Origin of the sequence: Sphingomonas sp. HF-S4 (genome assembly GCF_032911445.1) — a bacterium.
Lineage (GTDB): Bacteria > Pseudomonadota > Alphaproteobacteria > Sphingomonadales > Sphingomonadaceae > Sphingomonas > Sphingomonas agrestis.
The window spans coordinates 2671938-2899854 of the sequence record NZ_JAWJEJ010000001.1 but is presented as its reverse complement, the minus strand read 5'-3'; the positions used below and the strand labels follow the sequence as shown (position 1 = coordinate 2899854).

Below are 227917 nucleotides of genomic sequence, written 5' to 3'. Positions count from 1 at the left end.
CCGCGCATTGTCCTTGAGCACGCCGGTCGGCTCGCCCTTCTCGTCGCGCTCGATCACGCCGCCGGGTACGTCTGGGGTGTTGCGATCGATCCCGGCGAGCTTGAGCGCTGCCGAATTGAGGAACAGCGAATGGAGATCGGTGCGGGGGATCGCGATCGGCGTGTCCGCCGAGACCGCGTCGACCCACTCCTTGCGTGGAAGCTGGCCGCCGAAGCGCTGCTCGTCCCACGGCCCGCCGGCAAGCCACTGGCCCTTGGGCACTTCGCGCACCGCCTTGCCGATCCGGTCGACCCATTCTTCGCGCGAGCGGACTTCGAGCAGATCGGGCTGGGTGAGGTTGGGCGAGCCGAGCAGGAAGTGCGTGTGGCAATCGATGAAGGCGGGCATCACGAACGCGCCCTTGCAATCGATTACCCGCGTTTTCGGCCCCATCGCCGAACGCACCGCGCGTGCGCCGAGCGCCGCGATGCGGTTGCCGGAAATGCCGACTGCATCGGACATGCCGCTCCCCGTCCACACCTGCGCGTTGGTCAGCGCGACGTCGAGCGTGCCGGCAGCGGCAAAGGCCGGACCGCACAGCATCGCTGCCGCCCCCGACGCGACGAAACCGCGTCGCGTGATCTCATAGGGCATGGTTCTACCTCCTATTGTGCGGATTGATGCTGCACTGCGACGTGGCATCAATCCGCGCCAGCGCCAATCACCGATATTCGAGCCGGATGGCGAAAGTGCGCGGGGGGACACGCACGTCGTAGTCGCCGGTGGGGACGCCCGCGCTGCCGGTGACGAAGCGATTCTGATTGGTGATGGTGTCGATATAGCGTCGCGCGGATGCGCTCGCTTGCCTCGATCGAGAAGCGCCCGAGTATCAAAACGCCCTCGATATGAAGCCGTCAAATTGTCCCCATCGTCGCGGGCGGGGCAGGGAGGGCGCTCCCGAGGCGCGGCATTATGTTGCGGGCGAGTTCGCTGGTCATGGCATGTGGGATCGCGCATAGTCCGAAGGCGGACGGATTAGGCGCAGGGCACTAGGGACGATGTTCGCGGACTGCGGGGGGCGATGGCGGAGCAAGCGACGGCGCAAGGCGAATTGCTCGGTCTCGTCACGCCGGCGTTGCGGCGGGAAGTGGCAGTGCGGCTCCGCACCATCTCCGCGTTGCGCAATCGCATGCTGTTGTCGGTCGGCCAGACGACCAAGGACGTTTTCTTCCTTTCGTCGGGGGAGGTTCACGTCGTGCTGTATTCGCCCGATGGGCGCATTGTGACGGTGCAGACGGTTCGGGCGCCGGCGATGTTCGGTGAGTTGGCGGCGATCGACGATCAGCCGCGATCGGCGAGCGTGATCGCGGCAACCGAGGTGACGCTGGCCCGCATGGCCCAGGCAGATTTCCTGCGATGCCTCGAAGATTCGCCCGCCGCCGCGTTGTGGCTAGCCCGACGGATGGCGGTATCGATCCGGCGGCTTACCGACCAGGTGTTCGAGCTGAGCGCGCTGAGCGTCGGCGATCGCATCCGCTGCGAGCTGCTGCGGCTCGCGAATGCGCATCTCGCGGAAGACACGCTGATCCGGATCAGCCCGGCGCCCACCCATGCCGAGATCGCGAGCCGCGTCGGCACCCATCGGGAGGCCGTCACGCGCGAACTCAACCTGCTGGCCGAGGAGGGAATCCTGCGGCACGGCCGGCGATGGATCGAGGTCGTCGATCTGGGCCGGTTGGCGGCATCGGCGATCTCCGCCGAGCATTGAGCCGGGGTCAGCCCAGGATTCGCGCCGTGGCGTCTCCGGCTGCAGTGGTCAGCGCGATCGCCGCCCGCACGGGGCCAGGGGTTACCGGCAGGTCGCGAAGCAGGCCGAGGATCTGCCTTGCGATCGGCCAATAGCGGCAGAAGAGTTCGCGGGAAGATGCATCGGGGAGCGCGATCATGTCCGGTGCGGAGACGTCCAGGGCCCCCAGAGCGGTCGCGAGCTGGCGTTGTTCGTTGGCGGAAAGATCAAATGACATCGGCGCTTTTCCTCCGGCCTGTGAAGCGCGACCCCGATGCGCGGATGCGCGCTCCCGCTGCGGGGAGCCGCGGACGAACGGTCGGCCGGCAGGCCGGCAGCTATGGCCTAGGGGCGCCGTCACGACGGTACGGTCTGCCACGCGCACTCGGTGATTTGGACCACGTTCCCGCGGGGCGAAGCCGCGTCGCTACAGTCTGCGTAAACGCACATGGGCAATGTGGGATTTACAACAGTATCGCGTGAAATGGCCGCTATGATCGAGCCGTCCGGGTCGAGCCCGCCTGGGCGCGTTGCGTAGTTTGTCTATTTTTAGGGATTAGACGAATGGCGACGAAACAGCCTGTCCGATCGCTGTCGATCGGCCCGACATCGGATCTCGTGGTCGCGGCGCCATGGCGCCCTGGGCTCATCCAGGCGGACGAGTCGATGACGCCCGGGGCACGCCTGGCCCGCACCTTCCAGGCCATTTTCGCAATCCGGCAGCGTGCACGAGAGGCCCTCACCGAACCGGCGTTCGCCGACCCGATCGAACGGCTCGAACAGATCCACTCCTTCCGCCTCTCGGCGGAGGAAGACGAAATGCGTCTCTCGGTCACGTTCGACTTCGGATGGGAAAGCTATATGCGCGCACTGTGGAAGGAGGCGGGGCCCTTCCTCGACCTGCTGTGCTGCCATTGTGCCGACTACAAGCTGGCGCGCGACACGCCGCTGCACGAATGGCAGCAGTGGATCCGGGATAACCAGCGCGCGTCGCATTATTTCTACAGCGCGACTCCGTTGACGGTCTGCGACCTGGCCGGGCTGAGCCAGGCGGAGCGTGCCGGGCGCGAACAAGTGGATGCCGCCGCCGCCGACCGCCTGCTCACCGGCTTCTGCAGCCGTAGCGCGACCGAGCTCAGCAGGGAAGTCAGGCTGCGCGCGCCTGCGGCGGCGGTGGACCAGGCGATCCGGGTGATCCTCGCAATGTACCGGCTCACTCGCTATTGGACGACCGACGTCACTCAGGCAGGGCTCGGCGAGGACGCCAAGACGCTGATCCGGGCGACGCGCGGCATGATCGAGGGTCATTTCGTCGATCCGGGCAGCTTTCCGCCGCCGCTGGAGGCGGCCTACGCCGCCGAGCTTTCCTGGTATCGCCAGAGGGTCGATGCTGTGCCTCCCGAACACACCGCCGACGCCCACGATCCTGCGAATATCCAGCGCGGCGTGGCGGAGGGCTTCGACCAGGAGACCATCACGCACGGCGCGGCTATCTTCCTGGCGGTGGCCGAGCCGGTGGCTGCGCGTGCCGCACTCGCGACGCTGATCCCGACCGGCCAAACGGCGATGCCGGAGCACGGCATCTTCCGCAATGTCGCCTTCACCTTCCGCGGGCTCGAGCGGCTCGAGATACCAGCGGGGTCGCTGGCGCAGGCACCGGCGGCGTTCCGCGAAGGCGCCGCGGCGCGGGCGGCGGCGGCCGGCGATTTGCGCGAATTCCATCCCAGCAAATGGCGATCGCTGCGCCGAAACTGGGGCAGTGATCCCGAAGCGAGGGTTGCGCTCGACCAGGTCGATCTGTTCGTCCAGCTTCGCGTGTCGTCCAACGGCCCTGCCGACATCCACGATCCCGGCCATCCGCTGGCTGCGGAGATCGGCCGGCTCGCCGGGCTGGCCGGCCTCGAGCTGCTGGCGGTGGAGGCGCTGGCTCCGGCCGTACCCGGCGGCGGCGTCGATCATCTCGGCTTCGAGGACGGACTCAGTCAGCCTCTGCTCGACGGACCGGAGACCAAGCCGTGGTCGGATGCCGTCGCACCGGGCGCCCTTCTGGTCGGTCGCGGTGAGGTTACGCTCGACGAATTCTGGCGGGACGGCAGCTTCCTGGCCGTGCGCCGGATGCCGATCGATCGTGCACGCTTCGACGCATTGATCGCGGGGGATACCTGCCCCGCGCTGCACGATCCCGATCTGCTCGCCGCAAAACTGATGGGCCGCCGGGCGGACGGACAACCCCTTGCGGCAAATTATGGCGCCAACAACTTCGTCTATGACGGCGATGAGTGCGGGGCCGTGTGCCCGCTCGATTCGCACGTCCGCCGCGCCAATCCTCGCCGGGGCAACGTGCCGCGGATCATGCGGCGGGGCATGTCGTTCGGCCCACCGCGCGATTCCGCCGAGAGCGGCGAGCGCGGCGCGTTCTTCATGGCCTATTGCGCGGATCTGGCCGAGCAGTACGAGCGCGTCCTCGGCTGGGTCAATGGCGGCAACAGCACGCGCGTCGGCTCCTATCTCGCCGATCCGCTCGCGGGGGCGCCGACAGGGGCAGGGGGCAGGACCTATCGCTTCCTGCATGGGGGCACCGTTCATCGCGTCCAGCTGCCCGATCCGCAGCGCGGCGTGATCGGCTTGTCCTGGTCGCTGTATCTGTTCGCGCCGTCGCTCGGCGCCATTCAGGGGATCGCCACTCCCATCGTGGCGCAGCGCCAGTCCCCGGCTTCGGACGAACGCACCGCCGCCGGGCGCAAGCTTCTCGCCAGACTCCAGGGTGCCTCGGCGGAAGTCTGGGAGCGGGTCATCTCCGAAGCCGATGCGCGCGCACCGCTATTCGCGGCGATCCAGGCGGATCGTGGCGGCATCCTCCAGACGCCGTTGGGATATTTCGTCGCCAGCCACGCGCGGATCCTTGAAATCCTTCGCGACGATGGCGCGCGCTTCTCGAACGCCGGTGCCGGCGCGAGGATGCGGGAGACGATCGGCCTGTTCCATCTCGGCATGGACCCGAGCGGCCCCGACTATCACGGGGAGGCGGGGACGGCGAACAAGGCGCTCGCGTCGGTCACGTCCGAGATGGCCTTCGATGCCGCGCGCGAGGCGACGAAGCAGATACTCGGCAAGATATTCCAGTTGCGCTCCGCCCCGGTCGTCGCGGTCGACTTGATCAAGGACTTGATCGAGCCGTTGCTCGGCATGCTCGCCAAAAGCTGGTTCGACGTCCCCGACGGTACACAGGTCGAACTCGGGCCCCAGGACTGGCGAATGCCCCCGGCGCGCAAGCCGCGCTTCCCTGGCGATTTCTGGAATCCGTCGCGCTATGCCTTCAATCCGTTTCCAACCCCCGAGACGGAGCGGCTCGCGGTTATCCAGGGCAAGGCCAGCGTAGCCGCGGTCGCCGAGCATATCGGGACTGTCGGACGCGGTTCGCTCACGGGCAGCGTGTCCAGCCGGATCGCAGCCGACAAGACCGCCTATCCCACCGATGCGGATCTCGCGCGGGTGCTGGTCGGATCGATGATCGGCGCGGTGCCAACGGTGGCGGGCAATGCGTTGCGGATCGTATCGGACATGCTGAAGGACGGCAGCTTCGATCCGGTGCAGCGGCAGTGGCGCACAACATCCGATCAGGGCCACGCAAGCGCGCTCGCGTTGCTGCGCCCCGCTACCGACAAGATCTTCCTGAAGACGCCGATCCCCGAACTATTGTGGCGCACCGCGGCAGCCGACGGTGTGATGCTCGGCGAAATTCCACTGCGCAAGGGCGACAGGATCGTCTTCTCGCTGGAGGCCGCCAGCCGCGAGCGAAACGCGAACGGGGCGGTCGATCGCGACATTCCGTTCGGCAGGGCGAGTGAAGGGCGCTCGACCGCGCACGGCTGCCCGGCGCATGCGATGGCCGACGGCATCATCCTGGGCCTGGTCGCCGGCATGGCCGAGTCCGGCAATTTCACCTCCCAACCCGCAGCGATGGCAGAGCTTCGGCCGTTCCCATGAGCGTGCGGGCGTGGCGCAGGTCCTCCGTCATCCCCATCCGTTCGAACGCCGCCGCCGCCTGTGCGAGCCGCGTCGCGGCGACGGCGGCGGGAACCAGGCCCAGCGCCGCTTCGGCTACGTCGCATCGCGCCAGCTCGTGCAGCGCGCCGCGCCGGCGCGCATTGCCGCGGGCGTGCAGCAGCATGCGGCGCGCGCGGCCAGGATCCTCCGCCGCGCACAGTCGTGCCCAGGCGCGCGCGGCCACCGGCATCCCGAACGGCTCGCCCGCGCGCGCCCGCGCATAGGCCTGGCGGACCGCGGCTCGGGTTGCGGCGACGTTGCCCCGTGCTGCCTCCATGTCCGCCAGGCAGCCATAGGCGATCGAAAGCGCCAGTTCCTTGCCGCGGTCGGCCATGCAGGCCACGGCGTCCGCGAGTTCTTCCGCCGCATCCTCCGCGTCGGTCAGGCGCCATTGGGCATAGCTCGCAAAGGCCCGGCTGATCGCGTGGATGTACACCGTCTCGATCCGCAGCGCGACGTCGCAGCCCCTGCGGGCGGTCTCCAGCAGCCCCGCCCAATCGCCTTGCCAGTAGCGCACCGCCGCGCTCCAGCCCATCACCGATCCTTCCACCGGGTGTGAAACGCCCGCGATCAGCCCGACGGCTTCGTCGATCAGCGCGCGCGCCTGCGAGAAGTGCCCCGTATCGGCGAGCAGCGCCGCCTTGAGCGCAAGCGAATAGGCCGTGCCCACAGAGACGTTGCGTCCCGAACGGTGCGCGCGCTTGACGTCGATTGCGGCGTCGAGCAGCGGCGCGGCCCGTTCGTAGCGCCCTGCCGCGGCGAGTGCCTGGCCTTGCGTCGCGCGAAGCTGCACCGCGAAGGCCGATTGCCCGGCTGGCGGAAGCAGATCGACGGCGCGATCGAGCTCGGCCACCGCGCGGCTCGCCTGGCCGCTGCCGTGGCAGACGAACCCGTACCAGAAGCGTGCCACTGCCTCCCCCTCCCGGTCGCCCCGCGCCGCGGCCGCGCGCGCGGCGCGATCGAAGACGATGAGCTGGCTGCGGTCGGAATCGTAGACACAGGCGTAGCCGTATTTGCCGATCAGGCGGACATGGTCGGCATGGCTCGCCTCGTCCGATAGCTGATCGACGACCCGGAGCGCGCGGCCATAGTGCAATTGCGCGCGATCGATCGAGGCGGCCGCGACGGCTCGGTCGCCGGCGCGTTCGGCGTGGACGATCGCGCGTTCGAACTGGCGGCTCTCGTAATAATGCCATGCGAGCAGCTCGTCGCGATCGATACCGGGATCGGGCTCCTGATGCTCGATCAGCTCAGCCACCTTGCTGTGTAACGCGCGGCGCTGATCGACATGGGTGAGCTGGTAGACGACGTTCCTGGTGATACCGTGCTTGAAGCGGAGATTGCCTGGCGTCAGCGAGGGAATCAGCAACTCAAGTTCGCCCAACCGCACGAGTGCGGGCGAACCGGGCGCGATCCCGCAGAGCCGCGAAAGGATCCACGCGGCGCAATCGCCGCCCATCACTGCGGCGGTCTGCAACACCTCGGTAAGGTCAGGCGGCAGCGCGCGGACACGTGCCTCGATGATCGCTGCAATGCGGCCGATCTCGTCCGAATTCGATTCCCCCGCGAGCAGGTCGTTGAGCGTCCGCGCCGAGATCAGGCACAGCTCCTCGAGGTAGAGGGGATTGCCGCCGGCCAGCCGGCTCACCCGTAGACAATCGAGCGTGTCGAGCTCGGGGCGGAGCCGCCGCACCAGCGCCACCGACGGCGGCTCGGCGATCGGGGGCAGGTCGATCACCTTGTCCGCGGCCAGGGGCAGTTCGCCCGGCGCGGCCTCGCGTGACAGGAGCAGGATGGCGATGCCGGCATCCAGCGAGCGCACGCGGCCCAGAAGCTGGAGCGAGGCGCTGTCCGCCCAATGCCAGTCGTCGAGGATCAGCAGGATGCGGCGCTGCCGCGCCAGTCGTTGCAGCCGATCCAGCACGGCTTCGCCCAGCACCGTCAGGTCGTCGTCGTCGCCGCTCGTCTGCGATGCCTCGCCGAGCAACCGGGCTGCGGCGGCTTCGATCTCGCGGAACGGCTGCAGTGTACTTGCCGCCTCCTGCCACACGGCGGCCCCCCGCAGCACCACGGCCGGAACCTCGGCCGCGCGCAGCTCGATCTCCTCAGACAGCCGCGACTTGCCCTGGCCGGGCGGACCGGTGACGGCGATGCACAGGGGCGTAGCCCCGGCATAAGCGAAGAGATCGTGGGCGATCGCTTCCAGCGCGTCGGCGCGGCCGACCAGCGGCGTGCGGCGTCCACGCGTGAACGGGTGCACGGCTTCGTCGCTGGGTCGGGGGCCCAGCACGGGCACCGCCGCGATCTGGTCGCTCGCCCCGCTCACCACCACCAGGCGAACCGGCCCGATCCGGAGGCTCATGTCGGTCGGGCCGAGCGTGCGCTGGCTCACCAGTATCTCGTCGGGACGGGCCGAGGCGGAGAGGCGCGCCGCGACTCCGGTCGCCCGACCGATCACGCCGATGGTGCCGAATTCGGCACCGCGTGTGCCGGTCACCACCAGTCCCGCATGGACGCCGCTGTGCATGACCAGACGTGCCCTGGGCGTTTCCCGCGGCAGGACCAGCGCGCGCGCTGCGGCATGGACGGCTAGCGTCGCGGCGAGCGCGCGTTCGCTGCTCCCGGGGCCTTGGTACACCGAAAGGCTGCCGTCTCCATAGACTTGCGAGACGATCCCGCCATGTTGCGCGACGATTTGCCGGACGGCGTCATGCAAGGTTCCAAGTACCGCGGCAAAGACATCGGGGTCGAGACTGTTGGCCAGTTCGGTCGATCCGCACAAATCGGTGAATGCAAGCGTTACGAAGCTTCGGTTGCTTTCGTCGAACCCCTTGGAGACTTTGGGCGTATTCATGGCCACCCCCCGCGAACTGCCCGATCCTAGCGGGTTCGCGGGGCGCGCAACAGGCTTCCTGCAACGCAACGTACAGCCGATTTTGCCCAAATCAGCACATTGTCAGGCGGCCTGGGTCAGGCAGCCTGGCGCGTCTCGATCGCTTCGCTCATGCGGCTCGCCGTCTTCGGGCCGACGATGCCGTCGACCGCGCAGCCATGCCCGGCCTGGAACGCCATCACCGCCGCCCGGGTCGCCGGGCCGAATTCGCCATCCGGTTGCAGCGACGCACCCAGCAGGCTCAGTTGTTCCTGCAACGCTACCACTTCCGGGCCGCGATCGCCGAGGCTGAGCGCGGGCGGCGGTGCAACGGCCGGCGCGCCAGAGAACAGTCCCTTTGCGTGCCATTCGCGGATCAGGGCATCGCCCGCCTCGAAATGCATGCCGTCCTCGGTGCGGAAGCCGGCCCCCCAGAACCAGCCGTGCCGGTTGAAGATCGGCGCGATCAGCGTCAGTCCCAACTGGACCCGGCCATCGCCTCGCGTGTCGAGGTCGCCGTCGATCGTGAGGTCGATGGCGGTGCCCCAGCTATGGTTGCTGATCGCGGTGGCGGAGCCGCGCACCAGGCGCGCGCACAGCATGCCCGCGGTGCCGAGCGCCGCGTGCACCCGCGGCTGCTGCGCCTTGATGTCCGCAAATATAGTTTCCAGCGAATCGAGGGCGGGCTTGAGCCCGCGCACGCGGATCGGCGCGATCGTGCGTGTCACCATCATCGCGGCGAGCGGGGCGTTGGTAACTTCGCGGCAACTCGCGTCATAGCTCGAACGCGGATTGCCGAGCAATGCGAGCATGGTCGCCTGCTTGGCACTCGATACCTGCGGGTTGATCCCGGCCGGGATGCTGACGAGTTGAGTGAGATCAGACATGTCGCTGCTCCTAACGAGGCGCGCTTCGCGTCTCTGCTGCCGCGATAATGGCATCTCCCCGACCTGCGTCCGGTGGAGTGTCCCACGCTCGGTTCGTGAGTCTTGTCACGCTAGAGCAAGCCGGCGCAAACACATGTGGCATTTATCCCACAATGTGAGTGCAACTATCATATGTAGTCAATTTTGCTTTCAATCATGCCCGTCGCTGCTATTCGACGCACCACAAGCCGAGGAATCGGCACACGGCCTGCGGGGCCGTCCAACTGGGTCGGAGAGAGTATGCGTAAGGGTATCCGCGTTCGTAACAGCGTTTCGTTTGCCGCGATGGCAGCCGCCTTCGTGCTTTCGCCCGCCGCGCTCGCGCAGGACGCGCCGGCCGATCCGGTCGACCAATCCGCGGACTCAGTGGATCAGGCGGCCGAGGGCGACAACGACACGATTATCGTCACCGGCACCCGCGCCAGCCTCCAGTCGGCGATCGGCCGCAAGAAGAATTCAGGCACTGTCGTCGACTCGATTGTCGCCGACGACATCGCCAGCTTCCCCGACAAGAATGTTGGCGAGGCGCTCAGCCGCATTACCGGCGTCCAACTCAGCCGCGAGTTCGGCGAGGGTACGCAGGTTTCGATCCGCGGCGTGGAGCCCGATCTCAACCGGGTTCAGATCAACGGCGTCAGCCAGCAAAGCGCGACCGGTGGCCGCGGCGGGGACTTCCGCGAGCTTGCAGTCGAGCTGGTCAAATCGATCGACGTCTACAAGGGCTATATGGTCGATTTGCCCGAGGGCGGCATCGGCGGCACCGTTTCGGTCGAGACGCGGCGCCCGCTCGATCTCAAGGATCCGATCTTCAGCATCAAGGCCGAGGGTCAGCGCCTCGACCTGACCGAGACGTGGCAGCCGCGCCTCAATTTCCTCGCCGGCCGCGGCGACCTGCTCGACGGCCGCTTCGGCTTCATCGTCAACGTGACGCACAGCGCGGTCGATACGCGCTCGGATTTCGCTGCGAATACCAATTGGAAGCGGATCGCCGATTTTGATCGCTCTACGGAGAAGACGATCGCCAATTCGGCCTATTCTGGCTTCAATACCTATGAAAGCTGCGCGGGCGTGACCGGCGCTACCGCGGCGGTTGCTACCGCCAACCGCCTCGCCTGCGAGACCCAGTTTTTCGACTGGGCGCCCACCATTTACCGCTATCGTTCGCTCGATCGGCGCGATTATCGTACCTCGGTCGATCTGCAGGCCCAGTTCCGCCCCACCGACAATTTCAACTTCTGGGTGCAGGGCCAGATGAACAAGCGGCGCCAGCAGCTCCGCGACATCAATTATTCGATCAACGCCGACCGGTTCGAACGGTATAATTACGACGCGGCGCTGCCGGCCAACGCTGCTGGCGCCACATCCCGCCCGCGGATCACCAACGGCACCTTTACGATCGAGGATCACGTCGTCACCAGCTCGACGCTGGCGCTCAACGGCGTCAATGTCGGCACGGCTTCGGCGCCCAACTATAACGGTGCGAACAGCATCGTCAGCGTTCAGCGTCGCAATTTCGACTACGACCAGTTCACTCAATATTATCAGACCGGGTTCGACTGGGATCTCGATCGGCTCAAGGTCCGCGGGCTCGGTGCCTATTCGAAGGCGCAGCTGATCAACAATACCAATCTAGTTGCGCTCAGCACTGGCGTAGGCGGCATCACCGTAGATCGCCGCAACGAGCTCGGCCTGCCGGTGTTCGGCTTCCCGTCGAGCTTCGATCCGGCCAATGCCGCCGACTATGGAGTCGCGCGCAATGGTGCGAACGGCCAGGCGCTCGTCCAAGCGGGGCCGACGGTCCAATACCGTCCGTCGGACGAGGGCTCGAACGAAAAGCTGGCGCAGCTCGACATGGACTATGAGCTCGGGTGGGGTCCGTTCACCACGATCGAATGGGGCGGCCAGTTCCGCGATCAGCGCTATTTCCGCTATCAGGGCGGCGGCGGCCGTCTGCTGCAGGCTGCGGTCCCGGCCGTGCCCGCGGCGGGCATCGTCGGTTCCCCGGCGGTGTTCCAGAGCACGGCGAATGTCAGCTACAATACGGTGATCGGGCCGGTGCCCGCGAGTGGCCCGGCCGCCGACACTTATTACTGGACTCAGGCGCAGTATCAGGCGTTCCTCGCGCAGACCGGGGTGGTCAATGGCGGCTCGCCGCTTTTCACCGGGTTGCAGGGAGCGCCGTCGGGCGCGCCGAGCCGTATCGGTTTCGCCGAGTTTGCGCCCGAATTGGGCAATTATTACGACTTGTCGCGTTTCACCCAGGCGCTGGTGCGTAACGCCAACGGGCTTCCGCAGATTCCGGCCTATGTCATCGACGAGCAGATCGCCTCGGCCTATCTCAAGGCGAACTTCGAACAGGAATTGCTCGGTATGAAGCTCACCGGCAATGTCGGCGTGCGCTATACCAAGACGCGCGACCGGGCGATGGGCACCAACCGCCGCAACGAGATCCGCATCCGCCCCGGGACGGGCGTGCCGGGCATCCCCGCGGTCACCGAGACAGTACAGGCGCTCACTCAGGAAATCACGATCGAGAACAAGTACGAGGATTGGCTGCCCGCCGTGAACCTCAATCTCGAGGTCGTGCCCAATCTGTTCGTTCGCGGCACCTATGCCAAGAACATGGCGCGCCCCAAGCCCACGGACCTCGCGCCGGCGATCAACTGCACGATCGACACGCTAGACGCGCTCGGTGTCGATGATACCTGCGTTGCAGGTAACCCGGATCTTCAGCCCTATCGCGCCGACCAGTTCGACGTAAACGCTTCTTGGTATCCGAACCGCGATACGCTGGTCAGCGTCGGTTACTATTACAAGGACATCAAGAGCTTCATCGTCCCCAACGTGACGCGCGCCGGGGTCGATCTCTACCACGACGGTACCACCTACACCGTGCGCCAGCCGGTCAACGCGTTTGGCGCCAAGCTCGACGGCATTGAAGTCAGCGCGCAGACCGTGTTCAGCTTCCTGCCGGCACCTTTCGATGGGTTCGGCGCGGGGGGCAACTTCACCTTTGCGCGCGTGCTCAATTCGGGACTGATCAATCAGTCGACCGGCGAAGCGCTCGATGGCTATCCGGGCCTGTCGAAGTACACCTACAACGGCAGCCTGTTCTACGATAAGGGCTTCCTTAACGCCCGTATCTCGTACAACCGTCGTAGCGACTGGCTTGCGGCAGCGTCGGACGCCAATTTCGACAACAGCCCGATCTTCCGCAAGGGCGAGACCTTCATCGATGCCAAGGTGATGTTCCGCCTGACCGACAAGTACAGCGTCTGGGTGGAGGGGCTGAACCTGGGCAAGGAATATAGCCAGACCTACATCGATGCCACCAAGCCGGTCGAATATAATTATCCCGGCCAGCGCATCTTCGTCGGCATGCAGTGGAAGCTGTGATGCCGGTCGCCCGGCCCGAACTTGCTGCCTGTGGCCGGGCATAAGCGCATCCCGGCGTTGCGCCTTGCCGCGCTGGCCGGATGCCTGCTTGCGGCGGGCTGCGCGCCGGTTGCGCGGCCGGTGGTTACGCCCGGCGCCTCCGACTGGAAGATCGAAGCCGAGCAGGCGGCGTTCGTCAGCCTGGGCCCCGTCATCGATATCGAGACCCCCGCTGGGCTGTCGCTCTGGTACAAGCGCGAGTTGAAGGGCCCGGTGGCGATCGAGTTCGAGGCGCTGGCGGTGTCCGAAGGTGGCGCCAACGACGAAGTCAGCGACCTCAATGCCTTCTGGATGGCGCGCGATCCCCGCGCGAAGGGGGGGGCGGTGTTCGCGGCCAGGCGCTCGGGCGCGTTTGCCGGCTATGACGACCTCCAGACCTATTATGTCGGCATCGGCGGCAACCGGAACACCACCACCCGCTTCCGCCGCTACATCGGCGAGCCCGGCAACCGGCCGCTGCTGCCCGGGCACGACCTCAAGGGCGCCGAGAACCTGCTCGTCGCCAATCGCTGGACGCACGTGCGGCTGATCGCCGACGGCCGCCACATCGCCGTCGAGCGCGACGGGCGGCGGATCTTCGAGCTGGAAGACGCGCAGGCCTACAAGCGCGGCTGGTTCGCGCTGCGCACCACCAAGAGCCATTTGCGCATCCGCAACGTGCGCATCGGAAAACCATAGGAGAGCAACATGCGCGTCACGCGACGGACGATGATGGCCGGGACGATCCTGTCGGCCGCAATCACAGGCCCGGCGCTGGCGCAATCGCGGCGCGGCAAGCCCGTCGAGGCGTCGATCCGCTGGATCGATGGCACTGTACCCGAACTCCATACGGGCCAGACCTTCGGCCTAGCCTGGGCGCGCGGCGCGCTGGCCAAGGGGCAGGCGCTGACGCTGCGCGGCGCGGGCGGCGAGGTGCCCGCGCAGAGCTGGCCGACGGCATTCTGGCCCGACGGGTCGATCAAATGGACCGCGCATGCCGTGGCCGCGGGGCAGGGGAGCGACGGGCTCGTCGTCGCCAAGGGCCGCCCGGCGCTGCCTGCTGCGCCGGTTTCGGTACGCGAGACCGCCGACGCGATCCTGATCCGCTCGGGCGCGCTCGAATGGGACGTCGCCAAGAGCGGTCCCGCCGCGATCCGCTCGGCGAAGAACGGCGAGCGCACCCTGCTCGCCAATGCCCGCCTGCTCGGCGAGATCCGCGCCGGCTCGCCCGAAGGCGAGCGCATCGCGCTGACCGGCACGATCGAGCGAGCGGTGGTCGAGCAGAAGGGCCCGGTCCGCGCAGTGGTGCGGCTCGAGGGCACGCACCAGGGCGGCGGGCGCTCGGTCCTCCCCTTCGTCGTCCGGCTCTATGCCTACGCCGGGTCGGAAGCGCTGCGCATCGTCCACAGCTTCGTCCTCGATATCGAGGCGACCGACCACATCTCCGCGCTCGGCATCGCCACCGACGTGCCGATGCGTGGGGCCTTGCACGATCGCCACATCCGCCTCGCCACCGCCGAAGACGCGATGTTCGCCGAGGCGGTGCGTCCGCTCACCGGGCTGCGCCGCGATCCGGGCAAGGCGGTGCGCGAGGCACAGGTCGCCGGCAAGGCGGTTACCGCGGAAATGCGCGATCCGGTGGGCAAGCTGCTCGAGCGCATCCCGGCGTGGAGCGACTTCAGCCTCGCCCAGCTCTCCGCCAACGGCTTCACCCTCACCAAGCGCACCGGCGAAGGCCATGGCTGGATCGACGGCGACGAAGGCCGACGCGCGCCGGGCTTCGGCTATGTCGGCTCGCCGCAGGGCGGGGCGGGGATCAGCGCGCGGTACTTCTGGCAGCGCCACCCGACCCAGCTCGATATCCTGGGCGCCGCCAGCGACACCGCCAGCCTCACTGCCTGGCTCTGGTCGCCCGAGGCCAGGCCGATGGATGTCCGCCCCTATCACGGCACGATGGGGATGGAGAGCTTCGCCGCGCAGAACGAAGGCCTCGACATCACCTATGAGGATTACGAGCCGGGCTGGGACGACGCCAAGGGTATCGCACGCACCAGCGAGCTGATGCTCTGGGCATTCGACGCCACCCCCGCGACGCCCCGGCTCCAGGCACTCGCCCGCGCCGCCGCGACGCCCCCGCAGCTGATGGCCGACCCGGCGCATCTCCACGCCGCCGGCGTGTTCGGCGACTGGGGGCTGCCCGATCGCTCGACGCCGGCACGGGCGCGGATCGAGGACCAACTCGCAAACCTGATCGATTTCTACGACGGCGAAGTCGATCGCCGCAGCTGGTACGGCTTCTGGGATCATGGCGACGTGATGCACAGCTATGACAGCGACCGGCACCAGTGGAAGTACGACATCGGCGGCTTCGCCTGGGCGAACTCCGAGCTCTCGCCCGATCTCTGGCTCTGGTACGCGGCGCTGCGCTCGGGCGATGCCAGGACCTGGCGGCTCGCCGAGGCGATGACGCGGCATACCGGCGAAGTCGATACCTACCATATGGGCCGCTTCAAGGGGCTCGGCACGCGCCACGGCGTCCAGCATTGGAGCGACAGCTCGAAGCAGCCGCGCGTCAGCAACGCGGCGTACCGGCGCATCTTCTATTATCTCACCGCCGACGAGCGCGTCGGCGACCTGATGCGCGCACTGATCGACTCGGAGGAGACGCTCCAGCATGTCGAGATCGGCCGGAAGACCGGCGCGCCCAAGGAGGATCTGCCCGAGGGCGTGATCCAGATGGCGTTCGGCACCACCTGGGCGGTGTGCGCAGGCGCGTGGCTCACCGAATGGGAGCGCACCGGCGAGCGGAAATGGCGCGACCGCATCGCCGCGGGGATGGACAGCATCGGCCGGATGCCCAATGGCTGGCTTACCGGCGGCGCGCCCTACGATCTCAAGAGCGGGCGCTTCCTGGTCCGCGACAATATCGGCATCTCGCACCTCAACGCAGTGTTCGGCGCGGTCGAAATCCAGTCCGAGCTGATCGCGCTGATCGACGTGCCGCGTTTCCGTACGGCATGGCTCGATTATTGCCGCTGGTTCAACGCGCCGCGCGACGAATGGGCGGCGAAGTTCAACCGTCCCTATGGCGGGCGCAACTTGAAGCAGGGCCATTCGCGCCTCACCGCCTATGTCGCCAAGGCGACCGGCGATGCGGCGCTCGCCAAGCGCGCGGCCGAGGAATTCTATTCGGGTGAGGCGGGGCAGCGCATGGCGGCGGACCCGCGGATCAAGCTGCCCGGTGGGGTGGTCGAATGGCCCGGCGTCTCGACCAACGGCGCATCGCAATGGGGCCTCGCCGCGATCCAGACGCTGGCGCTGATCCCCGAGGCGCTGGATACGGTGCCTGTCCCGACCCGCGCGCCGCGGACCGACCAGGCGAATCCGGAGCAGGGGCCGACGTATCGGCCCTGACGAGGAAGTGGCGGGACGAATTCCCTAACCCGTTCGTGTCGAGCGAAGTCGAGACACATTGCTTCTCGACTACGCTCGAAGCGAACGGATGGGCGTGAACTCCCGACTGCGATTTAGAAAACCGCGCTTACCAATTGCCGGAACGCATCCGCCCGGTGGCTCATCGCATGCTTGGCCTCGGGATCCATCTCGCCATAGGTGACGTCGTGGCCATTGGGCACGAACACCGGATCATAGCCGAACCCGTGCTCGCCGCGCGGGGGCCAGACCAGCACGCCGTCGGCGCGGCCCTCGAACCATTCGACATGGCCGTCGGGCCAGGCGAGCGCCAGCGCGCAGACAAAATGGGCGTCGCGGCCGGTTTCGGGCGGCAGTGCGGCAAGCTTGTCCTCGACGCGCCGCATCGCGACGGCGAAGTCCTTGGTCTCGCCCGCCCAGCGTGCCGAGAAGATTCCCGGATCGCCGCCCAGCGCCTCGACGCACAGCCCGCTATCGTCCGCCAGGGCGGGCAGCCCCGAAAGATCGGCAGCCTGCAGCGCCTTCAATTCGGCATTGGCCACGAAGGTCGTGCCCGTCTCGTCGGGCTCGGGCAAATCGAGCTCGGAGGCAGATACCGGCTCGATCCCATAGGGACCGAGCAGCGCCTTGATCTCGCGCACCTTGCCGGGGTTGTGGCTGGCGATCACCAGCTTGCCGGGCGTCAGCTTGCGGATCGCCTGGGGCCCAACCCCCTTAGAGACTTCGCCTTCGCCGCTCATCCTACGGCTTTCAACTGCGCAGCGAAGATCTGGTTGCAGCCGATGCGTGCGAGACGGAGCAGGCGAAGCAGCCCTTCCTCGTCATAGGTCGCGCCTTCGGCGGTCGCCTGCGCCTCGGCGATCTTGCCGTCGGCGAGCAGCACGAAGTTGGCGTCGGCATCGGCGGCGCTGTCCTCGTCATAGTCGAGATCGAGCACGGGATTGCCCTGGTAGATCCCGCACGAGACCGCCGCGACTTGGGTGAGGATCGGATCCTTCTCGAGCAGCCCGGCGGCGAGCAGCTTGTTGGTCGCGATGCGCAGCGCCACCCAGGCGCCCGAGATCGCTGCGGTGCGTGTGCCGCCATCGGCCTGGATCACGTCGCAGTCGAGCGTGATCTGGCGCTCGCCGAGCAGCTTGAGGTCGGTGACCGCGCGCAGCGAGCGCCCGATCAGCCGCTGGATCTCCTGGGTGCGGCCCGATTGCTTGCCCTTGGCCGCCTCGCGCGCGCTGCGCGTATGGGTGGCGCGCGGCAGCATGCCGTATTCGGCGGTGACCCAGCCTTCGCCTTTGCCGCGCAGCCAGGGCGGGATACGCTCTTCGATGCTCGCGGTGACCAGCACGCGGGTCTCGCCGAAGCCGATCAGCACCGATCCTTCCGCGTGACGGGTGAAATTGGGCTCGATCGTGATCGCACGCATTTCGTCGGGGGCGCGGCCGGAGGGGCGCATCGGTTCATTCTCCTGCAAACTGGTTGGCGCCACCTAGACGGTGTCGCGCCGGGAACCAAGCCGGCGCGCGTTAGTAGGGCAGGCGAGCGGAGGAAACTATGCGCAACTGGATGATCATCGGTGTGGCAGCGGTGGCGCTGGCGGGCTGCGTCGCGCCCGAGCGGCCCGATGTGTTGACCCCGATCGAAGGCGATTCGATCACCTACGAGACCGGCCCGTGCTTCGGCCGCTGCCCGGTCTATGCCGTGACGGTGAGTCCCAACGGCAGCGGCGTGTTCGAAGGCAAGAACTTCACCGCGGTGACCGGCGAGCGGGCCTTCACGCTGAGCCGCGCGCAATATGATGCCTTCGCCGCCAAGCTCGCCCCCTACCGTCCGGCAAGTGGCGAGGTTCGCTATTCGCACGGCACCCCCAATTGCGGCAATGCGCCGACCGACATGCCGAGCGTCGAGGTCCGCTGGACCCGCGCGATCGGCGACAGCCAGAAGCTGCATTTCTATTATGGCTGCCGACGCGACAACGCCGCGATGGCCGACGCGCTGGGCCATGCGTCCGAGCTGCTGCCGATCCAGGAGTTCATCGGGCCGCGGCCATAGTCGTCAGGCCCTCCCCCGACCCCTCCCGTAAACGGGAGGGGAGCGACAAGGGTGATCGCTGGATTTCATCGCTCCCCTTCCGCGAAGCGGGAGGGGTCGGGGGAGGGGATGCACGCCAGCCAGTTGAGCCCGACGCCGCCTTCGCTACATAAGAACCCATGACCACGCCCCCGATCCACGAACTCACCGATCGCGCGCGCGACGTGTTCCGGATCGTGGTCGAATCCTATCTCGACAACGGCGCGCCGGTCGGTTCGCGGACGATCTCGAAGATCTCGACGCTCAACCTCTCGCCCGCCTCGATCCGCAACGTCATGCAGGATCTCGAGGAAGCCGGCCTGCTCGCGTCGCCGCACACCAGCGCCGGCCGTATGCCCACCCAGACCGGGCTGCGCCTGTTCGTCGATGGCATGATGCAGGCGAGCGCCCCTTCGGCGGAGGAGCGCGCCGCGATCGAATTGCGCGCCGGCCAGACCGGGCCGATCGAGGAGGCGCTGGCGAGCACCACCGCGGCGCTTTCGGGCCTGTCGTCGTGCGCCGGCCTCGTGCTGGTGCCCAAGGCCGAGCCCGTGCTGCGCCAGTTCGGCTTCGTGCCGCTGAGCCACGACCGCGCACTCGCCGTGCTCGTCGGCGAGGACGGATCGGTCGAGAACCGCGTCGTCGAGCTGCCCGGCGGTGTCGATCCGGCCTCGCTCCAGCAGGCCGCCAATTATATGAGCGCGATGCTCGCCGGCCTCACGCTGGCCGAGGCGCGCGCGCGAATCGAGCGCGATCTCGGCCGGCAGCGCGCCGCGCTCGACAGCGCGGCGTCGACGCTGGTCGAGCGCGGGCTCGCGGTATGGAGCGAGGACGGCGATCGCCGCCCGGTGCTGATCGTCCGCGGCCAGGCGCGGCTGATCGACACCGCCGCCGCCGAGGATCTCGATCGCGTCCGCCGGCTGCTCGACGAACTCGAGGGCAAGGAAGAGATCGCCCGCCTGCTCGATAGTGCGCGCGAAGGCGAGGCGACGCGCATTTTCATCGGATCGGAGAACAAGCTCTTTGCGTTGTCGGGGTCGTCGGTGATCGCCAAGCCGGTGCGCGCGCTCGACGGCCGTGTGGTCGGCGTGGTCGGCGTGATCGGCCCCACGCGGTTGAACTATGCGCGCGTCGTGCCCATGGTGGATTTCACGGCGGCCACATTGGCCCGATTGCTAGCCTGACGAACAGGAAACCATGTCGAACGAGAATGAAATGAGCGCGGATACCAACGACGCAGAGACCAGCCTTCGCGAGGAAACCGCCGAGGCGGCGCCCGAAGTCGCCGAGCACGATCGGATTGCCGAGCTCGAGGCGATGCTTGCCGAATCGCAGGCCGCGGTGATGTATGCCCAGGCGGAGACGCAGAATGTCCGCCGCCGCGCCGAGAAGGAGGCGCAGGACGCCCGCGCCTATGCCGCAACCAATTTCGCGCGCGACATCCTCTCGGTGTCGGACAATCTGAGCCGCGCGCTCGCGGCCATTCCCGCCGAGCTGCGCGAGGACGACAAGCTCAAGGGCTTGGTCGTTGGGCTCGAGGCGACGGGCCGCGAGATCGATTCGGTATTCGCGCGCCACGGCATCTCGAAGATCGTCGCGGTCGGCGAGACGCTCGATCCCAATCGCCACCAGGCGATGATGGAAGTCCCCTCGGCCGATGCCGCGCCGGGCACCGTCGTCCAGGAAATCCAGACGGGATACATGATCAAGGACCGGCTGCTCCGCCCGGCACTGGTCGGCGTCGCCAAGAAGCCGGATTGAACTTTCTTCTAAGCCCCTCCCCTGAGAGGGAGGGGCTTTAGATTAAATCCGCTATTGCAAATCATTCGCAACGAACGCTAGAGCCGACCCCGGCCCGCATCGGCGGCCGGCAGCGGGATCGCGGCGTGTATCAATATCTCGATCGAACCGTGACCGAACTCGCGCCCGGCGATGCGTTGCTCGTCTGGGCGATGCGGCAATGGGTGGAGGCGATGCGCGGCGGGCGCTGCCCCTGCGCCGCGCTGGGCCCGGCGCTCGCGGCGCGGCGGCTCGGCGCGATCCTGCCCGACTTCAACGTCGCGATGATGCTGCTCGATCGGGAGGGCATCTGCTCGCTCCAATTCCGCACGGTCGGATGTCCCAGCTTGGGCGATGACGAGGCATTGTTGCTGGCACTTCACGCTGCGGCCGCTAAAGGGCAGGAAATCGTGGTCCAGAATATCGTCGAAGCGCTGGTGAAGCCCGAGGCACAGCGCACGCTTCAATTCGCCGCCACGCGCATCGCCCAAGCCCTTGCGGCCTGAGCGAGGTGTATCACGTCACGACTCAGGAATCGCTTCTTTCCATGAACATGCACGCCCGCCCGCCCCAGCTGCTTCCCGAGCATGCCGCCTTCCAGACCTGCGCGGTGCGCTGGGTGCGGCACTGGAACGAGCATCTGTTCAGCTTCGCGATCGAGCGCCCGGCGAGCTTCCGCTTCCGCTCGGGCGAGTTCGTGATGATCGGGCTCGAAGGCGAGAGCAAGCCGCTGATGCGCGCCTATTCGATCGCCAGCCCGACCTGGTCGGACGAGCTCGAATTCCTCTCGATCAAGGTGCCCGACGGCCCGCTGACCTCGCGCCTCCAGCTGATCCGCGAGGGCGACCAGCTCTACCTCGGCAAGAAGCCCACCGGCACGCTCGTCGCCGATGCGCTGCTCCCGGGCAAGCGGCTGTTCCTGCTCTCGACCGGCACCGGCCTCGCGCCGTTCCTCAGCATCGCGCGCGATCCCGACATCTACGATCTGTTCAGCCAGGTCGTCATCGTCCACTCGACCCGCCGGGTGAGCGACCTCGCTTATCATGACGAACTCACCGCGCAGCTCGCCGGCGATCCGCTGGTGGCGGACCAGGCGCTGCTCCAGTTCCACTATATCCCGACGGTGACGCGCGAGCCCTTCCGCACCAGTGGTCGGATCGGTCAGCTGATCGAGAATGGCTGGCTGTTCAAGGCCCCGGTGTCGGGCGACAGCGCGCTCAATCCGGAGACCGACCGCGTGATGCTCTGCGGCAGCACCGAGATGATCAAGGACTTCTCGGTGATGCTCGAAGCCCACGGCTTCGAGGAGGGCTCGAACAACAAGCCGGGCACGTTCGTGGTCGAACGCGCGTTCGTGGGGTGAACCCGGGAGGGCTTTAGAAGGGTGACGCACGGCACCACGTCCCCTATCTCCCTCCTATGTCCTCGCGCTTCGATTCCGTCCCCAACCGCCGCGCCCTGATCGACCGGCGGGCCGTCGCCGAGCGCCTTGCCGGGCTCGAGGCGAAGGACGCCGCCGCGCTCCGCCATGCCGCGACGGTCGAGCTCAAGGCCGCACTCGACATCGGCCAGGCCGAGATCGCGCGCCGTCTCGCCGAACACCCCTCGCGCGGGCACGAGACGGCGGCTGCCGGCGCGTTCCTGATCGACCAGCTGCTCCGCCTGCTCTGGGACTTCACCACCCAGCGGCTCCACCCCAACCCCAATCCCAGCGCCGCCGAGCGGCTCACCCTGATCGCGGTGGGCGGCTATGGCCGCGGCGAGATGGCGCCGCATTCGGACATCGATATCGGCTTCCTCACGCCCTGGAAGGTCGCCGGCTGGTGCGAGCAGGTCATCGAATCGATGCTCTATTCGCTGTGGGACATGCAGCTCAAGGTCGGGCATTCGTCGCGCTCGCTCGACGAGATGGTCCGCCAGGCCAAGGCCGACATCACCGTGCGCACCGCCTTGCTCGAGGCGCGCTACGTCTGGGGTGACACTGCGCTCTACGACGAGGCCGCACGGCGCTTCAAGGCCGAGGTCCAGGCCGATACCGCGCGCGATTTCATCACCCAGAAGCTCGCCGAGCGCGATGCGCGGCACAAGCGGATGGGCGATAGCCGCTACGTCGTCGAGCCCAACGTCAAGGAAGGGAAGGGGGGCCTGCGCGATCTCCACGCGCTCTTCTGGATCGGCAAATACGCCTACAATGTCCGCGAGCCCGCCGAACTGGTCGAGGCCGGGCTGCTCACCCCGCTCGAATACCGCCAGTTCCGCCGCGCCGAGAATTTCCTCTGGGCGGTGCGCTGCCACCTGCACCTGCTCACCGGCCGTGCCGAGGATCGCCTCACCTTCGACGTCCAGCCCGAGATCGCCGAGCGGATGCGCTATGCCGATCGTCCGGGCAAGTCGAAGGTCGAGCGCTTCATGCACTTCTACTTCCTCCAGGCGAAGGTGGTGGGCGACCTGACCGGCGTGTTCCTCGCGCATCTCGACGAGAAGTTCGCCGCGCGCGGTTCGCGCTTCGGGCTACCGCGGATGTTCAAGACGCCCCGGAAGCTCCACGGCTTCATGCTCGAACGCGGCCGGCTGGCCCTGCCGCGCGACAGCTTCTTCCAGGAAGACCCCGTCCGGCTGCTCGAAATCTACCAGCTCGCCGACCTGCACGGGCTGGAGATCCACCCGACCGCAGTGCGCGCCGCGACGCGCGACGCGCGGCTGGTCGACGATGTCCGCAGCGATCCGCGCACCAACGCGCTGTTCCTCGACGTGCTCACCAGCCCGCGCACCCCCGAGCTCGTGCTGCGCTGGATGAACGAGGCCGGCGTGTTCGGCCGCTTCGTGCCCGATTTCGGCCGCGTCGTCGCGCAGATGCAGTTCGACATGTACCACCATTACACCGTCGACGAGCATTCGATCCGCGCGATCGGGCTGCTCAACGCGATCGAGAAGGGCGAGCTTCAGGAAGATCATCCGCTCGCCAGCGGCATCTTCGAGCAGGTCGCGCAACGCCGCGCGCTCTACGTCGCGGTGCTGCTCCACGACATCGCCAAGGGCCGCGGCGGCGACCATTCGATCCTCGGTGCCGAAGTCGCCGAGCGGCTCTGCCCACGCCTCGGCCTCAGCCCCGCCGAGACCGAGACCGTCGCGTGGCTGGTCCGCTGGCACCTGCTGATGTCGGCGACGGCGTTCAAGCGCGACTTGTCGGACTTCAAGACGATCCTCGATTTCACTGCGCAGGTGCAGAGCCCCGAGCGGCTGCGGCTGCTGCTCCTCCTGACGATCGTCGATATCCGCGCGGTCGGCCCAGGCGTGTGGAACAGCTGGAAGCGCCAGCTCCTCACCAATCTGTTCGATTCTGCCGAGGAAGTCCTCCGCTTGGGCCACAAGCAGAAGGGCCGCAGCGAACGGGTCGCCGCCAAGCAGGCCGCGCTCGCCGAGATCCTCGGCTGGGACGACGCGCGGATGGCGGCGCTCCAGCGCAAGCTCACCGAGCCCTATTGGATCGCCGAGCCGCTCGACGTGCTCGAGCGCAACGCGCGGCAGATCGACGCCGCGGGCGACCAGCAACTCTCGATCGAGGCGCAGGTCTATCCCGATCGCGGCGCCACGCTGGTCAGCGTCTATGCCTCGGACCATCCCGGGCTGTTCTATCGCATCGCCGGCGCGATCCATGTCGCGGGCGGCAACATCATCGACGCGCGCATCCACACCACGCGCGACGGCATGGCGCTCGACAATTTCCTCGTCCAGGATCCGCTCGGCCGCCCGTTCGACGAGGAAGCCCGGCTCAACCGGATCAAGGCGAGCATCGCCGACGCGCTCGCCAATCGCACCAAGCTCCAGGACCGGCTCAAGACGCGGCCGCTGCCGCGTCCCCGCGCGGAAGCCTTCCTGATCGAGCCCAATGTACTGATCGACAACAAGGCGTCGAACCGCTTCACCGTGATCGAAGTCAATGCGCGCGATCGCCCGGCGTTGCTCTGCCACCTCGCCTTCGCGCTGTTCCAGTCGAAAGTGACAATCCATTCGGCACACGTCGCCACGTATGGCGAGCGCGCGGTGGACACCTTTTACTTGACCGATCTTATCGGCGATAAGATCGAGAGTGCGGCACGATTGAAGACGATCGAGCGACGATTGCTCGAAGCGGCGTCGGGGCAGGATATCGCCCAGGCAGCCTGAACAGGGGGACAAGCATGCCGGTGATCGGAATAGGCGGTTTCTTCTTTCGCGCGGCAGATCCCGAGGGGCTGACGACCTGGTATCGCGAGACACTCGGCGTTGGCGGCGGCTGCGGCAAGGACGAGCAGGGTCAGTCGAGCGACTGGTTCTGGTTCCCCGAGCCCGGGGCGGTGGTGTTCTCGCCGTTCACGGCGACCACCGACTATTTCGCTGCGGACAAGCAGTTCATGCTCAACTTCCGCGTCCGCGACTTGGACGGCCTGCTCGAGCAACTCAATGCGCTCGGCATCGCGATCACCACCAAGGACGAATGGGACACGCCCGAAACCGGCCGCTTCGCCCGCATCCACGATCCCGAAGGCAACCCGATCGAGCTGTGGGAACCGCCCGCCGGTTGAGATGCGGCGCGGTGGGGCGTTTGCGCTCGGTCCGCTCAGGGCTGTATCGACATTCAGCTATATTTCCCTCGCCCCCGAAGGGGATCATCGGGTCGGCCATGCCCCCGGCAGGGCCTGAACAGCGCGGGGCGCTGTTCACCCGATGATGGTTGCGCAGACCTAGTCTCTGCGAAGCAGAGGCTTAGTCGGAGCTGGGATTGGCTGGCTGCGCGCGTCACCGGCGCAGGTCACGCCGCGCCATCGCCGCTGCCACTTATTTCGCGGGGATACCTGCGGTGCCAGCGTCGTGCCGGGCGCGGTCGCTCCGGATCCGGGCGATCATTGCCATGAAATTCGGCTTGGCCTGCGCATCTAGGGTGCGCAGGGCTTCGGCTGCCTGCGCCGGGGCGAGCCGGGCCCGAAGCGCGATGGCCAATTGGTCGTTGAGCGGGGCACAGGACAGGCGCGCCTGGGCATAGATCGCTTCGTCGTCGGTGCTGGTTCTGCTGGATCGCACGGCGTGCGTTGCCATGCAGCGGTCTGCGGCCTGCGCGATGATCTGTGGGTCGAGCTGGACCTGGGCCTGCGGGGCCGGTGCCTGCTGAAGTCCCGATAGCGCGATCAGCGCGGCCAGACTCGGTTCAATTCCCATCTCGCTGACTCGCCTTGTATCAATGCGTTGGGTTCACGACCGCGCCATCGCCGTCGCCGCGGCGCGCTCGACAAAGCGCGGGTCGACCAGCGCCGCCTGTGCTTGCGCGCGTGCCTCGGGCTTGCGGCCGAGATCGGCATAGACCTGCGCCAAATGCCAGCGCAGCCCGGAATGCCCTGGTGCCAGCACCACTGCCTTTTGGAGCAGCTCGACCGCGGCCTGCGCGTCGCCCTTGCGGTACAGCGCCCAGCCATAGGCGTCGGCGGCTACCGGATTGGCCGGGGCGAGCGCATAGGCCGCCTCGCCGAAATCCGCCGCCGCGTCCACTTCCTCGGCGCCGCCATAGGCCGATGCCAGCGCGGCGTTGAGCGCCGCATCGCCGTCGCCGATCCGCGCACGCAGCAGCTCGAAACTGTCGATCGCCGCGTCATAGTCGCCCGCGGCGAGCTGCCACGTCCCCGAGAGCCGCAGCGCCGCGGCGTTGACCGGGTTCTGCGACAGGAACAGCGCAAGCACATTGGCCGCCTCGGCGCGCTGGCCGGCCTGGGCCATCGATTCGACCAGCCGCAGCATGGTGGACTCGTCGAAGCGGAGGTCGGCGGCGCTGCGATAGGATCGCACCGCGTCGGCCGGGCGGTTCATCAGCATCAGCGCGTCGCCGACCAGCAGATGCGCCGCGGGGACGCCGGGATGGCGCGCCGCGATGGCCTGCGCCTTGGCAAGCGCGGTGGGCTTGTCGCCCTTGCCGATCAGCGCGCGGATCAGCGGGATCTGCGCGACGGGATCGTCGGCGCGCTGCGCGGCATCGGCTGCGACCACGCCGGCGCTGTCGTCGGCGGCGAACACGCCGCCGTCGCCGCGTTCGGGCCAGGCGGCGCGATCGAGCAGCGAGGCGGCCGACGCGCGGTCGCCGATCCGCTCGAACCCGCGCGCGGCCAAGGTCAGCGCATAGCTGTCGGCATCGCCGCGCGCGATCACCGGGCGCAGCAGGTCGATCGCGTTGCGCGCGCTGTCGGTGCGCAGCAGCGCGACCGCGAGCAGTTTCCGCGCCTGGATGTTCATCGGCTGGTTGGCGACGAGGGGCTTCAATTTCTCCATCGCCTGCTCGTAATCGGCCGCCTCGATGTCGAGCGCGCCGCCGAGCAGCAGCGCCGCCGGAATCTGCGCCAGCCCGCCGCCGGTGCGCTCGATCAGTGTACGTGCCAGGTCGCCATTGCCGGCGCGCGCGGCGATCACGGCCTGGAGGTACAGCGCCTGCGGGCTGCCCGGCCGCACCGCGAGCGCGCGCCTCGTCGCCGCGAGCGAATCGCGCGTGCGTCCCGCATCGCCCAAAGTCGCGGCATATTCGATCAGCGCGTCATGGTCGGCGGGGTCGTGCTTGAGCGCCGCCTCGAACCAGGGCAGCGCCGCGACCAGCCCGAACTGGCTGCGCACCATCTCGCCGCGCAGCATCAGCGCGTCGAAGCTGCCGCCGTCCAGCTGGACCGCCGCCTCGGACGCGCGGATGCCGCCGAGCACGTCGCCGGCGCTGAGCCGGATCCGGCCGAGATCGACCTGCACCGCGGCGTCGCGCGGCGCGGCGCGCGCGGCCTCGTCGATCGCGGCGAACGCCTCGGGCAGCTTGCCCAGCGCGGCGAGCGCGCGCGCACGGATGCGCAGCGCATAGACTCGGTTCTCCGGCGCGGCCTTGCCCGCCTCGGCGATCGCCTTTTCTTCCTGGCCCTGGAGCAGAAGTGCGTGCGCACGCAAATGCGCGACCTGCGCGGGTTTATACCCCGCCTCGACCGCGCGCTTGAGTTCGGCCTCGGCGCCGACACCGTCGTCGAGCGCGAGCATCGCCTTGGCGAGCGTCATATGCGCCTGCGCGTTTCCGGGGTCGCCGCGCACCGCGGCCAGTGCGGCCTCGCGCGCGGCGGTGGCATTGCCTGCATCGAGCAGCTTGCCGCTGCGCTCGAGTGCCTCGCGCGGATTGCTCGCGGCGGGTCCGGCCGGCGACAGGCTGAACCATGCCGCCAGTACCAGCGCGAACGCGGCGAGCGCCCCGCCGATCACGAGGAGGCGGCGGAGGCCGGGCGTGCGCCGGGCAGTGCGGGAGCGCTTACGGCTGGAGGTCATAGGCCTTCATCAGGTCGTAGAGGGTGGGGCGGCTGATCCCGAGCAGCCTTGCGGTGCCCGAGATATTGCCTTCGGCGCGGGCGAGCGCGTGGCGGATCGCCTTGCGGTCGGCAAGCTCGCGCGCGGCCTTGAGGTTGACCGGCAGCGGATCGTCCTTGCCGTCGAGGTCGAGATCGGCGGCGCCGACATGCTTGCCCTCGGCCATGATCGCGGCGCGCTTCACGCGGTTCTCGAGCTCGCGGACATTGCCCGGCCAGCCCCAGGCATCGATCGCGGCGAGCGCGTCGGGCGCGAAGCTCTTGGCGCCGGTGTTCATCTGTGCGGCGTATTTCTGGAGGAAGTGCCGCGCGAGCAACCCGGCATCGCCCGGCCGCTCGGCCAGGCTGGGGATGCGGATGACGATCTCGGCGAGCCGATAATAAAGGTCTTCACGGAAGCGTCCCTGCGCGACCATTGCGTCGAGATCCTGGTGCGTCGCGCAGACCACGCGCGTGTCGACCGGGATCGGCTTGCGGCTGCCGATCCGCTCGATCACGCGCTCCTGGAGGAAGCGCAGCAGCTTGACTTGGAGGGGCAGGGGAACGTCGCCGATCTCGTCGAGGAACAGCGTGCCGCCCTGGGCGAGCTCGATCTTGCCTTCGGTGGTCTTGACCGCCCCGGTGAACGCACCCTTTTCGTGCCCGAACAGCTCGCTTTCGAGCAGCGTCTCGGGGATCGCAGCGCAGTTGATCGCGACGAACGCGCCCTTCTTGCGCGGGGACGCGTCGTGCAGCCCGCGCGCGAGCAGTTCCTTGCCGGTGCCGCTGGCGCCGAGCAGCATCACCGAAACGTCCGCCCCGGCGACTCGCTCGATCGTGCGCGTGACCTTGAGCATCTCGGGCGCGCCGGTGATCATCCCGCCCAGCACCGCGCCGGCCTCGGCGCGTTCGGCGAGGCGGCGATTCTCGGCTTCGAGCGCGTGGACATGGAAGGCGCGCGCGACGATCAGCCCCAGCGCGTCGATGTCGATCGGCTTTTGGTAGAAATCCCAGGCGCCCAGCGAAATCGCCTTGAGCATCGATTCGTGCGCGCCGTGGCCCGATGCGACGATCACCTTGGTGTCCGGGCGCAGTTTGAGGATCGTCTCGAGCGTCGCGAAGCCCTCGGTGGTGCCGTCGGGATCGGGCGGCAGTCCCAGATCGAGCGTCACCACCTGCGGCTCCTCGGCGCGGATGGCGGTGATCGCCTCCTCGCGATTGGCGGCGGTGTGGATTTCATAGCCTTCATAGGCCCAGCGTAGCTGGCGCTGGAGCCCGGCATCGTCTTCGACGATCAGCAGCTTCTTCACAGGTTCGGTCATGCGGCGCGTTCTTCGGGCAGGTCGGCGGTGTGGGCGGCCTTGAGGATCACGCGGAAGCGAGTGCCCTGGCCCTCGCGCGAGGTGACTTCGATGCGCCCGTCCATCGCCTGGACGAGCTGGCGCGCCTCGAACGCGCCGATCCCGAACCCGCCAGGCTTGGACGAGACGAAGGGCTTGAACAGCTTGTCCCGCACGAAGGCGGGCGACATGCCGCAGCCCGAATCGACCACATCCACGCTGATTTCGTGCCCATCCGAGCCCAGAACGATCGAAACCGGCGCATTTTCGGCGCTCGCATCCACGGCATTCTGCACCAGATGCCCCAGCAACTGCTCGAGCCCCGCCGGATCGGCCAGCGCGATCACCGCCTCCGCGCCCGAGACCGTGACGGGGTGCAACCGCCCCTTTTCGCTAGCGACACCCCGAACCAGATACCGAACATCCACCGCCCGCGGCGCCTCGCGCCGGGCGCGATGATGCTGCGAAAGCCGCGCGAGCAGCGCGTTCATCCGCTCCGCCGATTCCTTGAGCGTCGCCACCATGTCCGCCCGGAATTCGGGCTTGTCGGCATGCCGCTCGGCGTTGCGCGCGGTGAGGGTGAGCTGGCTGACCAAATTCTTGATGTCGTGCAGGATGAACGCGAAGCGGCGGTTGAACTCGTCGAAGCGCTGCGACTCGGCGAGCGCTGCTTGTGCGCGGGCCTCGGCGAGGTAGCTCGCGACCTGGCGCCCGGCGACCTTGAGCAGGTCGAAATCCTCCCAGTCGAGCGCACGGTCGAACGGCGGGCGCGCGAGCAGGATCGCCCCGGCCAGGGTGCCCATATGGGGCAGCGGCACGAGCACCCAGGCGTCGGCGCTGTCGAGCATCCAGCGCGGCACCGGTGCGGCATCGGGGCAGGCGGGATCGCGCCGCACCTGATCGAGCTCGATGATCCGCCCGGTCGCGGCGAGATGCGCGGCAAGCGGCGCATCGTCGGCGACCGGCAACAGCCCGCGATCCCAATTCCAGCTCGCCCCGGGTTCGAAGCCGGCGCCGTCGGGCGCCAGCAACAGGCCGGCAGGCGAATCCGTCAGGTCGGCGATCGCCTTGACGATGCGTTCGTCGAGCGGCGCGGCGCCCTCGGGCGCGCCCAGCGTCTCGGTAAAGCGCATCCATTCGGCACGATAATCATAGCGGTGGCGGAAGAGGTGCTTGGCGAGCTTGACCTTGGCCCAGGCGCGTAGCCAGCCGTTCGAGACGAGCGTGAGGATCGCCGCTGTCGAGCCGAGCACGAAGGCGGTCTGGAACACCCGCGCATTTTCGCCGCCGATCGTCGCGATCGCGCTGGTGGCGAGCGCGAGCAGCGCGAAATAGGCGCCGATCGCGACGAGCGACAGCGATTGATAGGCGACTGTGCGCGAGACCTGGACGCTGAGCTCGCCCTTGCGCTGTAGCGCGGTGACCATCGCCAGCGCGACCGCGATCATCGCGACGCCTCGCGCCGCCACCGACTGGGGATGGGGCTGGGTGGCGAGATATTCGGTACAGTACAGCGCGAACTCGGCGATCCACAGTCCGGCCAGCGCCGCGACAATCCATCGGAGGCCGCCGCCGGCCGCCGGATTGAGCGCCGAATACAACGCTTGCATCAGCACGAGCGCGGCGACCGCGGCAAGCATGCGCAGCAGCAGTACCGCGCTTTCGACAGGCTCCGCGGCGCCGGGCGCAGCGGAGTTGGCGGTGATGTGAAGTATGAGCGCGGCGAGGCTAACCAGCGCGACTACGCCGTAGACCGTCCCCAGCGCGAGCGGCGGCCGATCATTGGCATCGCGCCGGTGGAGCGTGATCATGAAGCCGAGCCAGGCGAGGTTGCGCAGCGTCTCGACGATCCGTGTGACCATCTCGCCGCCGCCGATCCCGGCGATCGCGAGTGCCCAGAGTGCAGTCAGTCCGAGCGCCAGCGCCAGCGGGCGACGCGGCAGTCCGATCGCGTTCGCGCGGATCGTCCACAAGGTGAGCCCGCCGAACAGCAAGGCGGCAAGCGCGTGGCTCCACAGGATCAGCGTCACCGTCATCAACGCGCGCCGTCTGGGAAGAGCACCACGCGGATCGTCTGGAGCAGGATCAGCAGGTCTAGGAAAGGCGAATAGTTCTTGGCGTAGAACAGGTCGTATTCGAGCTTCTGGCGGCTGTCCTCGATCGAGGCGCCATAGGGATAGTTGATCTGCGCCCAGCCGGTGATGCCCGGCTTCACCATGTGGCGTTCGGCATAATAAGGCAGCTTCTGCTCGAGATCCTCGACGAACTGGGGACGCTCGGGGCGCGGGCCGACAAAGCTCATCTCGCCCTTGAGCACGCTCCAGCATTGCGGCAGCTCGTCGACGCGGATCTTGCGGATGATCCGGCCGATGCGGGTGATCCGCGGATCGTCCTTCTCGGCCCAGATCGCCTGGCCGCCGGCCTCGGCATCCTGGCGCATCGAGCGCAGCTTGATGACGTCGAAGCCGACGCCGTAGAGCCCCACGCGGCGCTGGCGATAAAAGGCCGGGCCCTTGCTCTCCAACTTGATTGCGACCGCGGTGACCAGCACGAGCGGGAGCGTCAGCACGAGCAGGAGCAGGCTGGCCGCGATGTCGAACAGCCGCTTGAACGCGCTCGACACCATCCGGCCGGACGAGAAGCCGTCGGAGAAGATCAGCCAGCTCGGATTGACGCTGTCGAGATCGACGCGACCGGTCTCGCGTTCGAGGAAGGTCGAGATCTCGTTGACGTGGACGCCGGTGGTCTTGACCCGCAGCAGGTCCTTGAGCGGCAGCGCGTTGCGGCGCTCCTCGAGCGCAAGCACGACTTCGCTGGCGTTGAGGAGCACGACGTGATCGGCAAGGTTGTAGATGGCGTCGCGCGCGATCGCTTCGGGGATCACGCGATTTGCCTCGTTCATCGAGACATAGCCAACCACCGCGAAGCCGGCGCCCGGGGCCTTGGAAAGAACCTTGAGCCGCGCCGCGCGCGGGCCGGCGCCAAGCACAACGATGCGGCGCTTGAACGCCTGGCTGCCCAGCGCCTTGCCGAGCAGGATACGCAGGAAGATCAGTAGAACGACCGAGACGCCCATCGCGTAGAGCAGGTTCGAGCGCCAGAAGCTGATCTGGGGGATCAGGAAATAGAGCATGCTCAGCCCGAGCACGCCGAGCGAGACCGCAACGATCAGTCGCGCCGTGGCGTAGCGCAGCGACTGGAGCGCATCGGCGCCGTAGACGCCGACCGCGATCATCGCGATTTCGATGAAGGCTGCGAAGCTCAGCAGTTGCGGGATGCGATCGGCCATCGCGCTGGGGCCCATGCCGACCTGGTGCGCGCGCACCAGCCAGCCGAGCTCGCCTGCCGCGACCAGCAGGACGATGTCCAGCAAGCCGAGCAGCAGCACGGCATTCGGCACGTAATGCTTGAACAGGCGGATCATGGTGTATGATCCCTATCGACTAAGTGTAAACAAATCCGACATCGGCACTGGATTGGAGCGCGGCGGCCAAAACTGTGAATCGCGCGAAACCGTTTCGACGGCACATCGTTTAACCGCGCGGGGCAAATACCTATATCTACAGCCAAATCAGGGAGCCATTCGCCATGCCGGACGCAAAGCCGATCATTCCGGTCATCCTTTCGGGAGGATCGGGGACTCGGCTTTGGCCGCTATCGCGCCCCGAGCAGCCCAAGCAACTGCTTGCGCTGACTGCCGAGGAAACGATGCTCCAGCTCACGGCGCGCCGCACCGCGGGCGCGCAGTTCGCCAAGCCGATCGTGGTGGCAAATGCCTTCCATGCCGGCCAGGTCGAGGAGCAGCTCGCCGGGGTCGAATCCTTCGCCCAGGCGCTGATCCTCGAGCCGATGGGGCGCAACACTGCGCCGGCGATCGCGCTGGCAGCGATCGCGGCGGGGGGCGGCAGCGATCCGATCCTGGTGATGCCGTCCGATCATGTCATCGCCGATGTCGATGCGTTTCACGCCGCGATCCAGGCGGCGCTGCCGCTGGTGCAGGAAGGCTGGCTGGCGACCTTCGGGATCGCACCCGACGCGCCCGAGACCGGCTATGGCTGGATCCAGGTGGGCGACAAGCTGACCGAGGGCGTCCACCGCGTTGAGAAATTCGTCGAGAAGCCGCCGCGCGACAAGGCCGAGGCGATGCTCGCGTCGGGCGACCATGCGTGGAACGGCGGCATCTTCCTGTTCCGCGCCGACATGTATCTGGGTGCGCTCAGCGTCTATGCACCCGAGATGCTGGTGGCGGCGCAGCTTTCGATGGACAAGGCGCGGCGCGAGGGCGCGCGGATCTATCCCGATGCCGAGGAATTCGCCGCGTCGCCGGCCAATTCGATCGACTATGCGGTGATGGAGAAGGCGCCGCGCGTCGCGGTGGTGCCCGTGGCGATGGGCTGGAGCGACGTCGGCAGCTGGGACGCGCTCCACGCGATCAGCGAATGCGACATCCACGGCAATGTCTGTCGCGGCGACGTCGTCGCGATCGAGGCGGAGAATTGCCTGGTGCGCAGCGAGCCGGGCAAGCGGGTTGCCTTGGTTGGGGTGCACGACCTGATCGTGGTGGCGTCGGGCGACGACATCCTGGTGCTCCCGCGCGGACGCAGCCAGGACATCAAGAAGATCATCGAGGCGATGAAGAAGGACTGACGGGCGCGGCGATGACCGCGCCCGTCGCGTCGATCAGCCCAGCAATGCCTCGGCTTGGTCGAGCGTGTCCTTGAAGCTCGCGACCAGCGCCTGGTAGGGCGCGGGCGAGGCCATATCGAGACCGGCGCGCTTGAGGATATCGACCGGATAGTCCGAGCCGCCGGCCTTGAGCACCGACAGGTAATTGTCGCGCTCCTTCGGCCCGCCCTTGAGGATCGCTTGGGTGAAGTAGGTCGCCGCGGCGATGCATGTGGCGTACTGATAGACGTAGAAGCTGTTATAGAAGTGCGGGATGAACGCCCACTCGTTCGCATAAGCCGCTTCGAGCTTCATGTTGGGGCCGTGATAGCGCTTCAGCAGGTTCGAATAGACATCGGTGAACCTGCGCCCCGACAGGCCCTCGCCGGCCTCGGCAAGGTCGTGGGCCTTGAGCTCGAACTCGGCGAACATCGTCTGGCGGAAGAAGGTGCCGCGGAAATTCTCCATCTGCTGGCCGAGATAGAAGAGCTTCTCCTCCTTGGTTTTCGCGCCCTTGAGCATGTGTGCGACGAGCAACTGCTCGTTGAGCGTCGAGGCGATCTCGGCGAGGAAGATGGGATAATCGGCCTTGTCATAAGGCTGCGCGGCGTTGGCGAGCAGCGAGTGGAGCGCGTGGCCCCATTCGTGCGCATAGGTGCTGAGGCCGTCATATTTCTCGCTGAGGTTGAGCAGCAGATAAGGGTGCACGTCGAACGCGCCGGGATTCATGTATGCGCCCGGTCGCTTGCCCTCGCGTGGCCAGGGATCCATCCACTTGGCCGCGGTCGCCTTGGCGAGGCGCGCCTGATAGTCGGTGCCAAGCGGCTTGACCGCCTCGAGCGTCAGCGTGCGCATCTGATCGAGGCTGAACGGCCGATCGAGCGAGACGAGCGGCGGATAGATGTCCCAATAGCCGATGTCGGGAAGCTTGAGCATCCGCCGGCGCAGCTCGAAATAGCGGTGGAGCTGGGGCAGCCCCTTGTTGGTCTCGGCGACCAGCGTGCGATAGACCGCCTCGGGCACGTTGCTGCCCGAAAGCGCACTGGCCAGCGAAGTCGGGTATTTCCGGGCCTTGGCATAGAAGATATCGCTCTTGACCTTGGCGTTGTAGGTCGCGCCGAACGAGTTCTGGAACTTGCCGTGCGCTTCCCAGAACGCGTCGAATACCGCCTTGCGGTCAGTGCGGTTGGGGGCATCGCGGTTGAGCGTATAGCCCTGGCTGTCGAGCCGCACCTGATTGCCGTCCGAAAGCTTGATCGTTGGCCAGGGGATGTCCGACGAGCGCAGCTGCCCGGAAATGTCGCCCGGTGCCTGGAGCGGCGCGCCGGCACCGGCGAGCAGCGCCTCGCCTTCGGGAGACAGCGTGTGCTCGGCCTGGCGGACGATGTTGGCGAGGTAGAAGTCGAAGCGCGACTGGAGCGCCGAATTGGCGGCGATGAAGCCATCGACCTTGGACTTGCCAACGGTGAGGATCTCGGGCGCGAACCACGCGGTCGCCTCGCCGAACGCGGTGTAGAGGTCGATCGCCTGCGCCTGCTTCTCCTGCCACGCGGCGACGCGGACATCCTCGTCGCCCTTCAGGCTGACATAGGTGTAGACGCGAGCGATCGTCCGGCCAATGTCGGACTGGAGGACGAGCGCCTCGGCCAGCACCTGTGCGCTCTCGCCGAGACGACCCTTGTACTTGGCGATGCCGGGAAGCGCCGCGAGCGCGCCCTTGCGCGCCGCATCCCAGGCGGCTTCGTCGGGATAGAGTTCGGTCAGATCCCACGCGGCACCGGCCGGCTTGGCAACCTGTGCCCAGGCCGGGAGGGCGGTGGCGAGGCTTGCGAGCGCACCTGCAGCCAGCGCTTCGCGGCGGGAGAGTTCGGTCATCTGAGGCTTCCCCGGAGAGGGCGCCGGTAGGCACGGCGCAAGGTTTGGAAGCCGTCAGTCTGTCGCGCTTTGCCGCCCGAGGAAAGCGCTTTCTGCCTTAGCCGGCCAATACACCGCCATCGCGCGCCGAGCGATATTCGGCGCGCGAGATCACGATCCAGTCGCGCTTGGCGCGGCGGCGCATGGGTGTGCCGCAGAAGCGGCATTTGCTGACGAAGGGCTCGTCGTCGCCGGCGCGGGCGATATGCTTTTCCGAACGCTCATGCTTGCCGCCGAAGCATCGCGACCGCCCGGCAATCCAATTGAACACCTACGCCCCCTGTTGCGATTATTCGAAACGATTTTCCGAATAGGTCCGCGCGGGTCAAGACCTGTGTGCCGGGTTCGTCGTAAAAATCACTCCGAAAGCAGAAGGGCCGGGTTTCCCCGGCCCTTCGCATTGGTCAACGAGCGTAAGGACTTAGAAGTCCATGCCGCCCATGCCGCCCATGCCGCCGCCCATCGGGGGCATCGAGGGCTTGTCTTCCGGAAGCTCGCTCACCGCCGCTTCGGTGGTGATGAGCAGGCCGGCGACCGAGGCCGCGTTCTGCAGCGCGGTGCGGACGACCTTGGTCGGATCGATCACGCCGGCCGCAACCAGGTTCTCGTACGTGTCGGTCGAGGCGTTGAAGCCGAACGACGTGTCGGTCTGGTCGAGCAGCTTGCCCGAGACGACTGCGCCGTCATGGCCGGCATTCGCCGCGATCTGGCGAACCAGCGCCGTGAGCGACTTGCGCACGATGTCGACGCCGCGAGTCTGATCCTCGTTCGCGCCGGTCAGGCCCTCGAGCACCTTGGTGGCATAGAGAAGCGCGGTGCCGCCACCGGGGACGATGCCTTCTTCCACGGCTGCGCGGGTTGCGTGCAGCGCGTCGTCGACACGGTCCTTGCGCTCCTTGACTTCGACTTCCGAAGCACCGCCGACCTTGATCACGGCAACGCCGCCGGCGAGCTTGGCGAGACGCTCCTGGAGCTTCTCACGGTCGTAATCGCTGGTGGTGTTCTCGATCTGCTGGCGGATCGCGTCGGTGCGGCCCTTGATCGACTCGGCTTCACCGGCACCGTCGACGATGGTGGTGTTGTCCTTGTCGATCGACACGCGCTTGGCGGTGCCGAGCATGCCGAGCGTCACGGTCTCGAGCTTGATGCCGAGGTCTTCCGAGATGACTTCGCCCTTGGTGAGGACGGCGATATCCTCGAGCATCGCCTTGCGACGATCGCCGAAGCCCGGTGCCTTGACCGCTGCGACCTTGAGGCCGCCGCGCAGCTTGTTGACGACGAGCGTGGCGAGCGCCTCGCCCTCGATGTCCTCGGCGATGATCAGGAGCGGACGGCCCGACTGGACGACGGCTTCCAGGATCGGGAGCATCGCCTGCAGGTTCGACAGCTTCTTCTCGTGGATCAGGATGTACGGGTCGTTGAGCTCGACCGTCATCTTGTCGGGGTTGGTGATGAAGTAGGGCGACAGGTAGCCGCGGTCGAACTGCATGCCCTCGACGACGTCGAGCTCGAAATCGAGACCCTTCGCCTCTTCGACGGTGATCACGCCTTCCTTGCCGACCTTCTCCATCGCCTCGGCGATCTTCTCGCCGACGACGGTGTCGCCATTGGCCGAGATGATGCCGACCTGGGCGATCTCGCTGGTGCCGGCGACGGGCTTCGAGCGCGCCTTGACGTCCTCGACGACCTTGACGACTGCGAGGTCGATGCCGCGCTTGAGGTCCATCGGGTTCATGCCGGCAGCGACCGACTTCATGCCCTCGCGGACGATTGCCTGCGCCAGCACGGTGGCGGTGGTGGTGCCGTCGCCGGCGACGTCGTTGGTCTTCGAAGCGACTTCGCGGACCATCTGGGCGCCCATGTTCTCGAACTTGTCCTTGAGTTCGATTTCCTTGGCGACGGTGACGCCGTCCTTGGTGATGCGCGGTGCGCCGAACGACTTGTCGATCACGACGTTGCGGCCCTTCGGCCCCAGCGTGACCTTGACCGCGTCGGCGAGAATGTCGACGCCGCGCAGGATGCGCTCGCGCGCGTCGCGGCTGAACTTAACGTCCTTGGCTGCCATTTTTCTATACCTTCTATCTGGAGGCGTTGCCGCCCTTAACTTCGCAATCTTCGCACTTTTTCATTTCGAAAATTGCGGGAGATTGTTCGAAAATTGCTTAGCCGACGATCCCGAGGATGTCGGATTCCTTCATGATCAGCAGGTCTTCGCCATTGACCTTGACCTCGGTGCCCGACCACTTGCCGAACAGGATGCGGTCGCCAGCCTTGACGTCGAGCGGGGTCACCTTGCCGTCCTCGGACTTGGTGCCGGTGCCAACAGCGACGACTTCGCCTTCCTGCGGCTTTTCCTTGGCGGTGTCGGGGATGATGATCCCGCCTGCGGTCTTTTCCTCGGCTTCGACACGACGGACGAGCACGCGGTCATGCAACGGACGAAAGCTCATTGCGGATGATCCTCTAATTGATTGAACGCCTTTAGCACTCAGTCCCCCCGAGTGCTAGCGAATGGAGATATGCGTAGGCTGGCGGCGTTCGTCAACGGGCATGCGACGGAATCTTTCGGCAGGCCGATTAGCCGCAATGTGGTCCGATAAATATGCGTTAAGCAGCTTCGTTTGAGCCGAATTCATGCCCGCCGCCTATAAAGGGTATCTGTACCTCTAGGTTTCGAGCGAGGCGCGTGTGAGTTTCAGCTTCGGCAATGCAGCGATGGCCGACGACCGGCAGGAAATGCGCGATGACGTGCATTACCGTGCCCGTGCCTTTGGGCCGGACGCGCGCCCGCTCACGTTCCTGGTCGTCAACATCTCGCCGCACGGGTTGATGGCGCGCTGCGATGCGACGTTCGAGGTCGGCGACCGCCTGCGCATCGTGCTTCCGATCGCGGGTTCGGTAACCGGCGAAGTCCGCTGGTGCCTCGGCGGGCGTCTCGGCTGCCAGTTCGATCCGGCGATCGACCTCGCCACCTATTACGAACTCATCGCCGCGCTCTTGAAGGGCAAGGCCTAGCCCGAGCGCAGCAGCGCGACCGCGGCGTCGCGCTCGAACAGATAGAGCGCCGTCCGCGCTGCCTCGCCCCGCGCCGTCTTGAGGTCGCGGTCCTGATCGACCAGCAGTCGCGCATCGGCGTTGGCGCGCTCGAGCAGCGGTCCCATCAGCTCGGGCGGGGTCAGCCGGAATTGCTGCTCGCCCGACTGGCGCGTGCCGAGCAACTCGCCGGCACCGCGCAGCTCCAAGTCGCGCTCGGCGATCAAGAAGCCGTCATTGGTGTCGCGCATCAGCGCCAGCCGCGCGCGCGAAGTCTCGCTCAGCCCGCTCCCGCGCAGCAGGATGCAGTGCGACTTGCCGCCGCCGCGCCCGACGCGCCCGCGCAGCTGGTGGAGCTGGGCGAGCCCGAAGCGGTCGGCATGCTCGATCACGATCAGCGTGGCATTGGGCACATCGACCCCGACCTCGATCACCGTCGTCGCGACCAGCACGCCAAGCGCACCCGCGGCGAAGCGCGCCATTACCGCATCCTTTTCGGGCCCCTTCATCCGCCCATGAACGAGCCCGACCCGGTCGCCGAAGCGCATCGTCAGCTCGGCCGCGCGCGCCTCGGCGGCGGCCATGTCGGTCTTCTCGCTTTCCTCGACCAGCGGGCACACCCAATAGGCCTGCTTCCCCGTATCGAGATGGCGTCCCAGCCCCGCGATCACCGCCTCGAGCTTGTCCTCGGCGATCACGCTCGTCTCGACCGGCTCGCGCCCCGGCGGCATCTCGTCGAGGCGGCTGACGTCCATCTCGCCGTGCGAGGCGAGCTGGAGCGTGCGCGGGATCGGCGTCGCGGTCATCGCCAGCAAATGCGGGGGAACCAGCGCCTTGGATTGGAGCATCAGCCGCTCGGCCACCCCGAAGCGATGCTGCTCGTCGACCACCACCAGGCCGAGATCGCGATACTCCACGCCCTGCTGGAAGATCGCGTGCGTTCCCACCAGGATGTCGATCTCGCCCGCGGCGAGCCCCATCAGCGTCGCTTCCCGCGCGCGGCCCTTGTCGCGCCCGGTGAGGATCGCAACGCGAACGCCCATCCCCGAGAGCGTGCGGTTGAGTGTGTCGAAATGCTGGCGCGCGAGGATCTCGGTCGGCGCGAGCATCGCCCCCTGCGCGCCGGCCTCGGCAGCGATCAGCAGCGCCATCGTCGCGACCAAGGTCTTGCCCGAGCCGACATCGCCCTGGAGCAGCCGCAGCATCGGGCGGGACTGCGCCATGTCGCCTTCGATCTCGCGGATCGTCCGCGCCTGCGCGCCGGTGGGCGCATAAGGGAGCTTGAGCTTGTCGCGCAGCCGCCCGTCGCCCTGTAGCGCCCGCCCGCGCTTGGCACGCGCCGCCCCGCTCACCAGCAGCAGCGCGAGCTGGTTTGCGAGGATCTCGTCATAGGCAAGCCGCTCGCGCGCCTTGGCATCGGCAGGGTCGGCATGGATGCGCACCAGCGCCTCGCGCCAGCCCGGCCAGTCGTTGCGCGCCTTGAGGCTCGGCTCGATCCATTCGGGCAGATCGGGCGCGCGCTCGATCGCCTGCGCCGCCAGCGCCGCGATCCGCTTCGAGGTGAGGCCTTCCGAGCAGCGATAGATCGCCTCGCGCCCGCCGGCCGCCTCGACCTCATCGAGCGGTAGCGACTCGGGATGGACCAGCTGCAGTTCCTGGCCATATTGCTCGAGCTTGCCCGATACCCAGCGCAGCTCGCCCTCGGGGTGCAGCTTCTTCACCCAGCCCGAATTGCCGCGGAAATAGACCAGGCTCACGGTGTTGCCGTGCGCATCCACTGCCTGCACCCGCGCCGGCGACCGCGGGCTCGATCCGAAGCGATAGCTCACTGCGGTCAGCGTGATCGCGATCACGCGCCCGGCATCGGCGGCGTCGAGTTCGGTGCGCGGCAGCCGATCGACGAAGCCGGTCGGCAGATGGAAGGCGACGTCCACCGCCCGCGCCAGCCCCAATTTCTCGAGCGGCTTGGACAAGGCTGCGCCTACGCCTTTCAGCGCGGTGATCTCGGCGAACAGTGGATTGAGTATGTCGGGCCGCATGACTATCTCGCCCCTACACCCAAGCCGACCGCGCTTGAAAGCGCTGCCGGCCAATTCGCGTTGGAGACCCATGGACCGCGAACATCGCCTCAAGCGCCTGCGCTTCCGTGCCTGGCATCGCGGCGTCAAGGAAGCCGACCTGCTGATCGGCGGCTTCTTCGACGCGCATTCGGCCGGCTGGGACGATTCCGAGATCGACCTGTTCGAGATCCTGATGGAGGAACAGGACGTCGATATCATGGCCTGGGCAATGGGAACCGCGGCGGTCCCGGCGCGCTACGAGGGCACGATCATGAACGCGCTCAAGACCCTGAACTACGTGCCGATTTCTAAGTAACTCCCCTCCCTTCAAGGGAGGGGTGGGGGGTGGGTTGCGAGCGTAGCGAGCACCCGGACCATCCTCGAGCGTCCACGCCGGCGCTGACGCGCCGGCACCCACCCCCAGCCCCTCCCTTTCAGGGAGGGGAGCGGAAGTGTGAATGCCCGACCTCAAGAAGATCCTCTCCGCCACGCGCGCCCTTACGCTTTCGGGGGCGCCCACGGGCTTCCTCCCCTGGATGCTCGCCGATCTGGCACGCGCTGGCGGCGTGGCCGTGTTCGTCGCGCCCGACGAAGCGGCGATGCGCGCGGTCGCCTCTACCGCCCCCTATTTCGCGCCCGAGCTCGACATCCTGAGCTATCCCGCCTGGGACTGCCTTCCTTATGACCGCGCCAGCCCGACGCTGCGGGTGATGTCCGAACGGCTGGCGACGCTCCACGCGTTGCAGGGCAAGTCTGAAAAACCGCGCCTGATCGTCACCACGGTCAATGCCGCGACCCAGCGTACGCTGACGCCGTTCCGCATCCGCCAGCTCGTCGCGCGGCTCGCCCCAGGCGAGCGGATCGGCCTCGACAAGCTCGCCGCGCTGCTCCAGGCCAATGGCTATGTTCGCGTCGACACGGTCAACGACGCCGGCGAATTCGCCGTCCGCGGCGGGCTGGTCGACCTGTTCCCATCGGGTGCCGAGCAGGCGCTGCGGCTCGACTTCTTCGGCGACGAGATCGAGAGCGTGCGCACCTTCGCACCCGAGGACCAGCGCACTACCGGCCGCGTCGACGGCTTCACGCTGCTCCCCGCCTCTGAGGCGCTGCTCGACGAGGAATCGATCAAGCGATTCCGCACGCGATACAGGGAAAAGTTCGGCGCCAATGCCACCGGCGATCCGCTGTACCAGGCAATCAGCGATGGCCGCCGGCTGGCGGGCATGGAGCACTGGCTGCCGCTGTTCGAGGAGCGGCTCGACACCCTTTTCGCGCACCTTCCCGACGATGCGGTGATCGTCCGCGATACTGCCGCCAGCGGCGCCGCCGATCAGCGTTTCGAGGCGATCGCCGACTATCAGGAGAACCGCGTCCGCGCCGAATCGACTGCGCCGGGCAGCTATCGCCCGCTCGCCGCCGACGCGCTGTATTTGCCGCCCGACGAATGGGCGAAGGCGCTCGACCACGGCCCGGTCCATATCGCGACGCCGTTCCACGAGCCCGAAAGCGCCACCGTGCTCGACTTCCTCGTCGATGGCCCGCGCGACTTCGCCCCCGAGCGCGCCGCGGGTACCAATGTCTACGAGGCCGTGGTCGCGCACCTCGCCAAGGTCCGGAAAGACGGCCGCAAGCCGATCCTCGCCAGCTATTCGAACGGCGCGCGCGAGCGCCTGTCGGGCCTGCTCGCCGATCACGGGCTCAAGGGCGCGCGCAATGCCGAGAGCTGGCAGGAGGCGCTGGGCACCGCCGACAAGGGGATCGCCCTCGTCGTCCTCCCCCTCGACCACGGCTTCGCCGCGCCCGACGTCGCGTTGCTCACCGAGCAGGACATGCTCGGCGACCGTCTCGTCCGCCGCGCCAAGCGGCGGAAGAATACCGACGCGTTCCTCCAGGAACTCGCCACGCTCTCGCCCGGCGACCTGGTCGTCCATATCGAGCACGGCATCGGCCGCTATGACGGGCTGACCCAGATCCCGGTGCAGAAGGCGCCGCACGATTGCGTCGCGCTCGAATATGCCGGCGGCGACAAGCTTTACGTCCCCGTCGAGAATCTCGAGGTGCTCAGCCGCTATGGCGCGGGCGAGGAAGGCGCGAGCCTCGACAGGCTGGGCGGCGAGGCGTGGCAGCGCCGCAAGTCGCGGATGAAGGAGCGGATCCAGGAGATCGCCGGCGAGCTGATCGCCACCGCGGCCAAGCGCGCCACGCGCCCCGCCGAAATCGCCGAGCCCGATCATGGCGGCTATCCCGCCTTCGTCGATCGCTTCCCGTATGAGGAAACCGACGACCAGGACCGCGCGATCGGCGATGTCCTGTCCGATCTCGCCGCCGGCCGCCCGATGGACCGGCTGATCGTCGGCGATGTCGGCTTCGGCAAGACCGAAGTCGCGCTGCGCGCCGCCTTCGTCGCCGCGATGTCGGGGATGCAGGTCGCCGTGGTCTGCCCGACGACCCTGCTCGCGCGCCAGCACCACCGCAATTTCGTCGAGCGCTTCCAGGGCTTCCCGATCGAAGTCGGCCGCCTCTCGCGCCTCGTTCCCGCCGCGGAGGCCAAGGCCGTCAAGGAAGGCGTCGCCGAGGGCAAGATCGACGTCGTCGTCGGCACCCATGCAATCCTTTCCAAGACGCTCGACTTCAAGCGGCTGGGCCTCGTCATCGTCGACGAGGAGCAGCGCTTCGGCGTCACCCACAAGGAGCGGCTCAAGGCGATGAAGGCGGACGTCCACGTTCTCACCCTCACCGCCACGCCGATCCCGCGCACGCTGCAGATGGCGATGAGCGGGCTGCGCGAGCTCTCGGTGATCCAGACCCCACCGGTGGATCGCCTCGCGGTGCGGACTTATGTCATGCCGTGGGATCCCGTCGTGCTGCGCGAGGCGCTGCTGCGCGAGCATTATCGCGGCGGCCAGGCCTATTTCGTCACCCCGCGCATCTCGGACCTGCCCGATATCGAGAAGTTCCTGCGCGAGGACGTGCCCGAGATCACCTACGTCGTCGCGCACGGCCAGATGGCGCCGACCGAAGTCGAGGAGCGGATGTCCGCCTTCTACGACCGCAAATACGATCTGCTGGTCTCGACCACGATCATCGAATCCGGGCTCGACATCCCGAGCGCCAACACGCTGATCGTCAACCGCGCCGACAAGTTCGGCCTGGCGCAGCTCTATCAGATCCGCGGGCGGGTCGGGCGCTCCAAGACCCGCGCCTATGCGTACATGACCACCCCGCCCGAGCGACAGATGACCGAGGCGGCGAGCAAGCGCCTCAAGGTGCTATCCGATCTCGAATCGCTGGGCGCCGGCTTCCAGCTCGCATCCCATGACCTCGACATCCGCGGCGCGGGCAATCTGCTCGGCGACGAGCAGTCGGGCCACATCAAGGAAGTCGGCTACGAACTCTACCAGTCGATGCTCGAGGAGGCGATCATGGAGGCCAAGGCCGGCGGGCTGCGCGACGACATCCGCCCCAAGGATTTGTCGCCGTCGATCACCGTCGATGCGCCGATCATGATCCCCGAGGACTATGTCCCCGATCTCGATCTCCGCATGGGCCTGTATCGCCGCCTCAACGATGTCGAGGACAAGCAGGGCATCGAGGCATTCGCCGCCGAGATGATCGACCGCTTCGGCACGCTCCCCGAGGCGACCGCGAACCTCATCACGCTGATCGAGGCGAAGCTCAATGCGAAGCGCGCGTGCATCGCCAAGATCGATGTCGGCCCAAAGGGCGCGCTGGTCACCTTCCACGAAGACAAGTTCCCCAACGTCCCCGGCCTGCTCGCCTATGTCGACAAGCTCGGCGAGACCGCGCGGCTGCGCCCCGACATGCGGCTGGTCATCAACCGCGCCTGGGCGAACCCGCAGGCCCGGCTCCACGGCGCGCTGCAATTGTCGCGTGGGCTGGCAAAGGCGGCGGGCTGACGCGCACGAGCGCGACGTTGCCGCTTCGCCGGAACAGGCGTATACTTGCCTGGCCGGGGATATCGAAGGAGCGCGTCATGACTGTCGCTCGTATCGAAGTTGCCGAGCGCCCGATGGAGGCGTTCGAAGTCCGCACGATCACCACTGCCGACCTGCGCGGGGCGCTGCGCCAGGGCTGGGCCGATTTCCTCGCGCATCGCGGCGACCTGTTGTTCGTCGGATTGATCTATCCGCTGGTCGGGCTTGCCGCGGCAATGTTCGCGCTGCAGGATTCGCTGGTGCCCCTGTTCTTTCCGATCGCCGCGGGCGTCGGGCTGATGGGCCCGGCGGCCGCCGGAGGCTTCTACGAACTGGCGCGGCGGCGCGAACAGGGACTCGAATCGGACTGGTCGCACTTCCTCGACGTTGCGCGGCGGCCATCGTTCGATTCGTTCATCGCGGTGGCGGGATTGCTGCTGGCGATGTTCCTCGCCTGGCTGGCGGTCGCCGCGGGGCTGTACGTCGCGCTGATGGGGATCGATCCGCCCACGAGCCTGTCGGCTTTCGCCACCCGGCTGTTCACCACGCCCGAGGGATGGGCGCTGATCGTGCTCGGCAACCTCGCCGGGCTCGCCTTTTCGGCGGCGGTGCTGACGGTGAGCGTGGTCGCGATGCCGATGCTGATCGACAAGGACGTCGATGCGCGGACCGCGATCCATGTCTCGCGGATGGCGGTGCTGGCGAACAAGGGCGCGATGCTGCGCTGGGGCTTTACCGTTGCGGCGCTGCTGGTGCTCGGCTCGATCCCGTTGTTCGTCGGACTGGCGGTGGCGCTGCCGGTGCTCGGCTATGCGACCTGGCATCTCTACACGCGGCTGGTAGTGCGCTGAGCTCTGTGTTGCCTGGATAATACACGGCCCGTTTACTCGCCCGGCGCCATCCGGTAGCAGGAGGCGCTATTCGAGGAGCGGTGCGACGTGAAACTGGTTCGGGGCGCGTGGAAGATACTGGTCGGCATCAAGGACTTCCTGGTCCTGGCGCTGATGCTGCTGTTCTTCGCCGGGCTGTTCGCAGCGCTTTCGTACAAGCCCAACAAGGCGGCGATCCGCGACGGCGCGCTGGTGGTGGCGCTGGACGGGACGTTGGTCGAGCAGCCCGAGGAAGCCGATCCGTTTGCGAGCTTTGGCGGCGGCGAAGTGACCAGGCAGCACCGGCTGCGCGACGTGCTGCGCGCGCTCGATACCGCGCGCACCGATGCGCGAGTCAAGGCCGTGGTGCTCGATCTCGACCGCTTCATGGGCGGCTATCCCGCCGCGATCGGTGATGTCGCCGACGCCGTTGCCAAGGTGCGCGCGAGCGGCAAGCCGGTGCTTGCCTATGCCACTGCCTATACCGATTCGGGGTATCGGCTGGCGGCCAATGCCAGCGAGATCTGGGTCAATCCGCTGGGCGGCAGCCTGTTCGCCGGGCCGGGGGGCACGCAGCTTTATTATAAGGGACTGATCGACAAGCTTGGCGTCAATGCGCACGTCTACAAGGTGGGCAAGTTCAAGTCGGCGGTCGAGCCCTATATGCGCGCCGACATGTCGCCCGAGGCGCGTGCGGCGAACGAAGCGCTGTATGGCGCGCTGTTCACCCAGTGGCGCGAGGACGTCGCCAAGGCGCGACCCAAGGCGCGGGTCGCCGATTACCTGAGCAAGCCTGACGAAGTCGTGGCGGGGGCGGGCGGCGACATCGCCGCGTCGAACCTGGCTTATGGGCTGGTCGACAAGGTCGGCGACCGGCTGGCATTCGGCAAGCGCGTCGCCGAGATCGCCGGTGCGCCGGCCGGCAAGCCTGCGGGGAATTTCAACGCGATCAAGCTCGGCGACTGGATCGTCGCCAATCCGGCGCCGACCGGCGGCGACGCGATCGGAGTGATCACCGTCGCAGGCGAGATCGTCGACGGCAAGGGTGGTCCGGGGACCGCGGCGGGCGATACCGTCAGCGGGTTGCTGCTCAAGGGGCTCGCCGAGAAGAAGCTGAAGGCGCTGGTGGTGCGTGTCGATTCGCCGGGCGGATCGGCGATGGCCTCCGAGCAGATCCGCCAGACGATCCTCCAGGCCAAGGCGCAGGGGCTGCCGGTGGTGGTGTCGATGGGCAGCCTCGCGGCGAGCGGCGGCTATTGGGTGTCGACTGCGGGCGACACGATCTTTGCCGAGCCGGGGACGATCACCGGGTCGATCGGCATCTTCGGAGTGCTGCCGACCTTCGAGAACAGCCTCGCCAAGATCGGCGTGACCACCGACGGGGTGCGTACGACGCCACTCTCGGGCCAGCCCGACGTGATGGGCGGGACCAATGCGGCTACCGACCGCATCCTCCAGTCGGCGATCGAGAGCGGCTATTCGCGCTTCATCAATCTGGTCGCGAAGGCGCGAAAGCTGACGCCGCAGCGGGTGGACGAGATCGGCCAGGGCCGGGTGTGGATCGGCGGGGTGGCGCATCAGCTCAAGCTGGTCGACCGCTTCGGCGGGATCGACGACGCGATCGCCGAGGCGGCGAAGCGGGCGAAGCTCGACCCGGCCAAGGTGCACGCGGTGTATCTGGAGAAGGCGCCGAGCGCGTGGATGCAGTTCGCCGCGGGGCTGATGGGCGGCGGCGGCGAGGACGACGACTGGGCCGACCAGCCGGCGGGAGCCGATCTGTATGGCCGGATCGCGATCGAGCGGCGCGCGCTGCTCGGCCAGGCGCTGGGCGACGCACGGCGGCTGGCGGCGGGCGGATCGGTGCAGGCGCGGTGCCTGGAGTGCATGGGGCTGGCGCCCAAGGTGATCAAAGCGGAGGACAAGAGCTTGATGGACATGCTGCTGGCGAGGATCGGCCTGTGATCGCGATCCGCGCGGCGACGCCCGAGGATGCGGGCTCGATCGCGGCGATCTATGCGCCGCACGTGCTGACCGGCACCGCCTCGTTCGAGATCGAGCCGCCCGACGCGCGCGCGATGCGGACGCGGATGGCGGCGAGCGACGGGCTCTATCCGTGGCTGGTCGCGACGCAGGGCGATGCGGACAGCGGCGGAGTGATCGGCTATGCCTATGCCAGCAAGTTCCGCGACCGGCCCGCGTACCGCTATGTCTGCGAGACGTCGATCTACCTGACAGATGCGTCGAGCGGCACGGGGGTGGGGCGGCTGCTCTACGAGGCGCTGGTCGATACGCTGCGCGCGCAAGGGTTCGTCCATGCGATCGGGGCGATCACGCTCCCCAACGACCGCTCGATCAAGCTGCACGAGGCCGTGGGGTTCCGCCGCGCGGGGGTGTACCGCGAGGTCGGGTTCAAGCACGGCCAGTGGATCGATGTTGGTTTCTGGCAATGCGAGCTCAACGAGCCGGTGGTGCCGCCAGTCGAGCCGAAGAAGTTCAGCGACGTGGGAGTGGTGCGGGGATAGCCTAAATTCCTCCCCGTTCCGGGGAGGATCAGCGCCGTCCGCGATACGCCGGCAAATGCAGCTTCCAGACGATCGCCGCGGCGCGTAGCGCGAAGCCGGCGGTCGCGGCGATCAGGCCGGCGGCGAGCGGGGTGAGGCCGGCGAGGCTCAGCGCAACATAGACCGCCGAGGCGAGCGCGGCGGCAGTGACGTAGAGCTCGGGGCGCATCAGGATCGACGGCTCGCCGACCAGCACGTCGCGGATGATCCCGCCGACGCACGCGGTCATCACCCCCATCAGCGCGGCGGGGATCGGCGGGATGCCGTAGCCGAGCGCCTTGGCGGCGCCGAACGCGGCATAAGCGGCGAGGCCAAGCGCATCGAGCCAGTCGAACGTCCGGTCGCTCCACCAGCGCTGCGGCGTCAGCCAGATCAGCACCGCGACGCCGAGGATCATCGCCGCCACCTTGGCATCATGCACCCAGAAGACCGGCGCGCCGATCAGCAGGTCGCGCACCGTGCCGCCGCCGACTCCGGTTATCAGCGCGAAGAAGGCGGCAGTGACGAAGGTCTGCGCGCGGCGCGTGGCGGAGAGCGCGCCCGTCGCGGCGAACACCGCGATGCCGAACAGGTCGAGCACGGGGAGGATCGGGCCGATCTGGGCGGCGACCTGGGCTTGCATGGCGCCTTGTCCCCTGTTGGTGGCGGCACGTCAAACACGGGGTGGCGGCGCGCGCCGCGCTGCGGCATTGGGAGGGCCATGCACCGGACTGAATCGCCGTTGATTGCCGTCGCCGTCTGCCTGGCGGCGCTCGCAGGTTTCGTCGACGCCTTTGCCTTCACCAGCCTGGGCGGGTTCTTCGCCTCGTTCATGAGCGGCAACACCACGCGGCTGGGCGTCGGGCTCGGCACCGGGGTCGGCGGCGCGGCGGCGATCGCGGCGGGGCTGATCCTTGCCTTTGTCGGCGGCGTGATCGTGTCGAGCGTGCTCGTGCGCGCCACCGGGGATCGCCACAAGACCGCGGTGATGGGCGTGGTGACGATCCTGCTGACGCTCGCTGCGATCGTTTCGAGCGTAACGCCGGGGCCGCTGGTGCTCGTCCTGCTCGCCGCGGCGATGGGCACCGAGAACGGGGTGTTCAACCGCGACGGCGAAGTGACGATCGGGCTGACCTATATGACCGGATCGCTGGTGCGGATCGGCCAGAAGCTCGCCGGCGCGCTGATGGGCGATCGCGATCGCTGGAGCTGGGTGCCGTATCTGGCGCTGTGGCTCGGCTTCCTCGCCGGGGTCGTGTCTGGCGCGGCGAGCCAGCTGCGCTGGGGCTGGGACGCGCTGTGGCTGGCGGCGCTGATCGCGGCGGGGCTCACCGTGGCGGTCGCGCGGTTGACGGGCGTGCGGAAGGGGCCTCCGGCTTCGTCCCCCGCCGCTTGAGGCGCTACTTGCGCTTGGCCGGCATGTCGCGCCCGTTCTGGTGGAGCACCAGGCCGGTCACCTTGCCCGCCGCGTCCCGCGAAAAGCGCACTTGCGCATCGACGACCTTGAGGAAGAACTGGTCGGGCTTTTCTGCGAACAGCTCCAACGCCTGCTGGCCGGTGGCCTGGGTCATCAGCTTGCCGTTCTCGACCTTCATGGTGAACGCGAAGGTCGGGCTCAGCTCGTAGACGCCCTCATATTCGCGGAGCTTCTCGATCGGCACCGCGATAGTCTGGCGCTCGGTAGCGAGCGTCACGGTTTCACCGCGCGCCAGAGTCATCAGCGAATTGCCGAGCCGGTTCGGCGCGGCGCCGTTGAGATTGCCCAGCACCACCACGGTCAGCTTGCGATCGGGATCATAGCCTAGCCAGGTGTTGAAGCCCTCAATCCCGCCGCCGTGATTGATCACCGTCCCTCCATTGGTCTTGGCGATGAACAGGCCGAGGCCGTAATCGTCCTTGACCGGCGTAGTCATCGCCTGGAGCGATGTGGGCTTGAGCAGCTTCCCCCCGAACAGGCCGTTGGTCCATTTGAGCAGATCATGCGTGGTCGAATAAAGCGCGCCGGCGCCCTGGGGAATGGTCATGTCGATATAGTCGGTATTCACCACGCCGCGCGGCGAGGGGGTATATCCCGACGCGCGACGCGGCAGCACCGTGGCGCGATTGTCATAGCCGCTGTCCGCCATGCCCAGCGGCTTGAAGAGCTGATCGGCGACGAAGGTGGCATAGGGTTGTCCGCTTGCCTTCTCGACGATCGTAGTGAGCAGGATATAGCCCGAGTTGGAATAGGCGAACTTCTCGCCGGGCTGAAACTCGAGCGGCTTGTCGCGAAAGCGCGCGGTCAGGCTTTCGAGCGTCGCGGGGAGCGTCTTGGTCTTCTCATAGTCGTCGAAGCCGGTGAAATTGGGGATGCCCGCAGTGTGGCTGAGCAAGTGACGGATGGTGACCTTATCCCAGGCCGCCGGCGCATCGGTCAGCCAGGTCTTCACCGGCGCATCGAGGCTCAGCTTGCCGCGTTCCTGCAAAATCAGGATCGCGGCGGCGGTGAACTGCTTGCTGACCGAACCGAGGCGGAACTTCGTAGTGCCGTCATTGGGGATCTTCCATTCGAGGTTCGCCGAGCCGAAGCCGCGGTCGAGCAATATCTGCCCCTCGCGCGCGACCAGCACGGCGCCCATGAACTCGCCCTTGTCGGCATCGGCAGCGACGACCTGCTGCATCCGGCCGGTATCCTGCGCCAGCGCCGGCGAAGCGCAAAGGCTCAGTGCCAACAGGCTGATGGCGAAGCGATGCATAGGGTCCCCCTCGGTTGTGTATTATGTTAGTATAACACGTAGGGGCGGATCACAAGCCGGGCAATTTGCCTGGCGCTTGGGGGTAGTCGCCCGAAGTTGCGTGCGGCCGGGGCGACGGGGCCGCTACCAGCCGAACCGGTCGCGCATCGCCTTGGCGTCGGCGGCGGGCATCCGCGCGATCAGCACGCGCATCGTCGCGCCGCCGATCAGGGTGCCGGCATGCCAATAGGCCCAGTCCTCCACCTCGCCATCGCGGACGCTGACCTGCTGACCCTGGACGAAGCCGGGGGCGAGCGGCTTGTTGAGCAGGCGAGCGACGCTGGTGTCGCCGCGGTGGGAGACGATCTCAGCCCAGATGAATTCGGAGGCCGGGCCGGGGAGCAGATCATATTTGATCATGAACCCGCCCTCGTCTGGGCTGGGCGCGGTGGCATGGCCGAAGAAGACGGGAAGGCCGGCGCGTGCCTTGAGGGTTGCGGCAGCCATCTCGGGGTCGCCGGCGGGAACGGCGATGGGCGCGTCCTGGAGCGCAAGCGTGGGCGGCGCGGCGAGCAGGAGCAACGCCGCGCCGGCCATCGTCATACGTGGATCGGCTTGCCGAGGACGCCCATCGCGGCTTCCTTGATCGCCTCGCTGTGCGTCGGGTGCGCGTGGCAGGTATAGGCAATGTCCTCGGACGTGGCGCCGAATTCCATCGCCTGGGCGACCTGGGCGATCATCGTGCCGGCGGGCGCGGTGATGATCCAGGCGCCGAGCACGCGATCGGTCTTGGCGTCGGCGATCACCTTTACCCAGCCGGTGGTGTCGTCGATCGCCTTGGCGCGGCTGTTGCCCGCCATCGGGAACTTGCCGACCTTGACCTCGCCCTTTTCGCGCGCCTGCTCCTCGGTGAGGCCGACGCCGGCGATCTCGGGGTGCGTGTAGACCACGCTCGGGATGACATCGTGGTTCACGATGCCGGTGAGGCCGGCGATGTTCTCGGCGACCGCAATGCCTTCGTCCTCGGCCTTGTGCGCGAGCATCGGGCCGGGGATGACGTCGCCGATCGCCCAGACGCCGTCGACCTTGGTGCGGAAGCTGTGGTCGGTCTCGATCTGGCCGCGCTGGTTGGTGGCGAGGCCGATCGCGTCGAGGCCAAGGCCGTCGGTGTTGGGACGGCGGCCGATCGAGACGAGCACGGCATCGGCCTCGATCGTCTCGGCAGCGCCGCCCGCGGCCGGCTCCACGGTCACGATCGCCTTGCCGCTGTTTACCGCGACGCCGGTGACCTTGGTGGAGAGCTTGATCTCCATGCCCTGCTTCTTGAAGATCTTGGCGGCCTCTTTGCGCACGTCCCCGTCCATGCCGGGGAGGAGCTGGTCGAGGAATTCGACGACGGTGACCTTGGCGCCGAGGCGCTGCCACACCGAGCCGAGCTCGAGCCCGATCACACCGCCGCCGATGACGACCATGTGCTCGGGGACCTTCTCGAGCGCGATCGCGCCGGTCGAATCGACGACGACCTTCTGGTCGATCTCGACGCCGGGAAGCGGCGTGACCGACGAGCCGGTGGCGATGACGATATTCTTGGCGGTGACTTTCCGCTCGCCGACCTGGACGGTGTGCGCATCGACGAAGGTGCCGAGGCCCTTCACCCATTCGACCTTGTTCTTCTTGAACAGGAACTCGATGCCGCCGGTGAGGCCGGTGACGGCCTTGGCCTTGTCCGCCATCATCGCGGGGAGGTCGAGCTCGACGCTGCCCAGCTTGACGCCATGCTTGGCGAGCGCGCCCGAAGCGGCCTCATAGAACTTCTCCGAGGCGTTAAGCAGCGCCTTGGACGGAATGCAGCCGACATTGAGGCAGGTGCCGCCCAAAGTCTCGCGGCTCTCGACGCAGCCGGTGCGCAGCCCGAGCTGCGCAGCGCGAATCGCGGCGACATAGCCGCCGGGGCCGGAGCCGATCACGAGAACGTCGAAGTCGTATTCAGCCATTTGTCACTCCGTTCGCCCTGAGCTTGTCGAAGGGCCGTACTTCTCTGGTTCCGTCCGAGAAAGAAGAACGGGGCTTCGACAAGCTCAGCCCGAACGGAATGTGGGTATCGTTACCTGCGCTTTACAGGTCGATCAGCAGACGGGTCGGATCCTCGATCGCGTTCTTCAGCGCGACGAGGAAGGTCACTGCCTCGCGGCCGTCGATCAGGCGGTGATCGTAGGACAGCGCAAGGTACATCATCGGGCGGACGACGACCTGGCCGTCGCGGACCACCGGGCGGTCCTCGATGCGGTGCAGGCCGAGCACGGCCGACTGGGGCGGGTTGATGATCGGCGTCGACATCAGCGAGCCGAACACGCCGCCGTTCGAGATGGTGAAGGTGCCGCCCTTCATGTCTTCCATCTTGAGCGTGCCATCCTTGGCGCGCTTGCCGAAATCGCCGATCGTCTTCTCGATGCCAGCCACCGACAGGTCCTGCGCGTCGCGGATCACCGGGACGACGAGACCCTGCGGCGCGGAGACCGCGACCGAGATGTCGGCATAGTCATGATAGACGATCTCGTCGCCTTCGATCGACGCGTTGACCGAGGGGATGTCGCGCAGCGCCTGGACGGCGGCCTTCACGAAGAAGCCCATGAAGCCCAGGCGGACGCCGTGCTTCTTCTCGAACAAGTCCTTGTACTTGGTGCGCGCAGCGATGACTTCGGTCATGTCGACGTCGTTGAACGTCGTCAGCAGCGCGGCGGTGTTCTGCGCTTCCTTGAGCCGCTTGGCGACGGTCTGGCGCAGGCGCGTCATGCGGACGCGCTCTTCCTTGCGGCCGCCCGACGAAGCGGCTGCGACAGGCGCCGGCGTCGCGGCGGGGGCTGCGGCGGGCTTGGCGGCCGCTGCGGCGACGACGTCGTCCTTGGTCAGGCGGCCGTCCTTGCCAGTGCCCTGGACAGTCGAGGGATCGACGCCGGTTTCGAGCACCGCACGGCGGACCGACGGGGAGAGCGCGGCTGCCTCAGCAGATGCGGGAGCCGGGGCCGGGGCGGCGGCTGCGGGCGCCGGGGTGGACTCGGCAGTGGGGGCGGGGCTGGGTGATGCGGCAGCGCCGCCGCCTTCGCCGACCGTGGCGATGACGGCGCCGACCGCGACGGTGTCGCCGACCTTGACGATTTGGTCGCCCATAACGCCCGCTACGGGCGAGGGGACCTCGACCGAGACCTTGTCGGTCTCGAGGCTGGCGATCGGCTCGTCGAGCTTGACCGGATCACCCGGATTCTTGAGCCATTCGCCGAGCGTCGCTTCGGTGATCGATTCGCCGAGGACCGGGACCTTAACGTCTGCCATTTTCTTCTACCTCGTTACGATTTCCGCGTCCGGCGAATCTCTTCGCGAACGCTGTGACCAAGTGCTTCGGCGACGAGCGCGCCCTGTTCGGCAGTGTGGCGCTTCATCAGCCCGGTGGCGGGCGATGCCGCCGCGGCGCGGCCGGCATAGCGCGGCCGCTGCGACTTGACCCCGGCATCGACCAGGCACTGCTCGATGAGCGGCTCGACGAAGAACCAATAGCCGTTGTTCTTCGGCTCTTCCTGCGCCCAGATCACTTCCTCGACATTCGCCATTTTCTTGAGGCGCGCCGTGAGCGGTTCGCCGGGGAAGGGATAGAGCTGTTCGATGCGGACGATCGCGGTGTTCTTGTCGCCCGCCGCGTCGCGCGCCTCAATCAGGTCGTAGGCGACCTTGCCGGTGCACAGCACGAGGCGCTTCACGTCCGTATCGGCCGGGGCCGAGGGATCGGAGAGGATGCGCTTGAAGTGGCTGTCGCCCAAGAAGTCCTCGGTCTTCGATACCGCCAGCTTGTGGCGGAGCAGCGACTTGGGCGTCATCACGATCAGCGGCTTGCGGAAATTCCGGTGCATCTGCCGGCGCAGCATGTGGAAATAGTTCGCCGGGGTGGTGACGTTGGCGACCTGGATATTGTCCTGCGCGCACGCCTGGAGGAAGCGCTCGGGGCGAGCCGAGCTGTGCTCGGGGCCCTGGCCCTCATAGCCGTGCGGCAGCAGCATCACCAGGCCGTTGGCGCGCAGCCACTTAGCCTCGCCCGCGGTGATGAACTGGTCGATCATGATCTGTGCGCCGTTGACGAAGTCGCCGAACTGCGCCTCCCAGAGCACCAGCGCCTTGGGATCGGCCGAGGCATAGCCATATTCGAAGCCGAGCACGCCATATTCGGAGAGCGGGCTGTCGAGCACTTCGAAATTGCCGTGGCGGATCGTCGAGAGGGGCACGTATTTGTGCTCGTCCTTCTGGTCGACCCAGACGGCGTGGCGCTGGCTGAATGTGCCGCGGCCCGAATCCTGGCCCGACAGGCGCACCCCGAAGCCTTCGGAGAGCAGCGCGCCGAACGCCAGCGCCTCACCGGTCGCCCAGTCGAAATTCTCGCCCGACTTGAACATGGTGCGCTTGGCATCGAGCACGCGGGCGAGTGTCTTGTGGATTTCGGTGCCCTCGGGAACCTCGGTCAGCGTGCGGCCGAGGCTGTCGAACAGCTTCTTCTCGATGCCGGTATCGACGCTGCGGCGGGCGCTTTCGGCATCCGCGGGTGCGCCGAGGCCCGACCAGCGGCCGGCGAACCAGTCGGCCTTGTTGGGAAGATACGACTTGCCCGCCTCAAACTCGCCTTCGAGCAGCGTGGTGAATTGCTGCGTCTTCTCGTCGACGAAGCCCTGGTCGACCACGCCCTCGGCGGCGAGGCGCTTGGCATAGACTTGGCTCACCGGCGGATGCTGGCGGATCGCCTTATACATCAGCGGCTGGGTGAAGCTCGGCTCGTCGCCTTCGTTATGGCCGAAGCGGCGATAGCACCACATGTCGATCACGACGTCGCGCTTGAACTTCTGGCGAAACTCGACCGCGACCTTGCACGCAAAGGTCACTGCCTCGGGATCGTCGCCGTTGACGTGGAGGATCGGCGCCTGGACGCCCTTGGCGACGTCCGAGGGATAGGGCGAGGAGCGTGCGAATTGCGGGCTCGTCGTGAAGCCGACCTGGTTGTTGATGATGAAGTGGACGCAGCCGCCGGTATTGTAGCCGCGGATCCCCGAGAAGCCGAGGCATTCCCACACGATCCCCTGGCCCGCAAACGCCGCGTCGCCATGAATCAGCACCGGAAGCACCTGCTCGTGCTCGGCGAGATCGCCGCGCAGCGTCTGGAGCGCGCGCGACTTGCCTAGTACGACCGGGTTGACCGCCTCGAGGTGCGACGGGTTGGCGACCAGCGACATGTGGACGCTGATCCCATCGAACTCGCGATCGGTGCTGGTGCCGAGATGGTACTTCACGTCGCCCGAGCCGCCGACATCCTCGGGGTTCGCCGAGCCGCCGCCGAATTCGTGGAAGATCACGCGGAACGGCTTGGCCATCACATTGGCCAGAACGTTGAGGCGGCCGCGATGCGCCATGCCATAGACGATCTCGCGGATGCCGGTGGCGCCGCCGTACTTGATCACCGCTTCGAGCGCGGGGATCATCGCTTCGCCGCCGTCGAGCCCGAAGCGCTTGGTGCCGACGTATTTGCGGCCGAGGAACTTCTCCCACTCCTCGGCTTCGATCACCTTGGAAAGGATCGCCTTCTTGCCGTCGGGCGTGAAGTGGATTTCCTTGTCCTTGCCTTCCATCCGATCCTGGAGGAAGCGGCGCTCCTCGACATCGGCGATGTGCATGTATTCGAGGCCGACATTGCCGCAATAATTGGCGCGCAGGATGTCGACGATCTCGCGGATGGTCGCCTTCTCGAGGCCAAGCGTGCCGCCGAGATAGATCGGGCGATCGAGATCGGCGCCGGTGAAGCCGTGATATTCGGGCGTCATGTCGGCGGGCAGGTTCTGCCGGGCGAGGCCGAGCGGATCGAGGTTCGCGGCAAGGTGACCACGCACGCGATAGGTGCGGATCAGCAGCATCGCGCGGATCGAATCGTTCGCGGCCTTGACGATATCGTCCTGCGACGCGGCGGGGGCGGCGGGCTTGGGCGCGGCGCCGCCCTTGGCAGGCTTGGGCGCGGGCTCCATCTGCGTGGGATCCAGCCCGGCGGTGAGCGTGTCGGTGTCCGACAGCGGCCAGCGCGGATTGGCCCAGCTCGGGCCCGAAGCGGTGTTTTCGAGTCCTTCGAAGAACTGCTGCCACTGCGGCTCGATGCCGGCGGGATCCGCCTGGTAGCGGCGATACAGCGTCTCGATGAAGGCGGGGCTCACCCCGCCGGCGATCTGCTCGAAATCCAGGCCTTCATAGCCCATTCTACACCTCGTCACCCCTGCGAACGCCGGGGTCTCATGCGGCACGCGATCCCGGCTTTCGCCGGGATGACGGCCTAGTGGATCAGCCCTTCAACACTTCGACCAGCGTCTCGCCGAGCAGCGAGGGGCTCGCCGAAACGCGGATGCCGGCGGCTTCCATCGCCGCGATCTTGCTCTCAGCGTCGCCCTTGCCGCCCGAGACGATCGCGCCGGCATGGCCCATGCGCCGCCCCGGAGGCGCGGTGCGGCCCGCGATGAAGCCGGCCATCGGCTTCTTGCGGCCACGCTTGGCCTCGTCGATCAGGAACTGCGCGGCCTGCTCCTCGGCGTCGCCGCCGATCTCGCCGATCATGATGATCGACTTGGTCGCCTCGTCGGCGAGGAAGAGTTCGAGCACGTCGATGAAGTTGGTGCCGTTGACCGGATCGCCGCCGATGCCGACTGCGGTGGTCTGGCCGAGCCCGGCATTGGTGGTCTGGAACACGGCTTCATAGGTAAGCGTGCCCGAACGGCTTACGACGCCGACCGAACCCTTAGAGAAGATGCTGCCGGGCATGATGCCGATCTTGCATTCGCCGGGGGTGAGCACACCGGGGCAGTTCGGGCCGATGAGGCGCGACTTGGAGCCCGACAGCGCGCGCTTGACGCGGACCATGTCGAGCACTGGGATGCCTTCGGTGATCGTGACGATCAGCGGGATCTCGGCGTCGATCGCCTCGAGGATCGAATCGGCCGCGAAGGGAGGCGGCACGTAGATCACCGACGCATCGGCGCCGGTCTTCGACTTGGCCTCGGCGACGGTGTCGTACACCGGCAGGCCGAGATGCTCGGTGCCGCCCTTGCCCGGCGTCACGCCGCCGACCATCTGGGTGCCATATTCCAGCGCCGCCTTGGTGTGGAAGCTGCCGGTCTCCCCGGTCATGCCCTGGGTGATGACCTTGGTGTTCTTGTCGACGAGGATGCTCATTGGGTCTCTCTTTCGTCCTCCCGACGAAAGCCGGGACCGTATCGCACGAGACCCCGGCTCTCGCCGGGGTGACGGTTGTTGCTTAATTGAGGCTCTCGTCGATGCCCTTGCAGGCGACGAGCAGTTCCTTGACCGCGTCGACCGAGACGGTGAGGTTGGCCTTGGCTTCGTCGGTCAAGTTGATCTCGATGATCTTCTCGACGCCGTCCTTGCCGATGATGATCGGCACGCCGACGTAGAGATCGTCGACGCCATACTGGCCGGTGAGGTGCGCCGCCGCGGGCAGGACGCGCTTCTTGTCGTAGAGATAGCTCTCGGCCATCGCGATCGCCGAGGTGGCCGGGGCGTAGAAGGCCGAGCCGGTCTTCAAGAGGCCGACGATCTCGCCGCCGCCCGAGCGGGTGCGCTGGACGATCGCGTCGATGCGCTCCTGGGTCGAGAAGCCCATCGCGATCAAGTCGCTGACCGGGATGCCCGAGACGGTCGAATATTCGAGCACCGGCACCATCGTGTCGCCGTGGCCGCCGAGGACGAAGCTGTTGACGTCCTTGACCGAGACCTGGAACTCCTCGGCGAGGAAGTGGCTGAAGCGCGCCGAATCGAGCACGCCGGCCATGCCGACGACCTTCTGGTGCGGCAGCCCCGAGAATTCGCGCAGCGCCCAGACCATCGCGTCGAGCGGGTTGGTGATGCAGATCACGAACGCGTCGGGAGCGTTGGCGGCGATGCCTTCGCCGACGGCCTTCATGACCTTCAGGTTGATGCCGAGCAGATCGTCGCGGCTCATGCCGGGCTTGCGGGCGACACCGGCGGTGACGATGATCACGTCGGCGCCAGCGATGTCGGCATAGTCATTGGTGCCGGTGATCTTCGAATCGAAGCCTTCGACCGGGCCGCACTGCGACAGATCGAGCGCCTTGCCCTGCGGCACGCCCTCGACCACGTCGAACAGGACGATGTCGCCCAGGCCCTTGAGTGCAGCGAGGTGCGCGAGCGTACCGCCGATGTTGCCGGCGCCGATAAGCGCGATCTTCTTGCGGGCCATGGAATCTCCTTGCTCTGGTCAAGCAGCCGCAGACGCAGCTGTGCCTGCGAAAACGCGGGCGGCTTAGGCCTATAATAGAGCCTCCGCAACCCGCGACGCGCAAGGAGACGACATTATCTTTGCGAATAATTCGCAACTGCAATAAGGACTTGGCCGAGCCTTGGCGTCCGCATCGCCTGACAGGGGCATGCGGATTGGGGCCGCGCATTCAACGCTAGGATGCCGGGTTTAGATCCTGCGCGAACATGAATGCGTTGCCGTCGGGGTCGTAGAAGGTGACTAGGCTCACCATGCCGGGAATGGTCTGGATCGGGCCGTCCTGGCGCACGCCGGCGGCATCGAGCGCGGCCTTGGCGGCGTGGATGTCGACGACGCCGAAGGTGAGCGTGGCGCCGCCGCCCGCGGGGACCTGCTCGACCTGCGACAGGCCGAGCGTAACCCGCGACACGGGGCTGACCAGTTCGGCCCAGGCGATTTCGTCGACGCGATAGGCGAGTTTCATGCCGAGCATTTCGCCATACCAGGCGATCGCGCGATCGAGGTCGGTGACGTTGAGCGCGCAGGTCAGCACCCCGTCATAGGCGACGCGGGTGGTGGCTGCGGCGGTATCGGCAAGCGTGGTGGCATTCATCGACTCGGTTCCCCTCTTTGCTTCCATTTGTATAGCTGATAGTGAAACGGTCAGGATGTCAACGCCCGTTCCGATCGACGTGCTGCGCGCACTCGGCGCCAATCGCTGGGCGCTGCCGGTGATGGCGCTGCTCAGCCGCGAGGGCGGCGCGCGCTTCGCGGTGATCGCGCGCGCTTATGGCCTGTCGGCGCACAGCCTGACCCGCTGCCTCGAGCATCTGCGCGGCTGCTTCTGGGTGATCCCCAATCCCAGGCACGGCCACCCGCTGCGGCCCGAATATCTGCTGAGCGAGATGGGACGGCCGGTCGGGGCGCTGTGCGAGCGCATCCTGGGCGAGCGCGAGCGGCTGGGTCTCGGCGCAGGCGACCTGTCGCGCTGGAGCCTGCCGCTGGTGGCGGGACTGGTACCCGAATGGAGCCGGTTCGGCGAGGTCCAGGCGCGGCTCGCGCCGGTGACGCCGCGCGCGCTGTCGCAGACGTTGCAGGCGATGATCGGGCAGGATCTGGTGACGCGGCGGCTGGAGGATCGGTTCCCGGTGGTGCCGCTGTATGGGCTTAGCGGGCGGGGCCGGGATCTTGCGGGGGTGATGGCGGGGTGACCAAGCGAACCTAAACCTCCGTCACCCCGGCCGAAGTGGCGGGGTCCACCGGGCGACGAAGGAAGAGCTCGCGGTTGTTCCCACGCGCCTCCGCATACATCTCTCCCGGCGGCGCAGTGGACTCCGGCACTTCGGCCGGGGTGACGGCTGCTATTTGGGGGCGGCTCGCTTGCGATATTCCTCCGCCAGCACCTCGAACGCCAGCTTGCGCTCGCCGGTCTCGGAGATCAGCCCTTTCCGGTTATAGCCCTGCTGAAACACCGAATGCTGGCGGCGCGGTGAGCGGAAGTCCTTGAGGATCCAGGGCGAGAGGCCGGCGAGCTGGGGAACCTTCGCCGCCATCGCCAGCGTGGCGCGGTAATAGTCGGCCTGGAATTCCTCGCTGAACTTGTGCGGATCGGCGGCCTTGTCGTGATAGCCCGCCAGCGTATCGGCGCCGAATTCGGAGAAGATCAGCGGCTTCGCGGGTAGCCGCCATTGCTGCGCCGCAACCTGCGCGAAGCTGTCGTCCGAATACCAGCCGCCATAGGTGTTGATCGCCATCACATCGAGATCGGTGACCAGCGGGTCGTCGCTGGTCTGGACGCCGTCGACCTTCTTGCTGAGCAAGGCGGCGGTGACCAACCGGCTGTCGTCGAGCGCGCGCACGTCGCCGATCAGCGTGCGGAGGAAGCCATTGCGGGCGTCGTTGATCGGAGTTTCGTTGGCGACGCTCCACAGCACGATGGAGGCGCGGTTGCGGTCGCGCAGCATGTTCTCACGCAGCTGGCGGCGCGCGGTGGCGAGCGTTTCGGGGTTCTCCCAGTTGACGCGCCAATAGGTCGGGATCTCGCTCCACACGAGGAGGCCAAGCTCGTCGGCCATGCGGGTGGTGATCTCGTTGTGGGGATAATGGGCCAGGCGCACGAAATTGCCGTGCAGGCCGTACTTGATCTCGCCGAGCAGCGCGCGGGTGGCGCCCGGCGTGATCGCGCGGATCGGGTTTTTGCCAAGCTCTTCCTCGTGCATGCAGATGCCGCGCAGGAAGAGGGGCTTGCCGTTGAGCAGGATCTGCGTGCCGCGGACCTCGACTGTGCGGAAGCCGATGCGGTCTTTCAGCCGATCCTCGCCGGCGCTGAGCTCGACATCGTAGAGCGTGGGGCTGTCGGGCGACCAGCGCTTGAGCCCGCGCGGGGCGGCGCGGACGGCTTCCAGCCGGCCTTCCGCATCGGTGATACCTTCGATTGCGAAGCCGAGCGCGGGGATCGCGACGCGCACCCGTTGGCCGGCCGCGGCGGGGCCGTCCAGCTTCGCGGTAACGGCGATGCGGCCGTCGCGGGTCAGGCGGACCCAGGCATCGTCGACATAGGTATCCGAGGTTGTGATCAGATCGATGCCGCGCGTAATCCCGCCATAGGTCTCCCAGTCGGTGATCGTGCCGGGGACATCGTCCATCGTCCGCGCCGAATCGACGCCGACGGTGATCTGGTTGCTGCCCGCGCGCAGCAACTTGGTCACGTCGAAGGCGAAGGGGGTGAAGCCGCCCTTGTGGGTGCCGACCTTCTGACCGTTGAGCCAGACGTCAGCGGTGTAGTCCGCGGCGCCGAAGCGAAGGAACACGCGCTTGCCGGGCGCAGGGAGCGGGGTCTCGAAGGTGCGCTGGTACCAGACCAGCCCCTGATAGTAGCGCATCTCCGGCGCATGGCCGATCCAGCCGCCGGGAAGGTGGGTGACGGGTGAGCGCTGCATGTCGAATTCGAACAGCGCGCGAGGGTTGGCGGCCTGGACCTCGGCCTGGACGCGATCCTGCCAGCGCTGCGTGCTCGGATTGGGTGGGCCGCCGTGAAACCCCGCTATGCCGTCGCGCAGCGGATCGACCGACCAATGCCATGCGCCGTTTAGGCTGAAGCTTTCGCGCATGTCCGCGGCAACCAGGACGGGCTGGGCGAAAGCGGAGGGGGCGAAGAGGCCGACCAATAGCCACAAGGTCGCAAGCAGACGCATCCAACTCTCCCCGTTCGTGCTGCGCTTGTCGAAGCGCTGCCCTGTTCTTGCGTCGAGGATAGAGAGAAAAACGGTGCTTCGACAAGCGCAGCACGAACGGGGTGGGTCGGTGCGCTTAATTCGGTCGGGGGATCAGCGCTCGCCATGCCCTTCTGCGAGATACTCGTCCGACGACATCTCATGCAGCCGCGAAGCGGTGCGCTCGAACTCGAAGGCGCCGTCACCGGCGATATAGAGGTCGTCGGGCTTGGCGTCCGCCGCGGCGAGGAGCTTGACGCGGTTCTCGTAGAGCGCGTCGACCAGCGTGACGAATCGCGCAGCCTCGTTGCGGTTCTCGGGGCCGAGCCGCGGGATGCCGACGAGGATGACGGTGTGGAAGCGGTGCGCGATGGCGAGATAGTCGGGCGCGCCGCGCGCCTCGCCGCACAGCCGCTTGAACGAGAATACCGCGACGCCCTTCAGCGCCTTGGGGACGTGGATCGAGCGGCCGCCGGGAATCGGCAGGTCGCATGCCGGAACGCGGGCGCGATCCTCGACCGGATAATCGGTGAGGCGGAAAAAGGCGGCTGAGAGCGCGGCGGTGGCCTCGGGGCCATTGGGGACGAGCCAGGTATTTATGCTGCCCAGGCGATCGAGCCGGTAGTCCACCGGGCCATTGAGCGTCAGCACGTCCATCTTGCCTTCGATCAGCGCGATGAAGGGCAAGAAGAGCTGGCGGTTGAGGCCATCTTTGTAGAGGTCGTTCGGCGCGCGGTTCGAGGTGGCGACGACGGTGAGGCCGTGTCCCATCATCTCGGTGAACAGCCGCGATAGGATCATCGCGTCGGCGGGATTGTTGACCACCATCTCGTCGAAGGCGAGCAGGCGGATGTCGTCGGCCAGCGCGTCGGCGACCGCGACGACGGGATCGGCGGTGTCCTTCTGGCGCTCGACGTTGAGACGCTCGTGCACTTCGAGCATGAATTCGTGGAAATGGACGCGGCGCTTGCGGCGGATGTCGACGTTGTCGAACAGCAGGTCCATCAGCATCGATTTCCCGCGGCCGACGCCGCCCCACATATAGACGCCGCGGGGCGGTTCAGGGGCGCGACCGAGCGCGCGCCAGAGGATGCTGCCCTTTCTGGGGACGGCTTCGAGCTGCTGGGCGAGCGCGTCGAGCCGTTCCGCCGCGGCGGCCTGTTCGGGGTCGGCGCGGAGCTCGCCCGCGGCGACGAGCTCGCGATAGCGGGTGAGAACCTTGCTCATTTCAGCACCCCGTCATCCCGGCGAAAGCCGGGTTCTCGTGCGACGGCGGAATGCGGCTTGGGATCCCTGCTTTCGCCGGGATGACGGGAAGGGGCATGATCAGAGTGCGCGTTCGGCTTCCATCTTCTTGATCTCGGCGATCGCCTTGGCCGGGTTGAGGCCCTTGGGGCAGACGTTCGCGCAGTTCATGATCGTGTGGCAGCGATAGAGGCGGAACGGATCCTCGAGCTGGTCGAGCCGCTCGCCGGTCATCTCGTCGCGGCTGTCGGCGAGCCAGCGATAGGCCTGGAGCAGGATCGCGGGGCCGAGGAACTTGTCGCTGTTCCACCAATAGCTCGGGCATGATGTCGAGCAGCAGGCGCACAGGATGCACTCATACAGGCCGTCGAGCTTCTCGCGCTGCTCGGGGCTCTGGAGGCGCTCCTTGCCCGAGGGCGTGGTGCTGACCGTCTGCAGCCACGGCTTGATCGAGCTGTACTGCGCGTAGAAGTGCGTGAAATCGGGGACGAGGTCCTTGATGACGTCCATGTGCGGCAAAGGCGTGATGCGGATGTCGCCCTTGATGTCATCGATCGCGGTGGTGCAGGCGAGGCCGTTGCGGCCGTCCATGTTCATCGAGCACGACCCGCAAATGCCTTCGCGGCACGAGCGGCGGAAGGTCAGCGAGCTATCCTGCTCGGACTTGATCTTGATGAGCGCGTCGAGAACCATCGGGCCGCATTCGTCGAGATCGACTTCGAAATTGTCATAGCGCGGGTTCTCGCCCGAGTCCGGATCGTAGCGATAGATCTTGAACTTCTTGACGCGCGTCGCGGACGCGTCGGCCTTGTGGTCCTTGCCCTTGGTGATGCGGCTGTTCTTGGGCAGACGGAAATCGGCCATTCCTCGGAGTCCTTAGCGACACGATAGTTGGTGCGCGGGCTATGCCTTTCGCACTCGCAGCGCAACCCCGTAGGTCCGCGGGAGCTCAGGCTTTGTTGGCGAGCACCGACTCGAGAAGACCCGGAAAGCGCGCATTGAAATCGGTGCAGCGCAGGCGATTGATCCGCTCGCGGCCCTCGATCGTGGTCTCCACCAGCCCCGCGGCGCGCAGCACGTTGAGGTGATTGGAGATCGTGCTCTTGGGCGTGCCACCGGCACAGGCAGTGCTGGCGTTGAGGCACGGGCATTCGACCAGCCGCGCGATGATGTCGAGCCGCACCGGATCGGCGAGCGCGTGCAGCGCCGCGGCGAGGCTGACGTCCTTGAGGTCGGGGTGCACAAGGCGATCCATGAGGCCGATATAGGAATGCTTCGCCATTTCCATAGTTCGGAAATCTTGAACTATCTAACGCGCACCCCAGATCAGCGTCCGTCCCGGCAGCCGGCGAAGCGATCGGCTGGGGACCGGAGATTTGGAAATGTCGAAAAAACTCGCAGGCAAGCGCGCACTGGTCACTGGCGGATCGCGCGGGATCGGCGCGGCGATCGCCAAGCGGCTCGCGGAAGACGGCGCCGATGTCGTCATCACCTATGCCGGCAATCACGAGGCCGCTGCCGCGACCGTCAAGGCGATCGAAGGCGAAGGCGTGAAGGGGCTGGCGGTACAGGCCGATGCGGGCGATGCCGCTGCGGTGACCGCGGCGGTCAATCAGGCGGCCCAGACGCTGGGCGGGCTCGACATCCTCGTCCACAATGCCGGGGTCTTTGGCGGCACGCCGGTCGATCAGGGCGGGTATGACGACTTCCGCCGGGTGTTCGCAGTCAATGTCGATGGCGTTGCCGCGGGCACGGTGGCGGCGGTGCCGCATCTCGCCGATGGCGGCCGGGTCGTGATCGTCGGCAGCGTATCGGGCGATGTCTCGATGATCCCCGGCATGGCCAGCTATGGCGCCAGCAAGTCGGCGGTGCAGGGACTGGCACGCGGCTGGGCGCGCGATCTCGCGTCGCGCGGCATCCTGGTCAACGTGATCCAGCCCGGGCCGATCGATACCGACATGAACCCCGCCGATGGCGACATGGCCAAGATCATGCTGCCCAACATTCCCCTGGGCCGCTATGGCCGCGCGGAAGAAGTCGCCGCACTGGCTTCGTTCCTGGCGAGCGACGAATCGTCGTTCATCACCGGCACGACGATCGATATCGATGGCGGCGCGACGGCGTAAACCGCCCGACAGTCCGTTAGATCAGATCCAGCACGAGGCCGAGGTCGCGCGCCTCCTCGGCCTCGATATACCAGTTCGAAGGCGCGCGCTTCTGGACTTCCTCGAACGCGATCTTCGATCCCGCGACGAGCGCGCGGAAGCCCTCCTCCTCGATCCGCACCGATTCCTCGATCTCGTGGAGATTGGCCTTCAATCCGGCGACGACGCTCTTGAGTGGGCCCGACAGCTCGACCGTCTTGGTGAGGATGCGCTCATGCACCATGATCCGCGTGCCGCGGGTGAGGAAACGCTTGTCGGTGGGGAAGCTCGCCATGAAGGTAGCGCCCGCCGAATAGACGGCGACCTTGCCGAGGAAGAGCGTCTCGCGGCCGGTATATTCGCGCAGCAGGCGGAGCTCGTCGCCCATCAGCCGGGCGACTTCCGGATCGCCCCCCAGGGTCGAGATCGCGACGACCAGCGGGCCGTCCGCGGGCGCGGCGGCGAGCTGCTCGCGGAAGCGCGCATACATGTCATGGTCCACCGGGCCGTGGAGGATGATATGCGGCTGGCTGAGCAGGGGGTAGCGCATGGCGCGGTTTTCTGGGGTGTCGGTCATCGCCAGCGCAACTACCGTCGAGGGTTGCGGTTCCGAGCTATGGCTTCAGCGCATCGGTTGCGGGCGCACCCACGCGGGGCGTTGCAGTCTTGGGCATGCGCGCCTCGAGCGGATCGAGCCAGGCCTCGACACCTTCGCCGACCGTCGCCTGCGGGTTGGAGGAAGGCAGGCGACCCGAGGTTTCCCAGTCGCTGATCAGCGCGCGCGCCTCGATCAGCGCATCGCCCAGCGGTTGCGGCTTGCGCAGCGCGTGGTTGATCAGCGCATCGCCGAAAAAGGTCCAGTCATTCTCGGCGCGGCAGCCGAACGAGGTGCGATCCGATGAGGCCGCGGTAAACAAGGCGGTCTCGTGGTTCGAGAGCACCGGCACGAAGACCCCCGAATAGCAGGCCGAGAGGATCAGCAGCCGGTTGCGGATGCCGAGCTCGTCGAGGATGCCGGCAAGGCGATCGGGCGAGAGGATGCCGTATCCCTCGTCGCCGTCATGATAGGCGATGCCGACCTTGGCGCCGTGGCTGGTGACGTAGAGGACAAGCACGTCCTGCTTCTTGTCCATGAGTTCCGCCACGCGGGCGAGGCCGAGGGTGAGCGCTTCGAGGCTGCCGGCCGGAGCGTCGCCGTTGCGCGCGAGCAGGAGGGTGCGGCCCGCGGCATCGTAGCGGCGCGACAGCACCTTGGCGGTTTCGCGGGCCTCCCGCCCGAATACCGGGTCGCTGTCGAGCGCGATCGAGACGACATACGCATCGACCGTTCCGGCACGCTGCGGCTGGAGCGCGTCCAGCGCGCGGGCGAGTTTGCGGCGGTCTTGCAGTAGCCAAGTGGCGGGCCGTCCGCGCTCGAGCTGCGGGCCGAGCGCCAGCGCCGCGGCCATCTCCGACTGGCTCGCGCTGGCGAGGATCTGCGGCCATTCCTTGGTATGAGCGACCTGGACGATTTGTGTCGATGCCGGTGCCGCGCCGAGCAATGCCGCAGCTGCCACCCATGCATGGAACGCGAAACGCATACGCCTGCCCCCGAACCGATCGGGTCAATCTCGTGCGCGTGGCAAGGAAGTCAACCCATCCCCGCTGCCTGCGCCCCCGGCACGCTGCACGATCAGGCGGGCCGTAACGCGGAGGACTGCCCACCGCCGAGACTGTCCTGTTTCAGGACGAGAAAATCTCGCAACCGCCTAGTCGCTGCGCCAGCGCGATGATTATCCACAGAAATTAAGCGGAAATGTCCGATCGCGGCACAAGTCCGTTGTGCGGCGCAACGCTGCTGTCATGATCGCTGCCTAGCCAAGCGCCAGTTCCTGCGTCTCCCTATCATTGCGCTTCCCTGTCCGGTGCCCGTCTCGGCCCGCGACCGTCGAGCAACAGAGGATCGATCATGGCCGCCAACGTGTTCATTAACGAGTTTCACTACGACAATGCCGGCACCGATACCGGCGAGTTCATCGAGATCGCCGGCGCCGCCGGCACGGACCTGACCGGCTGGAAGGTCATCCTCTACAATGGCGCGAACGGGCAGAGCTACAACACGGTCACGCTGAGCGGCGCGCTCGCGAACCAGCAAAACGGCTTCGGTACGCGCGGCATCACCTACCCGGTCGACGGCGTCCAGAACGGCTCGCCCGATGGCATCGCGCTGGTCGATCCCAACGGTGTCGTCGTTCAGTTCCTCAGCTACGAAGGCGTGTTCACTGCGACCAACGGCCCCGCCGCCGGCATGACCAGTACCGATATCGGCGTCTCCGAAGGCACCTCTGCCCCGGTTGGCGGCTCGATCGGCCTGGTCGGCACCGGCACGCAATATGGCGACTTTACCTGGGCGGCGATCGGCAACGACACGCCCGGCGGCGTAAACGCCGGCCAGACCTTCGGCGGCGCGACGCCCCAGCCCGGCACGCTCAACATCGCCGACGCCTCGGTCATCGAGGGCAATAGCGGCACCACCGACATCGTCTTCACCGTCACGCGCGCCGATGGCAGCGCCGGCGCGGTCTCGGCTACGTACACGGTGAGCTTCGGCACCACCGATGCCAGCGACTTCGGAAGCTTCAGCGCCACCGGCACGGTGAGCTTCGCCGCCGGCGCCACCACCGCCGAGATCCGCCTGCCGGTCAAGGGCGACACCGCGTTCGAATCGAACGAGACCTTCACCGTCACGCTGAGCGCGCCGCAGGGCGGCGTCACGCTCGGCGACGCGGTCGCCATCGGCACGATCACCAACGACGACGCGGCGCCCCCCGCGCCGGCCGCGAACGTGTTCATCAACGAAATCCACTACGACAATGCCGGCACCGATGCCGGCGAGGCGATCGAGATCGCCGGTGTCGCCGGCACCAACCTCGCCGGCTACAAGCTCGTTCTCTACAACGGCACCAACACGCCGGATGCCGCACCGAGCTACACCACCACCAACCTGACCGGCGTGATCGACGACGAAGGCAACGGCTTCGGCGCGGTGTCGTTCAGCTATCCTTCGAACGGCATCCAGAATGGCAATGCCGACGGCATCGCGCTGATCGCGCCCGACGGCACGGTGATCCAGCTGCTCTCCTACGAAGGCACCTTCACCGCCGCCGCCGGCACCCCCGCGGCCGGCGTGACCAGCACCGATATCGGCGTCTCGCAGGGCGGCTCGGATCCGATCGGCCTCTCGCTCCAGCTCAAGGGCAACGGGTCGAGCTATGGCGACTTCACCTGGGCCGCGGCTTCGGACGACAGCTTCGGCACGCTCAACGACGGGCAGACCTTCCTTCCCGCCAACGGCCCCAGCCACATCCGCATCGGCGACGCGCGCGTCACCGAGGGCGATAGCGGCACGTCGAACCTCGTCTTCACCGTTACCCGCGCCGGCGGCAGCGCCAACGCCGCGAGCGTCGCCTACACGATCAACCTCGACGGCACCGCGACGGCGGACGATCTCGCCCCCGGCGCGATCCTGTCGGGCACGATCAGCTTCGCCCCCGGCGAATTCTCCAAGCAGATCGTCGTGCCGGTAAAGGGCGACACCGTCGGCGAGCCCAACGAGACGCTGTCGGTCTCGCTCGGCGCGACCACCGGCAACGTCATCATCGACGACGGCCTCGCGATCGGCACGATCACCAACGACGATCCGATCGCGCTGACGATCGCCCAGATCCAGGGAGAGGGTCATGCCTCGGCCTATGTCGACCAGAAGGTGTCGACCGCCGGCATCGTCACCGCGGTCGACAGTAACGGCTTCTACCTCCAGATGGCGGTCGGCGACGGCAATGCCCGCACGTCGGATGCGGTGTTCGTGTTCACCAGCACCGCGCCGACCGTCGTCGTGGGCGACGGCGTGACCGTGCGCGGCACCGTCGCCGAGTTCCAGGCGGCGACCACCGGGCTCAGCCTCACCGAGATCGTCGCGCCGACGGTCACGATCGACAGCCACGGCAACGCGCTGCCTAGCGCCGTGCTGCTCGGTGCCAACGGCGTTCTGCCACCCGCCGAGGCGATCGATGACGACGGCCTCACCAGCTACGATCCGACCACCGACGGCATCGACTTCTGGGAATCCTTGGAAGGGATGCGCGTCACGATCGAGACTCCCCAGGTCGTCTCGAACACCAACGAGTTCGGCGAGACCGACGTCGTCGCCTCGTTCGGCAACGGCGCCACCGGGCTCAACGGTCGCGGCGGCCTGACGATCTCGCCGGGCAGCCAGGGTGTTCCCGACTACAACCCCGAGAAGATCCAGATCGACGATGATGCCGGTGTGTTCGCGGGCTTCACCCCGGGCTATTCGATCGGCGACCAGCTGAGCAGCGTCACCGGCGTGGTCAACTACGCCTTCGATAATTACGAAGTGATCGTCACCGAGGCGGTGAGCGTCACCAAGGACGTGACGCTCGCGCGCGAGACCACCGTACTCAAGGGCGACGCCAACAACCTGTCGATCGCGACCTACAATCTCGAGAACCTCGACACGTCGGACGGCAAGTTCACGATCCTCGCCAAGGACATCGTCTACAATCTCGGCGCGCCGGACATCCTCGCCGCGCAGGAGATCCAGGACGCCGACGGCGCCGGCTCGGGCTCGAACCTGTCGGGCACCGTCACCGCCCAGGGCCTGATCGACGCGATCTACGCCGAATCGGGCAAGCGATACGCCTATGTCGAGATCGCCCCGACCACTGCCGGCTCGACCGGCGGCGAGGGCGGCGGCAACATCCGCAACGGCTATTTCTACAATATCGATCGGGTGAACTATATCGAGGGCAGCGCCCAGCTGATCGACGGCACCGCCTATAACGGCACGCGGAAGCCGCTGGTCGCGCAGTTCGCCTTTGCCGGCCAGACCGTCACTGCGATCAACGTCCACTTCACCTCGCGGCTCGGCAGCGATCCGCTATGGGGCGACAACCAGCCCGCCACCGATGCCGGCGATGCCGCCCGCACCGCGCAGGCGGCGGGGGTCAAGGCCTGGGTGCAGGCGCACCTTGCCGACGATCCCGCGATGAACATCGCAGTGCTCGGCGACTTCAACGGCTTCTATTTCGAGAATGCCCAGAAGCTGCTCACCGAGGCGGCGCAGGGCGGCGTGTTCACCAACCTCGCCACGCTCCTTTCCGAAGAAGAGCGCTACAGCTACATGTTCAACGGCAACGCGCAGCTGATCGATAACATCCTGGTCACCGGCGGCCTCGTCGCCAATGCCCAGTATGACGCGGTGCACCTCAACGCCGAGTTCACTGGCAGCCGCCCGACCGACCACGACGCCCAGGTCGCGCTGCTCCGACTCGGCGCCGCGCCGAAGGACGTTGCACTCAGCAACGCGAGCGTTGCGGAGAACCTGCCCGCTGGCACGGCGGTCGGCACCGTCTCGGCGACCGACACGCCCGGCGACAAGCTCACCTATTCGCTAGTCGACAATGCCGGCGGGCTGTTCGTGATCGACGCCAACACCGGCGTGATCACCACCACTGCGCCGCTCAACTTCGAAGCGATCGCTTCGTACAACGTCGTCGCCAAGGTCACCGACAGCGGTGGGCTCAGCACCCAGCAGAGCTTCACCATCAAGGTGACCGACGTCAACGAAGCCCCGGTTGCGAGCGCGGACAAGGTTGCAGTCAACGAAGATGCCACCACGGCCAACCTCTGGACCTCGCTGCTCGGAAACGACAGCGATCCGGATGCCGGCCAGACCGCGACGCTCTCGATCTCTTCGGTCAACACCAGCGGCACGCTCGGCACGGTGATCTTCGACGCCGCGACCAAGACGCTCAAGTACGTCGCCGACAATGACGCGTTCGACATGCTGGCGACCGGCAAGAAGCAGATTGATACCTTCACCTACACCGTCACCGACGCCAATGGCCTGACCAGCACTGCGACGGTCAACGTCACGGTTACCGGCATCGCCGACGGCGTGGTCAAGGTCGGTACCTACGGCGCCGATACGATCAACGGCACCGCGGGCGAGGATCGCCTGTGGGGCGGCGGCCTGGGCAACGATACGATCAATGGTCTCGGCGGGCACGACCTGATCTCGGGCGGGCTCGGCAACGACAAGCTCGACGGCGGCGACGGCAACGACGTGCTGTTCGGCAACCTCGGCGACGACCAGCTCCGCGGCGGCAACGGCAACGACGTGCTGATCGGCGGCTATGGCTATGACAAGCTGTGGGGCGGTGCCGGTTCGGACAGCTTCCACTTCGGGGCGACCTTCGGCGACGACACGATCTACGACTTCAACACCGCAGAGGATCTCATCATCCTCGACGACGGAGTCACGGTCACCCAGACCAAGGTGCACGACGCCAATGGCGACGGCGTCAACGATCTGGTGCTGACGCTGACCGTCGGCAGCGTCACGCTGCTCGGTGTCAGCGATGCCAGCAAGGTCAAATACGGTGCGCAGGATTATTATTCGACGCATCAGGCCGGGCTCGACGGCAACCTCGACGGCGTTGCCGACGCCTTTGGCGGCCTGGGCGGCACCGGCACCGGTCCGTTCACCGGCGTGGGCGGCAGCGCGGTGGACGGCCTCGCAAAGCTCAATCTCCACCTGATCGAACTGGCTCATGGCTTCTGAGCATTTGCCTAAGTTGAAGTTCGCAGCCAAAGTCGTGCCCCGTGACCATCCAGGTCGCGGGGCACTGCTTATCATGGGCTATCAAGATGCGCGTTGAACGTCCTCTAGGTGCGATGCGCGCCGCACTGGCGCTGTGCCGGCGGCATTTCCTTGCGGCGGCGGGGTTCAGCGCGCTGGTCAACCTGCTCTACATCGTGCCCACGCTCTACATGCTGCAGGTCTATGACCGCGTCGTGCCGACCCAGGGCGTACAGACCCTGTTCTTCTTGACGCTGGTACTGTTGTTCGCGCTGGCGACGCTGTCGCTGCTCGATCGCGTCCGCGCGCGACTGCTGGTGCGCGCCGGGGTTCAGCTCGATGCCACGCTCGCGCCGCTGATCCTCGACGCGACGCTCGGCCGGCCGGACCTGCCGATCGCGCGCCAGGCGTTGCGCGAATTCGATACGATGCGCGGCACCCTCACCGGCGCAGGCATCCTCGCGCTGTTCGATGCGCCCTGGGTGCCGATCTACATCCTCGTCTGCTTCATGGTGCACCCCTGGCTCGGCCTCGTCGCGATCCTCGGCTGCTCGGTGCTGCCGCTGATCGCCTGGCTCAATGAGCGCGCGACGCGCAGCCGGCTCGATCGGGCGCAGATGATCGCCAGCGCTTCCTATGCCAATCAGGATGCGCTGCTGGCTTCGAGCGACAGCATCCGCGCGCTCGGCATGCGCCGCGCGATGGTCGCCCGCCAGCTCCGCCAGCGCGAGGCGATGCTCGCCGCGCAGACGGAGGCAAGCTTCGCCACGGGCAGCTACCTCACCGCCACCAAGTTCACCCGGCTCGCGCTTCAGTCGCTCGCGCTCGGGCTCGGGGCGCTGCTCGCGGTCGACAATCTCATCTCGGGCGGCGCGATCTTCGCCGCCTCATTCCTGATCGCCCGGGCACTCGCCCCGATCGAGCAGCTGATCGGTACCTGGAAGACGATCGCCCAGGGCCGGCAAAGCTATCACAGCCTGACTGCGCTGCTCGAGGGCGAGGGCATCCATCCCGAGCCGACCCGGCTGCCGCCGCCGCAAGGCGCGGTGCTGCTCGAGGGCGTGACCGTGCTCAACGAGGCACGCGACGGCGCGATTCTCAGCGCGGTGTCGCTGCGGATCGAGCCCGGCGAAGTCGTCGCGATCATCGGGCCCAGCGGTGCAGGCAAGTCGACGCTCGCCCGCGCCATTGCGGGGGCGCTGTCGCCCGATCGCGGCACGATCCGGCTCGACGGCGCCGATACCCGCGACTGGGATCCCGAGCAGCTTGCCAGGCATATCGGCTATCTTCCGCAGGATTCCGCGCTGTTCGCCGGCTCGGTCGCAGAGAATATCGCGCGCTTCGCCGGTGAGCTCGGCGAGGACCGGGCCGCAGTCGATGCCGCGGTGGTCGCGGCGGCAGGCAAGGTCGGCGCCGATCCGCTGATTCGCCGGCTTCCGAGCGGCTATGACCATCAGCTCAAGCTCGGCGGACGCGGCGTCTCCGCGGGGCAGGCGCAGCGCATCGCGCTCGCCCGCGCAGTCTACGGCGATCCGCGTATCCTGATCCTCGACGAGCCCAATGCGCATCTCGACAGCGAGGGCGATGCCGCGCTGGTGGCCGCGCTGGCCGCGCTCAAGACGGATGGGCGGACCATCCTGATCGTGTCGCACAAGCTCGGCATCCTGCCGGTGGTCGACAAGATTCTCCTCCTGCGTGACGGCCGTGCCGAAATGTACGGGCCGCGCGACGAAGTCATGGCCAAGATCGCGCCACCCAATCTACGCCAGGTGACGCCCCCCACGGCAAAGGCAAACGGATGAACGCGCCGATTCTCCTCCAGCCTGTCGGCCCCGCGCTTCCCGCGCCGGTTGCCACTGGCGCCGATCCGGGCCGCGACATCCGCACCGGCGCGTTCATTGCCGCCTTGTTCTTTATCGTTTTCCTCGGCTGGGCGATGTTCGCCCGGCTCGATGCCGCGGCCTATGCGCCCGGCACGCTGGTCGTCTCGGGCCAGCGCCAGTCGGTCCAGCACCGCGACGGCGGCGTGGTCGGCAAGATCTATGTCCGCGAAGGGCAGCGCGTCGAGCGGGGCCAGCTGCTAGTCCAGCTCGCCGCCGCCGAAGTCGAGGCGCAGGAGCGTGCGCTCGGTTCGCAGGCGATCCGGCTGCTCGCCCAGCGCGCCCGGCTCGAGGCCGAGCAACTCGGCCAAAGCCGGATCGTCGCGCCGCGCGAATTCGCCGCGCTCCCGCCCGAGGATCGCGACGAGGCGGCCGCGGCGATCCGCCTCCAGCAGACCGAGCTCCAGGCGCGCACCTCGGTGCTCGCCGCGCAGCGCGGTGCGCTCGGCCAGCGCGTCGTCCAGGCGGGCGAGCAGGGCAAGGGCTATAGCGACCAGACCGTCTCCGCCGGCGAGCAGCTCCGGCTGATCGAGGAGCAGATCACTGCGCTCAAGCCCGTTGCCGACAAGGGCTTCGTCTCGCAGACGCGGATGCGCGAACTCGAGCGCGCCCGTGCCGAGCTCCAGGGCCGCCGCGGCCAGTACAGCGCCAGCGTCGCCCAGACGCGCGGTGCCGCCAAGGAAAGCGAGATCCAGGGGCTCGAGGCCGAGCGCAGCTTCCGCGAGCGTAGCGCCGCCGACCTGCGCGATGTCGACACGCGCCTCGGCGACGTCCTCCCGCGCTGGACCGCGGCGCGCGACCAACTCGAGCGCACTGCGATCCGCTCCCCCGCTACCGGCGCGGTGGTCGGCCTGTCGGTATTCACTCCCGGCGGCGTCATATCGCCCGGGCAGAAGCTGATGGACGTGGTGCCCGAGCAGACCCCGCTGCGCATCCAGGCGCGGATCTCGCCCGAGGATGCCGACGACCTGTCGGTCGGCCAGCGCACCTTGGTCAAATTCTCCGGGCTGCACGAGCGAACCTTGCCCAATCTCGAAGGCAATCTCACGCGGCTCTCCGCCGACAGCTTCATCGACGAAAAGAGCGGGATGAGCTATTTCACCGGCGAGATCACCGTGCCGCGCGCCCAGCTCCAATTGATCCAGGGCGTGCGCGGCGCCGACTTCGCACTGCGCGCCGGCATGCCGGTCCAGGTGCTGATTCCTCTACGCAAGCGCACCGCGCTCGATTATGCGCTCGAACCGCTGATCGGCAGCTTCTGGTCGTCGTTCCGCGAGCATTGAGCCCAGCTCAGACCGAGCGCAGCCGCCCCATCAGCGCGCGTCCGGTGCGGACTTCGCGCGCGACTACACCCGCGGTGAACCGCTCGATGATCCCGCGCGTGCGGCGGAGCGGTCGCGGCGCGTCGCTGCGCGCGCCGGCGATCACGCCGCTTCCCCAGCCCTCGGCCAGCGCCTCCACGCGTGCCGCCAACGCCGAGCGCCGGTCGTCGCGGCCCAGCACGATCGACGGGAACGGCAGGCGGGTGCGCGGCGAGGCGAAGGTGTCGAGCAGCGACTCGACGCTCTCCTCCTCCTGCGCGATCGGATCGAAGAACAAGGCGCCCGCGACTCGCGACACATAGGGAGCGGGAGAAAGCCGCGCCCACCACGCCGTGGCGAAGCAACTTGCGCCCTCGGCGACGAGCAGCACCGCGCCCTCGGCCCGAGTCACCGCCGAATCGAGCCGTGCACCGAGCAGGTTGCGCTCGGCGAGCGTGTTCGCGCGATAGGGGACATGCTCCTGGCGCGGCGCGGCGAACAAGTCGCGCCATGGCGCCGAAGCGGCCGCCGAGATTTCGACGAGCGAGAGGTTCCCGGGAAGCGCCAGCGCAGTCGCCATCATCCACTCCTTGCTTTGCGCCAATCTATCCGGTCGCAACCCTGCTCGCCAGCAAATTCACTACCAGATCGGTATGGATTCGCTTTCAGGCGAGCGTGTGCGTCAGGCTGATCTCGGCGTTGAGCAGCTTCGAGACCGGGCAATTCGCCTTTGCACCTGCCGCCAGCGCCTCGAACTGTTCGGGCGAGATGCCCGGCACCTCGGCCTTGAGCGTCAGGTCAGAATGCGTGATCGTGAAGCCGTCGCCGTCCTGCTCGAGCTTGACCGCCGCGGTCGTCTCGAGGCTGCCCTCGCTGAACCCCGCCTTGGCGAGCGCGAAGCTCAGCGCCATCGTGAAGCAGCCGGCATGCGCCGCGGCGATCAGTTCCTCGGGGTTGGTGCCCTTCTCGTCGCCGAAGCGGGTATTGAAGCCATAGGGGGTGGCGTCGAGCACGCCCGACGGGCTGTCGAGCCGGCCCTTGCCCTCCTTGCCGAAGCCTTCGTAGCGAGCAGTCGCGGTGCGAGTCGTCATGGATTTCCCCCTCGAATGATGGGACGCGGCGACAGCATGCCGCCGCGTCCGTTCAAGTCAACGGCAGCGCACGTCCTGGTTGCGCTCGACCGCGCGCCCGGCTGCGGCGCCTGCGGCCGCGCCGAGCACGGTGCCAAGCGTCTCCGAACCGCCCGGCGCGATCAGGTTGCCGAGCAAGCCGCCCGCGACGCCGCCGACGATCAAGCCGGTCGTCCCGTCGTTGCGGCGGCAATAATAGCGCCCATCCTGCCCGCGATAGACCCGCTCGTCGCGCGACACGCGGCGTTCGCGATAGCGGCGGTCGTCGCGATAATAGCGGTCGGCATTATACCCACCGTACGACGGATCGGGACGGTTCCAGTCGTAGTTGCGATACCCGTCATAGCCCGCCGAGCGGGCCCCATAGCCGGTGTCCGTGCAACCAGCGACCGCAGTCGCCGCCAGCACTCCTAACAGGATGGCGCGCATTTCTCATCTCCCATGATCTACGATGCCTTGGGGAATGCCTGGGCATCTTAAAGGTTGCGTCTCAGGATGTAGACGCGCCGAGCCGCTCGTTCTCGTGCGCTTCGCCCTTGACCAGCGTCGGGGCGGACACGCCCGCGAGCGCCGGACGGAACGCGTCACGCTCGCCATCCGGGATCGGCGCAGTTGGATCCGGGCGAAAATCGACAGGTGCGCGATCGCCCGGCTCGGGACGCGCATCACCGAGCAGGTCGGTCGGGACATGCTCGGCGCTGCCGTGCGTGCGCTTGCCCAGCTTCAGCACCGCAAACGCGGTTGCCGCAACTGCGCCGATCGCCGCGCCAATCGACAGCGCGAGCTTGCCGCCGCGTGCGGGTTTCGTCGCGGCGGTCTTGCTCTGCGAACGCGCGGGGGCGTTGCGGGCAGGTGCCTTGCGCGCGGGTGCTTTGCGCGCGGGTGCCTTGCGGGTGGCAGCCTTCGGCGCGGCCGCCTTCGTTGCCGGCGCCTTGCGCGCGGCGGACTTTGGCGGGGTTGGCTTCGGCGCGGACGCCTTGCGGGTCGGCGCCTTGCGGGCGGTTGTCTTCTCGGTCTCGCCGGTGGTGTCGGCCATGATGCGTCCCCTCTGGATTGGTAGCGTCAACGGGCAGGCGGGGTCGGTGTTCCTCCGCTCAGTCCTTGAGCGGATCGTGCCCCCAGTTCATCAGCGAATAACGCCAGCGCGAGGTCGGCACCTTGAATTCGTCGTGCGGCCCCTGCGCGCGGTGGCGCTTCACGAAACCGACCACCTTGCGCATATGGGCATAATCGCCCCCGTCCAGTTCGGCCTTGCGGGTGCGGAGGATCTGCACGATGCGCCGGCCCGAGGCATGGCCGACGCTCTCGCCGCCGTCGCGCTTGAACCCGACCTTGCGGCTCTCCTCGGTCTCGAGCCATTGCTCGATCTCGGCGGGCGCCATGTTCACCGCGTCGTGAAAGTGCGCATAGACCTGCGCATGGTCGTCGTCGTCCTTGGTCATCGGTCATCAAGTGTCGAGGCGAGGGGAGGTTCCCCCACGAGAATTCCCCTCCCTGCAAGGGAGGGTTTAGGGGTGGGTACGCGCCGGGCAGGGCTCGATGCCCCTGCTCGGCGCTTGGATGCTTGGCGACAAATCTTTTAGGCGCGCAGACGCGCGCACCCACCCCCAGCCCCTCCCTGCAAGCAGGGAGGGGAGTTTCTAGCTTCCGTACAACGCCGCCTCGGCCGCGCGGCGCTTGGTCAGCCCGGGCAGCACCTTGCCCGCGGCCTTGTTCCAGCGCGCGAACTGCGCCTGCGCGCCGGCGAAATCCCCTTGCTTGTGCAGCTTGAGCAAGGTGCTGCTCGAAAGATTGCCGACCCCGACATTATACGCGAAGCTGACCATCGCATCGAACTGGTGCTGGCTGGTCGCCGCGCTGCCGATCGCCGCTGCGACCTTGGTGGCGAAGCTGTCGACGTCGCTGGCGAGTCGATCGTCGCATTGCTGCTGGTTCCACACCACGCCCGGCTTGATGTCGGGGCCGGTCGAGCCCCAGCCGATCGTCCACGGATCGCCCCCGCTGCCGGGATCGGGATAGGCGGCAAAGCTGCCATCGGGCTGCTTCTTCGCGCATCCTTCGAATTGCTTGATGAGATCGATGCCTGCCGCACTCGGTGTCATGAAAATATCCCCCCGGATTCGAGCGGTATTTGTGACGCACTTGCCGTGTCTTGGCTATCGTCTTCGTATCCGGGGCGGTTGCAGGCGCGGCGGCGCTGCGACTAAAGGCCGGCATGGCCAAGCAGCGCGCCGATCAGATCCTCGTCGACCGCGGGCTCGCCGAAAGCCGCACCCGTGCGCAGGCGCTCATCATGGCGGGGCTCGTCTTTGCCGGCGACCGCAAGGTCGACAAGCCCGGCCAGCAACTTGCCGAGGATGTGATGCTCGACGTCAAGGGCCGCGATCATCCCTGGGTATCGCGCGGCGGGATCAAGCTCGCGCACGCGCTCGATCATTTCGCCTGGGACGTCACCGGCGCCGTGGCGATCGACGTCGGTTCCTCCACCGGCGGCTTTACCGACGTGCTGCTCACCCGGGGTGCCGCGCGCGTTTACGCGGTCGACAGCGGCACCAACCAGCTCGCCTGGAAGCTCCGCCAGGACGAACGTGTCGTGGTTCACGAACAGACCAGCGCGCGTATCCTCACGCCGGCGCACATTCCCGAGCCCGTCGATCTGATCGTCTGCGACGCGAGCTTCATCGGCCTCGCCAAGGTACTCGAAGTGCCGTTCGGCTTCGCTGCGCCGAACGCCCGGCTGGCGGCGCTGATCAAGCCGCAGTTCGAGGCGGGGCGCGGCGAAGTCGGCAAGGGCGGAGTGGTCCGCGATCCCGCCGTCCACGATCGTGTCTGCCGTGAGGTTTCCGAATGGGTGGCGGGGCAGGGGTGGCAGGTGCTGGGGATCACGCCGAGCCCGATTACCGGCCCAGAAGGCAATGTCGAATTCCTGATCGGGGCGGTGCAAAGCGGCTCCTAAAGCGCCTTCCCCTCAGGGGGCTTCAGGGCTCGAACCGCCCATCCCCCTCGCGATCGCGCGCATAATGCCGCGCCAGCGGAAATCCCGGCAGCCAGGCCTCGCGGCGGATCATCCAATTCTCATAGCTCGGCACGAACGCATCCGGCGCGTCGAACGTCCCGAGCGGCACTTCGACTTCGTCCCCGACCCGCGCGAACACCGAGGATCCGCATCGCGGGCAGAAGTGCCGTCCCTTATACGCCCGCGTCTCGCCCGCGATCGTCACGGCGTCGTCAGGGAAAATCGCCGCGGCATAGAACAGCGCGCCATGATGCTTGCGGCAATCGAGGCAATGGCACAGGCCGACGCGATAGGGCGCACCCGATGCCGTGATCCGAACTTCGCCGCACAGGCAGCCCCCCGTAACCCTATCCATCGCGCAGCTCCGTTCCAAAGCGATCCGTTTCGCTACAACGCCCCATTCCGCAATTATGCATCGCATCTTTGCGACCATGCATGGATTGGACTAGGGGATCGTTCCGGGGGCGGCGCGTGTTTCACGCGTCGACAACGGAGGAAACCGCGTTGATGGAAATCGCGTCCAAGGGTCAGTTGCGTCTCGCTTATTTTCGCTGGGCCATCGTCACCGTACCGCTCATGCTGCTGCTCGGGATCGGATCGGGGAGGCTCGTGCCGAGCGGCGACGACAATCCGTGGTTCGGCCAACTCGTAAAGCCCGAGATCATGCCGCCCGGCTGGGCCTTCGCGGTTGCCTGGACGATCCTCTACGTGCTGATGGGCCTCGCGCTGGCGCTGGTGATCAACGCGCGCGGCTCGCGCGGCCGCGGGCTGGCGATCGCGCTGTTCGTCGTCCAGCTGCCGATCAACCTCGCCTGGTCGCCGGTGTTCTTCGGGATGCACAAGGTCGATACCGCGCTGCTGATGATCGGCGCGCTGGTCATCCTGGTGCTGCTCACCACCTTGTTCTTCTGGCGGGTGCGCAGCGTCGCCGGGATGCTGCTGCTGCCCTATCTCGCCTGGCTGTGCTTCGCCTTCGTGCTGCTCTACCAGATCGACGCGCTCAATCCCGACGCCGAAAGCCTTGTACCTTCGCGCACGGTTGACCAGATAGAGATACGCTGAGTTTCGCTTTTTCTAGGAAGACCAGGATGCAGACCGACAACCGCCTGTTCGACGATTTCGTCAAGTTCGTGAACGGCGCGGCCGGCACCGTCGCCGGCATGGCGCGCGAGGCCGAGGGTGCCACGCGCGAGCGTGCCCGCGAATGGATCGGCGGGCTCGATTTCGTCGCGCGCGAAGAGTTCGAGGCCGTCAAGGCGATGGCCGTGGCCGCGCGTGACGAGAATGACGCGCTCAAGGCACGCATCGCCGCGCTCGAGGCGCAGATCGGTGGCGAGGCTGCGGCCAAGCCGGCGCGTGCGCCAAAGCCTCCGAAGGCAGAAATTTGAGTCCACAAGTTACCGACCGCTTGTCCACAGTTTTTCGACAGGGTTGCGAACCGCGTGCTTGTGCGTGCGGGGCACGATTGGCAGGATTCTTCCAAGCCAATCCCGGCGCGTGGAGTTAAGGATGTTGGACGAGGCCGAATTCGACCGCGACGACGCCGCGCCGATCGACATGCTCGAAAATTACTTCGCGGCGCATAACTGGACGTTCGAGCGCGAAGACGACGAGATCGTCGCCAAGTTCAAGGGCAGCTGGACCGAATACGAACTGCGCGCGATCTGGCGCGAGGACGATGGCGTGCTCCAGTTCCTTGCTTTTCCGGACATCCGCGTCTCGGAAGAGCGTCGCGCCGCGGTCTACGAGACGATCGGGCTGGTCAACGAGCAGTTGTGGATCGGCCATTTCGAATTGTGGTCGGCGAGCGGCATCCTGCTCTATCGCCATGCTGCGATGATTGACGGCGCCGGCGAGCCGACGCTGACGCTCAACCAGGCCGAATTGCTCGTCGAGAGCGCGATCGACGAGTGCGAGCGCTTCTACCCCGTCTTCCAGTTCGTACTGTGGGGCGGCAAGAGCCCAGCCGAGGCGATCGCCGCCGCACTGATCGAGACGCAGGGCGAAGCGTGAGCGCTGCGTCGCCGCGGGTCTGGCTGCTCGGCTGCGGCAACATGGCCGGGGCGATGCTGCGCCAGTGGATCGCCAGCGGCGTAGTCGCCCCCGCGAACGTCTTCGTCGTCAATCGCCATGACCGCGAGCTGCCCGAAGGCGTGCGGCAGGGCAGGGCCTTTCCCGAGGAGCTTGCCCCTGATTTCCTCCAGCTTGGCGTCAAGCCGCAGCAGCTTGGCGACGTCGCCGCGTTGCCCGCAGGCAACTATCCGCTGATCTCGATCCTCGCGGGCGCCGATGTCGCGACGCTCGAAAAGCGTTTTCCTGGCCATCCGGTGGTCCGCGCGATGCCCAATCTGCCCGTCGCGCTCGGCAAGGGCGTCGTCGCGCTGTACGGTGCCCGCGTGGCGGGTATCGATGACCTCATGGCCCCGCTCGGCCTGGTCGAGTGGATCGACGACGAGACGCTGTTCGACAATGGCACCGTGCTCTCGGGCTGCGGGCCGGCCTTCGTCTATCGCTTCATCGATGCGCTTGCTGAGGCGGGAACGACGCTTGGTTTCTCGGCCGAGCAGGCGCAGCGGCTTGCAGTCGCGACGGTCGAGGGTTCTGGCCTGCTCGCCGCGCAGGCCGATGCGCCGCCCGCGGTCCTCGCCGATCGCGTCGCCAGCCCCGGCGGCTCGACGCGCCAGGGAATGAACGTGCTCGACAAGGACGACGCGCTCAAGGCGCTGCTCCGCGCGACTCTCGCCGCCTCGGCGAGGCGCACTGCCGAAATGGCCGCCGAGGCGCGCCGCTGAGGTTGCGTGCGGCGGAGCGCTCCCCATCTAAAGGGTGCTTCGCTTACGGGTATTATCTATCGAACAACGCCTCATGCTCGCTTATGGGCTGATCCTGCTGATGCTCTTGGTGGCGATCGGCGCTGCGCTGTACATTCGCTACAATTCGCGGCCGGTTCGGCTTGCGCGGGAACGAAAGCGCGAACTAGCGCGCTACGCAGCGAAATTGCCCGAATAACAGCGCAACATTGTTACGCATTCGCGTAACGAATGAAGTGGATCTGCGGGAAAAGTGCGAAGTTAAGCCGCGCAAATCCAACAAGGAACGCCCGCCAGCCCGAGGTGTTCTTCTTCCGAATCACCCATTCATGGAGGCGGATATGACGACCACCACGGCGACACGCGACAAGCATGGACGGTTCACGGGCTCGACTTCGAAGGGCGGGGGTTTCGGCGTCGTTGCCGGCGCAGTTGCTGGTGGCGCCGCGCTCGGCATCCTCGCGATGCTCGGCCGCAAGGCGGCGGTCCAGGCGCCGACCGCACTCGCGGGCAATTGGGACGAGGCACTCGTTGTCGAGCACCAGGCGACGCTCAAGGTATTCGACGCGATCGAGGCGACCGACGAGCACAACACGCTCAAGCGCGGCATGTTGCTGTCGCACTTGAAGCACGCGCTGCTCAAGCACGCGGTAGAGGAAGAGAATGTCGTCTATCCTGCGCTGCGCGAGATCGGTGAACGCGACGCCGCAGACGCGCTCACCAAGGAACATGGCTATGTGAAGCAGTATCTCTACGAGCTGGAGAACATCCCCACAGCCTCGCCCGACTGGATCGCCAAGGTCCGCGAGTTCCGTGCCGACATCGAGAAGCACATGCAGGAGGAAGAGATGGACCTCTTCCCCAAGCTGCGCAGCCAGCTTTCCGACGAACGCAACAAGGCGCTTACCGCGACGATGAACAAGGAAGGCTTCAAGGTCGCCTGACCTGCTCTTGAAAGCCCCTCCCCTTCAGCGCATCAGGTCGGCTATGCCCCCGGCATGGCCTAAGCAGCGCGGGGCGCTGCTTACCTGATGCGGGGTTGGGGTGGGGCCTGTCGCGTGGCCTATCGCCCCGAAACCGAATTCCGCTCGCTCTCGGGCATCAGTCCCTCGAGCACTGCCCAGAACCCTCCGACGGCGCCCTGGCCCGCGCTCGAATAGGCAGTCGACATCTTTTCGCGCAGCGCCTCGAACAATTCGGCTTCGAGCGCCGCGCCCGCCGGCGTCAGCCGCAACAGCCGCTGCCGCCGGTCGCGCTCGCCGGTTCGCGTTTCGACCATGTCGCGATCGGCCAACTCGCCCAGCACCCGGCCGAGCGATTGCTTAGTGATTCCCAGGATCGCGAGCAATTCGCTTACCGTCAGATCCGGCTGGCGCGCGATAAAATAGAGCGCGCGGTGATGCGCCCGGCCCAGTCCCTGCTTGGCGAGCCCCGCGTCGATCGAGCGCGTCAAATTGGCGTAGCCGAAATAGAGCAGCTCGATGCCGCGGCGGATTTCGGGCTCGCGCAGGAACAGCGGCGAAGCGGGAATTGGGGCAGCCATGTTGACCATTCTAGCCTTGCGCCCTAGTCCACCGCAAGCCGATCCGGTCGCATGGGCCGGCGAGTCACGGGAAGGGTGCAATGCAAGACGCGACGATCCTGGATTTCGAGTTCGAAGCCCACGCCAATCCGGTCGCTACGGCCGATCGTGCCGCGCTCCTCGTCAATCCCGGCTTCGGCAAGATCTTTACCGATCACATGGCGGTGATCCGCTACTCCGCCGACAAGGGCTGGCACGACGCCCGCATCGAGCCGCGCCGCCCGATCCAGCTCGATCCTGCCTGCGCGGTGCTCCATTATGCGCAGGAGATCTTCGAGGGTCTCAAGGCTTATCGCATGCCCGATGGCGGCGCCACGCTGTTCCGCGCCGATGCCAATGCCCGCCGCTTCGCCGAGTCCGCGCGCCGGATGGCGATGCCCGAGCTGCCCGAGGACCTGTTCCTGTCGTCGATCCGCGAGCTGGTCCGCACCGACCGCGATTGGATTCCAGAGGGCGACGGCGCCGCGCTTTACCTGCGCCCCTTCATGTTCGCGAGCGAGACCTTCCTCGGCGTCCGCCCCGCGCAGGAATATCTCTACATGGTGATCGCCTCGCCGGCGGGTGCCTATTTCAAGGGCGGCGCGCCCTCTGTGACGCTTTGGGTCTCGGAGCATTACACCCGCGCCGCGCCCGGCGGCACCGGTGCCGCCAAGTGCGGCGGCAACTATGCTGCCAGCCTCGTCGCCCAGGCCGAGGCGATCGGGCACGAGTGCGACCAGGTCGTCTTCCTCGATGCGGCGGAGAACCGCTATGTCGAGGAGCTCGGCGGGATGAACGTGTTCTTCGTGTTCGAGGACGGCTCGATCCAGACTCCGCCGCTCACCGGCACGATCCTCCCAGGCATCACGCGCGAATCGCTGCTGGCGCTTGCCCGCGATGCCGGCGTGACGATCCGCGAGGAGCGCTACAGCCTCGACGAATGGAAGGCCGACGCCGCCAGCGGCAAGCTGCGCGAGGCGTTCGCCTGCGGCACCGCCGCGGTGGTCACCCCGATCGGTCGCGTGCAGGGCCGCGGTTTCGATTTCGCGATCGGCAATGGCGGTCCGGGCATGCTTACCGAGCAGCTCCGCCAGCAGCTCGTGTCGATCCAGCGCGGAACGTCGCCCGACCCGCACGGATGGGTTGAACGCGTCTTCTAACGCCGTATAAGCCCGCTTCCCGTTGGGGCGTCGCCAAGTGGTAAGGCAGCGGCTTTTGATGCCGCCATTCGCAGGTTCGAATCCTGCCGCCCCAGCCAGGGATCACCCGATCGCCTAGCCTCGAACCACGCAGCGGAAGCCGATATGGCTGGTCGCGCTGTCGATCGACTGGGCGTGGCGCGCGGCGGGGCGGTAGCGCTGGCAGTAATTGGCGGCGCACAGGTGCGAGCCGCCCTTGAGCACCTTCCGGCCGAGCGGCACGCCGGGCTGGGCGGGATCCACGCTGCCGCGCAGGTTGCCGCCGCGTGGATCGGGGATCGCGCAGCACGGGCTCTTGCCCCGGGCCGGCCGGACGCTCTTCGGCACCGAATACCAGTCGCGCGTCCACTCCCAGACATTGCCGATCATGTCGTGCAGGCCATAGCCGTTGGCCGGATAGCTGCCGACGGGGGTGGTGCGATAGCCGCCATCGGCGCGCTGGTTGGCGAAGGGGAACAGCCCCTGCCAGTAATTGGCGAGGGTCGCGCCGCCGGGGGCCAGTTCGTCGCCCCAGGCATATTCGGCGCCCTCGCGACCGCCGCGCGCGGCGAATTCGAACTCGGCCTCGGTCGGCAGTGCCTTGCCCGCCCAGGCGGCATAGGCCTCGGCATCGGCAAAAGCGACATGGACGACGGGATGATCCGGATCGGCGTCGCTTTCGGGCCCGGTCGGGTGCCGCCAGTCGGCGCCGGCGACGAACGCCCACCATTGGCCGAAGTCGTCGAGCGGCACCGGCGTCGCGGTGCGCTGGAAGACGAGCGACCCCGCCATCGCCGCCTCGGGCGCAAGGCCCGGATAATCACGTGGATCGGGCGCGATCTCGACGAAGGTGCGATAGCCGGTCGCTTCGACGAATTCGGCGAACTGGCGGTTGGTCACCGGAGTCTCGTCGATCCAGAAATCCTCGACGCGCACGCGGCGGAGTGGGCGTTCCTCGGGATAGAAAAGTTCTGACCCCATCGTGAAGGCGCCGCCGGGGATCCGGCGCATGCCGGCGGTGGATTGCTGGCGCATATACTGGCTTCTACTCGGTTGACCCCGGGTTCTTTGGCGCAAAAATTCCCGCTTCGCTACCCGGGCGGGGCGCATCGCCGATCAACCGTGATACGGCGCGGCCGCCGGGCCGCGCGGCGGATCGAGGGATACGGTCATGCGCGTGCGGTTCGCAGTTCGGCAGTGATCTCCTGCGCGGTCGCGGCGTCGAGCGCCACGGCCTCGGGCTGGACGACGACGCTGCCCGGCGGCACGTCGCGGAGCAGCCAGACATTGCCGCCGATCGTGCTGCCGCGCCCGATCGTGACGCGCCCCAGGATCGTCGCGCCGGCATAGATGATGACGTCGTCCTCGACGATGGGATGCCGGGCGAAGCGATCGCGTGGGCCGACGCTGGCAAGGCCGAGCGGGCTGCGCGCGCCCAGCGTGACATGCTGATAGAGCCGGACGTTGGTGCCGATGATAGCGGTCTCGCCGATCACCACGCCGGTGCCGTGATCGATGAAGAAGCGCGGGCCGATCGTCGCGCCGGGATGGATGTCGATCCCGGTGCGCGCATTGGCGAGCTCGGAAATCACCCGCGCGACGATCGCGGCGCCGAGCCCGAAGAGCTGGTGCGCGATGCGGTAATGCAGCGTGGCGAGCGCGCCCGGATAGGCGATGAGGATCTCGTCGGCGGTGCGCGCTGCGGGGTCGCCGACGAACGCGGCCTCGATATCGCTGTCGATCAGCGTGCGGATTTCGGGAAGCGCGGCGGCGAACAGCCGGACGATCGTCTCGGTCTGGCCAGGTTCGAACGGCGCCTCGCACCAGCCCTGCCAGTAATCGAGCTCGCGCGCGATCTGTTCGGCGAGGATCGCGAAAGCCTGCCCCAGCCGCTCGGCGACGAAATCGTCCTCGCGCAGCGCGCCGCCGGCGAACCCGCCGAGCCGCACCGGATAGAGCGCGGCGGCGAGATGCTCGACGGCGCGTGCCAGCTCGGCAGGTGAGGGGAAGCGCGACACGGCATGCTTCCCGGCCTGGCCCTCGCGCCAGGCGAGCCGCGCGGCATTTAGCCCGGAGACGGCCACGGTAATCTCCGCGGCGAAGGGGGAGGCGGGAAACTGCATGCACATCGCTTTTGGGCCACCGCTCTTGACGATAGAGTTGCCTAACCTTGCGGTCCGCGAGGCTGAACAGCGTAATTTATACTCCGTGGATAGGAAATATATGTCAGGCTGCGCTCGGCGCTGCCCTAGCATCGCGGCCATGACCCTTGTGCAGCAACCCGCGCAGTGCGCCGAGTCACGCTGGGACGCCTTCGGATGACTCTGTCGAAGCGTCGCCGCTGGGTGCTGTTCGCACTGCTGCTCGCGGCGGCGATGCTCAACCTGATCGATCGCCAGATCATCTCGGTGCTCAAGCCGGTGATCTCGCGGGATCTTGGTTGGAACGACAATGACTACGGCACGCTCGCCGCCTGGTTCCAGGGCTCGGCGGCGGCCGCCTTCCTGCTGACCGGCTGGATCGCCGATCGCACGGGCGTCAAATGGGCCAATCCGCTTGGCGTGCTCACTTGGAGCATTGCTGCGATCGGCCATGCCTGGGCCGTGACGATGGGCCAGTTCACCCTTGTCCGCGCCGCGCTCGGCGCGACCGAGGCGATGGGGACGCCGAGCGGGATCAAGACGATCGCTACGATCTTCCCCGCGCACCAGCGCTCGACGGCCTATGGCATCTGGAATGCGGTCGGCAGCGTCGGTGGCATCCTCGCGCCGCTGCTCATCCCCCTGCTCGCCGCGTTCTACAGCTGGCGCGCCGCCTTCGTGATCGCGGGGCTGGCAGGGGTGGTCTGGGCCGGAGCGTGGTTGGTCGCGGTGCGCGGCGTCCGCTTCGACGTCGGGGCCGCGCCTTCGGTCGCCACAGCCTATGCCCCGATCCTCCGGGAGCGCCCCACCTGGGCGATCGCCTTTGCCAAGGCACTGTCGGATTCGACCTGGTGGCTGATGCTGTTCTGGATGCCGGACTTCTTCCACCGCCAGTTCGCCCTCGAAGGGACCGCGCTCGGGCCGCCGCTCGCGGTCGCCTATGCTGGCGCGGCACTCGGGGCGATGATCGCGGGCGCGCTCGCCAGCCGGCTGCTGGTGCGCGGCCGCGATCTCGATCGCGTGCGCAAGGGCGCGATGCTCGTCGCCGGACTCGCGGCGCTGCCGGTGCCGCTCGCGCTATATTCGGAGAGCCTGTGGGGCGCGACCGCGATCCTCGCGCTCACGCTGGCGGGGCACCAGGCCTTTTCGACCACGCTCTACGCCATCATCGCCGACGTTACCCCGCGCGCCAAGGTGGGCCGTGTGACGGCATTTGGAGCGTTCTGCGGCAATCTCGGGGGGATGGCGATCGTCAAGGTCGCCGGCGCGGTGCTGGCGGCGGGGCTCGGCTATTTGCCGCTCTTCCTGTTCGCGTCGATCTCGTACCTGCTCGCGGTCGCCTGGATCCAGTTGCTGCTCCCGAGCATCCGCCGCGCGCCGCAGGGACTGGAGAACATTTCGTGCCCGATAGAAGGCACCAAGGACGGCAGCAGGCGTTGATCGGGGGTAGTTGCACCACAAGGAGTCACCATGGCCGAGCCTGAAGTTTCCCCGGTCTCGAACCGCAAGACCGGTCTCACCGACGCGTTCCGCACCCATTTTGCCGGCGATGCGCCGCTGACCGAAAAGGCGAAGAGCTTCGCCAAGGCGCGCCCCTGGGCGAGCGCGACGCTGGTCGGCATCGCCGGGCTCGCACTTCTCAACATGGTGCGCGGCAGGCGCTGACGCGCGTCGCGCGCATTTTCCCCGGCGGTGCTGCTGTTGCGGCACCGCCGTCCACGATCGACGAGGGCCCGATCCAGAGCATCGACGCCGACTGGGGCGCAACTGGGCCGACGGCGTGCAGCGCCACGGCATCACCTCGGTCACCGATTGGGTGATCGTGCGGCGGGGCGAGCATCGGCTGCGGATCAACATGATCGAGCAGAGACGATCGTCCGATAGCCGGAATGGCCGGGCAACTGCGGATCGGAACGGGGGTGCTTACGTAGTAATACATAATCAGGACTTGTCGCCTAGCACGCTGCCCAGAGGGATAGCGGATGACGACGGGGATCGTTTACGAGCATGCGCGACTGCGCGATGGCGAGACGCTGGCTGTCGTCGCGTTGCTGCTGATCGTGGTTGCGGCTGCCGGCTGGCTCACGGCAGTCACCCAGACCAGCCTCGATGCTGTCGCCGGGGTGACGATCCGCTTCGTGGCGAGCGCGCTATCGCTCGCGATCCTGCTCTGCCTTGCTACGGCCTATGTGCAACGCCGCGGGCTCGCCGATGTGCGCTTCGATCGGTCGGCGGTGCTGGCGGTGTTGCTGGCGGCACTGCTCGTCGGGCTGACCATCCCGGTCTTCGGCATCTTCAAGCAATTGGTCCTGCCCGCGCGCGGTTTCCCGCTTGATCCGGCGCTGCGGGCGATCGACCGGGCGATATTTCTAGGCGCAGATCCCTGGCGCCTCTCGCACGCGCTGATGCCGTCGATCGGCGTTACCCAGTTCCTCGACTGGCTCTACACCTTGTGGATGCCAATGATGTTCCTCTTCCCGATGCTGGCAATCCTCGCGGGGCGGACGCGGCAGGATCGCGTGCGGCTCGTCGGCTGCTGGCTCGCGGCATGGATCCTGATCGGCGGCGTCGGTGCGTGGCTGCTCGGCTCGGCGGGGCCATGCTATTACAATGCGCTGGTCGCGCCCGATGCCGGATTCGCAGCGTTCGATGCGAAGCTGGAAGAGCAGGCACAACTGGCGCGGGCGAGCGGCTGGCCGATCGCGGCGATCGAGTTCCAGTCGATGCTGCTCGAGGCGTATCGCGACGGTGGATACGCGCCCGCCGGCGGGATTTCCGCGGCCCCTTCGATGCATGTCGCGATGGCGACCTTGTTCGCGATCGGCGGCTTCACCTTCCATCGCTGGCTCGGTGCGGGGCTGAGCATCTTCGCACTGCTGATCTGGGTGGGGTCGGTCCATCTCGGCTGGCATTATGCCGTGGACGGACTGATCAGCGTGGTGGCGATGCTGGCGATCTGGCTCGCCTCCGACACCGTCACGCGGCATGCCTTGGCACCGCGGCGCACCCGCTCAGGGCTTGGCGATCTCGAAGATATGCAGGGTCGGTCCGCCGCTTGATCCCCTGACGGGCGCGATCACTTGCCGCAACACGGCACCGCGGGTGAGCGCGGCGTAGCGCTGCCACTCTGCGGGATAGTCGGCGGGCGCGTCGCGATACCGGTCGTAATGGCTCAGCACTGCGAAGCGGGCGCGGCAACCGGGCAGGCGGTCCATGTCGACATTGCCGAGATCGACCACCGGCCGGCCTGCGCGAAGCGGCTCGGCCTCGGCATAGCGGATTTTCCGGGCGAGCACCTGCCGGGCGTCGACGCAGCCTGCGCTGCCGAGCGGGAAGAGCAGCTTCCACTGGCCTGCGACCAAGTCGAGCGCGGCATGCTCGACCAGGATCGAGCTGTCGGGCGGCGCATGCGCGCGCAGCCACGCCGCGGCGATCTGGCGCGTGTCGTTCGACCGCTCGGCGGCACGATGCTGCGCCGCCTGGAGCATCGGGAGGGCGAGCAGCAGCGCTGCGAGCGGCTCGATGCCGCGGAGCGGGCGAGCGCTACGCGCGCGCAGCATCTCGGCGAGCTGGTGCACCGCATAGCCGAGCGCGAGCGCGACGAAGGGCAGCAGCGGGACGAGCCAGCGTTCCCAGCGCAGCGCCTGGATGCAGATGAGCACGCCGAATGTCGCCACGCCGGGGAGCAGCGCGACTGCCGCGATCCGGTTGCGCAGCGCGAGCAGTCCGGTGCCGAGCGCGGCGAGCGCCAATCCGGCCGCGCCGAACGCGCCGATCAGCGGCCCGCCGAGATACCAGCCGATATTGGCGAGCGGCCCGCCGCCGGTGGCACCCGGGTGGAGCGGACGCGCCTCGCCGGCAAGGTCGCGCAGTACCGTGGGATAGTCGAGCAGGAGATAGGGCGAGGCGAGCACCAGCGTCGCGGTGGCGGCAGCGGCGAAGGCGAGGAGGCTGCGCATTTCGCGCTCGCCCTGCGCGATGCGCCAGAGACTCGCAGCGACGGGGCTGAGCGCGATCGCCGCGGCGGGCCATTTGGTCGCGCAGCCGAGCCCAACGAAGAGTCCTGCGAGCAGATAGTCGCGCCAGCGGCCTCGCTCGGCGATCGCGAGCGACGCCAACAGGCAGAGCAGCATGAACATGCTCGCCTGCACATCGGTGCGGATGACCTGCGAATAGTCGATCTGGAGCGCGTTGATCGCGAGGAAGAAGGCGGCGAGCAGCCCGGTGCCGGCCCCGCCGACGCGCTTTGCAAGGCGCCAGGTCAGGTAGACGCACAGCACGCCGCATAGGGCGATGGCGATGCGGGTGGGGACGAAGAGGATACCGGGGTCGGCATAGACTGCGCCGACCAGGGCGTCGGCGTCGGCGTAGCGGCCGGTGGCGATGCCGATCCCGCCGACCAGCAGGGTGACCAAGGCTATGGTGTAGAGCGTGATCGTTCCGGGGTGGCCGAACCAGCCTGGATTCAGACTTTGATTCCGTATCATTTCGACCGCGGTCATCATGAACAACGGTTCGTCGGGGTCGTTCAAGGCGGGAAGGCCGAAGCCGATGCCGTGCAGGCGCAGTGCCGCGGCCAGCAATATTATGCAAATTAAAACAAGGGTTTGGAGGCGCAACTCAGGCGCTCGCGAGGGTGAGCATGTTGCCCAGGCGGAGGCCAAGCGAGACGCGGGGGAGCGGCAGGCGGGCGGGCTTGAGGCCGACGGTCCAGAGCGCCTGGCGCGCGAGGAAATCGAGCGGGAAGTAGTTGCGGCTGCGCGTCACCCGGGCCTGCGCATAGCCAGCGCGATCGAGCAAGTCCTTGATCGACCTCGGATTATACAGCTCGGGATGCTGGAGGCAGAAGGGCGGCCAGCGCGTGCCCATCAGGTTGCGTAGCAGCGACTTCTCGTTATGGGTGACGATCAGAAGTGTCCCGTTCGGGCGCAATTTGGCGCGGATCTGGTGCAACATCGCCAGCGGATCGAGCAGGTGATCGAGCACATGCACCATCACCGCGAGCCCGATCGAGCCGTCGGGCACCGGCGAGAGATCGTCCATGTCGGTCAGCAGTGTCGCAGGGCGTCCGCGGGCGGAGGCGCGCAACGTGTCGTGGATCGCGCGGTTGGGCTCGAACAGCCAGAAATGGTCGAAGCGCCCGCGCGCCGCGGCCTCGCCGACGATATGGCCGGTGTCGGGACCGATCTCGAGATAGCCGCCTTCGAGCGGGCCCCGGACCGCATCGAAATAGCCTTTCTGGGTCGCGGCGATCGCGTCGTTGGAGACGATCTCCATGTTGGGCGCCATGCTCGAATAGAGTTCGGCGAGCCGCGCGCCATCGAAGAAATGCGGGGTATAGAGCAGCCCGCAGCCGCGGCAGCGATGATAGCTGAAGAAGCGCTTCTCGCGGAAGAGCCCGGCCCAATAGGGCCGCAGCGTCTCGAAATGCATCGCCTCGGCGCGAACCAGGCTGTGCGCCTCCTCGCGAGTGTCGGTGGCGCCGCAGGCGGGGCAGGCGCGTTCGAGGAACCGGGTCATGCGAGGATCCCCGCCGAACGGAAGGTAACGCGGCTGTGCCAGAACCAGCTGCCGACGATCAGCAGCGCCGTGAAGCCGAGCTGGGCGAGGATCGGCGGCACCCCGGCCAGCTCGACGAGCAGCGGCAGTGCGGCCCAGTTCGCGGCATAGTTGAATAAGTAGAAGCTGGAGAAGGTGCCGAACTCGCGCGCGACATTGCCGCGCGTGCGGAACACGCCGATTTTATAGGTCGCGAAGGCGAAGCACAGGCTGATCGCCTGGGCGACGCCGAGCGCGACCAGGTAATGCGTGTGGAAGGCCGGGACGCTCCACAGGAGCAGCGGATAGATCGCCAGCCCGAACGCGGTGTTGGCCGCGCCGGCGAGCAGGAAGCGCAAGGGGCGATGCGCGCGGGTCATTCCTCCTCCAGCAGCGCGATGCGCATGTTGTCGCGGAGCACCTCGCGCGGGAGGAAGGGGGAGAGGTCTTCGAGCGGGGGCGAGGTGATCCGGCCATCGGGATGCGCCTTGGCGCTGAGCTTCGGGGCGAAGGCGACGTGCTCGTCGACGAAGATCTCGCAGACCACCGGGCCGTCGGTGGCGAGCGCGGCGTCGATCGCGCCGCCGAGTTCGGCATTCGATTCGGCCCTGAAATAGGCGAAGCCGAAGGCGGCGGCGAGCTTGCCGAAGTCGGGGAAGGTGACGTTGCTCTTGGGCCCGCCGCCGACTTCGACGCCGTTGAAGAAATTGCGATGTGTCTGGAAAATAGAGACATAGCCGTTGTTGTTGATGAGGAAGACCTTCACCGGCAGGCCGTATCCCGCGATCGTCTGCATCTCCTGGAGGTTCATCATGATGCTGCCGTCGCCGGCGATCGCGATGACGCGCCGCTTGCCCCCGGTGGCGGCGCAGACGCCGATCGCGGCGGGGAGATCGTAGCCCATCGTCGCGCAGCCGGAGTTGGTCCACAGCCGCTGGCCGCGCTTGATCTCGGCGACCTGGAAGCTGACCACGCAGGCGCTGCCGTTGCCGGTGACGATCACATCGTCCTCGTCCAGCCGTTCGAACAGCGCCTCCATCGCGACATAGGGATGCACGGAAGGGCCGTGGTTGCGATATTCCGGGAGCACCGCGGGGAAGTTCCAGACGCGCTCGCGCGACCATTCGAGCCATTCGGCGTGCGCTGGGGTCGGGCCTGCATAGGGCGTTTCGAGCAGCGCGGGGATGAGGTCGGCCAGATCCGCGACGATGGGCATGTCGGGGGTGACGGTGGGCTTGCGCAGCTCGACGGGATCGATGTCGACCCAGATCTTGTACGCCTCGCGCGCGAAGGTTTTCCAATTGTAGCTGACCTGGCGGATGTTGAGGCGGCTGCCGAGGACGAGCAGCAGATCGGCGCTCTGGGTGACCATGTTGCCGCCGCGGTCGCCGACCGTGCCGGGGCGGCCGGCGTAAAGCGGGTGCGCGTTCCACAGCACGTCATGCGCGTTCCAGCCGGTGACCACGGGGACGCCGAGCTTTTCGATCAGTGCGAGGAAATCGGCATGCGCGCCGCTCAGCCGGACACCGCTGCCGGCGAACACCACCGGGCGCTGCGCGGCAGCGAGCTTTTCGAGGATCGCGGCGGCTGTCGCTTCGAGGTCGGTGGCTTTCCACGGCTCGTCGAGCTCGGCGGGATCGAAGCCGGTCAGCTGGGCAGGATCGATCTTCGCTGCCTGGACGTCGAGCGGGATGTCGAGCCAGACCGGGCCGGGGCGGCCCGAAGTGGCGAGGTGGAGCGCCTTTTCGAGATGGTAGCGGATGGTCAGCGGATCGGTGACCATCGTGGTGTATTTGGTGATCGGGCGGACGATCGGCTCGATATCGAGTTCCTGGTCGCCGAACTGGCGCAGCGGCAGGCCGGTGGCGCGGACGGTGGTCTCGGTCTTCACCTGGCCCGAGATCACCAGCATGCCGATCGAATCGACATGTGCGCCATAGACGCCGGTAATCGCATTGGTGCCGCCTGGGCCCGAAGTGACGTTGACCACCGCGAGCTTGTTGGTCAGCCGGTAATAGGCCTCGGCCGCCATCGCCAGCGCCTGCTCGTGATGGGTGAAGGTGGTGGCGAGCTGCGGGTGCGTGCCGAGCGCGTGGTTGAGGTGCATCGCGCCGCCGCCGGTCAGCATGAAGACATGGTCGATGCCGTGCGCGACGAGGGTGTCCGCCACCCAGTGGGCGAGCTTTACTTCGGTCATGGTTTCCATCCGTTGGCGCGCGCGGTGCGCAGGATCGCGTCGTCGAGGCCGACCGTCGGCGCGACGCCGAGTTCGGCGCGGATGCGGGCAGTAGAGGGGACGTAGCGCCCGGCGTTCCAGCCGGGATCGGGCTGGCCGAGAATCTCGACACCGGGGCCGCCGAGCAGCGCCGCGGTGCGGCGGGCGAGGTCGGCGATCGACACCGCTTCTTCGGAGCCCATGTTGACCACCGTGCCGGGCTTGCCGGCGATCAGCAGCGTCCACAGCCAGATCGTGAGATCGGCGGCGTAGAGATAGGAGCGCACCGCCTCGCCCGAGCCGATGATGCGGATCGGCTTGCCCGCCATCGCATCGCGGATGAAATTGCCCGCGGCGAAATGGATGTCGAGCGAGAGCAGGGGGCCGAGCAGCGCGAAGATGCGGGCGTTGACCACATCGAGGCCGAATTGCCTGGCGTAGATCGCGCAGAGCATTTCGGCGGCGCGCTTGCCTTCGCCATAGGCGGAGAGCGGATCGCAGGGATCGGGGCCGCCGCGCCAGTCCTCGCCGACATGGCTGACCTCCCACGGCTGCGCGCCATAGACCGCGCCCGAACTGAGGAAGACGAAGCGCGCCTGGTTTTCGACAGCGAGATCGAGCGCGCGGCGGGTGCCATCGACGATCGTGTCGAACATTCGGCGCGGATCGTTGGCATTGAGTGCGGCGCTGGCGTCGGTCGCGGCGTGGAGGACGTGGGTGTAGTTGCCTGCGGGAGCGAGGAAGCGGGTGACGTCGCCGGCGACCAGATCGAAGCGCGCGGCAAGGTGCGGCGCACGGGCGGCGAAGGCGTCGGGGTCGCGGCTGAGCAACGTCACCTGGGCGTCGATCCCGGAGCGTGCCAGCGCTTCGAGCATCCAGCGGCCGATGAAGCCGGTGCCGCCGGTCATGAAGATGCGGGCGCCCGCCAGGCGCGGCCACAAGGGGGCGAGCGCGGCGTTGACCGCGGCCATGTCGGCTTCGAAGATCATGCGAGCCCCAGCGTCGGGCGGTGGAAGCGGTGTGCGCGCGCCACGCGGACGAGGCTGTCGAGTGCCAATGCCCATAGCATCAGCGCGACGAGGCCGGGGCGGACGAAATGGCCGATGGCGAGGCCGAAGCTCGGGGTGACCGGGCGCCCGCTGAGCCAGGAGTTGGTGGCGAGTTCGAGCACGGTCGACAGCGGCCAGTCGGCGACGAGGCAGAGCAAATAGGCGCAGACGATCGCGAGGATCGGGCCCAGGCCCTTCCACGGCTCGAGCAGGACGAGGAACAGCAGGAAGGTCTGGGTGTAGCCACCGGGCGACTGGGTGACGAGATAGGCGGCGAGCAGCAGCGTTGCGATGCGCGCGTGCGACAGCGCCCTGGGCTGGAGCCAGGCGCCGGCGAGCGCGAGCAGCGCGATGCACTGGCTGGCGCGGATGACGAGGGGGACGAGGAATTCGATTCCCTCGACGGTGCGCGAGGGGACGAATTGGAGCACCGGGATCTGCGAGTTGCGGATCAGCAGGAACGGCGCGTAGCTGGTCGAATAGTGGATCTCGTTCCAGACCTGGCCGCTCTGGAAGACGACCCAGTTGGCGGTGTTGGCGGCCAGCTCGATCGGCGTCCCGGCGCCGACGATCGCCAAGGTGACGAGATAGACGAAGATCGTCGCGATCCCGGCCAGCTCGAGGCCGCGCCAGTCGCGCCTGACGGCGTGGGCGAGCACCGGGAGCAGGAGATAGGGCTTGAAGTTGATCGTCGCGGCGGCGCCGAGCCAGCGCCACGGGCCGCGTGTCACCAGCGGGCCGTGCGCGAGGATGAAGGCGGGCAGCGCGACGAGGATCAGGTTGCCGCGCTCGAGCGTGAACAGCAGCGGCAGGCCGAGCCCGAAGGCGATCGTCCGCATCGGCGCGGTGCGCGGATCGGCGCGGCGGAAGCTCAGCCAGACGAGGACGACGTCGAGGACGTAGAAGGCATAGATCGTCGTGTTGCCGAGCCAGTCGCAATCGCGCGCGTGGAAGGGCGACTGGAGATAGCAGCCGGGCAGGCTGAACAGATCGAGGAAGACGAAGGACAGCGGCGGATAGATGCTGCGCCACACGTCGTACGCGCCGGGGCGGTTGGCCCAATAGGCCGTGTTGAACCAGTCCATGAAGGTGTCGTTGGTGTCGAACACGAAGGGCTGGGGGAGATAGCCGGTCTCGCGGAAGGCGAGCGCGGTGGCGATCACGCTGGCGACGACGGCCAGCGCGAGGAGGCGTTCGATGAGGCGCGCGCCTCTCGAACTCCCCTCCCTGGAAGGGAGGGGTTGGGGGTGGGTTTGCGGCGGGCGGGGCTCGATGCCCCGGCCGGCGCCTTTTGCCGGCAGGTTAAGAGTCTTTTGGCGCGCAGACGCGCGCACCCACCCCCAGCCCCTCCCTTGCAGGGAGGGGAGTTTTTTGGGGGGCTTCACGGGCGGCGGATCAGCACCCGCGACGCGGGGCGGCGGCGGTCGGGGGGGAAGTTGATCCGTTCGGACTCGATCACCAGCGGCACGTTGCGGGTGCGCTCGGCGAGCATGCGGACCTGCTCGCCGATCAGGCCGAGGAAGAGCAGCAGCACCGCGAACATGCCGAAGCCGGTGGCGAAGCCGAGCAGCGCCAGCGCCGGGCCGCCGAACAGGGCCGCGGCTGCCGCCGCGGCGCCGAGCAGCAGCGCGCATCCAGCGACGAGGAACGACAGCACGATCGGCATGCGCAGCAGCGACTTGGCCGAGCCGGCCAGCCCGGACAGCGCGAAGGAGAAAAGCGCGGCGACATCGTTCTTGCTGGTTCCGGCGGCCCGCTCGGGGCGGTCGAAGGGGAGTACCGCCAGGCGGAAGCCGCTCTCGACAAGCATGCCGCGGAAGAACGGCTCGGGCTCGTTCCAGGCGGCGAGCGTATCGACCACTTCGCGGTCGAACAGGCCGAAGCCGGTGGCGCCGGGGATGACGGGGTAATCGCCGTAGCGGCGGAGGAAGGCATAGCCGAGGCGGCGGGCGGCGGCGAGCAACGGCGAGGTGCGTTCGGAGCGGCGCTGGCCGAGGACGACCTGCGCGCCGGCGCGCCATTGCGCGACGAACGCGCCGATCATCGCGGGGGGATCCTGGAAATCGGCGCACATGCCGATCACCGCGTCGCCCTCCGCCTGGTAGATGCCGTAGGTGGGGGAGCGCATCTGGCCGTAATTGCGATTGTTGAAGATCGCGCGGATGCGCGGGTCTTCGGCGCAGAGCCCGCGCATCAGATCGCGCGTCGCGTCGGTCGACTCATTGTCGATCAGCAGGATCTCGTGCGAAGCCGCGTGCTGCGCGGCCTCGGCGGTGACCGCGGCGCAGATCGCGCGGACATTCTCCGCTTCGTTGTAGCAGGGGATGACGACCGACAGCTCGGGCTTCATTGCGCGGGAGCCTTGCGGAGGCGCAGGTCGATGCCGGTGGCGGGGGCGTAGATCTCGGTGAACAGCGCCAGTGCGATCAGCAGCGCGAGCAGCGCGACCGCGGGAATGTTATATTTCCGCTCGGCGTCGAGGCGGGGGGCTTCGATGAGCTGGACGTCCGACGCGGTCTCGGCGGCGAGCGTCTCGACCGCGACTTCTTCCGACGAGCGGGCGTAGACTTCGTACAGCGCCTGGGCGAAGCGATAGTCGCGATAGAGGTTGAGATATTCGCCCGAGACTTCGCTGAGCCCGGCGACGTTGGGGCCGGCGGCGCCGGCGCTGGGGCTGGCAGTGCGGGCGATCTGGCCGCGCAGCGAGGCGACTTCGGACTGGACCGCCTGAAGCTGGGGGTTTTCCTCGCCCTGGAAGCGCTGGAGCGTCTGGAGCTCGACGAGCTTGGCCTGGAGCTGGGCCTCGAGGCCGGCGCGCAGCGACAGCGCGGAACCGAGCTGGGCCTCTGGCTCGGCGAGCCGGTTGCGGCGGCGGAAATCGCCCAGCGCAGTTTCGGTCTGGACGACGCGGCCGGCGGCTTCCTGGAAGCGCTGCTTGACGACGTCGCGCTTGCGGCGAACGCGATCGCGGCCGAGCGCGATGATGCGATCGCTGATCGCCTGGACATAGGCCTTGGTGAGCGCCTGGGCCTGGGCGGCGTCGTGGGTGCGGACCTCGACTTCGACGATGCCGCCGGTGAGCGAGTGGATGTCGACTCGCTTGGCGAGCGCGACGCGGGCCTTGTCCGGGCTGGCATAGCCGCTCGGGCCGACGAGCTTGAGGCTGGCGATGACCGCGTCGGTGACTTCGGTGCCGCGCGAGATTGCGAGGTACATGTCGACCGGCTGCTTGGCGCCGCCGAACAAGGCCGCGAAGCCCTGGAGCTGGCCGCCGAGCGCGTTCATCATCGAGCCCAGGCCGATGCTGTTATTGTCCTGCGGGACCAGCTTGGCGCGCGCGACATAGGGCTGGGGGAAGACGCAGAGCAAGGCGAGCACGACGGCGAGCACGGCATAGCCGATGCGCCGGGTGCGCGGATCGGTGACGAGCTTCATTGGGTGAGGTTCACGATCGACGCCGCGCCGATCACCCCGCCGAACAGGCTGGAGGTGATGTCGCGCAGCCGCGCCCAGAACTCGCCGCGATTGGCGTCGATCGGCACGTAGACGAGATCGCCGGGGAGCGCGGGCGCGCGCAGCACGCGCTTGCCGTCGGCGAGCACGGTGCCGTTGGCGCGGACGACGAAGATCTCGTTTCTGTCGCCGAGCTTCTGGACGCCGCCGGCCGACTGGACGAAGTCGCCGATGGTCGCGCGCTCGCGCCAGGCGAACGAGGCGGGGGTCGGGACCGCGCCGAACACGCCGACGGTGACCGGGCGCGGGGGCACGTAGATCGTGTCGTTGTTCTCGAGGACCAGCGCGCCCGGCAGCGCCTGCGCGGTCACCGGCAGGTCGAAGACGAGGCGGCCATTCGGGCGACGCTCGCGGAGCTGGTCGACGATCGAGCGGACGAGCGCGAGGTTGGCGGGCTGGACGAGCTGGGCGCGATTGGCCGACGTCACCGGCTGGGCAGTGAGGAGCAGCTCGGCATCCTGCACGGCGCGATCGAAGCTCTGCTGCTGCTGCGCCTTGACGCTCTCGCGGGTGATGACGCTGGCATAGGGGAAGGCTTGGGGCGTGAGCCCGCCGGCCTGCGCGACGACCTGGTCGAGCCTAGTGCCGGGCTGGAAATAATAGCGGCCGGGCTTGGCGACTTCGCCGCTGATCGTGACCAGCACCGATTGCTGGGCGAGCGGACGGGCGATGCCGACCTGCGAGAGCACGCGGACGATATCGCCGCGGCGCGCCTTCCGCATGCCGGCGTCGGCAGCCGACAGTTCCTCCCAGCCCTTGCCGTCGCGGCCGAGCGAGTCGAACACCATCAGCCGGCTCGCGTCGGCGACGGTGTTGACCCCGCCTGCATAGCGGATCGCATCGCTGACGGTCTCGCCGGGGGCGACTTCGAAGATCGCCTCGCGATTGACGCTGCCGATCACCGCCACCTGCTCGCCTGCGGGCGCGATGTAGAGCACGTCGCCGTTCTGGAGGACGGCGTCGCCGCTGCGGTCGCCCTTCAAGAGCAGGTCGTAGAGGTCGAAGTCCGAGACCAGCTTGCCGCCGCGGCGGAGCTGGATCGAGCGGAAGCTGCCGCCGGCTGCGGGGCCGCCCGAGGCGAGCACGGCGTTGACCAGCGTCGACAGGCTGCCGACGGTGTACGAGCCCGGCGCCGCGGCGAAGCCGGTGACGTAGACGGTGACGCCGTGGAGGCGGCCGGGCGTCACTTCGAGCTGGAAGCCGCGATATTGGCGCGAGACGCGGCGGGCGATGACGTCGTGCAGGTCGCCGTAGCGGACGCCGCCGACGGCGATCGCGCCGATGCGGGGGACGAAGATGCGGCCTTCGCTGTCGATCGTCAGGCGCAGGTTGGACGCCTGGACCGATCCGGTGAGGCCGAGCAGGACCTCGTCGCCGGGGTTGAGGCGGTAATCGGGCGGGATCGTCGCGGTCGGCCCGGCGGTGAAGTCGCGCGCGCCGGGGACGAGCAGGTCGGCACCGAAGCGGCGCAGCGGCGTGCCCGCGGCGGCGGAGACGAAGCTCTCATATTCGCTGGGGGGCGTGGTGGGTGCGGGGCGGGCGGGGAGATCGCGGGGCGGCTCGGCGGGGGCCGTGACGGGCGTCTCGATCACCGTCGGCTGATACGGGGTGACTTCGGCGGGTGGAACCGCGACCTGCGCCGCGGCGGCGCCACGCGCGGTCGGGTTGCCCTGCTGCTGGGGCGTCGCGACCGGCGAGCCGAGCTGGGCGAGCGCGGGCACCGGCAACGCGGCGAGCACGCAGCTCGCGAGAAGCGTAGCACGGCGGATCATGCGGCGAGGCGATCGGCTTCGATCAGGCCGGCGGCGGGATGGAGCAGCACCTGCGCGGCCACCTCCCACTGCCAGGGGCTGGCGGCGGCGAGCACGCCGATGCCGGGCCCGCCGACGCGCCAGGGGGTGCCGTCCCAATGCGTGGCCTTGCCGCCCGCCTCGGTGACAAACAGCGCGCCGGCAGCGTGGTCCCAGGGGAGGATGCGCTGGAACAACGCGACGTCGTCCTGCCCGAAGACGAGGCGCGGATAGCTCTCGGCAGCGCAGCGCGGGACCGGGACGACATCGAGATGCTGGTCGGCGCGGGCATGGACGCGGGCGCGCCGATCCGCGGTGAGGAAGTGCGTGCCTAGCGCGGCGCGGGGGCGGGCGCTTCCGGTCGCGCGGGCGCGGACCAGCATGCCGTTGCAGCGGGCGCCCATGCCACGCGCGGCGTGGCAGAGTCGATCGGTCAGCGGATCGAGCATCCAGCCGGCGACCGGGCTGCCATTGTCGACCAGGGCGATCATCATCCCGAAGGGGCCGCGGCCCGAGGCGAAGTTGGCGGTGCCGTCGAGCGGGTCGATCAGCCAGACCAGCCCTTTGCCGACATCGTCGAGCAGCGCGGGGTCGGCTTCGGCGGCTTCCTCGCCGAGGATGCGGGCACCGAGGCCGAGCGCGGCGAGCCCGTCGTGCAAGCGCAATTCGGCCTCGCGATCGACGACGGTGACGACTTCGCCCGCGCTCTTGGTCATGACCTCGCCGGCGGCGAGGGTGCGGTAGCGCGGGAGCACCACGTCAGCGGCGACCGCGCGCATCAGCGCCGATACTTCCTCGTGCAGCGGCATCGGATCAGGCGGCCCGCTCGATAGCCGCGAGGGCGCTGCGCTCCTGGATCATCCGGATGCGCGCCAGATCCTCGTCGGCGATCGCGCGGTAATGATCGCGCTTGTTCTCGAGCCAGGCGAGCTCGAACGCGACAGCGTTGGCGATGCCCGCCTCGAAGCGGGCGGATTCGGCCATCGATCCGTCGAAGATCACCTTGCGCGTCTCGAAGCGATCGAGCCGGACGGCGCGGATCTCGCGCAGCGCGGCGCCCGCCTCGACCGCGACCGAGCCACCGACGACGAGCGTCAGGTCGTTTTCGGCGCAGGCGCGCGCGACCCGCAGCACCGCATTGGTGATCTGGCGATCGTTGATGCTCTTGCGCGGCAATCCGCGCGAAAGGGTGAAGTCGACCCGGCCGAAGACCACGCCGTCGAGCTTGGCCTTGGCGATCGGCAGCATCGCGTCGAGATTGGCGAGCGTCGCCTCGGTCTCGAGGTTGAACAGGAACTGGGTTTCGTGGCCGGCGCCGCCATAGGTCTTGTCGCGCGCCTCGGCGAATTTGGTGAGCGCATAGGGCGTCTCGATCATCGGGGCGATGACGTGATCGACACCATAGAGCTTGGAGGCGAGCAGGTCCGACACCGCCTCGCAGCCGCCGATCTTGAGCGCGACCTTGAGATCGGCGCGGCGGGCGAGTTCGAGCAGACGGAGGAATTCGTCGGGGCGCGTGCCCTCGGCTTCGAACTCGGCCTTGACCGCGACGACGCCGAACTGGTCGCGGCCCTTCTTGAGCATGTCGAGCATGCGGCGTTCGGTGGGGTTCATCCTCGGCTCCGTGACTGAAAGCGAATTACTGGCTGCAAGGAGGACGGCGCCCGGCACGGGTTCCCGCAGCATTTTTCGCGCCGAAATATTTTTGCGACCGAGCGTACGGGATCGGCGCGGCGGCTCCGTCCAAGCAATGATGCCCGGCTTCTTACCCCTGCACCTGGTCCTTCTGCTGTCCTCCCCGGACAATGGGCCGGTGTCGCCGGGCATCACCGAGCTTCCCGGCGGCCGCGAAGCGACGTTCCGCGCCGCGCCTGCCGAACCGTTGCCCAAACTCGTGCCGCAACTCGTGCCCGTGCCGCAGGCCGAGGCCGGGCCGCGCCGCGGGGCCGCACCCATATTGCCGCGGCTGTCCTCGCAGTTCGGGGTTCGCGGCGATCCGTTCCGGCGCACCGCGGCGATGCATCGCGGGATCGACATTCCCGGGCGGCTCGGCACGCCGGTGCTTGCTTCGGCGCCCGGCGTGGTGCGCCATGCCGGACGCGCGGGGAGCTATGGCGAAATGGTCGAGATCGATCATGGCACCGTGACGACGCGGTACGCGCATCTCTCGCAGGTGCTGGTGCGGCCGGGCATGCAGGTGGCGCAGGGCCAGGCCGTCGCGCTGATGGGATCGACCGGGCGATCGACCGGGAATCACTTGCATTTCGAGGTTCGCGTCGCCGGCCGCGCGGTCGATCCGCTGGGCTATCTGTGGGGCGACGCGCCCGTGCCGGCCAAGGCTTGGATCGCGCCCGAGGCGCCCCATATCTCGGCCTTCGCACAGGCGCGTGCCGACCAGCCGCAGGGACGCGCTTTCTGAACCGTCATGGGGTCTCCGTTGCACCAGCAGGTTGGTCTTTCCGATATTGCGGGCCGGCGCGCGCGGTGCCGCGCGTGACGGATTCGGACGCGCAGGTCAGCGGGCTCCAGCGCGTGGTGCTCAACGAGCGCGGGCGGTTGCTCCGCTTCCTCGCCGCGCGCGGGATGGCCGACGATGCCGAGGACGTGCTGCACGATCTGTGGCAGCGCGTGGCGGCGGCGCCGAGCCAGCCGATTGCCGATCCGCTCTCCTATCTGTTCCGCGCCGCCGAGAATCTGGTGCGCGACCGGCGGCGTTCGAGCGTGAGCCGCGACCGGCGGCACCATGACTGGCACGAGACGCTGCCGGGCGAGGAAGCGCCGATGGGCGAGCGTTCGCTGATCGCGCGTGAGCGGTTGCGCGAGGTTCAGGCGGCGCTTGCCGCGCTGGGGCCGCGCGTGGAGATCGTGTTCCGCCGCTGCCGGCTGGACGGCATCGGCCAGGCGGCGATCGCGCGCGAACTGGGGGTCAGCCTCAGCTCGGTCGAGAAGGATCTGCAAAAGGCATATCGCGCGCTTGCCGACCTGAGGGCGAAATTCGATGCGGAATGATCGCACGGGCTCCGTCATAGGGACATGGCGATGAGCGCACAGACCGAGATTCGAGAAGCCGGGCGGCTCTGGGCGATTCGCGTCCAGGATCCGGCGTTCGACGATTGGGACGGCTATACCGCCTGGCTCGAAGCCGATCCGGCGCATTTGGCGGCCTATGAGGCGGCGCTCGACGACAGTGATTGGGGCGCGGCGCTGCTGGCGTCGGCGCCGGTGGAAGTCGCGGCCGAACCGCAGGCGCGCCGCTGGTGGTTGCCCGCAGGGGCGGCCGCTGCGGCGGCGATTGCCGCGGTTGGCGGCTGGTCGGTGATCGACCGCGACGCGCCCGCACAGCAGATCGCGACCGCGCCGGGCGAGCAGCGGATGATTGACCTTGCAGACGGATCGAAGCTCGCGCTCAACGGCGCGACGCGGGTGATCCTCGATCCCGATACGCCGCGCCATGTCGTGCTCGAACAGGGCGAGGCGCGGTTCGACGTGGTGCACGACGCGAGCGATCCGTTCGTGGTGATGGCCGGCGGCACTCGGCTGGTCGATGCCGGGACGGTGTTCAACGTCGTGCAGGACGGCGACGCGCTCCAGGTCGCGGTGTCCGAAGGCGCGGTGATCTATGCGCCGGGTCCGGACGAGGTGCGGCTGGCACCGGGCGACACGCTGACGCGCGACGCCAAGGGCGCGAAGCCGGTGGTCGGCAAGGCGAGCACCCAGGCGATCGGGAGCTGGGCGTCGGGGGCGCTGCACTATGACAACGCCTCGCTGGGGCAGGTAGCGCGCGACCTCAGCCGGAGCCTGGGCAAGCCGGTGCGCCCCGCCCCTGGGACCGAGGCGCGGACGCTGGGCGGCGGCACGCTGATGCTCGGCGGCTCGCCCGACCAAGTGCTCGCCCGTGCCGGACCGCTGCTCGGCGTGCGGTTCGTCGCAGAAGGGGAAGGATGGACGATGTCCCCCGCAGATGGTCCGCCCCGCTAGCCCGGGCTTCCTTGCTTCCATGATCATCGCGTCTCCTGCGCTTGCGCAGGAGCGAGTGGCCGAGATCGACCTCGGCGCATCGCGGCTCGACACCGCGATCCAGCAATTGAGCCGCCAGACCGGCACGAGCATCGGCTTTCGCGAGGCCACGCTCGCCGGGCTCCAGGTGCGTCCCGTGCGCGGACGCTTCACGGCATCGCAGGCGCTCGAACGGATGCTGCTCGGCACCAGGTTCCGCGCGCGCCGTGTCGCCCCCGCGACCTATCTGGTCGAGCGCTTCAGCAAGTCCGCCGCGCCCAAGCGCCCGCGCCCCGCGCCGCCGACCGTAGAGCCCGAAGTCGCGCCGACGCCCGAGGAGATCGTCGTCACCGCGACCAAGCGCGACGTGCCGCTCGGCGCCTATCCCGGCGGGGTGCAGATCGTCGATGGATCGGCACTCAGCGCGGCGGAGAGCCTGCGCGGGACCGAGGCGGTCGAGGCTCGGATCGCCAGCGTCGCCTCGACGCATCTGGGGCCGGGCCGCAACAAGCTGTTCATCCGCGGCATCGCCGATTCGAGCTTCGTCGGTCCGACCCAGTCGACCGTGGGGCAATATTGGGGGAACAGCCGGATCACCTATAGCGCGCCAGATCCCAATCTGCGCCTCTACGACGTCAAGAGCGTCGAGGTGCTGGAGGGGCCGCAGGGCACGCTCTACGGTGCGGGATCGCTGGGCGGGGTGGTGCGCGTGGTGCCGCGCTCGCCCGATCTTGCGAACTTCGAAGGGTCTGCCTGGGGCGGGGTGCTCGCGGTCCAGCATGGCAAGCCGGGCGTCGATGGCGGCGCGATCCTCAATTTGCCGATCAAGCAGGATACGATCGGGCTGCGCCTGCTCGCCTTCGGGTCGATCGAGGGCGGCTATATCGACGATGTCCAGCGCGGGCTCGACGACATCAACCGGGTGCGCACGATCGGCGGGCGGGCCGGGCTGCGCGTCGATCCGGGCGACGACTGGACGATCGACCTCAACGCGGTGGGCCAGCGGATCAACGGCGACGACAGCCAATATGCCGAGCGCGCCGTCGGCGAACTCGATCGCGCGAGCGGCATCGCCCAGCCGTTCGAGAACGAATATTGGCTGGTCGATCTGGTCGCGCGCAAGCATTGGGGATCGCTCGAGCTGACCTCGTCGCTCGGCTATGCCGGCCAATATGTGTTCGAACGGTTCGAGGGCCAGACGCTCACCGATCCCGGCGATCCCATCGTCCGCCCGACGGCGAGCGCGATCAACAGCGCATTCACGCAGTCCAACCGTATCTCGATGGTGACGGGGGAAGTGCGCCTTGCCCGGCGCGGGGCGAACGGCACAGGCTGGGTGCTTGCCGCCAGCATACTCCGCAACGACACGCTGACGCATCGCAAGATGGATTTCGCGCGGCTGACCGGCGTCCGCAACCAGGTCGAGGAAGCGACTCTCTATGGCGAGGCGACGGTCGAGCCCGTCGATCGCTTCACGCTGACGCTCGGCGGACGGCTGACGCATGCGACGCTGTCGGGCAGTTCTGAGGACGTCGCCGAGGCGATCGCATTCCGTTTCGATCCCGGTGCGCGCGCTTCGCGTTCGGAAACGCGCTTCCTGCCGTCACTGGCCGCGGCGTATCGCATCGCCGACGACCTGACGCTGTTCGGGCGGTACCAGCAGGGCTTCCGTCCCGGCGGTATCGCAGTGCGGCGCGAGTTCATCCAGCGCTTCGACGGCGACCGGGTCGCCACCTACGAAGCCGGCGCGCGCTATCGCAGCCCCGGGCTGGACCTGGCGCTGAGCGCCTCGGCGACGCGCTGGACCGATATCCAGGCCGATCTGGTGGACGGCTTCGGCTTCCCGACCACCGCAAATGCCGGCGACGGTCGCGTCTTTTCGATCGGCATGACTTCCCGCTGGCGTCCCGTGGCCGGGCTGGAACTGGATGCGGCGCTGTATCTCAACAACAGCAAGGTTACCGATCGCGCCTTCGTGATCCTGCCCACCGCCGACGCTTCCACCGCCGTGAACGTCGAGCGCCTGCCCAATGTCGCCGATGCGACCGGGCGGATCGGCGCGGCCTATACCCATATTCTTGGCAACGGGCTCGAGTTCAGCGCCAACGGCTATGCCCGCTATGTCGGCAAGTCGACGCTGGGGATCGGGCCGATCCTCGGGCGGCTGCAGGGCGATTATGTCGATACCGGTGTCGAGGTGCGCCTCGGCGAGGCGAAGCGGGGGGTGAGCCTGGCGCTGACCAATCTGCTCGACTCGCGCGGCAATCGCTTCGCGCTGGGATCGCCCTTCCTGATCCGCGACCGCGACCAGACCACCCCGCTGCGGCCGCGCAGCGTCCGGCTCGGGTTCGACCTGAGCTTCTGACGCCAAAATAATTCGCCGCGGCGTGTCCGGTCTGCGCCGCGAACTCCGTCTCCCCCTTCGACAACGAAGAGGGGACTTCACCATGACTGCCAACACCACCGCCAGCCGTATTGCGCTGCGCGCCTTCGCCACCGTTTCGCTGGGGACGATCGCGCTGATGCTCGCCACCGGCGAGGCGCAGGCGCAGAACGCCCAGTGCCGCGATGCCGCCAACAATCCCGTCGGCGCGCTCCAGCCCGGATCGGACGACAACGCCCTTTGCGGCGACGTCACCGTCAACGGCGATTCGAACGTCGCGATCGGCGAGGGCGTGACGGTGCAGGGGCCGGGCAACACGGCGATCTTCGGATCGGTCGCGATCGGCTATTCGGCCGATGCGACTGCGGGCACCTCGGTGGCGATCGGCGCAGTGGCGGAAGCGACCGGTTCGAGCTCGACCGCATTGGGCTTCGGCGCGCATGCCTCGGGCACCGAGTCGCTGTCGCTGGGCCTCGTCGCGCAGGCGTTCGGCAATCAGGCGATCGCAATGGGCGCAGTGACCGTCGCCGACGGCGATTCGTCGATCGCAATCGGGCGCGCCGCCAATGCGCAGGGCGCCTTCTCGATCGTGATGGGCGATGGCGCGTCGTCGGTGTTGGGCGACAGCATCGTGCTGGGCCGCAATGCATCGGGCACGGACTATGGCTCGATCGCGCTGGGGTATAATTCGGAAGCGGGCGACCAGGCGACGGCGGTGGGCTTCATCTCCGCGGCGACTGGAGACAGCGCCTCGGCGTTCGGCCTCGCCGCCTGGGCGGCCACCAATTACAGCACTGCGATCGGCTCCTCAACCTATGCCTCGGGTGCCGCCTCGGTCGCGCTCGGCTTCGGCTCGACGAGCAGCGGCGCCAATTCGATCGCGCTGGGCACGGTGAATGCCGCGAACAACGCCTATGCGTCGTCGAGCGGCGCCAACAGCGTGGCGATCGGCGCGGCCAGCGTTTCGGCCGGGGCCGGTTCGATCGCGATCGGTGCCGAAGCGGAGACCAACGACCTGGATTCGGTGGCGCTGGGCGTCAATGCGCTGACGTCGAGCTTCAATTCGACGGCGCTGGGCGCGCGGGCGCGCTCGGGTCAGTCGGCGACGGCACTCGGCCAGAGCGCCAATGCCGGCGGACGGGGCAGCACGGCGCTCGGCCTTGCCGCCAACACCGCTGGTGAGTTCGGCGTCGCGGTCGGCTTCACGTCGGCGGCCAGCGGCGAGCGTGCGGTGGCGATGGGTCTGAACGCCCAGGCGTCCGGCAGCCTTTCGGTCGCGATCGGTGGGCAGGACGCGTTCAGCGGGCTGACGACCACCGCATCGGGCGCGCGCAGCACCGCGCTGGGCGCGATCAGCGTGGCGACGGGCACCGATTCGATGGCACTCGGCTATGCGACCACCGCCAGCGCCAGCAATGCCGTTGCGCTGGGCAACGGATCGGTGGCCAACCGCGCCAACAGCGTGTCGGTCGGCGCGGCCGGCGCCGAGCGTCAGGTGACCAATGTCGCTGCGGGCACCGCGGGCACGGATGCGGTCAACCTCACCCAGCTCAATGCGGTGCAGGCGACGGCAAATACCGCGCTCGCCAACGCTGCGACGGCGCAGGCGACTGCCGACAATGCGCTCGCCGCAGCGACCGCGGGGGGCGCGACGGCCGACCAGGCGCTGATCGCCGCCAACGCCGCGCAGGGCACGGCGAACAATGCGCTTGCCAATGCCGCTACGGCGCAGGGTGCGGCGGATGCGGCACAGGGCACGGCGAACACCGCGCTCGCCAATGCGGCGACGGCGCAGGGTGCGGCCAATGCCGCGCAAGGCACGGCGAACACGGCGCTGACCAACGCCGCGACGGCGCAGGGGACTGCCGACACCGCGCTCGCCACTGCCAATACCGCGGCGACGAACGGCGCCTATTTCCGCACCAACATGACCGGACCCGGGCCGCAGGCGGCCGGCGCGCAGTCGATCGCGGTGGGCGCCAATTCGGTGGCCAGCGGCGAATCGTCGGTGGCGGTGGGCAACGGTGCGCGTGCGATAAACGGGCAGGCAGTGTCGATCGGCGCCGGAAACACCGCGAGCGGCAACGGCGCGGTGGCGATCGGCGATCCCAATGTCGCCACCGGCAATGGCGCGGTGGCGCTCGGTCGCAACAACACTGCGACCGGGCAGGGCGCGGTGGCGCTGGGCAACCAGAGCACCGCCAATGGTGCATCGGCGGTAGCGATGGGCGACGGCGCCAATGCCGGCGCGGCGGGCAGCGTCGCGATCGGGCAGGGCGCAGTCGCAACCCGCGCGGGACAGGTATCGCTGGGCTCGACCGCATCGACCTACACCATGTCGGGGATCAACTCGGCGGCGAGCCGCGCGGCGCAATCGGGGGCACTCAGCCTGGTGACCAGCGACGCGGCGGGCAATCTCGCGACCACGACGGTCAACGTCGCCGAACTCGGCACGCTGGGCACCCGCATGACGCTGGCCGAAGGGCGGATCGACACCGGCATGCGCCGCGCCAATGGCGGCATCGCCGCGGCGATGGCGCTGGGCGGCACGACGATCCCGGGCGACATGAACGTCGCGGTGTCGTTCAACCTCTCGACCTATCGCGGCGAGCAGGGCTTCTCGGGCGCCGCGGTGGCGCGGGTGAGCGACCATGTCTGGGTGAGCGGCGGGTTCGCCGGCTCGACCGTCAAGGGATCGAGCGGCGGCCGGGTCGGCATGACCTTCGGCTGGTAAGCGAGACGACGGCCGTGCGCCTCAGGTGCGCGGCCGTCTTCCCGTTGCGATGCGCCGGGCGGCCGCATGGCGTTCGGCGCGGTCGAGCAGGGCTTCGAGGTCCTCGCGGCTGACGTCGAAGGTCTCGCCCGATTCTTCGAGCGCGGCGTCGATATCCTCCATCAGCAGGCGCGGGCGATCGGGGATCTTCATCGGGCGGTGCGGATAGCTGTGGCCGGAAATGCGATGGAACGCGATGCCGACCGCCGCGAGCGCGAGCGCATTGACGCCGATCGGCAGCAGCGCGAAGTCATAGCCCTGCGCGAGCACCGCGGGGGCGAGGATCGGCAGCAGCGCGGTGCCGCCGCCCGGCGGATGCAGGCAGCGCAGCACCGACATCCCCAGGATCGCCGCACCGACTCCGACGCCCGCCGCCAGCGCACCATGCCCGAGCAATTGCGCGACCACGACACCGACCAGCGCCGAGATCACATTGCCGCCCAGGATCGGCCAGGGCTGGGCGAGCGGGCTCGAGGGCACCGCGAACAGCAGGACCGCCGAGGCGCCGAGCGGGGCGGCAAGCAGCAGGCCGTGCGTGGGGTCGATCAGCGTCGAGATCGCCGCGCATAGCCCGATACCGAGCGTCGCGCCGGCGCCGGCGACGCCGCGTTCGCGCCAGTTCGCGCCCGCCAGCAGCAGGGCAAAGCGCCGCGGCCGTGCGGTCATGCTATTTGCGCTGCCACACCCGTTCGCCGCCCACCCAGGTCTCGAGCACCTTGGTTGCGCGCAGATCGGCAGGCGATGCGAGCAGCGGATCGCGGTCTATGACCAGGAAGTCGGCGCGCAGGCCCACGGCGATCCGGCCGATCTTCTCCTCGGCGAACCCGGCATAGGCCGCGCCGATGGTGAAGCCGGCCCAGCCCTGCTCGCGAGTCACCGCTTCTTCCGGCCGCCAGCCGCCTAAGGGCTGGCCCTCGGCGTCCTGCCGCGTGAAGCTTGCCGCCCAGCCGGCCCAGGGATCGGGGCTTTCGACCGGGAAGTCCGAACCGAAAGCGAGCCTTGCCCCGTTCTGGAGCATCGAGCGCCACGCATAGGCACCGCCCAGCCGCGTCGCGCCCAGCCGGGCCTCGGCCATCGTCCGGTCGGAGATCTGGTGGACCGGCTGCATCGATGCGATCGTGCCGAACTTGCCGAAGCGCGGCAGGTCCTTGGGGTCGACGATCTGGGCATGCTCCACGCGCCAGCGGCGATCGCCCTTATAGGTTTCCGAGAGCACTTCGATCGCGTCGAGCACCTGCTGGTTGGCGCGGTCGCCGATCGCGTGGACGGCGATCTGGAAATTGTCCATCGCCCCGCGGGTCATCAGGTTGAGCAGCTGGTCGTCGCTGAGGAAAGGCAGGCCCTTGTTGCCCGGCGCGTCGGCATAATCGGCCTTGAGCCACGCGCCGCGCGAGCCGAGCGCGCCATCGTCATAGAGCTTGATCCCGCCCATGCGCAGCCTGTCGGCATAGAGCCACGGCGTCGGGCCCTGGCCGGCGACGGCAAGCGCGGTATCGATGCCGCCGGCATAGCTGAGGATACGGACCTTCAGCAGGTTGAGATCGCCCATCCGGCGATAGGTGAGCCAGTCCTGCCCGCTGGTGCCCATGTCGGCGGTGGCGGTGATGCCGAGCGACAGCAGCCTTTCCTGCGCGGCCAGGAAGGCGGCATTGTTGTCGCGCGGGGTGGGTGCGGGAATGCGCTTGGTGATCAGGTCCATCGCGCCATCGACGAAGACGCCCGCGGGCGCGCCGCCGGCGGCACGCTCGATGCGGCCGCCGCTCGGATCCTTGGTCGCGGTGGTGACTGCGCCTGCGGCGATCGCGCGGCTGTTGGCCCAGCCGGCATGGCCGTCGACGCGTTCGAACCAGGCGGGGCGGTCGCCGACCGCGGCGTCGAGCTCGGCGGCGGTGGGGAAACGGCCGAGCTTCCAGCGCTCCTGGTTCCAGCCGCCGCCGAGCACCCACTTGCTCGGATTGGCCGCGGCATAGGCGCGGATCTTGGCGAGCGCCTCCTCAAGCGAATTGGTGTCGGACAGATCGAGCCGGAGCAGTTGCGCGCCGAGCCCCATGACATGGCCGTGGCCATCGATCATGCCGGGTACCAGCGTCTTGCCGGCCAGGTCGATCTTGAGGTCGGGCTTCTTGGGCCGCTTGTCGCCGCGCTTGAGGACATAGCTGATCTTGCCGTCGCGGCTGATCATCAGGCCGGTGAAGCGGACGACCTGGCCCTTCTCGTCGAGCGTCATGCCGTTGACGTTGTCGAGCAGCGCATCGGCCTGGGCGGGGAGAGCGAGCGACGTCGCCGCCAAAGCGAGCAGGGGCGCGATCAGGCGGGCGGGCAGGTGCATCTTGCGCATAGGCCATTGCGCATAGGGCCTGTTCCCCCGCCGCGCCAGATGGTCTAGGCCCGCCGCATCATGGCTACCAAGGCAGTATCGGCGAACGCGCCGCTTCCCGTATCGATCGATGACGTCCGCGCGGCTGCCGGGCGGATCCTGGGCTCGGTGGTGCGGACGCCCACGCTGGTGAGCAAGACGCTGTCGGACCTGACCGGGGCGACGGTGTATCTCAAGTTCGAGAACCTCCAGTTCACTGCGGCCTACAAGGAGCGCGGCGCGCTCAACACGCTGCTCCAGCTCGACGCGGCGGCGCGCGCCAAGGGCGTGATCGCCGCATCGGCGGGCAATCATGCGCAGGGGCTTTCGTATCACGCCACGCGGCTGGGTATTCCCAGCACGATCGTGATGCCGCTCCATACCCCCACGGTGAAGGTCACCCAGACCGAGGGGCATGGCGCCAACGTCATCCTCCATGGCGAGACCTTCGATGCGGCCTATGCGCATTCGCGCGAGCTGGAGGCCGAGAAGGGCTTCACCTTCGTCCATCCGTTCGATGATGCGCGGGTGATCGCAGGGCAGGGCACCGCGGCGCTCGAAATGCTCGAGGACGTGCCCGAGATCGACACGCTGGTGGTGCCGATTGGCGGCGGCGGGCTGATCTCGGGCAGCGCGGTAGTCGGCAAGTCCGAGGGTCGCACGCTCGACGTGATCGGTGTCCAGGCCGAGCTGTATCCGTCGATGTACAACCGCATCCACCACACCGAGATGCCGTGCGAGGGTGACACGCTGGCCGAGGGAATCGCGGTCAAGCAGCCCGGCGGGATCACCGCGCAGATCGTCGAGGCGCTGGTCGACGATATCGTGCTGGTCAGCGAGCGGCGGCTCGAAGAGTCCGTGAGCCTGCTGCTCCAGATCGAGAAAACCGTGGTCGAGGGCGCCGGCGCCGCGGGGCTCGCTGCGCTGCTTTCGGAGCCCGAGCGGTTCCGCGGCAAGACCGTCGGCACGATCCTGTGCGGCGGCAATATCGACACGCGGCTGCTCGCCAACGTGCTGCTGCGTGATCTGGCGCGCTCGGGCCGGCTGGCGCGGCTGCGTATCCGGCTACAGGACCGGCCGGGCGCGCTGTTCCATGTCGCGCGGATCTTCCACGAGCAGGGCGTCAACATCATCGAGGTCTATCACCAGCGCGTGTTCACCACGCTGCCGGCCAAGGGGCTGATCACCGACATCGAATGCGAGACGCGCGATCGCAACCATCTTGATCGGCTGATCACGGCGCTGCGGCACGCGCAGTATGAAGTGAGTTTGGTCGAGCTGGCGTAGGTCTATAGCCCCTCCCCTGAAGGGGAGGGGACGGGGGGCGTGTCAGTCTCACCGAGCCCAACGCTTGCGGACAGGCCCCATCCCAACCCCTCCCCTGAAGGGGAGGGGCTTTCGGTTTCGGGCGAGCCGAATCGCTTCTGCGGCGAAGCGAGTCGCCGCTGGATTCACACGAGATTCCACCGCCGATATGTCTTCCGGCGGTGGCGCGCGCAGCGCCTATCAAAGTTAACGCCGCCCCTGTCCGTCTCACCGCGGGCCGGTGCAAGCCGTTGGTTTTGCGGCCTTGCCCAAATCCTTAATCGTTAACTCTCTTTCTTGGTAAAGCGTCTTTTCATCATCGGTTCGCCGTTCCATAGTCGCCGCCAAGGGCCAATCCGGGCCTGACAAAGGGCGACTCAGCGGTGACTGCACTTTCCCGTTTTCCGCGCTTCTTCGTGACCAGCCCGTCGCCCTGCCCCTATCTGCCGGGGCGCCAGGAGCGGAAAATCTTCACCGAGCTGACCGGCCAGCATGCCGGCGAACTCAACGATGCGCTGGGCCGGATCGGCTTCCGTCGCAGCCAGTCGGTCGCGTACCGCCCGAGCTGCGCGGGGTGCACCGCATGCGTCTCGGTCCGCGTCGTCGCGGACGAATTCAAGCCCAATGCCAGCCAGCGCAAGCTGCTCAAGCGCTATTCGGATCTCGAAGTCACGGCGTGCAAGCCCTGGGCGACCGAGGAGCAGTTCGACCTGCTCCACCGCTATCTCAAGTCGCGCCATCCCGGCGGCGGCATGGCGGCGATGGACGAGAACGACTATGCCGACATGGTCGAGCAGTCCCCGGTCAGCTCGTATGTGATCGAATATCGCGAACCGAGCGTGGACGGCGAGCGCGGCCGGCTGATCGGCGCGTGCATCACCGACCAGCAGGCAGACGGGCTGTCGATGATCTACAGCTTCTTCGAGGCGGACAGCGAGACGCGCCCGGGCCTCGGCAATTTCATCATCATGGACCATATCGTGCGCGCCCGCACCGCGGGCCTGCCCTATGTCTATCTCGGCTATTGGGTGAAAGGCAGCGCGCGGATGGCGTACAAGACGCGCTATCGCCCGATCGAAGTGCTCGGCCCCAATGGCTGGTCGCTGCTCAGCGACGAGGACATGGCACTATCGGCGCCGGTGCTGGCGCGGGTGCCCGAGCTGGCCTGACCTATTCCTCGCTGACGTGGAGCGCGACGTCGAGCTCCTCGTCGCCCGGGCCGATCCGCGTTCCCGCGATCGACGCCGCGCCTAGCGCGTCGAGGCCCACCGCAACCCGTACATAGCTGTCGTCGGGCGAGAGCCCCGTGGTCGGATCGAAGCCTACCCAGCCCAGCGCCTCGATATAGGCTTCGGCCCAGGCGTGCGGCGCCGAGTGCGCGGCGCCGTCGCTGTGATAGCCCGAGACGTAGCGCGCCGGCACCTCGAGCCCGCGCGCCGCGGCGATGAACATCTGCGCGATGTCGCGCGATGTCGCCTTGCCGCGGGCGAACGCCTCGGCGGCGGTCAGCCCAGCATCGGGGGCGTCGGGGACGCAGGGGAAGCGCGCATGCAGCGCGGCGTTGAGCCGGTGCAGCCGGTCGAGCGGATCGGCGGCGCCCGCCATGCTCTCCGACGCGAAATCGGGCAGGCCGTCGCCCAGCGCGGTGCGCGGCGTGGCGCGCAAATAGAGCATCGGCGGCAGCGGCTCGATCGAGCCGTGGACGAGGCCGCTGGTATCAGTGCTGAGCACTTCGCCGGTGACGGTGATGTCGATCGCCTCGATCGGACCCTCGGCATAGAGCATCGTCACGGCGTTGCCGAAGCCGTCGGTCGCGTCGCGCATCCGGGCGTCGCAATCGACGCCGATCATCCAGCTCACCACGGTCTGGTCGCGCGTGTCGCACGGGGTCAGGCGCAGCATCTGGACGATCCGCGCCTGCGGCTCGGTGAAGCGATAGCGGGTGCGGTGTTCGATCGTGATGCGCATCAGATGAACCTGAATTGCCGCGCGATCGCGGCGTCGAGCATCGCATTCTCGCGAATGAAGGCTTCGAGATATTCGTGGAGGCCGCTGACGATCGCCTCGGAGGTCCGCGTCTTCTGCATCCGCGCCATCCGCGCGCGCGCCATGCGATCGGCCTCGCCCTGGAGCCCGGTGCGCTTGGCGAGCTGGCTGAGCAATTGCACGGTCTCCTCGACACAGGCGGCAAGGCTGCGCGGCAGCTCGAAGCGGCTGATCAGCAGGTCGATGACGTTCGCCGGCTGGAGCCCGTCGCTGTAGAGCCAGCGATAGGCGGTTACCGCCGAGACCGTCTGGAGGATCGTCGTCCACTGGTCGCGATCGACCACGCCGCCGACCGCCTCGCCCTCGGGAAGCAACAGGTGATATTTCACGTCGACCAGCCGGGCGGTGTTGTCGGCGCGCTCGATCGCGGCACCGAGCTGGATCAGCCAGGTCGCTTCGTTGCGCATCATCCGGTGGATCGAGCCCTCGAACCCGCGGGTCTCGCCCTTGACCTGCTCGACGAGGTTGAGCGTCGCGGTGGCGCCGCCGGTCGAGGCGCGGTTCTGGAACAGCCACCAGGCGCGGTTGATCGCGGTCCACGCCTCGCGGGTCAGCGCGGTGCGCACGGCGCGGGCGTTGTTGCGCGCCATTTCGAGGCAACGGACGATCGAGCCGGGATGCGATGCGTCGAGCGTGAGGAAGCGCGCGACATGCGCCTGGGTGAGGTTATGGCCGGTCGCGGCGAAGGCCTCGTCGGTATAGGTGACCGCGAGCGCGCTGGCCCAGGCTGCCTCGCCCGCGGGGCGCGCGGAGAGCGCGTCGAGGCGCACGGTGGCCTCGACGAGGCGGGCGATGAAGTCGGCACGCTCGACATAGCGGCCGAGCCAGTAGAGCGCCGCCGCGGTTCGCGAGAGCATCAGCATGCGCGAGCCCTTCTCACGATCCCTGCCTCTGCGACTGGGACTGCCCTGGCGCCGCCGCGTCCATCAGCACGAAGCTGTCCTTGGTCCCGCCGCCCTGGCTGGAGTTCACCACTAGCGAACCCTCGCGCAGCGCCACCCGGGTCAGCCCGCCCGGCACGACATGGACCCCGTCGCTGCCGGTCAGCACGAAGGGGCGGAAGTCGACATGGCGGGGGGCCAGGCCCGATTCCGCCATCGTCGGCACGGTCGACAGCGCCAGCGTCGGCTGGGCGATGTAGCGATGCGGCTCGGCGATCAGCGCGGCGCGGAACTCGGCGATCTGGGTCTTGGTCGCGGTCGGCCCGACGAGCATGCCATAGCCGCCCGATCCGTCGACCAGCTTGACGACGAGCTGGTCGAGATTGTCGAGCACGTATTTGAGCGCCTGCGGCTCGCGGCAGCGGAAGGTCTCGACATTGGGCAGCCTGGCCTCGCCGCCCGAATAGAATTTCACGATCTCGGGCATGTAGCTGTAGATCGCCTTGTCGTCGGCGATGCCGTTGCCCGGCGCGTTGATCAGCGCGACGTTGCCGGCGCGATAGGCGGCGATCAGCCCGGGCACGCCGAGCATCGAATCGGCGCGGAAAGTGAGCGGATCGAGATAGTCGTCGTCGATCCGGCGATAGATCACGTCGACCTTCACGCGCCCGGCGATCGTCTGCACCCAGACGATGTCGTCGTCGACCACGAGGTCGGCCGCCTCGACCAACTCGATCCCCATCGAATCGGCGAGGAAGCTGTGCTCGTAATAGGCCGAGTTGAAATGGCCGGGGGTGAGCACGACGCACACCGGATTGGGATTGTCGCCAGGGGCCACCGAGCGCATCGTCTCGAGCAGCATGTCGGGATAGCTATCCACCGGCGCGACGCGGAAATCGCGGAACAGCTCGGGGCACAGCCGCAGCATCGCCTCGCGATTCTCGAGCATGTACGACACCCCCGAGGGGGTGCGCGCATTGTCCTCGAGCACGTAGAATTCTTCCGGCCCCACCCGGACCAGGTCGATCCCGCAGATATGCGCCCAGACGCCGTGCGGCGGACGAATGCCGGCGACCTCGGGGCGGAACTGCTCGTTGCGGTAGATCAGCTCGGGCGGGATCAGCCCTTCCTTGAGGATTCGGCGCTCGCCGTAGATATCCTCGAGGAACGCGTTGATCGCCTGGGTGCGCTGGACAAGGCCTTCGCACAGCCGCGACCATTCGTGCTGGAGGAACACGCGGGGCACGATGTCGAACGGGATGATCCGCTCGGCGGCGTCGCTGTCGCCATAGACCGCGAAGGTGATGCCCAATTGGCGGAACGCGGCTTCCGCGGATTGCTGGCGGCGCTGGAGCTCGGCGGTGGGGGTATCGGCCACCCACTGCGAAAGCGCAGCGAATTCGGGCCGCGGGTCTTCGGGCCCGCCATGCCCCCAGATTTCGTCGAACGCCCCGCGTGATGCCATCAACGCCCCTAAGTGCAGAGGAGGTCTGCAAGTTCCATGCTGCATCGCTTTGTTGCGTTGCACAAGGGGCGTTTATGGCGGTCGTTCAGCTGCCGCTCGCCTGCGCCTGCAGCATCGCTTGGGTCAACAACTGAGGCAGTACCTGTGGCTCCGCGCTGCCCGGTCTGTACCACAAATAGAGCGGAACGCCCGCACGATTGTGCCGTTCGATGAAGCGGCCGAGCGCGGGATCGCCGTTGGTCCAGTCGCCGACCAGCACCGCGACCTTGGCCTTTTCGAAGGCGTCCGCGACCGGGCCGGTCTCGATCACTGCCTTTTCGTTGACCTTGCAGGTGACGCACCAGTCGGCGGTGAAATAGGCGAAGACCGGGCGGCCCTCGGCGCGGATTGCCGCCAGCCGCGCTTCGCTGAACGGCTCTGCGCCGGCGATTGCCGGGCGTTCGGCCCCGGCGGGGGCGGGGCGGACCAGCGCCACGCCGGCAAGCGCGAGGACGAGCAGCGGCAGCGCGGGCAGCCAGGCGCGCGCCGCGCCGCGGGCCTGACGCCTGCCTGTCCACCACAGCCCGAACGCCGCCAGCAGCGTCGCGCCGAGGCCGAGCGCCATGCCGTCGACGCCCGCCTGCTTGCCGAGCACCCAGGCGAGCGCAAGCGCGGTGAGGAACATCGGCACCGACAGGATGTGTCGCAGTGTCGCCATCCATGCGCCGGGCCTGGGCAGCTTGCGCCGCAGCGCGGGGACGAAGCCGAGCAGCAGAAAGGGCAAGGCGATGCCGAGCCCTAGCCCGGCGAAGATCGCCAGCGCCGCGGGCCAGGGGAGGACCAGCGCAGCGCCGAGCGCTGCCCCCATGAACGGGCCGGTGCACGGCGTTGCGACGAAGGCGGCGAGCGCGCCGGTGAGAAAGGCGCCGCCCTTGCCGCTGGCCGCGGCGCTGCCGGCGAAGCGCGGCGTCGGCAGCTCGAACAGCCCGGCGAGGTTGAACGCGATCCCGCTGACAAGCAGCAGCAGGAACAGGATCACGCGCGGATCCTGGAGCTGGAACGCCCAGCCGGCTGCGGCGCCGCCGGCGCGCAAGGCGAGCAGGCCGCCGCCGAGCACGAGGCAGGTGAGGACGACGCCCGCGGTATAGGCCAGCGCCTCGCCGCGCGGATTGCCGGCGGCGTCGCCCGCCTTGACCAGGCTCAGCGCCTTGAGGCTGAGGATCGGGAAGACGCAGGGCATGATGTTGAGGATCACGCCCCCGGCGACTGCGCCGAGGAAGGCGAGCAGCGCGGTGGTGATCCAGCCGTTGGCGGCGCCGGCCGATGCCGATGCCGAGGGCGGCGGGACGGTACCGGGGATCGCGGATAGCGCGAAGCCCTGGCTGCCGAAGGCGAGCACACCCTCGACCTGTGCGACGCTGCGCTTTGCGGGGGCCTCGACGACGATGCGGTCGCCGTCGCGGACCACGCGCTGGGGCTTGGCATAATCGATCGCGCCGTCAGTGATCGGGAAGAAATAGCTTTCGCCCGACACCGACGCAGCGGCCGGGAAGGGCACCCCCAGGCGGAAAGTCTGGCCGTCGAGCTGGTAGGTCGCCCGGGTGCCGAGCGGGCGGGGCAGCGCGGCGCGCCAGCCGTCGAAGCGCGCGCGGCGATCGGCCGACACCGCGCCGTCGCCCAGGGTCAGCTCGGTTGCCAGCTCGGCCTTTTCGGGAACGCAGATCTCGTCGGTGCAGACGAGGTAATCGAGCTTGACGCGGATGGGGACGCGCGTGCCCGGCGCCGCAGCGGGGAGCTTGAGCGTCACCAGCGGCGCGAATGGGGCCTCGTAGACATAGTTCATCAGCCCGCCGATGATCAGGCGCTGGGGGACCGGGTAACGCAGTCCCCTTGCACTGGTGCCCGGCGGCAGCGTCCAGGCGGCGCGCGCGGGCAGGCCGGCATCGCCCGGGTTCTGCCAATATGCGTGCCAGCCGGGCTGCGGCGTCGAGGCGAAGGCGAGGGTGACTTCGCTGCCCGGCGCGGGCCGCTCGGTCTCGGCGACCAGCTCGATGCGGACATGCGGGCCCTTGCCCGGCGGTTGCGCGTCGGCCGGGCCCAGGCAGAGCCAGGCGAGGAGCGAAATCAATCCCAAGCGGAGCAAGGCCATGGGCTAGTCCTTGCCCAGGATGGTCCGATGGACAATAGCGGCGGGCAAAAATCCTCCCCCCCGGAGTCGCCAACGATGAAGTTCGCTTTTTCCACAGCACTTGCCATGCTGATCGCCGGGCCGGTTGCCGCGCAGCAGGCGCCCGCGCCGGCCACGCCGCCCAAGCTGCTGGTCGTGATCTCGGTCGACCAGTTCTCGGCCGATCTGTTCGCCGAATATCGCAGCCAGTTCCGCGAGGGCTTCGCGCGGCTGTTGTCGGGGGCGGTGTTCCCCTCGGGCTATCAGGGCCACGCCGCGACCGAGACGTGTCCCGGCCACTCCACGATCCTCACCGGCGCGCGGCCCGCGCGGACCGGGATCGTCGCCAACGACTGGACCGACTTCAACGCGCCGCGTGAAGACAAGACCGTCTATTGCGCCGAGGACGAGAGCGTGCCCGGCAGCAATTCGAGCAACTACACGGTTTCGGACAAGCATCTGAAGGTGCCGACGCTCGGCGAGTGGATGAAGCTTGCCGATCCGGCGAGCCGGGTCGTCTCGGTCGCGGGCAAGGATCGCGCCGCGGTGATGATGGGCGGGCACAAGATCGACGAGGTCTGGTGGTGGGGCGGCAAGGGCTTCGTCTCCTATGCCGGCCGGGCCGAGCCGGCGATGGTCGCGCGGGTCAACGCCAGCGTCACCGAACGGCTCGCCGAGGCGCAGGAGCCGATGGCGCTGACCCCGTTCTGTCAGGCGCGCAGCCGCGCGGTCGCGGTGACGCCGACTTTCTCCGTCGGCGACGGGCGGTTCGCGCGTGCCGCGGGCGACGTCCGCGGCTTCCGCGCCTCGCCCGAGTTCGACGAGGCGGTTCTGGCGCTCGGCGCCGGGCTCGCTACCGACATGAAGCTCGGGCAAAGCGGGCATACCGACCTGCTGATCCTCGGCGCCTCGGCGACCGACTATGTCGGGCACGGACTCGGCACAGAGGGCAGCGAGATGTGCCTGCAGTTGACCGCGCTCGACCAGGCGCTGGGCAAGCTGTTCGCGGTGCTCGACCGGACCGGCGTCGATTATGCGGTCGCGCTGACCGCCGATCATGGCGGGCACGACCTGCCCGAGCGCAATCGCGACCATGCCGCGCCGACGGTGGCGCGGGTCGATCCGGCGGCTTCGGCCAAGGTGATCGGGGCCGAGATCGGCGCCAAGCTCGGGATCGCCGGCCCGGTGCTGGTCGGCGGGGCGTTCGGCAACGTCTATATCGACCCCAAGGTACCCCGGGCGCAGCGCGCCGCGGTCGAGGCCGAGGCGATCCGCCGCTATTCGGCGCACCCGCAGGTTCAGGCAGTTCTCACGCGCGCGCAGATCGCGGCGACCGGCGCGCCCAAGGGGCCGCCCGAGACGTGGAGCCTGCTCGAGCGCGCGCGCCAGTCGTACGAGCCGTCGCGCTCGGGCGACCTCGTCGTCGCGCTTAAGCCGCGGGTGACGCCGATCGCAAGCCCCGGGCCCGGCTATGTCGCGACGCATGGCAGCTTCTGGGACTATGACCGGCGCGTGCCGATCCTGTTCTGGCGCAAGGGGATGACCGGGTTCGAGCAGCCGCTGTCGGTCGAGACGGTGGATATCGCGCCGACGCTGGCCGGGCTGATCGGCGTGAAGGTGCCGGTGGAGATCGACGGGCGGTGCCTGGATCTGGACGCCGGACTCGGGACGACCTGCAAATAGAACTTGAATGCGCGGCAAGCGCGCGGGCCAAGGCTGGCGGGGCAAGCGGCCTCATCCCCTTGCGCGCGAAGTCCCGAAGATCGCGCGGATGTCTCCGGGTCGGGCGCCGAAGCGTCGCTGGAAGCGCCGGTTGAAATAGGACAGGTCGTTGAAGCCGACATGCAGTGCGATGCTCACGATCGTGCCGCCATTGCCCTGCGTATCGGCCAGCCGGCGATAGGCCTCGAGCAGCCGGTGCTCGGCGATGTGGAGCGAAAGGCTGCGGCCCTCGCGCTCGAACAGCCGGTGGACATGACGCGGGGTGATGCCGTGGCGGCGTGCCAGCCACGGCGCGCCCAGGTTCGGACGCGTAAGGTTGGCGGCGATATCCGCCTTGAGGATCGCGAGCCGCACCGGGGCGGCGCTGCGCGCAACCCGTTCGTCGCGGTCGTCGCCGCCCGCGCCGAGTGTCAGCGCGACAAAATCGTGGATGTGGCGGACCGCGATCGCCTGGTGCGCGACCGCGCCGACGTCGCCGCGCGCCGCGAGCACGCGGACATAGCGGCGCAGCAGGTCGAACGGTGGCGCATTGCCGGCAATCGCGCGATTGAGCGTGAAGGTGCTGCGGCTTAGGGCCGGCTCGACCAGGTCGTTGGGCAGGCACAACACGCTCAGTCCGCCCATGCCCTGCGCGCGCAGGTCAATGATCGATTCGCTGTCGAGGCTGAGCAGCACCGCCGCGCCGCCCTCGACCACGCTTTCGCGGCCGAGATGGCGCACGCCGAGCGCGGGGCCGTGGCTGAAGCTGAACGTGAAGGCGCCGGGATCGGTCTCCGAACGCTCGCCGCCGAACACCGCCGACGAGGTCTGGCCCGAAAGCAGGCCGAACCCGTCATAGCCGTGCACCGACATGTTGGCGCGATAATCGGGCGGCGGCAGCATGTTGAGGCTGCAGTTGATCCCGGCGCGGAACAGCGCGTCCTGCCAGCAATCGGCCGAATAGTCCGGATCGGCCAGCATGTCGGTCGAAAAGGCGACTCGGAAAGCCTCGACGGGCGCCTTCGACGTTTCGGCCATCACCTACCCCACGGCAACAATAGCTGCTTGCTTCTAATCCAACGCAAGCCTCCTGGGATAGGCCGTAACTTTCAACGCGATGTCCCTATAGTCCAAGATTCCCATCGTCCGCCGGCCTATGCCCTGCGCACAGGGGAATTTCATCATGATCCCGACGATTGAATATGTCTTGGCCGGATCCGCGCGTACTGCGTGCCTAAGCCGCCGCAGGGGGAATATGATGTCGCAGCATTTCGGAGAACGGCTGACGTTGGCGCTCAAGGCGCTGTCGATGAGCCGCGGCCGGCTCGCCGCCGAGCTCGAGGTCGACAAGTCGCTGGTCGGGCGATGGGCGTCGGGCGCGGTCAGCCCGTCGAGCCACAATCTCGAGCGGCTGACGCATCTGCTCGCGCGGAAGCTGCCGGGGCTGACGCTGCTCGACTGGGAGCGCGCGCCCGGCGAGTTCGCCGCGCTGTTCGGCGTCGATCCACCCCGAATAGCGGTCGAGCGGCCCTCGGGGATCGCGCTGCCGGACGCGACGATCGACGCGGCCATCGCCTCCACGCGGATGCGCGGCGAGGCGTATGAAGGGTTCTGGCGCGCGACGCACCCCGCGATCGTCGCGCCGGGCCGTTTCTTCCACGAGCACGGCATCATCCGCATCGGCGAAAACGGCCTGCTGCGCTTCGAGCTGGGCGGCGCGGATGTCCGTTATGTCGGGACGATCCTGCCGATCGAGGGCCAGGTGTTCGTCGTCGCGACCGACAGTGTGCGGCATCTGCCCTGCTACATGATCTTCAACATCGTCACGATGCCCAGGATCGTCGCGATGGACGGGCTGCTGCTCACTGCGGGGAACGCGATGCGCGACCCCTCGGCCTATCCGATCGTGCTGGAGCGGATCGGCGATCTCAGTGGCGACGTGGCGGCCGACGACGCGCATGTCGAAGCGCTGATGAAGCGCCCGCAATTCGTCCAGGACGAAGCGCTGGTGCCCCAGGCGATGCGCGATCACCTGATCCGCGACGTCGGTCCCGCCGCGGCGAAGCTCGGCGGTGACCTGCTCCTCACCGCGGCGGGCACTTCCAGCCTGACGCGCGTGGTGACCGCGTCCAGTTATCCCGGCTGACCGGTTCAGCCCTGTGCCGGCCCCTTCAATCCCGGCGGTGCGCTCGCAGCGTCGGGATCGCGGCCCTGGTCGCGGTCGAGCGCGCGCATGATCGGGGTTACGGTGAGCCCGTGTAGCAGGATCGAAAGCAGTACCACCAGCCCGACCACGCCCCATAGCCGCTCCGCGTCGGGCACCGTCATGTGGTTGATGCCGTAGGCGAGGTAATAGAGCGTGCCGACGCCGCGGATGCCGAAGAATGCCAGGGTCAGCTTCTCGCGCCGCGCGGCGGGATAGCCGATCAGCGCGATCCAGCCGGTGACCGGGCGGACGACCAGCAGGATCGCCACTGCCAGCGCGGCGTCGGTCCAGGTGACCGAGGCGAGCAGGCCGCTGGCGATCGCGCCGCCGAACAGCACAAGCAGCAGCATCATCGCCAACCGCTCGACCTGCTCGATGATCGCATGCATCTCCTTGTGGAAATCATGCTCCCGGTGCGCATGGCGAAAGGTCAGCGCGGTGACGAATACTGCGAGGAAGCCATAGACATGGAAGATCTCGGTAAGGCCATAGGAGACCAGGGTCGCCGAGAGCGCGATCAGCCCGTCGCCGGTCTTGGCGAGCTTGCTATCGGCGCGAACGTGGAAGGTCAGCCAGCCGAAGGCGCGCCCGATCAGCCAGCCACCGGCGATGCCGCCAAGGATTTCCCAAGCCACGCGGTAGCTCAGCCACTCCGCCAGCCAGGGCTCGCCCGATGCCGCGCTGGCGGCGAGCAGGATGGCGAGGTGGACGAAGGGAAACGCCGCGCCGTCGTTGAGCCCCGCCTCGGAGGTGAGGCCGAAGCGGACCTCGTCCTCCTCGCCGGTCTTGGGCGGGCCGACCTGGACGTCGGCGGCGAGCACCGGGTCGGTGGGGGCTAGGCTCGCGCCGAGCAGCAGCGCGACGGGCAGGGGCAAAGCAAGCGCCCAGACGCCCAGCGCCGTGATCGCGAGGATGCTCAGCGGCATGGTGATGGCCAGCAGCCGCCACGTCACCGCCCAGCGCCGCCAGCCGAACAGCCGATCGATCTTGAGCCCCGCGCCCATCAGCGCGATGATCACGATCATTTCGGTGAATCGTTCGGTGACGTGCGGATTCTGGACCGGAAGCGGCCGAAAGCCGATCTGGGGGAGCAGGAACAGGCCGAAACCGATCCCGATGCAGACGATCGGCAGCGAAAGCGGCAGCCGGCGCAGCGCGAGCGGCAGCCACGCCACCAGCGCGATCAGCAGCCCGATGCCGATCAGCACCAGGATATAGGTTGAGGGCGCTTCCATCCCCGCTCAACCGCCCGCCCGCGCATCGGCTCCCTAAGGGGGAATCAGAAGCGGAACGTAATCGCCGCGCTGGCCATATTGTCCTGGTTGCGTCGCGACAGCGTGCCGCGATAGCGCAGATCGAGCTCGGTCCCGCCGCCCAGCCGGGCGACCAGCCCCAAGTCGCCCGCCACGCTGTCCTGTGCGATCGGCAGCCCGGTGCTTTCGAAGCGCGCGCCGCTTACCAGCATCGTCACGCGGGGCAGCCGGTCGCCGAACGCATGCTGCCACCCGGCCGAGCCGCGCAGCGCCAGCGTCCCGCCGCCGATCGACAGCGCGGTCTCACCGCGGAGGCCCAGCGTGGCGTAGTTGGTCGACATCGCACCATCGGCGAGCACCAGCGCCGCATCGCCGCCCTGCTCGCGCGCCTGCCCCATGTCGAGCGCGACATGCGCGAGCGCGGCGAAGGGCTCGATCGCCGCGCCGGTGAGTTCGAGCCGCCAGCCGATCTCGCCGAATGCCTGGATGGTGGTGGCGTCGTAGCGGCTGCGCACCTGCTCGCTCAGCCCGGCGCCTTCGATCCGCCGCCGGACCGTAAGGTCGTGCCAGCCGATCGCCGCGCCGCCGCGCAGGGCGAGCCCGCCGATCCGCGCGCCGGCGTAGAGACCGCTCTGGTAGCTGTCGATATCGGCATTGCCGCCGCCGGTCAGGTCGGAGCGTTGATAGCCGCCGAACACGCCCAGCCGCACGTCGCCGCCCGGCACCACCGCCTCGATCCCGGCGAGCCCGCCTGCCGCCGAACGCTCGAGCCGCGCGGCATTGCCGTCGCTGCCATAATGGCCCCAGGCACCGACTGCCTCGCCCCAGGCCGAGATGCCGGCTGTGTCCGCCGGGCCACGCAGCCGTCCAAGCACGGCGCCCCGCGCGAACCCGCTGTCTTCGACCAGCGCGGTGCGCAGCGAGGCGTGGAAATCGCCCGCCAGGCTGTCGAACGCCTGCCGTGCGCCTTCGGCATCGGCATCGATCACCGCGGCGTAGAGCGGCCCCGCCACGCGGGTCTCGACCGCGGCCCCAACCGCGCGCTGGTTGTCGCTTTGCGCCACGTCGCCGAACCGCACGTCGTTGCGGTCGAGCGTCATCCGCACTGCGGAGGGCGTGTATGCGAGGCTGGGCGTCAGGAACGCGAAGTTGGAGGATATCCCGTCGAACCGGCCCTCGATCCCGCCATCGGCGATCAGGATCGTATAGGTCGAGGACGGCGCATAGCTGCCCTGCGTGCCGACATGGACGACCTCGCCGGCGAGATGCGCGACGCCCTCGACATAGACCATGTCGCTTAAGGTGTTACCGTACACGTCCACTTCGAACCGCGAACCGGGATCGAAGACGAGGTCGCCCATCACCCGCATCGAGCTGGTAATCGCCTCGGGCAGGTTCGGGCTCGGCGAGGGTGCGAAGCTGCCGCCGCGGCGGACGTGCAGCGAGCCCATCCATCCGTCGCCGGACAATCGCGCGCCGGATTCGACGATAACGTGTCCGCCCTGCGTGCCGTCGATCAGCAATTCGCCCGCGGCGATGCGCGTGGTCCCTTCGAAGGTCCGCGAATGGCCCGCCAGCACCAACCGGCCGGTGCCGGTCTTGGTAAGCTTGCCGTTGCCGCGGAACAGCGTGTGGTAGGTGATGTCCTTCGCAACGCCGAGTTCGAGCTCGCCGCCGCCGAGCAGGTTCGTCACTTCGCTCTTGTAGAGATCGGCCTGGGCGACGAGCTTGCCTTCCTCGATCGTCCAGTCGAGTCGGCTCTCGTTCGCGAGGGTCAGCACGCCGCTGCCGCGCTTGACCATGTCCCCCGCACTGCCGTTCAGCCCCACGATCCTATGCCCGAAGGTCGCATTGGTCCTCTGGTCGAACACCGTGGTGCCGGCATTGAGCAGCGTGTTGCGGATCGATTGGGTGTCGCCGATCAGCGTGCCGCCCTGGACTTCGGTCGGCCCGGTATAGCTGTTGGCACCCGACAGGATCAGCGTCCCGGCATCGGCCTTGACCAGCCGAGTGTGGCCCGAGATCGGCGCGGCGATCTCGGCGACCATCGTCGAGGCCCATTCGCTGCCGTCGCCGACGCGGAATATCGTGCGCTCGTTGCCCGCCAGCCGCAGCCCGCTGCCCGAGAGCGTATAGCCGGTCACCGCGAACTGGATGCCCCCGGTCTGGATCGCGCCGGCATTTCCGGCATCGATCACCACTTGTCCGCCGCGCCCGTCGAACACCGAGAAGCCGGTGGCGACGCTGGCCCGGTTGTTGCGGCCGTCGCGGTCGCTCCAGCTCGCCAGCTCGCGGCGCCATACGCCGGGGCCGCCTTCGATCCGGCCGTCGTCGAAGCGCGTCGCGTCGCTGCCGTCCCAAAACTGCATGGGCATGCCGCCGATCTGGGAAACCAGATCGACCGCCCAGGGCAGCGACGTGTGGATCGAGATCAGCGAGCGCTCCTGCCCCACGGGCAGCGTGCCGATCTCCAGGCCGTTGTTCGTGAGCGACCCGGTGAAGTTGATCAGCCGATAGATGCCCGCGCCGATCGGCCCGGTGCCCAGCAGGTTGAGCGTGCCGTCGAGCACCAGGTCGCCCTCGACCTGGAAAAGCTGCGGCGTGCCGACGGTGCCCAGACGCGCATCGATGATCGCACCGGGGGCGAGCGTCAGTCCGCCGAGCTTGAGTGTCTCGCCCGCCGTGCCGATCAGCCGCCCGCCATCGCCGACGGCGACCTCGCCGACGGTGCCGTTGCCGCCGAGCCGTCCGCCCGCGCCGACAGCGAGCGTGCCGCCCAGCCTGCCCTCGACGCGCAGCGCGGTGTCGGTGACGTTGCTATGCCCGGCAAAGCCGCTCGAATCGGCGGTGAGCGTCAGCAGCCCCTTGCCCGCCACATCGAAGCGGCCGGCCCCCGATAGCGCGTAGCGATAGGTCGAAGTCACGCCGGTCGCTTCGCCCGAGCGAAGCTCGACCCGGGCGCCGGCGGATATGTCGATAGTGCCGCCGAACCCTTGGGCCCGCGCGATGAGCCCGCCCTGCTCGACGCGCCAGTCGAGCTGGTTGTCCCCGGCAAGCGTGAGGTCGCCCGCGCCGCGCTTGGACATCAGCCCCCAGAAGCTCGACAGCCCGCCGATATCGCCCTGGAAGGTACCGTCGAAGCCTTGGTCGAAGACAATGTGGCTGCCATTTTCGATATTGCCACGGAGCGAGCGCGTGTCGCCGATCAGCGTGCCCCAGTCGATGCGGGTATTGCCGGCATAGCTGTTGGTGCCGGTCAGGATCAGCGTGCCGCCGGCATTGTAGAGCAGCCCGCCGGCGCCGGTGAGCTCGCTGTCGATCCGCGCGGTCGCGCCATCGGCGGTGCGGATCGACGTATAGGGCCCACCGTCGAGGCGGAGCCGGCCGCCGGTTAGCCGATAGCCATCGGTCTCGAACAGCATCGAGCTGATCGCCGGGACGCCGGCGCTGTCGTCGATCGTCACCGTGCCCGCGGTGCCGCGGAAGACGGCGAAGGCGGGGACCGGGTTCATCGGGCCGTTGCCCGCGCCCTTGTCGTCGGTCCAGTTGGGCGCGATCGCGCTCCAGATGCCGGAGCCGCCGTCGATCGTGCCGTTGCCGTGCAGCGCCGGATCGCCGCCGTCCCAGAAGCGGCGCGTCTGCCCGGCCGCCGGGGCTTGGGCGGCCTCGCCGCTCTCCGGCGGTGGTGCCTCCTGGGCATGCGACGTGCTCGATGCCGCCATGCCGATCCCGCACAGCAGCAGCATGCGGACTCGCCCAAACGCCCTGCGTCGACTTGCCAGCCGCACAAGCGCCTCCCTGTTTACGCCTTTACTAGACTGCGATGACCGCAGCCTTGGGGAGGTCTTGGCAATCCTTTTGCGCCGGTCCGTGAAGTTCGGGCGGCAGCGCGCCGGATCAGCGGCCCGCGAAGGTCGATCCGGCCGAGCCGTGATGCGCGACCACTGCGCTCGCCACGGCCTGCATCAGCAGCTGGCGCTCGCGGATCGGGCGCGGCGTGTCGCCTATCATCACCACGATTGTATAATTGTGGCCGTCAGGCGCGGTGAGGATGCCGACATCGTTGAACCCCGCGGTGCGTCCGCCGAGATCCTGGCCCGTCCCGGTCTTGTGCGCGTAGGACCAGCCCACGGGCACGCCTGCGCGCACGCGCGCCTTGCCGGTGCGCGCACCCGCCATCGTCGCGAGCAGCCACTGGGTGGTGGTTGCCGACAGCAGCTCGCCGCGATGCAGCCGCGCCAACGCATCGGCGATCGCCGCCGGCGCTGCGCCGTCGGGCGGATCCTTGATATAGGCTTCGAACGCCGCGCGGCGCACATCGGGCGACAGCTTCGAGCGGGCGACCGCGAAAGCATTGCCCATCGAATATTCGGGACGCCACTGGAGCCCGGCGGTGCCCGCCTGGAGCAGCTTCTCGCCCGGGCCGAAGCGTATCGTGCCGAGCTGCTTCCGGGCAATGAAGTCGCGCACCGCCTGCGGCCCGCCGACGAGGCGCAACAGCTTGTCGTTGCACGTATTGTCGCTCATCTGCATCGCGCGGCGCATGACTTCGGCGACGGTGGTGGTGTAGCCGGCGTCGCCCTTGACTAAAGCCGCGATCGGCTGGTGGAACAGGGTGAAGTCGGACCGCGTGATGGTCAGCGGATCGTCGAGCCCGATCTGGCCGCGATCGACTGCGTCGAGCACGGTCATCGCCACCCAGAGCTTGCTGACGCTCTGCTGGGGCAGCGGGCGCGTGGCGGTGGCGTTGCTGGCGATCCAGCCATCGTCGATGCTGCTGACGGCAACGCCGACCAACCCGTTGAAGTTGCGCGTGATTCCGTCGATCGAGCTGGTTAGCCCGGTGGGCGCCGCCATGCGCGGCTTGGCCGGCACGGGCGCAGCGGGGAAGGGCATCAGCACGCTGTAGCTGGGGGCGGGCAGATAGGCCGCGAGCTGGGTATCGTCATGCACCGCGCAGCCAAGCAGCATCGCCGGGCCGAGGCCCGTGAGGGTCAGTGCACGTTCCAGTTTCGAAAAACCCGTAAAATTACTCACAAATGCAGCCCCTTGCGCCTATTCCTAACATGCGGCGACCGTGACTCGCATCAAAGCCTGAGGGCCCAAAGATGCGACGAATCCGGTAACGATAGCGACGAATGGTGAAAGTAGAGGAAACTTCCGCCCTCCGCTCGTATCCAGATGGGAACGCGCGGTACGTGTTGCCATCGGGGCAAATCCTTAAGGCACCAGCACCGTGTCCACCGCAACCTCCAGCGTCTCGGGATAATCGAGCGTGTAATGCAGACCCCGGCTTTCCTTGCGGTGGAGCGCAGAGCGGACGATCAGGTCGGCGCTTTCGAGCAGGTTGCGCAGCTCGATCAGGTCGGCGGTGACGCGGAAATGGCCGTAATAGTCGTTCACTTCGCCGCGCAGCATCTGGATGCGGTGCGCCGCGCGCTCGAGCCGCTTGGTCGAGCGGACGATGCCGACGTAATTCCACATGAACCGGCGGATCTCGGTCCAGTTCTGCTTGATCACCACCTCCTCGTCCGAATCGGTGACGCGGCTCTCGTCCCAGGGGCGGATCGCCGGGGGCGGGGCGAGGTCGCCCCAGTTCGCGGTGATGTGGTTGGCCACTGCCTCACCGAACACGAAGCATTCGAGCAGCGAGTTCGACGCCAGGCGATTGGCGCCGTGCAGTCCCGACTGGCTGACTTCGCCTGCGGCGTAGAGATTGGGCAGGTCGGTGCGCCCGTCGCGGTCGATTACCACGCCGCCGCAGGTGTAATGCTGGGCGGGGACGACCGGGATCGGGTCGCGGGTCATGTCGATGTCGAGATCGAGCAGCCGCGCGTGGATCGTCGGAAAGTGATGCTTCACGAACTCCGCGCCCATATGGCTGATGTCGAGGTGGACGTAGTCGAGCCCGTCGCGCTTGATCTCGGCGTCGTTCGCGCGCGCCACCACGTCGCGCGGCGCCAGCTCCATTCGCTCCGGATCGTAGTCGGTCATGAAGCGCTTGCCGGTTTGCGGGTTGATCAGCCGCCCGCCCTCGCCGCGCACCGCTTCGGTGATCAGGAAATTCTTGACCTCGAGATTGTAGAGGCAGGTCGGGTGGAACTGCATCATCTCCATGTTGGAGACGCGGCACCCCGCGCGCCACGCCATCGCGATGCCGTCGCCGGTCGCGCCGCGCGGCGCGGTCGAGAACAGGTACGTTCGTCCCGCGCCGCCGGTCGCCAGTACGGTGGCGTTGGCAGTGAACAGCTCGACGCGGTTGGTCGCGCGGTTGAAGGCATAGACGCCCCAGACATTGCCGGCGCCCGAATAGCGCATCTCGTGGCGGCTGGTGGCAAGGTCGATCACCACCATGTCGGGGACGAGGGTGATGTTGGGATTGGCGCGCGCCGCCTCGAGCAGCGCTTCCTGCACCGCGCGGCCGGTGGCGTCGTCGACATGGACGATGCGGCGATGGCTGTGCCCGCCCTCGCGGGTCAAGTGGAGGGCCCCTTTTCCCTCTGGGCCTTCGGTGTTGAACGGCACGCCCAATTTGGCGAGCCGCTGGATCGCGGCGGGGGCGTTCTCGACGACCATCTCGACGGTGGCGCGGTCGTTGAGCCCCGCGCCGGCGACGATCGTGTCCTCGATATGGTTCTCGAAGGTGTCGCCGGGTTCGAGCACCGCGGCGATCCCGCCCTGCGCCCAGGCGGTCGAGCCTTCGTTGAGCGCGCCCTTGGCGAGCACGGTGACCTTGAAGCGCGCCGCCAGGTTGAGCGCCGCGGTGAGCCCCGCCGCGCCGGAGCCGATGACGAGGATGTCGGAAGTATGAGGATCGTCGGCCATGCGTCTTCCACTGGTTCGTTTCCCGCCTAGGCGCTAAGCGCACGCCCATGCAAATGGAGAGAGATATGCGCCGCCAAAGCCTGGGTTTCGTTGGACTTGCCCTTGCCGCCTGGGCGGTGCCGGCGGGGGCTTGCACGCTGGGCGCGCCGGGCACCACCCAACGCGTGACGATCGGCGACACGGGGCGTTCGCTGCTGCTGCGCGTGCCGGCCAAGGCGCGGAGCAGGGCGCTCGTTTTCGCGCTCCACGGCAGCGGCGGCGACGGCGCGGCGATCCTGGCGGGCTCGAAGCTCGGGGAAACCGCCGAGCGCCACGGCTTTATCCTCGCCGCGCCCGATGCCGGCATCCCGGTGGAGAAGGGCTTTGTCTGGAACATCCCGGGCGTGCCGACTGTCACCGGAAAGGTGCCGGGGCCGCAGGATGCCGACGACGTCGCATTCCTGGGCAAAGCGATCGACTGGCTCGCGGCCAAGGGCTGTGCCGATCGCCGCCGCGTCTATGCCACGGGGCTGTCGGGCGGCGGGCGGATGTCGTCCTGGCTCGGCTGCGTCGCGTCCGACCGGTTCGCGGCGATCGCGCCCGTCGTGGGGCTGCGCTCGGGCAATCCCTCGGCCAGCGATCCGCGCTTCCCCGATGCCACGACCTGCACCCCGGCGAGGCCGATGCCGGTGATCGCTTTTGCCGGCGGCAAGGACGGCACCAATCCGGTCGAAGGCGGGGGTGCGGGCTATTGGCAATATCCGATGCGCCGCGCCGAGGCGCGCTGGGCCGATCTCAACGGCTGCCGGCACCCGTTGCCGGAGCGCACGCTCGAAAGCGGCGTGATCGAGCGCGGCTATACCGACTGCCGCGGTGGCGCGGCGGTGGTCGCGCGGATCACGCCCGAGGCTGGGCATGTCTGGGCGGCGGACAATGACGCGATGTGGCGCTTCTTCGCCAAGCACCGCCGCCCCTAAGGCCGATTCAAAGGCGCGCGCTGCGGCAGATCCGCGACCATCGGACGACGCGCCGGTGGCCGCTGCCCAGCCTGGCGCGGTCGCGGGCAAGCCCCGCGCATTGTTCGCGCACATAGGATTCGCGAAAGCCGGTGCCGCGGAAATTCGGCCCGCCGCGCTTGCCCGATGCCTCGGCCGCCGCATTGACGCTCACCGTGCCGGCATAGGAACTCGCCGAAGACAGCGAGTCCGACGCCTGGCCCAGATAGTCCTGCGCATGGGCAGTGGTGGCAGTGGACAGCCCGGCGAGAAACCCCGCGCAGACGAAACGCTGGATAGGTCTATGCATCCGTTCGACCTACCCCATGCCGTCGCCACGCCCCATGCGATAGGTGCAAGCCGTGCACGATCCGGGGCGAGCGCCGGGGCGGCTCAGCCGAGCTGCTTCAACAGCGCCTTCGCCGCCTCTTCGGAGCTTGCCGGGTTCTGCCCGGTGACCAGATTGCCGTCGGTCACGACGAAGGCGGCCCAGTCCGCACCCTTCTCATAACGGGCGCCAAGCTTGTTGAGCTCGTCTTCCACCAGGAACGGCACGATATCGGTCAGCTGGACCCCTGCTTCTTCCGAATTGGTGAAGCCCGCCACGCGGCGCCCCTCCACCAGCGGATCGCCGTTCGCGTCCTTCACGTGGCGCAGCACGCCGGGCGCGTGGCAGACGAAGGCGATCGACTTGCCCGCCCGGTCGAAGCTCTCGATCAGGCGGATCGAGCTGTCCAGCTCGGCCAGGTCCCATAGCGGGCCGTGGCCGCCAGGATAGAAGACGGTGTCGAAGTCGGCCTGGTCGACGGTGTCGAGACGGACCGTGTTCGCCAGCGCCTGCTGCGCGTCCGGATCGCCCTTGAACCGCTTGGTCTGCTCGGTCTGGGAATCGGGCTCGTCGCTCTTGGGATCGAGCGGGGGCTGCCCGCCCGCCGGCGACGCCAGTACGATCTCCGCGCCGGCATCCTTGAAGACGTAATAGGGGGCCGCGAACTCCTCGAGCCAGAAACCGGTCTTCTTGCCGGTGTCGCCCAGCGTGTCGTGGGAGGTCAGGACCATCAGGATCTTCATCGAATCTTCCTCGTATCGAACATGGTCGGAAAGGCATGTTCCGCGACGAAACGATCCGGCGCCGCTTCCGCTCCGGCTATGGTTCCGAGGCTCAGCCCGCAGACCGAGTCAAATTGAGGAACACATCCTCCAGGTCCGCTTCCCGAGTTGAGACATCGACGATGCCATAGCCGCCGCCCTGGACCGCGCCGAGGACTTCGCCGGCATTGGCCTGGTCCTTCCGATAGGTAATCACCAAAGTCCGCTCGGCCTTGAGCTCGATCTTCTGGAAACACGCATTCTCGGGCAGGACGGGCACGTCGCGGTCGACGGTGACCTCGACGACCTTTTCCTGCGCCATACCGACCAGCTCGCGCGTCGGCTTGTTGGCGATCAGCTTGCCGTGGTTGATGATCGCGATCCGGTCGCAGAGCTGCTCGGCTTCCTCGAGATAATGGGTGGTGAGCACCACGGTGATGCCGCGCGCGTTCAATTGCTTCACATAGGCCCAGAGCTGCTGGCGGAGCTCGACGTCGACGCCGGCGGTGGGCTCGTCGAGGACCAGGACGGGGGGCGAATGCACCATCGCCTTGGCGACCATCAGCCGGCGCTTCATCCCCCCCGAGAGCGTGCGCGAATAGGCGTCGGCCTTGTCCTCGAGGTGCACCGCGCGGAGCAGGCCCAGCGGGTCGCGCTGCGCATTGGGCACGCCATACAGCCCGGCCTGGATCTCGAGCGTCTCGCGCGGGGTGAAGAAGGGATCGAAGGTGATCTCCTGATTGACGATGCCGATGCTCGCCTTGGCGTTGCGCGGGTGCGCGTCGATGTCGAAGCCCCAGATCGTCGCGCGGCCCTCGGTCTTGTTGACCAGCCCCGCCAGGATGTTGATCAGCGTCGACTTGCCCGCGCCATTGGGCCCGAGCAGTCCGAAGATCTGGCCGCGCGGCACGTCGAAGCTCACCCCGTCGAGCGCGCGCTTGCCGCCGGAATAGGTCTTGCAGAGATTGTCGATCTCGATCGCGGCTTGAGTCATGGGTGTGCTCTAGGACCGCACGGCGCGCTCGCCAAGCCTGACCCATCGCCGTCATGCTGAACTTGTTTCAGCACCTATCATGCAACAACGGACGCCATCGCCCGCGGAGAATTGGACCCTGAAACAAGTTCAGGGTGACGGATGGCAATTGTCGAGGGGCCAGCCCCTTGCTATCGGCGACTCATGACTGCGCCCTTGCCCGAGACGATCCGTACCAGCCACGCCCGCGTCGCCTGCGACGGCAGCGGCCCCGGCGTGCCCGCCGCCTTGGGCCATCCGCGCGTGTTCCTGCAGATTGACGAGCATGGCTATGTCGATTGCGGCTATTGCGACCGCCGCTTCATCCTGATCGGCGGACCGGCCGACGGTGCCGACCAGTCGCAATTGCCCGATCATCCGGCTGGCGCGAGCATCTGATCGTCCTATATCGGAAGGATGATGCCTTCCGATCCCCGCGCGTTTCTCTATCGCGAGCTTGATCCCGAAACCGCGACACGGCTGACCGCCGATGCGCTGGCGACCGCCGAGGATGGCGAGCTCTACCTCCAATACCGCAAGTCAGAAGCGTTCGGCTTCGACGACGGGCGCTTGAAGACCGCGTCGTTCGATACCCAATCGGGCTTCGGGCTGCGCGCGGTCTCGGGCGAGACCACGGCGTTCGCGCACGCCAATGAGATCAGCCCGGCGGCGATCCGCCGCGCGGCGGAGACGATGAAGCTGATCGAGCCGGGCAAGGCTGGCAAAGCGCCCCCGCCCCAGGGCAACAACCGCCATCTCTACACCGATGCCGATCCGCTCGATCTCGTCCCTTTCGCCGACAAGGTGAATTTGTGCCAGACGATCGACGCCGCGGCGCGGGCGCGCGATCCGCGCATCGTCCAGGTCTCGGTCGGGCTTACTGGATCGTGGGGGGTGATCGAGATCGTCCGCCCCGATGGCTTTATCGTCACCGATGTCCGCCCGCTCGTTCGTTTGAACGTCTCGATCGTCGTGGAGCAGAATGGCCGCCGCGAGACCGGCAGCTTCGGTATCGGCGGTCGTACCCTCTACGACAATCTGTTCAAGCCCGCGACGTGGAACCGCGCGATCGACGAGGCGCTGGCCCAGGCCTTGGTCAATCTCGACGCGGTCGAGGCGCCGGCCGGTGACATGACCGTATTGTGCGGCCCCGGCTGGCCCGGGGTGCTTCTCCACGAGGCGGTCGGCCACGGGCTCGAAGGCGATTTCAACCGCAAGGGCACCAGCGCGTTCTCGGGGCGAATCGGCGAGCGCGTCGCGGCGCCGGGCGTCACCGTCGTCGATGACGGCTCGCTCCACGATCGCCGCGGCTCGCTGTCGATCGACGACGAAGGCACGCCGACCCGCGAGACCGTGCTGATCGAGGACGGCATCCTCAAGGGCTATATGCAGGACCGCCTCAACGCCCGGCTGATGGGCGTCGCGCCGACCGGCAACGGCCGCCGCGAATCGTTCCAGCACGCGCCGATGCCGCGGATGACCAACACCTTCATGAAGGGCGGCAAGGACGATCCCGCCGAACTGCTCAGCCGCGTCAAGAAGGGCATCTACGCCAAGTCGTTCGGCGGCGGGCAGGTCGACATCGTCTCGGGCAAGTTCGTCTTCTCGTGCACCGAGGCCTACCGGATCGAAAACGGCAAGCTCGGCGCGCCGATCAAGGGCGCGACGCTGATCGGCGACGGGCCGAGCGTGCTCACCCGCGTCACCGGCATCGGCAACGACTTCGCGCTCGACGAGGGCGTCGGCATGTGTGGCAAGGGCGGGCAGAGCGTTCCGGCCGGGGTCGGCCAGCCGACGTTGCTGGTCGAAGGGCTGACCGTCGGCGGCACTGCGGCCTGAGCCGCGAGCCGATCTGATCGAATCATCGCCGTGCTCCGGCGCAGGCCGGAGCGTTGGGCTTTGGTGCATCGCTTGCCGCCAGCCCTCTGGCCTTCGCCGGAGCACGGATAGAAATTGCGGCTGCGCCGGATCGTGAGTCTTTTTCGCCACACCACCAGCGCTTGCGCCTGTGGATAACTTCTTGACTCAACATCTGCCCCGGTCCCCGAATGTTCCCCCGGGTTAACGGCTTAGCAGCCATTTTCGTTAACCAATGTTCGCTTGACGACGGAGTCCGCGTGCCCCGATTACGGGGGTTCGGGCAAGGGAGTAGCGTGCAATGGGGGTTCTGGAAAAGGTAAAGGTGCGGGGTCGCGCGGCCGTGGAGCCGGTGCCGGTACTGCCGCTCGACCAGATCCTTCGCGGCGATTGCATCCAACGGATGCGCGAGCTGCCGGCCAAGTCGATCGACCTGATCTTCGCCGATCCGCCGTACAACCTCCAGCTTGGCGGCGACCTCAATCGCCCCGATGGCAGCCATGTCGACGCCGTCACCGACGATTGGGACAAGTTCGACAGCCTGGCGGCCTATGACAAGTTCACCCGCGAGTGGCTCGCCGAGGCGCGCCGTGTCCTCAAGGACGACGGCTCCATCTGGGTGATCGGCAGCTATCACAACATTTTCAAGGTCGGCTCGGCGATCCAGGATCTCGGCTTCTGGATCCTCAACGACATCATCTGGCGCAAGGCCAATCCGATGCCCAATTTCAAGGGCACCCGCTTCACCAACGCGCACGAGACGCTGATCTGGGCATCGACCGGCGAGAAGGCGCGCTATACGTTCAACTATCGCAGCATGAAGACCCTGAACGACGAGTTGCAGATGCGCAGCGATTGGGAATTCCCGATCTGCGGCGGGCAGGAGCGCTTGAAGAAGGACGGCCACAAGGTCCATCCGACTCAGAAGCCCGAGGCGCTGCTCTATCGGCTGCTGCTCGCGACCACCAAGAAAGGTGATGTCGTGCTCGATCCCTTCTTCGGCACCGGCACCACCGGCGCGGTCGCCAAGCGGCTCGGCCGGCGCTGGATCGGGATCGATCGCGAAGGCGTCTATGTCGAGGCGGCACAGGCGCGGATCGACGCGGCGCTGCCGCTCGACGAATCGGCGCTGACCACGATGCAGGCGCCCAAGGCCGCGCCGCGCGTCGCCTTCGGCCAACTCGTCGAGAACGGCTATCTCGCGCCGGGCACCGTGCTGTTCGATTCGAAGCGTCGGCACCGCGCGGTGGTCGGCGCCGACGGATCGCTCAAGTGCGGCGATGCGGCGGGCTCGATCCACAAGCTCGGCGCGATCCTGCAGAATGCGCCGTCGTGCAATGGCTGGACCTGGTGGCATTTCGAGGACGAAGGCGTGCTCAAGCCGATCGACGCGCTGCGCCAGACCTATTTGCTGGCGACCCAGCCCTAACCCACCACCGTTCGTGCTGAGCTTGTCGAAGCACCGTCTTTCGCTATCGAAGTAAGAACGGCCCTTCGACAAGCTCAGGGCGAACGGAGGTTTCGTGATCGTTTCCCTGCCAGGCGACGCCCGCCTCTATCTCCGCCCCACGCAGTTCGTCGACACGCCCGTCGGGTATCCCGACGGCAGCGTCGCGAGACTAGCGGGGGGGCTGTGTTGGTTCGCCGCGTTCGAGCTGATCGCCGTCGAAGACGGCAAGCGTACACTCCAGCGCACGATCCCCGTTGCCGATCTGCCGCAGGACGAGCGCCTCCAGGCGATCGCCGCACGCATCTCTGCCCCGCGCGCGCCGCTCACGCTCGGCGAGCGCGTGGTCCGGCTCGACCAGCCCCAGGTGATGGGTATCCTCAACGTCACGCCCGACAGCTTCTCCGACGGCGGCAAGCATGCCGACGATCCCGCCGCGGCGGCGCAGGTCGGCGTCGACATGACCGTCGCAGGGGCGGCGATCGTCGATATCGGCGGCGAATCAACGCGCCCCGGCGCGGCGGCGGTGTGGGAAGGCGACGAGATCGCGCGCATCGTCCCGGTGATCGAACGGCTGGCGCGCAGCGGCGCGGCGGTATCGATCGATACCCGCAAAGCCGCGGTGATCGAAGCGGGGCTCGCCGCGGGCGGACACATCGTCAACGATGTCTCGGCGCTGCTCTACGACGATCGCGCGCTCGAAGTGGTCGCCAGGGCGGGCTGCCCGGTGGTGCTGATGCACTCCCCAGACCCCACCCGGACCGGACATGACGGCGGCGACTATGGCGACGTGCTGATCGAAGTGTACGACTGGCTGGAACAGCGCGTCGACGATGTGGTGGCGAAGGATGTCGATCGGTCGCGCATCCTGGTCGATCCGGGCATCGGTTTCGGCAAGTCGCTGGCGGACAATCTCGCGCTGTTGAACGGCCTCGCGCTCTTCCACGGTCTGGGCTGCGGCATTGTGCTGGGCGCCAGCCGCAAGCGGATGATCGGCGCGCTCTCCAACGAGGCCCCCGCCGAGGCGCGGCTCGGTGGCTCGCTCGCCGTTGCGCTCAAGGGCGCCGAGCTCGGCGCGCAATTGCTCCGCGTCCACGACGTCTTCGAAACCGCGCAGGCGCTGCGCGTCTGGCGCGGGATGCGCGATGCGGCGCTCGTGGCGCGGATGCCGGGCTGAACGGGGAGCAACTTACAGCGTATATCCCCCGTCGCTGACCAGCGTCGCCCCGGTGGTCAGCGCGCTCGCGTCGGAGAGCAGGAAGCCGATCTGCGCGGCGATCTCCTCTGGCTTGGCATAGCGGCCGAGCGGGGTGGCCATCGCCGCCATCTCGGCAAAGGCGGCGTCACGGCCGATCTCCGCGGCGCGGTCGGCGAACATGGGGACCGCATCCCACACCGGCGTCTCGACGCCCGCCGGCGCAATCGCATTGACGCGGATGCCGTGCGGCGCACCTTCCTTGGCGGCGACCTTGGCCAAGTGGATCAGCGCCGCCTTGGCACTGCCATAGGCGGAGACGCCGGGCTCGGCCTTGATCCCCGCCGCCGACGCCGTGATCACGATCGATCCGCCGCGCCCCCGCATCGCGCGCATCGCGGCGCGCAGCGTGAGGAAGGCGCCGTCGAGATTGACCGAGAGGATGCGCCGCCATTCCTCGAAGGCAAGGTCGGCGATCGCGCCGGCGCCCGCGACGCCGGCATTGATCACGGCATGGTCCAGCCCGGCCAGGTCGAGGCCGTCCCACAGCGCCTCGTCGCGGACGTCGCCGGTCACGGCCTCATGCGCGAAATCGGCGAAAACCGGATTGCGGTCGACCAGGATCAGCCGCCCGGCACCCCGGTTGGTGCAATGCTCGGCGACCGCAAGCCCGATGCCCGAGGCCGCTCCGGTGACGAGGATCGTTCGTCCGGCGAAGTGGTTTTGCATCGCAATGCCCTAGCGCGGATCGCCAAAACCGGCCAGCGCGGGCGCGGGAGGTTGTATGCGCGAATCCGAACACCGTTATTCCACCGTCTCGATTTTGCTGCACTGGATGATCGCCGCGCTGCTGGTCGCCAACGTGCTGGTCGGTGGCTGGATGGAAGACGCGCAGGGCCCCGACAAGCTCGGCTGGTTCGCGATGCACAAGTCGCTGGGGATCACGGTGTTCGTGCTCACCTTGGTGCGGCTCGGCTGGCGGATCGGGCATCGCTGGCCGGCGCTGCCCGGGCATATGGCGGGCTGGGAGCGGTTGCTCGCCCGCGCCACGCACGTCCTGTTCTACGTCCTGCTGCTGGCGATCCCGCTGCTCGGCTGGGCGGCGGCGTCGGCCGGCGGCGCGCCCGCGACCGACTGGTTCGGGCTGTTCCCGATCGGCAACCTGCCCGTGCCGCGCTCGGAGGATCTGGGCGAGGCGCTGGGCGGGGCGCACAAGCTGCTGATCAAGGCGACCTATGTGCTGATCGGTCTCCACGTGCTCGGCGCGATCAAGCACCAGTTCCTCAACCGCGACGGCGTGCTCCACCGCATGCTGCCGATTTTCCCCGTGCCGCGCGACTGAGCGCCGCTTGACGCCGCTGAGACGTACCGCGACACCCCAAGGCGGGGGGACGGCGCGTTGATCGGAAGGGCAAGAGCGGACTGGCTGATCGTGCCGATCCTGCTGGCAGCGGCGGCGCTGCGGCTGGGCAGCGCGGGCTATTCCTTGTGGTTCGACGAGATCGCCGCAGTCCGTTTCGCCGAGCAGCCGCTGGAGCTTCTGTGGAGCGGCTGGATGGCGCGCGAGGCCAATCCGCCGCTGTATTACACGCTGCTCAAGGGCTGGATCGCGCTGTTCGGCAGCAGCGACCTGGCGGTGCGGGCGCTGTCGGTGCTGATCGGCATAATGGGGATCGGCGCGGCGTGGTGGCTGGCGCGGCGGATCGGCGGGCGCGGGGCGGGGCTGGCCGCGGCGGCGCTGCTGGCGGTCTCCACCGCACATCTCGATTACTCGCAGGAGGTGCGCGGCTATATCCTGGCGCACAGCGCCGCGCTGTTCGGCTGCATCGCGATGGTTGCGTATCTGGATCGCCCGCGGATCGCGCCGCTGGCGGGCTATGTCGTCGCGGCGCTGGTCGCGCTCTATGCGCATACGACGATGGTGGTGTTCGTCGCGCTGGCCAATGCGGCGATGCTCTGGCTGCTGCGCGGCGACCGACGCGCGCTGGTGCGCTGGCTCGCGGCGAACCTGATCGTCGGACTGCTGTGGAGTTGGTGGGCGTGGATCAGCCTGGGGCAGGCGGGGGCGTCGAGCTCGACCTTCGGCTGGATCGCCCGGCCCGGCGTGGCGCAGGCGCTCGAGATGACGGGCGTGGTCTATCTGCCCTTCTACATCGCCGGCGAGAAGGTGGCGATGTTGCCGGTGCTGGCGCTGGCTTGGCTGGGCGGGTGGGCGTGGTTCGCGGTACGCGAACGGCGGCCGGCGGTGGTGCTGCTCGCGGTGCTGGCGCTGGGCGCGCCGCTGCTGCTCTGGGGGCTGAGCCAGAAACTGCCGATCTTCCTGCCGCGGACCTTGTTCTGGGCGGCCGGGCCGATGGCGGTGCTGGTGGCGCTGGTGCGGATGCGCTCGGTGCCGGTTCACACCGCGCTGCTCGGGCTGCTACTCCTACTCGAGCTTGGCGCGACGTTGCGCTGGCTGCCGATGCGCGAGACCGAGGCCTGGCCGCAGGCGATCGCGGCGGCCGACGCCGCCGATCCCGATGCGGTGCTGCTGGTCGAGGGGGATGCGATGGGAGTCGCGGCGCGGCACTATCTCGCGCAGCGCGGCAGCCGTTTGCGGCTGATGGTGCTAACGCCCGAGGTGGCGAGCGACCGCTGGGCTAACGGCCTTGCCGGGGCCCCGCATGTCGACGCCGCCGGGGCCCGCGCACTGCTGGCGCGCGAGCGGCGCGTGTTCGTCCTCATACGCGGGGACTATGATCCCGGAAGGGTATTGGCGCCTGGGGGCGTCGCACAGCCGTTCTACGGAACCACGGGCAAGCGCCAGCCCGGGCTCAGTCTGTGGCGCGCGCACCAACCTTCCCCGTTCGTTTCGAGCGTAGTCGAGAAACGATAGCCACACCGACCCAGGGTTCTCGACTACGCTCGAAACGAACGGTGGAAGGAGCAATCGCCTTACGCCGCGCTCTGGTCGATCCCCAGCTCGCCGAGCTTCCGGTAGAGCGTCGAGCGGCCGATGCCGAGGCGACGGGCGACTTCGGTCATCCGGCCGCGATAATGGCCGATCGCGAGGCGAATGACGTCGGCCTCGATCTCGTCGAGCGCCCGGAGATTGCCGTCGGGGCGGAACAGCGTGACCCCGGCATTGCCCGATCCCTGCGGGATTGGCCCGCTGCCCGCCGGCCTACCCGCGGCGAGCTGGGCGATCTGCGGGAAGTCGGCGCGGGCGAGCCCATCGCCTTCGCAGAGCACGGCGGCACGGAACAGTGCGTTCTGGAGCTGGCGGACATTGCCCGGCCAGTCATAGCTGCCGAGCAGCGCCAGCGCGTCGTCGGTGATGCCGAGCGGCCGCAGCCCCGGCTGCTCGGCGATGCGGCCGAGCAGGTGACGGGCGAGCGCGGGGATGTCGCCGGCGCGCTCGCGCAAGGGCGGGATTGTCACCTGGACGACGTTTAGCCGGTAATAGAGGTCCTCGCGGAAGCGCCCGGCCTCGACTTCGGCGAGCAGTCCCTTGTTGGTCGCGGCGATGACGCGGACGTCGACTTCGCGCGGATGGCGCGCGCCCAAGGGCTGGATCTCGCCGGTCTGGAGCAGGCGCAGCAGCTTGACCTGTGCGTCGAGCGGCATCTCGCCGACTTCGTCGAGGAACAGGGTGCCACCATCGGCATCCTGGAAGCGCCCGATTTTCCGCTCGAACGCGCCGGTGAACGCGCCCTTTTCGTGCCCGAACAGCTCCGATTCGACGAGGTTGGCGGGGATCGCGCCGCAGTTGACGGCGATCGCCGGCTTGCGCGACCGCGGGCTGGCAGCGTGGATTGCCTCGGCGACGACTTCCTTGCCGACGCCGCTCTCGCCTTCGATCAGCACCGGTACGCGCGCGCGCGCTGCCTTGGCGGCGATGGCGAGCGCGGCGCGGAACTGCGGCGCGCTGCCGACGATCTCGTCAAAGGCGAGGCTGACCGATTGCTTCTCGGTGAGCGGACGGAGTTCGCCTGCCGTAGCGCCGCCGGCGGCGACTTCTAGCGCGACGAGCAACCGTTCGGATGCAATCGGCTTGACCAGGAAATCGGTGGCACCCGCGCGCATCGCGCTGACCGCGGCCGCGGCCGAGCTGTTGGCGGTGAGCACGAGGATCGGCAGCTGGGGTCGGCGCTCGCGCAGCTCGCCGATCAGCGCGGCAGCGTCGGCGTCGGAAGACGCGTGATCGAGGATGATCGCGTCGAGCGCCATCCCGTCGGGCGTGCCGAGCATCGCGATCGCGGTCTCCGAATCGCCCGCGAAAACGGTGCGCCAGCCGCGGCGCGCAGCGATCGCCGCGACGAGGCGGCGCTGCGCCGGCTCATCGTCGATCAGCATCAGGAGGCGCTGCCCGTTGCGCGTCATCCGTCTGTCCCTATTGTCCCAAATCAGGTCGTATCGATACGCACTAGGGGTAAAGGTGGCCTTAAGCCTGCGCACAGCGGTTGTTTGCCCCGTTGGGGTTGAGGCTATGCGGTACGGCGGTTAAGGTCTCGCAAAAGTTGCGCAGAGGGGATTAACGCATGGCCGATACCGGCGAGAACAGCACCGAAGTCCAGGCGCACGCCGAAACCTATAGCGGTTTCACCAAGCTGATGCTGTGGGGAACGATCGCGTCGGCCGCCCTGGGCGCCTTCGTCGTCTTCATGATCGCCAACTAGCATGAAGATCGCGGTGCTCAAGGAGACCGCCGCCGGCGAGCGGCGCGTCTCCGCGACTCCCGAGACCGTCAAGAAGTTCGTCGGGCTCGGTGCCAGCGTTGCGGTCGAGGCCGGTGCTGGCGAGAGCGCGTCGATCGCCGACCAGGGCTATGCCGATGCCGGTGCGACAATCGGCAGCAGGGTGGACGTGCTCGCCGACGCTGACATCGTGCTCGGCGTGCAGGGCCCCGATCCCGATGCGCTGTCGGGCCTCAAGCAGGGCGCATGGATCGTCGCCGGGCTCAATCCGTTCGGGGAGCGCGCGCGTGTGGACCGCTACGCCGCGCTGGGCGTCGAGGCCTTGGCGATGGAGTTCATGCCGCGAATCACCCGGGCGCAGTCGATGGACATCCTGTCGTCGCAGTCGAATCTCGCGGGCTACAAGGCGGTGCTCGACGCAGCGTCCGAATATGGCCGCGCCTTCCCGATGATGATGACCGCGGCGGGGACGGTGAGCGCCGCCAAGGTGTTCGTGATGGGCGTCGGCGTCGCCGGGCTCCAGGCAATCGCGACCGCGCGGCGGCTGGGCGCGCAGGTTTCGGCGACCGACGTCCGCGCAGCGACCAAGGAGCAGATCCAGTCACTCGGCGCCAAGCCAATCTTTGTCGAGAGCGTCAAGGGCATCGAAGGCGAGGGCACCGGCGGCTATGCCACCGAGATGTCCGACGAATACAAGGCCGCGCAGGCCGAATTGGTCTCGTCGCACATCGCCAAGCAGGACATCGTCATCACCACCGCGCTGATCCCCGGGCGCCCCGCGCCGCGGCTGATCTCGGACGCGCAGATCGCGAGCATGAAGCCGGGCAGCGTGATCGTCGACCTCGCGGTGGAGGCCGGCGGCAATGTCGAGGGCGCGGTCGCAGGCGAAGTGGTGACGGTGCACGGCATCAAGATCGTCGGGCATCGCAACGTCGCCAGCCGGCTTGCGGCGGATAGCTCGGCGCTGTTTGCGCGCAACCTGTTCAACTTCCTCTCAGCCTTCTGGGACAAGGAAGCGGGCAAGCCAGTGCTCGACGAGGAGATCGGCAACGCCGTCCGCCTGACGCAGGGCGGCAAAGTGGTGAGCGAGAGGCTGCTCGGCTGACGGCGCAAAGGGGGCGCCATACATGGACTTCATCTCGATCCTGTCGATCTTCGTGCTGGCCTGCTTCGTCGGCTATTATGTCGTGTGGTCGGTCACCCCGGCGCTGCACACGCCGCTGATGGCGGTGACCAACGCCATCTCCTCGGTCATCATCGTCGGCGCGCTGATCGCGGCGGCGGCGGTGGGGCTGGGCAATGGCGGGGCGGTGTCCAAATGGCTGGGGCTGCTCGCGGTGGTGTTCGCCAGCATCAACATCTTCGGCGGGTTCGCCGTGACCGCCCGAATGCTCGCAATGTACAAGAAGAAGGAGCGCTGAGGTGCACGAAGCCGCTCCCGTGAACCCCTGGGTCGCGCTCGCTTATCTGGTAGCGGGCGTCTGCTTCATCCTCGCGCTGCGCGGATTGTCGAGTCCGTCGACCAGCCAGCGCGGCAATCGCTTCGGCATGATCGGCATGGCCATAGCGGTCGTGACGACGCTGGTCACGCACATCCCGGAAATCGCCAATCCCTATGGCGGAACGGTCGCGGCGATCGAGCATGGTCTCCAGATGGTACCGGATTTCGTGACGATCGCCCAGATCCTCGGTGCGATCGCCATCGGTGCGGTGATCGGCCTCGTTACTGCGCGCCGCATTGCGATGACGGCAATGCCCCAACTCGTCGCGGCCTTCCACTCGCTGGTCGGCCTCGCCGCGGTGCTCGTCGCCGCAGCGGCATTCCTCAACCCGCTGGCGTTCGGCATCGCGCAGGTGATCCGGCCGATCTACGGGCCCGACCTGGTCAACATCCTCCCGGTCAGCCGGATCGAGATGGCATTGGGCGTTGCGATTGGCGCGATCACCTTCTCGGGATCGGTGATCGCCTTCCTCAAATTGAACGGCAATATGAGCGGCAAGCCGATCCTGCTGCCGGGCCGGCATGTCATCAACCTCGGGTTGCTCGCAGCCATTCTCGGGCTGATCGGCTATTTCCTCACCGACCAGAGCCCGTGGGTGTTCTGGACGATCACCGCGCTCAGCTTCGTGATCGGCTTCCTGCTGATCGTGCCGATCGGCGGGGCGGACATGCCGGTCGTGGTGTCGATGCTCAATTCCTACTCGGGCTGGGCGGCGGCGGCGATGGGGTTCACGCTCCACAACACCGCGATGATCGTCACGGGCGCATTGGTCGGCAGTTCGGGCGCCATCCTCAGCTACATCATGTGCCGCGCGATGAATCGCAGCTTCATCAGCGTGATCGCGGGCGGCTTCGGCGGCGACAGCGGCGGCGGTGCTGCCGCGGCGGCGACCGACCGGCCGTGGAAGCGGGGCTCGGCCGAGGATGCGGCATTCCTGATGCAACAGGCCGAGCAGGTCATCATCGTCCCCGGCTACGGCATGGCAGTGGCGCAGGCGCAGCATGCGCTTCGTGAAATGGGCGACAAGCTCAAGGAGCATGGCGTCCGCGTGAAGTACGCGATCCACCCGGTCGCGGGGCGCATGCCGGGGCATATGAACGTGCTGCTCGCCGAGGCCAACGTGCCCTATGACGAGGTGTTCGAGCTGGAGGACATCAACAGCGAGTTCGCCCAGACCGACGTCGCCTTCGTCATCGGCGCCAACGACGTCACCAATCCCGCCGCCAAGACCGACAAGAGCTCGCCGATCTATGGCATGCCGGTGCTCGATGTCGAGAAGGCCAAGACGGTGCTATTCATCAAGCGTTCGATGGGCGGCGTGGGCTATGCCGGCGTCGACAACGAGCTGTTCTATCGCGACAATACCATGATGCTTCTTGCTGACGCCAAGAAGATGGTCGAAGAGATCGTCAAGTCGCTCGACTAGTATTGCGGTTTCGCAGGGAGCCGGTGTAGCCTCGTCTTCGCGCTTCCTCCGTTCGTTTTTCGGACGCTCGACAAACCTGCCGCGCGGGTCGCCTCCTGTCCCCCGGAAGGGGGAAATCGGATTCAATCGTTTCGGGGCCAAGCGGCGTCCCTGGGACCGAAGACGGACCAAAGGCAGGCGATGGCGAGATTGACCGTGCTCCACGACGACCCGGGCCCAAGCTATGCGACCAGTGCGCCGATGGTGCTGGTCATCGCGGAGGGCGCCGACGCCGCCGCCGAGGGCGTAGCCGCGCTAGAACTCGCCGGATGCCAGGTGCGCCGGCTGGTGCCTTTCGCCGACGCCGCCGCCGATATCAGCAATTATGACGGGCTGGATCTGATCCTCGTCGAAGCAGCGGGCGCAGCCGATTCGTTGCTCGATCTCGTGCTGGCCCGCGCCGACACGCTGGCGCGCGAACGCTCGCTCGGCATCGTGGTGACCGTGCGCCCCGACCAGATCGACGCCGCCGCCGCGCAGATGCTCGGGCCGCATGCGCAGATATTGTGCGATCCGACACGCGTCGAGCGGATCGCCGCAATCGCCGGCGCTAGGCATCATGCCCGCGGCGTGATGGACGACGTCAACCGCGAGACCGAATCGGTCCGGCTACGGCGGCTGAACGAGGAAGTCGCGCGGATCGCCGAGACGCTTGCCCGGCTGACGCGCAGCGAAGAGATCGAACCGCGCGCGGGCGTGCGTGACCGTACCAACGGCTATCGCGGGCCTGACGACGGCCCCGCCATCGAGATCCATGCGGCGGAGATCCGCTCGGTGATCCGCTCGCGGCGGATGCGCGCGCAATTCTTCGCCGACGAGCTGTTCGCCGATCCCGCCTGGGACATGCTGCTCGACTTGTTCGCCGCGCAGCTCGAGCGGCGCCAGGTCTCGGTTTCGAGCCTATGCATTGCCGCTGCGGTGCCACCCACCACCGCGCTGCGCTGGATCGGCACGCTGCACGAAGCGGGGCTGTTCGAGCGCCAGGCCGATCCCGCCGACCGCCGCCGCGCCTATATCGGGCTCAGCCCCAAGGGGCTGGAGGGGATGCGCAATTATGTCGGCGCCGTGAAGCGGGCGGGGCTGCAATTGGTGTAAACGGCCTTGCCCCCGCGCGCTGCTTTTGGCATCGGCAGCGGGCAGGGGCGCTTAGCTCAGTTGGTAGAGCATCTCGTTTACACCGAGAGGGTCGGCGGTTCGAGCCCGTCAGCGCCCACCATTCCCTGCCCCGTACCCCACTTCAGCCGCCGGAACCCAGCCGCAGCCTGATCCCGCCGTTGAGGACGAAGCCTTCGGTCGGCGCCCAGGCATCGACGGTCCAGCGGCCGTCGGGCGCACGTGCGCGGCGCAGGATCGGATCGTAACGCGTCTGGCGGACGTTCAGGATGTTCTCGGCGTTGACGAACAGCTTCACCCGGCCGAGCGTCTTCTCGGCGAGCAGGCCGATCTCGACATAGGGCCTGGACCGGGTGCGATAGGGATCGTCCTCCAGCCGCTGGATGCCGGTGTAATAGACTTCGAGCCCGACGCGATGCCAATCCTCGCGCTCCCACATCGTCACCAGCCCTGCTGTGTGGCGCGGCGTCAGCGCCTTTGCGCGCCGGACCGATGTCGCGGCGTCGGCTTCGCTGGCATCGGTGAAGACGTAATTGGCAGTGGTGACGATCTCGCCGCGCCGCCAGCGCAATAGCGTTTCGAGGCCGCGGACGCGTGTGTCGGACGCCAAATTGACCAGCCGCACGCGATCGGGCGCGATCGGCAGGAGCTCGGTGGCGTTGCTTAGCGTTGATCCGAACAGGGTTGCGTTGGCTTCCCACGCGCCCCTGGCATAGCCGATGTCGAGCGTCGTGGTCGCCGCCGTCTCGGCCTTCAGCGTGCCGAGCGGCTCGAGCCGCGACAGGCCCGCCGCCTCGATCTCCTCGACGAACGGGGTCGGCGCATAATAGCCGCGCCCGCTCGACGCGCGGATCGTCCAGCCGCCGGGCTTCCACAGCAGCGATAGGCGGGGGCTGAACCGCGTCCCGAAGCGATTGTGGAAGTCGAGCCGGGCACTGCCTGCCAAAATGAGCTGCGGTACGATACGCTGCTCGATCTGGGCGAACGCGCCGGGCACCTGGTAGCGATAGTCGAAGACCGGGAAGGTGCGCGAATGATAGTCGTCGCGCTGATAGGCAACGCCGCCCACCCAGCTCGTGCCGTCGGTTCCCCCGGCGATCGAGACTTCGCCGAACAGCGTGTCGTGGCGGTCGCGTTCGTCGACATTGCCATAAAGATGGCGATGGTCTTGCACCGTCGCGGCGCCGCGGACGCTCAGCGTCGTACCCTCCGCCACCGGGGCGCTGGCGCTCAACCCGAGGTCATGCCGCTCGGATCGCTGGCGCAGTGCGAACGCGCCGCCGTCCGGCGTCGTGCTGCCGGGCAGCGTGCCGCCGCGCCGCGTTTCCGCCATCGTGCCGGCGGTCAGGAAGAGGCGCGCGCCGCTCTCGCCTTCCCAGAACAGGCGGGGACGAATCGTCCAGCGATCATAGCCGGGAATGTCGATCCAGCCATCGGCGTCGAGATCCTGCACGGCCTGGCGGTGCCACCCGCCGGTCAGCGAGGCGCCGAAACCCCTGCCCACCGGGGCGGAGACATATGCCGTGGCGTCCTGCCCGTCGCGCGTCGTCGCGTTGAACAGCACTTCGGCCATCGGCGCGTCTTCGGGCCGCCGCGACACGAGATTGATCACGCCGCCCAGCGCCGATGCACCATAGAGCGCCGACACCGATCCCTTGATCACTTCGACGCGACCGAGGTCGGTCGGCGGGATCTGGAGCAGGCCGAGCGAGCTCGCCTGTCCGCCATAGAGCGGCAGGCCGTCGGCGAGCAGCTGGGTAAACCGCCCGTCAAGGCCCTGGACGCGGATATTGGCGGCGCCGATCGCCGGTGCGGTGACCTGCACCCGCAGCCCGCTCGTCTCGCTCAGCATCATCGCGATGTTGCCGGGCCGCATCAGGATCTTCTCCTCAATCTCCTCGCGATCGAGCACTTCGACGCGCAACGGCTCGTCGCTCAGGCGCCTGCCCGAGCGGGTGGCCTGGACGACGATTTCTTCGTCCTCCGCTTCCTGCGGCTCGGGGGCAGGCGGGGTCTGGAGGAAGGGAAGGGGCGGCACGGGAACGGCTTGCGCCGACAGTGCCCCCGAAACGAGGGCGAACCAATAGACTGACATGTTGTAGCTCCTGAACGTCAAAGGACCGCGCCGAAGCGCGGGGTTGGTTCAGGCGAGGGCGGGGGGCTGAAGCGGCGGCGCGCGCGTCAGCGATTCGAGCGTATCGAAACGGAGTGCGAAGACGGGCGCGCGATATTGGGCGAGCTCGGCCGGCATGCTTCCCAGCGGCACATGCGGCGCGACCGGGCAGTGATGATGGTCTCCGGCAGCCTGCTCGCCGCTGACGTGATCGAACGGCCAGCTGGTTTGATCCGCCCTGGCTGCCGCGACTTCGCCGGCCCCGACATGCGCCTGGGCCGGCTCCGCGATACCGAGCGCGCACCACAACAGGCAGGCCAGGACCAGCAGGTGAAGGGTTGCGCGCATGCGGCGTGCATAGCCCAGCGCGCCTCGCCGCTAAAGTCCTATCGATGCGTGGCGACTTCGACCCTACGGCATGTGCCGGCGCGCAAACGCCCGGCTAGCTCGCCTTGAACGTCGGCACGCCGTTGGCGTAGCTTACCGTGACATAGGCATTGTCGCACACGTTGATGCCCGACCAGACGGCACTGCTATCGTCGCCGAAGGTCGCCTTGATATCGTATTTGCACCCCGACCCCTTGTCGAAATGCACCGTCATCCGCTTGCCCGCGGCCGTGACGCCCTCGCGCTTCATCTCGGGATCGACCTTGTTGGCGACCCAGCTGTTCGCGCCGCCTGCCGAAATCTCGATCGCCTTGATCGGCTTGCCGGTGCCGTTGACGAGGACGAAGTCCCATTCCTCGGCAATCGCGGGCGCGGCACATGCCAACGCGGCGGCGGTCATCATCGCTTTCCTGATCATCGCAGTCCCCTCCTGCATTGCTCTTTTGTAACTGCAGATTGCGCCTCTGTGGGGTGGTCCGCAAGGGGCTGGATCAAATCAGAGCGCGCGGATCAAGCGGATCGCGCAGGCGATCCAGGGGGGATCGTTGACCACCTGCTGGCGCGCGCCGGCGCCCAACGGGAGCAAGTGGAGCTTGTCGCCCTCGCGCCCGATCAGCCGACCGAACAGGAAGCGCCCGGCGGGGCGCGGCACCAGCACGTCGCGATTGAGCGCGCGGGCATAGCCATCCGGGCCCAGCCGCTCGCACCAGATCGCGTCGCCTGCGCGATAGTCGCCGATCCCGCCGCCGACGGTCACCGCGACAAGCCCCGGCGCGGCGCGCGGCGGCACCACCGACGCGGCACGACGAGGGGCCTGCGCGCCGTTGCCGTCGAGGATCGCCGCGACGGCTATCTCGGGTCGTTCGGGAAGGCGGACCAGATCGGAAGCGTCGACTTCGAGCGCCGCGGCGATGCGATTGAGCCAGCCGACCGACACGGTGCGCGTGCCGGTCTCGAGCCGGCCGATCGTCTGCGCGGTGGTAGGGGGGGTGCAGCGCTGTGCGACTTCGTCGAGCGTCAGCCCCTTGGCGCGGCGAACTTCGCGGATAGCGGTGATCATCGTCGTCCCTCGATAACCGATTTGGTTTTTTATATTTCCTACAAACAGGACTCTGTGGCAAGCGGAAATGAAGCGGAACAAAAGGAGGTCATCATGCGCGAGCTGGTCGAGCGGGGGATCGAGGACGGCGTGGTCGGCGGACCGCCGCGGCGCGGGCGGCGGCGGGTGATGGTCAACCTTGCCGAATCGCCTCTGGGCTGGCTGCGGTCGCGCGGGCATGTCGATGCACGGCAGTTCGAGGCGGGGGAGCGGCTGCGCGCCGACTACGAGACCGCCACGCTCGGGCCGCGCGTGACGATGCGCTGGGATGCGAGCCCGCGCGCGCCGCGGGGTGCCGCGCAGATCGACGATGCGACGACCGCGCAGATCGCGGCGCGGCGGCGCTTCGATGCGGCGGTGCACGCGGCGGGGCCGGGGCTGTCGGACATTCTATGGCGCGTGGTGTGCGCGGGCGAGGGGCTGGTCGCGTCCGAGAAGCTGCTGGGCTGGCCGAGCCGCGCGGGCAAGCTGGTACTCGGCTTCGCGCTGACGCGAGTCGCCGATCATTACGGGCTTCCCTGAGCGAACGCGGTTAGCGCCCAGCTAAGCATCAATTTTGCGGCGCAAGCGGCCGGCATGTGCGATCTTCCGGTATCGCGATCGGGGCCTGTACATGCACACCAGCGACAAGGACGGTGCCAGGCTGCGTGCGGCGCCGCGGATCAAGATCTTCCAGCCCGCCGAAATTTGCTGCGGCAGCGATGCGCCGCGGCGTGTCCACCTGCTCAACATTTCGACGCATGGCGCGCTGGTGCACGGTGATATCATGCCCCAACTCGGCGCGGAGGTGCGGCTGCTCTGCGGCGTCGCACTCGGGCTGGCGCGGGTGCGCTGGCGCAGCGGAAAGCGCTTCGGCGTGGCCTTTGCCGAGCCGATCGCCCAAGCGGCGATCGACGCGCTGGTGCGGATGCAGCGGGGCTCCGAGACGATCTGCTAGTGGTTAGGGCCCCTTGGGGGCACCGTAAACGTGACCTTCTCGGCACCCACATGGCGGTCCCAGTCGGCGCGGGTGCGGAAGCCGCCATTGCCCAAGCTCCAGGCCGCACCCGAATAATAGACGAAGGGCTTGCCGGGCGTGACGCGGAGCAGCGCGAGGTGGTTGTCGGCATCCTTGACGACATCGACCAGCATCGCCGGATCGACGCGCAGCGCGATGGCCATCCGGCCGTGATCGCCGACATCGGGCCCCCACCACGAAATCAGCCCCTTTGCCTTGTCGATCGTCACTTCGCCTTCGCTGCCGGTGGGCTTGCGGCCGATGCCCACACCGACGATCAGCGGTCCGGGCTTGTCCGAGGCGATCGTCGATACCATTCGCGTGAAATGGGTTCCGGTGGGCAAGGTGAAGCGGCGGGTTTCCCAGACCTTCCGCGCCACGTCGACCGGCCAGGGGGCGTAATCGACTTCGAAATCGGCGGTGTCGGGGCCGTTGCGCAGGATGCGATGGCGTACGAAGTTGCGCGAGGTCCACAGCTTGTTGTCGAGCCAGATGCCGAGGCCGCCGGCGCCGCGCCCGGTGCCGACATTGTAGTGATCGATCCCTTCGCCGTGGAAGCCGTGCTGGTCGCCGCTCTTGAGCTGGCGGTCCATGAACGGCCAGGCGACATTCTTGCCCCAGGCGTCGATCCCCGAGCCCGAGGGCGGCTCGTGCGCTTCGAGGGCATGACCGTACACGCGGTGCGCGGTGCGATCGTTCTCCCAGAGCAGGTCGCCGTAGCGATAGTCGGCGAGCATGACGTTGGCGCGGGCCGTGCGGTCGGCGGCGGGGGGCAGCGGCTTGTCGATCGCGGGGAGGCGGGGTTGCGGCGCGTCCTGCGCAGCGAGCGAAAGCGGCAGCAGCAAGAGGGCGGCGGCAAGCGGACGAAGCGGCATCGGCATTCTCTCCCGGTGCCGGTGCGTCCGGCTTGGGTGCGAGGCTAGTCAGCGGCCTCGGGCGTGGCAAGCGTCGCCACCGCCGCGTCCCAGGCAGTGGCCTCGTCGTCGCGGCGTGCGGTGATCTCGAGCGCGTCGATGCGTTCGTCGGCGAGGTCGAGATCGACGGTGGCGTCGTAGAGGAAGGTCGCGTTGCCGCTGATCGTGACGACGCGGTCGGCGCCCGCGCGGCCGCGGACCAGTCCGCCCTTGTTAAATACGCGCACGTCGCGGTCCATCGCCACGCGCTCGGTGAGCGCCGCGGCAAGCACCGACGCCGCCATCGCGCTGCCGCAGCTGTCGGTCAGCCCGACGCCGCGCTCAAAGGTGCGAACGAACAGGTCGGGTCCGCGCCGCTCGACGAACGAGACGTTGGCGCGGCCCGGGATCAGCGGCGGCGCGGATTCGCAATACTCGCCCAGCGTAACCAGTTCGGCCTCATCGACAGCATCGACGAAGGTGACGAGATGTGGATTGGGCATCGCGACCGCGGTGAATGCCCGGCCGCTCGGCAGCTCGGAAAGCGGTCCCTTCAGCCCGACATCGGCAAGGTCGGTCGAGGCGGGGCCGACAGTGGTGCGGATCGTGACCACGCCCGGCGCTAGCTCCGCCTCGCGCGCGACCGCGGCCGAGCTGGTCTTGAGCTTGACCTGCGCGGCATCGACCCCGAGCGCCTCGAACCCCGCGCGCGCGACGCAGCGGAGCCCGTTGAGGCAGGTCTCGGCCTCCGACCCGTCCGAATTGAACATCCGCATCCCGAAGGCGTGGTCGGCATCGCCCGCAACGAGCAGCAGCAACCCGTCGCCGCCCACCGGCCCGCTGCGATCGGCGAGCGTGCGTGCCACGCGTGCCCAGTCGGCATCGCCCAGCGCGAGCGCGCGCGCGTCGATCAGGGGAAAGTCGTTCCCCGAGCCATGGCATTTGGTGAAGGCAAACCGCATGCCGATCCTCTAGGGTGCGGCATGCGGCGTGGCTAGCCTCAAGCAGCCTGCTGCGCGCTCACCGGCCCGCCCATCGCCGCGACCATCGCCTGGTCCTTGGCGAGGATAGCGGCGAAGCTCGGGCGTGCGAGAATCGCCTCGACATAGGCGGCGGTGCGCGGGTGCCGCGTGGCATCGACTCGTACGCCGATGCACCCGAGCGTCGCGAGCGGGCTCGCCACGGCGATATCCGCTAGGGTCAGCCGGTCCTCGACCAGGAAGCCGCTCGCCGGGATGACGTTTTCCAGATAGTCGCACAGCGGCGGCAGCAGGTCGTGCTCGGCGCGGTCGGCCGCCGCGTGATCGCATTCCTGCTTGAGCACGCGCGGCAGCACGAAGCGATTGCCGAAGATCGCGCTGCCTGCCGCCATCATCAGCGTATCGGCCATCTCGTCATACCAGATCGTCCGCGCCCTGGCGCGGGGATCGAGCGGGATCAGGTTGGGATCGGGATATTTGGCCTCGAGATAGGTTACGATCGCCGTCGAATCGGAAATCAGGAAGTCGTCATCCTTGAAGCCGGGCATCTTGCCGAAAGGGCTCGCGGCCTGGAAATCGGGGCCACCGCGGCCCATCCCGGCGGGCTGGAGTTCGAGTTCGAGCCCTTTTTCGGCACCGAACACCATGCATTTGCGAACATAGGGCGACAGGGTCGAACCAAATACGATCATCGGACATTCCCCTCCATCAGGCCGCAAAACCTGGCACTCCGGACCCGGGGAACACCTAGTTTGCCACGACAGCGCGGAACCGCTGTGCCAAGGAGACATCAGTGACGGCTTTCACCCTCCTGCTTGCCCTTGGTGTCGGCGCGGCCTTCTTCGGAGTCCTGCGTCGCCTGACGATTGTGGAACAGGAGTTGCGCCGCGTCGAGTCACTCGTGGCGCGGCTCGAGGATCGCCAGGCACGCGCCGCGTCGCCGCTGGTCGCGCCAGCGCCAGCCGCGCCCGCTGCCGAACCCATGCGCGAGGACGCCCGGCCCCCGGCGCGCGTTGTCGCGGCTGAGCGCATCCACGCACGTGCGGCGGAGGCACCGCCGGCACCAGCACGCACCGCGCCGGTCGATGCCCCGGAGCGCGCGCCGCTCAACCTCGAATTGCTGATCGGCGGGCGCCTGCCGATCTGGATCGGCGGCGCGGCGCTTGTCCTCGCCGGGGTGTTTCTGGTGCGCTATTCGATTGAGAGCGGGCTGCTCGGGCCGGGTACGCGGACGATCCTCGCCGCGCTGTTCGGTCTGGTGCTGATCGCCGCGAGCGAGGCGGCGTGGCGCTTTCCCGCCACTGCCGAGGATCCGCGCGTCGCACAGGTGCTCGCCGGTGCGGGCGTGGCCAGCCTGTACGGCACGCTCTACATGGCGGCAGCGCTATATCACCTGATTGCGCCGCTGACCGCGTTCGTGCTGGTCGTGTTGGTCACCGCTGCGGCGATGGGGCTGGCGCTGCGCCACGGCCCGCCGACCGCAGTGATGGCGCTGATCGGCGGGTTCGTCGCGCCGCTCGTCGCCGGGTTCGACGCCGCCGGGATCGCGCCGCTGCTCGTCTATCTGGCGCTGTTCATTTCCGCGCTGTTCGGGCTCGCCATCCATCGCGGCTGGGGTTGGCTGGCGCTTGCCGCGAGCATCGCCGGGTTCGGCTGGATCAACTTCCTGATCGTCGCGCTCGCAGGGCGCGAAGGCGATTTGTCGGCGGTCGGCGCGTTCACGATGTTGCTCGCCGCCTGCGCCAGCGCGGCGCTGCCGGCGACCGGTACCCGCAACCCGTGGCTTCGGCTTGCGCCTCTGGTCGCCGGGTTCGTCCAGTTGCTCGCGCTGGCGCCGTCGCTCGATTTCGGCGCGCTTGCCTGGAGCTTCTACCTCGTTCTCGCCGCCGCCGCGCTGTTCCTGTCGTGGCGCCAGGCGCTCTATCTGCCCGCCGCGCTGGCCGCGCTCGGCTTCCTGCTCGCGCTCGAAGGCTTGGCGCTGCTCCAGCCCGAGCGCGCCGCTACGCCGATCGCGGCGCTGATCGCGACCTTGCTGTTCGCGCTGCCCGGCCACGCGCTGACGGCGCGCGGCAGGGGCTGGGCGGCGCTCGCGCTGGGCGGCACCGCGGGACCGCTGCTGGTCGCGCAGCTCTGCGCGCCGTCGCTGCTTGCGTCGGCGGCATGGGGCGCGCTCGACCTGCTCGCTGCGGCGGGTGCGGCGTATCTCGCCTGGCGGCACAAGAGCGAGACCGACGATCCGATCCTCACGGCGGCGAGCCTCGTCGCCGGACTGCTGGCGGCGCTCGGGCTGGCGCAGTTCGTCCCCGATGCCTGGCTCGGCGTGCCGCTGGCGCTGGTGGTGCTCGGGCTCACCGCCTGGGCGCGGCTGGCAAGGGCGCCGTCGTTGTTCGTGCTGCCGGCGCTGCCCTATCTCGCCGCCTTGGTCGCGGCCTGGTCGCCGTTGGGCGGGCTGATCGAACTGACCTCGACGTCGCTCGCCGGCGACCAGTTACCCTGGCTGCACATCCCGCCGCTCGCCGATCTGTTCCGCGCGCTGGCGCTGCCGACCGCGGCGCTGCTCGCGACGATGCTCGACCCGCGCATGCTCGGCCGGGCGCGGCGTTTTGTCGGGAGCATCGCGATCGGGGTGGGCATCCTGCTGGTCTATGCGCTTGCCAAGCAGGTGCTGGCGATCGGCACGCCCGAGCGCTTCGTCACCTTCGGTTTCGTCGAGCGCGTGATGCTGACCCAGGCGTGCCTCGCGGCAGGCTGGTATCTGCTCCGCAGCGGCCGGCTGCCGTCGCTGGCGAGCGTGCTGCTCGGGCTCGGGCTGGTGCGGCTGGTGTGGTTCGACCTGCTGCTGCTCAACCCGGCGATCGTGCTGCAACAGGTTGGGCCGTTCCCGCTGTTCAACGCGGCAGTGCTCCACGCCGCGCTGGCGGCGTTCTGGTTGTGGACCCTGCCCAGGCATTCGGCCGCGCGCGCCGGGGCGGCGCTGCTCACCATTGCCGCGGCAATGGTAGCGGTGCGCCAGGCGACGCATGGCAGCGTGCTCATTGGGCCGATCAGCACACTTGAAAATGGCGGCTATTCGGCCGCGTTGCTCGGCGTGGCGTTGTTCTGGCTGTGGCGCGGGATTACGGCGAGCGTCTACGATCTACGCATCGCCGGGCTGGCGCTGCTGACGCTGGTAACGTTCAAGGTGTTCCTGGTCGATGCCGCGGCGCTGGACGGCGTGCTGCGCATCCTGTCGTTCCTGGCATTGGGTGTCGTGCTGATCGGGATAAGCTGGGCGTATAGCCGGTTCCTGGCGCGGCCTGCCGTGGCGGTAGCCGGGGAACAATAGGGCGCTTAACTCCCCAGATCGCGCGTCAGCAGCGTGCGCTTGGCCACCCGGGCTTCGAGCCGCGCGACGATCGTGTCCAGTGCTGCATCGAGATCGTGGCGTCGTCCGCACAGGAACAGGTCGATGCAGGCGCTGCCATATTCGGGCCAGGTGTGGATCGAGATGTGCGATTCGGCGAGCATCGCCATGCCGGTCACGCCCTGGCCGGGGCCGAAGCTGTGCAGCCGCACCTCGAGCAGGGTCGCGCCCGCGGCGGCGGCGGCGTCGATCAGGCAGCGCTCGACATGCGCGACGTCGGTCAGATGCGCCGCGTCGTGCAAGTCGGCGATCAGATGGTGGCCGCGATAAGCGTCGCTCACAACAGGCTCTCATGGTCATGGCCGAACAGCGTCATCGCGGCCTCGGCGGCGCGGACGCCGTGATAGTGCGCTTCCTCGAACAGTGACAGGCCGCTGAGGTCCGAATGGGCGAGGAACAGCGGTGGTTCGGGCTGGAGCGCCTCGCCGCGCCACAGGAAGCCGGGAGTCGGACGCGCCATCGCATGGCCCCAGCGCCACAAGTCGATCCGGGCGATCGCGCCGTCGAGCTCGGGGTGCATCGCGAGCAGGTCGTCGCGGACGATGCGCTTCCATTCGTCCGCAGGGCGCGCGACGAGCAGGCGGCGGGCCGCGGCTGGCGTCATCGTCGACAACGGCAGATACCAGGTGAGCACGCTCCCGGTGCGGATCGCGTCGGGCCCCTGGTGCGTCGCGACGACATAGCCGAGCGATTCGCTGGTGCTCGACACATTGTCCCAGGCGAGCGGCACGCCGCGGCCGCGCGGCAGGCGGTCGACGGTGACGTTGGCGACCAGCCAGGGGGCGTAGCTGAAGTCCTTCGCACCGCCGACATCGTCGCAAACGCGTGCGGCGACGAAGTGGGGCATCGCCAGGATCGCGGCACGCGCGCGGGTGCGGACGGTGGCGTTGGCGGCGGTGTCGAAGCTGTCGACCAGGACCCGGTCGCCCTCGCGCGCGACGCGGTGGACGATCCGCCCGGCGGCGATGCGATCGGGGAAGAAACCGGCGATGCAGGTGATGAGCCTGCCATTGCCTTCGGGCCAGGTGAGCTCGTTGTCGCCGCTGTTCCCGGCGGCCCAGCCGCGGCGGCTGGCGAAATAATGGATTCCGGCCCAGGCAGAGACCTCGCCCGGCTCGGTGCCGTAATCGTCGCGCATCGCGTAGCGGACATGCGCGCGCAATACGGGCGAGCGCCAGCCGTTCTGGTCGAGCCAGGCGGCGAAGCTCAGCGTGTCTAGCGCCGTCAGATCGGCGTCGCGCGAACTGTATGCCATCGGCACCGCGAAGGCAGGCTTGCCGTCACTGCCGACGCGCTTCGAATAGCCGGCCATCGTGGTCTCGAACGCGGTGAGGTCGGCGCGGTCCTGCGTGGTGATGCCGGTGCGCGGGATCAGGCCCTCCTGCCAGCGCCCTTGCCAGAAGATGCGCTCCTGCAAGTCGGCGCAGAGCTGCTCGGGATCGTAGACCGGGACGCCGTCGGTGTCGCTGGTGATCATGCCGAGCTGGCGCAGCAGGTGCTGGAGCGCCTTGGCCTCGCGATTGGCGACGGGGAGGTAGTGCGCACCGAGCGGATAGGCCGAGACGGCGTTGCGCCCGCTGCGGGCATTGCCGCCGACATGATCCTCAAGCTCGAGCAGCTGGAATTGGTCATATCCCGCGTCGCGCAGCCGCCAGCCCGCCGAGAGCCCCGCAACGCCGCCGCCTGCGATGACAAGGTCAACCTGCTCCTCGCGGCTTGGCGCGGGGAAATTGCCGTCGCGCAGCCGGTGGCCGCGCGCCATGTCGGCGCCGCCCAGCGTCCCCGCAGGCAGCGGCGCATGACCCAGCGCATAGGCGAGCCCGCCGCCGCCGGCTGCGACCGCTGCGGCGCCGAGGCCGAGCACCGCGCGACGGTCAGCCTTCATATTTGTCCCACGCGTCGGCAAACTCGCGGACGAGAACCTGGTTGTCGAGCCGATTCACCGAGGTCGGTCGCCGCGCCATGTCGGGCGGGAAGTCGAACAGCCTTTGGTCGATCGTCGCGGTAAGGAAGCGTCCGGGCGGGATGTTTCCCTGTTCCGGGATCGGGCCGTTGGCGGCAAGGAAGAAGCCCCATTCGCCGAAGCTCGGCACATAGACGTGGTAGCCGCGGGTTTGGAGCCCGGCGGCTTCGAGCGTGGTGGCGACAGTCCAATAGGCGCGCGGTGCGACGAGCGGCGACGTGCTCTGGATCGCCATCATGCCACCGGGCGCGAGCAGCTTGCGCGCGGCGCGATAGAAGGTCTCGGTGTAGAGCTTGCCGACCGAATAATCGACCGGATCGGGGAAATCGACGATGATCGCGTCGTACTTTCCCGTGGCTTCGCGCGCCCAGCGGAAGCCGTCGGCGTTGATCACGGTCATCCGGGGATCGGTGAGCGACCCGCCGTTGAGCTTGGCGAGCATCGCGGTGCGCGAAAACAGGCTGGTCATCTCGCCGTCGAGGTCGACCAGCGTCAGGTGCTGCACGGCCTTGTTCTTGAGCACTTCGCGCGCCGCGAGCCCGTCGCCGCCGCCCATGATCAGCACGTTGCGCGGATTGGCGACCCGGCCGAGCGCGGGGTGCACCAGCACCTCGTGGTAGCGATATTCGTCGCGCGACGAGAATTGCAGGTTGCCGTTGAGGTACAGCCGGACATCGTCGTCACGCCGCGTGAGGACGATGCGCTGGAACCTGGTGCTCGTCGCATAGATCACCGGCTCGCCATAGCTCGCAACTTCGGCCCAGCGCTGGAGCCGGTCCGATGCGACGAAGCCCGCACCAAGGACGAGCAGTACCAGCAGCGACGCGACCTTCTCGCTCCGGTACCGCGCAGTCCGCGGCAGCGCGAACAGCACCGCTAGGGCTACCGCGGCGTTGAAGATGCCGAACAGGAAGCCGGTCCTGATCATGCCGAGATGCGGCATCAGCAGCAGCGGGAAGAGCAGTGAGGCGACCAGCGCGCCGACATAGTCGAAGGTGAGCACGTTCGACACGGTCTCGCGGAAGTCGAAGCCGCGCAGGATGCGGATCAGCAACGGGATTTCGAGCCCGACGAGGAAGCCGATCGCGAGGACGAGCCCGTAGAGCGCCACCCGGAAATGGTCGACCACCGGGAAGAGCAGGAACAGCGCCGCCGCCGAACAGCCGCCGAGTAAGGCGATCAGCAGCTCGACGCGGACGAAAAGCCGCAGCTCGTCCTTCCGGACATAGCGCGAGCACCAGCTGCCTACGCCCATCGCGAACAGATAGCTGCCGATGACGGTGGAAAACTGCGTGACGCTGTCCCCGAGCAGATAGCTCGCCAGCGTGCTCGCCAGCAGCTCGTAGATCAGCCCGCAGGTCGATACGACGAAGGCGGACGCAAGCAGCGCCGCGGCGGGCGCGGACGCTCTGGGTTTTGGTCGCGCCGGGTCGGCCTCAGCCATGTATCGCGGCGGCAACGATGATCGCGAGCCCGATTGCCCCCGCGCCGGCGAAGATGGCAACCGCAACATTCTGCTTTTGCCCGATTTCTTCCCACAGTTTCCCGGGCGTGAGCAGGTCGAGGACCACGAATCCGATCACGAACACGACGATGCCGATCGCCGAATAGAGCAGGGTGCTGAGCACGGCAGGCAGGCTGGTCACCATAAGGATCCTCCTATTTGTGGGTTGGGCCGACGAAGACGCCGCCGGTCTGCGGGCGCGCGCGACTGCCTTCGGCAAAGGGCGACCAGGCATAGACGCTGCCCAGCATGAACAACCCCGCTACGCCGAGGCACCAGAGCGCGTAGAGGAAGGTTCGCGTGCTCATTCGTCGTCCTCGTCATCGTCGCCCGTGGAAGCGAAGTCGCTTTCGTTCTTGCGCGCGGTTTCGAAGGTGGCGTGTGCGATCAGCGCGAACAGCAGCGGCAATGCGATCAGCAGCAGTGCGATGAACAGGTTCGAGCCGTAGATCCGGCCCTGGCGCATCTCGACCTGGACCTCGGGCTGGTTGCCTGCGTCCATCCAGCCGCTGTCGCTGCTCGAGCTGCTCGCGCCGGACCAGCGATTGCCCTTGTAGTCGACGATCAGGTCGTAGCTGCCCGCGGGCACGCTGGCGATCGACACGGTCGAGCGGCGCGAGCCCTCGTTCCACGCCCCGTCCGAATCATAGCCCGAATAGCGCTCGGCCGCGCCATAGGCCTCGTACGCCTGCTGCGTCGCGCGATCGACGAGGCGATAGTCGATGTCGAGCCAGCCATTTTCGAGCCGGGGTACCTCGGCGCGCAGTTCGACCTTCTGGTAGCGGTTGGTCAGCGTGACCGGGCCGAGCGTTGCGCTCTGCTCGCGGCCGTCGGCGGCGATCGGGAAGCTGCCCGCGGCGGACCAGCCGGTGCCGCCGAACAGCACCGCCATTACTAGCAGGAACGCGAAGGCTGCCGCGCCGATCGCTAGCCCGGTCTTGAGCCACGCGCCGTAAGGCGAGGGCTGGTGCGGCAGCGGCGGCCAGATCTTGCGCGGCGGTTCAACGCCGAACGCCTTCCGCATCTCCTTCGCCGGCAGCAATTCGTTGCGCGTCCAGCTTACTTCCTGCGCGTTTTCCTCGCGCGACAGCATCGCCCCGGGTCGGACCCAGTCGCCGGTCTTGACGCGCTCGCCCACTGCGACGCGCCAATAGAATTCGCCGAGTACGTAATCGACCTGCGCCTCGCCGTCGGCGAAAAAATGCGAATAGGCCTCCGGGCCGATTGCGAGCGTATCGTAGGAGATCCAGTCGGGCGTGACCGTCAGCGCCTCGCCCAGGCTCCAGCCGCCGCGCACTTTCACCAGCCAGCGATAGCCATGATAGGGGTTGAACAGCAGATATTCTTCCCAGCCATAAGTGCCGTTCTCGGAGCGCCGGAGATAACCGATCGCTTCCCATTCGACGCCGCGCAGTGCCCCGCGCGTGCCGAGGGGGATTTCGAGCTGGGCGGCCTGATGGTGGTATTGGGTGACCAGCTTCACCTGCGGATCGGTGACGTCGAGGATCGAGCCGCAATATTGGCACGCGACATGGACGGTATAGCCCGCCGCGCGCAACTCGACGCCGCCGCCGCATGCCGGGCAGGTCAGCGCGCGCGCCGCGGGGGCGGGCGGGGCCACGGGCTCAGGCTGCATAAGCGGGGAGCGCCCAGCCTTCGATTGCGCGCAGCCCACGTGGGGCAAGCTCGGCGAGCGTCACATAGCGGCCCTGATAGAAGCTCGCCTCCGCGCCGTCGCGCTGGAGCGTCGCGCATTCGCCCTGCCGGCCGCGCAGATCGACGCTGTAGAGTCGCCAATCGGGCATGGCGGTGAAGGGCAGTTCGCCTTCGGCGGCGATGCAGACCACCTCCCGCGCATCGGCTATGACCATCTTCTCGTTGTCGATCTGGACTTCGTTGCCGACGATCGCGTCGCGGCCTCCGGCGATGTCGCGCAGATAGCGGCTGCGGATCTTTGCGAACGGGCGTTCCCACAGCAGCATGAACTGGCCCATCGCCTCGCCGAGCCAGGCGTTGCTCCCGTCTTCGAACAGCAACAGCCATTCGTTCCACGATCCGTCCGTCCATGCCCAGCGGACGCGACCGATGACTTCGAAGCCCTTGCCGTCGGCGCTTCCGCGCATGCCGATCTGCACTGGGCTGACGTCGAACGGCAGCGCCGCGACTTCGCCGACCCTGGCCACCCCGGCATCGCTGCGCACCAGCATCGAGCGGCAATAGTCGCAGACGCGGTTGGGCAGCGCCGGCGAGCGGAACACGACGTCCGCGCCGCAATTGGGACAGGGGAGATGGAGGCTCATGCGTTCAGCGGATACGGCCCAGCAACTCGGCCTTCTTGGCGTCGAACTCCTCCTGGGTGATCGCGCCGATCGTCACCAATTTGTGGAGCTTCTCGATCTGCGCATATGCGTCCTCGCCCGGGGCGGCGGCGGGCGCGGCCGGCGCGCCGATCCCGCCGGCCATGCTCTGGCCGATCGCCATGCCCGCGGCCATCCCCGCCCCGGCACCCGCTACTCCGCCCGACTGGCCCGCCGCGGTCTCGATCGCTTGCGCGCTCTGGAAGCGGACGAAGCGGTCGAGGTCGCCAACGACGCGCATCGAGCTCGCTTTGTCGAGATGCGCCTGGACCTCCTCGGGCAGCGACAGGCTCTCGATGAAGAAGCTGGTGCAGCTCAGGCCCCATTGCGCGAACGCCGGCTCGACCGCGGCCTTGAGCTTCTCGGATAGCACGGTCTGGTTGGCGGCGAGGTCGAGGAACGCGATCTCGCCGGTGCCGAGCGCCGAGGCGATCGCGGTGGCGATCGTGCCGCGCAGCTGCGGCTCCAGATCGGCGACGGTCAGCTTCTCGAGCGAGCCCATCATCTTGATCGCGAAGGTCGAGACGCTCTCGACGCGGAACGAATAGGAGCCGAACGCGCGGACGCGCAGCGGGCCGAATTCCTTGTCGCGCACCGTGATCGGCTGCTGCGTGCCCCATTTGAGCCCGGTCTGCTCCTTCTGGCTGAAGAAATAGACATCGGCCTTGAAGGGGGAATTGAAGCCCTTGTCCCAGTTCATCAGCGCAGTGAGCACGGGCAGGTTGCCGGTCTCGAGCGTATAGAGCCCGGGGACGAAGGCATCGGCGAGCTCGCCTTCGTTGTAGAAGAGCGCGGTCTGGCCGGCGCGGACGGTCAGCTGCGCGCCGTTCTGGATCTCGCGCTTCTCCATCGGATAGCGGATCGCGAGCGTGCCCGGCTCGTCCACCCAATCGATGACGTCGACGAACTGGTTCGAGAGAAAATCGAAAATGCCCATCTGTCCCTCCGTTGCGCCGATGTTAGAGGGCCGCGTCGCGCTTCGAAACAATAAAGCGACGCGGCGCGCGGCTATCTGGCCACCGGCAATGCGATCAGCGATCCGCCGCAGACGCGCTGGGTGGCTTTGACGAAGTCTTCGGGCGCTGCCTTGTAGATATTGGGCACGAACTTCTGCGGGTTGCGGTCGATCACCGGGAACCAGCTCGACTGGACCTGGACCATGATCCGATGGCCCTTCTTGAAGACATGATCGTGATCGCGCAGCGCCACGTCCCAGGGCACCACTTTATTGGGCGTGAGCGGTGTCGCCTTTTCATAGCTTTGCAGATAGCGGCCCCGGCGGACCTCCATCGCGATCGGGAACTGGTAGCCGTTGAGCGTGCGTGGATATTCGCCGATCGTGCCGGGACGCGCTGGTTCGTAATCGTCCGGCAGCACGTCGATCAGCTTGACGACGAAGTCGCTGTCGGTGCCCGAAGTCGAGGCCATCAGCTTGGCCGCGATGTCACCAGTGACGGTGAGGTCAGCGTCGAGCGGCGCGCTGGTGTAGCTGAGCACGTCCGGGCGGTGGTCGACGAAGCGCTGGTCGGCGGCTTCCCACCAGCGCCATTCCTGTGACGGGTAGGTGCGCGAGATCGGGCGCTCGCGGAAGGGCACCGGGTTGGCGGGGTCCGAGACGTATTCGCGGCACTGGCCGGCATCGGTGGGCGCAGTGAAGGATAGCGTGCCGTCGGGCTGGAGATAGAGATTGGTCAGTGTGGTGCCCGGCGCGGGCCATTTGGGATAGCTCTTCCACTCCCAGGAACCGCTCTGGAACATCTTCGCCTCGAACCCCGGCTTGACGCCCTTGCCGTGGAGCCAGTGCGCGAAGAATGGCGCTTCGATGTCGCGCATGAAATCGGTGCCGCTTTCCTTGCCGTGCTTAAGGTAACCGACATCGGTGCCCGGCGAGTGCCACGTTCCATGCGCCCAGGGACCACCGACGATCATGTTGAGCCCGTCGGGGTCGTTGGCTTCCATCTTCTCGTAGATCTTCCAGGTGCCCAAGGGGTCCTCCTGGTCCCAGAAGCCGGCGACGTGGAGCGTCGGGACGGTGGTGCGGCCGAGCCTGTCGGTCCAGCGCTGGCGCTTCCAGAAATCGTCGTAATCGGGATGCTCGATCATCGCAGTGAATTGCGGCACCGACCCCTTGAAATAGAGCGTGTCGAGATTGGCGATCGGACCAAGCTTGAGGAACCAATCATAGGTGTCGACCGGGGTCTTGCCGCCATAGTCGAAATCGTCGCCCTGGTCGTTGTTCTGCAGGCTGAACAGCCAGTCAGTGAGGTAGGACAGCCGCGCAGCGCCGTAGCGGTGGAGATCGTCGTTGATCCACCAGTCGTTCCACGCGGCCTGCGGACTGACGGCCTTGAGCGCCGGGTGCGGCCGGGCCAGCGCCACTGCCGAGGCATAGCCGGGATAGGAGACGCCCCACATGCCCACCTTGCCGTTGTTGCCGGGGAGCTTCTTCACCAGCCAATCGACGGTGTCGTACGCGTCGGTCGCTTCATCGACGCCCTTAGCGCCCTTGGCGTCGAGCGCCATCGACATGGTGAAGTCGCCGTCCGACTTGAACTGGCCGCGCATGTTCTGGAAGACGAGGATGTACCCGTCCTCCATCAGGAAGCGCATCGATGCGGGGACGCTGGCGGGCGCCTGGCCGGGAACGCCATAGGGGGTGCGCTGGAGGAGGATCGGCAGCTTGCCGGTCTTGCCGGTGGGTCGGAGGATGACGGTCTGGAGCTTCGCCCCGTCGCGCATCGGGACCATCACTTCTTCATACGTGAAGGCAGCAGCCTGCGGGGCTTGCGGTGCAGGCTGGGCATGCGCCGCGAGAGGGGCGGCCAAGGCTGCCAATGCCACGAAACCCATCAATGCGCGCATGTAGTCCCTCCGAATGATGCCCGGGGGGAGGGGTACGGCGCTAGGGATGGAGGGGCAAGCGCGCCAAGCTAAATTCCCCTCCCTGAAAGGAAGGGGAGCTTTGGGGATCAATCCAGCCGGTGCTCGCCCTTGACCCAGCGAACGGTGCCCGAACTGGCGCGCATCACGACGCTCTCGGTGGTCATCTTGCCGCGGACGCGCTTGACACCTTCGAGCAACGAGCCGTCGGTGACGCCGGTCGCCGCGAAGATGCAGTCGCCCCGGGCGAGATCGGTGAGGTCGTAGATCTTGTCGAGATCCTCGATCCCCCACTTCCGCGCACGGGCGCGCTCATCATCGTTGCGGAACACCAGCCGTCCCTTGAACTGGCCGCCGACGCAGCGCAGCGCCGCGCAGGCGAGCACGCCCTCGGGCGCGCCGCCCGAGCCCATGTACATGTCGATCGTGGTGTCGGGATTGGTGGTGGCGATCACGCCGGCGACGTCGCCGTCGCCGATCAGCACGATACCGCAGCCGATCGCGCGCAGCTCGGCGATCATCTTCTCGTGGCGCGGGCGATCGAGCACGCAGACGATGATCTCGTTGGGCTCGACGCCCTTGGCCGCGGCGAGTGCCTTGACGTTGTCAGTCGGCGACTTGGCGAGATCGATCACGCCCTCGGGATAGCCGGGGCCGACGGCGATCTTGTCCATATAGACGTCGGGGGCGTTGAGCAGCCCGCCATGTTCGGCGACGGCGAGCACCGCGAGCGCGTTCGGACCTGCCTTGGCGCAGATCGTGGTGCCCTCCAGCGGATCGAGCGCGATATCGATCTTGGGACCAGTGCCGATCGCGCTGCCGACCTTCTCGCCGATATAGAGCATCGGTGCCTCGTCGCGCTCGCCCTCGCCGATCACCACGGTGCCGTCCATGTAGAGCGAGTTGAGTGCTTCGCGCATCGCCTCGACCGCGACATGATCGGCCGCCTTCTCGTCGCCGCGCCCGACGAGGCTCGACGCGGCGATCGCCGCGGCTTCGGTGACGCGCACCATTTCGAGCACGAGGACACGATCGAGAACGCTGCTGGCGGTGGTCATCGGTTGGCAAATCCCTTGGAGAACTTGGGGAGGCGATAGGGGCGCCGTGTTGCACTGTCGAGGCTGCTAGCGCTGTCAGGCGCGTCGCAATTTCGCCGCAACCGTGCGCCAGCCTCGTTTCGTCGCAAGCGTAAGGATTCGCCAATGTGGGTGCCGTTGCTGCTGCTGGTCCAGGAGGCGCCCGCGGTTACTGCCGCGCTCGCCGAATATCGCGCTAAAACCTCGGCGGAAATCTCTTGCAATAGCGAGGACCAGGACGAAATCGTCGTCTGCGCGCAGCGCGAGGCCTATCGCCACCAGCTACCGCTCGTGCCGACCTATAACCCGAAGAACGACGCCAATGCCCAGCTTGCGCCGATCATGACGCGCGAGGCGCAGGGGATCGTCGAGTGCGGGCAGGGTCCGTTCATGGCCAAATGCGGATCGGTGGGCGTCGGGGTGACCGTCGGGCTGGGCGGCGCAGGCTATGTGCGGCGCGCGCCGCCGCCCTGAGAGCTCAATCCGCGAGGATGTGCATCCACATCGGCTCGCCGACCAGACTCTGCGAGCCGCGCAGCTTTTCGAGCGCCTGGGCGACGCTGCGCTCGGGGCCTTCGTGGGTGACGATCGCGACGAAGACGCTGCCGTCAGGATTGGCGCCGCGCTGGATCAGGCTCTCGATCGAAACCCCGGCGTCGCGCATCGCCGCGGCGATCTCGGCGAGGACGCCGACTCGATCGGCGACGGTCAGGCGGACATAGGCGCGCGCGCGGCGCTCGCCGCTGTCGGCGGCGTCCTGCGCGGCAAGCGCGTCGGCGGGCATCGCGTAGGGCGGGCCGAATTCGCCGCGGGCGATGTCGATCAGGTCGGCGACGACGGCACTTGCGGTCGGGCCGTCGCCGGCGCCGGCGCCCTGGAACAGCAGGCGGCCGACGAAATTGCCCTCGGCGACGACCGCATTGGTCGATCCGACGACGTGCGCGAGCGGGTGGCTGAGCGGCACGAGGTGCGGGTGGACCCGCTGGAACAGGCCATGCGGACCCGAATCCGCGACGCCGAGCAGGCGAACGCGATAGCCGAGCGCGTCGGCTTCGGCGATGTCGGCGGCCATGACGTGGCGGACGCCGGTGATCGCGACGTCGCCAAACGCAGGCTGCGCGCCGAACGCGACGCTGGCGAGGATCGAGAGCTTGTGCGCGGCATCGACGCCGTCGATGTCGAAGCTGGGATCGGCTTCGGCATAGCCGAGCGCCTGGGCTTCGCTGAGGATTTCGCCGAAGTCGCGGCCCTCGGCTTCCATCTTGGAGAGGATGAAATTGCAAGTGCCGTTGAGGATGCCGTAGACGCGGCCGATCACATTGGCGGCGGCGCCTTCCCGGAGACCCTTGATCACCGGCACGCCGCCGGCGACCGCGGCTTCGAACTTGAGCGCGAGATTGGCGGATTCGGCTGCGCGCGCGAGCTCGAGCCCGTGATGCGCGATCATCGCCTTGTTGGCAGTGACGAAGCTCTTGCCAGCCGCCAGCGTCGCGCGCGCGAGCGCAAGTGCGGGGCCGTCCGAGCCGCCGACCAGCTCGACCACGACATCGGCCCTGGGATGGCGGGCGAGCTCGGCGGGATCGTCGATCCAGTCGAACCGGGCGATGTCGACACCGCGGTCCTTGGAGCGATCGCGCGCAGAGACCGCGACGACTTCGATCGGCCGCCCCGCACGCCGCGCGATCAACTCGCCATTCGCGTCGAGCAGACGAATGACGCCCGCGCCCACGGTTCCCAGGCCGGCGAGTGCGATGCGAAGCGGTTCGGTCATTTCTTTCCCTTTTGCTCCCCTACCTGAAAGGGAGGGGCTGGGGGTGGGTGCGAGGAGCAAAGCTCCGAGCCCTACGCCCGACAACAAAGCGACGGCCGGGGCATCGAGCCCCGTCCGCCGCTGACCCACCCCTAGCCCCTCCCTTGCAGGGAGGGGAATTAGATTTTCTATTTCTTGATCAGCCCGATCTCGGCGAGGCGCTCGGCGAGATAGTCGTGCGCGGTGATCGGGGGTTCGCGCTCCGGGTTCTCCGCCGTTACGCAGCTCGGCAGCGCCTTGATCAGGAAATCGGGTGCGGGATGCAGGAAGAAGGGCATCGAATAGCGCGAATGGCCGCGGCGCTCGGGCGGCGGATTGACCACGCGGTGGGTGGTCGAGGGTAGAACATGGTTGGTGAGGCGCTGGAGCATGTCGCCCACATTGACCACCATCGCGCCCTGGGGCGGCTTGACCGCCAGCCAGGTGCCGCCGCGGTCGAGCAGCTCCAGCCCGGCTTCCTCGGCGCCGAGCAGCAGCGTGATCAGGTTGATGTCCTCATGCGCGCCGGCGCGGACTTCGGGCGCATCGGCGTCGACCGGGGGATAATGGAGCAGGCGCAGTACCGAATTGCCGTCCTTGACGGCGTGATCGAACCAGTCGGGCGCGAGACCGAGATAGCGCGCCACTGCCGAGAGCAATTTGTCGCCGGCATCGTCGAACGCCTGGAACAGCTCGAGGAAGGTCTCGCGAAAACCCTCGGGCTGGTCGGGCCAGATGTTGGGCGACATCTTGTCCTCGAAGCGATGCCCCGCGGCGATCTGGCGGCCGATATGCCAGAATTCCTTGAGATCGACATGGGTGGCGCCCTTGGCGATCTCGGTCTTGAACGGCGTATAGCCGCGCGCGCCGCCGCCGCCCTCGACGAAATAGCTGCGCTTGACGTCTTCGGGCAGGTCGAAGAACGCCTTGGTCATCGCCCAGGCGCGCTCGATCAGCGCGTCGGGGATGCCGTGATCGCGCACCACGGCGAAGCCGAAGCGCTGGAAGGACTGGCCGAAGGCTTGCGCGAAGCCTTCGGGATCGGATTGCTGATCGGCCAGCGAAAGCGCCGGGATCTCAGCGAGGGTGTCGAGCATGCGAGTCTCCGTATGTTGGGTCCAGTTAGACCCGCAGGGCCCTGCCGAACAAGCGGGGGTGCGGGCATGACGGCGATCAATCGTGCCGCTTGGGGGTGACGCCCGCGCCCCGATCCTTCATGGGCACCGCCATGTCCGAGCCGCACCTCGCCACCGATTCCGCCAATCGCGCACCGCTCCGGTTCGGCGAGTTCGTGACGCTGATCGCGTCCATGATGGCGCTGACCGCGCTTGGCATCGATTCGATGCTGCCGGCGCTGCCCGCGATCGGCGACAGCCTGGGGGTTGCCGAGCCCAATCACCGCCAGTTCGTCATCACCGCGTTCCTGCTCGGCTTCGCGATCGCGCAGTTGGTCTATGGGCCGCTGTCGGATCGGTTCGGGCGGCGGCCGGTGCTCGGCATCGCGCTGTTCAGCTATGCGCTGACCTGTGCGCTGGCGGCGATCTCGGGCAGCTTCGAACTGCTGCTGGCCTCACGCTTCCTGATGGGGACCGCGGCGGCGGGCGCGCGGGTGGTGACGGTGGCGCTGGTGCGCGATTGCTTCGCGGGCCGGGCGATGGCGCGGGTGATGAGCCTGGCGTTCATCGTGTTCATGGCCGCGCCGATCTTTGCGCCCGCGTTCGGCCAGGGCGTGCTGTCGGCGGGCGGATCGTGGCGGATGATCTTCTGGGGCGTGGGCGCAGTCTCGCTGCTGGTGGTCGCCTGGTTCTGGTTGCGGATGCCCGAGACGCTCGACCCGGCCAATCGCCAGTCGCTCCAGCCGAGCCGGATCCTCGCGGATTACGGCCTCGTCCTGCGTGATCGCTACGCGGTGGGATATACGCTCGCCGCGGCGCTGCTCTCGGGCGGGCTGTTCGGGTTCATCGGATCGATCCAGCAGATCATGGACGTCGTGTTCGGCCGGCCCGAGCTGCTCACGCTCATCTTCGCCGCAGTCGCCAGCACGATGGCGATCGGGTCGTTCCTCAACTCGCGGATCGTTATGAAGATCGGCACGCGGCGGATCTCGCACACTGCGCTTTCGGCGTTGATCCTGTTCGCCGCGATCCACTTGGCGGTCGCGCTTTCGGGGCACGAGAACCTTTGGTCGTTCGCGATCCTCCAGGCGCTGATGATGGCGAGCTTCGGCCTTGCCACGTCGAACTTCTCGGCGATGGCAATGGAGCGGATGGGCGAGATCGCCGGCACCGCCTCCAGCCTGCAGGGCTTCGTCGCGACGATGGGCGGCGCGGTGATCGGCGCACAGATCGGCCAGTCGTTCGACGGGACCACGGTGCCGCTCTATACCGGCTTCGTCGCGATGGGCGTGCTCGCGATGGTCTCGGTCGCAGTCGCCGAACGGGGGCGTCTTTTCCGCCCGAGCTGACGGAACGGATGGGCCTGGCCCGCCGTTCGCACATCGTACGGGGGACGCTTCGACCCCCGGAGCGAAAAGGACAGGCGATGGGTGGTCATCAGGTTCCGATACAGGGCCCCAACGACGACGGTTTCGACGAGGACGGCTATGACGAGAGCCAGCGCGCCGAGATCATCGAGGCCACCAACGACGCCCCCAGCGACGGCAACGTGCTGACCGACATCCCGGTCGACCGGGGCGATGACGGCGACGACGACGACACCGACGACCTCGGCATGGCGGACGACGAGCTCGGCGAGGAGGATGACGACGCCGAGCAGGACGAGGACGACCAGCGCGAGGACGAGATCCAGGCCGATCTCGACGACGATGACGAGGATCTCGACGAAGAGCTCGACGACGGCGACGAGGCCGCGCTCGAACCCTGACGCTTGACGGCGCGCGCGGCCAAACCCAGCATGGCGCTCCGTCCAGGAGAGCGCCATGCGGGACCCGCGCATCGACACCTATATCGCCGGCAAGGCCGACTTCGCCCGGCCGATCCTCGAATGGCTGCGCGAGCGCGTCCACACGGCGTGCCCCGAGGCGGAAGAGGCGATCAAATGGTCGATGCCGTTCTTCGACTATAATGGAAAGCCGCTCGCCAACATGGCGGCGTTCAAGGCGCATGCCGCCTTCGGCTTCTGGGACCGCGAGGCGCTGCCGACGGGCAAGCAAGGCGCGGCGATGGGCCAATATGGCCGGATCGAGAGCCTCGACGATCTGCCCGATGCCGCGACGTTCGAGGTGCAGGTGCGCGATGCGGCGGCGCGGATCGACGCCGGGGTGAAGCCGGCGCGCGCTGCCAAGGCGCCCAAGCCCGAGGCGGAAGTGCCCGCCGAACTGGCCGAGGCGCTGGCCGGGGATGCCAAAGCGAAGGCGACGTTCGAGGGGTTTCCGCCGGGCCAGCGGCGCGAATATTGCGAATGGATCGCCGAGGCCAAGCGGCCCGAAACGCGACTCAAACGTGCGGCCGACGCAGTCGAATGGCTGCGGGAGGGCAAGCGGCGCAACTGGAGATATGAGAGCTGACACGGGCCGAAATAGGATTCCGCCCGCTTAACTTCGCACTTTGCGCATTTAATCTTTGCGAAAATTGCTGGGCAGCGAAAGATTGTTTCTTGCGGATATTGCGCTGTCTGCACCGGTTCAAAGAGCATGGGTGTCGCCAATTTGCGGGCGCCCGCACCGATTGCAGCATTGCAAATCCTACATTTCAAGAGGCCATTGCGCCCAGGTAGAGGTGTGATACGTTGCATCATAACAACAGAGGAGAGGTGCAATGGCTTACACCGCGCGTCCCGAGCCCGTCCCCTTCAGCGCGATCAACGTCACGCCGTTCATCGACGTGATGCTGGTGCTGCTGATCGTGATGATCCTCAGCATCCCGGTGATGACGCACAAGGTGCCGATCGACTTGCCCGGCAAGCCGAAGCTGACCAGCGAAATCGAGCGGCCGTATAGGCTGGCGATCGACCGCGGCGGCACCTTGTTCTGGGAAGGCCGTGCCATCGCGGACGCCGAACTGCCGGGGCTGCTCGCCAAGATGCAGGCCGATGCGACGGGCGTGCTCCACATGCAGACCGATCCCGATGCACGCTACGAGCGGTTCGATGGGGTGCTGGCGGTGGTCAAGCGCGCCGGGGTCGAACGGCTCGGCTTTGTGGGCAACCAGCCGCTCCAGGATTGAGGAACGGCGCAGGCGGCGGGCGCGTTCGTCGCCCGCTGCTTGAACTGGAAATCCCATGCGCCTGACTTTGCCGCTGCTGCTCGCCCTTGCCGCCTGCTCGGCCCAGACCGACAGGAATGTGACGGCGCCCGACAATGCCGTCGCGCCCGGCAACGATCCAGCGGCGCTGCCTGACGAGCCGCGCGCCGTCCCAACGGCAGCGGCAACGCCATCAGGGCCCGCGATGCCGGCGAACGAGGCGCCAATGGCTCAAGACGGCGCGCAGGGCGCGGCTAAGGTCGTCCAGAAATATTACGCGCTGCTCGAAGCCGGGAAATATAGCCAAGCCTACCGGCTATGGGAGCCGGGTGCGGCGGGCATGACTCCCGACGCGTTCGCCGCGAGCTTCGGCCGCTATGCCGAATATCACGCGAAGGTCGGTACGCCGGGCCGCGTCGATTCAGGCGCGGGCCAGCGCTACGTGACCGTTCCGGTGGAGGTCTTCGGCACGCTCAGACCGGATACGCGGCCGTTCAACATGCGCGGCTCGATCGTGCTCCACCGCACCGCCGAGATCGACGGCGCTACGCCAGAGCAGCGCAGTTGGCGCATCCGCAGCGCCGATATCACGCCGCGCTCCGGCGAGGCGGCGCCCACGCCCCAGCCGGGCGAGGACAATCGCTCGACGGCGCGGTATCGCTGCATGGACGGTTCTCGCCTTGTCGCGCGCTTCGATCCCGAAAGGGACCGCGTTACCGTCGTGCGCGGCGGCAAGGCACTGGCGACCTTGCAGGGCGAGCGTGTCGCCTCGGGCATTCGCTACACCGCCCGCGGCTACGAGCTGCGCGGCAAGGGCAGCGACATGACCTTCACGGCGCCCGGGCTGCCGCCGATCGCGTGCACGGTCATTCGCTGAGCAGGTTCGCCACCGCCGCGAGATCGGCGTCGCTGACATTGGCGCCGGTTGCATCGACCAGCTTGGATTCGACGGCTTTGCTCTCCGAGTCGCCGAGGCCGATCGTCGTCACGGCCGTGAAGATCACGCCCGCCGCCCAGAGCAACGCGGTCCAGCGGCTGCGGAAAAGACGTGTGGGACGTAACGGAACCATGCACGCATTATAGCGGCGGAAAATCAACGATGACCTTTCAGGATTGGTTACGCTAGCCTGAGGGAATGACGCCCTATACCGCCACGATCACCGCCGGCCCCGAGGACATCGACATCCTGGGCCACGTCAACAATGCAGTGTGGGTGAAGTGGATCCAGGACGTCGCGGTGGCGCACTGGCACGCAATCGCGGCGCCCGAGCATGACGCGGCCTATATCTGGGTGATCACCCGGCACGAGATCGATTACCGGGCCAGTGTATTGGAGGGCGAGACGGTGACCGCGGAGACCTGGGTGCAGGAGCCGCCCAAGGGCGCGCGGTTCAATCGCTACATGAAGTTCACCGGGGCGGACGGCAAGGTCCGCGTCGAAGCCAAGACAACCTGGGCGATCATCGATCGTGCGACCGGGCGGCTGGTACGCGTTCCGGAGGAAGTGGCGGCGCCGTTCCTGGCCTGATCCAAATCCTCCCCCGCTACGCGAGGGAGGATCGTTGATCAGCCGCTGTTGCGCAGCGCGGTCGCGATGGCGTTGATCGAGAGCAGGATGCCTTCGCCGATCCGGGCGTCTTCCTCGCCAGCGCGGTGGCGCTTCAACAGCTCGATCTGGAGGAGGTTGAGCGGCTCGATATAGGGCAGGCGGAGGCGGATCGAGGTCTCCAGACCCGGGTGCTTCTCGAGCAGGCGGGTCTGGCGCGTCACCTGGAGCAGGCCGTCATGCGTCTTGTCCCAGCCCTCGCGGATGCGCCCGAAGATATGGTCGCGCAGGGCCTTGTCCTCGACAAGGGCGGCGTAATGCGAGGCCACGTCCATGTCGGACTTGGCGAGCACCATCTCCATGTTCGCCAGCGTCGAGGCGAACAGCGGCCAGCCCGACGCCATCTCGCGCAGCAGCCCCTTGTCGGCGAACGCGTCGATCGCCTGGCCGACGCCGTACCAGCCCGGCAGCATCACGCGCGCCTGCGCCCAGCTGAACACCCAGGGGATCGCGCGCAGGTCCTCGATCGCGTCGGACTTCTTCCGGCTGGCCGGGCGGCTGCCGATCTTGAGGCCGGCGATCTCGGCGATCGGGGTGGCCTGGCGGAAGAAGGTGGTGAAGCCCTCGGTCTCGTAGACCAGACCGCGATAGGCCTTGAATGCCGTGTCCGAGAGCTGGTCCATCGCCGCGGCGAAGCGCGTGGCATCGGCGGGGGCGAGCTGCTCGGGCTCGAGGCTGGCGAGCAGGGTGGCCGAGGCCATCGCCTCGAGATTGGTCATCGCGCTGGCACGCGTGCCGTATTTCGCGGCGATAACTTCGCCCTGCTCGGTGATGCGGATGCGGCCCTGCACCGTGCCCGGCGGCTGGGCGAGGATCGCCGAGAAGCTAGATCCCCCGCCGCGCCCGACCGCGCCGCCGCGGCCGTGGAAGAGCTGCATCGCGATGTCGGCCTTTTCGAACACCGGCTTGAGCGCGGTCGAGCCGCGGCTGAGCTGCCAGGTCGAGGTGAGATAGCCCCCGTCCTTGTTCGAATCCGAATAGCCGATCATCACTTCCTGGTGGCCGCGCTTGGCCGCGATCGCCGCGACTTCGGGGAGCGCGAGCCAGGCCTCCATGATCGCCGGCGCGCCTTCCAGGTCGGCGATCGTCTCGAACAGCGGGATCGCCATGATGTGCGCCTGGGGGTCTTCGCCGGGAATGTAGAGCCCGGCTTCCTTGAGGAGCAGATGGACTTCGAGCAGATCGGACACCGACTGCGCCATCGAGACGATGTAGTGGGTGATGCACTGGCGGCCATATTTGCCGTGCGCCTCGGCGGCGGCGCGGACGATCGCGAGCTCGGAAGCGGTCTCCTCCGAATAATCGGCATAGGGGCTGGTGATCAGCCGCGGGCTTTCGAGCTCGGTGCGGAGCATCGCGACACGGGCGTCCTCGTCGAGCGCGAGATAGTCGTCGCAGACGCCGGCGGCCTTGAGCAGCTCGGCGACGACGCGCTCGTGGATCGCGCTGTTCTGGCGCATGTCGAGCGTGGCGAGATGGAAGCCGAAGGTCTCGACCGCGCGGATCAGCCGGCCGAGAGCGCCGCCGCTGGCGAGCGGCCCTTCGCCCTCTGCAGCGAGGCCGCGGGCGATCGCGACGAGCTCCTCGCGCAGCGCGCCGGGTTCGGCATAGGGTTCGGCCTGGAGCGGGGCGGGGCGCGGCGCGCGCTTGCCGGTGAGCTTCTCGTGCGTGGCGGAAAGGCGGGCATAGATGCCGGTCAGCGCACGGCGATAGGGCTCGTCCTCGCGGCTGCGGCCGGTGTCGTGGCTGGCCTCGGCGAGCTTGAGGACCTCGTCGCTGACCTTGCTATGCTCGGTCGAGATCGACAGCTCGGCGCCGAGCGCGTGGACCGACTCCATATAATACGCCAGCACCGTCTCGGCGGCGCGGGCGAGCGCGAGCTTCATCGACTCGGCGGTGACGAAGGGGTTGCCGTCGCGGTCGCCGCCGATCCAGCTGCCGGCGCGCAGGAAGGAAGGCGCGCGTTCGCCGAGCGCGCGGTCCCAGCGGGCATAGAGCGCGGGAAGGACGGGGAGGAACACGTCGCGCAGATAGGAAAGCGCGGTCTCGACTTCGTCGGCGACGCCCAATTTCTCGCGGCGCAGCACGCGGGTCTGCCATAGCAGCGCGATTTGCCGGAGGATCGCCTCGTCGATCTTGTCGCCGTCCTCGGTCTCGTCGACGCCGAGATCCTTCTGCGCCATCAACTCGGCGATCCGGTTCTTGTGGTCGATCATCGACTTGCGCCGCACCTCGGTCGGGTGCGCGGTGAGCACCGGGGCGACCAGCGCGTGGTCCAGCAGCGCCATCACGGCGTCGTGGCCGATGCCGTGCTCCTTCAGCCGCGCCAGCGCAGAGGCGATGTCGGCATGCTTCTCGGTCTCGACGCCCTGGCGATCCTCGGCAAGGTTGGCGAGCATCGAGAACAGCATGAAGCCGCGGACGAAATCGAGCGTCTCGTCGAGGCTGAGGCGGTCGAGCCCCGAATCGATCGCGCCGGCGCCGGCGACGCCGCGGTGGCGATCGACCGAGGTCGCGCGGATATATTCGATGCGCTTGAACAGTTCCTCGCCGCCATAGGCGCGGATCACGTCGCCGAGCAGGCGTCCAAGGAAGCGGATGTCGGGATTGTTTGCGATCGCTAGGCTGGCCATGACCGGCGTTGCTGCACTGCGAAGAGTGCAGGGTCAACCGGCGTGTCGCAAACCGGCTTGCAAGCGCAACTTTATGTCGTTCTTGGTCTCGGCACGCGCGGCCCCTATCTCAAGGGCATGAGTCCCACCACCCAGGCAGCCCGCACGCTCAAGTCCGCCCTGATCGGGCAGGTGCGCGCGGTGTTCAACGATTCTGCCAAGGGCGAGACGCCGGTGGTGCGCAACCCCGACGGGCTATTCGGCCCGCAATCGGTGGTGTGGCGGGTGCATGGCGATGTGACGACGATGATGGTCGGTGGGGTCGCGGCTTTGCTGCTCCAGATGCTTCATCCCGCAGTGCTCGCCGGGGTGTGGGACCATTCGAGCTTTCGCGGCGACATGCTCGGGCGGCTGCGGCGTACTGCGCGGTTCATCGCGGTGACGAGCTATGGTGCGCGCGAGGAGGCCGAGGCGGCGATCGCCAAGGTGCGCGACGTGCACACCCGCGTGAAGGGCGTGCTGCCTGACGGCACGCCCTATTCCGCAGACGATCCTCGGCTGCTCGCCTGGGTGCACGTGACCGAGGCAGTGAGCTTCCTCGACGCGTGGATCCGCTATGCCGAGCCGGACATGCCGCTGGCCGACCAGGATCGCTATTTCGCCGAGTTCGCGCTGCTCGCCGAGGCGCTGGGCGCCGATCCGATCCCGCGCAGCCGCGCCGAGGCCGACGCGCTGATCGCCGCGATGCTGCCCGAGCTCGTGGTCGATGCGCGCACGCGCGAAGTCGCGCGGATGGTGCTCGACCAGCCCGCGCCCAATCTGGCGGTCAAGCCGTTCCAGGCGATGGCGTTCCAGGCGGCGGTCGACCTGCTGCCCGACTGGGCGCGGCGGATGCACGGCCTGCGCAGCCCCGGGCTCGCCGCACCGGCGTTGCGGATGGGCACGCGAGGGATCGCCGGGACGTTGCGCTGGGCGTTTCGCTGATCGCAGTCCTGGACAGCCGTCATCGCGTTTTTCCTCTCATTGATCGCACGCATACGGAACCGGCTGGCCCTTGACGCGTCGAATCTTCGAATACGGGCGAGTTTGCATGATGCCCTAACCGTCGGGAGAAACGCATGCCGGCGCGTAAGGCCTTGGTAATGATCGCGGCCCTCATCCTGCCCGCTACGTCGCAAGCGCAGGATGGCGTGGATTGGGGCGGCCTGATGGCCACGGAGGCGGCAGGAAGCGCGACGCGCGAAGCGGCACGCGAGGGCACGCGTCCCCGGCCGGTGCGGCGAGGTCATGATGGACCGAGAAGCGCCGGCACGTCCAAGGCGAAGGCGGATTGCGCCAAGATCCGAAGGGCCGTCGCCAATGGCGGGACAGATCCGGCATTTTCCAGGGGCCTGCGGTTATGCAGGCAGCTTGGCTACTAGGCGCAGGCTGGGCCTGCGCCGTCCCTAAGTCGAGCGCGTCAATCAAACGTCCAGATTGGCGACGCTGAGCGCATTCTCCTGGATGAAGTCGCGGCGCGGCTCGACCACGTCGCCCATCAGCTGGGTGAAGATCGCGTCGGCGACGTCGGCCTGGTCGGCCTGGACCACCAGCATCGAGCGGTTCGCCGGATCGAGCGTGGTCTCCCAGAGCTGCTCGGCGTTCATTTCGCCGAGACCCTTGTAGCGCTGGATCGACAGCCCCTTGCGGCCCGCGGCGAGGATGCCGTCGAGCAGCTGGCTCGGCCGCGAGACCAGGGCTTCGCCCTTGCCGACGGTGACCGGCTCTTCGGCTTCCGATTCGCCCTCGAGCGCGGCCGCGGCCTCGATCTCGGTGGCGGGGATCGTCTTGGACGGGACCAGCTTGGAGGGAAGGAGGTAGCTCTCGGCCTGCTCGTTCGCCAGCGTGTGGAGCTTGCGCGCCTCGGCCGAGACGAGGAACGCCGCCTCGACGATGTGGTGATCGGTCACGCCGCGCCACAGCCGCTCGAAATGATAGCCGCCGTCCTCGGTGATCCGCGCGGACCAGCGCGCCTCGGGATCGGCGGCGTCGAGCCGGTTGACCGTGGTCTTGAGGCTGTCGCCGCGCGCCTCTCGCGACGCTTCGGGATCGAGCCCGCCGCCCAGCGCCAGCACTTCGATGATGTCGGCCGAATAGCGGCGCGGGACGTAGCGCATAAGGGTGCGCATCCGACGGGCATGCTCGACCAGCTCGCGCAGATCCTCGCCGCTGCGCAGCGCGCCCTGGGTGTCGAGCACGTTGCCGCCGACACCGGCGTCGACCAGATACTGGTCGAGCGCGCTATCGTCCTTGAGATAGACCTCCGAGCGGCCCTTGCTCGCCTTATAGAGCGGTGGCTGGGCGATATAGAGGTGCCCGTTGGTGATGATCTCGGGCATCTGGCGGTAGAAGAAGGTCAGCAGCAGCGTGCGGATGTGGGCGCCGTCGACGTCGGCGTCGGTCATGATGACGATCTTGTGGTAGCGCAGCTTCTCGATGTTGAAATCGTCGCGGATGCCGGTGCCGAGCGCGGTGATGATCGTGCCGATCTCGCGGCTGGCGAGCATCCGGTCGAAGCGCGCGCGCTCGACGTTGAGGATCTTGCCGCGCAGCGGGAGGATCGCCTGGAAGTGGCGGTCGCGGCCCTGCTTGGCCGAGCCGCCGGCCGAGTCACCCTCGACGAAGAACAGTTCGGACTTGGCGGGATCGCGCTCCTGGCAGTCGGCGAGCTTGCCGGGCAGCGAGGCGATGTCCATCACGCCCTTGCGCCGGGTGAGCTCGCGCGCCTTCTTGGCGGCCTCGCGCGCGGCGGCGGCATCGATCACCTTCTGGATGATCATCTTGGCGTTGGCGGGATTCTCCTCGAGCCATTCGGCGAGCTTGTCGGCCATCAGCGATTCGAGCGGCTGGCGGACTTCGGAGCTGACGAGCTTGTCCTTGGTCTGCGAGCTGAACTTGGGATCGGGCAGCTTGACCGAGACGATCGCGGTGAGGCCCTCGCGCATGTCGTCGCCGGTGAGGCTGACCTTCTCCTTCTTCAGCGCGCCCGACTTGTCGGCATAGCTATTGATCGTGCGGGTGAGCGCAGCGCGGAACGCCGCCAAGTGGGTGCCGCCGTCACGCTGCGGGATGTTGTTGGTGAAGCAGAGGACGTTCTCGTAATAGGAGTCGTTCCATTCGAGCGCGACGTCGATCGTCACGTCGTCACGGGTGCCCGAGATCGCGACGGGATCGGGCATCAGCGGCTGCTTGTTGCGATCGAGATACTTGACGAACGCGGCGATGCCGCCCTCGTAATATAGCTCGATTTCCTTGACTTCCTCATGCCGCGCGTCGCGCAGGAACAGGCGCACCCCGGAATTGAGGAACGCCAGCTCGCGATAGCGGTGCTCGAGCTTGTCGAAGTCGTATTCGATCTGGTTCTTGAAGGTGCCGCCGTCGCCAGGCGTCTTCTCGGTCGAGGCCATGAAGGTGACGCGCGTGCCCTTCTTGCCCTCAGCCTTGCCGATCACCTTGAGCGGGGCAGTGGCGTCGCCATAGGCGAAGCGCATGTAATGCTCCTCGCCGTCGCGCCAGATGTTGAGATCGAGCCACTCGCTGAGCGCATTGACCACCGAGACGCCGACGCCGTGAAGGCCGCCCGACACCTTGTACGCGTTGTCGTCGGACGTGTTCTCGAACTTACCGCCGGCATGGAGCTGGGTCATGATGACCTCGGCTGCCGACACGCCTTCCTCGGAGTGAATCCCCGTCGGGATGCCGCGGCCATTGTCCTCGACCGAAACCGAACCGTCGGCGTTCAACTGGATGATGATCTTGTCGCAATGCCCCGCGAGCGCCTCGTCGATCGCATTGTCCGAGACCTCGAACACCATGTGGTGGAGGCCCGAGCCGTCGTCGGTATCGCCGATATACATGCCGGGGCGCTTCCGCACCGCATCGAGGCCCTTGAGGACCTTGATGCTGTCGGCGCCATAGGCATTCGCGTTGGGGAGGTTTTCGGGAGTCTGGTCGTCGGTATTTGCCATGCCGAGCATATAGGGTCGGCGCCGGGGAAACGGAAGCAAAATGGGGCGCCGCGGCGCGGGCTTGCGGCGGGGTTGTATTGCGGCGGGCCGTGCACTGCGTGCGCCGGCGCCCTCAGCGGCGATTGCCTGGTGCGCTTTCGATAGCGAAGCTGCGTGGACTTCTCCATTTGATCGGGGATCGTGCGTGTATTCAGATTTGCTGCTCGCGTTTCTGTTTATGGGTGTGGCGGCGTCGACGCCGGCAGGGGCGAACGCGGAGCCGGCCAATCGCCGGGTGCAGCAAGCCTCGCGCCCCTGTTCCATGGACGCGCTTCCCGCCGCCGACAAGCAGCGCATGATCGCCGAATATCAGCGTCGGTACCGAGCGAAGGGCAAGGCAAGCGCGGACGCATGGGCACGGGAAGCGGGGAACCGCTTTCGGCGGCAACTGATCGCAGAGGGCGTATGCCCGCCGCTCGCCGACACAAGCAAGACGACGGCGCGCGGCAACGAACGCGGCAGCGATAGGCCGTTGGTCAACCGGCACGGCAAACCCTGCAAGAAAACCGGCGTGGAGAACCGGGTAGTCCCCGGCTTTGGCGGCGCGCCCATGACGATGGCGCTCGTTCCGGTTTGCAAGGACTGAGCGAGCCGGCGACCTGGAGCGAGATTGGGTCGCTGATGGTAGGGTCGCCCTACTGATAGCGCAGTGTCTTCTCGAAGCCTTCGTTCGCCTTGGTCATCTTGGCCAGCTTCCGGAGATGGCCGCGGACATGGCGTTCGAACCGTGTGTCGTCGTAGATGCCGGTCGCCTGATATTCATCCTGGGCGATCAGTTCCTTGAGCCGCTTGGCCAGCACGGCCTGGTCGGCGGTGCAGTCGGGCGCCTTGAGCGCGCGGCAGACCCATTCCTCGGCGGCCGCCTTGTCATAGTCGTCCTGGGCGTCATAGCCACGGCGGTCTGCTGCGGCCTGGTCGAGCCGTGATGCCTCGAAGCGGCGGTCGAGCCATTTGCGGACCTGTTCGCCGTCCCAGGGCTTTGGCGGTTGCGTCATGCTTGTCTCCTGGCCTCGTCGATCGTGCCGTGCGTGACCGTGTAGCGCGTCGCGCCGCCGGGCACCGCCTCGAACAGTTCGGGCTCGGTGCCGGTCATCCATACCTGGCCGCCGCCCGCCAGCCGCTCGAACAACGCCGCCCGCCGGCCCGGATCGAGATGCGCGGCGACTTCGTCGAGCAGGAGGATCGGCGCGCGGCCGACGCGGTCCGCGACGAGCTCGGCATGGGCGAGGACGAGGCCGAGCAGCAGCGCTTTCTGCTCGCCGGTCGAGCAGAGATGCGCGGGCTGGTGCTTGCCGAGATGCGTGACGAGCAGGTCGGCGCGGTGCGGCCCGGACAGGGTGCGGCCCGCGGCGGCATCGCGGCGGCGGCCGTCGCGCAGTTCTCGGGCCAGGGTGTCGGCATCGCCCTGCCAGCCCTCGATCGCCAGGCCGGCGCGGGCGAAGACGGTTTCGGGCTGGGCGGCGAGGCGTTCGGCAAGCGCGTTCACCGCATCGCGGCGCGCGGCGTCGATCGCCGCGCCATGCTCGGCCATGCGGGCTTCGAGCGCGGTGAGCCATTCGGGATCGGCGGGGGCGTCGTCGGCGAGGAGGCGGTTGCGCTGGCGCATCGCGGCTTCGTAGCGCGTCGAATGATGCGCGTGGCCGGGGGCGAGCGCGAGGGTGAGGCGATCGAGGAAGCGGCGGCGCTCGCCGGGGCCCTCGACGAACAGCCGGTCCATCGCCGGGGTGAGCCACAGCACCGTTACCCATTCGGCGAGCGCGGCGGCGGCGGCGGTGGCACCGTTGATCCGGACCAGCCGGCGCTCGGGCGCGTCGGGCTGGGTGCCGGTGCCGAGCGAGATAAGCCCCTCCCCTTCAGGGGAGGGGTTGGGGTGGGGACTGTCCGCAGGCGACAGGCTCGGTGAGACTGACAGGCCCCACCCCCAACCCCTCCCCTGAAGTGGAGGGGCTTGAAGAAGGTCAGCCGCCACGCCGAATCCGCCGGTGCCGCCTTGCCGCACCATCTCCGACAGCGGCGCCCGTCGCAGGCCGCGGCCGGGGGCGAGCAGCGAGACGGCTTCGAGCACGTTGGTCTTGCCCGCGCCGTTCTCGCCGGTGAGCACGACGAAGCCGGGCCCCGGCGCCAGCACGGCGTCGCGATGGTTGCGGAAATCGGTGAGGACGAGACGCGTGACGGCCATTTGCGGATGCTGTAGCGCAGCCCCTTGCCGCCGGACAGCGCTTCGCCGATGAAGGCCGCAAAAGGAGATTCCATGATCCGTATCTGCATCGCCGCTGCCGCGGCGCTCGCGCTTGCCGCCTGCTCGAAGGCACCCGAGGACACCACCGCGCGCTATACGCTGGGCGGCGGCGCGGGGACGATCACCGTCCAGGCGGCGGGCAACGGCAATGCCAAGGTCGAGGCCGGGCAGCAGCAGTTCATCCGCAACGACGGCAAGGACTATCTGATCCTCACCGATCCCAAGGGGCGCTACGCCGCCGGGCTCGACGACTTCATCGCCGTGATGGGCGAGATGATGAAGGAAAGCGGGATCAAGCCGATGGGGATGCCGCCGCAGGGCGAGTTCGACCTGACCAAGACGGGTGGCGAGACCGTCGCCGACGTGGCGGGCGAGGTGTGGAAGGTCGCCCCCAAGGGCGCGGCGCCGGCGCCGGCCGGCCCGGCGGCGCAGGAGACGTTCGAGGCGGTGATCAGCACCGACCCGGCCTATGCCAATATCGGCAAGGCGCTGTCGATGCAGACCAAGCTCGGCGCGGCGAGCTCCGAGCAGATCCAGGGCGGCAAGAGCAACCTTGAGAAGCGCGTCGAGGAAATGCTCGGCAAGGGCATGGTGCTGCGCTTCGCCGACGCGCTCAAGCTCGACAAGGTCGAGAAGGGTGCGATCGACGCCAAGGCGTTCGCACTGCCGACCGTGCTCGACAAGGCGGCGCTCAAGGCGCGGCTGAGCGCCGAGCGTGACCGGGCGCGCGCCGCCGCGGTGCCGCCGGTGCCGACGCCGAACGGCGATGCGCCCAAGGGGGCCGAGCCCAAGGCGGCCACGCCGGCCCCGGCGCCCAAGGCCAAGTGATGCGTCGGGCTCTCGCCGCGGCGCTGCTGTTTGCGCCGCTGCCGGCGGCGGCGGACATCACCGCGCACTATGAGATGGGCAAGGAGACGCTGTCGGTCGAAGTCGACGACAATGGCGACTATCGCGCCGAAGTGCCGGGCAAGGTGCTGCTGCTGCGCCGCGGCGGCACCGAATATGTCGCGATCTTCCAGGGCGACAAGCCGCTGGTGATCGAGCGCAAGGCGTTTCTCGGCCTAGCGGGCAAGATGGCGCTCGCCGGCAAGCCCCCGGCGGAGACCGACAAGCGCCCCGTGCTGGTCGCGCGGGGCGCCGAGGAACAGGTCGCCGGGCGGAGCGGCACGCTGTGGACGCTCAAGGTCGATACGCCGAAGGGCAACACGCTCGAGGCGGTGATGAACGCCGATCGCGATCTCGCGCCGGTCGGCGCGGTGTTCGCCGGGGTAGTCGATGCCGGGCTGGCGACGTTCGCGCCGATGATCCCGTCGCCCGACTTCGCGCCGCGGCTGCGCGAGATCTTCGCCAAGGGGACGCCGCTGCGGCTGGTGCTGGTGGAGTATCTGAAGCTGCGCTCGGTGAGCAAGGCCGAGATCGACGCGGCGCGGTTCGCGCTGCCGGGGCCGGTGATGGATCCGTCGGCGTTCGACGCGGCGATGTCGGCGCCTTCGTCGGACGCGGAAGAGGTGCCCGCCGAGCTGCCGCCTTTGCCTTAAACCGCATCGATCCGCAGCATCGCACTCCCCTCCCTTTCAGGGAGGGGAATTTAAGGTCGATACCGCGCTAGATTCCCGTCAGCCCCGCTTCGGCGAGGCTCGCCTGGGCGACGCGATAGGCCTTGGGCTGGGCGATGCCCAGCCGGCGTCGCGCGGCGTCGAGCGGCTCGGCGAGCAGCGCCTCGTAATCCTCGCCGTGGAGCCATCGCGCGGCCTTGCCGTGACGATAGCCCTCGATCACCGCGCGGAGGAAGTCGCGCTTGCCGGTGATGCGGAGGCTCTTGAGTGCGGCGCCCGAGGCGATGAACGCCCAGCCCAGCCCGCCGGTCTGGGCGTAGGAAAAGGCGACGAGGCACGCTTCGCCGAGATGCTCGTCGGCCTTGTAGCCGGTAAGGACGTGCCACAGATCGTGGATGTCGCGCTCGCGGCGGCCCATCCAGGCATAGGGGTGCTCGACTTCGAGCGCGTCGGCGCCGATCGCGTTGGTGCTGACTTCGGCGAGGCCCTTGGCCGAATAGCCGGTCGCGTCGAGGAAGCTGCGATAGGCACCGCCGACGGTGTCGGGCGCGAAGCCATCGATCCAGCTGCGGTCGGACAGCCGCTCGGCGAGTTCGAGACGCTGGTAGGCGAGCTTGCCGCCGCCGGGGACGGTGAGCAGTTTGCGGTAATTCTTCTGGGTGATGTCGCCGTTGAGCGCGCGCATGATGCGGAACACCTGCTCGGTATCGTCGCCGTTCGACAGCAGCCGGCGCAGCGCCGAAAGGGCGGTGCCCCATTGGCGCTTCATCGGGATGCCGGGGTTGAGCGGTTCCTGTGCCTGCGTCGCCATGATCTGCCTCGAGCTACTGACAATGGTGTAAATAGCAGGGTCGGCGCGGAAGTTCAACCGAGCCGCCGCAACGAAAGCCCGGCTTGCCCGTTGGCGGGCGGACAGGAGAGATACGATGCGTAGCGGGATGGTAGTAGCGGCGATGATGGGCCTAATGCTGGCGGGCTGCGGTCCGCAGACGCCCGAACAGGCGCGTATCGACAATATCCAGGACATGGCGGAGGCCGAGGCCGACGCGCTCGAATCCGCATCGAAAAACCAGATCGGCCAGATCGAGGCGCAGGCGGATACGATCGGCGCGCAGGCGGAAGTGGCGAAAGGCTATGAGGCCGAGCGGCTCAAGACCCGGGCGGAGGCGCTGCGCAAGGACGCCGAGATCATCGAGCGTCAGGCCAAGGCCAAGGTGCAGGCGGTACGGGATCGGGCACGCGCAGATGTCAGTGCGCTCAAGGCGCAATAACTACTGCAGCAGGCGCTTGCGAACGTCGGCGCGGCGCTCGAAGATCGAGGCCATTTCGAGGTGCAGCGCGCGGTCTCGGGCATTGGCCGCGCGCTCGGCCCGCTCGCGTTCCTCGCGCGCGCGGCGATCGTTGAAGGCTACCAGGGCTGCCATTCCGTGCATGACAACGCTGTACCACGGAACCCGCAAACAAAACCCTACGTATTGATGCGACTCGCGGTTTTACGTGGATAACTAGGACTCTATCCGCCGCGTTTTACACACGCATCGGCATCAGCACGTACAGCGCCGGCGAGCTGTCGTTCTCACGGATCAGCGTGGGCGCCGCGGCGTCGGCGAGGTGAACCTCGACCAAGTCGCCCTCGATCTGGCCGAGGATGTCCATGAGGTAGCGGCTGTTGAAACCGATCTCGAACGGCAGCGCGACATATTCGCCGGGCACTTCCTCGGCGGCCGCGCCATTTTCGGGGCTGGTGACCGAGAGGATGATCTTGTCGCGGTCGAGCGCCATCTTGACTGCGCGGGTCTTCTCGGTGGCGATCGTCGAGACGCGGTCGACGCCCTGCATGAAGCTCTTGGGGTCGATCTTGAGGATCTTGTCGTTCGCGGTCGGGATGACGCGGCTGTAATCGGGGAAGGTGCCGTCGATCAGCTTCGAGGTCAGGATCGCCTGGCCGAGATCGAAGCGGATCTTCGAGCCCGACAGCGACACCCCGACCGAACCGTCGACCTCGTCGAGCAGTTTCCGGAGCTCGGCGACGCACTTACGCGGCACGATCACGTCGGGCATGCCGTCGGCGCCATCGGGGCGCGCCACGGTGACGCGCGCGAGGCGGTGGCCGTCGGTCGCGGCGGCGCGGAGCAGCGGCTGGGCATCGTCGGTGACATGGAGGAAGATGCCGTTGAGATAATAGCGCGTCTCTTCGGTCGAGATCGCGAAGCGGGTCTTGTCGATGATCTGCTTGAGCGTTTCCGCGGGCAGCTCGAACGTCGTCGGCAGCTCGCCCTCGGCGATCATCGGGAAATCGTCGCGCGGCAGCGTCGCCAGCGTGAACTTGGCGCGGCCGGCATTGACCGTGATCCGGCCCTCGGCAGCGGCGAGCTCGACCTGCGAGCCCTCAGGAAGCTTGCGGACGATGTCGAACAGCGTGTGCGCCGAGACGGTGATCGCGCCGGGCTGGTCGACCGCAGCGGGGATCGTCTCGTCGATCTGGAGGTCGAGATCGGTGGCCATAAGCCGCATCGTGCCGCCGGCCTGTGCTTCGATCAGCACGTTCGACAGGATCGGGATGGTGTTGCGCCGTTCGACCACGGACTGGACGTGGCTGAGGCCCCTCAACAGAGTTGCGCGTTCGATCGTCGCCTTCATCACTCAAAACCCCCGGTGCCGCGCACGAATCCGGGCGCTGGCGAATTGGCTCGGATATAGTGTCTAACGGCAAAAAGGGCCGGGGCAAGCGCCCCGACCCTCCTTTTGCACACCAAAATGGTGCGGCGCGGTCCTCAGAAGCGGAAGCCGACGCCCGCAACGACCTGGTGACGGTCGGTGTCGACGTCGAACGTGTCGGTCACCGTGCCGTTGGCGAACTGGAAGTCCGCATTGGTGTAGTTCGAATAGCGATATTCGACCTTGGCATAGGTGTTGCGGCCGATCGACTTCTCGACGCCCGCACCCACGCGCCAGCCGTCGAGCTGGAAGTTCTCGTCGCGGGTGGTGGTGCCGTTGTCGGCGGTCACGTTGAGGCGGGCATTGGTGTAGCCGCCCTTGGCGTAGACGAGCGTGCCGGGGGCCGCTTCGAAGCCGAGGCGCGCGCCGACATAGATGTCGCGGCCGGCCTTGACGCGGCCATAGCCGAAGTAATTGGGATCGCTGGTGTCGGTGGTGACCTTGGCGGTCGAGCCGCTGAACTCGCCCTCGATGCCGAGGATCGCGCCACCGAGCGGGATGTCATAGCCCGCCTCGACGCCGTACAGCGCGCCTTCGATGCTCTGGTCGTCACCCTGGATACGCGAATTCTCGCTGTCGCCGGGACGGACGATATCGAGACCGCCGACCACGCCGACGCGGAAACCACCGGGGGCCGAATCCTGCGCAAACGCAGGGGCGGCCAGTGCCGACGAGGCGGCGAGGGCGGCGACGAAAACAAGCTTACGCATAACTACTCCTTGGGAAACCGGCTCGCTTGTTCGAACGAGCCGGGGCTTAACTAGGGATGCGAGTCCGCAGTTGCATGAACCTCACATAAACAACGCAAAGCGTGGTATTTGGGCAACACGGGGTTGAACCTTCCGCGGCCCCTACCAAGGCTTCAGAAGCGGACGCCGAGCCCGCCCACCACCTGGTGCCGCGCGCCGCCGCCATAGTCGCTGTAGCGATATTCGCTCTTGAGATAGGCCCTGCCGCCCAGCCTGTACTCGGCGCCGGCGCCGAGCCTGTACCCGCCATCCGTGCCGCTGCCGTCGTAATTGGTGGTGGGCGAACTATAGGCCACATGGGTGCGCAGGTTGGTGTAGCCTGCCTTCGCGTAGATCAGCGTGTTGGGGGACGCGACGAAGCCCAGGCGCCCGCCGACATAGAGGTCACGGCCCACTTCCCCCTTGAAGCGCGTGTCGGGCGTGATGCGGCTATCGTCCTTGAGGGTTGACCCGGTGATCTCGCCCTCGATGCCGAACACGGTTCTGCCGCGCTGGACGTCGTATCCGATCGCGCCGCCATAGGTGACGCCGTCCTTCATGTCGCCACCAGGCACGTTGGCGTGATCCCAGCCGGCGATAGCCTCGGCGCGCGGACCGGCAAAGCGCGTGTCCTGGGCCAACGCCGGCGTAGCGGCGGCGGTCGCGGTCAGGGTGGCGAGAATGAGGTTGCGCATGCAGGTCTCCTTATTGAACACGCCCCAAAGACGGAGCGGGTGTCCTGCTGTCGTAACGCACCTGTTCGTTGCCTGAACGAAACGAGGCAAAATCGCGGCGCGCCGCATTTCGGCCATTGCCTTTGGCCCGCGGAGACGCTGAGGAAGGGGCCATGCCAGCAAGCCAGCGTCAGGGTCGCGACTTCATCGCCCGTCACGGCGAGACCGTGTTCAACATCGCCAAGCGGATGCAGGGCGATCATCCGCACACGCCGCTCACCCGCGCGGGCTTCGCCCAGGCCGATGCGATGGGAGCGGCGTTGCGCGAAGTGCTGGGACGGAAACCGAAGCTGACTTTATGGTCGTCGAGCGCGGGCCGCGCGCTTCAGACGCTGGCGATCATCGCCGAGCATCTCCAGCTCGACTGGCACCAGACGCGCACCGACGACCGCCTGGTCGAGATCGGCATGGGGCGCTGGAGCGGGCGCTATTATGCCGATCTCCACGACGAGATCGGCCCCTTCCTCGATCTCGAGCACGGGCTCTACACGCGTCCGCCCGAAGGGGGCGAATGGTATGACGCGATCGCCACGCGCGTCTCGGGCTGGCTCGCCGACACCGACGACGATCCCGGCGACCGGCTCGTCATCATGCACGGCATGTCGAGCCGCATCCTCCGCGGCGTTATGACCGGCAAGGACGTGATGCCGCAGTTCGGCGCGCCGGTGGCGCCCGACCTGCCGCAGGGATCGATCGTGCGGATCGAACGGGGCGTGGAAACCCTGGTCCATCGCGGCACCGGCCGCGGCGCGGCGCCGGCATGATCGGCCTCGCGCTGCTGCTGGCGATGCTGCCGCGCGACGCGCTGGGCACCTATGGCGGCTGGGGGGCGTTTCGTGATCCCTCGCCGTTACGCTGCTTCGCGATCGCCCGGCCGGTCGAGCGGGGACGGGGCGCGCCGTTCGCCAGCATCGCCAACTGGCCCGGGCAGGGAGTGCGCAACCAGCTCCATATCCGTCTGAGCCGTGCCCGCTCGCCCAATGCGCGGGTGACCCTGTCGATCGGCGAGCGTCGCTTCGAGCTGCGCGCCGGCGATGCCGACGCCTGGGCGCCGGACGCACGCACTGATGCCGCGGTCGTCGCCGCGATCCGCGACGGGCGCAGCATGAGCGTCGAGACGGTCGCGGTGAACGGTGCCGCCTTCGCCGACAGCTATGCGCTCAAGGGCGCGGCGACCGCGATCGATGCGGCGGCCTTGGGGTGCGCGGGGCGGCGTTGACGTAAAAAATCCTCCCGACGCAGGGGAGGATCGATCGGGCAAGCCCGCCGGGCGGCGATCGCACCGCCGCCCGCGAGTCCATCAGTTAAGGCGTCGGTGCTGCTGCGCCGGCTGCCGGTGCCTGCGTCGCCGCGGCGTCCTGAATGCGCTTGTTGAGCGCGGTGTCCGACTGCATCGCCTGGGCGATTTCGTTGAAGCGTGCGGGCGGGAGGCCCGACGCGGTGATTGCCTCGACCATCTTGGCGTTCTTGTCCGCCTCGGGAACGGTCGCGTCCGAACGAATCTTGGCCGCTGCGACCGCGGCAGTCGCGAACTGCGTGACTTCGGTGTCGCTCACCGTCGTCGCCGCGGTGCCCGAGCCAGTGGTGCCGGTCGGCGCCGACGGATCGGTTGCCGTGCCGGTCTGTGTCGACGGATCCGCGCTGGTCGGCGGCGCCGGGCTCGTGGTCTGCGCGTCCTGCGCGAAGGCTGCGGGCGCGGCAAACAGCGCCGCAGTGATCAGCATCGAATTGCGAAGCTTCATGGGTTACTCCAGTTGTTACGCCCCTGTTGAACGCAAGCTGGGCGGTCCTGTATCCAAGTGACAACCCGTTCCGCGGTGCAGCGTTTGATTCGCGCGACAGGCATGGCGGACCCGTTTGATTCCAGCGCCGGGCCGAGGGTGTGGAAAAGCCGCGCGAAATCGACTACATGGCGGCCATGCAGACAGAGTCGGCCGCCCTCATGCCCATTCCGGGGCACATCGATCCCGTGCCCGTTCCGCGCGAATTCAAGCCGCGCGCCGATGGCCGCATCGACCTGCTCGGCCTGTCCAAGGCCGATCTGCGCATGGCGCTGGAGACCGCGCAGCTCGAGCCCAAGCAGGCCAAGCTGCGCGCAAAGCAGCTGTGGCACTGGATCTACAATCGTGGCGTTACCGATTTTTCGCTGATGACCGACATCTCCAAGGCGATGCAGCCCTGGCTCGCACAGCGCTTCGTGATCTCGCGACCCGAAGTGGTCGAGGCGCAGGTCTCGACCGACGGCACGCGGAAGTGGCTGCTGCGCTCGGACGACGGCCAGGATTACGAGATGGTCTTCATCCCAGACGCGGACCGCGGGACGCTCTGCGTATCGTCGCAGGTCGGCTGCACGCTCAATTGCCGCTTCTGCCACACCGGCACGATGCGGCTGGTCCGCAACCTGACGCCCGCCGAGATCGTCGGGCAGGTGATGCTTGCGCGCGACGGCCTGGGCGAATGGCCGAGCCAGCCCGAGGGCCGCATGCTCACCAACATCGTGATGATGGGAATGGGCGAGCCGCTCTACAATTTCGACCAGGTCCGCGATGCGCTCCATATCGTGATGGATGGCGACGGGCTGGCGCTGTCGAAGCGGCGGATCACGCTCAGCACCTCCGGCGTCGTCCCGATGATGGCGCGCGCCGGGGAGGAGATCGGGGTGAACCTCGCCGTGTCGCTGCATGCGGTGACCAAGGAAGTGCGCGACGAGATCGTGCCGTTGAACCGCAAATACGGGATCGAGGAGCTGCTCCAGGCCTGCGCCGACTATCCCGGCGCCAACAACGCGCGGCGGATCACGTTCGAATATGTGATGCTCAAGGACAAGAACGACAGCGACGAAGAGGCGCGCGAGCTGGTCCGGCTGATCAAGAAGTACAAGCTGCCGGCCAAGGTGAACCTGATCCCGTTCAACCCCTGGCCCGGCGCGCCCTACGAATGCTCCGCGCCCGAGCGGATCCGCGCGTTCTCGTCGATCCTGTTCGAGGCGGGCTATTCGGCCCCGGTGCGCACCCCGCGCGGACGCGACATCGATGCGGCGTGCGGGCAATTGAAGACCGCGTCGGAGAAGAAGAGCCGCGCCGAGCTCGACCGGCTGGCCGAGGAAAAGCAGGCGGCGCTCGGATGAGCTTGTCCCTGGATGCGGCGCTGGCGGCGCTGCGCAACCTCCAGGCCACGCTCAATGAAGCCGCTGCCGAAGGCCAGGAAGTGGAAGAGGGCGACCATGCCGACTGGCTGGCCCAGCGCCTGCTCGAACCCGACCATTGCTCGCGGCTTTCCGTTGCCGATCTGGGAGGCGCGCTGGCGGTGGAGTATCGCGGTTCGGAATATGAAGGCTGGAGCGAGTTCCTCGACCTGCTCGGCCGCCCCGGCATCGCGCCGCATCTCGTCCAGCTGCGCATTTCAGGGCCTGACGAAGGCGCCAACGGCCTGAAGGAATGGGATTTCGCCCCGCTGATCGCCGCCCGGCCTGATTTCTCGGGGTTGCGTGCCTTCCAGGTGGCGATTTCCGATCCAGGCGACCATAATCAGGCCTGCATCGCCGACGACCAGCTTCCAACGCTGATCGCGCGCATGCCGGCACTGCGCACGTTGGAACTGCCCCAGGCCCCCGAGCCGGACTTCTTCGCGCTCGACCTGCCCCAGCTTAAGCGCATCCGTACCGGCGGCGACTGGCGCACGCGCGGCTTTATCGGCCATCTAGCCGAGGCCACGCGCCTGCCGGCGTTGGGCTTCATCGACTTCACCGATTCGAGTGCGCCCTTCCTGTCGCTCACGCCGGCGGAAACGCCCGAATGGGATTCGACGCCCTTTGCGGAGTACGAGCGGCTTTTTCGCTCGCCGGTGCTGGAGCGGGCCTGGGGCATCCGTCTGCGCAATGCTCGCCTCACCGAGGCGGAATATCGGGCGCTCTCCGCGATCCGGCCGAAATGCCAGTTCAGCGTCGTGATAGAGCCGCCGCACGTCTATGTTTCGCACTGGGGGACCACGGACTTCCCCTATAGTCACCTGCTGCCGTTCGGCTGAAATACGTCTCGGCGAGCGCCAGGCGAGCGGAGATTTATCCGCGGTGCTCGATTTCACCGGCATGGCCCTCGCCGGGGCCAAGACCCCTAGTCAACACGAGCCAGGTCCAATGAACGCCTTCCGCGCGGCTCTCGGCGTGCACCGCTTCGGCCTCGGCGCGGTGGGTCAGGGCGAAGCCTGCCGCCGCTGCCAGCGCGATCGTCTCTTCTGGCGGAGTCGGGAGGGCGTGGCGCCCGGGGCCGTGGCGCAGCGACAGGACCAGCCGCCCGCCGGGCGCGGACGCCGAGGCGAGTACAGGCATCGCGCGGGCACGCTCGGCGGTGTCGAGGTGGTGCCACACCGCGCACAGGACGATCAGGTCGAACGGCGCGTACGCGTCTAGTCCCGCCAGTTCGGGAAGCCGGTCGTCGAGCCATTCGATGTCGTTGCCGTGCAGCTTCATCCCCGCCTCGCGCAGTTCGCGCACCGGCTCGACGGCGAGGACGCGATGGCCTTGCGCGGCAAACCAGGCTGCGTCGCGCCCGGTGCCGGCGCCGATTTCGGCGATGCGGGCGGGATCTCCCGGAAGGAAATCGCGGACCGACGCGTAGATCCGCTCGGGCGGAAGCGCGTCGTAGCCGGCGATCATTTCCGGGGTCGCCGCCGCGGCATAGCTGGCCAGTACGTCGTTCATTCGAAATCTCTAGCGTTCGCGCTGCGCTTGTCGAAGCACCGTTCTTTCTTCCCACTGCGGAAAAATGAAGTACGGCCCTTCGACAAGCTCAGGGCGAACGGGGTTAGGCTGGTTCTCGATCTTCCATCCATTGCGTTGGCCGCCGGGGCAGGCGTGCTTGGCGGCGCGATGAATGCGCTTGCCGGGGGCGGCACCTTTGCGACGCTCCCCGCACTGATCGCGCTCGGGCTGCCGGCCAATATCGCCAACGCCACCTCGAACGTCGCGCTGCTCCCCGGCGCCGCGACCAGCGCCTGGGCGTATCGCGACGAGCTCGGGCCGGTCGCCGGGCTGTCGGTCAGGCTGCTTGCGGCGATCACCTTCGCCTTCGGATTGATCGGCAGCCTGCTGCTCGTACGCACGCCGACCGAGACGTTCGACGTGCTCATCCCCTGGCTGCTGCTGTTCGCCTTCGTGGTGATGGTGTTCGGCAAGCGCGCCGCCGACTGGCTCCACGCCCGCGTCACGATCGGCCGGCCGGCGTTGCTCGTCGCCCAGGCGTTTCTTGGAATCTATGGCGGTTATTTCGGCGGCGGGGTGGGGCTGATCACCACGGCGGTCTATGGCCTGCTCGCCAACATTCGTCCGCGCGAACTGTTCGCGATCCGCACGCTGATGCTTGCAGTCGCCAATTTCGCCGCGGCGTTCATCTTCATCGGCTTTGCGATGGTGTGGTGGTGGGCGTGCCTGCCGATGCTGTTTGGGTCGATCCTGGGCGGCTGGCTGGGCGCGGTGATCGGCAAGAAGCTGTCGCCTGGCGCGGTGCGGGTGTGGACCTTACTCGTCACCGGCGCGACCACGCTCGTCTTCTTCGTGCGTGCCTACGGATGATACGCTAAAGGGGCGGGATGGATGCCTCGTCCACGCCCCGCATTGTCTATCGGCACCGGCTGTTCACGCGGCTGTGGCACTGGCTCAATGCGCTGGCCGTGCTGATCCTGATCCCGAGCGGGCTGATGATCTTCAACGCGCATCCCAGGCTCTATTGGGGGCATTTCGGCGCCAATTTCGACCATGCCTGGCTTGAGCTGCCGCGCTTTCCCGGCTGGGTGACGATCCCGAGCTATTACAGCCTGTCGGGCGCGCGGCACTGGCATCTGTTCTTCGCTCTGGTGCTTGGGTTCGGGCTGCTGGCGTACATGATCGCCAGCCTGGTCAACCGCCATTTCCAGCGCGATCTGCGGATCCGCGGCCGGGAGTTGAGGCCGCGTGCGCTGTGGAACGACTTCAAGGCGCATCTTGCGTTGCGCTTCCACGATCCCGAGGCGCCGGCCGCGTACAACATCTTCCAGAAGCTGAGTTACGCCTTCGTCATCTTCGTCCTGATCCCGCTGCTGATCGTCTCCGGCCTCGCACTGTCGCCGGGGATGTGGCCGTGGCTGGCCGATCTGTTTGGCGGGCGGCAATCGGCGCGCTCGGTGCATTTCATCGCGATGGCGGGGATGACCCTGTTCCTGGTCGTCCATCTCGCGCTGGTGATCCTCGCCGGGCCGTTCAACGAAGTGCGCGCGATGGTCACCGGCTGGTGGCGCGTGCCCGAGGACGAGGCATGATCACGCGCCGCACCCTGATCGTCGGCACCGGAGCCAGCCTGCTCACCGGCTGCGATTCGCTTACCAACAGCCCCACCTTGCTCAGCGCGGAGGACGCGCATCGCTTCCTCCAACGCTCGGTCACCGGCCGGGCGGGGCTCGCGCGTCAGTTTCGTCCCGAGCAGCGCAGCCCGATCTTCCGCGTCAACGGCACGCACCATCCCAACACGCCCGAATATAACGCGCACGCCAACAATCGCTTCGTCGACTGGCGGTTGCGCGTCGACGGGCTGGTGGCGCGACCCCTGAGCCTCAGCCTTGCGCAGATCCAGACGATGCCGCAGCGCGCGCAGATCACGCGGCACGACTGCGTCGAGGGTTGGAGCGCGATCGGCAAGTGGCAGGGCCCGCGGCTCGAGACGATCCTCCAGCTCGCCGGGATACGCGACACCGCGCGCTACCTCGTCTTCCACTGCGCCGATCGCTTGGGCAGCCAGCCTTATTACGAATCGATCGACCTGATCGACGCCTTCCACCCGCAGACGATCCTCGCCTGGTCGATGAACGATGCGACGCTCTCGGTCGGCCACGGCGCGCCGGTGCGGCTGCGCGTCGAGCGCCAGCTCGGCTACAAGCATGCCAAATACGTCATGCGGATCGAAGCGGTCGCCAGCCTCGCCGGGATCGGGGCAGGCAAGGGTGGCTATTGGGAGGATTCGAACGGCTACGAATGGTATGCCGGGATATGAGTCGGAAACCTTTTTCCGCATTGCAGAAAGTCGTTACGCACCTAGGTTAAGACGCGGGTGGGGCTGTTTTGTGTGGAACGGTCTATGGCGTTGATCGACGGTTTTTTCGCGCGCGCGGTGAAGCGCGGCCAGCTTGTGGTGTATCATGCGGACGGATCGAGCCGCAGCTTTGGCGAACCCGATCCCGACATCAACCCCGTCACGATCCGCTTCGGACCCGGTGCCGCCGGCGCGATTATGCGCGATCCCGCGCTCGGCGCGGCAGAGGCCTTCATGGACGGCCGGCTGACGATCGAACAGGGCGACATCCTCGACCTGCTCGTGCTGATGACCAGCAACAATCGCTGGGAGGACGCCACGGCGGCGCTCGACCCCAAGCCGCTCGCCCGGCTGGCCAACGCCGTCGCGCACAGGATCGGGCGCTACAACATGGCGCGCAAGGCCAAGCGCAACGTCGCGCATCATTACGATCTGTCGCGCCGGCTCTACGATCTCTTCCTCGATGCCGACCGCCAATATAGCTGCGCGTATTATACCGACCCCGCCAACCCGCTCGAACGGGCCCAGCTCGACAAGAAGGCGCATATCGTCGCCAAGCTGGCGATCCAGCCGGGGATGCGCGTGCTCGACATCGGCTGCGGCTGGGGCGGGATGGCGCTCTACATCCACGAGAAGACCGGTGCCGAAGTGGTCGGGGTCACGCTCTCGGAAGAGCAGCTCAAGGTCGCGCGCGAGCGCGCCGCCGAGCGCGGCGTCCACGGCAAGGTGCGCTTCGAACTGATCGACTATCGCGCCGTGACGGGACAGTTCGACCGGATCGTCTCGGTGGGGATGTTCGAGCATGTCGGCACCCCGCAATATCGCACCTTTTTCCGGAAAGTCCGCGAGCTGCTGACGCCCGAAGGAGTGATGCTGCTCCACACGATCGGCCGCGCGGGCGCGCCGGGCGTCACCGATGCCTTTACGCTCAAGTACATCTTCCCCGGCGGCTATATCCCGGCACTCTCGGAGATCGTCCGCGGCTATGAGGGGCTGCGCATCTTCCCGACCGACGTGGAAGTGCTGCGGCTGCATTATGCGCATACGCTCAAGGCCTGGTATGACCGTACCGTCGCCGCGAAGGACGAGATCGTCGCGCTGTACGACGAGCGCTTCTTCCGGATGTGGACCTTCTACCTTGCCGGTTCGTACGTCGCGTTCGTCAATGGCGGGCTGGTCAATTACCAGCTCCAGCTCTCGCGCTCGCGCACGGCCCTGCCGATCACGCGGGATTATATGATCGAGGGGGAAGCGGCGTTGCGCGAGGACGGGCCGGAATTGATGCGCGAGGCCGGCTAACCGTCACCCCGGATAGCGCGCGTCCATCGAGGCGAGCTGGTCGCGGACAAGCTCCTCGAGCACGGCCATGTCTACATCGGCGAGCTTCTTGATGTAGAGGCAGGACTTGCCGGTCTTATGCTTGCCGAGCCGGGCGAGCAGCGCTGCCTGCCTGGGCGAACCATCGAGCACATAGAGCACCAGCTCGGGCTTGCGCGGACTTAATCCCAGCCGGCACATCTCGCCTGCATGGCCGCTGTCGTAGCGATAGTGATAGCGGCCGAAGCCGACGATCGAGGGTCCCACATCGCCGCAGGCTCGCCGCTCACCCGCGCCATCAGCGCCGCGAGCGCCTGGGCGTCGGCGCGGCGGACGGGGTCGGGGACCGCGTCGACAAAGGCCTCGGCGCTGATCTGGGTCGGCTTGGTCTTGCGTTCGGCCATGGCGCCCTCCCGCGAACGCCATAGCACAATGGTTGCGCGACCGGGCATGGAACCCTAGAGCGCGCCGGTTTCCCATCTATCCCCGGAGTCGCCCATGTCGGACAAGATCAATCGCGTCGTCCTCGCCTATTCGGGCGGGCTGGACACGAGCGTGATCCTGAAATGGCTCCAGCAGGAATATCAGTGCGAGGTGGTGACCTTCACCGCCGATCTCGGCCAGGGCGAGGAGCTAGAGCCCGCGCGCCGCAAGGCCGAGCAGGCGGGGGTGAAGCCCGAGCACATCTTCATCGACGATCTGCGCGAGGAGTTCGTGCGCGACTTCGTCTTCCCGATGATGCGCGCCAATGCGATGTACGAGGGGCTGTACCTGCTCGGCACCTCGATCGCGCGGCCGCTGATCGCCAAGCGCCAGATCGAGATCGCCAAGCTGGTGAACGCCGACGCGGTGAGCCACGGCGCGACCGGCAAGGGCAACGACCAGGTCCGTTTCGAGCTCGGCTATTACGCGCTCAACCCCGACATCAAGGTGATCGCGCCGTGGCGCGAATGGGACCTGACCAGCCGCACCCGGCTGATCGAATTCGCCGAGCAGCACCAGATCCAGGTCGCCAAGGACAAGCGCGGCGAATCGCCCTTCTCGACCGACGCCAATCTTCTCCACACCTCGTCCGAGGGCAAGGTGCTCGAGGATCCGTGGGAGGAAGTGCCGGATTACGTCTATTCGCGCACGGTGAACCCCGAGGACGCGCCGGATCAGCCCGAGAGCATCACGATCGATTTCGAGCGCGGCGACGGCGTCGCGCTCAACGGCGAGGCGATGTCGCCCGCGACCCTGCTCACCGCGCTCAACGAGCTCGGCCGCAAGCATGGCATCGGACGCCTTGATCTCGTGGAGAACCGCTTCGTCGGCATGAAGTCGCGCGGCATGTACGAGACGCCGGGCGGGACGATCTATCACCTCGCCCATCGCGGAATCGAGCAGATCACCCTCGATCGCGGCGCCGCGCATCTCAAGGACGAGCTGATGCCGCGCTATGCCGAGCTGATCTATAACGGTTTCTGGTTCGCGCCCGAGCGCGAGATGCTCCAGGCCGCGATCGACCATAGCCAGGCCAAGGTGACCGGCACGGTCCGCTTGAAGCTCTACAAGGGCAATGTCATCGTCACCGGCCGGCGTTCGCCCCATTCGCTCTACAGCGAGAAGGTCGTGACCTTCGAGGACGATCAGGGCGCGTACGACCAGCGCGACGCGGCGGGCTTCATCAAGCTCAATGCGCTGCGGCTGCGGCTGCTTGGCCGCCGCGACGGCTAACGCTGCTTTAACCATGCTGAACTAGGCCGGTCGCATGCCTTCGGTGCACGGCCGGCCCACTCGCGACCTCGGCGTCGCATTGCTCCTCGCGGGCCTGCTGACGGTCGCCTGGAGCCTTCAGAATTGGGCCAATCTGTCGGCGCTGCGGCTGCCCGATACCGACGATGTCGTTCGGCTCCAGCAGATCCGCGACTGGCTGGGCGGACAGGCTTTCGGTGATCTCGCCCAGCACCGCCTCGGCGCGGCGCCGGGGCTCGAGATGCACTGGTCGCGGCTGCCCGACCTCGTCCCCGCCGCGCTGATCGCGCTGCTGTCGCCGCTGCTCGGGGCGCACGCTGCCGAGCTGGTGGCGGTGATCGTCTGGCCGGCATTGCTGTTCGCCGCCGCGCTTGCGCTGGTCGCGAGCCTCGCGCGATCGCTCGGCGCCTCGGGGCCGCTCGCCACGTTGATCGCTGCGCTCGCTTTTCCCGCGACGACCTTGTTCATGCCCGGGCGGATCGATCATCACGGGCTCCAGCTCGTCCTGCTGCTCGTCGTGGCGCGCGCCGCGGTGGGGCAGGGGCGGCTCGGTGCGGGTGCCGGCGCCGGCATCGCCACCGCCGCGTCGCTGACCGTGGGCCTCGAGACCGCGCCGTTGCTTGGCGTCGGCGCCGCCGCGATCGTGCTGCGCTGGGTGCGCGAGGGCCGCAATGCCCAGCCGCGCCTTGCCGGCTATGCGGTGGGGCTGGTCTTGTCGCTCGCCGCGGCTTCGGTGCTGCTGCGCACCAGCGGTTGGAATTGGCCGGGGTGCGACGGCTTCAACTACACCTTTTGGCGCGCTGCGCAGCTTGCCACGCTTGCCCCGCTCGGCCTCGCCGTTTTCGGCTTCGTTTTCGAGACGCCTCGGCATCGCGGCATCGCCACGCTGATCCTCGCGCCCGCCGGGCTGTTCGGCGCGCTGGCGCTCTCGCCGGGCTGCGTCGCGCCCTATGGCGAAGTCGATCCGCTGCTCGCGCAGCTGTGGCTCGCGAACGTCGCCGAGGCACAGCCGCTGCTCGGCGCGCCGCTGGTCCATGCGATCGGCTATGCCGGGCTGATGCTCGCTGGCATCGCCGCGGGGATCTGGGCCTTGCGCCGCAGCCGCGACGATCGCTGGCTGGTCATCCTCGCGCTCCAGCTCGCCGCGCTGGCGTTGACCTGGATCCAGCTGCGCGGCGCCTATGCCGGCGCGCTGCTCGCCGCGCCGGCGCTCGCGATGCTGATCACGGTCGCGCGCACCAGGAGCGTGCTTGCGTTGGTTCCTGCGTGGCTGATCTCGGCGGGGATGCTCTATCCGATCGTTGCCGGCGCGCTCGTTCCCGCCGGACCAGAACGGGCCGGTGGCGCAGACTGCACCGGGCCTGGCACACTCGCCCGGCTCGCGGCACTGCCGCCCGGCACGCTGATCGCGCCGATCGACCTTGGCGCGTTCGCGCTGGCGGCGACGCCGCATCGAGTGATCGCCGCGCCCTATCACCGCAACACTGCGGGCAACGACGCGATGTACCGTTTCTTCCTCGGCCCGATCGACGATGCCCGGCGTCTCGCCGATACCTGGCACGTCAATTACGTCGCTTATTGCCCCGGTGACTTCGCCGAACTCGGTACGCAGGCGGCCAGCTCCGCGCGGCTGAGCGGTGCGCTCGCCGTCGGCAAGCCGCCCGCCTGGCTGCGGCCGATTTCCCCTCCCGGCGAAGTGCCGATGCTGTTCGAGGTGGAACGATGAAGCCGCGGACGCCGTGGTGGGAGACGCGCTGGTTCGCGGTCGCCGCGGTGCTGCTCGCGCTCGTCCCGCTGGCGCTGCCGAGCGTGCCGCCCTTCACCGATCTCGCCGGGCATGTCGGGCGCTACCGGGTGATGCTCGGCACCGATTCCGATGTGCTCGGCCAATGGTACCGCTACGAATGGCGCTTCGTCGGCAATCTCGGGGTCGACCTGATCGTCGCCGGGCTCGGCCCGCTGATCGGGCTCGAGCCTGCCGTGAAGGCTGCGATGATGCTGATCGTCGCGTTGACCGTCACCGGCATCCTCTGGATCTCGCGCGAGGCGCATGGCCGGGTCCAGCCCTGGGCGCTGCTCGCGCTGCCGCTCGCATATAATTACCCGCTCCATTTCGGCTTCGTGAACCACTGCCTGGCGATGGCGCTCGCGCTCAACGGCTTCGCTTTGTGGCTGCGGCTCGCGCGGCAGGGCCGGTTCCGCCTGCGCGCGGCGCTCTTCGTGCCGCTCGCCACATTGGTCTGGGTTGCGCATGTCGTCGGCTGGGGCGCGCTGTGCCTGATGGCCTATGGCGCCGAGCTTGCCCGGATGCGCGAGCAAGGCGGCAAGTGGCCGGCCAGCGTGATCCGCGCCGGGCTCGCCTGCCTGCCGCTGGCGCTGCCGCTGCTGTTCCTGGTCCTGTGGCGTTCGGGCGAGGGCGAGAGCGTTACCCAGCGCTTCTTCGACTTCCGCTTCAAGGCGGGCTGGCTGGCGATGATCTTCCGCGATCGCTGGCCCGAATTCGACATGGCCTCGGCCGCATTGCTCGGCATCCTGCTCTACGGCGGCATCCGCAGCACCCGCACCGGCCATGCCCGAATGCTCACCTATGCAGGCCTGCTGCTGCTGCTCGCGTTCGTGCTGCTGCCGTTCATGCTGTTCTCCTCGGCCTTCGCCGACATGCGCCTCGCGCCCTACATCGTCCTGCTCGCCTTGCTCGCCTTGCGCACCGGCGAGACGATGCCATTGCGCGAGAAGACGCTGCTGGCGATGATCGGCTTGGCCTTTTTCGGCGCGCGCATCGCGGCCAACACCGCGAGCCTATGGGACACCGGCCGCGTCTGGGAGCATCACCTTGCCGCCCTCGATCATGTCCCACGCGGCGCCCGGCTGGTCAGCTTCGTCGGCGAGCCTTGCGGACAGGGCTGGTCGCATCGCCGCACCAGCCACTTGCCGGCGTTCGCGATCGCCCGCCGCGCCGCCTTTTCCAACGATCAATGGCGGCTCGGCGGCAGCACGCCGCTGCGCATCGTCGCGCCGGGCGTTCCGGGGTACGACGCCGATCCTTCGCAGATGGTGGTGAGCGCGCCGTGCCCGATCCAGCCTGCCTTCGCGACGATCCATGACGCGCTGGCGCACTTGCCGCGCGACCGCTTCGACTATGTCTGGCTGATCGATCCGCCTGCGTTCGATCCGCGGCTGGTGGCGGGGATGACCCCGGTGTGGCGCAACGAAACCGACACGCTCTATCGGATCGACGCGCACGCCATTGCGGGCACCCGATCCCGACCCTAAAGCGGGCCGATGAACAGGGGCGAAAGGCTGCATTGGTGGCAGACACGATGGTTCGTGGCATTTGCCACGTTCCTGGCGATCGTGCCGTTGCTGTGGCCCGATATCCCTCCGCTGGTCGACTTGCCCGGGCATATGGGGCGCTATCGCGTCCAATTGGTCTATGACCAGTATCCGCATCTCCACCAATGGTATAATTTCAACTGGAGCCTGATGGGCAATCTGGGGGTCGACCTGCTCGTCATCCCCTTGTCCAAGGTCTTCGGGCTCGAGCTTGCGGTCAAGCTGATCGTGATGGCGATCCCCGCGACCACCGTCGCCGGCCTGCTGATGATCGCGCGCGAGGTCCATGGCCGCATTCCGGCGAGCGCGCTGTTCGCGCTACCGCTGGCCTATGCCTTCCCGTTCCATTTCGGCTTCGTCAATTTCGCGCTGTCGATGGGGCTGGCGCTGCTCGGCTTCGGCTGGTGGCTGCGGCTGGCGCGGCTGGGCAAGTTCCAGTTTCGCAGCATCGTGTTCCTGCCGATCTCCGTGCTGATCTGGATCACGCATACCTTTGGCTGGGGCGTGCTCGGCGTGCTCGCCTTCTCGGCAGAGCTGATTCGCCAGCACGACAAGCATCGCGGGCAGGATTTCGTCCAGTCCTGGGTGCTGCCCTGGTTCAAGGCGGGGATCCAGTGCCTGTCGCTCGCGCCGCCGGTGCTGCTGATGCTCGCCTGGCGCAGCGGCGGGCACGTCACCGGGCAGACCGCGGACTGGTTCAACTGGCGCGCCAAGATGTTGTGGATCACCCAGGTGTTCCGCGACCGTTGGCAGCTGTTCGACATCGCATCGGTCGGCGTGCTGTTCCTGCTGCTGTTCAAGGCGATCCGCGACCCGAACCTGCAATATTCGCGCAACCTCGGCCTCTCGTTCCTGTTCCTCGCGGCGGTCTATGTCCTGTTGCCGCGGATCGTGTTCGGATCGGCCTATGCCGATATGCGGCTGGTGCCGTTCCTGCTGGCGATCGGGATCATCGCGATCCGCCCCAAGCCCGGCCTGTCGATGCGCGGCGCGGCGACGGTGGCGGCGATCGGCATGGCGTTCTTCGGCGCGCGGATGGCCGCGACGACGTGGAGTTTCTTCCTCTACGACAAGTCGTACGACCGCGAGCTGAAGGCGCTCGAGCATCTGCCCGAGGGCGCGCGCCTCATCAGCTTCGTCGGCGAGACGTGCTACAACGAATGGAAGATGACGCGCCTCCAGCACGTTCCTGCGCTCGCGCTCGAACGCAAGCTCGCCTACACCAACGATCAATGGTCGATGCCCGGCGCGCAGCTGCTGACGGTGCGCTACGATGCGGCCAAGCGCTTCGCGCACGATCCGTCGCAGATCGTCACCGACGTCCAGTGCCCGCGCGAATGGTGGCGGCCGGTGCCCTGGGCCTTGTCGCGCTTCCCGCGCGATGCGTTCGACTATGTCTGGCTGCTCCGCCCGCCCGAATTCCCCGACAAGTTCCTCCAGGGGCTGGTGCCGGTCTATACCGACGATCACAGCAATTCCGGACTCTACCGCGTCGATCACAGCATCCCCGCCCCGGTGATCCGGCCGGGCGAGCTGCCGCTGCCGAAATGGGAGCGCGACCTGATCCTCAACGACGGGCGCCAGTTCAACAGCAACCTGCCCGAGCCCGAGGCTTCGCCTTCGCCGATGCTACCTTAATTCCTCCCCCGGAGGGGGAGGGGGACCGCGAAGCGGTGGAGGGGTAGTCTCCACAAGCGACGTCGCCCGCGGAGAGTACCCCTCCGTCAGGCTGCGCCTGCCACCTCCCCCTCCGGGGGAGGATCAATCTGTCACCCCTCGCGCCTGAACGGCATCATCTCGCCGAGCCATTCCTGCTCGCGCTCGACCGCCTCGCGCTCGCGTGCCAGGAAGTCCGCCACTGCGCGACGGAAGCCGGGGTTGGGGATGTAGTGCGCCGACCACGTCGTCACCGGGGCATAGCCGCGCGCGAGCTTGTGCTCGCCCTGCGCGCCCGCCTCGACCCGCGCCAGCCCGCGCGCGATCGCGGCGTCGATCGCCTGGTAATAACAGAGCTCGAAATGGAGGAAGGGCACCTCCTCGGTGGCGCCCCAATAGCGGCCGTACAGCGCATCCTCGCCGATCAGGTTGAGCGCGCCCGCGATCGGGACGCCATCGCGCTCGGCGAGGATCAGCAGCACCCGGTCGGCCATCTCGTGCCCGAGCAGCGTGAAGAATGCGCGGGTCAGATAGGGCTGCCCCCATTTGCGCGATCCCGTGTCCTGGTAGAACCTCCAGAACGCATCCCAATGCGCCTCGGTGATCTCGGCGCCGGTCAAATGGCGGATCGTTAGCCCTTCCACTGCCGCGGCGCGCTCCTTGCGGATTGCCTTGCGCTTGCGGCTGGCGAGCGCGGCGAGGAAGTCGTCGAACCTGGCATAGCCCTGGTTCTGCCAGTGGAACTGCGTCCCCGCGCGCACCAGCCAGCCCGCCGCCTCGAAATACGGCAGCTGGCCCTCGTCGACGAAGGTGACATGCGCCGAGGAGAGTTCGTTCTGGTCGGTCACGGCCTCGATCGCTGCGATCAGCGGGGCCGCCAGTGCGGAATCGCGCAACAGCAGCCGCGGCCCCGGCACCGGCGTGAACGGCACGGCGATCTGGAGCTTGGGATAATAGCTTCCGCCCGCCTGCTCCCAGGCGTCGGCCCAGCCATGGTCGAAGACATATTCGCCCTGGCTGTGCGCCTTCACATAAGCGGGCACGATGCCGGCGGGGCGGCCGTCGGCCCCATCGATCACGATCGGCAGCGGCTGCCACCCTGCGCGCGCAGTGGCCGATCCCGAGCGTTCGAGGATCGACAGGAAGCCATGGCCGACGAACGGATTGCCAGATCCTGCACACGCGTCCCACTGCGACGAGGGGATCGAGGCGACGCCATCGGCGATGCGAGCGGAAATCGGCTGTGAATTCACGCCGCCAAGATAGGCGCGAACTGGCGCACGCGGGAGGGGGACTTTCCTACAGCGCGCTGATCTGATATGTTCACTATTCGTTCTTTGAACTTGTCAAACTCATACGATCGCTCGGCGCAACGAAATTACGTGTTCGCGCAACGTATGGAATGAATAAATGCGCAAAGTGCGAAGTTAAGCCGGGCAAATCCTACAACGCGCCTGGCGGTTGCCCCGGCCACTCCCGCACGCGCACGTCGCGCACCGGATAGGGGATGACGATGCCATGCTCCTTGAACAGCAACCACAGCCGGTTGAGCACGTCGCTGCGGACATTGCCCACGCCGCTCTCGGGATCGCTGATCCAGGCGAGGATCTCGTGCTCGACGCCCTTTTCGCCGAACGCCATCAGCCAGACATTGGTCTTCGGGTTGGCGAGCACCCGCGGGCTCTCCTCGGCGGCGCGCAGCATCAGTTCCTGGGCAAGTTCCAGGTCGCAGTCATAGGCGACCGTCACCGGGATGCGGACGCGGACGTTGCGATCGGTGTAGCTCCAGTTCTCGACCTCCTGGGTCATCAGATTCTCGTTGGGAATCAGATGCTCCTTGCCGTCGCGGGTGATTACGCTGACCGCGCGCACGCCAATCTTGTTCACCCAACCGAAGCTGTCGCCCACCACGATGACGTCGCCCGGCTTGATCGATCGGTCCATCAGCAGGATGATCCCGGCGATCAGATTACCGATCGTCTTCTGCAGCCCGAAGCCGATCGCCAGGCCGAACGCGCCCGAGAACACCGCGAACGCGGTCAGATCGACCTGGAGCAGGTCGACGCCGACGAAGAAGGCGAGCACCACCACCGCGATCGCGGCGAGCTTCTGGACGAGCAGCTTCTGGGTGGCGTCGAACCCGCGCGCCTTGCCGATCGAATGGCTGAGCACGCGATTGACAACGCGCACGCCGGCGAACAGCAGCAGCACCGTGATCCCGAAGGTGAAGGCCGAGAGCAAGGAGAAGCGGCGCGAGCCAACCTGGATGCCGACCCGGTCGAACGTCGCCTCGACCACCGCGAACCCGCCGATCGCGTGGCTGAGCACGAGGAAGAAGGCGAGCGCCGCGAGCGTCCAGGCCGCCCAGCGCGCCAGGTTGAGCGCGCGCAGCACGGTCGAGGCCAGCATCGCCATCGCGAAGGCCTCGGCGAGTCCGGTGACCAGCGTGCCGAGCGGCAGCCACGGCCAGCCGACCGCGACCATCGCGAGCAGGATCGTCGCGGTGCCCCAGCGGACCAGCGCGCAGACGCGCAGCTGGAAGGTGTCGGCACTGCCGTTGAGATGCTCGGCCCAGGCGGTGGCGATCCGCGTGCCGATATGCCGCCCGGCGAGCCAGCCGAGGACGAGCGCCAGCGCAACCAGCCCGGCGGCGAACGCGGCTTCGGTGATCTCCGCGGTCCCGGGCAGGTTGTGTCCCGCCAGCCAGGCCGCGAGCCGCTCCATCAGCCGCGCGCCTGGGCGAAGCGCGCGAGCCCGGCATCGAGGTCGGCGATCAGGTCGTCGGCATCCTCGAGCCCGATCTGGAGCCGGATCACCGGCCCCTCGGCTTCCCATTTCTTCGCGGTACGGTGGCGTTGCGGATCTACCGGCAGCGCGAGGCTCTCATAGCCACCCCAGCTGAAGCCGATGCCGAAATGCGCGAGCCCGTCGATCAGCGCGGCGCGCGCCGCGTCCGACCCGCCGTTCAGCACGAACGAGAACAGCCCGGATGCGCCGCGGAAGTCGCGGACGAAATATTCGTGGCCGGGGCATTCGGGCAGCGCCGGGTGGAGCACGCGGGCGACCTCGGGGCGGGTGCGCAGCCACTGCGCGATCTTGAGCGCGGACCTGCCGTGCTGCTCCAGCCGCACCGCCATCGTGCGCAGCCCGCGCGCGCCGAGCCAGGCATCGTCGGGGCTGCCGGTCTGGCCGAGCTGGTACGATATCGCGCGTAGCGGCTCGTACTTGCCCTGCGCGGCGGTGACCGAGCCGAGCATCACGTCCGAATGGCCGACGACGTACTTGGTGCAGGCGAGGATCGAATAGTCGATCCCCAGCGCAATCGCGGGAAGCAGCAGCGGCGTCGCCCAAGTATTGTCGAGCAGGGTGACGATCCCGCGTGCCTTGGCGACCGCGACGATCGCGGGCAGGTCCTGCACTTCGAAGGTCAGGCTGCCGGGGCTTTCGAGGAAGATCGCCTTGGTGCGATCGGTGCAGAGCGCGGCGATCCCGGCGCCGATCGTCGGATCGTAATAGATCGTGGTGACGCCGATCTTCCGGAGCAACCCGTTGGCGAAGCCGCGGGTGGGATCATAGGCGCTGTCGGGAACGAGCAACTCGTCGCCGGGCGAGAGCACTGCGAGCAGCGCCGACGCCACCGCGGCGACGCCCGAGGGGTAGAGCAGGGTCGCCTCGGCGCCGGGCTCGAGTTCGGTCAGCGCTTCGGCAAGCGACCATTGGGTCGGCGTGCCGCGGCGGCCGTAGAACAATTTGTGATGCGTGTCGGCCGCGCCGCGCGCGCGCAACTCGGCGACCGAATCGTAGAGGATCGTCGAGGCGCGCCATACCGGCGGGTTGACGATGCCCTGGGTCCATTCGGGCCGGCGTCCGGCCTGGACGATCTTGGTCGCGTCCTTCTCGTCGCTCATGCCGGGCCCAGCGCCTTGGCGGTGTCGGGCTGCGCGCCCCATTCGGTCCAGCTTCCGTCATAGACCGGCACGTCGCGGCCGAGCAGATGCGCGGCGAAGGCGACGACGCTCGCGGTGATCCCCGATCCACAGGTCGCGACCAGCGGCTTGTCGAGATCGATCTCCACGCGCTCGAATTCGGCACGCAGCGCGTCGGGCGCCTTCCACGTGCCGTCGGCCTCGAAGAAGCGACCATAAGGAATGTTCTTCGATCCCGGAATATGGCCGGCCGCGACTTCCTGGCGCGGATCGGCTTCGTCGCCGGTGAAGCGCGCCGTCGAGCGCGCGTCGACGATCTGCTCGTCGGTCGCCTGCATCTCGGCGAGGCTGCGCACCTGGGTGCGCGGCATCCCGGCCTCGAATGCCGCGCGGATGGGCGAAGGGGTGTCGGTTTCGAGCGGCCGGCCTTCGGCCTTCCATTTGGCCATCCCGCCGTCGAGCAGCGCGGCCTCGAGCCCGAAGCGGCCGAGCACCCACCAGGCGCGGCACGACGTGCGGTGCGGGCTGGTGTCGTAGAGCACGATCCGGCTGCCGGCGGTGATGCCGAGCTCGGCCATCCGCGCCTCGAACAAGTCGCGCGGCGGCAGCATCGAAGGCAGCGGGTCAGCGGCATCCACCAGCGTGTCGAGATCGAGCAGCAGCGCGCCGGGGATGTGACCCGCGGCATATTCGGCCGGCGGATGCTGTTTCGCCGATCCGGGGATCGTCGAGGTGTAGGTTGCGTCGAGCACCACCAGGCCGTCGGAGCCTAGGGCATCCGTCAGCCACTGCGTCGTTACGAGTCCGTCCATCGCCATGCTCCTAAAGGATGCAAAGCGCGGCGCAAACCACTACATGGCGGCGATGAAAGCCAAGCATCTCGGACAGAACTCCGTCCTCCCCGCGTCGCCCGAAGAAGCGGAACTCGACTACGTCGCCAATCCCCGGCCCGGCAGCCGCTACATGATCCGCTTCGCCGCGCCCGAATTCACCTCGCTCTGCCCGATCACCGGCCAGCCCGATTTCGCGCATCTGGTGATCGACTATGTCCCGCGCGCGACGATCGTCGAATCGAAGGCGCTCAAGCTGTTCCTCGGCTCTTTCCGCAACCACGGCGCCTTCCACGAGGATTGCACCGTCGGGATCGGGGAGCGGCTGTTCGCCGAGATGCAGCCCGAATGGCTCCGGATCGGCGGATATTGGTATCCGCGCGGCGGGATCCCGATCGACGTGTTCTGGCAGTCGGGCGATCCCCCCGCAGGCGTCTGGATCCCTGCCCAGGACGTGCCCGGATACCGCGGCCGAGGCTGAACGCCAGATTTACGGCTCGACTCGTCCGATTCATTTGTGTTGCATTGCAACAAGAGTGAAACCATATTCCTTTGCAAGAGTTGAGGAGGCTTCGAGGGGGTCGTGACGGACCCAATTGTTGCAGTAGCGAAGGAATAGAGATGGCGCCTTTCATGTTGGCTCCGGGGATCGATCACCTCGCGCTTATCGGCAACTTTCTTCCGCGCAAATGCGGCCTCGCGACCTACACCACCGATACCTACAACGCGCTCAAGGATCGCTATCCCGATCTTCGAGTCGACGTGTACGCGATGGACGATCATCCTGGGATGTACGACTATCCCGAGGCGGTGACTCGCGCGATCCCGCAGGATGATCGCACGGCGTATCTCGACGCGGCGCGCGCGATCGAGGCTAGCGGCGCCCAGGCGCTGTGGGTCCAGCACGAATATGGCATCTATGGCGGCGCGGCGGGCGATTTCCTGCTCGCCTTGCTCGACCGGCTGTCGATCCCCGTCATCACCACCCTCCACACCGTGCTCGAGCGCCCGAGCGCCGATGAGCGCCGGGTGATGGAGGCGTTGCTCCAGCGCTCGTCGCGGATCATCGTGATGGCCGAAAAGGGCCGCGACATCCTCAAGCGCGTCCACGGCGCCGACGGCAAGAGCATCGTGATGATCCCGCACGGCGTGCCCGATCGCGCCTTCGCCGATCCCGACAGCCGCAAGACGGCGTTCGGCTGGGAAGGCCGCGAAGTCGTGCTCACCTTCGGGCTGCTCGCGCCCAACAAGGGCATCGAGACGATGATCGCGGCGCTGCCCCAGGTCGTCCAGACGCGCCCCAACGCGCTGTATGTCGTGCTGGGCGCGACGCATCCGAATCTCGTCGCGCATGAGGGCGAAGCCTATCGCGATCGCTTGAAGGCGCTTGCCGAAGAAAAGGGCGTTGCCGCAAACGTCCAGTTCATCGACGCGTTCGTCGAGTATGACGAGCTGATCGACTATCTCGAGGCGGCCGACCTCTATGTGACGCCGTATAACAACCCCGCCCAGATCACCTCCGGCACGCTTTCCTATGCGGTCGGCGTCGGCAAGCCGGTGATCTCGACCCCGTACGTTCACGCGACCGAGATCCTTGCCGACGATCATGGCGTGCTCGTCGATTTCGGCGACAGCGCCGCCTTCGCGCGCGAGATCGAACGGCTGCTTTCCGACGAGGGCGAGCGGCTGGCGCTGGCGCAGCGCGCGTATGCCCGCGGCCGCACGATGATCTGGTCGCGTCTCGCCGAGAATGCGATGGTCGAGCTCAATGCCATCCGTGAAGCACAGCCGCGCCGTTTAGCGACGGCGCCCGTGGAGCTCGCGACGCTCAAACCCGATATCGCCGCAGTCGAGCGGATGAGCGATTCGACCGGCATGCTCCAGCATTCGATCTATTCGGTGCCAGATCGCCGCCACGGCTATTGCATCGACGACAATGCCCGCGCGCTGATCCTGATGTGCAAGATCGACGGGATCGACGAGGCGGTGCGCGACAAGTGGACAACGATCTATGGCGGGTTTGTCCAGTACGCCTGGAACCCCGACCAGCGCCGCTTCCGCAACTTCATGAACTTCGATCGCACCTGGTGCGAGGATGTCGGCTCGGAGGATTCGAACGGCCGCGCGATCTGGGCGCTCGGCGTCACGGCGCGCGACGCGCGGGCGCAGAAGCACCGCGACTGGGCCTCGGTGCTGTTCGACACCACGGCGTCGGTCGCGCTCGAGCTGATGGCGCCGCGCGCGCACGCCTTTGCGATGCTCGGTGCCGCGGCGATGATCGAGGCGCATCCGGGGCACGCGCTCTCCCGCACGATCCTGACGCGCTATGGCGAGGAGCTGATCGCGTTGCTCGACCAGGCGCGCCGGCCCGAATGGCAGTGGTTCGAGATCGTCCTTGCCTATGACAATGCCCGGCTGCCCGAGGCGCTGCTGCGCGCGGGCAAGGTGCTCGGGCGGCAGGACTTCATCGATATCGGGTTGCAGACGCTCGACTGGATCGTTGGGCGGCAGACCTCGCCCGAGGGCCGCTTCCGCGCCGTCGGCAGCGAGAGCTTCGGCCGACCCTATGCCGAGCCGCTGCAGTTCGATCAGCAGCCGCTCGAGGCGCAGGCGACCGTCGACGCATGTGCCGCTGCCTATGAAGTCACTTCAGACAAGCGCTGGTATGACGAGGCGATGAAGGCGTACCGCTGGTATTTGGGGGCGAACGACCTCGAGCTCCCGCTTGCGACCGTGCAGGACGGCGGCTGTTTCGACGGTTTGATGCCGGGCGGTTTGAACCGGAATCAGGGCGCCGAGTCGATTTTGGCGCTCCAACTGGCGAATTGCGCCATTTCCGCACTTTCAAAGCCTGCCGAAATCGTGGCAAGCACCCGCCGCACCGCCGCCGCGTGAACCCTTCGCGCCGGCGTGAAGGGTCGAGCGGGGTACGAATGCAGGACTTGGTCAATCACGCGCTGCGGCTTCGCGCCGATCCCTCCAGAGTGGTCGTGCGTCCGTTTCACATCGCCTGGGCGCATAACGGCTCGGGCCCCAGCCGTTCCGAGCGCATCGTCCAGGAAGTGCTGGCGATGTCACCGGGTGAGGCAAGCGCGCAACTCGAGATCGTGCTCAAGGATTTCGAAGCGCGCCATTGGCAGACGCGCCGCGTGTTCATGACGCGCTACGACGAGATCGAGGCGATGCTCAAGCTCGACGGGAGCAAGATCGGCGACGAGAAGCGCCAGTTGCTCGGTGCCTATTTCTGTCACGAGTACAGCTATGCCGCCGCCGCGCTGATGAACCCGAGCGCGGTGCCGCATTACGACCAGACCGGCATGCCCAAGGGCAGCATGCGCATCCTGATGTCGCTGCGCGCGGTGGGCGAGGGGCATATCTCGTCGGTGTCGTTCCGCGAGGGCATCATCACCGACAAGAACGAACTGGTGCTCGCGCCGGAACCCCCTTTCGCCACCGCAGCCGATGCGCGCGAGGAAGAGGAGTCCAAGATGCCTGAGGGGCCGGTGACGGTCTATCGACACCGGGACTCGACCTTGTCGGGCACGGTGATCTTTCCGATCACCAAGGCGCAATCGAACGGGCTGGAAGACCTCCGCATCTGCCACTTCACCCATGACGATGGCAGCGAGGAATGGATCGGCACCTACACCGCCTATAACGGCTCGGTGATCCAGTCCGAGCTGATGCGCACGCGCGACTGGCGCGCGATCGATCTCGTGCCGATGAGCGGCGGCGCATCGCGCAACAAGGGCATGGCGCTGTTCCCCCGGAAGATCGACGGCAAATACATGATGCTCGGCCGGCAGGACGGCGAGAACATCTTCCTCCACACCTCCGACGACATCACCCATTGGGAAGGCGGCGAGCTGCTGATCAAGCCGCATTATCCCTGGGAGCTCGTCCAGATGGGCAATTGCGGGCCGCCGATCGAAGTCGACGAGGGCTGGCTGATGCTCACCCACGGCGTCGGCGCGATGCGGAAATATTCGATCGGCGCGGCGCTGCTCGACAAGAACGATCCGTCGAAGGTGCTCGCGCGTTCGAAGGAGCCGCTGCTCGCGGCGGCGGACCAGGACCGCGAAGGCTATGTCCCCAACGTCGTCTATACCTGCGGCGCGATCCGCCATGGGGAGAAGCTGTTCATCCCGTATGGCGTCGCTGACAGCTCGGTGGCGTTCGCCTTCGTGCCGATCAAGGCGCTGATCGATCAGATGGATTGATTTCCTGTTCCCCTCCCTGAGGGCGGGGAGGGGAATCGCAGGGTCTCACCGATAATTGGCGATGTCCTGGTCCACCGGCGGCTCGCTCGCGGGCGGAGCGCTGCGCACCAGCCGCCGCGTGGTCGCATAGGCCACCGCGATCAGCCCGAAGAACAGCAACGGCGCGATCCACAAAGCGACATGCTCGAAGCGCTCGCCCATCACCGCGAGCGGCGTATCGTTGGGCGGGATCGGCGAGTTGCGATTGGCCCAGGCGAGCACGCCCGCATAGGCGACTCCGAACAGCGATTCGCCGACGATCAGCCCGGTGGCGGCGAGCACGCCCATCCGCTCGGCGAATTCGGGATTGGCGCGGCGCTTGGCCCAGCGATTGTAGAAATGGCCGATCACGGCGCCGACCGGGATCAGCAGGGTTAGCGCCATCGGCAGGTAGATCCCCATACCCACTGCGAGCGGTGGCAGGCGCATCTTGCCGGTCTTGCCTAGCGTCTCGTCGAGCGCGATCACCGCCGCGCCGATCGCGGCGCCGAGCCCGATCAGCCCCCAGTCGATATCGCCGCCCAGCACGCCCTTGGCGATCGAAGAGATCAATGCCGCCTGGGGCGCCGCCAGCGCGTTCGGCCCCGCCCCGGGCATGCCGACGAAACCGAGCGTGTCCTTGAGCAGATCGAGCACCAAGGGGATCGCCAAGCTGCCGAAGATCACCCCCATCACCAGCGCGACCTGCTGCTTCCAAGGGGTGGCGCCGACGAGCTGGCCGGTTTTCAAGTCCTGGAGATTGTCGTTCGAGATCGTCGCGATCGAGAAGACGATCGCCGTGGTGAACAGCGCATAGGCGATCAGCGCGTTGGTCCGCGTCGGATCGGCCTCATGCCCGAAGATCGCGACCAGCAGCAGCGACGCGCCGAGCACGGCGAGGATGCCGACGCCCGAGACCGGCGAATTCGATGCGCCGATCAGCCCGGCCATATAGCCGCAGATCGCCGCGATCAGTACGCCGACGACGAGGATGTAGAGCAGCGATCCGCCGATCACCGCGACGGGATAGTCGTGCACCGGCCCGCCGGTCGAGAAGTCCCAGAGCAGCCAGGCGATCGGGGCGAGGACGAGCAGCGAGACCAAGGCGACCACGCCGATCGGCAAGTCACGCTCGGTGATGTCGAGCGCTTCGCCGCCCTTGCGCGCGCGCGACGCGGCGAGCGCCGAGCGCAGCCCCGAGACGATCGGCCCGATGATCTTGAGCAGCGACCAGATCGCCGCGACGCCGATCGTGCCCGCGCCGATGAAGCGCACCTGCCCGCGGAAGGTGCCACCGACCAGCGCGTCGATCCCCGCCGAGAAATCGCCCGACGACGCGAAATACGGCACAAGCACGGTCCACGAGATCAGCATCCCGAAGAACATCGCCGCGCCTACCGACAGCCCGACGAGATGGCCCACGCCGATCAGCAGCATCGACCAACTGGTCGAAAAGCCGGTGGCAGTGCCGCCGACCGCGAAGTTCTTGCCGGCTTCCTCGCCCACCAGCTTCATCTTGGCGAGCAGCGCGAACGCCCCGGAGAAGAGCGAGCCGAGAATCAGGATGCGCAACCCGCGCTTGTTCTCGGCATCGCCAACGGCCGAGTTGGAGCCCACCTTGAGCACTTCGGCGGCCGCAACGCCCTCGGGATAGGGCAGCGATGATCCGGTGACGAGCGCGCGGCGCAGCGGCACCGAGAACATCACGCCGAGGATGCCGCCGGTCGCGCACACCGCGACCGTGGTCCAATAGGGGAAGCCCGACCACCAGCCGACCATGATGAGCCCGGGCAGCACGAACACGATCGCCGCCAGCGTGCCCGCCGCGCTGGCGATCGTCTGGACGATGTTGTTCTCGAGGATGTTGTCGCCCTTGAACACCCGCAGCACCGCCATCGAAACCACCGCTGCGGGGATCGAGGTCGCGAAGGTGAGACCCACTTTCAATCCGGCATAGACGTTGGCGGCCGTGAACAGGATGGTGATCAGCGCCCCCAGAATGACGCCGCGCAGCGTCAGTTCGGAAAGCGGGCGGGGGGCGGTGGCCATTCGGCGCTCCTTGGAAACGTTTCACCGAGCTTAGGCACAAGTGGCGGGCGGGGGCAATGAAGGCCGGGGCCGCCGAGCGCCGAAGAACGGGCTATTCAGTCAGGTATGTCGATCCGGAAAATCGTCCCCTTCAGCCCCGGAACAGCCCGCCGAGTACGCCGCGCACCAGCTGCGCGCCCAGGCTCTGCGAGCGCCGCCCGCGTCCGCCGAACATCTCGCGGCCCACTTCATTGGCGACCTGCCGCCCGAGCGACGAGGCGGCGGCGCGGCCGGCCGAGGTCGCCATCTTGCCCCAGGGCGAGGTCGCCTGGGCGCGTTCGGTGGCGAGGCGAGTGCGCTCGGCTTCCTTGGCGACGCGCGCCTGCTGCTTCTCGCGCGCCGCTTCGGAGCGCGCGCTGTCATTCTCAGCCTGCGCCTCCGCGGCCGCGAACGCCGCTTCGTCGGCTTTCGCGGCAAGGATCTCCTCGGCGGATTCGCGGTCGATTGGCGTATCGTACTTGTCGCCCACCGCATCGGTGGCGATCAGCGTCGCGCGCTCGTCGGGGGTGAGTGGGCCGACTCGCGTGCCCGGTGCGCGGATCAGCGTGCGCTCGACCGGCGAGGGCGAGCCGTCGTCCTGAAGCACCGAGACCAGTGCCTCGCCGACTTTCAGCTCGGTGATCGCCTGGGCGACATCGACCTTGGGATTGGGGCGGAAAGTCTCGGCGGCCGAGCGCACCGCCTTGGCGTCCTTGGGCGTGAAGGCGCGTAGCGCGTGCTGGACGCGGTTGCCGAGCTGGCCGGCGACGTCCTCGGGAATATCCATGGGGTTCTGGGTGACGAAATAGACGCCGACGCCCTTCGAGCGGATCAGCCGCACGACCTGCTCAATCTTGTCGAGCAGCGCCTTGGGGGCGTCGTCGAACAGCAGGTGCGCCTCGTCGAAGAAGAAGACGAGCACCGGCTTGTCGGGGTCGCCGATCTCTGGAAGGATCTCGAACAGCTCCGAGAGCATCCACAAAAGGAAGCTGGCATAGAGCCGGGGCGACGCCATCAATTTGTCGGCGGCAAGGATGTTGACCACGCCGCGGCCGCGCTCGTCGGTGCGGATGAACTCGCCGATGTCGAGCGCGGGCTCGCCGAAGAAGCTGTTCCCGCCCTGGGTGCGCAATTGGAGCAGCTGGCGCTGGATCGTGCCGACGCTCGCCTTGGTGATATTGCCGAACTTGGTCGAGAGCTCGCTGGCACGCTCGGCGCAATGCGCCAGCATCGCCTGGAGGTCGTCGAGGTCGAGCAGCAGCAGGCCGTCCTCGTCGGCGACGTGGAAAGCGATGTTGAGCACGCCTTCCTGCGTGTCGTTGAGGTCGAGCAGCCGGGCAAGCAGCAGCGGGCCCATCTCCGAAACGGTGGCACGGATCGGATGCCCCGCCGCGCCGAACAGGTCCCAGAGCTGGACGGGGGTCTCGCCATAGCGCCAGTCCGCGTCACCGATCTCCTGTGCTCGCCTGGCAAAGATCTCATGGGTCTTGGCGACGGGCGATCCGGCCATGCCGAGCCCCGACAGGTCGCCCTTCACGTCGGAGACGAACACCGGCACGCCCGCGGCGGAGAAGCCTTCGGTCAGCGCCTGCAAGGTCACCGTCTTGCCGGTGCCGGTCGCGCCGGCGATCAGCCCGTGGCGATTGGCGCGGCGGAGCACCAATTCCTGCCGGGCGCCCTCGGCGCTGCCCAAGAAAATGCCCGTCTCTCCCGCCATCACCGAACTCCTCTACCGGAGTTCGCTTCTAGGGGAGAAACGGGCATTGGTCAGCCCGGTACGGCTATCGATCAGTTCGGAATCTGCACCGTCACATAGCGGCCCATGCCGCGGCGCTGGACGAACAGGAGCACCTGCTTGCCGCCGCTGCTCTTGGTCTGAGCGACGATCCGCGCCAGGTCCGCCGCGGTGCGCACAGGAGTGCGGTTGGCAGTGGTGATCAGGTCGCCGCGGGTCAGGCCCTTGCCGGCGGCGTCGCTGTTCGCATCCGCACCGAGCACCACCACGCCCTGCGCATTGGCATCGGCGCCGATCTGGCGCGCGATCTGCGGGGTGAGCGGAGTGACGGCGATGCCGAGCGAGGCAGCACCCATGGTCTCGCTGTCCTGCGGGTTGCTATCATTGTCCTCAAGGTCGAACTGCTGCTGGGCAAGTTCCTCGTCGGGCGGACGCGTGCCGAGGGTGAGCGTCACCGTCTGGCGCTTGCCGTCGCGGACCAGCTCGACCGGGATGCGCGTGCCAGGCGGGACATTGGCGACGAGGTAGCTCAGCGTCTGGTCGGGCGTGACGTCCTTGTTGTTGACCCGAACGATCACGTCGCCCTGGCGGATGCCGGCCTTTTCTGCGGCTTGACCCGGCTCGACGCGCGCGACGATCGTACCGTTGCCCTTGGGCACCCCAAATGAATCGGCGAGATCGGCGGTCAGATCCTGCATCTGGATGCCGAGGTAGCCGCGCTGGATCGTCTGGCCCTTCATCAGGCGATCGAGGATCGGCTTGGCTTCGGTCGACGGGATGGCGAAGCCGATGCCGACATTGCCGCCGGTGGGGGACAGGATCTGCGAGTTGATCCCGATGACGTTGCCACTGAGATCGAACAGCGGGCCACCCGAATTGCCGCGGTTGATCGAGGCGTCGGTCTGGATGAAGCGGTCGAACGCGCCGCCGACGGTCGAGCGGTGCAGTGCCGAGACGATGCCTGCGGTCACCGATCCACCCAGGCCGAACGGGCTGCCGATCGCGACCACCCAATCGCCGACTCGCGCCTGATTCGAATCGCCCAGGCGGACGAAGGGCAGGCCGGTGGCTTCGATCTTGAGGACCGCGAGGTCCGACGACGAATCGCGTCCGATCAGGCGCGCCTTATATTCCTTGCGGTCGTTGAGCGTGACGGTGATCGTCTCGACCACCGCGCCGCGCGTACCAGCAGTGACGACATGGTTGTTGGTGACGACATAGCCATCGGCCGAGATCAGGAAGCCCGAGCCGAGCGATTCGGCCTGGCGCGTGACCGGGCCGCCCCCGCCCTGGCCGCGGCCGAACATCTCGAACGGCGTGCCCTGGAACGGGTTCTGTTGCTGGACGGTGATGCGCTGCGTGGTCGAGATGTTGACCACCGCGGGCTGGAGCTTCTGCACCATGTCGGCGAAGCTCATTGGCGCGCCGGCCTTGGGTGCGCTTGCCTGGATCGCGCCGGGCTCGTTCTGCGCGGTCTGCGCGCCGGCGGGATAGTTGAGCGTCAGCGCGGTGGCGGCGCCGCCAAGGGCGAGGGCAGTGGTAAGGGCGTAGACGTAACGCACGTGGGCGAATCCTCTCGAAGGACGGGATAGCGTTCGGGTCAGCTTGTTACGCGAAGTTGCTGAACGCCGATTGAATATGAACGAGCGTGCAGCGTCATCGTTGCCCCATGAATTCGCGCAGATAGCTGTTCTGCGGCGACAGGATCACGGAGGTCTCGCCCTTGCCCTCGCCCTGGGCGAGGAACGTCGTCCGGTACGACTGCATCGCGCGGAAGAAGTCGTAGAAGGCGGGATCCTTGTTGAACGCCTGGGCATAGACCTGCGCGGCCTGCGCCTGGGCGGTGGCGCGGATGATCTGCGCTTCCTTGAGGCCCTGCGCCTTGATCGTCGCCGCTTCCTGGCGGCGCGCGGTCGCCATGCGATTGAGCGCGCTTTCCAGCGGCGAACCGCTCGGCAACTCGGTCTGCTTGATGCGGACGTCGACGATCTCGACGCCATATTGGCTGGCGAGGCGCTGGAGCGAATCCTGGATGTTGTCCATCACTTCGCCGCGCTCGGGGCTGAGCAACGTCGCCGAGGTGCGCTTGCCGAGCTCGTTGCGCAGCGACGATCCGAACAACGGCTGAAGCTGGTCGCGGACGCGCTCTTCCGAGCCCACCGTCACTACCATGCGCAGCGGATCGACGACGCGGAACCGCGCATAGGCATCGACTTCGAGGCGGAGCTGGTCGGTCGACAGCACCGGCTGGTTGGGCAGGTCGATATCGAGCACGCGCTTGTCGACCCAGACGACGCGATCGATGAACGGCAGGCGGAAGATCGGGCCCGCCTGGGTGCGGCCATATTGCTCGTTGGGTTTGTACGCGTTGATCGTACGATAGGGCTGTTCGAGCCGCAGGATCACCGCCTGCTTGCTCTCGGGGACGATAGCAATCGTGCTCATCAGCACGACGAGCAGAGCGATCAGGGCGATGGCCACGCCGATCGGGCTACGGAACCAGGCGGCGCTCATTGCGCGCCTCCGCTTTGCGCGCGGGGCTGGGCAGGGGCCTCGGCCGCGGGCGTGCTACCGCCACCGCGCATCGCGGGCAGGGGCAGGTATGGCGTCACGCCGGGCGCTTCGACGATCGTCTTGTTGGTGCGGGACAGGATCTGCTCCATCGTCTCGTAATAGATGCGGCGGCGCGTCACTTCGGGCGCCGCCTTGTACTGTTCGTAGATCTTGTCGAACTCGGCGGCCTCGCCCTGCGCGGCGGCGAGCACCTGCTGGGCATAGGCATTGGCGTTGTTTTTGTTGGCCTGCGCCTCCTGCTGCGCGGCGGTGACCTGCTTGAAGTCCTCGTCGACGGCCTGGGGTGCTGCGGCCTTCTGGATCGCGACGCCCTGGATGCGGATGCCCGAATGATATTGGTCGAGAATCTGCTGGATCGCAGCCTGAACCTGCCCTTCGATCGCGGCGCGGCCCTGGCCGATCGCCTGGTTGAGCGTAGTGGTGGCGACCACGGCGCGCATCGCGCTTTCGGCGGTAGCGCGCACCGTGTCCTCGGGCCGGGCGATCTGGAATTTGTAGTCGACCGCGCTGCGGATGTCCCAGCGCACCGAATAGGCCAGGTCGACGATGTTCTGGTCACCGGTCAGCATCAAATTTTCGCCGCCGGTCGGGAAGTTCTCGGTGCGGATATTGGCGACGTCTACGACGTCGACCAATTGGAGCGGTGCAGGCAGCGTGAAGCGCACGCCCGGCGTCAGCGTGGTCGAATAGCTGCCTAGCGTGGTGACGATGCCGCGCTCGCGCGGGCCGATCGGGTGGATGCTGGTGAACAGCACCCAGATCAGCAGCAGCGCGCCGATCACCATCGTCCACAGCCGCGTTCCGCTGGGCAGGCCCGGAACGCCGGGGCCGCCGCCGCCGCGCGCGCGCTTGAGCAATTCGTCCAGGCTGGTCGCGCCGGGGCGGGGGCGCTTGCCGTCGGGCGGGAACGACCAGGGATTGCGCGGGCCACCGCCGCCACCGCCGCCATTGCCGTTACCGGAGCCGCCGCCATTGCCGGAGCCGCCGCTTCCGCCGCCACTGCCCCACGGACTCTTGGGAGCTTCGTTCTTGAAGATGCCGGCCAGTCCGCGCCAGCCCGATAGGTTCACCATCCTGCCTTTATAAGGCGGCATCCGTGGATTTACAGTGGCAGGGAGCGATTGTGCGCCTATCTGGCGCGTAATGAATGATGTCCACAGCTTGAAAGCGGCGCTCGCGCCGATTGCGGCGGGCCGCGCCAGCGCCCGAATCGAAGACGGACGGGCGAGCATCGTGCTCGACGTCACTGGCCTCGGCAAGGCAGCGGGCGAGGAGCTCGAGGCCGATGTCCGCCGTGTTGCGCAGGGCGTGGCCGGGGTGCGCGAAGTTCGCGTGCTGCTGACCAGCGAGCGGCGCGCGCGGCGGCTGATCGCGGTAGCGAGCGGCAAGGGCGGCGTGGGCAAGTCGACCATCGCGGCGAATCTCGCAATCGCGCTGGCGAAGCGCGGGCGGCGCGTCGGCCTGGTCGATGCCGATATCTATGGTCCGTCGCAGACTCGGCTGCTCGGCGTCGACGGCATTCGCCCCGAATCGCGCGAGAAGACGTTGCTCCCCGTTCCGACCCGATTCGGCGTGCCGCTGCTGTCGATGGGCGGGCTGGTGCCCGAGGGGCAGGCGATCGCGTGGCGCGGATCGATGGCGGGCGGCGCGCTCGGCCAGATGGTCGACGCCGATTGGGGGGATGCCGAGCTGCTGATCCTCGATCTGCCGCCGGGCACCGGCGACTTGCAGCTGACGATGGTCCAGAAGCACAAGCCGGCGGGCGCGGTGATCGTCTCGACCCCGCAGGACCTCGCGCTGATCGACGCTACCCGCGCGATCGACCTGTTCAACAAGGTCGATGTGCCGATCATCGGCGTGATCGAGAACATGGCGGGCTATGTCTGTCCGCATTGCGGGGAGGTTTCGGACCCGTTCGGCAGCGGCGGCGCGGAGGCGGCGGCGGCGAAGATGGGGTTGCCCTTCCTCGGCCGGGTGCCGCTCGAGCTGGCGATCCGCACCGCTTCGGACGCCGGCGAGCCGCCGGCTGCGGGGAACGGCCCGCAGGCGGAGACGTTCGCTTCCCTGGCGGCGCAGCTCGACGGATGGCTGACCGCAAACGGAGGCTGACCATGCCGCTGACACGCGACGAGGATATCAAGGAACTGCTCGAGGAGACGCGGACGATCGCAATGATCGGCGCGTCGGATCGCCCCGATCGGCCGAGCTATGGCGTGATGGCCTATCTCCAGAGCCGCGGCTACCGCGTGATCCCGGTCAACCCGCAGATCACCGGCGAGCATATCCACGGCGAATTCGTCTTCCGCGAGCTGAGCCAGATCGGAGAACCGATCGACATGGTCGATATCTTCCGCCGCTCGATCGCCGCGGGTGAAGCCGTGGACGAAGCGATCGCGGCTGGGGCGAAGTCGGTATGGCTGCAGATCGGCGTAATCAACGAAGAGGCGGCAGCGCGGGCCGAGGCGGCAGGGTTGAAAGTGGTGATGGACCGCTGTCCGAAGATCGACATCCCGCGGCTTGGCGTGCCACGAGTCGACGGGGCGCACTAGCGCATCCGTGCTCCGGCGAAGGACGGGGCCGCGTACCCCTCACCTACAGTCGCTCTAGGGTCCAGATCAGCCCTTCGAGGTCGCGCGCATCCTGGTACAACCCGAAACCGATCCGCAGCACGTCGCCGCGAACATCGACGATCACGTCCTGCGCCTCCAGCGCCGCCTTCCACGCCGCCGCGTGCGGCGATCGCAACGCCACGAACCGCGCCGGCGATCCCGGATTGAGCAACTCCGCTTCGATCGGCAGCCGCGCCAACAGCGCGTCGCGCAGCTCCGCCGCATGTGCCGCGATGTCCGCGGTGCGCAGCCCCTCCTGCCGCAGCATGTCGCGCACTGCGACGAAGCGGTAGATCCCCGAAGGATCGAAGGTCGCGCCGAGGAAGCGCCGCGCGTCGGGTGCGTAGCCGACGCGCCCCGGAGGCAAGGAGAGGTCGTCGAACTCGGCATACCAGCCGGTGATCTCGGGCCGCGAGCCGAAGCCGGGCGGGGCATGAAGGAAGGCACAGCCCTCGCCCGCCATCGCATATTTGTATCCACCGGCGAGGTAGAAGACGCGGTCGGCGACGGCGGAGAGATCGGTCTCCATCGCCATGAAGCCGTGATAGCCGTCGATCACCACCCACGGTCCCTCCGGCCGCGCGAGTGCCGCGAGTTCGGCCACCTGCTCGAAGACATGGCCGGTGCCGAACTGGACTTGGCTAACGAACACCAGGTCGTGGTCCCCGCTGCATGCGCGTTCGACAATGCGGTTCAGCGGCACGCGCTCCACCGTCACCGTTCCCGCCTCTTCCCAGCGGACGCTTTGCCGGCGGAAGCTGTGGAACTCGCCGTCGGTCGCCAGGATACGCAGCGGCCGACGAGGCAAGGCCGAGACGATGCGAAGCAGCAGTTCATGGCTATTTGGCGCGAACACGACGGTGGAGGGATCGGGCAGCCCCAGCTCGGCGGCGACATGCCCCTGCGCCGCGGGCCAGATTTCGCCCATCACCCGCTCCCACTTGCGGTCGGCGAGGCGCACCCCGTCTTCCCAGGCGGCGAGCTGGCCGAGATACGAGGCGTCGGGCCATAGATGGTGCGAATGCGCCGCGAAGTGCAGCCGTTCGGGCGCCGCCGCGATCGCGCGCTGGAACAGGTGCTTGTAGCTGGCCGTCACAGCTGCGTCCGCAGCGACCAGAGTTCGGGGAAGGCGCGCTTCTTGAGCGTCGATTCGAGATACGGGACGCCGGGCGTGCCGCCGGTCCCCTGCTTCATCCCGATCACCCGGCTGACGGTGAGGACGTGCTTGTGCCGCCACGTCGCCATCGCGTCGTCGATATCGACCAGCTTCTCGGCGAACTGATAGAGATCCCAATGCGTCGTCGGATCGCGATAGACCTGGGCCCAGGCATCCTCGACGCCCTGATTCGGCGCATAGGGCTGCGGCCAGTCGCGCGCCAGCGCTTCGTTCGGCACCGCGAACCCCGCTGCCGCGAGCGCGGCATTGGCGTCGTCCCACAGACTGGGCTCCGCGGCATATTGCTGGCTGAGCGGCCCCGGCACGCCGCCGCCGCGCACCCCGAGCAGGGTCTCGACGGCGCGGAACTGGTCCGACTGGAACCCCGAGCTCGGCCCCAGCACTTCGCGAAAACGAGTATAGTCGGAGGGCGTCATCGTCGCGAGCACGTCCCAGCTCAGCGTCATCACGGCCTGGATGCGGCTGATCCGCGCGAGATTCTTGTACGCCTCGATCAGCCGGCCCCCGCGGACCAGCGCCTTGGCGGGCAGCAGTTCGGCGAGGACCTGCTTGAGCCACAGCTCCTTAGTCTGGTGGATGATGATGAACAGCAGCTCGTCGTCGAGATCCGAGAGCGGATGCTGTGCGGCGAGAAGCTGGTCGAGCGCGAGATAGCGCCCATAGGTCATGGGTTCGGTCATGAACCGCTATTACGGCGCAGTGGAAGGCGGCGCCAGAGAGCCCAGAAGCTCAGACGGTTGCCACGCCGCGCCGCTTCTTCCAATCGAGCGTCACGCCGATCCGCTGGCTCCAGCTCCCGTCCCAGTGGGTTGCAAGTCCCTGCGATTCGAGTTCGGCGATGATGTCGCGGGCGATCGCCAGCGCTGCCTCCTCGCCTTCCTCGCATGCGCCATAGCCGAGATAGATACCGGACCCCTCCACGGCGCTATCGGTATCCTGCATATGGTAAAAGGCGTAGCCGCGCGCCGGGAGCCCCGCATCCTGGGCAGTATGGATCTCGTCCCAGATCTCGGTGGATCCGCAGGTGCCGCAGCAGGTGAAATTCTGGCGCGCGATCACGCCATCGGCCTCCAGCGCGGCGAAGGCGGCGTCGAGCCGGTCGCAGTCGGTCACCTTCGGCCATTCGGCCTCGCGCGCGGCGTGCTCTGCCAGCGTTTCGCGCAGCAGGCGCGGCGCATCGCGGCGTATCAGGGCCGGATCGATCTCGTCGTCGAAATATTCGGGAAGGTTGGTGAGGATCGCATCCTCGTCGTAAAAACCGTTCGCGATGTCGGCGCGGATCTTGTCGCGGAGCATCGCGATGGGATCGTCCGCAGTATCGCCCTGGTCGGACGCCGCCGGCAGCTCGCGAGAGTCGCCGCCTCCTGCCCAGCCGAACAACCGTCTGATGAACGATTTCACCCTTGCCTCCCAAGCCGATCCAGTCTCCGGGTCAGTCCCGCAGCAACTCGTTGATCCCGGTCTTGCTCCGCGTCTGCGCGTCGACCGTCTTGACGATCACCGCGCAGTACAGCGCCGGCTTGCCCTCGCCCCCGCCGATGCTGCCGGGCACCACCACCGAATAAGGCGGCACCTGCCCGCGATGGACCTCGCCGGTCGCGCGGTCGATGATCTTGGTCGAGGCGCCGAGATACACGCCCATCGAGAGCACCGCACCCTCGCCGACGCGGACGCCCTCGGCCACCTCGGCGCGCGCGCCGATGAACGCGCCGTCGCCGATGATGACGGGATCGGCCTGGAGCGGCTCAAGCACCCCGCCGATGCCGACGCCGCCCGAGAGGTGGACGTTCTTGCCGATCTGCGCGCAGCTGCCCACGGTCGCCCAGCCGTCGACCATCGTGCCTTCGCCGACATAGGCACCGATATTGACGAAGCTCGGCATCAGCACCGCGCCCTTGGCAATATGCGCGCCGCGCCGCACGATGGATCCGGGCACTGCGCGGAAGCCGGCCGCGCGGAACGCCGCTTCGTCCCAGCCGGCGAACTTGCTCGGCACCTTGTCGAACCAATTGGCGCCGCCGGGGCCCTCGATCACGACATTGTCGTTGAGCCGGAAGCTCAGCAGCACGGCTTTTTTGAGCCACTGGTTGACCTGCCAGCCGTCCGCGCTGGGTTCGGCGACGCGCGCCGCACCGCTATCGAGCAAGTCGAGCGCCTCGGCCACGGCCTCGCGCACCGCGCCTTGCGTGTCGACGCCAAGATTGGCCCGGTCTTCCCAGGCGGCGTCGATCGTCGATGCGAGGTCGGTCACGTCAGTCCTCCAATATTTCGTGCAGCCAATGGCCGAGGTCGGTCACGGTATAGTCGATGAAGCTGCGGTCCTGCTCGGGTCCCTGCTCGGAACCGTTGTCGATCCAGACCGTCGCCATGCCGATCGCCTTGGCGGGCTTCAGGTTGCGGGCCATGTCGTCGACGAACAGCGATTTCGTAGGGTCGAGGCCATAGGCCTCGCACAGGCCCTGATAAGCGAGCGGATCGGGCTTTGGGCGGTATTGCGTCGCATGGACGTCGTGGATCGCCTCGAACGTGTCGGCCAGCCCGAGCCGGTCGAGCACCTTGGTGGCGTAGGGCGCGTCGCCATTGGTGAAGACCAGCTTGCGCCCCGGAAGCCGCGCGAGCGCCTCGATCAACGCCTCGTTGCGCTCGAGCAGGCTCATGTCCACGTCATGGACGAAATCGAGATAATGGTGCGGATCGGTGCCATGTTCCGACATCAAGCCGGCCAGGGTCGTGCCGTGCGCGTGGAA

203 protein-coding genes and 2 tRNA genes (2 of these 205 only partly in view) are annotated in these 227917 nt (G+C 67.7%); 90 read left to right on the top strand and 115 right to left on the bottom strand.

The features are described 5' to 3' along the window. On the bottom strand, nt 1-633 hold the start of the coding sequence (locus tag RZN05_RS13105) for an amidohydrolase (RefSeq protein WP_317227050.1). Its footprint begins 1035 nt before the window's first position; 633 of the gene's 1668 nt are visible here — the first part of the coding sequence; it begins with the start codon at nt 631-633; the stop codon falls past the left edge of the window. Nucleotides 634-1060: 427 nt separating this feature from the next. On the opposite strand from RZN05_RS13105, the gene RZN05_RS13100 reads away from it, so the two are divergent. After that, nucleotides 1061-1747, top strand: a complete 687-nt coding sequence (locus RZN05_RS13100; protein ID WP_317227049.1) for a Crp/Fnr family transcriptional regulator — start codon at nt 1061-1063, stop codon at nt 1745-1747. A gap of 7 nt (nt 1748-1754) precedes the next feature. On the opposite strand, the gene RZN05_RS13095 is transcribed toward RZN05_RS13100, so the two are convergent. Further along, entirely contained in the window at nt 1755-2003 is a 249-nt protein-coding gene (locus RZN05_RS13095; protein ID WP_317227048.1) for a hypothetical protein, read from the bottom strand. Nucleotides 2004-2329: 326 nt separating this feature from the next. Here RZN05_RS13095 and RZN05_RS13090 point away from each other — a divergent pair, with 326 nt between their 5' ends. After that, nucleotides 2330-5752, top strand: coding sequence for a Dyp-type peroxidase (locus RZN05_RS13090; protein ID WP_317227047.1), 3423 nt, complete (start codon nt 2330-2332; stop codon nt 5750-5752). Here the strand turns inward: RZN05_RS13090 and RZN05_RS13085 are convergent. Continuing rightward, nucleotides 5706-8666 carry an ATP-binding protein gene (locus RZN05_RS13085; protein ID WP_317227046.1) on the bottom strand — a complete coding sequence of 987 codons (2961 nt, stop codon included), beginning with the start codon at nt 8664-8666 and terminating at the stop codon, nt 5706-5708. The genes RZN05_RS13090 and RZN05_RS13085 overlap by 47 nt on opposite strands. 116 nt (nt 8667-8782) lie before the next feature. Continuing rightward, complete coding sequence (locus RZN05_RS13080; protein WP_317227045.1) at nt 8783-9571, bottom strand: peptidoglycan-binding protein; 789 nt, start codon at nt 9569-9571, stop codon at nt 8783-8785. A gap of 279 nt (nt 9572-9850) precedes the next feature. Between RZN05_RS13080 and RZN05_RS13075 the strand changes: the two genes are divergently transcribed. Genes RZN05_RS13075 through RZN05_RS13065 form a run of 3 tightly spaced genes read left to right on the top strand, consistent with a single transcriptional unit; the run spans nt 9851 to nt 16438 of the window. Beyond that, nucleotides 9851-13006 (top strand): TonB-dependent receptor, encoded by a 3156-nt coding sequence (locus RZN05_RS13075; protein WP_317227044.1) that lies wholly within the window; start codon nt 9851-9853, stop codon nt 13004-13006. A 30-nt stretch (nt 13007-13036) separates the two neighbouring features. After that, nucleotides 13037-13723: a DUF6250 domain-containing protein gene (locus RZN05_RS13070; protein WP_317227043.1), complete on the top strand. Its 687-nt coding sequence runs from the start codon at nt 13037-13039 to the stop codon at nt 13721-13723. A gap of 9 nt (nt 13724-13732) precedes the next feature. Then, on the top strand, nt 13733-16438 hold the full coding sequence (locus RZN05_RS13065; protein WP_317227042.1) for an exo-rhamnogalacturonan lyase family protein: 2706 nt from the start codon (nt 13733-13735) through the stop codon (nt 16436-16438). 113 nt (nt 16439-16551) lie between these two features. Here RZN05_RS13065 and rdgB read toward each other — a convergent pair whose 3' ends face one another. Then, on the bottom strand, nt 16552-17196 hold the full coding sequence (gene rdgB / locus RZN05_RS13060; protein WP_317227041.1) for an RdgB/HAM1 family non-canonical purine NTP pyrophosphatase: 645 nt from the start codon (nt 17194-17196) through the stop codon (nt 16552-16554). Then, the gene (gene rph, locus RZN05_RS13055) at nt 17193-17906 is read right to left on the bottom strand and encodes a ribonuclease PH (RefSeq protein ID WP_317227040.1); all 714 of its coding nucleotides are present in this window, start codon (nt 17904-17906) and stop codon (nt 17193-17195) included. The genes rdgB and rph overlap by 4 nt, the downstream gene beginning before the upstream one ends. Nucleotides 17907-18004: 98 nt before the next feature. Between rph and RZN05_RS13050 the strand changes: the two genes are divergently transcribed. The 7 genes from RZN05_RS13050 (at nt 18005) to RZN05_RS13020 (ending at nt 24864) form a co-directional block, all read left to right on the top strand. Continuing rightward, the gene (locus RZN05_RS13050; protein ID WP_317227039.1) at nt 18005-18502 is read left to right on the top strand and encodes a DUF6438 domain-containing protein; all 498 of its coding nucleotides are present in this window, start codon (nt 18005-18007) and stop codon (nt 18500-18502) included. Nucleotides 18503-18660: 158 nt separating this feature from the next. After that, a complete protein-coding gene (hrcA, locus tag RZN05_RS13045; RefSeq protein WP_317227038.1) occupies nt 18661-19704 on the top strand; it encodes a heat-inducible transcriptional repressor HrcA in 1044 nt (347 codons plus the stop codon). Between the two features lie 13 nt (nt 19705-19717). Next, a complete protein-coding gene (gene grpE / locus RZN05_RS13040) occupies nt 19718-20281 on the top strand; it encodes a nucleotide exchange factor GrpE (protein ID WP_317227037.1) in 564 nt (187 codons plus the stop codon). 125 nt (nt 20282-20406) lie between these two features. After that, nucleotides 20407-20805 carry a hypothetical protein gene (locus RZN05_RS13035; protein ID WP_317227036.1) on the top strand — a complete coding sequence of 133 codons (399 nt, stop codon included), beginning with the start codon at nt 20407-20409 and terminating at the stop codon, nt 20803-20805. Nucleotides 20806-20852: 47 nt separating this feature from the next. Continuing rightward, nucleotides 20853-21662 (top strand): ferredoxin--NADP reductase, encoded by an 810-nt coding sequence (locus RZN05_RS13030; protein WP_394804823.1) that lies wholly within the window; start codon nt 20853-20855, stop codon nt 21660-21662. A gap of 56 nt (nt 21663-21718) precedes the next feature. Continuing rightward, nucleotides 21719-24466: a [protein-PII] uridylyltransferase gene (locus tag RZN05_RS13025; protein ID WP_317227034.1), complete on the top strand. Its 2748-nt coding sequence runs from the start codon at nt 21719-21721 to the stop codon at nt 24464-24466. A gap of 14 nt (nt 24467-24480) precedes the next feature. Then, nucleotides 24481-24864 (top strand): VOC family protein, encoded by a 384-nt coding sequence (locus RZN05_RS13020; RefSeq protein ID WP_317227033.1) that lies wholly within the window; start codon nt 24481-24483, stop codon nt 24862-24864. Nucleotides 24865-25117: 253 nt separating this feature from the next. Here RZN05_RS13020 and RZN05_RS13015 read toward each other — a convergent pair whose 3' ends face one another. From RZN05_RS13015 to RZN05_RS12995, 5 genes are read right to left on the bottom strand one after another with little or no spacing between them, the layout of a single operon-like run. Beyond that, nucleotides 25118-25495 (bottom strand): hypothetical protein, encoded by a 378-nt coding sequence (locus RZN05_RS13015; protein ID WP_317227032.1) that lies wholly within the window; start codon nt 25493-25495, stop codon nt 25118-25120. Between the two features lie 33 nt (nt 25496-25528). After that, the gene (locus RZN05_RS13010) at nt 25529-27610 is read right to left on the bottom strand and encodes a tetratricopeptide repeat protein (RefSeq protein WP_317227031.1); all 2082 of its coding nucleotides are present in this window, start codon (nt 27608-27610) and stop codon (nt 25529-25531) included. Next, complete coding sequence (prsR, locus tag RZN05_RS13005) at nt 27594-28949, bottom strand: PEP-CTERM-box response regulator transcription factor (RefSeq protein ID WP_317227030.1); 1356 nt, start codon at nt 28947-28949, stop codon at nt 27594-27596. Before prsR ends, RZN05_RS13010 begins: the two co-directional genes overlap by 17 nt. Beyond that, a complete protein-coding gene (prsK, locus tag RZN05_RS13000; RefSeq protein ID WP_317227029.1) occupies nt 28946-31003 on the bottom strand; it encodes an XrtA/PEP-CTERM system histidine kinase PrsK in 2058 nt (685 codons plus the stop codon). Before prsK ends, prsR begins: the two co-directional genes overlap by 4 nt. After that, the gene (locus RZN05_RS12995; RefSeq protein ID WP_317227028.1) at nt 31003-32391 is read right to left on the bottom strand and encodes a TIGR03013 family XrtA/PEP-CTERM system glycosyltransferase; all 1389 of its coding nucleotides are present in this window, start codon (nt 32389-32391) and stop codon (nt 31003-31005) included. Before RZN05_RS12995 ends, prsK begins: the two co-directional genes overlap by 1 nt. 164 nt (nt 32392-32555) lie before the next feature. Here RZN05_RS12995 and RZN05_RS12990 point away from each other — a divergent pair, with 164 nt between their 5' ends. After that, on the top strand, nt 32556-33614 hold the full coding sequence (locus RZN05_RS12990) for a mannose-1-phosphate guanylyltransferase/mannose-6-phosphate isomerase (protein ID WP_317227027.1): 1059 nt from the start codon (nt 32556-32558) through the stop codon (nt 33612-33614). Between the two features lie 33 nt (nt 33615-33647). Here RZN05_RS12990 and pepF read toward each other — a convergent pair whose 3' ends face one another. The 4 genes from pepF to groES all read right to left on the bottom strand — a co-directional run bounded on the left by pepF (nt 33648) and on the right by groES (nt 37996). Then, a complete protein-coding gene (pepF, locus tag RZN05_RS12985; RefSeq protein WP_317227026.1) occupies nt 33648-35507 on the bottom strand; it encodes an oligoendopeptidase F in 1860 nt (619 codons plus the stop codon). 97 nt (nt 35508-35604) lie between these two features. Further along, a complete protein-coding gene (locus RZN05_RS12980; protein ID WP_317227025.1) occupies nt 35605-35817 on the bottom strand; it encodes a hypothetical protein in 213 nt (70 codons plus the stop codon). Between the two features lie 150 nt (nt 35818-35967). After that, complete coding sequence (gene groL / locus RZN05_RS12975; RefSeq protein ID WP_317227024.1) at nt 35968-37611, bottom strand: chaperonin GroEL; 1644 nt, start codon at nt 37609-37611, stop codon at nt 35968-35970. 97 nt (nt 37612-37708) lie between these two features. Then, the gene (gene groES / locus RZN05_RS12970; RefSeq protein ID WP_135987244.1) at nt 37709-37996 is read right to left on the bottom strand and encodes a co-chaperone GroES; all 288 of its coding nucleotides are present in this window, start codon (nt 37994-37996) and stop codon (nt 37709-37711) included. Between the two features lie 238 nt (nt 37997-38234). Between groES and RZN05_RS12965 the strand changes: the two genes are divergently transcribed. Further along, nucleotides 38235-38561, top strand: a complete 327-nt coding sequence (locus RZN05_RS12965) for a PilZ domain-containing protein (RefSeq protein WP_317227023.1) — start codon at nt 38235-38237, stop codon at nt 38559-38561. Here RZN05_RS12965 and recG read toward each other — a convergent pair. Further along, nucleotides 38558-40618 carry an ATP-dependent DNA helicase RecG gene (gene recG / locus RZN05_RS12960; RefSeq protein ID WP_317227022.1) on the bottom strand — a complete coding sequence of 687 codons (2061 nt, stop codon included), beginning with the start codon at nt 40616-40618 and terminating at the stop codon, nt 38558-38560. The genes RZN05_RS12965 and recG overlap by 4 nt on opposite strands. 70 nt (nt 40619-40688) lie before the next feature. Between recG and RZN05_RS12955 the strand changes: the two genes are divergently transcribed. The 5 genes from RZN05_RS12955 (at nt 40689) to RZN05_RS12935 (ending at nt 47965) form a co-directional block, all read left to right on the top strand. Beyond that, nucleotides 40689-40955, top strand: a complete 267-nt coding sequence (locus tag RZN05_RS12955; protein ID WP_317227021.1) for an FAD assembly factor SdhE — start codon at nt 40689-40691, stop codon at nt 40953-40955. A 142-nt stretch (nt 40956-41097) separates the two neighbouring features. Further along, the gene (gene mfd / locus RZN05_RS12950; RefSeq protein WP_317227020.1) at nt 41098-44556 is read left to right on the top strand and encodes a transcription-repair coupling factor; all 3459 of its coding nucleotides are present in this window, start codon (nt 41098-41100) and stop codon (nt 44554-44556) included. A gap of 77 nt (nt 44557-44633) precedes the next feature. Beyond that, nucleotides 44634-45425: a DUF2189 domain-containing protein gene (locus RZN05_RS12945; protein ID WP_317227019.1), complete on the top strand. Its 792-nt coding sequence runs from the start codon at nt 44634-44636 to the stop codon at nt 45423-45425. A gap of 87 nt (nt 45426-45512) precedes the next feature. Continuing rightward, nucleotides 45513-47405: a signal peptide peptidase SppA gene (sppA, locus tag RZN05_RS12940; RefSeq protein WP_317227018.1), complete on the top strand. Its 1893-nt coding sequence runs from the start codon at nt 45513-45515 to the stop codon at nt 47403-47405. Then, nucleotides 47402-47965, top strand: coding sequence for a GNAT family N-acetyltransferase (locus RZN05_RS12935; RefSeq protein ID WP_317227017.1), 564 nt, complete (start codon nt 47402-47404; stop codon nt 47963-47965). The genes sppA and RZN05_RS12935 overlap by 4 nt, the downstream gene beginning before the upstream one ends. A 28-nt stretch (nt 47966-47993) precedes the next feature. On the opposite strand, the gene RZN05_RS12930 is transcribed toward RZN05_RS12935, so the two are convergent. Further along, the gene (locus RZN05_RS12930) at nt 47994-48626 is read right to left on the bottom strand and encodes a trimeric intracellular cation channel family protein (protein ID WP_317227016.1); all 633 of its coding nucleotides are present in this window, start codon (nt 48624-48626) and stop codon (nt 47994-47996) included. A gap of 78 nt (nt 48627-48704) precedes the next feature. Here RZN05_RS12930 and RZN05_RS12925 point away from each other — a divergent pair, with 78 nt between their 5' ends. Further along, nucleotides 48705-49379, top strand: coding sequence for a YoaK family protein (locus RZN05_RS12925; protein WP_317227015.1), 675 nt, complete (start codon nt 48705-48707; stop codon nt 49377-49379). Between the two features lie 4 nt (nt 49380-49383). Here the strand turns inward: RZN05_RS12925 and RZN05_RS12920 are convergent, their stop codons facing one another. The 8 genes from RZN05_RS12920 to RZN05_RS12885 all read right to left on the bottom strand — a co-directional run bounded on the left by RZN05_RS12920 (nt 49384) and on the right by RZN05_RS12885 (nt 59615). Then, complete coding sequence (locus tag RZN05_RS12920) at nt 49384-50718, bottom strand: serine hydrolase (protein ID WP_317227014.1); 1335 nt, start codon at nt 50716-50718, stop codon at nt 49384-49386. A 123-nt stretch (nt 50719-50841) separates the two neighbouring features. Next, nucleotides 50842-51300, bottom strand: coding sequence for a DUF2314 domain-containing protein (locus RZN05_RS12915; protein ID WP_317227013.1), 459 nt, complete (start codon nt 51298-51300; stop codon nt 50842-50844). Beyond that, the gene (lpdA, locus tag RZN05_RS12910) at nt 51297-52691 is read right to left on the bottom strand and encodes a dihydrolipoyl dehydrogenase (RefSeq protein ID WP_317227012.1); all 1395 of its coding nucleotides are present in this window, start codon (nt 52689-52691) and stop codon (nt 51297-51299) included. Before lpdA ends, RZN05_RS12915 begins: the two co-directional genes overlap by 4 nt. Before the next feature lie 121 nt (nt 52692-52812). Continuing rightward, entirely contained in the window at nt 52813-54027 is a 1215-nt protein-coding gene (gene odhB / locus RZN05_RS12905; protein WP_317227011.1) for a 2-oxoglutarate dehydrogenase complex dihydrolipoyllysine-residue succinyltransferase, read from the bottom strand. A 14-nt stretch (nt 54028-54041) separates the two neighbouring features. Further along, on the bottom strand, nt 54042-56972 hold the full coding sequence (locus RZN05_RS12900; protein WP_317227010.1) for a 2-oxoglutarate dehydrogenase E1 component: 2931 nt from the start codon (nt 56970-56972) through the stop codon (nt 54042-54044). 82 nt (nt 56973-57054) lie between these two features. Next, nucleotides 57055-57939 carry a succinate--CoA ligase subunit alpha gene (gene sucD / locus RZN05_RS12895; protein ID WP_317227009.1) on the bottom strand — a complete coding sequence of 295 codons (885 nt, stop codon included), beginning with the start codon at nt 57937-57939 and terminating at the stop codon, nt 57055-57057. Between the two features lie 82 nt (nt 57940-58021). Further along, entirely contained in the window at nt 58022-58984 is a 963-nt protein-coding gene (mdh, locus tag RZN05_RS12890) for a malate dehydrogenase (RefSeq protein WP_317227008.1), read from the bottom strand. A 214-nt stretch (nt 58985-59198) separates the two neighbouring features. Beyond that, complete coding sequence (locus tag RZN05_RS12885) at nt 59199-59615, bottom strand: VOC family protein (protein WP_317227007.1); 417 nt, start codon at nt 59613-59615, stop codon at nt 59199-59201. Nucleotides 59616-59670: 55 nt separating this feature from the next. On the opposite strand from RZN05_RS12885, the gene RZN05_RS12880 reads away from it, so the two are divergent. Next, nucleotides 59671-60213 (top strand): winged helix-turn-helix transcriptional regulator, encoded by a 543-nt coding sequence (locus RZN05_RS12880; protein WP_317227006.1) that lies wholly within the window; start codon nt 59671-59673, stop codon nt 60211-60213. Between the two features lie 150 nt (nt 60214-60363). On the opposite strand, the gene RZN05_RS12875 is transcribed toward RZN05_RS12880, so the two are convergent. The 4 genes from RZN05_RS12875 to RZN05_RS12860 form a co-directional block, all read right to left on the bottom strand. Continuing rightward, nucleotides 60364-62196, bottom strand: a complete 1833-nt coding sequence (locus RZN05_RS12875; RefSeq protein ID WP_317227005.1) for a glycoside hydrolase family 2 protein — start codon at nt 62194-62196, stop codon at nt 60364-60366. Between the two features lie 132 nt (nt 62197-62328). After that, a complete protein-coding gene (zapE, locus tag RZN05_RS12870) occupies nt 62329-63441 on the bottom strand; it encodes a cell division protein ZapE (RefSeq protein ID WP_317227004.1) in 1113 nt (370 codons plus the stop codon). Between the two features lie 99 nt (nt 63442-63540). Beyond that, nucleotides 63541-64323, bottom strand: a complete 783-nt coding sequence (locus RZN05_RS12865; RefSeq protein WP_317227003.1) for a succinate dehydrogenase iron-sulfur subunit — start codon at nt 64321-64323, stop codon at nt 63541-63543. Nucleotides 64324-64408: 85 nt separating this feature from the next. After that, nucleotides 64409-64741, bottom strand: coding sequence for an ArsR/SmtB family transcription factor (locus tag RZN05_RS12860; RefSeq protein ID WP_317227002.1), 333 nt, complete (start codon nt 64739-64741; stop codon nt 64409-64411). 100 nt (nt 64742-64841) lie between these two features. Between RZN05_RS12860 and RZN05_RS12855 the strand changes: the two genes are divergently transcribed. Further along, nucleotides 64842-65585 carry an SDR family NAD(P)-dependent oxidoreductase gene (locus RZN05_RS12855; protein ID WP_317227001.1) on the top strand — a complete coding sequence of 248 codons (744 nt, stop codon included), beginning with the start codon at nt 64842-64844 and terminating at the stop codon, nt 65583-65585. A 16-nt stretch (nt 65586-65601) separates the two neighbouring features. Here the strand turns inward: RZN05_RS12855 and RZN05_RS12850 are convergent, their stop codons facing one another. Together RZN05_RS12850 and RZN05_RS12845 are read right to left on the bottom strand one after the other, a co-directional pair. Further along, complete coding sequence (locus tag RZN05_RS12850; protein WP_394804803.1) at nt 65602-66153, bottom strand: ClpP family protease; 552 nt, start codon at nt 66151-66153, stop codon at nt 65602-65604. A gap of 64 nt (nt 66154-66217) precedes the next feature. Further along, nucleotides 66218-67183 (bottom strand): C13 family peptidase, encoded by a 966-nt coding sequence (locus tag RZN05_RS12845; RefSeq protein ID WP_317226999.1) that lies wholly within the window; start codon nt 67181-67183, stop codon nt 66218-66220. A 368-nt stretch (nt 67184-67551) separates the two neighbouring features. Here RZN05_RS12845 and RZN05_RS12840 point away from each other — a divergent pair, with 368 nt between their 5' ends. The 3 genes from RZN05_RS12840 to RZN05_RS12830 all read left to right on the top strand — a co-directional run bounded on the left by RZN05_RS12840 (nt 67552) and on the right by RZN05_RS12830 (nt 75409). Continuing rightward, the gene (locus tag RZN05_RS12840) at nt 67552-72228 is read left to right on the top strand and encodes an Ig-like domain-containing protein (protein WP_317226998.1); all 4677 of its coding nucleotides are present in this window, start codon (nt 67552-67554) and stop codon (nt 72226-72228) included. Nucleotides 72229-72341: 113 nt separating this feature from the next. Beyond that, complete coding sequence (locus tag RZN05_RS12835) at nt 72342-74048, top strand: type I secretion system permease/ATPase (RefSeq protein WP_317226997.1); 1707 nt, start codon at nt 72342-72344, stop codon at nt 74046-74048. Continuing rightward, nucleotides 74045-75409, top strand: coding sequence for an HlyD family type I secretion periplasmic adaptor subunit (locus tag RZN05_RS12830; protein WP_317226996.1), 1365 nt, complete (start codon nt 74045-74047; stop codon nt 75407-75409). Before RZN05_RS12835 ends, RZN05_RS12830 begins: the two co-directional genes overlap by 4 nt. A 7-nt stretch (nt 75410-75416) precedes the next feature. Here RZN05_RS12830 and RZN05_RS12825 read toward each other — a convergent pair whose 3' ends face one another. The 6 genes from RZN05_RS12825 to RZN05_RS12800 form a co-directional block, all read right to left on the bottom strand. Next, on the bottom strand, nt 75417-76007 hold the full coding sequence (locus RZN05_RS12825; RefSeq protein ID WP_317226995.1) for an alpha/beta hydrolase: 591 nt from the start codon (nt 76005-76007) through the stop codon (nt 75417-75419). 85 nt (nt 76008-76092) lie between these two features. Beyond that, nucleotides 76093-76518, bottom strand: a complete 426-nt coding sequence (locus RZN05_RS12820; RefSeq protein ID WP_317226994.1) for an OsmC family protein — start codon at nt 76516-76518, stop codon at nt 76093-76095. 57 nt (nt 76519-76575) lie between these two features. Then, the gene (locus RZN05_RS12815) at nt 76576-76986 is read right to left on the bottom strand and encodes a glycine zipper 2TM domain-containing protein (protein ID WP_317226993.1); all 411 of its coding nucleotides are present in this window, start codon (nt 76984-76986) and stop codon (nt 76576-76578) included. A gap of 61 nt (nt 76987-77047) precedes the next feature. Beyond that, complete coding sequence (locus RZN05_RS12810; protein WP_317226992.1) at nt 77048-77593, bottom strand: hypothetical protein; 546 nt, start codon at nt 77591-77593, stop codon at nt 77048-77050. A 58-nt stretch (nt 77594-77651) separates the two neighbouring features. Beyond that, nucleotides 77652-77999: a DUF3140 domain-containing protein gene (locus tag RZN05_RS12805; protein ID WP_317226991.1), complete on the bottom strand. Its 348-nt coding sequence runs from the start codon at nt 77997-77999 to the stop codon at nt 77652-77654. Between the two features lie 198 nt (nt 78000-78197). Further along, entirely contained in the window at nt 78198-78659 is a 462-nt protein-coding gene (locus RZN05_RS12800; protein ID WP_317226990.1) for a lysozyme, read from the bottom strand. 113 nt (nt 78660-78772) lie between these two features. Between RZN05_RS12800 and RZN05_RS12795 the strand changes: the two genes are divergently transcribed. Beyond that, nucleotides 78773-79513, top strand: a complete 741-nt coding sequence (locus RZN05_RS12795; protein ID WP_317226989.1) for a TlyA family RNA methyltransferase — start codon at nt 78773-78775, stop codon at nt 79511-79513. A 22-nt stretch (nt 79514-79535) separates the two neighbouring features. On the opposite strand, the gene RZN05_RS12790 is transcribed toward RZN05_RS12795, so the two are convergent. After that, nucleotides 79536-79928 carry a GFA family protein gene (locus RZN05_RS12790; protein ID WP_317226988.1) on the bottom strand — a complete coding sequence of 131 codons (393 nt, stop codon included), beginning with the start codon at nt 79926-79928 and terminating at the stop codon, nt 79536-79538. Nucleotides 79929-80077: 149 nt separating this feature from the next. On the opposite strand from RZN05_RS12790, the gene RZN05_RS12785 reads away from it, so the two are divergent. The 5 genes from RZN05_RS12785 (at nt 80078) to RZN05_RS12765 (ending at nt 83327) form a co-directional block, all read left to right on the top strand. Then, on the top strand, nt 80078-80635 hold the full coding sequence (locus RZN05_RS12785) for a TspO/MBR family protein (protein ID WP_317226987.1): 558 nt from the start codon (nt 80078-80080) through the stop codon (nt 80633-80635). A 26-nt stretch (nt 80636-80661) separates the two neighbouring features. Beyond that, on the top strand, nt 80662-80961 hold the full coding sequence (locus RZN05_RS12780) for an accessory factor UbiK family protein (protein ID WP_317226986.1): 300 nt from the start codon (nt 80662-80664) through the stop codon (nt 80959-80961). Between the two features lie 121 nt (nt 80962-81082). Beyond that, the gene (locus RZN05_RS12775; protein WP_317226985.1) at nt 81083-81586 is read left to right on the top strand and encodes a type III secretion system chaperone family protein; all 504 of its coding nucleotides are present in this window, start codon (nt 81083-81085) and stop codon (nt 81584-81586) included. Then, nucleotides 81583-82365 (top strand): pyrroline-5-carboxylate reductase family protein, encoded by a 783-nt coding sequence (locus tag RZN05_RS12770; RefSeq protein ID WP_317226984.1) that lies wholly within the window; start codon nt 81583-81585, stop codon nt 82363-82365. The genes RZN05_RS12775 and RZN05_RS12770 overlap by 4 nt, the downstream gene beginning before the upstream one ends. Nucleotides 82366-82724: 359 nt before the next feature. After that, a complete protein-coding gene (locus tag RZN05_RS12765) occupies nt 82725-83327 on the top strand; it encodes a hemerythrin domain-containing protein (RefSeq protein ID WP_317226983.1) in 603 nt (200 codons plus the stop codon). Between the two features lie 119 nt (nt 83328-83446). Here the strand turns inward: RZN05_RS12765 and RZN05_RS12760 are convergent, their stop codons facing one another. Next, a complete protein-coding gene (locus RZN05_RS12760) occupies nt 83447-83926 on the bottom strand; it encodes a MarR family transcriptional regulator (RefSeq protein ID WP_317226982.1) in 480 nt (159 codons plus the stop codon). Between the two features lie 80 nt (nt 83927-84006). On the opposite strand from RZN05_RS12760, the gene RZN05_RS12755 reads away from it, so the two are divergent. Continuing rightward, the gene (locus RZN05_RS12755) at nt 84007-85104 is read left to right on the top strand and encodes a branched-chain amino acid aminotransferase (protein ID WP_317226981.1); all 1098 of its coding nucleotides are present in this window, start codon (nt 84007-84009) and stop codon (nt 85102-85104) included. Between the two features lie 23 nt (nt 85105-85127). After that, nucleotides 85128-85202: transfer RNA gene (locus tag RZN05_RS12750), tRNA-Gln, on the top strand. A gap of 16 nt (nt 85203-85218) precedes the next feature. Here the strand turns inward: RZN05_RS12750 and RZN05_RS12745 are convergent. Both RZN05_RS12745 and epsC read right to left on the bottom strand, forming a co-directional pair. Beyond that, nucleotides 85219-86157 carry a formylglycine-generating enzyme family protein gene (locus RZN05_RS12745; RefSeq protein ID WP_317226980.1) on the bottom strand — a complete coding sequence of 313 codons (939 nt, stop codon included), beginning with the start codon at nt 86155-86157 and terminating at the stop codon, nt 85219-85221. Nucleotides 86158-86291: 134 nt separating this feature from the next. Further along, complete coding sequence (gene epsC / locus RZN05_RS12740) at nt 86292-87245, bottom strand: serine O-acetyltransferase EpsC (protein WP_317226979.1); 954 nt, start codon at nt 87243-87245, stop codon at nt 86292-86294. Between the two features lie 195 nt (nt 87246-87440). On the opposite strand from epsC, the gene RZN05_RS12735 reads away from it, so the two are divergent. From RZN05_RS12735 to RZN05_RS12725, 3 genes are all read left to right on the top strand, one after another. Beyond that, nucleotides 87441-88703 carry an MFS transporter gene (locus RZN05_RS12735; RefSeq protein ID WP_317226978.1) on the top strand — a complete coding sequence of 421 codons (1263 nt, stop codon included), beginning with the start codon at nt 87441-87443 and terminating at the stop codon, nt 88701-88703. A gap of 30 nt (nt 88704-88733) precedes the next feature. Next, nucleotides 88734-88928 (top strand): hypothetical protein, encoded by a 195-nt coding sequence (locus RZN05_RS12730; RefSeq protein WP_317226977.1) that lies wholly within the window; start codon nt 88734-88736, stop codon nt 88926-88928. 317 nt (nt 88929-89245) lie between these two features. Further along, nucleotides 89246-90322, top strand: a complete 1077-nt coding sequence (locus tag RZN05_RS12725) for a phosphatase PAP2 family protein (protein WP_317226976.1) — start codon at nt 89246-89248, stop codon at nt 90320-90322. Here the strand turns inward: RZN05_RS12725 and RZN05_RS12720 are convergent. The 11 genes from RZN05_RS12720 to RZN05_RS12670 form a co-directional block, all read right to left on the bottom strand. Continuing rightward, nucleotides 90275-91846, bottom strand: a complete 1572-nt coding sequence (locus RZN05_RS12720) for an ArnT family glycosyltransferase (protein WP_317226975.1) — start codon at nt 91844-91846, stop codon at nt 90275-90277. The two genes, RZN05_RS12725 and RZN05_RS12720, sit on opposite strands and share 48 nt — an antisense overlap. 37 nt (nt 91847-91883) lie before the next feature. Further along, a complete protein-coding gene (locus RZN05_RS12715) occupies nt 91884-92783 on the bottom strand; it encodes a class I SAM-dependent methyltransferase (protein WP_317226974.1) in 900 nt (299 codons plus the stop codon). Next, nucleotides 92780-93181 (bottom strand): GtrA family protein, encoded by a 402-nt coding sequence (locus tag RZN05_RS12710; protein ID WP_317226973.1) that lies wholly within the window; start codon nt 93179-93181, stop codon nt 92780-92782. The genes RZN05_RS12715 and RZN05_RS12710 overlap by 4 nt, the downstream gene beginning before the upstream one ends. Beyond that, nucleotides 93178-94998 (bottom strand): thiamine pyrophosphate-binding protein, encoded by a 1821-nt coding sequence (locus RZN05_RS12705; protein WP_317226972.1) that lies wholly within the window; start codon nt 94996-94998, stop codon nt 93178-93180. The genes RZN05_RS12710 and RZN05_RS12705 overlap by 4 nt, the downstream gene beginning before the upstream one ends. Further along, nucleotides 94995-96005 carry an NAD-dependent epimerase/dehydratase family protein gene (locus tag RZN05_RS12700; RefSeq protein WP_317226971.1) on the bottom strand — a complete coding sequence of 337 codons (1011 nt, stop codon included), beginning with the start codon at nt 96003-96005 and terminating at the stop codon, nt 94995-94997. The genes RZN05_RS12705 and RZN05_RS12700 overlap by 4 nt, the downstream gene beginning before the upstream one ends. Further along, nucleotides 96002-97228 (bottom strand): hypothetical protein, encoded by a 1227-nt coding sequence (locus RZN05_RS12695; RefSeq protein WP_317226970.1) that lies wholly within the window; start codon nt 97226-97228, stop codon nt 96002-96004. Before RZN05_RS12695 ends, RZN05_RS12700 begins: the two co-directional genes overlap by 4 nt. A 218-nt stretch (nt 97229-97446) precedes the next feature. Continuing rightward, nucleotides 97447-98415, bottom strand: coding sequence for a glycosyltransferase family 2 protein (locus tag RZN05_RS12690; RefSeq protein WP_317226969.1), 969 nt, complete (start codon nt 98413-98415; stop codon nt 97447-97449). After that, complete coding sequence (locus tag RZN05_RS12685; protein WP_317226968.1) at nt 98412-99500, bottom strand: capsule biosynthesis protein; 1089 nt, start codon at nt 99498-99500, stop codon at nt 98412-98414. Before RZN05_RS12685 ends, RZN05_RS12690 begins: the two co-directional genes overlap by 4 nt. After that, a complete protein-coding gene (locus RZN05_RS12680; RefSeq protein WP_317226967.1) occupies nt 99497-101350 on the bottom strand; it encodes an SLBB domain-containing protein in 1854 nt (617 codons plus the stop codon). Before RZN05_RS12680 ends, RZN05_RS12685 begins: the two co-directional genes overlap by 4 nt. Beyond that, complete coding sequence (locus tag RZN05_RS12675; protein ID WP_317226966.1) at nt 101347-102177, bottom strand: inositol monophosphatase family protein; 831 nt, start codon at nt 102175-102177, stop codon at nt 101347-101349. The genes RZN05_RS12680 and RZN05_RS12675 overlap by 4 nt, the downstream gene beginning before the upstream one ends. Before the next feature lie 4 nt (nt 102178-102181). Next, nucleotides 102182-102982, bottom strand: coding sequence for an aldolase/citrate lyase family protein (locus RZN05_RS12670; RefSeq protein WP_317226965.1), 801 nt, complete (start codon nt 102980-102982; stop codon nt 102182-102184). A gap of 199 nt (nt 102983-103181) precedes the next feature. Here RZN05_RS12670 and RZN05_RS12665 point away from each other — a divergent pair, with 199 nt between their 5' ends. The 5 genes from RZN05_RS12665 (at nt 103182) to RZN05_RS12645 (ending at nt 110481) form a co-directional block, all read left to right on the top strand. Further along, a complete protein-coding gene (locus RZN05_RS12665; protein ID WP_317226964.1) occupies nt 103182-103787 on the top strand; it encodes a M23 family metallopeptidase in 606 nt (201 codons plus the stop codon). 74 nt (nt 103788-103861) lie between these two features. Then, the gene (locus RZN05_RS12660) at nt 103862-104377 is read left to right on the top strand and encodes an RNA polymerase sigma factor (RefSeq protein WP_317226963.1); all 516 of its coding nucleotides are present in this window, start codon (nt 103862-103864) and stop codon (nt 104375-104377) included. A 30-nt stretch (nt 104378-104407) separates the two neighbouring features. After that, complete coding sequence (locus RZN05_RS12655) at nt 104408-105346, top strand: FecR family protein (RefSeq protein WP_317226962.1); 939 nt, start codon at nt 104408-104410, stop codon at nt 105344-105346. Between the two features lie 19 nt (nt 105347-105365). Further along, nucleotides 105366-107729 carry a TonB-dependent receptor gene (locus tag RZN05_RS12650; protein ID WP_317226961.1) on the top strand — a complete coding sequence of 788 codons (2364 nt, stop codon included), beginning with the start codon at nt 105366-105368 and terminating at the stop codon, nt 107727-107729. A gap of 82 nt (nt 107730-107811) precedes the next feature. Further along, nucleotides 107812-110481, top strand: a complete 2670-nt coding sequence (locus RZN05_RS12645; RefSeq protein WP_317226960.1) for a hypothetical protein — start codon at nt 107812-107814, stop codon at nt 110479-110481. Nucleotides 110482-110502: 21 nt separating this feature from the next. On the opposite strand, the gene RZN05_RS12640 is transcribed toward RZN05_RS12645, so the two are convergent. Further along, on the bottom strand, nt 110503-111186 hold the full coding sequence (locus RZN05_RS12640; RefSeq protein WP_317226959.1) for an HPP family protein: 684 nt from the start codon (nt 111184-111186) through the stop codon (nt 110503-110505). 1 nt (nt 111187) lies between these two features. Beyond that, the gene (locus tag RZN05_RS12635) at nt 111188-112849 is read right to left on the bottom strand and encodes an amidohydrolase (protein ID WP_317227619.1); all 1662 of its coding nucleotides are present in this window, start codon (nt 112847-112849) and stop codon (nt 111188-111190) included. Between the two features lie 69 nt (nt 112850-112918). Here RZN05_RS12635 and RZN05_RS12630 point away from each other — a divergent pair, with 69 nt between their 5' ends. Both RZN05_RS12630 and RZN05_RS12625 read left to right on the top strand, forming a co-directional pair. Next, nucleotides 112919-114163, top strand: coding sequence for a threonine ammonia-lyase (locus RZN05_RS12630; RefSeq protein ID WP_317226958.1), 1245 nt, complete (start codon nt 112919-112921; stop codon nt 114161-114163). Between the two features lie 401 nt (nt 114164-114564). Further along, nucleotides 114565-115350: an arginyltransferase gene (locus RZN05_RS12625; protein WP_317226957.1), complete on the top strand. Its 786-nt coding sequence runs from the start codon at nt 114565-114567 to the stop codon at nt 115348-115350. 1 nt (nt 115351) lies between these two features. On the opposite strand, the gene RZN05_RS12620 is transcribed toward RZN05_RS12625, so the two are convergent. The 4 genes from RZN05_RS12620 to RZN05_RS12605 all read right to left on the bottom strand — a co-directional run bounded on the left by RZN05_RS12620 (nt 115352) and on the right by RZN05_RS12605 (nt 120701). Continuing rightward, a complete protein-coding gene (locus tag RZN05_RS12620) occupies nt 115352-116149 on the bottom strand; it encodes a transglutaminase family protein (protein ID WP_317226956.1) in 798 nt (265 codons plus the stop codon). Further along, nucleotides 116149-117084: an alpha-E domain-containing protein gene (locus RZN05_RS12615; RefSeq protein WP_317227618.1), complete on the bottom strand. Its 936-nt coding sequence runs from the start codon at nt 117082-117084 to the stop codon at nt 116149-116151. Before RZN05_RS12615 ends, RZN05_RS12620 begins: the two co-directional genes overlap by 1 nt. Nucleotides 117085-117103: 19 nt before the next feature. Further along, a complete protein-coding gene (locus RZN05_RS12610) occupies nt 117104-118573 on the bottom strand; it encodes a circularly permuted type 2 ATP-grasp protein (RefSeq protein ID WP_317226955.1) in 1470 nt (489 codons plus the stop codon). Nucleotides 118574-118658: 85 nt separating this feature from the next. Beyond that, nucleotides 118659-120701: a protein-disulfide reductase DsbD family protein gene (locus RZN05_RS12605; protein WP_317226954.1), complete on the bottom strand. Its 2043-nt coding sequence runs from the start codon at nt 120699-120701 to the stop codon at nt 118659-118661. A 75-nt stretch (nt 120702-120776) separates the two neighbouring features. Between RZN05_RS12605 and RZN05_RS12600 the strand changes: the two genes are divergently transcribed. Continuing rightward, the gene (locus RZN05_RS12600) at nt 120777-122402 is read left to right on the top strand and encodes an alkaline phosphatase family protein (RefSeq protein WP_317226953.1); all 1626 of its coding nucleotides are present in this window, start codon (nt 120777-120779) and stop codon (nt 122400-122402) included. A 51-nt stretch (nt 122403-122453) separates the two neighbouring features. On the opposite strand, the gene RZN05_RS12595 is transcribed toward RZN05_RS12600, so the two are convergent. Beyond that, the gene (locus tag RZN05_RS12595; RefSeq protein WP_317226952.1) at nt 122454-123458 is read right to left on the bottom strand and encodes an AraC family transcriptional regulator; all 1005 of its coding nucleotides are present in this window, start codon (nt 123456-123458) and stop codon (nt 122454-122456) included. A 220-nt stretch (nt 123459-123678) separates the two neighbouring features. Between RZN05_RS12595 and RZN05_RS12590 the strand changes: the two genes are divergently transcribed. After that, nucleotides 123679-124566 carry a helix-turn-helix domain-containing protein gene (locus tag RZN05_RS12590; RefSeq protein WP_317226951.1) on the top strand — a complete coding sequence of 296 codons (888 nt, stop codon included), beginning with the start codon at nt 123679-123681 and terminating at the stop codon, nt 124564-124566. 5 nt (nt 124567-124571) lie between these two features. Here RZN05_RS12590 and RZN05_RS12585 read toward each other — a convergent pair whose 3' ends face one another. The 4 genes from RZN05_RS12585 to nadB form a co-directional block, all read right to left on the bottom strand. Continuing rightward, nucleotides 124572-125861 (bottom strand): cation:proton antiporter, encoded by a 1290-nt coding sequence (locus RZN05_RS12585; RefSeq protein WP_317226950.1) that lies wholly within the window; start codon nt 125859-125861, stop codon nt 124572-124574. A gap of 44 nt (nt 125862-125905) precedes the next feature. Further along, complete coding sequence (locus tag RZN05_RS12580) at nt 125906-129625, bottom strand: autotransporter domain-containing protein (protein WP_317226949.1); 3720 nt, start codon at nt 129623-129625, stop codon at nt 125906-125908. 151 nt (nt 129626-129776) lie between these two features. Then, nucleotides 129777-130916 (bottom strand): serine hydrolase, encoded by a 1140-nt coding sequence (locus tag RZN05_RS12575; protein WP_317226948.1) that lies wholly within the window; start codon nt 130914-130916, stop codon nt 129777-129779. Nucleotides 130917-131099: 183 nt separating this feature from the next. Further along, complete coding sequence (nadB, locus tag RZN05_RS12570; RefSeq protein WP_317226947.1) at nt 131100-132704, bottom strand: L-aspartate oxidase; 1605 nt, start codon at nt 132702-132704, stop codon at nt 131100-131102. A 65-nt stretch (nt 132705-132769) separates the two neighbouring features. On the opposite strand from nadB, the gene RZN05_RS12565 reads away from it, so the two are divergent. Next, complete coding sequence (locus tag RZN05_RS12565) at nt 132770-133660, top strand: alpha/beta hydrolase family esterase (RefSeq protein WP_317226946.1); 891 nt, start codon at nt 132770-132772, stop codon at nt 133658-133660. Nucleotides 133661-133667: 7 nt separating this feature from the next. On the opposite strand, the gene RZN05_RS12560 is transcribed toward RZN05_RS12565, so the two are convergent. The 3 genes from RZN05_RS12560 to RZN05_RS12550 form a co-directional block, all read right to left on the bottom strand. Then, a complete protein-coding gene (locus tag RZN05_RS12560; protein WP_317226945.1) occupies nt 133668-133988 on the bottom strand; it encodes a hypothetical protein in 321 nt (106 codons plus the stop codon). An 83-nt stretch (nt 133989-134071) separates the two neighbouring features. After that, entirely contained in the window at nt 134072-134749 is a 678-nt protein-coding gene (locus tag RZN05_RS12555; protein WP_317226944.1) for a type 1 glutamine amidotransferase domain-containing protein, read from the bottom strand. Nucleotides 134750-134840: 91 nt separating this feature from the next. After that, complete coding sequence (locus tag RZN05_RS12550) at nt 134841-135761, bottom strand: ABC transporter ATP-binding protein (protein ID WP_317226943.1); 921 nt, start codon at nt 135759-135761, stop codon at nt 134841-134843. Between the two features lie 183 nt (nt 135762-135944). Between RZN05_RS12550 and RZN05_RS12545 the strand changes: the two genes are divergently transcribed. From RZN05_RS12545 to folP, 4 genes are all read left to right on the top strand, one after another. Next, complete coding sequence (locus tag RZN05_RS12545; RefSeq protein ID WP_077510328.1) at nt 135945-136178, top strand: zinc-finger domain-containing protein; 234 nt, start codon at nt 135945-135947, stop codon at nt 136176-136178. Between the two features lie 18 nt (nt 136179-136196). Further along, on the top strand, nt 136197-137618 hold the full coding sequence (gene tldD / locus RZN05_RS12540) for a metalloprotease TldD (protein WP_317226942.1): 1422 nt from the start codon (nt 136197-136199) through the stop codon (nt 137616-137618). Between the two features lie 319 nt (nt 137619-137937). After that, nucleotides 137938-139065 (top strand): site-specific DNA-methyltransferase, encoded by a 1128-nt coding sequence (locus tag RZN05_RS12535; protein ID WP_317226941.1) that lies wholly within the window; start codon nt 137938-137940, stop codon nt 139063-139065. Nucleotides 139066-139162: 97 nt separating this feature from the next. Then, complete coding sequence (gene folP / locus RZN05_RS12530; RefSeq protein WP_317227617.1) at nt 139163-140260, top strand: dihydropteroate synthase; 1098 nt, start codon at nt 139163-139165, stop codon at nt 140258-140260. A gap of 12 nt (nt 140261-140272) precedes the next feature. On the opposite strand, the gene RZN05_RS12525 is transcribed toward folP, so the two are convergent. Further along, nucleotides 140273-141007 (bottom strand): SDR family NAD(P)-dependent oxidoreductase, encoded by a 735-nt coding sequence (locus RZN05_RS12525; protein ID WP_317226940.1) that lies wholly within the window; start codon nt 141005-141007, stop codon nt 140273-140275. A 55-nt stretch (nt 141008-141062) separates the two neighbouring features. Between RZN05_RS12525 and RZN05_RS12520 the strand changes: the two genes are divergently transcribed. Beyond that, on the top strand, nt 141063-141620 hold the full coding sequence (locus tag RZN05_RS12520; protein ID WP_317226939.1) for a cytochrome b: 558 nt from the start codon (nt 141063-141065) through the stop codon (nt 141618-141620). 57 nt (nt 141621-141677) lie between these two features. After that, nucleotides 141678-143153, top strand: coding sequence for a glycosyltransferase family 39 protein (locus RZN05_RS12515; RefSeq protein ID WP_317226938.1), 1476 nt, complete (start codon nt 141678-141680; stop codon nt 143151-143153). A gap of 59 nt (nt 143154-143212) precedes the next feature. On the opposite strand, the gene RZN05_RS12510 is transcribed toward RZN05_RS12515, so the two are convergent. Then, complete coding sequence (locus RZN05_RS12510; protein ID WP_317226937.1) at nt 143213-144640, bottom strand: sigma-54-dependent transcriptional regulator; 1428 nt, start codon at nt 144638-144640, stop codon at nt 143213-143215. Nucleotides 144641-144798: 158 nt separating this feature from the next. Between RZN05_RS12510 and RZN05_RS12505 the strand changes: the two genes are divergently transcribed. From RZN05_RS12505 to RZN05_RS12480, 6 genes are all read left to right on the top strand, one after another. Next, nucleotides 144799-144936, top strand: coding sequence for an aa3-type cytochrome c oxidase subunit IV (locus RZN05_RS12505; protein ID WP_317226936.1), 138 nt, complete (start codon nt 144799-144801; stop codon nt 144934-144936). 1 nt (nt 144937) lies between these two features. Then, nucleotides 144938-146059, top strand: coding sequence for a Re/Si-specific NAD(P)(+) transhydrogenase subunit alpha (locus RZN05_RS12500; protein WP_317226935.1), 1122 nt, complete (start codon nt 144938-144940; stop codon nt 146057-146059). 22 nt (nt 146060-146081) lie between these two features. Further along, nucleotides 146082-146375 (top strand): proton-translocating transhydrogenase family protein, encoded by a 294-nt coding sequence (locus RZN05_RS12495; protein WP_317226934.1) that lies wholly within the window; start codon nt 146082-146084, stop codon nt 146373-146375. Between the two features lies 1 nt (nt 146376). Continuing rightward, nucleotides 146377-147882 carry an NAD(P)(+) transhydrogenase (Re/Si-specific) subunit beta gene (locus RZN05_RS12490; protein WP_317226933.1) on the top strand — a complete coding sequence of 502 codons (1506 nt, stop codon included), beginning with the start codon at nt 146377-146379 and terminating at the stop codon, nt 147880-147882. A gap of 180 nt (nt 147883-148062) precedes the next feature. Further along, complete coding sequence (locus tag RZN05_RS12485; protein WP_317226932.1) at nt 148063-149016, top strand: winged helix DNA-binding protein; 954 nt, start codon at nt 148063-148065, stop codon at nt 149014-149016. A 45-nt stretch (nt 149017-149061) separates the two neighbouring features. Next, nucleotides 149062-149137: transfer RNA gene (locus tag RZN05_RS12480), tRNA-Val, on the top strand. A 21-nt stretch (nt 149138-149158) separates the two neighbouring features. On the opposite strand, the gene RZN05_RS12475 is transcribed toward RZN05_RS12480, so the two are convergent. From RZN05_RS12475 to RZN05_RS12460, 4 genes are all read right to left on the bottom strand, one after another. Then, complete coding sequence (locus RZN05_RS12475) at nt 149159-151129, bottom strand: TonB-dependent receptor plug domain-containing protein (RefSeq protein ID WP_317226931.1); 1971 nt, start codon at nt 151127-151129, stop codon at nt 149159-149161. Nucleotides 151130-151177: 48 nt separating this feature from the next. Then, entirely contained in the window at nt 151178-151495 is a 318-nt protein-coding gene (locus tag RZN05_RS12470) for a hypothetical protein (protein ID WP_317226930.1), read from the bottom strand. Between the two features lie 94 nt (nt 151496-151589). Next, entirely contained in the window at nt 151590-151952 is a 363-nt protein-coding gene (locus RZN05_RS12465; RefSeq protein ID WP_317226929.1) for a hypothetical protein, read from the bottom strand. A gap of 78 nt (nt 151953-152030) precedes the next feature. Next, nucleotides 152031-152594, bottom strand: a complete 564-nt coding sequence (locus tag RZN05_RS12460; protein WP_317226928.1) for a helix-turn-helix domain-containing protein — start codon at nt 152592-152594, stop codon at nt 152031-152033. Between the two features lie 93 nt (nt 152595-152687). On the opposite strand from RZN05_RS12460, the gene RZN05_RS12455 reads away from it, so the two are divergent. Both RZN05_RS12455 and RZN05_RS12450 read left to right on the top strand, forming a co-directional pair. After that, nucleotides 152688-153155, top strand: coding sequence for a DUF6456 domain-containing protein (locus RZN05_RS12455; protein ID WP_317226927.1), 468 nt, complete (start codon nt 152688-152690; stop codon nt 153153-153155). A gap of 91 nt (nt 153156-153246) precedes the next feature. Next, entirely contained in the window at nt 153247-153570 is a 324-nt protein-coding gene (locus tag RZN05_RS12450) for a PilZ domain-containing protein (RefSeq protein ID WP_317226926.1), read from the top strand. Here the strand turns inward: RZN05_RS12450 and RZN05_RS12445 are convergent. Genes RZN05_RS12445 through RZN05_RS12435 form a run of 3 tightly spaced genes read right to left on the bottom strand, consistent with a single transcriptional unit; the run spans nt 153567 to nt 156195 of the window. After that, entirely contained in the window at nt 153567-154505 is a 939-nt protein-coding gene (locus RZN05_RS12445; protein WP_317226925.1) for a DUF4861 family protein, read from the bottom strand. The genes RZN05_RS12450 and RZN05_RS12445 overlap by 4 nt on opposite strands. A 44-nt stretch (nt 154506-154549) precedes the next feature. Next, on the bottom strand, nt 154550-155485 hold the full coding sequence (gene dapF / locus RZN05_RS12440; RefSeq protein ID WP_317226924.1) for a diaminopimelate epimerase: 936 nt from the start codon (nt 155483-155485) through the stop codon (nt 154550-154552). Between the two features lie 38 nt (nt 155486-155523). Beyond that, nucleotides 155524-156195, bottom strand: coding sequence for a glutathione S-transferase family protein (locus RZN05_RS12435; protein WP_317226923.1), 672 nt, complete (start codon nt 156193-156195; stop codon nt 155524-155526). 101 nt (nt 156196-156296) lie between these two features. Between RZN05_RS12435 and RZN05_RS12430 the strand changes: the two genes are divergently transcribed. Continuing rightward, nucleotides 156297-158828 carry a DUF2339 domain-containing protein gene (locus tag RZN05_RS12430; protein ID WP_317226922.1) on the top strand — a complete coding sequence of 844 codons (2532 nt, stop codon included), beginning with the start codon at nt 156297-156299 and terminating at the stop codon, nt 158826-158828. A gap of 5 nt (nt 158829-158833) precedes the next feature. Here RZN05_RS12430 and speD read toward each other — a convergent pair whose 3' ends face one another. The 10 genes from speD to glpX form a co-directional block, all read right to left on the bottom strand. Then, the gene (gene speD / locus RZN05_RS12425) at nt 158834-159187 is read right to left on the bottom strand and encodes an adenosylmethionine decarboxylase (RefSeq protein ID WP_317226921.1); all 354 of its coding nucleotides are present in this window, start codon (nt 159185-159187) and stop codon (nt 158834-158836) included. Beyond that, the gene (locus tag RZN05_RS12420; protein ID WP_317226920.1) at nt 159184-160791 is read right to left on the bottom strand and encodes a flavin monoamine oxidase family protein; all 1608 of its coding nucleotides are present in this window, start codon (nt 160789-160791) and stop codon (nt 159184-159186) included. Before RZN05_RS12420 ends, speD begins: the two co-directional genes overlap by 4 nt. Continuing rightward, on the bottom strand, nt 160781-162313 hold the full coding sequence (locus RZN05_RS12415; RefSeq protein WP_317226919.1) for a polyamine aminopropyltransferase: 1533 nt from the start codon (nt 162311-162313) through the stop codon (nt 160781-160783). Before RZN05_RS12415 ends, RZN05_RS12420 begins: the two co-directional genes overlap by 11 nt. Then, nucleotides 162306-162518, bottom strand: a complete 213-nt coding sequence (locus tag RZN05_RS12410; protein WP_077510302.1) for a DUF350 domain-containing protein — start codon at nt 162516-162518, stop codon at nt 162306-162308. Before RZN05_RS12410 ends, RZN05_RS12415 begins: the two co-directional genes overlap by 8 nt. 10 nt (nt 162519-162528) lie before the next feature. After that, nucleotides 162529-162681 carry a hypothetical protein gene (locus tag RZN05_RS12405; RefSeq protein WP_317226918.1) on the bottom strand — a complete coding sequence of 51 codons (153 nt, stop codon included), beginning with the start codon at nt 162679-162681 and terminating at the stop codon, nt 162529-162531. Then, on the bottom strand, nt 162678-163994 hold the full coding sequence (locus RZN05_RS12400; RefSeq protein ID WP_317226917.1) for a DUF4178 domain-containing protein: 1317 nt from the start codon (nt 163992-163994) through the stop codon (nt 162678-162680). The genes RZN05_RS12405 and RZN05_RS12400 overlap by 4 nt, the downstream gene beginning before the upstream one ends. A gap of 4 nt (nt 163995-163998) precedes the next feature. Further along, nucleotides 163999-164673, bottom strand: coding sequence for a DUF4178 domain-containing protein (locus tag RZN05_RS12395; protein WP_317226916.1), 675 nt, complete (start codon nt 164671-164673; stop codon nt 163999-164001). Nucleotides 164674-164677: 4 nt separating this feature from the next. Next, nucleotides 164678-165667: an SPFH domain-containing protein gene (locus RZN05_RS12390; RefSeq protein ID WP_317226915.1), complete on the bottom strand. Its 990-nt coding sequence runs from the start codon at nt 165665-165667 to the stop codon at nt 164678-164680. A gap of 71 nt (nt 165668-165738) precedes the next feature. Further along, complete coding sequence (locus RZN05_RS12385) at nt 165739-167556, bottom strand: CocE/NonD family hydrolase (RefSeq protein ID WP_317226914.1); 1818 nt, start codon at nt 167554-167556, stop codon at nt 165739-165741. A 143-nt stretch (nt 167557-167699) separates the two neighbouring features. After that, entirely contained in the window at nt 167700-168668 is a 969-nt protein-coding gene (gene glpX, locus RZN05_RS12380; protein WP_317226913.1) for a class II fructose-bisphosphatase, read from the bottom strand. A 144-nt stretch (nt 168669-168812) separates the two neighbouring features. On the opposite strand from glpX, the gene RZN05_RS12375 reads away from it, so the two are divergent. Further along, nucleotides 168813-169160: a hypothetical protein gene (locus tag RZN05_RS12375; RefSeq protein ID WP_317226912.1), complete on the top strand. Its 348-nt coding sequence runs from the start codon at nt 168813-168815 to the stop codon at nt 169158-169160. A 4-nt stretch (nt 169161-169164) separates the two neighbouring features. On the opposite strand, the gene RZN05_RS12370 is transcribed toward RZN05_RS12375, so the two are convergent. Together RZN05_RS12370 and RZN05_RS12365 are read right to left on the bottom strand one after the other, a co-directional pair. After that, nucleotides 169165-170457, bottom strand: coding sequence for a homoserine dehydrogenase (locus RZN05_RS12370; protein ID WP_317226911.1), 1293 nt, complete (start codon nt 170455-170457; stop codon nt 169165-169167). Between the two features lie 167 nt (nt 170458-170624). Then, on the bottom strand, nt 170625-171572 hold the full coding sequence (locus RZN05_RS12365; RefSeq protein WP_317226910.1) for an isopenicillin N synthase family dioxygenase: 948 nt from the start codon (nt 171570-171572) through the stop codon (nt 170625-170627). A gap of 131 nt (nt 171573-171703) precedes the next feature. On the opposite strand from RZN05_RS12365, the gene RZN05_RS12360 reads away from it, so the two are divergent. From RZN05_RS12360 to RZN05_RS12340, 5 genes are all read left to right on the top strand, one after another. Beyond that, entirely contained in the window at nt 171704-172939 is a 1236-nt protein-coding gene (locus tag RZN05_RS12360) for a multidrug effflux MFS transporter (protein ID WP_317226909.1), read from the top strand. 77 nt (nt 172940-173016) lie between these two features. Beyond that, nucleotides 173017-173358, top strand: coding sequence for a DNA primase (locus RZN05_RS12355; protein ID WP_317226908.1), 342 nt, complete (start codon nt 173017-173019; stop codon nt 173356-173358). A gap of 55 nt (nt 173359-173413) precedes the next feature. Then, nucleotides 173414-174001, top strand: coding sequence for a YdeI/OmpD-associated family protein (locus tag RZN05_RS12350; protein ID WP_317226907.1), 588 nt, complete (start codon nt 173414-173416; stop codon nt 173999-174001). A gap of 250 nt (nt 174002-174251) precedes the next feature. Then, nucleotides 174252-174659 (top strand): ExbD/TolR family protein, encoded by a 408-nt coding sequence (locus RZN05_RS12345; protein WP_317226906.1) that lies wholly within the window; start codon nt 174252-174254, stop codon nt 174657-174659. A gap of 55 nt (nt 174660-174714) precedes the next feature. Further along, on the top strand, nt 174715-175554 hold the full coding sequence (locus RZN05_RS12340) for an MliC family protein (RefSeq protein WP_317226905.1): 840 nt from the start codon (nt 174715-174717) through the stop codon (nt 175552-175554). Here the strand turns inward: RZN05_RS12340 and RZN05_RS12335 are convergent. Then, nucleotides 175544-175681, bottom strand: coding sequence for a hypothetical protein (locus tag RZN05_RS12335; protein WP_317226904.1), 138 nt, complete (start codon nt 175679-175681; stop codon nt 175544-175546). The genes RZN05_RS12340 and RZN05_RS12335 overlap by 11 nt on opposite strands. A 131-nt stretch (nt 175682-175812) precedes the next feature. Here RZN05_RS12335 and RZN05_RS12330 point away from each other — a divergent pair, with 131 nt between their 5' ends. Continuing rightward, nucleotides 175813-176205, top strand: coding sequence for an acyl-CoA thioesterase (locus tag RZN05_RS12330; RefSeq protein WP_317226903.1), 393 nt, complete (start codon nt 175813-175815; stop codon nt 176203-176205). Between the two features lie 38 nt (nt 176206-176243). On the opposite strand, the gene ppc is transcribed toward RZN05_RS12330, so the two are convergent. Further along, nucleotides 176244-178916: a phosphoenolpyruvate carboxylase gene (ppc, locus tag RZN05_RS12325; protein ID WP_317226902.1), complete on the bottom strand. Its 2673-nt coding sequence runs from the start codon at nt 178914-178916 to the stop codon at nt 176244-176246. Between the two features lie 117 nt (nt 178917-179033). Between ppc and RZN05_RS12320 the strand changes: the two genes are divergently transcribed. Continuing rightward, the gene (locus RZN05_RS12320; protein WP_317227616.1) at nt 179034-179879 is read left to right on the top strand and encodes an oxygenase MpaB family protein; all 846 of its coding nucleotides are present in this window, start codon (nt 179034-179036) and stop codon (nt 179877-179879) included. Nucleotides 179880-180358: 479 nt separating this feature from the next. On the opposite strand, the gene gyrB is transcribed toward RZN05_RS12320, so the two are convergent. After that, on the bottom strand, nt 180359-182911 hold the full coding sequence (gene gyrB, locus RZN05_RS12315; protein WP_317226901.1) for a DNA topoisomerase (ATP-hydrolyzing) subunit B: 2553 nt from the start codon (nt 182909-182911) through the stop codon (nt 180359-180361). A 175-nt stretch (nt 182912-183086) separates the two neighbouring features. On the opposite strand from gyrB, the gene RZN05_RS12310 reads away from it, so the two are divergent. Beyond that, complete coding sequence (locus tag RZN05_RS12310; RefSeq protein ID WP_317226900.1) at nt 183087-183527, top strand: hypothetical protein; 441 nt, start codon at nt 183087-183089, stop codon at nt 183525-183527. Nucleotides 183528-183576: 49 nt separating this feature from the next. Here RZN05_RS12310 and RZN05_RS12305 read toward each other — a convergent pair whose 3' ends face one another. Together RZN05_RS12305 and recF are read right to left on the bottom strand one after the other, a co-directional pair. Beyond that, nucleotides 183577-183936: a hypothetical protein gene (locus RZN05_RS12305; protein WP_317226899.1), complete on the bottom strand. Its 360-nt coding sequence runs from the start codon at nt 183934-183936 to the stop codon at nt 183577-183579. After that, nucleotides 183933-185120, bottom strand: a complete 1188-nt coding sequence (gene recF, locus RZN05_RS12300) for a DNA replication/repair protein RecF (protein WP_317226898.1) — start codon at nt 185118-185120, stop codon at nt 183933-183935. The genes RZN05_RS12305 and recF overlap by 4 nt, the downstream gene beginning before the upstream one ends. Nucleotides 185121-185192: 72 nt before the next feature. Here recF and RZN05_RS12295 point away from each other — a divergent pair, with 72 nt between their 5' ends. Continuing rightward, complete coding sequence (locus RZN05_RS12295) at nt 185193-186008, top strand: hypothetical protein (RefSeq protein WP_317226897.1); 816 nt, start codon at nt 185193-185195, stop codon at nt 186006-186008. Next, nucleotides 186008-186718 carry a hypothetical protein gene (locus RZN05_RS12290; RefSeq protein ID WP_317226896.1) on the top strand — a complete coding sequence of 237 codons (711 nt, stop codon included), beginning with the start codon at nt 186008-186010 and terminating at the stop codon, nt 186716-186718. Before RZN05_RS12295 ends, RZN05_RS12290 begins: the two co-directional genes overlap by 1 nt. Nucleotides 186719-186785: 67 nt before the next feature. Here RZN05_RS12290 and RZN05_RS12285 read toward each other — a convergent pair whose 3' ends face one another. After that, a complete protein-coding gene (locus RZN05_RS12285; RefSeq protein ID WP_317226895.1) occupies nt 186786-187547 on the bottom strand; it encodes a Coq4 family protein in 762 nt (253 codons plus the stop codon). 115 nt (nt 187548-187662) lie between these two features. On the opposite strand from RZN05_RS12285, the gene RZN05_RS12280 reads away from it, so the two are divergent. Further along, nucleotides 187663-188007, top strand: coding sequence for a hypothetical protein (locus RZN05_RS12280; protein ID WP_317226894.1), 345 nt, complete (start codon nt 187663-187665; stop codon nt 188005-188007). On the opposite strand, the gene RZN05_RS12275 is transcribed toward RZN05_RS12280, so the two are convergent. The 4 genes from RZN05_RS12275 to RZN05_RS12260 all read right to left on the bottom strand — a co-directional run bounded on the left by RZN05_RS12275 (nt 188008) and on the right by RZN05_RS12260 (nt 190877). After that, nucleotides 188008-188160 carry a hypothetical protein gene (locus tag RZN05_RS12275; protein ID WP_317226893.1) on the bottom strand — a complete coding sequence of 51 codons (153 nt, stop codon included), beginning with the start codon at nt 188158-188160 and terminating at the stop codon, nt 188008-188010. Between the two features lie 103 nt (nt 188161-188263). After that, nucleotides 188264-189376 carry a DNA polymerase III subunit beta gene (dnaN, locus tag RZN05_RS12270; protein WP_317226892.1) on the bottom strand — a complete coding sequence of 371 codons (1113 nt, stop codon included), beginning with the start codon at nt 189374-189376 and terminating at the stop codon, nt 188264-188266. A gap of 134 nt (nt 189377-189510) precedes the next feature. After that, complete coding sequence (locus RZN05_RS12265) at nt 189511-190164, bottom strand: outer membrane protein (protein WP_317226891.1); 654 nt, start codon at nt 190162-190164, stop codon at nt 189511-189513. Nucleotides 190165-190316: 152 nt separating this feature from the next. Then, on the bottom strand, nt 190317-190877 hold the full coding sequence (locus RZN05_RS12260; RefSeq protein ID WP_317226890.1) for an outer membrane protein: 561 nt from the start codon (nt 190875-190877) through the stop codon (nt 190317-190319). Nucleotides 190878-191029: 152 nt separating this feature from the next. Here RZN05_RS12260 and RZN05_RS12255 point away from each other — a divergent pair, with 152 nt between their 5' ends. Together RZN05_RS12255 and RZN05_RS12250 are read left to right on the top strand one after the other, a co-directional pair. Further along, entirely contained in the window at nt 191030-191680 is a 651-nt protein-coding gene (locus RZN05_RS12255; RefSeq protein ID WP_317226889.1) for a histidine phosphatase family protein, read from the top strand. Continuing rightward, nucleotides 191677-192135: a hypothetical protein gene (locus RZN05_RS12250; protein ID WP_317226888.1), complete on the top strand. Its 459-nt coding sequence runs from the start codon at nt 191677-191679 to the stop codon at nt 192133-192135. Before RZN05_RS12255 ends, RZN05_RS12250 begins: the two co-directional genes overlap by 4 nt. A gap of 85 nt (nt 192136-192220) precedes the next feature. Here RZN05_RS12250 and RZN05_RS12245 read toward each other — a convergent pair whose 3' ends face one another. Further along, the gene (locus RZN05_RS12245) at nt 192221-192658 is read right to left on the bottom strand and encodes a DUF4168 domain-containing protein (protein WP_317226887.1); all 438 of its coding nucleotides are present in this window, start codon (nt 192656-192658) and stop codon (nt 192221-192223) included. Between the two features lie 176 nt (nt 192659-192834). Here RZN05_RS12245 and rlmN point away from each other — a divergent pair, with 176 nt between their 5' ends. Both rlmN and RZN05_RS12235 read left to right on the top strand, forming a co-directional pair. Then, complete coding sequence (rlmN, locus tag RZN05_RS12240) at nt 192835-194043, top strand: 23S rRNA (adenine(2503)-C(2))-methyltransferase RlmN (protein ID WP_317226886.1); 1209 nt, start codon at nt 192835-192837, stop codon at nt 194041-194043. Further along, complete coding sequence (locus RZN05_RS12235) at nt 194040-194942, top strand: hypothetical protein (RefSeq protein WP_317226885.1); 903 nt, start codon at nt 194040-194042, stop codon at nt 194940-194942. Before rlmN ends, RZN05_RS12235 begins: the two co-directional genes overlap by 4 nt. 34 nt (nt 194943-194976) lie before the next feature. Here the strand turns inward: RZN05_RS12235 and RZN05_RS12230 are convergent, their stop codons facing one another. After that, nucleotides 194977-195615: a class I SAM-dependent methyltransferase gene (locus RZN05_RS12230; RefSeq protein WP_317226884.1), complete on the bottom strand. Its 639-nt coding sequence runs from the start codon at nt 195613-195615 to the stop codon at nt 194977-194979. Nucleotides 195616-195750: 135 nt separating this feature from the next. Here RZN05_RS12230 and RZN05_RS12225 point away from each other — a divergent pair, with 135 nt between their 5' ends. From RZN05_RS12225 to RZN05_RS12210, 4 genes are all read left to right on the top strand, one after another. Next, nucleotides 195751-196485 carry a sulfite exporter TauE/SafE family protein gene (locus tag RZN05_RS12225; RefSeq protein ID WP_317226883.1) on the top strand — a complete coding sequence of 245 codons (735 nt, stop codon included), beginning with the start codon at nt 195751-195753 and terminating at the stop codon, nt 196483-196485. Nucleotides 196486-196502: 17 nt separating this feature from the next. Next, complete coding sequence (locus RZN05_RS12220; RefSeq protein WP_317226882.1) at nt 196503-197207, top strand: cytochrome b/b6 domain-containing protein; 705 nt, start codon at nt 196503-196505, stop codon at nt 197205-197207. Next, on the top strand, nt 197204-197935 hold the full coding sequence (locus tag RZN05_RS12215; RefSeq protein ID WP_317226881.1) for a molybdopterin-binding protein: 732 nt from the start codon (nt 197204-197206) through the stop codon (nt 197933-197935). The genes RZN05_RS12220 and RZN05_RS12215 overlap by 4 nt, the downstream gene beginning before the upstream one ends. A gap of 84 nt (nt 197936-198019) precedes the next feature. Further along, nucleotides 198020-199273, top strand: coding sequence for a cyclopropane-fatty-acyl-phospholipid synthase family protein (locus tag RZN05_RS12210; protein WP_317226880.1), 1254 nt, complete (start codon nt 198020-198022; stop codon nt 199271-199273). A 3-nt stretch (nt 199274-199276) separates the two neighbouring features. Here the strand turns inward: RZN05_RS12210 and RZN05_RS12205 are convergent, their stop codons facing one another. Next, on the bottom strand, nt 199277-199558 hold the full coding sequence (locus RZN05_RS12205) for a DUF1801 domain-containing protein (RefSeq protein ID WP_317226879.1): 282 nt from the start codon (nt 199556-199558) through the stop codon (nt 199277-199279). Beyond that, entirely contained in the window at nt 199474-199695 is a 222-nt protein-coding gene (locus RZN05_RS12200) for a hypothetical protein (protein WP_317226878.1), read from the bottom strand. The genes RZN05_RS12205 and RZN05_RS12200 overlap by 85 nt, the downstream gene beginning before the upstream one ends. 94 nt (nt 199696-199789) lie before the next feature. Here RZN05_RS12200 and RZN05_RS12195 point away from each other — a divergent pair, with 94 nt between their 5' ends. From RZN05_RS12195 to RZN05_RS12180, 4 genes are read left to right on the top strand one after another with little or no spacing between them, the layout of a single operon-like run. Then, nucleotides 199790-201007: an argininosuccinate synthase gene (locus RZN05_RS12195; RefSeq protein WP_317226877.1), complete on the top strand. Its 1218-nt coding sequence runs from the start codon at nt 199790-199792 to the stop codon at nt 201005-201007. Between the two features lie 34 nt (nt 201008-201041). Further along, entirely contained in the window at nt 201042-202751 is a 1710-nt protein-coding gene (locus RZN05_RS12190; RefSeq protein WP_317226876.1) for a hypothetical protein, read from the top strand. Then, nucleotides 202748-204298, top strand: a complete 1551-nt coding sequence (locus RZN05_RS12185; protein WP_317226875.1) for a hypothetical protein — start codon at nt 202748-202750, stop codon at nt 204296-204298. Before RZN05_RS12190 ends, RZN05_RS12185 begins: the two co-directional genes overlap by 4 nt. A gap of 9 nt (nt 204299-204307) precedes the next feature. Next, nucleotides 204308-205996, top strand: a complete 1689-nt coding sequence (locus tag RZN05_RS12180) for a hypothetical protein (RefSeq protein ID WP_317226874.1) — start codon at nt 204308-204310, stop codon at nt 205994-205996. A 131-nt stretch (nt 205997-206127) separates the two neighbouring features. Here the strand turns inward: RZN05_RS12180 and RZN05_RS12175 are convergent, their stop codons facing one another. From RZN05_RS12175 to RZN05_RS12160, 4 genes are all read right to left on the bottom strand, one after another. After that, complete coding sequence (locus tag RZN05_RS12175) at nt 206128-207267, bottom strand: GNAT family N-acetyltransferase (RefSeq protein ID WP_317226873.1); 1140 nt, start codon at nt 207265-207267, stop codon at nt 206128-206130. 190 nt (nt 207268-207457) lie between these two features. Beyond that, a complete protein-coding gene (locus RZN05_RS12170; protein WP_317226872.1) occupies nt 207458-208738 on the bottom strand; it encodes a mechanosensitive ion channel family protein in 1281 nt (426 codons plus the stop codon). Then, entirely contained in the window at nt 208738-209922 is a 1185-nt protein-coding gene (metC, locus tag RZN05_RS12165; protein WP_317226871.1) for a cystathionine beta-lyase, read from the bottom strand. The genes RZN05_RS12170 and metC overlap by 1 nt, the downstream gene beginning before the upstream one ends. Beyond that, on the bottom strand, nt 209919-210752 hold the full coding sequence (locus tag RZN05_RS12160) for a sulfurtransferase (protein ID WP_317226870.1): 834 nt from the start codon (nt 210750-210752) through the stop codon (nt 209919-209921). Before RZN05_RS12160 ends, metC begins: the two co-directional genes overlap by 4 nt. A gap of 52 nt (nt 210753-210804) precedes the next feature. Between RZN05_RS12160 and queF the strand changes: the two genes are divergently transcribed. The 3 genes from queF (at nt 210805) to RZN05_RS12145 (ending at nt 214990) form a co-directional block, all read left to right on the top strand. Continuing rightward, nucleotides 210805-211251 carry a preQ(1) synthase gene (gene queF, locus RZN05_RS12155; protein ID WP_317226869.1) on the top strand — a complete coding sequence of 149 codons (447 nt, stop codon included), beginning with the start codon at nt 210805-210807 and terminating at the stop codon, nt 211249-211251. Nucleotides 211252-211391: 140 nt separating this feature from the next. Further along, nucleotides 211392-213665, top strand: coding sequence for a glycosyltransferase family 4 protein (locus RZN05_RS12150; RefSeq protein WP_317226868.1), 2274 nt, complete (start codon nt 211392-211394; stop codon nt 213663-213665). A 38-nt stretch (nt 213666-213703) separates the two neighbouring features. Then, entirely contained in the window at nt 213704-214990 is a 1287-nt protein-coding gene (locus RZN05_RS12145; RefSeq protein ID WP_317226867.1) for a glycoside hydrolase family 130 protein, read from the top strand. Nucleotides 214991-215035: 45 nt separating this feature from the next. Here the strand turns inward: RZN05_RS12145 and RZN05_RS12140 are convergent, their stop codons facing one another. From RZN05_RS12140 to hflK, 5 genes are all read right to left on the bottom strand, one after another. Then, the gene (locus RZN05_RS12140) at nt 215036-217057 is read right to left on the bottom strand and encodes an OPT family oligopeptide transporter (RefSeq protein WP_317226866.1); all 2022 of its coding nucleotides are present in this window, start codon (nt 217055-217057) and stop codon (nt 215036-215038) included. Between the two features lie 130 nt (nt 217058-217187). Next, nucleotides 217188-218792, bottom strand: a complete 1605-nt coding sequence (locus RZN05_RS12135) for a helicase HerA-like domain-containing protein (RefSeq protein WP_317226865.1) — start codon at nt 218790-218792, stop codon at nt 217188-217190. 71 nt (nt 218793-218863) lie between these two features. Further along, complete coding sequence (locus RZN05_RS12130; protein ID WP_317226864.1) at nt 218864-220372, bottom strand: Do family serine endopeptidase; 1509 nt, start codon at nt 220370-220372, stop codon at nt 218864-218866. 94 nt (nt 220373-220466) lie between these two features. Further along, nucleotides 220467-221324: a protease modulator HflC gene (gene hflC / locus RZN05_RS12125; protein ID WP_317226863.1), complete on the bottom strand. Its 858-nt coding sequence runs from the start codon at nt 221322-221324 to the stop codon at nt 220467-220469. Then, complete coding sequence (hflK, locus tag RZN05_RS12120; RefSeq protein WP_317226862.1) at nt 221321-222457, bottom strand: protease modulator HflK; 1137 nt, start codon at nt 222455-222457, stop codon at nt 221321-221323. The genes hflC and hflK overlap by 4 nt, the downstream gene beginning before the upstream one ends. Before the next feature lie 70 nt (nt 222458-222527). Between hflK and RZN05_RS12115 the strand changes: the two genes are divergently transcribed. Beyond that, on the top strand, nt 222528-223493 hold the full coding sequence (locus RZN05_RS12115) for an Mrp/NBP35 family ATP-binding protein (protein WP_317226861.1): 966 nt from the start codon (nt 222528-222530) through the stop codon (nt 223491-223493). A gap of 2 nt (nt 223494-223495) precedes the next feature. Further along, a complete protein-coding gene (locus tag RZN05_RS12110) occupies nt 223496-223933 on the top strand; it encodes a CoA-binding protein (protein WP_317226860.1) in 438 nt (145 codons plus the stop codon). A gap of 43 nt (nt 223934-223976) precedes the next feature. Here the strand turns inward: RZN05_RS12110 and RZN05_RS12105 are convergent, their stop codons facing one another. The 5 genes in view from RZN05_RS12105 to RZN05_RS12085 are tightly spaced (at most 49 nt apart) and all read right to left on the bottom strand, a layout consistent with a single transcriptional unit that may run on beyond the window. Then, entirely contained in the window at nt 223977-225089 is a 1113-nt protein-coding gene (locus tag RZN05_RS12105) for an aminotransferase class V-fold PLP-dependent enzyme (RefSeq protein WP_317226859.1), read from the bottom strand. Then, a complete protein-coding gene (locus tag RZN05_RS12100; protein ID WP_317226858.1) occupies nt 225086-225850 on the bottom strand; it encodes a tryptophan 2,3-dioxygenase in 765 nt (254 codons plus the stop codon). Before RZN05_RS12100 ends, RZN05_RS12105 begins: the two co-directional genes overlap by 4 nt. A gap of 49 nt (nt 225851-225899) precedes the next feature. After that, nucleotides 225900-226571: a DUF6891 domain-containing protein gene (locus tag RZN05_RS12095; protein WP_317226857.1), complete on the bottom strand. Its 672-nt coding sequence runs from the start codon at nt 226569-226571 to the stop codon at nt 225900-225902. Between the two features lie 31 nt (nt 226572-226602). Further along, entirely contained in the window at nt 226603-227421 is an 819-nt protein-coding gene (gene dapD, locus RZN05_RS12090) for a 2,3,4,5-tetrahydropyridine-2,6-dicarboxylate N-succinyltransferase (protein ID WP_317226856.1), read from the bottom strand. Nucleotide 227422: 1 nt separating this feature from the next. After that, a protein-coding gene (locus tag RZN05_RS12085; protein ID WP_317226855.1) for a pyrimidine 5'-nucleotidase crosses the window boundary here: on the bottom strand, nt 227423-227917 show its 3' portion. It continues 168 nt past the right edge of the window; 495 of the gene's 663 nt are visible here — the last part of the coding sequence; the start codon falls outside the window, past its right edge; it ends in the stop codon at nt 227423-227425.

Coding starts and splice junctions, on each gene's coding strand:
- zapE (WP_317227004.1), bottom strand. CDS start 63,441: ATGAGCAAGGTTCTCACCCGCTATCGCGAGCTCGTCGCCGCGGGCGAG.
- RZN05_RS12180 (WP_317226874.1), top strand. CDS start 204,308: ATGAACAGGGGCGAAAGGCTGCATTGGTGGCAGACACGATGGTTCGTG.
- mfd (WP_317227020.1), top strand. CDS start 41,098: ATGCCCGACCTCAAGAAGATCCTCTCCGCCACGCGCGCCCTTACGCTT.
- RZN05_RS12305 (WP_317226899.1), bottom strand. CDS start 183,936: ATGACGCAACCGCCAAAGCCCTGGGACGGCGAACAGGTCCGCAAATGG.
- odhB (WP_317227011.1), bottom strand. CDS start 54,027: ATGGCAGACGTTAAGGTCCCGGTCCTCGGCGAATCGATCACCGAAGCG.
- queF (WP_317226869.1), top strand. CDS start 210,805: ATGAAAGCCAAGCATCTCGGACAGAACTCCGTCCTCCCCGCGTCGCCC.
- RZN05_RS12930 (WP_317227016.1), bottom strand. CDS start 48,626: ATGCAAGCCCAGGTCGCCGCCCAGATCGGCCCGATCCTCCCCGTGCTC.
- RZN05_RS12615 (WP_317227618.1), bottom strand. CDS start 117,084: ATGCTCTCGCGAACCGCGGCGGCGCTCTACTGGCTCGGCCGCTATGTC.
- RZN05_RS12710 (WP_317226973.1), bottom strand. CDS start 93,181: ATGACCCGCGCGCATCGCCCCTTGCGCTTCCTGCTCGCCGGCGCGGCC.
- RZN05_RS12220 (WP_317226882.1), top strand. CDS start 196,503: ATGGATGCCTCGTCCACGCCCCGCATTGTCTATCGGCACCGGCTGTTC.
- groL (WP_317227024.1), bottom strand. CDS start 37,611: ATGGCAGCCAAGGACGTTAAGTTCAGCCGCGACGCGCGCGAGCGCATC.
- RZN05_RS12295 (WP_317226897.1), top strand. CDS start 185,193: ATGATCCGTATCTGCATCGCCGCTGCCGCGGCGCTCGCGCTTGCCGCC.
- RZN05_RS12995 (WP_317227028.1), bottom strand. CDS start 32,391: ATGATCCGCCTGTTCAAGCATTACGTGCCGAATGCCGTGCTGCTGCTC.
- RZN05_RS13085 (WP_317227046.1), bottom strand. CDS start 8,666: ATGAATACGCCCAAAGTCTCCAAGGGGTTCGACGAAAGCAACCGAAGC.
- RZN05_RS12395 (WP_317226916.1), bottom strand. CDS start 164,673: ATGAGCCTCCATCTCCCCTGTCCCAATTGCGGCGCGGACGTCGTGTTC.
- RZN05_RS13030 (WP_394804823.1), top strand. CDS start 20,853: ATGCACGCCCGCCCGCCCCAGCTGCTTCCCGAGCATGCCGCCTTCCAG.
- RZN05_RS12685 (WP_317226968.1), bottom strand. CDS start 99,500: ATGAAGCTCGTCACCGATCCGCGCACCCGGCGCATCGGCTATGCCGTG.
- RZN05_RS12680 (WP_317226967.1), bottom strand. CDS start 101,350: ATGATCCGCCGTGCTACGCTTCTCGCGAGCTGCGTGCTCGCCGCGTTG.
- RZN05_RS12760 (WP_317226982.1), bottom strand. CDS start 83,926: ATGGCTGCCCCAATTCCCGCTTCGCCGCTGTTCCTGCGCGAGCCCGAA.
- RZN05_RS12590 (WP_317226951.1), top strand. CDS start 123,679: ATGTCGCAGCATTTCGGAGAACGGCTGACGTTGGCGCTCAAGGCGCTG.
- RZN05_RS12345 (WP_317226906.1), top strand. CDS start 174,252: ATGGCTTACACCGCGCGTCCCGAGCCCGTCCCCTTCAGCGCGATCAAC.
- RZN05_RS12245 (WP_317226887.1), bottom strand. CDS start 192,658: ATGAAGCTTCGCAATTCGATGCTGATCACTGCGGCGCTGTTTGCCGCG.
- RZN05_RS12350 (WP_317226907.1), top strand. CDS start 173,414: ATGCGGGACCCGCGCATCGACACCTATATCGCCGGCAAGGCCGACTTC.
- RZN05_RS12645 (WP_317226960.1), top strand. CDS start 107,812: ATGACTGCCAACACCACCGCCAGCCGTATTGCGCTGCGCGCCTTCGCC.
- hflC (WP_317226863.1), bottom strand. CDS start 221,324: ATGAGCGCCGCCTGGTTCCGTAGCCCGATCGGCGTGGCCATCGCCCTG.
- RZN05_RS12580 (WP_317226949.1), bottom strand. CDS start 129,625: ATGCTGCTGCTGTGCGGGATCGGCATGGCGGCATCGAGCACGTCGCAT.
- RZN05_RS12535 (WP_317226941.1), top strand. CDS start 137,938: ATGGGGGTTCTGGAAAAGGTAAAGGTGCGGGGTCGCGCGGCCGTGGAG.
- RZN05_RS12550 (WP_317226943.1), bottom strand. CDS start 135,761: ATGACTCAAGCCGCGATCGAGATCGACAATCTCTGCAAGACCTATTCC.
- RZN05_RS12640 (WP_317226959.1), bottom strand. CDS start 111,186: ATGACCGCACGGCCGCGGCGCTTTGCCCTGCTGCTGGCGGGCGCGAAC.
- RZN05_RS12460 (WP_317226928.1), bottom strand. CDS start 152,594: ATGATCACCGCTATCCGCGAAGTTCGCCGCGCCAAGGGGCTGACGCTC.
- RZN05_RS12880 (WP_317227006.1), top strand. CDS start 59,671: ATGTCAACGCCCGTTCCGATCGACGTGCTGCGCGCACTCGGCGCCAAT.
- gyrB (WP_317226901.1), bottom strand. CDS start 182,911: ATGCTCGGCATGGCAAATACCGACGACCAGACTCCCGAAAACCTCCCC.
- RZN05_RS12780 (WP_317226986.1), top strand. CDS start 80,662: ATGCAGACCGACAACCGCCTGTTCGACGATTTCGTCAAGTTCGTGAAC.
- RZN05_RS12675 (WP_317226966.1), bottom strand. CDS start 102,177: ATGCCGCTGCACGAGGAAGTATCGGCGCTGATGCGCGCGGTCGCCGCT.
- RZN05_RS12370 (WP_317226911.1), bottom strand. CDS start 170,457: ATGACCGAACCGCTTCGCATCGCACTCGCCGGCCTGGGAACCGTGGGC.
- RZN05_RS12140 (WP_317226866.1), bottom strand. CDS start 217,057: ATGGCCACCGCCCCCCGCCCGCTTTCCGAACTGACGCTGCGCGGCGTC.
- RZN05_RS12555 (WP_317226944.1), bottom strand. CDS start 134,749: ATGAAGATCCTGATGGTCCTGACCTCCCACGACACGCTGGGCGACACC.
- glpX (WP_317226913.1), bottom strand. CDS start 168,668: ATGACCACCGCCAGCAGCGTTCTCGATCGTGTCCTCGTGCTCGAAATG.
- RZN05_RS12280 (WP_317226894.1), top strand. CDS start 187,663: ATGCGTAGCGGGATGGTAGTAGCGGCGATGATGGGCCTAATGCTGGCG.
- RZN05_RS12405 (WP_317226918.1), bottom strand. CDS start 162,681: ATGAGCACGCGAACCTTCCTCTACGCGCTCTGGTGCCTCGGCGTAGCG.
- RZN05_RS13010 (WP_317227031.1), bottom strand. CDS start 27,610: ATGACCTCCAGCCGTAAGCGCTCCCGCACTGCCCGGCGCACGCCCGGC.
- RZN05_RS12200 (WP_317226878.1), bottom strand. CDS start 199,695: ATGGCCGAACGCAAGACCAAGCCGACCCAGATCAGCGCCGAGGCCTTT.
- RZN05_RS12705 (WP_317226972.1), bottom strand. CDS start 94,998: ATGACCGAAGTAAAGCTCGCCCACTGGGTGGCGGACACCCTCGTCGCG.
- recF (WP_317226898.1), bottom strand. CDS start 185,120: ATGGCCGTCACGCGTCTCGTCCTCACCGATTTCCGCAACCATCGCGAC.
- RZN05_RS12510 (WP_317226937.1), bottom strand. CDS start 144,640: ATGACGCGCAACGGGCAGCGCCTCCTGATGCTGATCGACGATGAGCCG.
- metC (WP_317226871.1), bottom strand. CDS start 209,922: ATGAGCGACGAGAAGGACGCGACCAAGATCGTCCAGGCCGGACGCCGG.
- RZN05_RS12390 (WP_317226915.1), bottom strand. CDS start 165,667: ATGGGCATTTTCGATTTTCTCTCGAACCAGTTCGTCGACGTCATCGAT.
- RZN05_RS12250 (WP_317226888.1), top strand. CDS start 191,677: ATGATCGGCCTCGCGCTGCTGCTGGCGATGCTGCCGCGCGACGCGCTG.
- RZN05_RS12505 (WP_317226936.1), top strand. CDS start 144,799: ATGGCCGATACCGGCGAGAACAGCACCGAAGTCCAGGCGCACGCCGAA.
- RZN05_RS12885 (WP_317227007.1), bottom strand. CDS start 59,615: ATGAATGCCACCACGCTTGCCGATACCGCCGCAGCCACCACCCGCGTC.
- RZN05_RS12810 (WP_317226992.1), bottom strand. CDS start 77,593: ATGGCCGACACCACCGGCGAGACCGAGAAGACAACCGCCCGCAAGGCG.
- prsK (WP_317227029.1), bottom strand. CDS start 31,003: ATGACGGTGACGCTGATCCTGTGGAGCCACGCGCTTGCCGCCTTGCTG.
- RZN05_RS12725 (WP_317226976.1), top strand. CDS start 89,246: ATGACGACGGGGATCGTTTACGAGCATGCGCGACTGCGCGATGGCGAG.
- RZN05_RS13090 (WP_317227047.1), top strand. CDS start 2,330: ATGGCGACGAAACAGCCTGTCCGATCGCTGTCGATCGGCCCGACATCG.
- RZN05_RS12730 (WP_317226977.1), top strand. CDS start 88,734: ATGGCCGAGCCTGAAGTTTCCCCGGTCTCGAACCGCAAGACCGGTCTC.
- RZN05_RS12925 (WP_317227015.1), top strand. CDS start 48,705: ATGCACCGGACTGAATCGCCGTTGATTGCCGTCGCCGTCTGCCTGGCG.
- RZN05_RS12485 (WP_317226932.1), top strand. CDS start 148,063: ATGGCGAGATTGACCGTGCTCCACGACGACCCGGGCCCAAGCTATGCG.
- RZN05_RS12375 (WP_317226912.1), top strand. CDS start 168,813: ATGTGGGTGCCGTTGCTGCTGCTGGTCCAGGAGGCGCCCGCGGTTACT.
- RZN05_RS12585 (WP_317226950.1), bottom strand. CDS start 125,861: ATGGAAGCGCCCTCAACCTATATCCTGGTGCTGATCGGCATCGGGCTG.
- RZN05_RS12700 (WP_317226971.1), bottom strand. CDS start 96,005: ATGATCTTCGAAGCCGACATGGCCGCGGTCAACGCCGCGCTCGCCCCC.
- RZN05_RS12330 (WP_317226903.1), top strand. CDS start 175,813: ATGACGCCCTATACCGCCACGATCACCGCCGGCCCCGAGGACATCGAC.
- RZN05_RS12435 (WP_317226923.1), bottom strand. CDS start 156,195: ATGATCGTATTTGGTTCGACCCTGTCGCCCTATGTTCGCAAATGCATG.
- RZN05_RS12500 (WP_317226935.1), top strand. CDS start 144,938: ATGAAGATCGCGGTGCTCAAGGAGACCGCCGCCGGCGAGCGGCGCGTC.
- RZN05_RS12445 (WP_317226925.1), bottom strand. CDS start 154,505: ATGCCGCTTCGTCCGCTTGCCGCCGCCCTCTTGCTGCTGCCGCTTTCG.
- RZN05_RS12745 (WP_317226980.1), bottom strand. CDS start 86,157: ATGCGCCAGCAATCCACCGCCGGCATGCGCCGGATCCCCGGCGGCGCC.
- RZN05_RS12100 (WP_317226858.1), bottom strand. CDS start 225,850: ATGACCGAACCCATGACCTATGGGCGCTATCTCGCGCTCGACCAGCTT.
- RZN05_RS12790 (WP_317226988.1), bottom strand. CDS start 79,928: ATGGATAGGGTTACGGGGGGCTGCCTGTGCGGCGAAGTTCGGATCACG.
- RZN05_RS12210 (WP_317226880.1), top strand. CDS start 198,020: ATGGCGTTGATCGACGGTTTTTTCGCGCGCGCGGTGAAGCGCGGCCAG.
- RZN05_RS12865 (WP_317227003.1), bottom strand. CDS start 64,323: ATGGCCGATTTCCGTCTGCCCAAGAACAGCCGCATCACCAAGGGCAAG.
- RZN05_RS12955 (WP_317227021.1), top strand. CDS start 40,689: ATGGACCGCGAACATCGCCTCAAGCGCCTGCGCTTCCGTGCCTGGCAT.
- RZN05_RS12115 (WP_317226861.1), top strand. CDS start 222,528: ATGAATGATGTCCACAGCTTGAAAGCGGCGCTCGCGCCGATTGCGGCG.
- RZN05_RS12145 (WP_317226867.1), top strand. CDS start 213,704: ATGCAGGACTTGGTCAATCACGCGCTGCGGCTTCGCGCCGATCCCTCC.
- recG (WP_317227022.1), bottom strand. CDS start 40,618: ATGCGGCCCGACATACTCAATCCACTGTTCGCCGAGATCACCGCGCTG.
- RZN05_RS12755 (WP_317226981.1), top strand. CDS start 84,007: ATGCAAGACGCGACGATCCTGGATTTCGAGTTCGAAGCCCACGCCAAT.
- RZN05_RS12690 (WP_317226969.1), bottom strand. CDS start 98,415: ATGAAGCCCGAGCTGTCGGTCGTCATCCCCTGCTACAACGAAGCGGAG.
- rph (WP_317227040.1), bottom strand. CDS start 17,906: ATGCGCCCCTCCGGCCGCGCCCCCGACGAAATGCGTGCGATCACGATC.
- RZN05_RS12290 (WP_317226896.1), top strand. CDS start 186,008: ATGCGTCGGGCTCTCGCCGCGGCGCTGCTGTTTGCGCCGCTGCCGGCG.
- RZN05_RS12110 (WP_317226860.1), top strand. CDS start 223,496: ATGCCGCTGACACGCGACGAGGATATCAAGGAACTGCTCGAGGAGACG.
- RZN05_RS12545 (WP_077510328.1), top strand. CDS start 135,945: ATGACTGCGCCCTTGCCCGAGACGATCCGTACCAGCCACGCCCGCGTC.
- RZN05_RS12845 (WP_317226999.1), bottom strand. CDS start 67,183: ATGCGTTTCGCGTTCCATGCATGGGTGGCAGCTGCGGCATTGCTCGGC.
- RZN05_RS12340 (WP_317226905.1), top strand. CDS start 174,715: ATGCGCCTGACTTTGCCGCTGCTGCTCGCCCTTGCCGCCTGCTCGGCC.
- RZN05_RS13065 (WP_317227042.1), top strand. CDS start 13,733: ATGCGCGTCACGCGACGGACGATGATGGCCGGGACGATCCTGTCGGCC.
- RZN05_RS12655 (WP_317226962.1), top strand. CDS start 104,408: ATGAGCGCACAGACCGAGATTCGAGAAGCCGGGCGGCTCTGGGCGATT.
- RZN05_RS12285 (WP_317226895.1), bottom strand. CDS start 187,547: ATGGCGACGCAGGCACAGGAACCGCTCAACCCCGGCATCCCGATGAAG.
- RZN05_RS12365 (WP_317226910.1), bottom strand. CDS start 171,572: ATGCTCGACACCCTCGCTGAGATCCCGGCGCTTTCGCTGGCCGATCAG.
- RZN05_RS12670 (WP_317226965.1), bottom strand. CDS start 102,982: ATGAACCCCACCGAACGCCGCATGCTCGACATGCTCAAGAAGGGCCGC.
- dapF (WP_317226924.1), bottom strand. CDS start 155,485: ATGCGGTTTGCCTTCACCAAATGCCATGGCTCGGGGAACGACTTTCCC.
- RZN05_RS12800 (WP_317226990.1), bottom strand. CDS start 78,659: ATGACACCGAGTGCGGCAGGCATCGATCTCATCAAGCAATTCGAAGGA.
- RZN05_RS12825 (WP_317226995.1), bottom strand. CDS start 76,007: ATGGCGACTGCGCTGGCGCTTCCCGGGAACCTCTCGCTCGTCGAAATC.
- RZN05_RS12605 (WP_317226954.1), bottom strand. CDS start 120,701: ATGGCCTTGCTCCGCTTGGGATTGATTTCGCTCCTCGCCTGGCTCTGC.
- RZN05_RS12420 (WP_317226920.1), bottom strand. CDS start 160,791: ATGAAGGCTGACCGTCGCGCGGTGCTCGGCCTCGGCGCCGCAGCGGTC.
- pepF (WP_317227026.1), bottom strand. CDS start 35,507: ATGACCGAACTCTCCCGCCGCGAAGCGCTGGCTGCAGGTGCGCTCGCA.
- RZN05_RS12610 (WP_317226955.1), bottom strand. CDS start 118,573: ATGGCATCACGCGGGGCGTTCGACGAAATCTGGGGGCATGGCGGGCCC.
- RZN05_RS12850 (WP_394804803.1), bottom strand. CDS start 66,153: ATGCGCTACCCCCTGCTCAGCCAGCCGCATATCATCCTCCACGGCCCG.
- RZN05_RS12410 (WP_077510302.1), bottom strand. CDS start 162,518: ATGGTGACCAGCCTGCCTGCCGTGCTCAGCACCCTGCTCTATTCGGCG.
- RZN05_RS12595 (WP_317226952.1), bottom strand. CDS start 123,458: ATGGCCGAAACGTCGAAGGCGCCCGTCGAGGCTTTCCGAGTCGCCTTT.
- RZN05_RS12990 (WP_317227027.1), top strand. CDS start 32,556: ATGCCGGACGCAAAGCCGATCATTCCGGTCATCCTTTCGGGAGGATCG.
- RZN05_RS12875 (WP_317227005.1), bottom strand. CDS start 62,196: ATGCGTCTGCTTGCGACCTTGTGGCTATTGGTCGGCCTCTTCGCCCCC.
- RZN05_RS12265 (WP_317226891.1), bottom strand. CDS start 190,164: ATGCGTAAGCTTGTTTTCGTCGCCGCCCTCGCCGCCTCGTCGGCACTG.
- RZN05_RS12160 (WP_317226870.1), bottom strand. CDS start 210,752: ATGGACGGACTCGTAACGACGCAGTGGCTGACGGATGCCCTAGGCTCC.
- RZN05_RS12735 (WP_317226978.1), top strand. CDS start 87,441: ATGACTCTGTCGAAGCGTCGCCGCTGGGTGCTGTTCGCACTGCTGCTC.
- RZN05_RS12830 (WP_317226996.1), top strand. CDS start 74,045: ATGAACGCGCCGATTCTCCTCCAGCCTGTCGGCCCCGCGCTTCCCGCG.
- RZN05_RS12900 (WP_317227010.1), bottom strand. CDS start 56,972: ATGGGCTATGAAGGCCTGGATTTCGAGCAGATCGCCGGCGGGGTGAGC.
- RZN05_RS12650 (WP_317226961.1), top strand. CDS start 105,366: ATGATCATCGCGTCTCCTGCGCTTGCGCAGGAGCGAGTGGCCGAGATC.
- RZN05_RS12275 (WP_317226893.1), bottom strand. CDS start 188,160: ATGGCAGCCCTGGTAGCCTTCAACGATCGCCGCGCGCGCGAGGAACGC.
- RZN05_RS12195 (WP_317226877.1), top strand. CDS start 199,790: ATGTCGGACAAGATCAATCGCGTCGTCCTCGCCTATTCGGGCGGGCTG.
- RZN05_RS13075 (WP_317227044.1), top strand. CDS start 9,851: ATGCGTAAGGGTATCCGCGTTCGTAACAGCGTTTCGTTTGCCGCGATG.
- RZN05_RS12190 (WP_317226876.1), top strand. CDS start 201,042: ATGCCTTCGGTGCACGGCCGGCCCACTCGCGACCTCGGCGTCGCATTG.
- RZN05_RS12150 (WP_317226868.1), top strand. CDS start 211,392: ATGGCGCCTTTCATGTTGGCTCCGGGGATCGATCACCTCGCGCTTATC.
- grpE (WP_317227037.1), top strand. CDS start 19,718: ATGTCGAACGAGAATGAAATGAGCGCGGATACCAACGACGCAGAGACC.
- RZN05_RS12630 (WP_317226958.1), top strand. CDS start 112,919: ATGGCTACCAAGGCAGTATCGGCGAACGCGCCGCTTCCCGTATCGATC.
- RZN05_RS13080 (WP_317227045.1), bottom strand. CDS start 9,571: ATGTCTGATCTCACTCAACTCGTCAGCATCCCGGCCGGGATCAACCCG.
- RZN05_RS12920 (WP_317227014.1), bottom strand. CDS start 50,718: ATGCATCGCTTCGCCATCAGCCTGTTGGCACTGAGCCTTTGCGCTTCG.
- RZN05_RS12835 (WP_317226997.1), top strand. CDS start 72,342: ATGCGCGCCGCACTGGCGCTGTGCCGGCGGCATTTCCTTGCGGCGGCG.
- RZN05_RS12320 (WP_317227616.1), top strand. CDS start 179,034: ATGAGTCCCACCACCCAGGCAGCCCGCACGCTCAAGTCCGCCCTGATC.
- RZN05_RS12560 (WP_317226945.1), bottom strand. CDS start 133,988: ATGCATAGACCTATCCAGCGTTTCGTCTGCGCGGGGTTTCTCGCCGGG.
- RZN05_RS12840 (WP_317226998.1), top strand. CDS start 67,552: ATGGCCGCCAACGTGTTCATTAACGAGTTTCACTACGACAATGCCGGC.
- RZN05_RS12215 (WP_317226881.1), top strand. CDS start 197,204: ATGATCACGCGCCGCACCCTGATCGTCGGCACCGGAGCCAGCCTGCTC.
- RZN05_RS12525 (WP_317226940.1), bottom strand. CDS start 141,007: ATGCAAAACCACTTCGCCGGACGAACGATCCTCGTCACCGGAGCGGCC.
- RZN05_RS12260 (WP_317226890.1), bottom strand. CDS start 190,877: ATGCGCAACCTCATTCTCGCCACCCTGACCGCGACCGCCGCCGCTACG.
- tldD (WP_317226942.1), top strand. CDS start 136,197: ATGATGCCTTCCGATCCCCGCGCGTTTCTCTATCGCGAGCTTGATCCC.
- RZN05_RS12470 (WP_317226930.1), bottom strand. CDS start 151,495: ATGCGCGCAACCCTTCACCTGCTGGTCCTGGCCTGCCTGTTGTGGTGC.
- RZN05_RS12185 (WP_317226875.1), top strand. CDS start 202,748: ATGAAGCCGCGGACGCCGTGGTGGGAGACGCGCTGGTTCGCGGTCGCC.
- groES (WP_135987244.1), bottom strand. CDS start 37,996: ATGAGCTTTCGTCCGTTGCATGACCGCGTGCTCGTCCGTCGTGTCGAA.
- RZN05_RS13025 (WP_317227034.1), top strand. CDS start 21,719: ATGTCCTCGCGCTTCGATTCCGTCCCCAACCGCCGCGCCCTGATCGAC.
- RZN05_RS12135 (WP_317226865.1), bottom strand. CDS start 218,792: ATGGCGGGAGAGACGGGCATTTTCTTGGGCAGCGCCGAGGGCGCCCGG.
- lpdA (WP_317227012.1), bottom strand. CDS start 52,691: ATGGCTGAATACGACTTCGACGTTCTCGTGATCGGCTCCGGCCCCGGC.
- RZN05_RS12415 (WP_317226919.1), bottom strand. CDS start 162,313: ATGGCTGAGGCCGACCCGGCGCGACCAAAACCCAGAGCGTCCGCGCCC.
- RZN05_RS12520 (WP_317226939.1), top strand. CDS start 141,063: ATGCGCGAATCCGAACACCGTTATTCCACCGTCTCGATTTTGCTGCAC.
- RZN05_RS12855 (WP_317227001.1), top strand. CDS start 64,842: ATGTCGAAAAAACTCGCAGGCAAGCGCGCACTGGTCACTGGCGGATCG.
- epsC (WP_317226979.1), bottom strand. CDS start 87,245: ATGCAGTTTCCCGCCTCCCCCTTCGCCGCGGAGATTACCGTGGCCGTC.
- RZN05_RS12715 (WP_317226974.1), bottom strand. CDS start 92,783: ATGACCCGGTTCCTCGAACGCGCCTGCCCCGCCTGCGGCGCCACCGAC.
- RZN05_RS12230 (WP_317226884.1), bottom strand. CDS start 195,615: ATGAACGACGTACTGGCCAGCTATGCCGCGGCGGCGACCCCGGAAATG.
- RZN05_RS13095 (WP_317227048.1), bottom strand. CDS start 2,003: ATGTCATTTGATCTTTCCGCCAACGAACAACGCCAGCTCGCGACCGCT.
- RZN05_RS12465 (WP_317226929.1), bottom strand. CDS start 151,952: ATGATCAGGAAAGCGATGATGACCGCCGCCGCGTTGGCATGTGCCGCG.
- RZN05_RS12235 (WP_317226885.1), top strand. CDS start 194,040: ATGAGCTTGTCCCTGGATGCGGCGCTGGCGGCGCTGCGCAACCTCCAG.
- prsR (WP_317227030.1), bottom strand. CDS start 28,949: ATGACCGAACCTGTGAAGAAGCTGCTGATCGTCGAAGACGATGCCGGG.
- RZN05_RS12450 (WP_317226926.1), top strand. CDS start 153,247: ATGCACACCAGCGACAAGGACGGTGCCAGGCTGCGTGCGGCGCCGCGG.
- RZN05_RS12355 (WP_317226908.1), top strand. CDS start 173,017: ATGGGTGGTCATCAGGTTCCGATACAGGGCCCCAACGACGACGGTTTC.
- RZN05_RS12815 (WP_317226993.1), bottom strand. CDS start 76,986: ATGCGCGCCATCCTGTTAGGAGTGCTGGCGGCGACTGCGGTCGCTGGT.
- RZN05_RS12455 (WP_317226927.1), top strand. CDS start 152,688: ATGCGCGAGCTGGTCGAGCGGGGGATCGAGGACGGCGTGGTCGGCGGA.
- RZN05_RS12795 (WP_317226989.1), top strand. CDS start 78,773: ATGGCCAAGCAGCGCGCCGATCAGATCCTCGTCGACCGCGGGCTCGCC.
- RZN05_RS12765 (WP_317226983.1), top strand. CDS start 82,725: ATGACGACCACCACGGCGACACGCGACAAGCATGGACGGTTCACGGGC.
- RZN05_RS12620 (WP_317226956.1), bottom strand. CDS start 116,149: ATGCGCATCACGATCGAACACCGCACCCGCTATCGCTTCACCGAGCCG.
- RZN05_RS13100 (WP_317227049.1), top strand. CDS start 1,061: ATGGCGGAGCAAGCGACGGCGCAAGGCGAATTGCTCGGTCTCGTCACG.
- sucD (WP_317227009.1), bottom strand. CDS start 57,939: ATGAGCATCCTCGTCGACAAGAACACCAAGGTCATCACCCAGGGCATG.
- RZN05_RS12820 (WP_317226994.1), bottom strand. CDS start 76,518: ATGACGACTCGCACCGCGACTGCTCGCTACGAAGGCTTCGGCAAGGAG.
- RZN05_RS12775 (WP_317226985.1), top strand. CDS start 81,083: ATGTTGGACGAGGCCGAATTCGACCGCGACGACGCCGCGCCGATCGAC.
- ppc (WP_317226902.1), bottom strand. CDS start 178,916: ATGGCCAGCCTAGCGATCGCAAACAATCCCGACATCCGCTTCCTTGGA.
- mdh (WP_317227008.1), bottom strand. CDS start 58,984: ATGGCCCGCAAGAAGATCGCGCTTATCGGCGCCGGCAACATCGGCGGT.
- RZN05_RS12860 (WP_317227002.1), bottom strand. CDS start 64,741: ATGGCGAAGCATTCCTATATCGGCCTCATGGATCGCCTTGTGCACCCC.
- dnaN (WP_317226892.1), bottom strand. CDS start 189,376: ATGAAGGCGACGATCGAACGCGCAACTCTGTTGAGGGGCCTCAGCCAC.
- RZN05_RS12170 (WP_317226872.1), bottom strand. CDS start 208,738: ATGGAGCGGCTCGCGGCCTGGCTGGCGGGACACAACCTGCCCGGGACC.
- RZN05_RS12255 (WP_317226889.1), top strand. CDS start 191,030: ATGCCAGCAAGCCAGCGTCAGGGTCGCGACTTCATCGCCCGTCACGGC.
- RZN05_RS12805 (WP_317226991.1), bottom strand. CDS start 77,999: ATGACCAAGGACGACGACGACCATGCGCAGGTCTATGCGCACTTTCAC.
- RZN05_RS13020 (WP_317227033.1), top strand. CDS start 24,481: ATGCCGGTGATCGGAATAGGCGGTTTCTTCTTTCGCGCGGCAGATCCC.
- RZN05_RS12915 (WP_317227013.1), bottom strand. CDS start 51,300: ATGACGATGGCCGGCGCGGCGTTGCTCCTGCTCGCCGCGCCGCCCACG.
- rdgB (WP_317227041.1), bottom strand. CDS start 17,196: ATGAGCGGCGAAGGCGAAGTCTCTAAGGGGGTTGGGCCCCAGGCGATC.
- RZN05_RS12475 (WP_317226931.1), bottom strand. CDS start 151,129: ATGTCAGTCTATTGGTTCGCCCTCGTTTCGGGGGCACTGTCGGCGCAA.
- RZN05_RS13050 (WP_317227039.1), top strand. CDS start 18,005: ATGCGCAACTGGATGATCATCGGTGTGGCAGCGGTGGCGCTGGCGGGC.
- nadB (WP_317226947.1), bottom strand. CDS start 132,704: ATGGCCGACGATCCTCATACTTCCGACATCCTCGTCATCGGCTCCGGC.
- RZN05_RS12360 (WP_317226909.1), top strand. CDS start 171,704: ATGTCCGAGCCGCACCTCGCCACCGATTCCGCCAATCGCGCACCGCTC.
- RZN05_RS12945 (WP_317227019.1), top strand. CDS start 44,634: ATGACTGTCGCTCGTATCGAAGTTGCCGAGCGCCCGATGGAGGCGTTC.
- hrcA (WP_317227038.1), top strand. CDS start 18,661: ATGACCACGCCCCCGATCCACGAACTCACCGATCGCGCGCGCGACGTG.
- RZN05_RS12565 (WP_317226946.1), top strand. CDS start 132,770: ATGCGCCGCCAAAGCCTGGGTTTCGTTGGACTTGCCCTTGCCGCCTGG.
- hflK (WP_317226862.1), bottom strand. CDS start 222,457: ATGGTGAACCTATCGGGCTGGCGCGGACTGGCCGGCATCTTCAAGAAC.
- RZN05_RS12635 (WP_317227619.1), bottom strand. CDS start 112,849: ATGCACCTGCCCGCCCGCCTGATCGCGCCCCTGCTCGCTTTGGCGGCG.
- rlmN (WP_317226886.1), top strand. CDS start 192,835: ATGCAGACAGAGTCGGCCGCCCTCATGCCCATTCCGGGGCACATCGAT.
- RZN05_RS12600 (WP_317226953.1), top strand. CDS start 120,777: ATGAAGTTCGCTTTTTCCACAGCACTTGCCATGCTGATCGCCGGGCCG.
- RZN05_RS12495 (WP_317226934.1), top strand. CDS start 146,082: ATGGACTTCATCTCGATCCTGTCGATCTTCGTGCTGGCCTGCTTCGTC.
- RZN05_RS13015 (WP_317227032.1), bottom strand. CDS start 25,495: ATGGGAATTGAACCGAGTCTGGCCGCGCTGATCGCGCTATCGGGACTT.